The sequence below is a fragment of the Pseudomonas sp. ASL7 genome (genome assembly GCF_056680375.1).
Genome location: NZ_CM155279.1, coordinates 2,115,253 through 2,345,938 on the forward strand (window position 1 = coordinate 2,115,253; position 230,686 = coordinate 2,345,938).

A 230,686-nucleotide genomic window follows, 5' to 3' on the forward strand; every position below is an offset into this window, starting at 1 on the left:
ATTCTAAAAATGCAGGTTACCCCCCAGTTGATAAAATTCCCTGTAGGAGGGAGCTTGCTCGCGATAAATTTGCAGGCGACGCATTTTTTCCAGACAGCATGCGTCATCGTTTACGTCCATCGCGAGCGAGCTCGCTCCTACAGGGTTCTGTGGGGTTAGCTGGCGGCGGTGGAGGGTTCGAGTTGCCTTTGCGCCAACCAGATTTCCTCTTGCAACCACTGGCTGAACACCTGCAATTGCGGCATCAACGTCTGCTCCGGGCGGGTTACCAGCCAGTACGATTGATGCCCTTCCACGTGCACGTTGAGCACCTGGGTCAACTGCCCGCTGGCCAATTCCGGCGCCACCATGTGCCAGTCGGCAATGGTGATGCCCAAGCCGTCTGTCGCGGCGCGGATGGCCAGGTCCAGCAGATCGAATTCGTAACCACCCTGGGTGTCGACACCGCTGATTTTCGCCGCGTCCAGCCAGTGTTTCCAGGTCAGGTAGCGCTGGTCTTCCCGGGCCAGCACATGCAGCAATGTCAGGCGATTGAGGTCAATGCCGCCCTCGTTCCACTCCCGCGCATACAAGGACGGTGCGCACACTGCGATGTGCCGTTCCTGAATCAGCAGCGAACTGTCCAGCCCGTCCCATTCGCCGTCGCCGAAACGGATCGCGCAGTCCAGGGTGCTGGTTTCCGCCAGGCTGTCTTGCAGACGGGTGGTAATGCTCAGCTCCAGCTCCGGATGCTTTTCGCGCAGCCGTCCCAGGCGAGGCATCAGCCAGCGGCTGGTGAAGGTCGGCGGTGCGTTGATGTGCAAGCGGTTGGCATGGGATTTCTGCTGGATGCTACGCACCGTCAGCTCGATCTTGTCGAAGGATTGATGCAGCGCGCGCAGCAAAATCCGACCGGCGCTGGTCAGTTCGAGGTGGTGGTGACGCCGCTCCAACAGACTCTCGTCGAGCTGTTCCTCCAGCTGTCGCACTTGCCGGCTGACCGCACTCTGCGTCACATTCAACAACTCGGCAGCGCGGGTGAAGCTGCCCGTGCTGCCGGCCACTTCAAAGGCTTTAAGCGCGTTGAGGCCGGGCATTTTCCGTTTCATGGAAGGCTCTCGATTGGGGTTACGAGGCACAAAGCATCCCACGCCCGCCTTGCATAGTCCTACAGTATTTTCTCAGTAACATGCGTTTGACGAACGTTGTCTCGCATTTTTTATCATTTGTTCAACACATCGTTGATCGCAAGACTGGCCAGCATCTCTAATAAAAATGACCGAGAGCTGCCCCATGCCCCTCCCTGCTTCCCTGCGCCTTAGTCCGTCGTACCTCGCTCTGCTCTGCACTTTTGCCGCACCGGCCATGGCCGTGCAAGTAACCGACAACCTCGACCTGGGCGGCGCCATTCGCGCCCGTTGGGACTACGACCCGGATCGTGACATCCAGAACTTCGGCCTGGACACGGTGTTCCTCAGCGCCAAGTACAACTCCGACACCTGGATCGGTGAGGCCCAGTACCGTTTCTATGGCCGTTCCTATCCCTACAAGTACACCAAGAACTACGGCGATATCCAATTCGCCAAGTACGCATGGGCCGGCTACAAGTTCAACCCCGACCAGCAAGTGCAAGTGGGCCTGAACTCAGTGCCGTTCGGTTTGCAGCCATACTTCGGCAGCACTTTCTACGAAACCCTGGGCAACGTCATCGGCCTGGAAGATGTACAACAAATCGGCGCCAAGTACATCCAGCAATCGGGCGACTGGAACGTCCAGGCCGGTTACTACCTGCGTCCGGCGTGGCAAGGCAAAGGCACCAGCAACGGGGTCACCTACTCCACCGTGGTGTCCGAGGCCGACAGCTACGTCACCGATGGCAGCAATAACCAGGAACGCAACACCGTGGTGCTGCGGGTGGCCAAGGCCCTGGACCTGGGGCCATGGAAATCCGAGGTCGGCCTCTCCGGCCTGACCTCGTCGCTGGAGAACAAGGACACCAATGACGATGGCCGACGCAACGCCGTGGCCGTGCATTACCTGGGCAAGAACGGCCCGTGGGGGGTGCAGTTGCAAGCGGCGCGGCAGCAGATGTCGCCGCGTAACCCCGGCTCTGATGAGTTGGTGACCTTCGGCGGTTACGACGGCACCTTTAACGTCGCCAGTCGCGGCAATCTGTACGTGGCGGACGTGAGCTACGACGTCAGCGGCAAGTACCTGTTCGATCAGATCAGCGGTGTGAAGGTGTACGCCAACTACAGCGCCTTCGACAAATCCGCCGACGACTTCAAGACTTCGCAGCGGATGATTTTTGGCACCTCGTTCTCCGTCAGCAAACTGTGGGTCGCCACGGAGTGGTTGTATGGCAAGAATGATCCGTATATCGGTGGTAGCAGCTACACCCAGAGCTTGGGGGCCGGTGGTAGCAACCAGTGGGAAAACCAGTTGTACATGAACATCGGGTATTACTTCTGATCCGGATTTTTTTGCGTCCTTAAGGACGCCTTCGCGAGCAGGCTCGCTCCCACAGGGGAACACAGAATTGTGTTCCCCTGTGGGAGCGAGCCTGCTCGCGAAGGCGCCAGCCCAAACAACACTTGCATCAGCCCATGACTAATAGTCAGATAGGCCCCACAAAACATAGCCATCCAAAACAACACAATCAGCCTGCCCCACGCAACACCGCGGAGCCTTTCTTTCATGCGTCAACTGCCCTCGCTCAACATGCTGCGCGTCTTTGAAGAAGTGGCGCGGCATCGCAGTTTCAGCCAGGCGGCGCTGGGTCTGAACGTCACCCAAGGCGCGGTCAGCCGTCAGATCAAGCAGCTCGAAGACTATCTCGGTGTAGCCCTGTTTACCCGCACACCTCAGGGCCTGACGCTAACCGAAACCGGCCTCGCCCTCTCCCCGCAACTGAGCGATGCCTTCGACCACGTCGAACGCGCCCTGCAAGCGGTGCGCGTGCCTAACCTGCGCCAGCGCCTGCGCATCGCTGCACCGCCGACCTGGGCCACGCGCTGGTTGTCGGCGCACTTGCGCGCCTTCTGCCAACGCTTCCCGGACATCAGCCTCAGCGTCACAAACCAGAGCGGCCACGACAGCCTCGCGGAAATCGACTGCAATATCCGCTTCGGCCTCGAAGCGGCCAACCATTGCAGCAGTCAGTTGCTGGTGATGGAGCGGCACATGGCGGTGGCCAGTCCGGAGTTGTTTATCGATGGTCAGCCGCCAGACCTGCGACAGTTTCCATTGCTGCACATCCTGCACGATGGCAAACGCCTGAAGGTTTGGGAGAACTGGCTGGCGGCGATGGGCCGCGAAGATGTCGATGCCGGGCAAGGTCTGGAATTCAGCACCCTGGATCAGGTGATCCACACGGCGTTGGCTGGTGGCGGGTTGGCGGTGATCGACCGGCAGATGATCGATAAGGAACTGGCCAATGGCAGCCTGTTGCCGATCACCCCGGTGGAAGTGATCGGGCCGTATGGCTATTGGCTGGATGTGGCGAACGACAAGCAGGGCTTGTCGAAGGTCCGGTTGTTTACGGATTGGTTGGGGTTGGTCAGCAATCCCTAGAACACCGATGCCCCACTGTAGGAGCGAACTTGCTCGCGATGGTGTGTCAGCTACATTGATATCGACTGACACTCCATCGCGAGCAAGCTCGCTCCTACAGTTGATCTGTGTAGCTATTTAGATCGGGGCTGCGACTTTCGTTGCCACCGATGCACTCCCCTCCACCGGGCTCTGCGCCTTGCACGCCTGACTCAGCGTCAGGGACTTGGTTTCCGGCGCCCAGGCCCAGGAAATTATCGCCCCCAGCGCCAGAATCGCCGCCAGGATGCCCATGGTCGGGCTCAGGCCAATCCCCGCCACACTCACCGGCAACAGGAACGTACTCACCGCCGAGCCCAGGCGGCTCACCGCCGTGGCCAGGCCGATCCCGCTGGCCCGCACTTCAGTCGGAAAACTCTCCGCCGGAAACACGCCCACCAGGTTACTCACTGCCGACAGCACCAGGGTGAAAAGCCCGAACACCAGCACCATCAGGAACGCTGCGCTGCCCGGCAGCACCGCCAGCAAAAACAACGCCACCGCCAGAATGATGAACGAATTGATCAGGAAGCCCCGGCGCGAGAATTTCACCGTGCACCAAATCCCGATCAGCGCGCCCAGAATCAGCAGCAAGTTGAGCATCAACTCGGTGCCAAAGCCTTCGGCCAGCCCCATTTTCTGCAGGATCGACGGCAGGAAGGTGTAGATCGCGAAGTACGGCATGACGATGCAAACAAAGAACAGGCAGTTGAACGCCGTGCGCTTGCGGTATTCACGGCTGAACAGCACCGCGTAGCCGGAACGGGTTTCGCTGGATTGGGTTTCGTCGAGCTCGACGTTGTCGCCCAGGTGCTTCTTGACGATGGCGCGCGCCTCGGCGATTCGGCCCTGATTCACCAACCAGCGCGGCGACTCCGGCGTACCGATGCGGGCGATCAGAATCAACGCCGCAGGAATGGCCGACGACGCCAGCATCCAGCGCCAGGCATCGTCACCAAGGCTCAGCATGGCGGTACCGACAAAGGTCGCGGCGACATAGCCGAAGGTCCAGATCACGCTGAACGAACCGAGCAACACGCCCCGGTGTTTCTTCGGCGAGAACTCGGCGAGCATGGCGTGGCCGACGCTGAAATCACCGCCCAGGCCAATACCGATCAGCACCCGGCAGAGAAACAGGCCCATGGCTGTTTCGGCGTAGAACTGCATGACCGAAGCAATGGTGATCAGCACGAAGCTGACCAGGAAGATTTTCTGCCGGCCGACCTTGTCGGAAATCCAGCCGAAAAACAGGCTGCCAAGGAACAAACCGATCAGCGCCGATGCACCGATCAGGCCCTGCCAGAATGCATCGAGGTGCATTTGCGGGCTGAGCAATGTGAACGCGATACCGATCAGGCCCAGGATGTAGCCGTCAGTGAAGTGTGCGCCGAAGGTCAACCCGGCGATTTTCAGGTGAAAGCGCCCAATGGGCAGGTCGTCGATTTTTATCGGTTGAACGGACATGTAAATCTCCAATTTGTTGTTATTGACGGAGAAGTGAAACGTGTGACACCTGTAGGAGCGAGCTTGCTCGCGATAAACCTGAGAACGCATCGGGGTGTCAGGCATCCAGCGTTATCGTTGACGACCATCGCGAGCAAGCTCGCTCCTACAGACCGCCCATCAGCAGGTATTTGATTTCCAGGTAGTCCTCCAGACCGTACTTGGAACCCTCGCGGCCGAGGCCCGATTCCTTGATGCCGCCGAACGGCGCCACTTCCGTGGAAATGATCCCTTCGTTGATCCCGACCATGCCGGCTTCCAGGCCTTCGGCCATGCGCCATACACGGCCGATGTCGCGGCTATAGAAGTAGGCCGACAGGCCGTATGGCGTGTCGTTGGCCCGTTGCAACACTTCAGCTTCGTCCTTGAAGCGGAAGCACGCCGCCACTGGGCCGAAGGTTTCGTCCTGGGCAATCAGCATGTCGCTGTTGGCTTCGGCGAGGATGGTCGGTTCATAGAACGTGCCCCCCAGCGCATGGCGACGACCGCCGCACAACAGCTTGGCGCCCTTCTCCAGCGCATCACCGACATGCAGTTCGACCTTGGCCAGTGCGGCGGCGTTGATCAGCGGACCTTGCTCGGTTTCACCGTCCAGCGCACGGCCGACGCGCATTGCCGCCACCGCTTCGGCCAACTTGCCGGTGAAGGCCTCGTACACGCCGTCCTGAATGAAGAAGCGGTTCACACAGACGCAGGTTTGCCCGGTGTTGCGGAATTTCGACGCCATCGCCCCTTTGACGGCAGCGTCCAGATCGGCGTCATCAAAGACAATGAACGGCGCGTTGCCGCCCAGTTCCAGCGAGACCTTTTTCAAGGTGTCGGCGGCTTGGCGCATCAGCAATTTGCCGGTGCGGGTGGAACCGGTGAACGACAGTTTGCGCACGATGCCGGACGCTTGCAGCGCACCGCCGATGGCCACGGCGTCGCCGGAGACGATGTTGAACACACCAGCCGGAATGCCCGCCTGCTCTGCCAACACGGCCAGGGCGAACGCCGACAACGGCGTCTCTTCCGACGGCTTGAGAATCATCGTGCAACCGGCCGCCAGCGCCGGGCCGACCTTGCGCGTGACCATGGCCAGCGGGAAGTTCCACGGAGTAATCGCCGCGACTACGCCGATGGCTTCCTTGACCACGATGATCCGCGCATCGGCCTTATGGCTCGGGATCACATCGCCGTAAGCCCGTTTGGCTTCTTCGGCGAACCACTCCAGAAAGCTCGCCGCGTAGACCACTTCGCCCATGGCTTCGGCCAGTGGCTTGCCCTGCTCGCGACTGAGCAATATCGCCAGATCCTTCTGGTTGCTCAGCATCAGCTCGCTCCAGCGCTTGAGCTTCTGGCTGCGTTCTTTTGCGGTGAGCTTGCGCCAGGCGGGCAAAGCCCGATGGGCGGCGTCGATGGCGAGGTTGGTGGCTTCGGCGCCGGCCTTTTGCACCTCGATGATCAGTTCGCCATTGGCCGGGTTCAGCACCGGGTAAGTCGGACCACCGCTGGACCATTGGCCGTCGATGTAGTTGCCGTTACGGATCAGCGCGCTCATGCCACCGCCTCGGTCAGGTTGAAACGTTCCAGGCCCGGACGGGCCGAACGCAAGATACGCCGGCCTGCGGTGTAATCGTTGATCACGTCGCACGGGGTGTAGTTGCGCTCCAGCTCATGCAACTCCTCGGCATCCAGTTTGGTCTCCAGCGCGGCCAGCGCGCTGTCGAACTGCTCGGTGGTGTCGGCACCCACCAGCATGCAATCCACGCCCGGATGGTTGGCGACCCAGGCCTGGGCGATCTGTGCGTTCGACACGCCACGGGCACGGGCCACGCGTTGTACCGAATGGGCGATTTCAAACGAAGCCTGGTCGCTGTACATCTGCTGAGTGAAGAAGTCGGTCTGGTTGCGTGTCGACTGCACGTCGCCGGTCAGCAAACCACGGGCCAGTGGGCTGAACACCGAAACGCCGAGGCCTTGATCGCGGCAGAACGGAATCATCTCGCGCTCTTCTTCGCGGTAGGCGCAGTTCAGTTGCAGCTGCATGTTGATCGGCTTGACCCAACCATTGCGCTCGCAAGCCATGAGGATTTTTGCCAGTTGCCCGGTGAGCATGGTCGACACGCCGATATAACGGGCCTTGCCGGAGCGCACGATGTCGTTCATGGCGCTCATGGTTTCTTCAACCGGGGTGTTCACGTCGAAGTAATGCAGCATGAACACATCGACGTAATCCATGTTCAGGCGCTTCAGCGAAGCGTCGATGCTGTCCATGATGTGCTTGCGCGAATGGCCGCTGGCGTTGATCCCGGTACGGGTGCCATAGCCGACCTTGGTGGTGATCACCAGGTCTTCGCGACGGGCCAGGCGGTTGACGATGCGCCCCACCACTTCTTCGCCTGTACCTGCGGAATAGAAGTCCGCCAGGTCGATGAAGTTCACGCCGTTGTCCAGCGCATGCTTGATGATCGGCTCGCTTTTCTTCTCGTCGAAGATCCACGGCTTCCAATCCGGGGTGCCCATGTTCATGGTGCCCAGGCACAGGCGGGAGACTTCAAGGCCGGAGTTGCCCAAACGAATGTATTGCATGGCGCGGACCTCAGGCTTTTGGGGTGTAGAAAGGGTTGCTGATGTGATTGACCACATCCGCCAGTTGCGCGGTTTCCGGCTTGCCGGTCAGCGCGGCACGGATCGCCGTGCGGCAGGCGTTGTAGTTGTTCAGGTAGACCGCATCGAGGTCATCGCAGGCCGGGTTGACCCAGTTGGCCGTCACGATCGCCCATTCGTCTTCGGCTTCCGGCGGCAAGGTGCCGTCCAGCAACGCTTCGAGCACCGCCTTGGCGATACCGGCCTGGGACGCGCCCCAGGTGGCGTTACCGTGCAGGTCGCTGCCGATCGCGGCTTTGTTGACGTAAAGGGTCATCGGTTTGACCGGGATGTTCGGTTGCGCAATCACCATGAACGGGCAATGCCCCTGGCTCGGCGACGCCAGGCTGTTGGCAAACGCCTGCCCCGCTGGACCGTTGCGCGGACCGATCAGAATGTTGATGTGTGCGGCGTTCACGCCAGGGCCTTCGAAACCTTCACCGATGTACAGGTCGAGTTCTTTCATGGGGTATTTCTCTTCAGGGATTTGGGTTAATCGATGCGCAAGCAGACCGTGGAGGTCGCGTGACAACTGTCGGGGATTGAAGAGCGAAGGACGTGGCGCAGAGAATCAGGCATGGGTGCAAACGCTCTTTTTGTAGTTGATGAGCTGTGTTTGCGATTTTTTAACACTGGGGGTTTGCGGGGCTGTAACCATTAAAAGTCATGAGGGTATGACTTCAAGTCATACCCTTGAATGACGGTGTCCGGATCAGTAGGACGGCGTGGCTTTTTTCATGGCGTCCTGGTCCTTGGTCATCGCATCTTTCTTCATGGGGTCCTTGGACATGGTGTCTTTCTTCATCGTGTCCTTGCTCATGGCATCCTTGGACATGGTGTCCTTTTTCATGGTGTCTTTCTGCATGGCATCCTTGGACATCGAGTCGTTGCTCATACCGTTAGTCGTTGTTGCCTCGGCGGCGAACACGCTGGCGGCGCCCAGGGCGAGGCACATGGACAGAACGGCGGTGGTTAACTTTTTCATGATGAAAACTCCTTGAAGCACAGGTGGCGAGTGAGCGCAGCGAACGCTACGCGGTGAAGTGGGCAGGCGCCGTCAGCTGCCACCGAACCAGTTGTAGCCCTGGTCTTCCCAGTAGCCACCGCTGTAGGTGTTACTGACGAAAATCGCCTGAATGTGTTTGGGGTTTTTGTAGCCCAACTTGGTGGGCATGCGCAGCTTCATCGGGAAGCCGTATTGACGCGGCAGCACCGCGCCGTCATAGGTCAAAGTCAGCAAGGTCTGCGCGTGCAGCGCAGTGGCCATGTCGATGCTGGTGTAGTAGTCGTCGGCGCATTTGAAACCGACATATTTGGCCTCCGTGTCGGCACCGACCCGCTTCAGGAAATCGCTGAACCGCACGCCGCCCCAGCGCCCGATCGCGCTCCAGCCTTCGACGCAAATGTGCCGGGTGATCTGCTCGGTCTGCGCCATGGCCCGCAGTTCTTCGAGCCGCCAGCTGCGTTTGTCGGCGACCAGTCCGGTGACCTCCAGGCGATAGCTTTCTTCCTCGACCGTCGGAGCCTCATCGATGCCGTAAAAGGCATTGAAGGGAAACGGTCGGGTGATCATCGACTCGGAATAGGTCGGCGCCAGTGCATTGGGGTTGAATAACCAGCCCTGCACCCGGTCATTGAAGCGGGACATGGAAGAAAGCGCAGTCTCGACGCTTTCGTTGTCAGTCAGGTTGCACCCGGACAGCATGGCAACGCCGCCGAGGGTCAGGCCACGCATCAGAAACGAGCGGCGTGAGCGATCCTCGATCTGCGGGGCGATGATTTTCCGGGCGTCTGTCAGGATGGACGACTCGTCCAGCCCTGAACCGTCTATGCGCTTTTTCATACCGACTCCTTGCGACCGACAATCATGGCCAACAGCGTTTTGGGGACCACTGCCACCATCACCAGATGAACCGCGACGAAAGCCACCAACAGCGACATTGCGATGAAGTGCACATGCCGTGCGGTGTCATAGCCGCCCAACAATTCACGCAGCAGCGGGAACTGCACGGATTTCCACAACACCAGCCCGGAAACCACCAGCAGCGCTATGTCGACCATCACGAACAGGTAGGCCACCCGTTGCACCTGGTTGTAATGACTCAGGTCGGCATGCCCCAGCCGCCCTCGCAACGCTGCCCACAGGTCATGCACGACACCTTTGGGCGAGACCGGAAAAAAGCGCCGCGACAGACGGCCACTGGCGATGTTGATGATCAGGTAGATGAGGCCGTTGAACGCCAGGAACCACATCGCCGCGAAATGCCACTGCAGCGCGCCGCCAAGCCAGCCGCCCAGGGTGATCGACTTGGGAAAACTGAAATCGTATAGGGGTGAGGCGTTATAGATTCGCCAGCCGCTGGTGACCATCACCAGCACCGCCAGGGCGTTCAGCCAATGGGTCAGCCGCAGCCAGCGCGGATGAGTGTTGACCGTGGGTGGAGCAGGTAATGGCGACATGTCGGGCTCCCGGCGGTTGATCGATGGGGCCAAGTATGGGGGCCTGAAGATCGCCAAATCCTCACGTAAAGTTAAATTAAACGTGATAATTACCCCCTCAAAACCTGTGGGAGCGAGCCTGCTCGCGATGGCGGTAGATCAGTCAACATTGCTGTTGAATGTGATGCCGCCTTCGCGAGCAGGCTCGCTCCCACAGGTTTTGCGTAATTGTGGTTAAAATGCCGCCCCCTCAAATTGCCGACCCAGCCCGATGAACTCAGACGCCCTCTGCACCCTGCACGCCCATTTGCTGACCGCCCTGGCAACGCCCCCCGCAGAAACCCGCCGGCTGTTCCACGGCCGTGGTCGTTGCTGGCCGGGGCTGGAGCAACTGACGGTGGACTGGCTGCAAGGCGTTGTGCTGGTGTCGTTATTCAAGGAACCTGAAGCGGCGCAACTGGAGGCGTTGAAACAGCAGCTGCTGGCGCTCACGCAGGCGCCCGCCTGGGAACAATCGGGTGCGCGCACCTTGCTGTTGCAACACCGCTATTTGCTGCAAAGCACCACCGAGTGGTTAGTGGGCGATGAGATCGACGAGCTGACGATCACCGAGGGAGGCCTGCAGTATCGGGTGGACCTGGGCCGCAAACAGAACACCGGCTTGTTCCTCGACATGCGTTACGGTCGCGACTGGGTGCGGGCGAATGCCGTGGGCAAGCGGGTGTTGAACCTGTTTGCCTACACCTGCGGGTTCTCGGTGGCGGCCATCGAAGGCGGCGCGACCCAGGTGGTCAACCTGGACATGTCCAGCCCGGCCTTGAGCCGTGGCCGCGACAATCACCGGCTCAACGGGCATGACTTGAGCAAGGTAAGTTTTCTCGGCCATGACCTGTTCAAGTCATGGGGCAAGGTGATCGGCAAGGGCCCTTACGACCTGGTGATCATCGACCCGCCATCCTTTCAGAAAAGCAGCTTCCTGCTGACCAAGGACTACCAGCGCGTGCTGCGCCGCCTGCCGGAATTGCTTGGCCCGCAAGGCACTGTGCTGGCCTGCATGAACGACCCGGCCTTCGGTGCGGACTTCCTCATCGACGGCGTCACCCGTGAAGCACCGAGCCTGCGTTTTGTGCAACGGCTGGACAATCCGCCAGAGTTTCCTGACGCGGATGTCGAATGCGGGTTGAAGGCATTGGTGTTCACCCTCGGGGATTGAGTTCTGCGCTCCGGTTGTTCATGACGGTGAATGCCATCCGGAATGCGATCTGTAGCAGCTGGCGCAGCCTGCGTTCGGCGGCGAAGCCGTCGTGAAATCAGCCGACGCGGTGCATCAGAAATACCTCGTGCACAGGTTTCACGACGGCTGCGCCGCCGAACGCAGGCTGCGCCAGCTGCTACAGGAAGCGTGTTTATTTTGTCTGGGATTTGCGGTGATTGTGCCGGCCTCTTCGCGAGCAGGCTCGCTCCCACAGGGGGGGCCGGGGGATTCGACTAGTGGTACTTGAGTGTAAAACCGCAACTTTCTACGATGGATTTACGCAGCCACTTGTTGACTCAAGCCGTTGCGTAAGTGGTGAGTGATCTGAACCCCTATCAAGCTCATCACTTGTTTCACGCGCATCTTGAGCCTCAGGGCTCCACTTCCTCCCCATCAGAGAGCGTTGAGGCTCTTTTTTAATCACACGACGTCCAGACACCCAAAAGCCCGGCACTGGCCGGGCTCCTGTGGGAGCGAGCCTGCTCGCGAAGGCGGTGTGTCAGTCGAATCAATGTTGAATGCCAGGCCCCCTTCGCGAGCAGGCTCGCTCCCACCTTTTTAACCGAGTGCACCCAAGCGTTCGCGGACAAATTCATTGGCCTTGCGCGTCATCTGGTCCAGATGCCGGTCACGCTGTTTTTCCGCATCGAGCATCGCCCGCTTGCCGTGCTTTTGCAGCAGGTACGTATGAATCTGCCGCACCTCCAGCGAGCTGTAGATCGAGGCGACATCCAACAGCCCCATCAAGCCGTCGGAGCCATGATCGCGGGTATTCATCAACACCTGAGTCCCGCGCACGCCCACGACCTGAAACCCCATCGACTCAAACCAGGAGACCTTGGCAACCGCGCACGTCAGCTCGGCGTGCGGGTAGCGGCCAACCATTTCCCGTAGCAGGCGCCGCGCGATGCCCTGCCGCCGATGGCCGGCCTGCACCGCCATGTAGGCCACGCCACACGCCTCGGGATCGTCCTTGATGGGCAGGAACAGCAAAAAGCCGACGACCGTGTCCGGATCGTCGACGTCCGTCGCGACCAGCAATTCCACGGCAATCCCTTTTGCCCCGTTCAACGCCTCCAGATAGAGATGAACCTCATAGCCAATCGCGTACTGGTACACGTTGTACAACAGGTTGCTCGGCGGGATGGCGACCATACTGATGTCGGTCAGGTTGTCGACGACCATCTGCAGGATCTGGCTGTTGAGGTGTTCGGGGCACGGCGTTTTGAAATGGGTGATCTGGGGCATTGTGGCTCTGACGTTGAGTGCGGACGTGCCAATCATAACGTGCTGGCGCTTCCCGTGCGCGAAGGCGATTCATGAGCAGGACACATAACTCTATAGCCGAAAAACGCAAAAACCTTCAGCGCCCATAAGGGTCACTATTTCTGGTAACCAACGCCGGCTCCGCATAGGAATCGAACCAATGGACGACCGTGACCTGACATCGATATCCAGACGTAAATTCCTGATTGTCGGTGCCGTTACTGCGACGGCGCTGGCGCTTCCCCCGTTCATCTGCGCGCAAGCCTCTGCGGCCAATGCCGCGCGCCCCATCAAATCGAAGCTGTCGATCACTGTGAACGGCCAAGATCGCGCGCTGGAGGTCGACACCCGCACCACACTGCTCGATGCGCTACGCGAGAACCTGCAGCTCACCGGCAGCAAAAAAGGCTGTGACCACGGTCAGTGCGGCGCCTGCACGGTGATTGCCGATGGCCGGCGCATCAATGCCTGCCTGACGCTGGCGGTGATGCACGAAGGCTCGAAGGTCACCACCATTGAAGGGTTGGGAACGCCGGGAAAACTTCATCCGATGCAGGCTGCGTTCATCAAGCACGACAGCTATCAATGCGGGTATTGCACGCCGGGGCAGATCTGCTCTGCGGTCGCGGTGCTGGAGGAAATCCGCAACGGCATTCCAAGCCATGCCAGCCCCAGTCTTACCGAACAGCCCCAGCTGATCGCCAGCGAACTCCAGGAGCGCATGAGCGGCAATATCTGCCGCTGCGGTGCGTATTCCAACATCATCGAGGCGATCACCGAAGTCGCGGAGGCCAGCGCATGAGGCCCTTTACCTATTTACGCGCCCAATCCCCTGCCGAAGCCGCAACGCTGGCCGCACAGGACAACGGCTCACGGTTCATTGCGGGCGGCACCAATCTGCTGGACCTGATGAAGCTCGAGATCGAAACGCCGACCCAACTCATCGACGTCAACGGCCTCGCACTGGACCGGATCGAAGCCACGCCGGAAGGCGGCTTGAGAATCGGCGCATTGGTCAGAAACACCGACCTCGCGGCCGACGCACGCATCAGAAAGGATTACGGCTTGCTCTCCCGCGCCCTGCTCGCGGGCGCTTCCGGCCAGTTGCGCAACATGGCCACAACGGCAGGCAATCTGCTGCAACGCACCCGTTGCCCTTACTTCTATGACACAAATCAAGCGTGCAACAAACGCCAGCCTGGCAGCGGCTGTTCCGCCATCAATGGCTTCAGTCGGCCGCTGGGCATCATCGGTGTGAGCGATGCCTGCATCGCTACGCACCCCAGCGATATGGCGGTGGCGATGCGTGCCCTGGATGCGCAAATTGAAACGGTACGACCCGACGGCACCACACGCGTCATTCCGATGGCGGACTTGCATCGCCTGCCCGGCCATACGCCGAATATCGAAACCACCTTGGCCGCGCACGAGTTGATTACGGCTGTCACACTCCCGGCACCGCTCGGCGGCACGCACATTTACCAGAAGGTGCGTGACCGCGCGTCTTACGCGTTCGCCCTGATTGCCGTCGGCGCCGTGATTCAGCGGGACGGCTCAGGCCGTGTTGCGCTGGGCGGCGTCGCGCCCAAGCCCTGGCGTGTGGAGTCTGCCGAGTCGGCGATGGCGCAAGGCGCAAAGGCGGTCACGGAACAGTTGCTCGCCGGCGCCACCCCGACCCCTGAAAACGCATTTAAACTGACCCTGGTCGAGCGCACGCTCGCTTCGCTGATGACGCAAGCGAGGGCTCAGGCATGAAATTCGACACGCCCGCCACGGCCAATCCCATCGATCAGATGAAAGTAGTCGGTAAGCCCACGACCCGTATCGAAGGGCCGTTAAAGACCACCGGCACTGCGCCCTACGCGTATGAGCACCACGATGCCGTACCGAATCAGGCGTATGGCGTGGTGGTCGGCTCGGCCATCGCCAAAGGGAGCATCAGCTCCATGGCGCTGGACGCTGCCAAAGCCGCGCCGGGGGTGATCGCGATTGTCACGGCGGCAAATGCCGGCCCACTCGGCCAAGGCAAATACAACACCGCAAAACTGCTTGCAGGCCCCGACATTCAGCATTACCACCAGGCAGTTGCATTGGTGGTGGCCGAAACGTTCGAACAGGCTAGAGCCGCTGCTGAATTGGTCACCGTCAATTATGCTGCCGCAGAGGGCGCCTTCAATCTTGCCAGCACCCGCGAATCGGCGGCGCCAACCACCGAAATGCCAGACGTCACCCATGGCGATTTTGCCGGTGCGTTCGCGTCAGCACCCGTGCAACTGGACGAGACCTACACCACCCCCGATCAGGCCCACGCGATGATGGAACCCTTCGCCTCGATGGCCTCATGGGACGGCGACCAACTGACGGTGTGGACGTCCAACCAAATGATCGACTGGTCTGTCAGCGATCTGGCGACCACCCTCGGCATACCGAAGCAAAACGTGCGGTTGATTTCGCCCTACATTGGCGGTGGCTTTGGCGGCAAGCTGTTCATCCGGGCGGACGCCGTGCTCGCAGCCCTCGGCGCGCGCCTGGCCGGCAGGCCGGTGAAAGTCGCACTGGCGCGCCCAATGATGTTCAACAACAGCACCCACCGCCCGGCAACCATCCAACGCATCCGCATCGGTGCCACGCGCGACGGCAAGATGACCGCCATCGGCCACGAAAGCTGGTCCGGCGATTTGCCCGGAGGCAAAGTCGAGCGGGCCGCGCAACCGAGCAAACTGTTGTATGCCGCCGAAAATCGACGGGTGACGATGCGCCTGTCGACGCTTGATTTGCCTGAAGGCAATGCCATGCGCGCACCGGGTGAAGCCCCCGGCCTGATGGCGCTGGAAATCGCCATGGACGAGATGGCGGAAAAACTCAAACTCGACCCCATCGAGTTTCGGATTCTCAATGACACGCAGGTCGATCCGACCCACCCTGACCGGCCTTTTTCAACGCGGCAAATGGTCGGATGCCTGCGCAACGGGGCCAACCGCTTTGGTTGGGACAAGCGTCATGCGCAACCGGGCACGCAGCGCGAAGGCCGCTGGCTGATCGGCATGGGCGTCGGTGTCGCGTTTCGCAATAACCTCCAGGTGAAATCCGGGGCACGCGTTCGGCTGGATGATCAGGGAACCGTGACGGTGGAAACCGACATGACCGACATCGGCACCGGAAGTTACACGATCATCGGCCAGACGGCGGCGGAAATGATGGGCGTGCCACTCGAAAAAGTCGTCGTGCGCCTGGGTGATTCACACTTTCCTGTGTCGTCCGGATCCGGTGGGCAGTTCGGCGCCAACTGTTCGACGGCAGGCGTGTATGCAGCCTGCGTCAAGCTCCGCGAGGCGGTTGCGCAGCGCCTGGGCGTCAGTGCCGACGAAGCGGTGTTCATCGACGGTGAAGTGCGTGTCGGCGGGAAAATAGTGCCATTGGGCAGCGCCGCGCAAGGCGGGGAGATCGTCGCCGAAGACGCCATCGAGTTCGCTGAACTGAGCAATAAGTACCAGCAATCCACCTTCGGCGCGCACTTTGTCGAAGTCGCTGTTGACGTCGCGACGGGAGAAACCCGCGTGCGACGGATGCTGGCCGTGTGCGCGTCCGGGCGCATTCTCAACCCGATCTCGGCGCGCAGTCAGGTGATTGGTGCGATGACAATGGGGGTCGGTGCGGCATTGATGGAGGCGTTGGTGGTGGACCAGCGCCAGGGCTTCTTCGTCAATCACGATCTGGCGGGGTATGAAGTACCGGTGCACGCGGACATCCCGCATCAGGAAGTGATTTTCCTCGATGAAATCGACCCGATGTCATCACCAATGAAAGCCAAAGGTGTCGGGGAGTTGGGGCTTTGTGGTGTCAGCGCGGCCATTGCCAATGCGATCTATAACGCCACAGGTGCGCGCGTTCGCGACTACCCGATCACACTGGACAAGATCCTGGATAAATTACCGCCGATGATGTGAATGACTCGCGCCCGCAATCCGATTGGATTTCGGGCGCGTATCCGTTATTGGGCGATAGCGTATTCCTGATCGCCAACCTGCTCCAACCAGTCGACTACTTTGCCGTCCTGCACTTCGGCGATGGCGATGTGGGTCATGGCCGTCGTGGACGTGGCGCCGTGCCAATGTTTCACATGAGGTGGAATCCACACGGTGTCGCCCGGTTTAATCACTTGAGCGGGTTGACCAGACTGCTGTACCCAGCCGGTGCCTGCGGTGACGATCAACGTCTGCCCCAACGGATGCGTATGCCACGCGGTGCGGGCGCCGGGTTCGAAGGTGACCGTGGCGCCGCTGACCGCCGCCGGCTCCGAGCCTTTGAATGGCGCATCGACACGCACGGTGCCGGTGAAATAGTCGGCGGGGCCTTTCATCGAAGGTTGGGAACCGTTGGGGGTCACTGTCAGCATCGGGGTCTCCTGAGCCTGTGAATCGAAGGCCAGTAGCGAAAGCGAGAGCGCTATGGCTGTAAGGTTCTTCATGGCTGTTCTCGGTAAGTAAAGTGCAATCCCCTTCAATTTACCCGCTGCTCACTCCTCTGATTAGCCGCTAGAATCAGTTAATACCTATGAGGGAGGCTCATGAATGCTTCGGGAAAACGCCAATGATCTGCTCGCCTTCCTCGCGGTTGCGCGGGAGCGAAGTTTTACCAAGGCGGCCGGTAAGCTCGGTGTTTCCCAGTCGGCGCTGAGCCATACGATTCGCGGCCTGGAAGCGCGATTGGGACTGCGCCTGCTGACGCGCACGACACGCAGCGTGTCGCCCACCGAGGCCGGTCAGCGTCTGCTGGAAACGGTTGGCCCGCACTTCGAAGAAATCGAGATCGAACTGGCCGAGCTGAGTGTTCTGCGCGACAAACCGGCGGGTAAAATCCGCCTCAATGCAACGGACCATGCGCTGGAGTTCATCCTCTGGCCAGCGTTGAAACCCTTTCTGGCGCAGTACCCGGACATCTCGGTGGAGGTGTGTTGCGACTACAGCTTTGTCGACATCGCCGCCGAGGGGTTCGATGCCGGTGTGCGTTTGGGCGAGGACGTGGCGCAGGGCATGATCGCGACCCGTATCGGGCCGGACATGCGCATGCGGGTGGTGGGCTCCCCGGCGTACTTTGCCAACCGCTCGAAACCGCTGACGCCGCGCGACCTCACGGAGCACTCGTGCAATAACCTGCGGCTGCCCACCCACGGCGGCTTGTACACCTGGGAGTTTAAAAAGGCTCAGGAAAGCCTGAATGTCCGGGTGTCGGGACAGGTCACGTTTAACGGTGTGTACCAGCTCCTGCACGCAGCACTCGACGGTTTCGGCTTGAGCTACATCCCGGAAGATCTGGTCGCCGCGCACATTGCAACCGGTCGACTGGTGCCAGTGCTTGAGGACTGGTGTGCACCGTTTTCCGGGTTCCACCTGTATTACCCCAGCCGGCGCCAGGCCTCGCCCGCGTTTGCGCTGCTGCTGGATGCGCTGCGTTATCGCACCTGAAACCGCCCCGGCCTCTTCGCGAGCAGGCTCGCTCCCACAGGGGATTTGCGTCAATCACAAATCCAGTGTGGGAGTGAGCCTGCTCGCGAAGGCCCGCTCCGAGGCTGCGGGCTCTTGCTGTTCCTGACAAAAATTTCATTTTCCTCACGATGGATATTTTCCCTTTCGCGCGTTCAACTCTTCAGGAGCATTCACTTTCGGATGCAGGCTTGAGGAGTTGTCATGCAATTTGTGCGTTCCCTGATCAATGTGCGGCACATTCTGCTCGTCCCGTTGGCGCTTGCCGCTTTATCGAGCACGCCAGTCTTTGCTCAGACCGAAATCATCGTCCAGCAAGCGCCGCCCCCCATGCGGGCGGAGATGATGCCCCCGGGACGTCCCGGTTATGCCTGGGATCAAGGCCATTGGCGCTGGGACGGTCGCGGTTATGCCTGGGTGCCCGGTCACTGGCAGCCGGTGATGCACGGCGCGCGCTGGAAACCGGGGCATTGGCAAGCACACGGGCCGAACTGGCGCTGGGTCGAAGGGCATTGGGTGAGGTGAGTCGCGCCCCGGCCGATGTGGACTCGGGGCACTGGAGTCTTGAATAGCAGGGCACGCTAGCGTTGCGGCGCAACCATTCGAAACCGGATATTGATGTCGTCGGAAACAACGCTATCGGCCCATTCACCTTCGCCGACTTTGAAGTCGCTACGCTTGAGCGTTAGCTGGCCATCGAAGATACCAATGGCGTTCGCCGCCTTCAGGAGGACCGGAACGGCTACTTCACGGGTTACACCTCTGAGTGTGAGTTTGCCGGTGATCGTGTAATGGTTTTTGCCTTGGGCTTTTACACCGGTCGATTCAAACGTCGCCACCGGATACGTTGCCGTGTCGAACCACGCTGGCTTTTGCAGCTCTGTGTTGGCCTGTTCACTGCCGGCATTGATGCTGTCGAGCTCAATGCTGAGCGCGGCATGGGCCGCTTCGGGGTTCGCCGTGTCGAAATCAAGCGTGGCGTTGAACTTGCCGAACGTGCCATACACCCGTGAGCTGAACTGGTTATAGGTGAAGGAGATCGTGCTGGCAGTTTCATTCACCCGCGTGTATTCCACCGCGTGGGCACAGGGCAAGAAGCCGACAGTGAGCGCGGCGGCCAACACAGCGAGCCGAGGGAATCGAGGATTCATGGGATTGTCCGGTCGGGGCTACCGTCAAGAGCTGAGGCGCCCGCACACACGGGCCAGCGATAGATGGACTTAAGCAAAGAACGGCTCTTTATTCCACCCCCCCGCCGAGACTTCCTACCCTCTGTCGGCGCCGGCGATGGAGTGTCAGTCGACATCAATGCAGCTGACACACCATCGCGAGCGAGCTCGCTCCTACACGTCTCGGGTCCGATCCAGCAGCCTTATCCATCGGTTGTGCCGGTGTCCGACATCCAACACCTGCGCCTACACCAACCGCTCGATTTTCTGATGTTGCCAAACCCATTTGTAGTACAGCGTTTGCAATACCAGCATCCCCAGGTAAGCCACCGGAAACGCCATCCACACACCCTGCAACCCGAACTGCTGGTCCAGCACATACGCCACGGGCAATTGCACCAGTACCACACAAACAATCGAAACGGCCATCGGCACCATCACCGTGCCACTGGCGCGCATGATGCCGCCGATGATCGCCTGGAAGCCAAACACCAACATGCTCCAAAGCATGATGTGCAGCAGGTGCTCCGCCATCGCCCGGGTGGAATCCTCCGTGAGGAACAACCCCAGCAACCAGTGCGACAACCCATAACCCAACAGCACCAACCCGCCGGTCAGACACACATTGATCATCAGCCCCGTGCGCAGGATCAGCGCCAAGCGTTCAAGGCGCCCTGCCCCGATGGCCTGAGCACCGAGAATCGACGCCGTGATCGCAATCGACAACGCCGGAAACTGCACGTAATTGACGATCTGCGTCACCGCGCCATAGGCCGCCGTCGCCTGAGAGCCGTGCTGATTCACCAACGCCAGAATCACCAACTCCGACAATGACAACACCACCATCTGCAACCCGGTCGGCAAGCCGATGCGCAGCACTTTGCCGAGAATCAACCCATCCAGCCGCATCGCCGCCAACATCTCCCGATCCGGCGCCAAGGGATGGCCCTTGCGAATCAACCGCCAGGCCAGCCAGCCCATTGCCGACAAGTTGCCCGCCAACCCGGCATACGCCGCACTTTGAATCCCCATCATCGGCAGCCCGAACCAACCGCGAATCAACGCCGGCGTCAGCGCCAGCCCGATACACGTCGACACCACCAGCGCCACCAGCGGCGACACTGTATCGCTCACCCCGCGCAACAGCTGGGTAAACAGCACGTACACCAACAAAGACGGCATGATCCACATCATCACGTGGGCGTAGGACACAGCGTCGTCGAGTACGTCTGCCGGCGTTCCCAGGCCTTGCAAGGCGGCTCTTGCGAACACGCTACCCAATACCGCAGCCACCAGACCGATGATTGCCCCCAGCAGCAAGGTGGTTGCGGCGATGGCTTTCACCAAATGCGGTTCCCGCGCGCCCCAGGCTTGGCCGATGAGCACACCCGCACCCGAGCCGAGGCCGATGATCAGGGCGATGAAGAAAAATACGATGGGGAACATGCCCGATACGGCTGCCAGGGCTTGGGTGCCGAGCATTTGGCCGATATAGATGCTGTTGACGGTGCCCGTCATGGATTGGAGGAAATTGGAGAGGACCATGGGGGCGAGGAAAAGGAGGTAGGTTTTCCAGAGGGGGTGTTGGGTGGTCGGGGTTTGCATTGGGTGGACGTCCAGCTCGGCTGCGGGGATGGGATTCTAGAGGATAGCGTCAGCGACAATAAACAAGTGTAGGAGCGAGCTTGCTCGCGATGGACGTTAACGATACCGCGTGTTTTCTAAATAAACGCGCCGCTCTTGAGTCCATCGCGAGCAAGCTCGCTCCTACACGTTAGCCTTTTACAGGCTTTGACGACGAACCCCGTCCCTGCGCAGCGGTCAAAGCAGGTGATGGCACCGCCGATGATCAAAACTGCTAGTTGCTTCATTCAAGGGCGAAGCCAGTTGTTCACACACTTTAGGGTGCGCCGGATAATTTCCAGTAGGCTCTTCTGCCGGGGACAGACACTGACTGCTGCTCACATCCAATGCTCCCGAATTGGAGTACGAAAATGACTCAGTCAATGCGCTTTTTCCTATCGATCATCCTCGCGACGGCCTCACTGGCGTCGGCGAGTTTTCTCAACACTGCGGGAGCGGCAACCGCCGAGGATCTGAATAGCGAATCTCACCTGGCGTTGCAACGGCTCTACAAAGCCATACCCGCTGCCGAAGCCATGTCACACAAAGCCAAGGCGATACTTGTCTTCCCGAAAATCATCAAGGCGGGCCTCGTGTTTGGTGGTAGCTATGGCGAAGGCGAATTGTTGGAAGGCAAGACCGTAGACGGTTACTACAACTCCGTAACCGGGTCATGGGGGCTGCAGGCAGGCGCCCAGTCGTACGGCTACGCGGTATTCCTGATGACCGACAAAGCCCTGAAGTACATTCGCGAAACCAAGGGTTGGGAAATCGGCGTAGGCCCCACAGTTGTCGTGTTGGATGAAGGGGCCGCGAAGAACCTGTCCAGCTCCACGCTGAAGGACGAAGCCTACGCGTTCATTTTCGACCAGGAGGGGTTAATGGCTGGGGTCAGCATCGAAGGAACGAAGATTTCCCTGATCAAGCGCTAAGACCGGCCGTCTGGCGCACGGATGCGCCAGTCAACAACAGTGCCGGACAGTGCCGCCAAGGATAAAGGCGACAAATCCATTTGCGGATTGAACCGCCCCCTTTTTGCTGAAAAATCAGGAGGTGAACAATGAGCAAACAACCTCAACCCCGCAGCCGTTCCAACCCTCAGCCCAGATCGCGCCCGGTTGTGCCCGACCTGCCCGGCAAAACCGGCAACGAGTCCGGGAGCTTACGCGGTAACTATCCGCCGAAGAAATCGAAGTGAGTTCAGCGTACGGCAGGCTTTGCGGTTGAGACTGTTGTGCTTCCCTGTCAGCCGTTATAGAGGATCAGCGGGATTTCTAGATACCGATATGCCGGCTTTACTCAACCCTTTGGCGTTGTGATCCCCAGGCGTCGAGGTCGCGATTGCGCGGGCTTTGGTCAAGCCGTGAGTATCTTTGGAATGGGCGATGCCTGAAGTCGTCGAGCCATGACCGCGATCACTTTTGCGATCACCGCCGTAGTGATGTCCGCTTACACCATGGTCGCGAACAGCCTTGCCCACATGATCATGATCGCTGGCCAGTCCATTGCCGTGGCCATTACCGTCAGAGTCGCCGGCGTGACTTGAACCGCTGTGACCGGCGCCTATACCGCCGCCATGGCCACCGCCATTACCCCCTCCGTTGCCTCCCCCATTACCACCACCACCACCACCACCACCACCACCACCGTCCTTCGCAAAGGCGGAGTTCATGATGGACAGATCAGCAGGGAGTAACGGGGCGGCCGCAAGCATCAGGGCGCATGACATTACAGCAATGAGACTCTTATTCTTTAAAAGCATGATTGCTTCCGTAAGGTTGATATCGCGGACTTATGACGCTTTAAGCCCCGGACAGTTCAAGTCCTGCGACTAACGGAATGCAGTGCGCATTAACCCAATCAATACACCGCCAGAGGTGGCGAACCCTATCTTTCCCCTGCGTGCCCGTGAAGGCAGCGTGCTGAACGATGCCGGCACCATGGCCCGCCGCCCGGACCTGGAAAGGTTGAGCCGATGCCTTCGAGCGACCCGGCGGTCGCTCGAAGGTGCTCTTGTTACTTCAGGTTGCCGCTGAGGAACTGCTGCAGGCGCTCGCTCTTGGGATTGCCCAATACGTCCTCGGGTGCGCCCTGCTCTTCCACGCGCCCTTGGTGCAGGAACAGCACCTGGTTCGACACTTTGCGGGCGAAGCTCATTTCGTGGGTCACCATGATCATGGTGCGGCCTTCTTCGGCCAGCCCCTGAATCACCTTGAGCACCTCGCCCACCAGCTCCGGGTCCAGGGCCGAAGTTGGTTCGTCGAACAGCATGATCTCCGGCTCCATGCTCAGGGCCCGGGCAATGGCGACGCGTTGCTGCTGGCCACCCGAGAGAAACGCCGGGTATTGATCGGCGACTCGGGCCGGCAGACCGACCTTATCCAGATACCGACGAGCGCGCTCTTCGGCATCCTTTTTGCTGACCCCCAGCACCCGGCGCGGGGCCATGGTGATGTTTTCCAGCACGGTCATGTGGCTCCACAGGTTGAAATGCTGGAACACCATCGCCAGGCGCGTGCGCAGGCGTTGCAGTTCATCAGCGTCGGCCACGCGCATGCCGTGGCGGTCATGGACCATGCGAATCGGCTGGTTGTCCAGGCTCATGGCGCCGTCGTTGGGCGTTTCCAGGAAGTTGATGCAACGCAGGAAGGTGCTTTTGCCCGAACCACTGGCGCCGATCAGGCTGATCACATCGCCGGTTTTGGCGTTCAGCGAAACACCCTTGAGGACTTCGTGGTTGCCGTAGCTTTTATGCAGGTTTTCAACGGTCAGTTTGTACATGTGCAAGCTTCCTGAATTAATGAGCCGGGCCGAGGAAAGACAGCCAGCGGCGTTCGGCCAGGCGGAACAAACCGACCAGAGAGAAAGTGACGGCCAGGTAGATGATTGCGGCGATACCGAACGACTGGAAGGTCAGGAAGGTTGCCGAGTTGGCGTCCCGGGCGACCTTGAGGATGTCCGGCACGGTGGCGGTAAAAGCCACGGTGGTCGAGTGCAGCATCAGGATCACTTCGTTGCTGTAGTACGGCAACGAGCGGCGCAGGGCCGATGGCATGATGATGTAGGCATACAGTTTCCAGCCGCGCAGGCCATAGGCCTTGGCCGCCTCGACTTCGCCGTGGTTCATGCTGCGGATCGCCCCGGCAAAGATTTCCGTGGTGTAGGCGCAGGTGTTCAGGGCAAAAGCCAGAATGGTGCAGTTCAACGCATCGCGGAAAAACGCATCAAGTAACGGCTGGGCACGGACCGCAGCAAAGCTGTAGATGCCGGTGTAGCAAATCAGCAACTGGATATACAGCGGCGTACCGCGAAACAGGTAGGTGTAGAACTGCACCGGCCAGCGCACCCAGACATTGGACGCCACCCGGGCAATCGACAACGGAATCGACATCACAAAGCCGAAGAAGATCGAGGCGCTGAGCAACCAGAGGGTCATGGCCAGCCCGGTGATGTGACTGCCGTCCTGGTAAAGGAACGGGCGCCAGTATTCCTGCAGAAGTTCGATCATCGCACAGCCTCCCGGGTGCCTGCGGCGTACACGATTTCCAGTCGGCGCAAGACGTAATTCGAAGCGGTGGTAATCACCAGGTAAATGAAGGCGGCCAGCACCAGGAAGAAGAACAGCTGATAGGAGCTCTTGCCCGCATCCTGGGCCACCTTGACCAGATCGGCCAAGCCGATGATCGAGACCAAGGCAGTGGCCTTGAGGATCACCATCCAGTTATTGCCAATGCCCGGCAGGGCAAAGCGCATCATCTGTGGGAACACCACGAAGCGAAAGCGCTGGGCGCGGGTCAGTCCGTAGGCGGTAGCCGCTTCCATCTGGCCGCGCGGTACGGCGAGGATCGCGCCGCGAAAGGTCTCGGTGAAATACGCCCCGTAGATGAAGCCCAGGGTAATGACCCCGGCACCGAACGGGTTGATCTCGATATAGTCCCAGCCCAGGGCTTCGGTCAGGCTGGTCAGCCAGGTTTGCAGGCTGTAGAAAATCAGCAGCATCAACACCAGGTCCGGCACGCCACGGATCAGCGTGGTGTAGGCCTGTGCCGGGACGCGTAGCAAAGCTGACTTGGAAAGCTTGGCACTGGCGCCGATCAGGCCGAGGCCCACGCTGACCAGCAAGCACAGGAAAGATAATTTGACAGTCATCCAGGAGCCTTGCAGCAACAGCGGGCCAAAGCCCTTAAGGCTGAAGCCGGACAGTCCCAGAATCTGCAGTAGGTTTTCGAACATTGCGCAGCCCTTTGGCAATCAAGAAAGCGCCCATCCGGGGATGGGCGCAGGGGCATTACTTGCCGCTGTAAAGGTTCAGGTCACCGAAGTGCTTCTGCTGCACGGCCGCGTAGGTGCCGTTGTCATGCAGCGCCTTGATGCCCTTGTCCAGCAGAGCCTTGAGCTCGGTGTTGCCTTTGGTGATGCCCACTGCGGTTTTCGCTGGCAGCAACTCGCTGTCGACCGGCTTGCTGACTTCAAAGTCGGCACCTTGCGGCGACTTCAAAAAGCCCAGTTCGGCTTGCAGCATGTCCTGGATCGAGGCATCGAGGCGGCCGGAGATCAAGTCGGCGTAGACCTGGTCCTGGTTGGCGTAGGCCTGGGTCTCGACACCGGCCTTGTCCAGTACGGCCTTGGCGTAGGCTTCCTGGATGGTGCCTTGCTCGTAACCGACCTTCTTGCCCTTGAGCGAGGCCGGATCGATGCCGATGGCAGTGCCTTTCTTGTACACCAGCGCGGTCGGGCCGGAGAACAGCTCGCTGGAGAAGTCGATGGCCTTCTCACGGGCAGGCGTTGCGGTCATGGAAGAGATCACGCCGTCGAACTTGTTGGCCTTGAGGCCCGGAATCATGCCGTCGAAATCGCTTTCAACCCATTTGCACTTGACCTTCAGCTCAGCGCAGATCGCATTGCCCAGGTCGATGTCGAAGCCCACCAGGCTGCCATCGGCGGCCTTGGATTCGAAGGGCGCGTAGGATGGATCGACACCAAAACGCAGTTCCTTGTATTCCTTGGCCAGGGCAGAGCCGGCAGCCACACACAATGCCAATGCAGAAAGGGTCAGAAATGCTTTTTTCATTGTTTTTATTTCCAAGATCTATCGAAAGCGCTTGTGGCGCAATTGCAGGGGTACTGCGAAGTGAACGGTCTTATGCACACACGCTTACTTGTACAGACAAGCATATGCAATCGGCCGGCCAATTCGTTGCGTGGCCGCCCATGAAAGCGCACGAAGCCGCCTGGGATGGGGTTTGCACATAGTAAAGCGCAAGGATTGGAACAGCCGTGAGGTTGTTACCGCCGCTGGATTTTGTACGCGGTTGGGGTGTGCGGTAACAAAAAATGAGGAGACTCAGTCACCGACCTCAGGAAAATTCTGGCAGCTTCTTCGGTCGCCGATTCGGCGGCTCAGTATATGAAGAAGCGCAAACCAATGAGATTTCACCTCGCCGCTGATCAGGAACTGCCGAGGCCAGAGCAGAACAGTTTCCGTGAAGCGTTTGGGTTCTTCAAGCAGGTCCGCTCACACTGGATGCGGCGCACTACACTGGTAATGTGAATTTTTAAACCTTCAAAAGTTAAGTTAATTTTATCCACTTGTAACATTTTGATCCGTATAATTCCCCCCGCCCATAACCCCATTTCAACCCACCAAAGGAGCGTCCGCCATGGACCCTGCCCATTCTCGGTGGGTCATGCATACAGAAGCCAGGCGTAATAAAGCCGAGCGTAGCGTTTGACCCGGCAATTTCCCTTGCTGATTTAACGTGCCGTTTCTGCTTCTGCCTTCAGTGTTCGTTTGCGTGACCTCACTTCGTTGTTTTACCAACCCTGAGTGTGCTGTGCTTTGACTGCGTACTGAGCAGATTTAGACGCGTGCGCTCAAGAAAGTGTTGGTTTGTGGTCATGAACCTTACTCAGAACGCTGTTGGAATCACTGAATATGAACAAAATATTCCGTCATTACATCCCGGCCACGACCCAGCGATTACTGCCCAATCGCTGGGACCTGGTCGCCTTGCCGCTCGTCATCGGCTTCTTGCTGTTTTTCTCGATTGCCGCACGGGAAACCTGGGCGCCGATGTCCACCTTGCAGGGTGACGTCATCTCACTCGACCCGGCCAGCCTGCCCGAATATGCGATGCGCACCACCCTGCGCATGCTCGCAGCGATGGCCGCGTCCCTGGTCTTTACCTTGCTCTACGGCACCCTGGCAGCCAAGAGCCGCCGGGCCGAGAAACTGTTGGTGCCGGTGCTGGACATCCTGCAATCGGTGCCGGTGCTGGGCTACATCTCGTTCACCGTGACGTTTTTTCTGCTGTTGTTTCCAGGGCGGGTGCTCGGCGCTGAATTCGCCGCCATTTTTGCCATCTTCACCAGCCAGGCCTGGAACATGACATTCAGCTTCTACCAGTCACTGCGCATGTTGCCCCGTGACCTGGAAGAAGTGGCCAGCAACCTTCAGCTCTCCGGCTGGCAAAAATTCTGGAAGCTCGACGTGCCGTTCGCCATTCCGGGACTGGTCTGGAACATGATGATGAGCATGTCCGGTGGCTGGTTCTTCGTGGTGGCCTCTGAAGCCATCACTGTCGGTGACAAGTCCGTCATGCTGCCGGGCGTGGGTTCGTACCTGGCTGTCGCTATCCAGCAGCAAGACCTGCATGCCGTGGGTTACGTGATCCTGGCGATGATCGCGGTCATCCTGATTTACGATCAGTTCCTGTTCCGGCCACTGGTGGCGTGGGCCGACAAGTTCCGCATGGAAAACACCGCCTCCCAGGCCGGCGCGCCGGAGTCATGGGTGTTGAAATTGATCCAGCGCACCCGCATGGTCCAGCGCATCTTGCGCCCCATCACCCGCACCGTCAGCCGAATCGGCAATCGCCGCTTCAGCCTGCCGCGCTCACCCCGTAGCGCCGCGCCATCGAACCCGGCCACTTCACGGCTGATCGATTGGGTATGGGGCGCGCTGATTGCCCTATTGACCCTCTATACGCTGTACCACATCGCCCTCTACATGAGCAGCGAAGTGACACTCGGCGAGGTCGGTCACGTGCTCGGCATGGGGCTGATTACCCTGCTGCGTGTGGTGCTGTTGATTGCCGTGGCCTCGCTGATCTGGGTGCCGCTGGGCGTGATGATCGGTTTGCGTCCGCACCTGGCAGAAAAAATCCAACCATTGGCGCAGTTCCTCGCGGCCTTCCCCGCCAACCTGCTGTTCCCGGTGTTTGTCATCGTGATCCTGCGTTACCAGTTGAACCCGGACATCTGGCTGAGCCCGCTGATCGTGCTGGGGACGCAGTGGTACATTTTGTTCAACGTGATTGCGGGTGCCAGCGCGTTCCCGAACGACTTCCGCGAAGCGGCGGCCAACTTTCGCATTCGCGGCTGGCTGTGGTGGCGCAAAGTCATGCTGCCGGGCATCTTCCCGTATTACGTGACCGGCGCGATTACTGCCTCTGGCGGCGCGTGGAACGCCAGTATCGTTTCCGAATTCGTTTCATGGGGACAGGACAAGGTCGTGGCACACGGCCTGGGCGCTTACATCGCCCAGAACACGGCCGCCGGGGACTTCCCTAAAATCACCCTGGGTGTGGTGGTAATGTCGCTCTTTGTCGTGGCCTTCAATCGTGCGGTATGGCGGCCGATGTACGCCATTGCTGAAAACAAACTCCGTCTCAATTAACGGGATTCGATGTCATGAATACCTTTACAGAACACACACAGGCATCCCCCGAAATCTACGCGCTGAACAACGTGAGCCGGGCGTTTGGCAAGGGCAAGGACGAGTTGCAGGTGCTCAGCGATGTTGACCTGACCCTGCGCGAAGGCGAGATCGTGGGCATGCTGGGACGCTCCGGATCGGGCAAATCCACCTTGCTGCGAATTATTGCCGGCCTGATACCGCCAACGTCGGGTGAGGTCCGGTACAACGGTGCCCTGCTCACCGGGCCGGCCGAAGGTGTGGCGATGGTCTTTCAGACCTTTGCGCTGTTCCCTTGGCTGACCGTTCTCGAAAACGTAGAGGCAGGCCTTCAGGCACTACAGGTCGAACGCAAGGCCGCCCGCAAGCGTGCGCTGGCGGCGATCGACCTGATCGGCCTCGATGGTTTCGAAAACGCCTATCCGCGGGAATTGTCCGGCGGTATGCGGCAACGGGTCGGCTTTGCCCGCGCCCTGGTGGTGAACCCAACCCTGCTGTTGATGGATGAGCCGTTCTCCGCACTGGACGTGCTGACCGCTGAAACCCTGCGCACCGACCTGCTGGACTTGTGGAGCGGTGAACAACTGCCGATCAAATCCATCCTGATCGTGACTCACAACATCGAAGAAGCCGTTTTGATGTGCGACCGCATCCTGGTCCTGTCATCAAACCCCGGGCGGGTCGTCGCCGAAATCAAAGTGCCTTTCGAGCATCCACGTAACCGACTGGACCCCACCTTTCGGCAAATGGTCGACGACATCTATGCCTTGATGACAGACCGCCGCCGCGCCGACGCCAGCACCGGCAAAGCCGAACTGAAAATGGGCAGCCCGCTGCCGGAAGTCTCCACCAACCTCATCGCCGGCCTGATCGAAACCCTGGCAGCCGAACCCTATAACGGTGAGGCAGGCCTGCCCGACGTTGCAGAACGGCGCTTGCTGGAAGTGGACGACCTGTTCCCGGTCGCTGAAATGCTGGAGCACCTGGGTTTCGCCGAGCTCAAGGGCGCCGACATCACCCTCACCGAGGCCGGCAAGCTATTCGCTGACTATGGCACCCAAGAACGCAAAGCCCTCTTTGCCGAACACTTGGTCAAACACGTGCCACTGGCTGCCCGCATTCGACAGGTTTTGCAGGAACGAAACGGCCACCGCGCGCCGCGAGTGCGTTTCGAGCAGGAATTGGAAGACTCACTGACCGATGCGTTTGTGGAAAAAACATTGGAGAGCGTGATCACCTGGGGGCGATACGCTGAAATTTTCTCCTATGACGACCATACCGAGACCTTCAGCCTGGAAGATGTTGAAGGCAGCCTATAGCCCTTAACGCGCCATAGGGTGACCATCCAGACAGGGTACATCTGTGCCCTGTTTCGTTGGTCTCCTGATCGACTTCTAAATGTTCTCTGCAATTCCCGCGATCAAACCATCCTACCCGCCTGAGCTTGCGCCATTCGCGCCCCCACCTCGCCAGCATCGGTTCTGTCGTCCTGCCAGAGATCGCGGTGTGGCAGTTGCACCTGCCACGTAGAGCAGATTATCGAGGCAAAGGCAGTGCTGTGGTGTACTTGATCTGCTCCATGGCAAAGCTTGATGTGATGTTGGAAAGTCCGTCGACGCTCGTGATCAGCTTCTTGTAGAACGTGTCATAGGCAGCAATGTCGCTGACCACCACGTGCAACATGTAGTCCCAATCCCCCGACATCCGATAGAACGCCATGACTTCCTCGAACTGCGACACGGTCTTGGCGAAAGTATCCAGCCAGACCTTGTCATGACGCTGTGTCTTGACCTGCACCAGCACCGATAGCCCAAGGCCCAGCAGGACTGGGTCCAGCAGGGCCACTTTGGCCCGGATATAGCCCTCTTTCTCGAGCTTTTTTATCCGCTTCCAGCAGGGGGTCGTCGAAAGGTTGACGGCTTCGGCCAGATCTTTAATGGGCATGTCGGCATCGCGTTGCAGGAGCGAGAGGATATGGCGATCAAAACTATCCATTTTTTCTTCTTTTTTTATAGTACGTAGAAAATTTTTCTAAAAAATAGCTTAAGAGCTGAAGAAATGGAAATTTATTTTCGAGTGGGCGGCAGTAGGATTTACACCATAAAACACGGGCTCGGAGCCACTCAAATGAACAAGATCATCGCCCCTCTCGCCACGCCTCAGGCGATGGTCCTTATGCCGTTGACGCCTGCCGGGGCGAGGGAAACTCTGTGAACGAATGGATCCGTACAGCCATCAGCCGAATCTCCTGCGATCTGCTGCGCTCCGCCGACACCCACATCCACAAGCTGGAAGTTCCAGGGTTGAAGGGCATCGACATTTACCTCAAGGACGAGAGCACACATCCAACCGGCAGCCTCAAGCATCGACTGGCGCGCTCGCTCTTTCTGCATGCTATTTGCAGCGGCAAGATCCGTGAGGGTACTCATGTGGTCGAGGCTTCCTCGGGCAGCACCGCTGTGTCCGAAGCCTACTTCGCCAAACTGCTTGGCCTACGTTTCACCGCCGTCATGCCGCGCAACACCGCGAGCAAAAAAATAGAACAGGTCGAACTGCTCGGCGGGCACTGTTACTTCGTCGATCATTCGTCAGAGGTCTATGCCCAGGCGCAGCGCCTGGCGCGCGAAAGCGACGGGCACTATATGGACCAGTTCACCTACGCCGAGCGGGCAACAGACTGGCGCGGCAACAACAATATTGCCGACAGTATCTTCCAGCAAATGACCGGCGAGGCGCACCCCATTCCCCACGCGGTTGTCATGAGCGCAGGGACTGGCGGCACTACCGCCACCATCGGCCGCTACATCCGCTACAAGGGTCATGACACTCAACTGATCGTGGTGGACCCCGAGCACTCGGTTTTCTATGACAGCTATCGAACAGGCGACTCAAGTCTTACCGGCAGCAAAGGCAGTCGCATTGAAGGCATCGGTCGTCCCCAGGTCGAGCCGTCGTTCCTGCCAGACGTGATCGACGACATGCTCAAGATCCCCGACGCGGCCAGCATCGCCACCCTTTATTGGCTGGAGAAGGTACTCGGCAAGAAGGCCGGGGGTTCCACCGGTACCAACATGTGGGGTGTGCTGAAAGTCGCATCGCAGATGCAGGAGCAAGGCCTGCAGGGTTCTATCGTGACCCTGATGTGCGATAGCGGCGACCGCTATCTGGACACCTATTACGACCGCGACTGGGTCGCTCGCAACATCGGCGACATCACACCCTATGCGAAACAACTCGATCGCTACCTCTAATACACGCGAGTCATTGCTGACCATGAGCCAGAACAAAAGCAATTTTTCGACCCAAGTGATCCACGCCGGCGAACAGTCGACCTATGCCGACAATACAATTTTTCCGGCAATCGTCACGTCCAGTTCGTTCATCAAGCGCAGCCTCGATGACAACCCGGAATACGCCTACGGACGAGTGGGTAACCCAACCCGCCATGCCTATGAGAGCTGCGTTGCACAATTGGAAAACGGCTTCGGTGCCGTAGCCTGCGCCTCTGGCCTGGCTGCGACCGCCACCGTGCTTGAGCTACTGCCCAAGGATTCCCATGTGATCGTGATGGCGGGCGTCTACGGGGGCACTTTCCGCCTGATGGAAGACTACCGCAGCAAGACTTCCGGGCTCAGCACCACCTACGTCGATCTCAATGACCTTGAGGCACTGGCTGCCAGCCGTCGCGACAACACCCGGCTGATCTGGATCGAGACACCGACCAACCCTCTGTTGCAACTGGTGGACATCCCGTGTGTGACAGCGTTCGCCCGCGACCACGGCATCCTGACCTGCGTCGACAACACCTTCTGCTCACCCTGGAACCAGCGTCCTATCGAGTATGGCGTCGACCTGGTGATGCACTCGGCAAGTAAATACATCGGCGGGCACTCCGACCTGATCGGTGGTGTGGTAGTGGCCGCCGATGAGCCACTGTTCGCCCGCCTGCGCGGCATCAGCATGGCAATCGGAGCGGTCCAGGGCCCGTTCGACTGCTACCTCGCCCTGCGCGGGCTCAAGACCCTCGACGTACGCATGGAGCGCCAGTGCAGCAATGCGCTACAGATCGCCCGCTACCTCAGCGAGCACCCGCAGGTCGAGGCCGTGTACTACCCGGGGCTGGAAAGCCATCCGCAGCACGAACTGTGCAAACGCCAGATGCGTTCTGGCGGCGCGGTGGTTTCACTGATGCTCAAGGCCGACCGCAAGGCGATGGCACCCTTCATCGAGCAGCTGTCGATCTTTGTGCTGGCCGATTCCCTGGGCGGGGTGGAGAGCATGATCAACCACTCCTACAGCATGTCGCATAACTCGTTGAGCCATGAACAGAAAATCAGCCTGGGCATCGGCGAGAACCTGATCCGACTCTCCATCGGCCTGGAACATGTCGACGATCTGATCGCCGACTTGAATGCGGGCTTTGAGCGGCTACGCACGACCAACGTCGAATAACAAAAAAATCCCACTCCACCCACAAGAGGCTCACGAAGTCCACTGCACTGACGATTCAAAAAACTGGCGTTCCGTTTATCTAACAATAAGGTCTATAAAATGCAAACGAACCGCGTGCTCAAAAAACACTGGAAAACCGCAGTACTGGCACTGACGCTGGTCACCAGTTTCTCTGCTGCAGCTGATCAGCTAAGCGATATCAAGGCTAAGGGTGAGTTAGTCTGTGGTGTGCTCGGCACCGACGAGCCGTTCAGCTACATAAAGGACCCGGCGAGTCGCCAAATCGTCGGTTACGACGTCGACATGTGCAATGCCATTGCCGCGAACATCGGGGTGAAACCGGTGCTCAAGCAATTGACGGTTGCCGCACGCATTCCCGAATTGCAACAGGGCCGTGTCGACCTCCTGGCTGCCTCCTTGACCCATAACAAGGAGCGCGAGGCATTGATCAACTTCTCCCTTTCGACCTTCATTACCGGTCAGAAAGTCATGGTCAAGGCCGACAGCGGCATCAGCCAACTCGACCAATTGACTGGCAAGAAGATCTTGACGATCAAAGGCTCCACCATGGAGCAGAGCATCCGCTCGAAGATCGCTGACGCCCAGATCGTATCGTTCGACAGCAACCCTCAGGCCCTGCTCGCCCTGCAACAAGGCAAAGGCATGGGTTATGCCAACGATGAAACTTCATTGGCCGGCAACTTCGCCAAGCTGGGTGATGCGGCAAAAGATTTTCTGATTCTCCCGACGCCCCTGTCGAGCGAGCACATTGCGCTGGGCATGAGAAAAGGCGAACCCGCCTTCCAGGAGCAGGTGAACAAGACGCTGCGTGATCTGGAGACTTCCGGCAAGGCCGAGACGCTCTTCACCAAGTGGTTTGGCCCTGACAGCAACATGAAATTCGCCAGCCGCTCATTCAAGATCGAAACCGACAACATCAACTAACTTCATTGAGGGCCCGACCTTTGGTCGGGCCACGGGCCTATTTATGAATACGTTTGATTTGTCGGTCGTGCTCTCCGGGCAGTATCACGAGTGGCTCCTCAGTGGCTTCCTGCTGTCCATCCAACTCGCGTTGATCTCGCTGGCCATCGCCCTGCCGCTGGCAATCGTCATCGCTGTATTGCGCCTGGCCCCTTACGCGGCACTCCGGGGAATCGCGATCACCTATGTGGAAGCGATACGCAACGTCCCGCTGCTGGCACACATGCTGTTCTGGTATTTCGGCGCTCCGGAGCTGCTGCCAACCCCGATCAAGACATGGATCTACCAACACAATATCGAAGCGGTCAGTGCGGTTATCGCCCTGGTGCTGTACACCGCGGCTTATATGTCCGAAGACATCCGCAGCGGCTTGCGATCCATTCCCAAGGAACAAATGGAGGCTGGCCGGACCCTGGGCTTTGGCTTCATCAGCACCATGCGCCTGGTCATCCTCCCGCAGTCACTGCGGGTGACAGTGCCACCGTTGATTAGCCAGACACTTAACCTGTGGAAGAACACCAGCATCGCCATGGTGATCGGCGTCGCTGAAATGATGTATCAGGCCCAGCAGGTGGAAAGCTCTACATTCCGGGGTTTCGAATCGTACGCCGTTACCACGGCAGGTTATGTCGGCGTCTCGATCATCATCACGCTGCTGTCCAGCTGGTACCAGCAACGCTATCCCGTACGGAGTGCCTGACGATGCTAGATATCATCCAAAACTACGGGCTTTTCTACCTGATCGGCCAGTACCCGAACGGCCCCCTGGGTGGCTTGGCGATGACATTGATCCTGGCAGCGCTGGCTCTGGTAATGGCCTTCCCTGTCGGGGTATTGCTCGCGCTCTGCCGCATCAGCCCGTATGCACTGTTGCGCGTACCGGTCACAAGCGTGGTGTATGTGCTGCGTGGCACACCCTTGCTGATGGTGATCTTCTGGGCCTATTTCCTTCTGCCGACCCTGACCGGCCAACGCACCGAACAATTCGGCACCATGCTGGCGGCCCTGGTGATTTTTGATGGGGTCTACCTCGCAGAAATCATTCGCGCCGGGATTCTGGGGTTGCCTCGCGGGCAAATGGAAAGCTCTCGTTCACTCGGCTTTTCGTACCTTGCGACAATGCGGCTGGTCATCATGCCCCAGGCCTTTCGCAACATGCTGCCCTCACTGGTGAATCAGTTTGTCTCCACCATCAAGGAGACCTCGCTGGGCTACATCATCAGCCTCTCGGAAGTGTCGTTCGTCGCCTCCCAGATCAGCGCTCAGTTGCTCACCAAGCCGGTCCAGGTCTATGCCGTGCTCGGCCTCACTTACTTCGTCATGTGCTTCAGCTTGTCGCGCTTCGCCTTCTGGCTGGAAAGACGCCTCGCTGTCCGAACTGCAAAGGTTTAATCCCATGATCAAACTGAAAAACGTTAACAAGTGGTACGGCAACTACCATGCCCTGGCTGACATCAACGAAACCGTCGCCAAGGGTGAGGTGGTCGTGGTCTGCGGCCCGTCCGGCTCCGGAAAGTCGACGATGATTCGCACGCTCAATCGGCTGGAGGCTATCCAGAGCGGGAATATTTTCATCGATGGCGTGGATATCCATGATCGATCCGTCAGTGTGAACGCATTGCGCAGCGGTATTGGCTTCGTGTTCCAGCAGTTCAATCTGTTTCCGCACCTCACCGTTCTCGAGAACTGCACCCTGGCTCCGCGTCGCCTGCGCAAGCTGGGCGCCAAGGAAGCTGACGATCTGGCCATGAGCTTGCTGGAACGCGTAGGGCTGGCCCACAAGGCATGCGCCTACCCCTCCGAGTTATCGGGTGGCCAGCAGCAGCGCGTGGCCATCGCCAGGGCATTGGCAATGAACCCGCCGGTGATGCTGTTCGATGAACCCACTTCGGCGCTGGACCCAGAGATGGTCGGCGAAGTGCTTCAAGCAATGAAAAGCCTGGCCAAGGAAGGCATGACCATGGTGTGCGTCACCCACGAGATGGGTTTCGCGCGTGAAGTGGCTGATCGCGTGATTTTCATGGACCAAGGCAAGGTGCTCGAACGAGCGACGCCCGAGTCTTTCTTCCTGCGCCCCGAACACCCTCGCGCACAGCGATTCCTGTCCGATATCCGCTCGCCCTGGGCCGAGAGTGGTATGCCGCAAGCTTGTTGAATGGAGTACAGGGGGCAGGTTCGATAGCCGCCCCCTTGAGAATGGAGAGAATAACCATGCAATTTCATGTCGAGGCTTTCTTCGACGCCGACAGCTGTACTTACAGTTATCTGGTCAGCGACCCGATGACCCGGCACTGCGCGATCATCGATCCGGTCCTCGACTACGATGCCGCCGCCGCGCGTATCTCGTATTCGAGTGCCGAGCGCCTGATCGAACACGTGCGCGCTAACGCGCTGACACTGGAATGGATTCTGGAAACCCACGTGCATGCCGACCACCTCTCGGCTGCCCGCTACCTCAAGCGGCAACTGGGCGCAAAGATCGGCATTGGCGACTGCATTCCTCAGGTACAGAAGAGTTTTGCCACGCTGTTCGACGCCGACGATGATGTGTGCCCGGACGGCAGCCAGTTCGACCGTTTGTTCGCCGACAACGAAACCTTCCATATCGGCGCCCTGCCCGTCAGCGTGCTGCACACGCCTGGCCATACGCCGGCCTGTGTGACGTACCTGATCGAAGATGCCGCGTTCGTCGGCGACACGGTGTTCATGCCCGATTGCGGCACTGCCCGCTGCGATTTTCCTGGCGGTGACGCACACCAGCTGTACCGCTCGATTGGTCGGCTGTTCGAGCTGCCAGGCAGCACGCGCCTGTTCATGTGCCACGACTACAAAGCGCCCGGTCGCGATGCCTACTGTCACCAGACGACGGTGGACGAGGAGCGCGCGCACAACATCCATATCGGCAAAGGCAGCTCCGAGGCTGATTTCGTCGCGCTGCGTACGGCGCGCGACAAGACGCTGAACCAACCCCGGCTGCTGCTGCCGTCCGTGCAGATCAACATGCGGGCCGGTGAGACACCCGCGGCCAGGGCCAATGGCATCAGCTATCTGAAGATACCGCTCAATAGGTTCTGAATGAGTATCGGAACTCAGGCAGAACGACAGGAATATCCGATTTAAGCAATCGAATGGAATGCAGATGACTACGCTCAACCAAAACGCAACAGCCTCTGGGACCAAAGAGCCCCGTGAACGCCCCGATATCATTGCCGACGTTGTCGTCATTGGTGGAGGATCGGCAGGCATCGGGATTGTGGCAAGCCTGCTCAAGCGTACGCCCGACCTGCAGATCACGCTGATCGAACCCAACGACAAGCACTACTACCAGCCGGCCTGGACGCTGGTCGGTGGAGGGGCGTATGACGTGCGCAAGACTGTCAGGCCCATGTCGCAGGTCATCCCGCGCAGGGCAACCTGGATCAAGGCGGCTGTGGTCGAGGTGCTGCCTGATGGAAAACGTCTAGCGCTGAGCAACGGTAAAAGCGTCGCTTATCAAAACCTCATCGTCTGCCCGGGGCTCAGGCTGGCCTGGGAGAAAATCGAAGGGCTGGAGCAAACCCTGGGCAAGAATGGGGTGACGTCCAACTACCGCTATGACCTTTGCACCTACACCTGGCAACTGGTGCAGGGATTGCGCAAAGGCAAGGCCCTCTTCTGCCAACCCGGCATGCCGATCAAATGTGCCGGCGCCCCGCAAAAGGCCCTGTACCTTTCCTGCGATCATTGGCAAAAGTCAGGTGCCCTGCAGGACGTGAAGGTCGAGTTCAACCTTGCCGGCGCAACGCTGTTCGGCGTGGCGGCCTTCGTCCCTCCCCTGATGAAATACATCCAGAAGTATCAAGCGCAGCTGGTATTCGGTTCGAACCTGGTCAAGGTCGACGGGCCGGCCCGGACAGCCTGGTTTGAAAGCAAGGACGAACAGGGCGCTGTCATTCTCCAGGCCAAGACCTTCGACATGCTCCATGTCGTCCCTGCACAGGTCGCCCCCGACTTCATCCGCACCAGCCCTCTGGCGGACGCCGCCGGTTGGTGCGAGGTGGATCCGGGGACGCTGCAACACAGCCGCTATCCGGAGGTCTTTGCCCTGGGCGATGTGTGCTCTACCAGTAACGCCAAGACCGCTGCCGCTGCCCGCAAGCAAATCGTCGTCGTGGCCGAGAACCTCCTGGCAGTACGCCGCAACCAGCCCATGCCATTGCGCTACGACGGTTATGGGTCATGCCCGCTGACGGTTGAAAAAGGCAAAGTCGTGCTCGCAGAGTTCGGCTACGGCGGGAAACTGCTGCCCACATTTCCCCTGGACGCAACGGTCGCCCGCAAGAGCGCATGGTTCCTCAAAGCACGATTCCTGCCCTGGTTCTACTGGAACGGCATGCTCAAAGGCCGTGAGTGGTTGACCAGCCTTTCCAAGGCAGAGTGAGGAGCGAGCATGCTACTGAGTGGAGTGTTCGGGATCGCCATCGGCATCATTCTTGGCCTTACCGGTGCCGGCGGTGGAATTCTGGCCGTACCGGCGCTCGTGATCGGCCTGGGGTGGTCGATGACTGAATCGGCCCCCGTTGCGCTGTTTGCTGTCAGCGCAGCGGCCGCTGTAGGCGCCGTGGACGGTCTGAGGAAAGGCCTGGTACGTTATCGCGCAGCCCTGCTGATGGCGTTGTTGGGGGCCGTGTTCTCGCGCCTGGGCGTGCATTTTGCCCACCTGCTGCCCAACGCCGTACTGACGTCCCTGTTCAGCCTGGTCATGGTCATTGTGGCGATACGCATGATTCGACAGGCTCGCGGCAGCTCGGTTAACGCCGCCGACAATGAGCCGTGCTGGCAACAAAAGAACTGCATGCTCAACCCTCAGACAGGCCGATTGCGCTGGACGCCGAAATGCTCAGTGAGCCTTGCCGTAGTCGGCTCACTTTCAGGGCTACTCACCGGGATGCTGGGTGTGGGAGGCGGGTTCTTGATCGTGCCTGCGTTTCAACAGCTTTCAGACATCCGCATGCATGGCATCGTCGCGACCTCACTCATGACCATCGCCCTGATCTCGGCTATCGCGGTGACAGGCGCTATTCATGCAGGTGCCCATATAACGGTCACAGGTGGGGTTTTTATCGGTGCGAGTGTCAGCGGGATGCTGCTGGGAAGAGTCCTCTCACCCAGGATCCCCGCCAAATCGATACAACTGGGTTTTTCCGCTGTGTGCATGGTAGTCGCTGGCTACCTCATGCTCAGAACCTGGATGTAGAACACCTGCGGAGCCTAAAAACACCGACCTAACCGGCCCCCGCCATTCTCTTGTCCAGAGCACTGGCAAGGCTCAACGCCTCAACACTCAATGCCTTGCAAAAGGCGTCGACAAAAACCGAGGAGGGTCGAAAATCTGGCCTGATCAGCATGACTCGGTAGGGAATGGACACGTTGATTGGCCGAATGGCCAATCCTCTGCCCGACTCTTGCACCGCGGTCAGCGGGTTGATAATCGCCACGCCCAATTGTTGTCTGACCATGGCACAGACTGAAGCGGCATTGGTGGTTTCGATCACGGTGTGCCGATCGACTCCCGCATTACGAAAGTGCTCATCCAGCTTCTGACGATAAATATCCAGGCCCGAGAGGTTGATGAAATCGACACCGCGAAAGTCCTCCATTACCAGCAGCGGCTTGATTAACAACGGGTGCCCCTCTGGCAGAATGCAGACCATGTCGGCACAAAAGAGCAAATCCCCTCGGGTACCCCGCGGCACATGTTCACTTTCAGTCAGCCCGAGGTCGTGACGCTGGGCGCTGAGTGACTCCTCGAGCAGGGGCGACTCCTGCGCGCTGATACTCAAGCCTATGCCCGAGTGCTGCTGGTGAAACTGCTTGCAAACGTTGGGCAATAGCGTCTGGGAGAACAGCGGCAGGCACGCAATGCTGAGTTGCCCATGTTCGAAACGACGGATCGATTGCGCAACGCTATTGATTCGTTCCAGCCCGATATAGGAGCGCTCGACCTCTTCGAGCAGCATCATTGCCTGCGCCGTCGGTACCAACCTTCCGCCCTCCCGATCAAACAGACGCAAACCTGAAAGGCTTTCAAGCCGTGCCAGTTCCCGGCTGAGTGTCGGTTGGGAAGTCAGCAATAAGCGCGCCGCTCCCGTGACGCTGCCTGCTTGCATGATTGCCCGGAAAACTTCGATATGTCGCAACGAGACTTTCATACCCAACCTTCGTTGATCGATTGAAGCCCATATCAAAACTGAATCGACAAACAAAAAGAAGATATTTTATTGAATGCCCCGCAATCGGCATGATGGCCTCCACTCTCTAGATCAGATCGACTTTCTCTATGCCCAACCAGCTCCCATTCCAGCAACTGGCCGCTATCGCCACAGAACATGGCACCCCGTTCTGGTGTTATGACGCCCAGACCATCAAGGCGCGCATTGGCCAACTGGCGTGCTTCGAAACCGTTCGATTCGCACAAAAAGCCTGTTCCAACCTGCACATCCTGCGCTTGATACGCGAACAAGGCGTTCGGGTCGATGCCGTCTCGCTCGGTGAAATCGAGCGGGCGCTGCTGGCAGGTTTCAGCCCGGTCGGCACACCAGCAGGTATCGTCTTTACCTGTGATCTGTTCGACGAGCTGACATTGCGCCGCGTGGTCGAGCTGAACATCGAGGTCAATACCGGCTCGATCGACATGCTCCGTCAATTGGGCGAGCGCTCTGCGGGCCATCGCGTCTGGTTGCGGATCAACCCGGGGTTCGGCCACGGTCACAGCCGCAAGACCAATACCGGTGGTGAAAACAGCAAGCATGGCATCTGGCATGACCAGGTTCACGAAGCGCTCGACGTCATTCGGCAATTCGGGCTGAAGCTGGTGGGATTGCACATGCACATTGGTTCGGGCGTGGATTACCTGCATCTGGAGCAGGTGGGCAATGCAATGGTCTCGGCCGTGAAAATGCTCGACCACGATATCGAAGCGTTTTCCATCGGTGGAGGGCTTTCCACACCCTACCGCGAGGGCGATGAGCCGGTGGACATCCAGCGTTACGCCAACGCATGGCATCAGGCCCGGCAGGACATCGAGGCGTTTCTCGGTCATCCGGTGCGGATGGAAATCGAACCCGGCCGGTTTTTGGTTGCGGAGTCAGGTTGCCTGGTGACGGAAGTCCGCGCGGTCAAAAAAGTGGGTCGCCGCAACTTCATCCTGGTGAACGCCGGCTTCAATGACCTGATGCGCCCTGCTCTCTATGGCGCCTATCACCACATGACCTTGCTGGACGCCGAGGGTGCACCCGTCAATCGCATTGAACACGACTACGTGGTGGGCGGCCCGCTGTGTGAATCTGGCGATATCTTTACGCAGGATGAAGAAGGTGTGACGCCCCGTTTGCTGCCCGAGGCGCAGGTTGGCGATTTGCTGGTCATGCACGATACGGGCGCGTACGGCGCCTCTATGTCATCCAATTACAACAGCCGGTCCCTGTTGCCGGAAGTATTGATCGAGCAAGGGCAAGCCAGATTGATCAGACGCCCGCAGCCATTGTCGGACTTGCTGGCCTTGGAGTTGGGGCTTTAAAGGCCAAGCGGGCGGGCCTGATAGTTCCTGTAACGTGATAGGCCAGCGGGTGTTGAGGTGTCATGTGCCCCTCAACACCCACGCATTACAGGTACCAGCGATATTCCCGGGCACTGATCTCCTGCATGAACGCCAGATGATCCTGACGTTTATTCTCGCAATACACATCCACGAACTCCGCCCCCAAACCTTCACGCAGTTGCGGCTGGTGCTGCATCGCGCGAACGGCTTCAAGCATTTCCAGCGGGAAGTCGACTCCACTGTTACGGTCTTCGTTGAGCGGCAGGATCGGCTCTTTGCCGGCTTCCAGGCCATGTTCCAGCCCCACCAGAATCGCCGCCAGCACCAGATACGGGTTGGCATCGGCACCGGCCAGACGGTATTCGATGCGCAGGTTTTTCGAGTCCGATTCCGGAATGCGCAAGCACGCATCGCGATCCTCGAAACCCCAGCTCGCTTGTGTGGCCACGTTTACCGTACCGCCCAGGCGGCGCATGGCATTCTGGTTCGGCGCGAAGATCGGCATGCTGTGCGGCAGCAGCTCCAGGCACCCCGCCACGGCATGGCGCAGCGGTTGCTGTTGGTTCGCCGCCAACAGGTTTTTGCCGACACTGTCATACAGACTGACATGCACATGCATGCCGCTGCCAGGGTGCTGCAAGTAAGGCTTGGCCATGAAGCTGGCGCGGTAGCCGTGCTTGAGCGCGACGCCACGGCTGCTCCGACAAAACAGTGCGGCCCAGTCGGCAGCACGCAGACCATCATCAAGATGACCGAAGTTGATCTCGAACTGACCCGGCCCCAGTTCAGCCGTAATCACGGTGGCGTCAATGCCCTGAGCCCGCGTCGCCTCAACCATTTCATCCAGTACCGGGGCAAAGCGTGAGAGGCGCTCGATGTGCATGTTGGGTTGATCATCAGCATCGTCCGTCAACCCATCTCGTGGGAACTGAGGCAAGCCGTCACGCAGCTGTTTATCGAACAGGTAGAACTCCAGCTCAAAGGCCACCACCGGGTGAATGCCTTTGCGCGCCAGCCGATCCAGCACTTGCGCCAGCACTTCACGCGGTTCGAAAACAATCGGCTTTTCGGTGCCGTCCGAAGTGATCAGCATCTGTCCCAGCGGCTGCGCTTCCCAGGTCACCGGTTTGAGTGTGCCGGGAACCAGTCGACGCAGCGCGTCCGGGTCACCGTCGTTAAAGCAGTAGTCACCGATTTTGAACAACCCGCCCTGCACGCCCAGCAACACACAGTTCTGAGGCAGCTTGAGCGCGCTGCCGGCTGCGACTTTTTCCAGCATCTCGACGGGATAACGTTTGCCGTAGAAGTGCCCCGGAATGTCCAGGGAAATCAGGTCGACATAACGCACCTCGGGGTACCGTTGGCGAAAAGCACGCACTTCGGACAGCAAATCAGAGCAGGCAGCATCCATCATGATTGTTCCTTTGTTGTTATCAGGTGTAGACCCAGAGCACTCGCGTGAGATGCTCGGTAAGGTTGCCGTAACGGCAACGGGTGTGACTGTCGAACTGAAAACTGTCGCCGGTTCGGAACGTGACAGGGTCTTCGTCGTCACCCAGCCAGAGCGTCAACTCGCCCTCGAGCACGTAGCCGCCCTGCTCCGAGCTGTCGGTCAGGTGCCTGTCACCACTGCTGGCGCCAGCTTCCAGGTGACTTTCTAGCATCGAGAACGAAGCCCGCATCTTGGGCGAGACCAGTACATCGGTAATCCCGTTGGCGTAATACAACGTGCGACGTTCGTCAGGCCGGGTCACCCATGGCAGAACCTTGGGTTTTGGCAAGCTATAGAAATAGGTCGTCGGTACGCCCAGGGTTTCGCTGATCGCCGTCAGATCGGCCACCGTTGGCCGAGACAAGCCACGCTCGACTTGAGACAAAAAACCCACTGAACGACCGATCTGGTCCGCCAGGTCCTTCAAGGTGAATTTCTTGTGTTTGCGCAAATCGTGAATGAGGATGGCCAGTGCAGCGATTTCTTCTTGCTTGTTCATGGCTGGGATTCCGATAAATGACTCATCAAATGCTGTCGCGCAGTCGGTACCAGGCTTTGCCAATGGCTTCCAGCGGCGCGGCCAGGTACTTGCCGCCGGGAAAGCTGCCATTACTCAAGCCTTGATACAACGCCAATTCATCCCCCTGACCGAGAATCGCATCGGCCACCGCGCGGGCGGCCGCCAGTGTCGGGAGCACGCCATGCCCGGAGAACCCTTGTAGCCAGTAACGATCACCCTGGCGTCCGACGTCCGGTGTGCGGTTCAAGGTGAGGTCGATGTGTCCGCCCCAGGCAAACTCCAGATCGACCCCCTTGAGCTGCGGGAAGACACGCTCCAGAAACGGCCGTGTTGCCCCGGCAATGTCCTTGGGCATGCCGCCCAGGTAGGTGCAGCCACCGCCGAACAGCAAGCGGTGGTCCGGGGTGCGACGGAAGTAGTCGAGGACAAACTGGTTATCGGTCACGCACACATTGGTCGGCAGCAACGCCGTGGCCTGCTCACGCGTCAGGGGTGCGGTCGCGACCTGATACGTCCCGACCGGCAACACGCAACTGGCCAGTTTCGGATCGAGCCGGTCCAGGTAGGCATTGCAGGCCAGTACCAGCACGTCGGCCTTAATCGACCCATGCTCGGTATCCACCCGAAAACGACCGCCCTCTTCTCGATAACTCAACGCTTTGCTTTGTTCATGGATGTGGCCGCCTGCACGCTCGATAGCCGCTGCCAGGCCCAACGCCAGTTTCAGCGGATTAAGGTGAGCCCCTTCGGGATCGTAGAGGCCGGCCTGATAGCGGTAGCTGGCCACCCAATTGGGCAACTGCTCGCGTGGGATGAACTGCAAGCCATCATGCCCCCATTTATGGCCGGCCTCCTCTTGCCACTCGGTCAGCAGGCTGACCCGGCGCGGCATGACCGAAGTCCACAGATGCCCGGCACGATAATCACAGTCGAACCCATGACGCCCCGGTAATTCACGCAACTCCTTGGCGGCCCAGCGCATGCCGTCCCACAGTCGCCTGGCGCGTTCATAACCCAACGCGGCCTCCAGCGGTGGCATGTCACACGACCAGCCGAGAATAGCCTGCCCGCCATTGCGCCCCGAGGCGGCCCACGCCACGCGGCTGGCTTCCAGCAGCGTCACCCGTTTTCCAGCCAACGCCAGGCGCAATGCAGTGTGCAGGCCACTGAACCCCGCGCCGATGATCACGACTTCGGTGTCGTGTTCCCCCACGAGCGCGGGCCGAGCACTCAGGAGATTGGCGCAACTGTGGGCGTAATAGCTGGCGACATGTCGCTTGGATTGCTGAAACATTCGAGGCCTCGTGAAATTATGTTTTTATAATTTCATGAAAAAATACAGCGTAATTTTCACAAATGCAATGCGGGTTACATTGATAGTGTCAATGCCAGAAGCTAAGGAAGTGCGGGTATGTCGATCTCCACTGGTCGCGGCACACTTGCTCTATAGATGCTTTTTACCTACATTTGAGTCTACGGATTCACAGTGAGGTAGAGAACATGGCCGTTGCCCTCCAGGAACAAGCCTTTACCAAAAGCCAGTGTGTGACAGGCTTGCGCGCCGCTGTCGGCATTCTCGAAAAATGGGCGGCGTCCAGCGATCAGGCCTGCCGTATCCTGCGCATATCCCGCAGCACCTACACCCGCGCCCGGCAGCGCGATCCCGACTGGGCCGTGGCGCTGGATTCGGACCAGATGCAGCGCATCAGTTTTGTGCTCAACATCCACGCCGCTCTGCGCCTCGTTTTCGATAACCCGGAAAACGTCTACGGCTTCCCGTCGATGGCCAATGACAACGAGTTTTTCAATGGCCGCTCCCCGCTCGCGATCATGTCTCAGGGCGATATGATTTCTTTGTATGAAACCTTTAGGCGCATTGACGTACTGCGAGGCGCGCAATGGTGAGGCTGAGCGAACTGGCAGCGTTTGCCGGTGAGCCGTTACAGGCCTATCGACTGGTCAATTCAAAGTTTCCGCCTGTAGCGTTGTTTGATGACGTCGCGGACGCGGACGAGTTTGAGGTGCTGTATCAGATACAGGCGCTGACTAACCCCAGGCTGAACAATGAAGTGGGTCGCCTTGAGTTGATTCCACGGCGTGAGATCCCGTTCGGTATTCCTGGCTGCTCTTACGCAACCGCACCTTTTACCCACGTCAACCCGGCGGGCTCGCGGTTCAGCGATGGCAGCTTTGGGGTGCTGTATCTGGCGGACTCCATGGAAACGGCGCTGGCCGAGGTGCGGCATCACCAGAGTCTGTACTGGTCGAACGTACCGAGCCTCAACTATGAGCGGTTCGTTTTTCGGGGCTTGTCCTGTTCGTTTGTGGATGCAACGATGAAAGATGCTGGCGCCATTGTGGTGACTGATCCTGTTTACGCGCCTGACGATTACACGCATTCCCGCCTGTTGGGGAGGTCCGTCAAAGAGGCGGGATGTCCCGGCATTCGTTACCACTCGGTGCGTATGCGAGGCAGTTATTGCTGGGCGTTGATGACACCGAGACCGGTGTTGTCGGTTATTCAAGCCGCGCATTACGAGATGGTCTGGAATGGTCAGGTCACGAGTGTCAGCAAGATTAGTGAGGCCTGATTTTAAAAAGGGCCCGGCCCAATCAAGGGACGGGGTTATTTCAATACAAAAGCGCGGCTCAGAGAATGAGCCATGCATCTTTTTTAGTCCTTTAAATTAAACGCTAGCGGTACTCAGATAATCGAATCAATGTCGAACGGCTTGCCCACCAGCAAACGTTCGTTTTCCAGTGGCTGGGGAATCTTCGCGTACTGCACCATATGCTTATTTTTAGTGTGTTTTGCCCAACGCTCCACGCTACCGGTGAACTCCGGCGACTGCGCCGCGCTGCCGTAGACATCCGCCAGCGTTAGCCGGCGATAGCGCAAGGCTTCCAAGCGCTGGCGGGTTGTCGTCAGCCGATCCCGCTCTCTGAACAAAGCATTTCTAGCGGCACTTTCATCTGCCGTCGCGCCTCGCGGGCCCTCGTCATGACGCATCTGGCGGGCATACTCGTAAAGTTTGTCCTTGAGCACTGCCAGGGCATCGTCGATCACCAGGTACTCACGTCCTGTGACCACGGTTGCACCGGTTTCCTGGGTTTGCTGCCAGCGGCGCAAGGTCGCCCAGGCGAAAGGAATGTAACTGGCAACCATCATGTGGTCTTTGTAGTTGATCAGTTGGGCCAGCAGGCCGTCGCGCACCGGCATATCGCTACGCCGGGTCTTCTCCAGCATCGCGGTGCACGCGGAATTTTGGATGGACTCGCAGGTTGGGTCCCACAACACGGCCGACGGCTCCTTCGCATCGAAATGCACGGGCATGAAGTGCTGTTGTTGCCCATGATGGTGATAGGGATCACCGCCGACACGCACCAGACCCGCGCCGAACACCAACAAGCCGTACCCGCTGACGACCGTCATCGTCAGGCCCGGCACCCAGACTTTCCAGTTAGCATTCATCCAGGGGGCCGGTACACCGGGCACCGGGTCGTTGTTGTTGACCATGCGGTGATGAACGAGGTCGGCGGCGCCTTCAACGAAAGTCGAGTCGCCGGCGCGTGGGGCGCCGTAGGTGTAGAGGAGGATGTTGTAATCCTCATCTGGAAATCGGCGCAGTGCTTCGGCCAGCAACAAGGCAATGGCACCGCCGAGGCTGTGGCCGCAAATGATGATTTTTTGCCCAGTGTGGAATTTATCCAGATAACGCAGAACGAAGTTTTTCATCGCCTGAAACGCGGTGTAAAAACCCTTATGAACCTGCCCCACGCCCTCCTCGAACGGAACCTGCAGCGCGTGCACATCCCGAACCGCATCTTTCAGGCTCGCCGTGCCCCGCACTGAAATCAAAATAACTTCGTCGTGATGACAAATGAACGCCTGGGTATCGCCGCCATCCTCCTTGTCATCGAAAAAATGCTGGTTGGCCGGGTGCTCCTGGTCTTTACCTTTGTCCGGGTGGTTCTGCTCATACAGGGTCGGGTCGAACGGCAGGATCTCCAGGCGTTTTGAATACGGCACGTCTTCGTACAACGGGAAAAACCGAAGGGGCTGATTTTTATCGACTTGCCAGTTTTCCCGGTAACTGGCCAGCGCTTCGCCAAATAGATTGCCAATGCTCGGCTCTTCTGGAAAGCGCACTTTATCCAGCGGTTTTGTACGTGGATCCTGGGCGAAATCGGTGTAACTCAAGGTCGCCATCAACGCCAATTGATAGAGGTTCAGGGCACAGAACTGGTCATCGGTGGACAGCATAGGCCGCAAGGCGCGCATCGGCCGCACTTCCAGCACGTTGTGCTGGTTAGGGCTCAAGGCCACGCCGAACGGTACCTCGGGGCCGAACCCCAGTTCACTCATGGCGCGCACCAGTGACCGTTGCGGTTCATAAAAGCGTTGGGCCACCGGCGGCAGATGCGCGCCCTGGCGGACCAGGTCCCGCACCTCGACCTGGACGAAGATGTCGGCGTCTTTGATGACAGGGTTGTGTTCACGACGAAATCCGTCTTCGTGGAAGAAACGCGTTTGTTCGGCGCGGAACTGGAGTTCGGTGATCGGGAGGGGGTAGTGTTTCCTTTTCAATAAGGCGCCGTAAAAGTCATCGATACCTCGATAAGTGGTATTCAGCGTGAGTACAACGGGGCCGCGATAGTGATTCTCCAACTTGGCAAAACCCTCGCCGTTCAGTCTTCCGGTGTACTCCTGCCCGACACTGTCCACAACGGTGTAAGGCAAACCGCCATAGGGTTTTCCGTCACCGAACTCATCAACTAATCGAAAACTCGTCCAATGCCCCCGTAGTGGGCATACCAGCATTTTGCTGCTGAAACAGCTATCGTCTTGCTCCTTGACTGTCATGTTGTTGCTCCCTTATTCAGTGCAATTGGGGTAGACGGTGCACTCGCGACCATCGGGCATTTTGAAAGGTTTGAAATCTGTGGTGTTACCGCGGCAGAAGGCATACTGGTCTTCAAGACTCTTGCCCATGCAGCGTTTCCAGCCTTGCGGAAAGCGAATCCAGTTATCCCCCATGTAAGGCTCCTCTTCCTTTGCCATCCTGAACACCATCCTCACCGTCCTGCCCGGCAACTGATCTCGCTGCAACACCCCGCCCGCCATGCGTTTCACCATTTGTCCATCCGTGTCGACGGCCCGGCAGTGCAGGATTTTCCGGATATTGCGTTTGGGTCCCACTGTGCGAAACAACCACTGGCATTGCCCCTGAAACGTCTGAGCACCGGCGCCCGGAAAGGCTGGAAGATCTGTCCCAAGTACGTCGCGAAAGGAAAGGCTGGCAAAGTCGCCACCGATGTCAGACCAACGCGTGCCCCACTTCGCATCGAGATTCAGCTTCAAACTACTCAACACCAACAGACAGCCACCCGCACGCGTCGTCAGCGGGATCTGAAACTCGGCTGTGCGCGGGACGCTCTGGTATTCACTGGTGAAGAACTTGCGATTCGGTGCCACTTTTCCGCTTTCACGGGGCGGCGCCACACAGGTTTCGCCGGTGGCCGGCACATAAAAGGCATCAGCCTTGACCCTGAAATCGGCCGGCACTTCGGCCTGCAACGTAAAACGCTCCGCGGGCGCAAAAACACAACCGCCAGCAGCAAGCACCAAGATGCTGATTGCCAGTGCGCGAGCCAGTTGTCGGCGTATGAGACGCAACGACCGGCTGTTGTTGAGAACGGATGGTGTCCATCCATGGAGTGCCATCACCTGATGCTCCTGCCCATTAACTCTGTCGAGAAACGAAGTATTAACAGGGATAGGGTCGTCATCCAGCGCTATCTGAGGGGCCCGAAAACGTTTCGGATCGGACTTACAATCGCCATTGAAACGTCTGACAGCTCCAGCCTTGCACTCGCTGAAAAATGTGCAGAGTGTTCATGTCTGACCAAGACTGTCTCGAAGGGTGTAAGGCAAACCGCCGTAGGGTTTTCCATCCCCCCTGCTCGTCAACCAATCGAAAACTCGTCCAATGCCCCCGCAGTGGACAGACCAACATTTTTCCGCTGAAACAGCTATCGTCTTGCTCCTTGACTGTCATGTTGTTGCTCCCTTATTCAGTACAGTTGGGGTAAACGGTGCAAGTCCTGCCGTCGGGCATTTTGAAAGATTTGAAATCTGTGGTGTTACCGCGACAAAAGGCATACTGGTCTTCAAGACTCTTGCCCATGCAGCGTTTCCAGCCTTGCGGAAAGCGAATCCAGTTATCCCCCATGTAAGGCTCCTCTTCCGTTGCCATTCTGAACACCATCCTCACCGTCCTGCCCGGCAATTGATCGCGCTGCAACACCCCGCCCGCCATGCGTTTCACCATCTGTCCGTCCGCGTCGACGGCCCGGCAGTGCAGGATTTTCACGATGTAGCGATACGGACCCATGGTGCGAAACAACCACTGGCATCGCCCTTGAAACTCCTGAATGCCAGAGGCTGGAAAACCTGGACGGTCATCTGCAAGTTCGTCGTAAAAGGACAGGCTGGCAAAGTCGCCATCGGTATCAGAACGGTCTGGCCCCCATCTCGCTCGCAGATTCAATTTCAAACTACTCAACACCAACGGACAGCCCCCCGCACGCGTGGTCAGCGGCACCTGAAACTCGGCCGTGCGCGCAACGCCCTGGTATTCACTGGTGAAGAACTTGCGATTCGGTGCCACTTTTCCGCTTTCACGGGGCGGCGCCACACAGGTTTCGCCGGTGGCCGGCACATAAAAGGCATCAGCCTTGACCCTGAAATCGGCCGGCACCTCAGCCTGCAAGGTAAAGCTTTCGGTGGGCGCAAAAACACAACCGCCAGCGGCAAGCGCCAACGTGCTGATTGCCAGTGCGCGAGCCAGTTGTCGGCATATAAGACGCAACGACAGGCTGTTGTAGAGAACGGATGGTGTCCATCCATGGAGTGCCGTCACCTGATGCTCCTGCCCATTAACTCCGCCGAGAAACGAAGTATTAACAGGGATAGGAACGTCATCCAGCGCTATCTGAGGGCCCCGAAAACGTTTGGGACCGAGCCTACGCCAGTCTCTGAAACTTCTGACATTTCCCGCTAGCCATAGAAGCTCGCTGAGATTTCATCCTGTCGTCTATGCTGTGCCCCAACTCTACGCATGTCATGCCCCCACCGGAGATTTCTGTGCACCCCCTGACCGCCCGCGAGGTTTACCAGCAACTGCGAGACGCCGCCTTGGGCATTCGCTCGCTACAGCGTCTTGAGGAATACGCCGAACCCGGCCAGGTACAGGTCGATGTCGAGGGCTGGCGCCTGACCCTCGATTTTGATGGCAATCACCTGCGCCACTGTCAACAGTGTCAGAGCCCGGACGGCCGCGAAGGCGAGTGCGACAGCTGGCAACGTTTCGGCACCGATCCGGTCAGTTTGCTCAGCACCTGGGAACTGGCGCAGGTTGAGCGCCTACTGATCGGGGCAGGTGGGCGCAGGCTTGCGAACGCCCCTCTATAGCGAGTTGTATCGATGACGCGGTTCGACTTGAGTTGCCATCGCCGAGAACCTTCAGAAGAGAGTGTACAGATGCCCCGTTCCCCACGCTTCCCACTGCGGCTGACCTGCGCGTTGTTCGGTTTATTCGTTTGTGTTGCACAAGCCAGCACACCCTCCCCTGCGCCCGATAGTTTGCAGCCGCTGCTGGTGACGATGAATGAGCGCCTGATCATTGCTGACTTGGTGGCGCTGTCCAAGTGGGACAGTAGTAAACCCGTTCAAGACAGCGCTCGGGAAGCGCGAATCATCGCCCACGTCAGGGAGATGGCGATTGAGCGCAAACTGGACCCCGATGAGGTGGCCGAATTGACCGCCGCACAGATCGAAGCCAACAAATTGGTGCAGTACGGACTGATCGCTCAATGGCAAGCGGCTGACAAGGCGCCCAACACGCCACGGCCGGACCTTGCCAATGAAATCAGGCCACGGCTGGATGAACTGCAAAACCTTCTGTTGCAGCAATACGCCGCTTTCGCGCCCTATCGCAAGGACCCGGACTGCCCTAGCTGGCTGGGTACCGCGCGAGCGGGCCTGATCAAGGATCAATTGCACGGTCAGGCCCTGATTCGCGCCACCGGGGAACTGTGCGTCGTTGATCGATGACCGAATAAATTCCGTTTCATGCAGCCCTCACACCTCTCGACGTTTACAGAACAATAAAAATACTGGAGTTGAAATGTCTGAACTGAAACTGCACCCCAACGCCGCCGAATCCTTGAGCCAATGGCACACCATGATCCGCACGCGCGACTTGCGGGCCTTGTCCGATTTGTTGGACGCTAACGCCATATTCCGCTCCCCGATGGCTTACACGCCTTACCCGGGAGCGCCAGTGGTTTCGATGATCCTCAACACGGTATTCGAGGTGTTTGAAGGCTTTGTCTATCACCGCGAACTCGCGACGGCAGAAGGGCTGAACGTGGTCCTGGAGTTCAGCGCTACCGTCGACGGAAAAGAGTTAAAGGGTATCGACATGATCCGGTTCAATGAACAAGGAAAAATCATTGAGTTTGAGGTGATGGTCCGTCCCTTGAGTGGCTTGCACGCCTTGGGCGAGCAAATGGGACAACGCCTTGGCGCTTACCTGGCGGCCAGTAAGACCCGATGACGTAGCAACGACTTGTGTGCGGCGTCTTGATTACTGCGGCTGGAATGTCTGCAGGTAAGCCAGCAGGTTTTCGATCTTCTCCGGATCGCTGATCCCCCAAAATATCATCCGGGTGCCAGACACCACACTTTTAGGGTTTTCGATGTACGCGGCCAGTTTTTCACGGGTCCAGACGACGCCTGATGATTTCATCGCGTCGGAGTACTGATAGTCCGTCGTACTGCCGGCCAGGCGCCCGACAATGCCGTTGAGTTGCGGCCCAAAGCCTCCCCGCGCGGACTCCCCTACCTGATGGCAGCCGCCACAGGTTCGGCCGAATAGCTTCTGACCTGCTTCAGCATCACCGGCCGCGAATGCAGGTGGGCTGAGTAATCCTGCAATGAGCAAAGCGAGAGTAAGTACGGCGACATTCTTCACGTTCTGTTCCCAATCAGTGGCTGTTTACAGACTGACGCTTGTGCCGGTAAACCGCCGGCAGCAAACCCGCTCGCGGCCCGGAAGGAATCGAGGAGTGCTTTGTATCGGCCTGTATATTACCTGGCGATCCTACACAGCGTTACACAACCATTGGATCAGGACACAAACGCGGCGACTCCTGACAGTCGCCTGGCGACCCTGAACCCTTGACAGGCCGCTCAACCCTCCCTGTCCATCGCTAGAAAGGTACCGCGAAACAACGCTGCATTTTTGTGCCTCGCCATCTAGAAATTCCGTATGATCTGAATCAGGATTTTCGGGTCACTACGCTAACCTCGTATAGATCATGCGGAGTATACAAATAACATGCAGGACGCCCGCCCCAACCCGACACTTACGCTGGAATACTGTTCCGAACGTCCGATTTTCATGGATTTCCTGCAACAGGCGAAACACTCGCCTGATGCAGTGGCTGTCATCTCTGAAGACGCGACTTGCAGCTATCGTCAACTTGAAGAGATAAGCCAGAACATTGCTGGTTTCTTGATTAAAAATGGCGCGACCGAATCAGACCGGGTTGTTATCGTTTCAAGTCGCTGTGCGGGTTTGGTGTATGCAATGCTCGGTGCCTCGCGTGCCGGATTGACGTTCACTGTTGCCGACATGGCGTATCCTCCTGCACGCGTACGTCAAATCATTCAAGTGCTTCAGCCTTCCTTTATCCTGCTGTGCGGTGAGGCTACCGTCGACCTCAATCCCGAGCAGTTTGAGCCACAGCCAGGGAGTTCGTATCCGCAGGTCGTTAGAATTCCCGAAAGTCCCACCGCATCACTGCATGAGTTCGCCGCTGATCATCAGACGTTGCCAGAGATCAATCCTTGTAATCCGGCCTATGTAACATTTACATCCGGCAGCACCGGCGAACCGAAGGGGATTGTGACAAATCATGCGCCTTTGGTTCACTTTATTGAGTGGCACACCCAGCGCCATTCACTCTCCAAAGACGATTGTTTTTCCTTGCTGTCCGGGCTTGGTCACGACCCCGTGTACAGGGACGTATTTACCCCGCTCTCCATTGGCGCGAAAGTTATCGTTCCTGCGCAGTCGACCGTCATCGATCATTCGGCTTTGGCGGCGTGGATACATAAATACAAAATATCCATCATTCACCTTACCCCGCCCTTGGGAAAACTTATTGAAACCGGGGCGAAAATCAATCAATTAAAATTTATTGATTTGAGGTATCTGTTTTGGGGGGGAGACGCATTAAGCCCTACGCTATATGAACAAATACGCGTGATTGCACCCAATGCCGTCAGTGTGAACTTTTACGGTACGACGGAAACACCGCAGGCCATGGCGTATCATCAAATCGACCCTGAATCCGGCAATGCCAGAATTCCGCTTGGCAAAGGGATTGAAGGCGCCCAATTGCTGGTCGTCAATGATGCTAATCAGTTGGTCTGCGAAGAAGAGATCGGAGAAATCTTTATACGCAGCCCCTATTTATCCCAGGGTTACTGGGGTGATACCGCGCAAACCCGGGAAAAATTTGTGGTCAATCCGTTCACGAATATCGAGGACGACATTTGTTACAAGACCGGTGACCTTGGCACTTATCTTTCAGATGGCAGTGTCAGTTTTCTAGGGCGGGGTGATAGTCAGGTCAAGATTCGCGGTCATCGTATCGAACTCAGTGAAATAGAAAGTGCCCTGTCACGGCATGCCCGGATCAAGCAGTGCGTTGTTCTGGCGAACAATGACAGTTCAAGTGTAAGACTGGTGGCCTATTGCGTTTCAACAACGCCTGTTTCATCGACTGAATTGCGTGAGTATGTCACCCGGCAACTCCCGGACTATATGGTTCCAGCGCTGTTCGTTTTTCTGGATGCGATTCCACTGACCCCCAATGGAAAAATTGACAAGCGCGCCTTTCCTTCGATTACCGGCAACACAGAGGCCGCGTCCGTAAATTCGAACCAGGATCTATCGCCGCTCGCGCTGAAACTGGCAGGTGCCTGGTCTGAAATACTCGAAGTCACGCACGTCGATGCAAGTTTATCGTTCGTGGAGCTGGGTGGCGATTCACTCTCGTTTGTCCAGGCTTCAATGGTTCTTGAAGAGCTTATTGGCCATTTGCCTGATCGATGGGAAATGATCCCCATACGACAAATTGGTGAACTGACCAACAAAACCAAACCGTCAAAATTATCAATTCGGGCAATGGAAGTACCCGTTTTTTTACGCGCGATGTCTATACTTCTTATTGTCGCCGGGCATTTTCAGGTTTTTTCAAAATGGCCATTTTCAGGCGAGACGACAGCGTTGTTTTTAGTGTCCGGCATCAGCCTGGCAAGGTTTCAATTCAAAGCGATACATGAACGCGGCGATGCACGCATGCTCTTTAAATCCATTGCCATTATCGCGACACCCACAATACTGTACACCCTCTTGAATCAAATTATTTTCGATAAAGTTCATTGGCAAACACTGTTACTTATTTCCAATTGGTTCCCGATGGATGTCATAGGCGTCTTTGCTTATTGGTACATTGAAGTGCTCTTGCAAATGATAATAATCATTGGATTCGCCCTGTCATTCAAGCGCGTGAGAACCCTGATAATTTCAAACCCGTTTCGTAATCTTGTCGTGGCGTCATGTGCATTGGCGGCGGCAGACGTCATGATTAGCGTATTTCTGTTTGATGCGACACCCCTCTATAACAGAGTCCCCCAGCACTACCTTGCGATCATGGTACTCGGAATGGCCATTCACTATGCCAATTCAAGCGTCCAGAAATGGATCGCCAGTGCGATTGCTGTGATCTTGATAGTCGGGCAAGATATTTGGACAATCGTCGGGCAAGGATTACAGCTATCCGAAATCAATGAATATATTGATATCGCCCTGCCTGCCGTTCTTGCAGTGATTTGGCTCAAGTCTATTCCAGTACCCGGCATCATCGCACGGGGACTTGCATTAATAGCGTCGTCAACGCTGTTTATCTATTTAACGCATTTTCAGTTTCAGTCCCTGACCCGCCATATCTATGACCAGCCGGTGCTCGCGACAGCCATTGCCATAGTCGGCGGGATTGGGGTTGGTTATGTCTGGAATAAAGTAGTCCGATTTGTTGTCGTGCGCTGGAATGGAGGCGTAAAGAAGGGCAGTTCCGATACGATTGAACGAGTGGCGTAACAGGAGGGACAGGAACGAGTGGAATCACCTTGCTGGTGGGTCGCTGAGTGTTTCCAATCCCGCTCAGCGCTCTTCGTCCTGCTGCCCCGCCCTCTGCGCTGGATAAACCACAAGATAGTTGCCGACAGCATCATCTATGGTTGGAAAGAACGCCGTTACGCCAAGCCGCGCAAATAGCCCGAATCGCTTGAGCTTGTCCTTGACCGGGTCCTTCATTTCGGCCACGCACAACTTGATTCCCGCCGCGTGCAGGGTTTCGTCCAGCTCGGCCAACATGTCGGCGGAAGTCACGTCCACACTGGTGACGGGCTCCGCCGCAACGACCAGCCAGCGCACGGGCGTAGGCGATGCCGCCACGGCGTCCAGCACTCGTTCGTTGAACAGTTCGGCGTTGGCGAAAAACAACGGCGCATCCCAGCGAAAAAGGACCAGTCCGGGTATCAGGCTCGCGTCCGGATAACGCCGGATGTCGTGGTAGCCCTTGACACCCTCGGCTTGCCCCAGCACCGCAGAATACGGCCGCCAGCCATCCCACAGAAATTCGATGACGGCGATCACGATAGCCAGGCCGATACCCTCGATCGCACCCAACACGGCTACGCCAATGGTGCAGACAATCGACAACCAGAACTCCCAGCGCTGGATGCGATAAATCCGTCGCAGGTCGGCCACTTCAATCAAGCCGATGGCCGACGCAATCACGACCGCTGCCAGGGCACTGTTGGGCAAACTCTGCAACAGGTTTGGCGCCACCATTAGCAGTACAGCAACTGCCAACGCGCCGACAACGCCGGTCAACTGTGTTTTGGCGCCTGCGGTTTCGGCCACGGGGGTACGTGAAGAACTGCTACTGATTGCAAAGCCCTGGAAAAATCCAGCGGCCAGGTTGGCAAAACCAAGCCCCACCATCTCCTGATTCGGATCGACATAGGTACGGGTCCGCGCCGCATACACACGTGAGAGCACGCTGGTGTCGGCAAACGAAACAAGGGCGACGGCGCACCCGCCAATGACAACAGGGACAATATCGGCTTGGTCGATCCAGGGAATGGCGAACGCCGGCAAACCTTGCGGAAGCGCACCAAGGACCGACACACCCGCGCGCGCGGCAAGGTCCAATACACCCACGGCGACGGTCGCTCCTGCCACGGCGATCAGGATGCTTGGGATACGCTTATTGCCTTTGAGTAGAAGGATGACGACCAGGGTGGCTACGCCCACCATAAACGTGATCCAGTTGGTTTTTCCCTCCATCACCGCAGTGGCGATGGCCCAGAGGTTTCTCAGCGGGCCATGGGACTCGATCGAAAAACCGAAGATCTTGGGCAATTGACTGATCAATACCGTCACTGCAATCCCGTTCATGTACCCGTAGCGAATCGGTTTGGACAGAAGCTCCGTAATGAAGCCCAAGCGCGCGATGCCCGCCAGGATGCACACGGCTCCCGACACGATCGCCATCATGCTCGCAAGGGCGACGGCGCGATGGGGGTCGCCACCCGACAGTGGCAGGACGACGGCCAGGATAACGGCGGCCAGGGAGGAATCCGGCCCCAGCACCAGAATCCGGCTTGGTCCGAACACTGCATAAGCCAGTAGCGGAACGATGGTCGCGTAGAGGCCATAGATTCCGGGTACACCCGAGGCCACGGCATAGGCGATGCCGACGGGTACCAGCATCGTGGTTAGCACCAAACCGGCCATGATGTCGTGACGTAGCCAGGCCACTTGGTATTCGCGCAGCGTTCGAAGTCCAGGGAGCCAGCGGCTCCAGCCGGTCTTATCGCCGGCGCCCCGACGTTCGATCCGGCCCGACTCCGGGACGGGAGGCGAAGAATCCGAATGGCTCATTGGACTGTGGCCCTTTGGTGAAAAAGCACAGATTGGTTTAAACGCCCCCTCAGAATTTTTCGGGAACGCGCCGCAGCGGATGATCCAGTTCGCGATAGCCGCCTGGCTTCTGCCGCTTAGGCAAAACCACCTTCTCACGCGTTACGTCCTGATACGGGATGCGGCTGAGCAAATCGGAGAGGATGTTAAGGCGCGCTCGCCGCTTGTCGTTCGAATTGGCCACCAGCCATGGCGCATGGTCGGTATCGGTCGCCTTGAACATGTCGTCACGCGCCCGTGAATAGTCATACCAGCGGCTGTATGACTTGAGATCCATGGGGGTGAGTTTCCAGATTTTGCGTCCATCCTTGATGCGCGCCTCAAGCCGGCGGGTCTGCTCTTGCGGACTGACTTCCAGCCAATATTTGAGCAGGATAACGCCCGAGTCGACGATTGCACGCTCAACAGCGGGGACAGACTTGAGGAAACCGGCCACCTGCTCTTTAGTGCAAAACCCCATCACCCGCTCGACGCCCGCACGGTTGTACCAACTGCGATCGAAGATCACCACTTCGCCAGCCGCTGGCAGGTGCGGCAGGTAACGCTGGACATACATCTGGCTTTTCTCTCGATCGGTCGGCGCAGGTAGCGCCACCACCCGAAAGACTCGCGGGCTCACGCGTTCGGTAAGTGCTTTGATCGTCCCGCCCTTGCCCGCACCATCGCGCCCCTCGAAGACAACGCAGACCTTGATGCCCTTGGCTTTTACCCACTCCTGCAATTTGACCAGTTCAACGTGCAGGCGGCGCAGCTGTTCAAGGTAATCCTTGTTCTTCAGTTTCAGGCTTTCAGCAGGATTACGCTTAGCGGCTTTCTTGTTGTCCTTTGCCATGACCAAGACCTCACCAAGATGAATTGCCAATAGCTAAACAGCGTAGATGGCTGCCTGCTTATCCGCCGAGCGCGATGATCGCGGTGATTAAAACAGCACCGGTAACGGCCAACGCTGTGGCGCCTAACCAAGGCTTGCCGCCTGCATATTTCGCAAGCACCCAACCGGCGGAGAACAGCACCACCAGGCCGATCAGGTTAGAGAGGCGTACCGCCAGTGCCGTCTGATCAAGAAATAAAAACGGCACCACAAGCGGGAATGTCGATAACACCACTAACAGGAAAACGCCGATGGCACCCTTGAAATCATCCCAGCCGAGGCGCGGCGGCATCGGCGTCGATGCGTACTCGATCACGCGGCGGCGTAGCGATTCCAGCTCATCGGTGCCGACCACTGCCGCGAGACGCGGTGGTAACGCATCAGCAATAAGAGCCTGCCCGGTGGCGGCGTCGGTTGCGCCGCACAAGTTTGAGCGGAGCGTGCGGTTACGCGTGTGCTCGATCAGCGTACGCAGTAAATACATCACTGCATCGGCCAGTCCCCAGGCGAGGTTGCAGCCCAGCGCGGCGATCATCATCGTGCGCTCCGCCTCCTGGCCAGACGTCGCCACACTGATGGTTCCTGTGAAGGTCATTGCCATCAGCAGGCCAAAGATCACTTCCGTAACTCGCTCGACCGGATCAAGCACCCGCGCCCGCTTTGGTTCTCCTGTCTTTTGCATGCGGTCATCCTCGCCACGGCAGCGTTAGCGTGATGCCCTTTTCCGGCAGGTTCACTGACCGAAGCTCCGATCTTTTTTCATGGGACGGTTTAAACCCACTTGAGTGTAGTTTTAAAAGTCGTTTTCGCTCCTGATTCCGATTTGCCCCCTTCACAACGCGATGCATCGACAGCGGCTAAGCTTTTACGATTGAACCTCGCCGCCCAAGGAGATTTCTGTGAGCAGCGCTCCTCTGTCCGAGCTCGATGCCGCACTGCCCGGGCTGGCCCGCAAGATCCGCGTGCTGGATGCCTTGGCCTGGCCGGACGGGGTCGAGGAAGCCTTCCTGGCGAAGTGGCGCGCAGGGCATGCCGAACTGCCCAGCGTCGATCTACGCCCGCGTGAGCACAGCGCCGACATTGCTGCCCTGGAAGCCTTTATCACCCGCTGCGATGAGGGCCACCCGGCCGGGCACCACCTCGCCATGACAGCCCGCAGCTATGCCACGGCCGGGCGCATGCTCGGCGCCATGGGTACGCCCGCCTTTACCCAGTATTCGTCAGCGCTGTATCGGCGCCCGGACTTCTACTACTCGAACCAGAAACTGAGCATGCTCGACGCCGCCCAATTTTTCCTGAAGACCACCGACGCCCTTCTGGGTGGAGCCCGGATTCCACCGAGCCCGGCCGAGATTCCGGCCGAAGCCTTCGCCGCGTGGATGCAGCCGGAACTGGACCGCTTCTTCGGACCGGGCCGAATCACGGTAATGCTTGACCCGACCCTGGCCGCCAAGGCCATCGCCGGGGCGAGCCGCATACGCCTGCGGGCCAGCGCCCTGTTCTCGGAACTGGACAAAAACCAGCTGTTGCAACATGAGGCTTTCGTGCATGTCGCCACGGCACAAAACGGTGCGCTGCAACCCAACCTGAAAAGCCTGGGTCTGGGGGCACCACGCACGACCCAGACTCAGGAGGGCATCGCCACCCTGGCCGAGCTGTTCACCGGCAGCATGGACATCAACCGCCTGCGTCGCCTCGCGCTGCGCGTGCTCGCGGTCCAGCAGGCGCTGGATGGCGCCGATTTCATCCAGGTATTTGAAGGTTTTCTCGCAGCCGGTCAGACCCAAGAGGAATCCTTCCGCTCGACCCAACGGGTTTTCCGTGGCGCCGACCTGCGTGGCGGTTCGGCGTTCACCAAAGATGCCGCTTACCTGACCGGGTTGCTCGGCGTCCATACCTTGCTGCGCATTGCGATCCGCGACAACCGACCGGAACTGGTGGGCTACCTGTTCGCCGGGCGCCTCAGCCTGGGGGATACCGTACGCCTGGCGCCGCTCTTCGAGTCCGGCTGGCTCCAGGCACCGGTCCGTCTCCCGGCCTGGGCCTGCGACCTGCGTCTGCTCGCCGCCAACCTGGCCTTCTCTGCCTTTATCGCCCGGATCAAACTGGATGTGCTCGACCTGGAGGTGCTCATGGACTTCGCCGACGAGCATGAAGACGATGCCAGTGCCTAGCCTGAATCCGTCGGTCAACACCGACGCAAAAACTCCATCAAGTCAACGCTTCGCATAATGGGCCTGTCATGAAATGACAAACGTTTGTCGTCGGATGAATGGTCGACCACAACAAAGTACGCGTAAAACACGCCAGTAGCCGTATCGATGCCGAGATGATTGGGTGTGAGCCACGCCACTACCGGACATGTCGACAAGCTGTTCCAAAAGGACAAGGGAATGCTGTAGCAAAAGGGATTTTTCCGGTGCTGCCGTTCAGCCGCAGCTCTGATTTACATGTTCAAAATCATAATAATAATCCGAATAGAGATCGCATTACATGCGTGTGAATTTGCCCGTAACCGAACATGAAAGAGTATTTCCTGCCGAACAACGATTGATATCCACAACCGATCTTGATAGTCGAATCACTTACTGCAATGACGCGTTTATTGCCATCAGCGGTTTCACTTACGACGAATTGATCGGTCAGACTCATAACCTGGTCCGACACCCCGATATGCCACCTGGGGTATTCCTCCATATGTGGCACACCATCAAGCAAGGCAAACCCTGGATGGGTATTGTGAAAAATCGCTCGAAAAATGGTGATTTCTATTGGGTCAGTGCCTACGTCACGGCCATCTATGAAAACGGACGCATGAGTGGTTACGAGTCGGTTCGCTCGGTGCCCACCCGAGATCAGGTCCGTCGGGCAACAGCGCTCTATGCAAGGATGCGCGCCGGCAAGCCGAAAGTTGCGCTGAGCGCGCGGATTTTCCGGCCACTGCAACGCGGTTGGCCATTGCTGATAGCAGGCGGGATTTCACTACTGGGTGATCAGTGGCTGCCAAAAACTGCGGCCCAGGCGGTTCTGGCGGCAAGCCTTATCGTTGCCTGGTACCTGATCGAGTCTCGCCAGCGCAGAACCATTGAGCGCACCCTGGCCGAGCATCCGAAAGCATTTTCCGATCCGTTGGTAGCGCTCACCTATAGCGACAACTACGGTGCCCAGGGTCAACTGGATATGGCCATGCTCAGTGAGGAAGCTCGCTTGCAGACAGCCTTGAGCCGGCTTGTCGATGCCGGGATCAATGTGAAAGCCAAGGCGGCACAGTCATCCGAACTCTCCGGTTCGCAAGCACAGTCCCTTGATCGCCAGCGCAGTGAGACGGATCAGTCCGCCGCCGCCATCTCGCAGATGGCGGCAACGATTCAAGAAGTCACTCAGAATGTAATCAATACTGCGCACGCCGCGTCCGAAGCCGACCAGTTGACGAAAGAAGGCAGTGAGCTGGCCCAGCAAAGTCTGCGCGCCATGGAAGCCATGAATGAGGCCGTCAACGAAATCGGCCAGGCAGTCAACGCATTGGCGAGCGAGACGCAATCGATTGGCAGTGTTGTGGATGTCATCACTTCAATTGCCGAACAGACCAACCTGCTGGCGCTCAATGCGGCGATCGAGGCGGCCCGGGCGGGCGAGCAAGGCCGAGGTTTTGCCGTGGTGGCCGACGAGGTGCGCTCCCTGGCACAACGCACCCGCACCTCCACCGAGCAGATCCACGGCATCATAGCTTCACTGAATACAGGTGCCGATCGCGCAGTATCAACAGCCAGCAGGGGTGAGCAGATTTCCCACGAAAGCATGCAGCGTGTCGAGGCGGTGCAGACGGCCTTGGTCGGCATCAGTCAAGCGGTCAGCCGGATCACCGGTATGAGCCAGCAGATGGCGTCGGCATCAGAAGAGCAAAGTCACGTGACTGAAGATATCAATCAACAAATCACGCGCATTGCTCAGTTGTGTGATCACAGTGCCGGACAGGCTAAACAAGGCGCCGCGATCAGCCAGGATCTTGAAGTAATGGCCGAGTATTTGCACAGCCTGGCCGAGCGTTTTAGCCGATAGCCATGCGCCTGTTGACCACCTACAGGGATCTGGGTCAGCCCCCTTCGGGAACATTTGTTCGAGGTATTTACCGACTGCTGAGGGGGCAGCCATTTTTGACAGGCAATTAATGGCCATGGCCAATTTCTGCCGGTCATCACGGGCGGCGATGGGGCGAGACCTGCCCCGCCGCGACAGGCAGAAAACGGCCCAGAGTGTGTAAAAACGCTAGATCCCGTTTCGATCTTCAAGGCTGAGCGGCTGTCCGGCTTCATAGCCTGATCAAGGCACGATGTCCCTTCCTGATGAGCTAAACCGCCCCAGCAACGCGCCAGATCATCGGGACACGTAAAAACAGGCCGGTTTTTAGGCCGTTAGCGCCTTCATCAAGTGATGGGTACCAATGATTTTCATGACCCGTTTCAAGTTCTAGGCGAGCACATTCAAGCTCATCTCCGCGCTTACCCCGGCCAGCTTTCGCGTCAGGAAGTGCGTTGCACCCATCCATTGTTTGAGCGTCCCGAAGGGATGCTCAACAGTCCGTTTTCGGACTCGCATCATCTCTGGTGCTTTGCTCAGCCGAAGCTGCATCTCCTCCAATACGTCTTCATGCTCCCAGCGTCGAACTCGTCGTTCCGTGCTCGGTGTGCACTGCAATTTCAACGCGCAGCCCTGGCATTTCGAACTCCAGTAACGGTGCAACTTCAGGCCTTTTTCAACGTAGGAGTAGTGCCAGATCAGCGCCTCTCAAGCCGGGCAAATGTATTCGTTTTTTGCCGCGTCATAGACGAAGACATCGTTATTGAAGCGCCCGTCAGCCTTGGCTCCAGAGGTCATCGGTTTGGGCACATAGGCGGTGATGCCGGCATCGTGACAAGCCAGGATTTGTTCGCTTTTGAAATAACCTCTGTCCGCCACCACCGACAACGTTTCTGACGCTATCGCCTCGCGGGCCTGCTTGGCCATTGAACTGAGTTGATCGCGGTCGGAGCCGACGTTGGTCACCTCATGTGCAACGATCAAATGGTGAGTATCGACCGCTGTTTGCACGTTGTAGCCGACGATTCCTGTGCCGCGCGTCATCATGGAACGGGCGTCTTGATCGGTCAGTGAGACCTGTTTATCCGGCGATTCATTGAGCTGGATTTCGATCGCTTGAAGCTCCTTCATTTGAGTTTTGAGCTTGGCGATTTTCTCTTCCAGCCGCCCGGCACTGGGCTCGGAAGCTGTGGGTTCTTGCCGATCGGCAGCATCGAGTGCCGCCAGGTAACGGTTGATACTCGATTCAATTTCTTCCATGCGCCGCTTCAGTTTGGCGCTGGTGAAATTGCGGTCGCGGTTGTTGACTGCTTTGAATTTACTGCCATCAATGGCGACCAGATGTTCTCCGAACAGTCCCAATTGCTGACATAGCACAACGAACTGGCGACAGACGCCTCGGATGGCCTTGCTGTTGTCTTTTCGGAAGTTGGCGATGGTCTTGAAGTCCGGCATCAAACGCCCGGTCAACCACATCAGTTCGACGTTGCGCTGGGCTTCTCGCTCCAAACGTCGGCTCGACTGGATGCGGGTGAGATAGCCGTAGATGTAGACCTTCAGTAGGATCGCGGGGTGGTAAGCCGGCCGGCCAGTATCAGCTGGAATGGCACCTTCAAAACCCAGATTGACCAGGTCGAGTTCGTCGACGAAGACGTCGACTACCCGCACCGGATTGGTATCGCTGACGTAGTCGTCGAGGCTCGACGGAAGTAAGGTGCCTTGGCCTCGATGTTCACCTTGGATAAAGCGCTTCATGGGCGATCCCTGCGATGAAATCCTCAGAAATCATAGCAAGGGTTCGCGAAGGCGTTTTTACACACTCTGGGCCAATAGCTGCCTCTCATTCGGCAGCAATGGGTAGGTGAAGACTGCATCTTATGACTGAGCATTGGTGCAATTCAGAGGGGTCATTTCTTCATTGAGAGCCGTAGTCGCTGCCATTCATTCCAGCAGTCCTCGGCAACTAAGTCCCGGAAACCACGTTCGTTCTCCATATCCAGGGCGACGTCGAATGGAACTGCAACACACGTCGCTTGATCACGGATTTTGAGTGCCTCGGACTCTGTAAGTGGGGAGCGTTTGTTCGTTTCGGCGCTTTGCAAAGCCACCGAAAGCGCCGGAATGAATACAACGCAAAGCTGTTCCGTTATCTGTTGATTGCCTCAATTGTGCGAGAAGGCCGAAAGATTACGCTGGTTGCGTAATCACGGCTATTGGCCAAGAGCATCCATCGCCTGATGCCAGTATTGGGTCGATTGCGGCCTCAAGCGGCAGGAAGATAGAACGGCATTTACGTTAAATTGCCGACACAAAAAAAGCCCACTTTGCGGGCTTTTTTCGTACGCTGCGAAATTGCACTCCATTTGACCACCCGTTTGCATTCGACCTGACCAGTCATTTGCATTCGTGCTGACCACCGATTGCACCGGATTTGCCAGGCACACTTTGTGACCATGTCGGCAGAGAACGGCCAGAAGCAGTCATTTGGCGCTAATCCATTGTCGACCAAGAGCAATCATCAAACGCCGCTGACTGGAATGCGGCGAGGCGATTTAACACGTTGCCACCCCTCTGTTCTCAAGAACGATGAAAGGGCATAGTTGACTCAAATCGCCGCTTCTAGCTCGCCCGAGGCGCGGCCTTGATGACTGTGTACTCATTCTTGATCTGCTCAAAGCCATATTTGTCCTCAAGCCTTTTGACGATGAAGTGCCCTCGCGCCATGTCCTGATAGAAATTGGTAAACAGTACATTGATCGTCGCCCCAGTGAAGGCCCCTATTACGGGAACGGCCTGCGCCGCGAACTTGCTGGAAATTGTAAAGCCAAAACGTGTCGCGACCTTATCGATCAGTATCGCCAGCCATTTCCCGGCCTGCCCAGGGGAAAGGCTGCTGATGGCCTTGGAGCCCTGCTTGGCGGCTATCCCTGCCAGCTCTTTGGACAGCTGTTGCATAGCCTGAGTGGTGAAACTGCGGGTCATGTAGTAACCCGTCTCCGTCGCGTCGTCGGCCTGGCTGCTACCGCCGATGGCAAACACCTCGATACACGCCTGCTTGGTGGCAAAGTCACCCATGTCAAAACCTTCGCTGCGCGCCACGTCGGCGACCGAGCGCATCATGATGGTGGTGGAGATCGGCAGTTCTACAAACAGCGCGGCAATACCGAAGCCCCCGCCGATGGCACCCGAGGTCGCGGCATAGATCTTGTGCAGCCGGGTCGAGGCAGGCTTTTTCGGGCTGTTCTCCAGGCTCCACAGCGCCGCGTCAGCGGACGAATGCAGCGCCGCCGCCACTGCACCATTGATCCTCTTTGAAACCACACCCGGCAATGCCTTCACCGCGCTTTCGATGGGTGAGCCGATCATGCCGGACAGCCTCGCCGTCAGGGAGGGTGACTCCAGCAAACCAACGGCCCGTTTCAGATCCTGGTAGTCCTCGGGGTTACCTCTGATGCTCACAGGCGTCTCCATTAGATTTTTCCTGTTCTCTCATAAGCCAAAGACCCGCGAAGTGAGCCATAGTGCCGTCTTTTCGATAGGGCGAGTAATGAGCGAGGTGGAGATTCAGCGAATTCCATTCTTTGTCGATGGGACACGTGTTAAGTGAGTTGACCGCTTTGGGTCCAGGCTGTGTGAAAACGTTTTAGAGCAAGGTTGAACAGTCAGAATCGAAACGAAAGTCGCGTTCCTACGCAAATTTCAAGTCTGCTGACTAACCAAGCGCTGGCAGATTTTACGTAGCAACGCAGACTTCAAAACGGCGTCTGCGTTTTTACACAGCCTGGGCCATTAGCGGCCCTTCGCCTGAGACAGCAATCTGCCAGAAATGGGCATTGGCGACGTATCTCCGGGAGTTACATCCCGAGTAGATCACCCACAAGCATCACAAACGCCCAGGACTACCTGATTTTCCTCCCGTCGGCGTCAAACTGGCTGCAAGTACCTCTAACAAAGCACTGACCTTGGGAAGCGCCTGACGGCTTTTTAGCCAAACCAGATTGATCGCCATCCCATCGGTTGCCAAATGGGCAAGCACTTCAACCAATGTCCCTTCCTCAAGTTGCCGTTTGATCAACCACGAAGGTAACTGCGCAATACCGTACCCTGCCAATACCGCAACTACCAAGCCTTCGCCGTCTCCCACAACGAACTTTGCCGGTACCAGCTTTCTTATCGTTTCGCCCGGGAGGCTCCCTGCAAAATTCCAAGGGCTGACCTTTCCGTCCGCCCAGCCGTAAGCGATGCACTGGTGATGTTCCAGATCGCGATCAGTCAGGGGCATGCCATGCTTGGCCAAATACGCGGGCGATGCGCAGAAAACATGCCATTCACTGCCTAGGTAGCGATTCCCCAATGCGTCGGGCCAAACGTCCGAACCACCGATACGTACAACGATATCCACACCTTCCTGGATAGGGTCGATGAACCGGTCGGAAAAGGAAATGTGCGGTACCAGTAGAGGGTGATCCTGGACAAACCGCAAGATAACTGGAAGCGCTTGCGACCGACCGAAGGCACCTGGAAGGTCAATGCGAACCCTGCCACGTGGCTCGGCGTTTTCGGCATGTAGAGACAGTTCGGCCTCTTCGAGGTCCGCAAGCACGCCTGTGCACGTGCGATAGAACGCAATCCCCGCGTCCGTCAGCGATACGCGTCGAGTCGTACGCTGGAACAACCGAACCCCAAGCCTGCTCTCCAACCGAGCGACGCTTTTGCTGATTGCAGAGCCCGTCAGGCTCATCCGCTCCGCGGCGGCCTTGAAGCTGCCGGATTCCGCGACGCAGACAAACACATCGATACCTTTTAATCGTTCGGAGGAAAACATAGACGTCCCATATTCATGAATTCAGTTCCATCAACTTGATAAAAAACATCATAAATCAGAACAATATTCCCCAGTAAGCTTGATTCCAAGGCATCAATCAACGATGTACGACTAGCGAATTCCATAAAAATAACCAGCTCAACGATGAGGCAAGGATGCTGACCACTCTAAAAAACTATCCGACGACGGTAAACTTGTTGCTTTCGGCGTCCCTGATATTGACCCTGGCGCGAGCAATCACCCTGCCTTATCTGGTCATCTACCTATCCGGCAGTTTCAGCTTGAGCGTCGCTGATATCGGCGTGGTCATTGGCAGCACACTGATCATCGGATCGCTATTGAGTTTTTACGGTGGCTTTCTGGTCGACAAGATGTCCAGTTACCGGCTAATTCTGAGCTTCAGCGGTTTGTTCACGCTGGGGTTTCTCGGGACGTTTCTTGCTCGCGATCTTTGGCTGTTCTACATCTGCCTGGTGTTGATCAACCTGGCTTATGCGGTCATTGATATCGCGGTCAAGTCAGGATTTGGCCGCCTGCTTCCAGTCACTGATCGCAGCGAAGTGTTCTCGATCAAATACACGCTGACCAATATCGGGTATGCAATCGGCCCGTTTCTTGGGGCCGGGATGGCCAAGTTGGATATCAGCTTGCCATTCCTGTTGTCTGCCGGACTTGGCGCAGGGTTCTTTTTCATCTATTTCGTTTGGGGTGACAGAGACCTGACCTCCGTCGATGCGACTCAGAAGCCCGCACCGTTTCTGGCCGTGGGAAAACTTCTGATCCAGGATTATCGGCTAGTGTGTTTCACCCTTGGCGGGCTGCTCAGCGCCGTGGTCTTTGGCCAGTTTACGGCGTATCTCTCACAGTATCTGGTGGTCACGACAACGCCTGAATCCACCTACCAGATCATCAGTACCGCTGTGGCGACCAATGCTCTGATGGTGATCAGCTTGCAATACTCCATTGGCAGAAAGATTTCCCACCGACATCTGAATCTGTGGCTGGCGGCGGGACTGAGTATGTTCATGATGGGTTTGGTGGGTTTCGCCCTGTCGACCACTGTTGTGCTCTGGGTGATTTCCATGGCCATTTTCACTGTCGGTGAGATTATCGTATTCCCCGCTGAATACATGTTCATCGACAAAATCGCTCCGTACCACCTGCGAGGCATGTATTACGGAGCGCAAAACCTGTCCAACCTCGGTGCGGCACTGGGTCCGGTTCTTTGCGGAGTCGTATTGGCGACCCAGCCTCCTCACTACATCTTCTACATGCTCGCCCTCTTCATTGTTGCGGGTGGAGTGTTTTACTTCTTGGGCGCTTCCACTTTGGTCAATACGACGGCCCCGGCTAAGAAAGTTGATTGAAAGCAACGTCCGCCAATCCCCCCTTTCGAATAACGACTATGGGTCGCTTCCTGCTAATGCCTCATGGCTGCCTGGGGTGGGATGACGACCAACAGTCGGGCTTCAAATCAATGCCTTCCATATCAGTCCCGACGAGGAAGGTTTTTAACGGTGAACCCTGCGCACTGGTGGCCGGCAATCAAGATGAATACCACTGACAGCAGCGCACAGAGCGCACCAAGCATGATCGACGCCGCGTAACTCTGATAAAGGTCGAACAACAGCCCCGCGACGCTCCCGCCGATCAGGGCGGCCACCCCGACCGAAATGTACAGCGCGCCCAGGATTGCCCCCAGGTTCGCTGTGCCGAACCAACTGGCAGCCACCGACGGATAGAGGGATATACAGCCACCATTGGCCACGCCGAAACAAATGGCGAACAGCGCCAGCGTGATGAATGTATGGGCGCCCAGCCACAGGAGATTGAGCAGCACCAGCGCGAAGGTCAAAACGATCAGCAGGCGGCGAGCCCCCATCCGGTCACCGATACTTCCCAGGAACAACCGGCCGGCTACGTTGCCGACGCCGATAAGCCCGATCAACAAATTGGCCTGGGTGGCGGAAATGCCAAGCTGGCGAGCGTAGGGGTTGATGTGCACGAGCGCGAGAAACAGCCCGACCGAGCCCAAAAAAATTGCTCCGAAGTACCACCAGAATCGTCCCGTCCTCGCGGCTTCGGCTAAGCGCATGCCGCTGGGTTCCACATGACGCCTGGCGCTCGAAGAAGAGGGCACGAGGCCATCCGGCAAAAGGCCCAGCTCCTGCGGATTGCTCCTGACCAGCGACGCCACCAGCAGACCAACGACAAGAATGGCCACGGCGAAGATCTGCATTGTCGATTCCCAGGAAAAATGCTGCATCAGCAGCCCCGCAGCTGTCGGTCCGACAAAAGTCCCGACGCCGGTTCCTGCCAGCGCAATGCCCGAAGCCTTGCTGCGGTTCTTGACGAACCAGCGCTGGACCGCTGCCACCGTCGGCACATACACCAGTCCGACTCCCAACCCGACCAGGGAACAGAAGCACATCAGGAACAACTGCAACGAGCCAGAGGCAAGGCTACTGAGGAGAAATCCGAGTGCCAGCAAGATGATGCCAGCGCAGACCACAACCCGGGTCGAGATGCGATCCGCCAGAGATCCGGAGAAGACCCCGACCGCGTAGTAGATGAACGCCGTCAGAGAAAACACCGATGCTACAGAAAAACGCCCTACATCGAAGTTGGACTGGATCTGCGAAAAAAACGCCCCGAAGGAGTAGGCGCCGCCAAAGATAAGCGCCAGCAGCAGATGCGCCGCGAACACCACGTACCATCCTGGAAATACTTTGGTTTTCATAACAGTTTGCTCTCGGATCTTTATGGCGAGGAGGTGCCGGCATCATGAATGCCCTTCGACTTCATCAGGAGTTCCCCCCTTTCAGATCCGTCCATGGTGGACATACAGACTTGTACATACATGTATGCAATTTTACGACCAGTCGCCCTCCATCCGTCTTTGTCCTGCCTCAAGAACGCCGGGAAGCCGCACAACACACTGGTTAAAATATAAAAAAAGCGAAAGGAATAGGCCTCCGCCGATCCTTGGACCGGTGAGCCCTGAGGTGTTTATTCGCACCATGGCGAGATGTTAGGTAACACGTTGTCGGGAATGAGTGTGTGGTAGTGACAGCTGATGAGCTGTGCTGCAAGAGTCGCCTAAAACCAGTCATTCGTGACAGGCAGAAACCGGCCAAGAGCGGACGCTCCGAACGTTTGTGGCAATGAGTTGAGGTGAGTTGTTCCTGATCAGCTATGGTAATTCGGTAGGCAACGCTTTTGGGCAGATCATCCATGGACTCATACCTCGCTCTTTTCCTAAGCATGTTCACCACGCTGCTGGCAATCATCAATCCACTTGAGGCCATTCCGGTATTCTTGGGTCTGCTGCAAGACAAAGACGCCGCCGAACAGCGCCGGGTGGCACGCAAAGCCTGCCTATATGCACTGCTGTTGATGTTTTTCTTTCTGATCTTCGGCAACTTGCTGCTGCGCTTGTTCGGCGTTCCCCTGAGCATGATTCGGGTGGTCGGCGGAGTGATCCTGATGCGGATCGGCTTCGAGCTTTTTGCTCCCTCACCCAACAGCAGCCTGATTCCAAGCGGTGGCAAAGGCAACGAGGACGTATCCTTCATACCAATGGCCATGCCGATCATGTTCGGCCCCGGCGCCATTGCCACAGTGATTGGCCTGACCAGCACCATCAAGGACTCCGACCGCGCCATACTGTCCTTCGCCGTAGTGGCACTGGCGATCTGCGCCACCATGTTAATCACTTACCTCTCTCTGGCTTACGCCAATAACATTCTCAAAAAGATTGGCCCGCAAGGCATCGACGCCGCGACCCGTATCGTCGGCTTCTTCGTTTCGGCGATGGGCGTAGGTCTGATTTTTCACGGGACGGTGGAGTTTCTCCAGTCGTATGGGGTGCTACTCAACGCTGTTGCAAAGTAGGACTGCAAAGTTTTTTGATTTTACTGCCACTCAAAAGCATTGGCTCTCACTACTCCTGCCTAAATCAGTGCGGTTCAATTTGACTGATTAATACGAGAAATCGTACCGGCTTGCCTATATTCGTGGGCCTGAGGGCATCATCGTCGGGCTTGCCGAGCAACTCGGCTAAGGGCGGCTCGCGCGCGCACGACAATCACCGCGCAGGCAGCCGCCCATGCAGCCGCTGCATCTAGAAGCGTGTCTTGGCCTCAGTCTCGATGACTGCTTAACGCACAACATCCACTGCAGTGAACGTGTACATGCTATTCGCGTTTGCTGCCCGGCGCATACAGACACCACGGCAATGAAGTCCGTCCCTACACACGATCTGCTGCGTGACCATTGATGCGTCAAGTGGGGTACCGCGCGTGGCTCACGCCGGCGTTCTGAATTCGGCACACTCCCCCGTGCGCTGGCCCGAGCCGCGCTCAAGGCGTCATCGCAGACTATTCTTGATCTGGGTAACCGACCGGTCGCACCGAAGGAGGTCACTCGTTTATGCACTGTACCTTTTCGAAATCCGTCGCGGCTCGATCTGATGCATGAAGGCAAATCGATTCGCGCCGTCATTGAGTTCCGATGAAACACCGGTCTGGGGCACGGCCCCAGGCACTTCTGTCTGACACCCTGAAACGGAGACGCCAGCATGAGCACCTTGCAACTTCACCCTGCACTGGACAATGGTATCCAACCCGCCGCCGCGAATTTCGCAGGTGGCACCCTGCAATGCCTGTGTGCGACCGACAAGGTCGAGGTCAAGATCGACGCACAAACTCTGCATAACCACGCGTGCGGCTGCAGCAAATGCTGGAAACCACAAAACGCGACCTTTGCCGTCATCGCCGTGGTGCCTCGAGATAAGGTCAGCGTCATTGCCCACGGCGAAAAACTGGCGATTGTCGACGAAACCGCCACCATCCAACGCCACGCCTGCAAGCAGTGTCACGCCCATCTCTTTGGGCGCATCGAGAACAAGGACCATGCGTTTTATGGCCTGGACTTCGTCCACACCGAGCTTTCTCCACAGAGCGGATGGGCTGCGCCGGGATTCGCCGCGTTCGTGTCCTCCATCATCGAAACCGGCACACCGCCAGCGCAAATGAAGGCTATCCGCGCGCGCCTGCGCTCGATCGGCCTGGAACCCTATGATTGCCTGTCCCCGGACTTGATGGACGCACTGGCGACTCATGTCGCCAAACAGAAAGGTCTGCTCCCCGCCGCCTGATTGATCGGTCGCCGCGGTTTCTTTTCCGGACCGCGGCTGCGATGCACCTTTGATGTTGTGCGCCCCACATAAGGCCGCTCGGGTCAGTTGACGGTTTCAAACGGTGACGTCAGCGGTTACAGGCAGCATTGTGCGGCGCCGGCGCTCGAACCAGAGATAGACCACCGGCGTGGTGTAGAGCGTCAGAATCTGCGATACCGCCAGGCCTCCGACAATCGCGATGCCCAATGGCTGGCGCAGCTCGGAGCCGGCACCGTGCCCGAACGCCAGCGGCACGGCACCCAGCAAGGCAGCCAGTGAGGTCATCAGAATCGGTCGCAAGCGCAACAGGCAACCTTCGCGCACCGCTTCCCGGGGCGACAGGCCCCGCTGCTGAGCCTGCAACGTGAAGTCGACGATCATGATCGCGTTCTTCTTGACGATACCGATCAGCAAAATGATGCCGATCATCCCCAGCACCGACAGATCCTGACCACAGAGCATCAATGCCAGCAGTGCGCCGAAACCGGCTGAAGGCAAGGTCGAGATGATGGTCAGCGGGTGAATCGCATTCTCGTACAGCACACCCAGTACGATGTAGACCGTGAGGATCGCCGCCAGAATCAGCCAGGGTTGTGTCTTCAATGAGTCCTGGAAGGCCTGGGCGGTGCCCTGGAAACTCCCCAGCACGGTGTCGGGCAATGCCACGGCCAGGGACGCCTGATTGATCGCGGTGACCGCTTCACTCAGGGCATGGCCGGGCGCGAGGTCAAACGACAGGGTAATGGCCGGGAACACGCCCTGGTGGTTGATGATGATCGGCACTTGTTCGGTCTTGAGGCTGGCCAGCAGGCTCAGCGGCACCATGGCGCCAGAACTTGCGCGGACAAATAAATGCTCAAGGGTGGCGGTGGACGTTTGCCAGCTCGGGTCGAGTTCAAGAATCACGTGGTTCTGATCGAGCTGGGTGAACATCGTCGCAATCTGTCGCTGACCGAAGGCGTCGTACAGCACGTCGTCGATGGCCTGCACCGTTACGCCCAGCCGTGCAGCCGTGGGACGGTCGATCACCAGGGTCGATTGGGCGATGGCCTGTTGCTGGTCCGAAGTAACGTGCTGCAACTGCGGCAAACTTTCGAGCTTCTTCAGCAGCACACCGCTCCAATGATCCAGTTCGACACTGTCCGGGTCTTGCAGGGTGTACTGGTATTGGGTCTTGCTGGCCCGACCACCGATCTGGATGTCCTGGTTGGCCTGCATGAACACCTTGACCCCGGACAATGTGTCGAGCGCTGGTTGCAGGCGACGGATAACTTCGGCGGCACTGGCGGTGCGCTCGCTGAACGGCTTGAGGTTGATCATCACCTTGCCCTGGCTCACGGTCGGGTTCGGGCCGATCCAGAAATACACCCGGGCCACCGCCGGGTCCTGGCCGATGATGTCGGCAGCGCGGTTGACCTGTGCACGCATCGCGATGGGTGAAATATCAGCCGCCGCTTCGGCCACGCCCTGGATCAAGCCGTTGTCCTGTTGCGGGAAGAAGCCCTTGGGGATGCCAACATACAGCACCGCCGTCGCCACCACGGTTGCGATGGCCACCGCCATGGTGATGCGTTGATGGTCCAGCACCCAATCCAGGCTACGGCGATAACCATTGTGCAGGCCCACGAACACCCGCTCGCAGGCCTGGGCAAAGCGCCCCTCTTCACGATCGGCATGGGGTTTGAGCAGCCACGCGCAGAGCATCGGTGTGATGGTCAGGGAAACGATGCCGGACATGATGATCGCGACGCTGACGGTCACCGCAAATTCACGCATCAAGCGCCCGACAATGCCGGACATCAACAGGATCGGGAGGAACACCGCAATCAGCGACACCGTCATCGAGACAATGGTGAACGCCACCTCGCGCAAACCGTCGACCGCCGATTGCAGGCGCGACTTGCCCATCTCCAGGTGCCGGACGATGTTTTCCATGACCACGATGGCATCGTCCACCACGAACCCGACGGCAATCGCCAGGCCCATGATCGACAGGTTGTCGAGGCTGTAGCCCAACAGGTACATCACCCCGAACGTGGCCACCAGGGACAACGGGATGGTCAGGCTGGGAATCAGCGTTGCCGTGGCTTTGCGCAGGAACACAAAGATCACCACGACCACCAGCGCAATCGACAGCAGCAAGGTGAACTGCATGTCATTGACCGAGGCTTCGATGGTCTGGGTACGGTCACCCACCACCTGTACCTGTACGTCTCGCGGCAAAGAGGCGGTCAGCTCGGGCAGCTTGGCCTTGATCGTGGCGATGGTCGACAGCAGGTTGAAACCTGGCTGTTTGTGGATGTCGACGATAACCGTTGGCTCGGCACCCAATTGCGCAGCTTGTTGGGTGTCCTCGGCGCCGGCAATCACCCGGCCCAGGTCACCGAGCTTGATCGGCATGCCGTTTTTATAGGCGATGACCTGATCGCGATAGTGCTGTGGGTCGAGCAATTGATCGGTCGCACCGAGGGTGATCGAACGGCTTTGGCCATCGAGGGTGCCCTTGGGCTGATCCAGGGTGCTGACGCCGATCACACTGCGCACATCCTCCAGGGTCAGGCCGCGAGCGGCCAGCGCATCGGGATCGATCTGCACCCGCACCGCCGGTTTTTGTTCTCCGTGAAAATCCACCAGGCCGACGCCGGGCATCTGAGACAAGCGCTGGGCAATGTAGTTGTCGGCGTAGCGGTCCAGCTCCGGCAACGTGCGGACTGGGGAAGTCACCGCCAGCGACATCACTGTACCTTCGGCCGGATTGACCTTGTTGAAGGTCGGTGCGCTGGACATGGTCTTGGGAAGATTCGGTGTGGCGGTGTTGATCGCTGTTTGCACATCTTGCGCAGCACCGTCGATGTCTCGCGACAGATCGAACTGCAGCACCACCTGGGTTTTACCCGCCGCACTCGACGAGGTCATCGACGTCACTTGCGGCACGGCCGCAAAGGCGCGCTCCAAGGGCGTCGCCACCGAAGACGCCATGGTTTCGGCGCTGGCCCCGGAGAGTTTGGCGGTGACCTGGATGGTCGGGAAATCCACCGTCGGCAGCGGCGCCACAGGCAGATGAAAGTAAGCAAAGGCACCGAGCAACAGAACCCCGAGGGCCAACAGACTCAGCCCCACACGCCGTTGAATCAGTCCGGCCAGCGCATTCATCGGGCTGCCTCCGCCAAATCGGCAGTGGTGTCGGTCTTGACCGGCGTGACCTTCAGCCCCGGCGCGACGCGGGACTGGCCCTGCACCACCACGGTTTCACCGGCCGCCAGGCCCTGGCGAATCCACTGCTTGCCATCGACGACAGTGGCGGCATCGACCAGACGCGGTTGCACCCGTTGATCGGCATCCACCACATAGACGAAGTTACCCTGACGCCCCAATTGCACCGCGTCGGCCGGTACCACGGCCACGTCCTTATGCGTCTGCACGAGCAACCGCGCGCTCACCAACTCGCCCGGCCAGAGTTTCGCGGCGGTATTGTCGAACTGCGCCTTGAGCTGGATCTGACCACTGGCGGCGGTGACCTGACTGTCGATAAAACTCAACTGGCCGCGGGCGATTTCCTGTTGCCCATCGCGGGTCATCGCGACCACCTGCAATGCGCTTTTGGCGTTCTCTTCGAGAATGTTCGCCAGTTCGTCCTGGGACACGGCGAAGGCCACGGAAATCGGGTTCATCTGGGTGATCGTCACCAGTCCGGTGGCTTCGGCGCCGTGGGCAATCGCGCCGACGTCCAGCAGGCGCTGGACGGTACGACCGGTCAACGGTGCCTTGACCTGGGTGAACTCCAGTTGCAGGCGCGCCGCGTCCAGTCCCGCTTGATCGGCCTGCAAGGTGGCCTGCTGGGCGGCCAGTTGGGCGCGGTAGGTGTCGACGTCCTGGGTCGGCCCGGCCTTGGCGGCGGCCAGTTTGCTGGCCCGGTCAAGGTTGACCTTCAGGTTGGCCAGTTGCGCCTGATCCTTGGCCACCAAGGCCTGGGCCTGGGCCACCTGTGCCTGATATACCCGCGGGTCGATGACCGCCAGCAAGCTGCCGGCGGTGACGGTCTGCCCTTCGTTGAACAGGACTTTTTGCAGTTCACCGTCCACCCTCACCCGCACATTCACGCTGTTGAGCGCCTGCACATTGCCGATGGCGCTGATCCAGACGGGCAGGTCCTGGCGGCTGACTTGGGTCATCTGCACCGGCACGGTAGCGGTATCGGCCTTCACCGGCGCGGCATGGGCCTGCCTGGTCCATTGAAAACCGCCGATGGCAGCCAGCGAGAGCACCACCAGCCCCCCAAAAATAACGTGACGACGTGGGTTCAAGGCATTCATGGGTGAGCCACCTGAGCAGAAGAATTGGAAGCAATGGTGTCAGTCGAAAAGTCCCCGCCCAGTGCCCGGAACAGGCCGACGGCGGCCTGCAAATGCTGGAGGCGTACCTGCAACAGCGTGTCTTCGGCCTGGTATTGGGTGCGTTCGACGATCAGCAGCGTCTGGAAATCGGTCGAGCCGAGGCGGTAGCGAACCTGCGCCAGCCGCGCCGCTTCGCGGGCCGAGTCCACCGCTGATTGATTCAGCGCGTAGCTCTTGTCGAGTTCGCGGGCGGCACTGAGCTGGGTTTCGACGTCTTGCAGGGCTTCGATGATCGACTCTCGATAACTCGACGTCAGTTCCTGAACATGAGCCTGATCGAAATGCAGTTGGCCCGTGAGTTGGCCTCCGGCGAATACAGGCTGGCCGAGGGTGCCGATGGCGCTCCAGATCTGCCCGCCGGCCAGCGTATCGACGCCGCCCAGCAGGTCCAGCGACAGGTTCGGTAAAAACGCGGCGCGGGCCACGCCCACGTCGAAGTTGGCGGATTTCAGCCGCGCTTCGGCGGCCTGGATGTCCGGCCGCTGACGCAGTAAGCCAATTGGCAACCCTGTCGAAGGCTGCGGCACTTGCAGGGTTTTCAGTCCGTTACCTTGCAGATGAAAGCCCTCAGGCTGTGCACCCACCAAAATGGCCAATTGGTATAGCGCCAGATCCCGTTGTTGACGCAGTGGCGGCATCGCCGCTTCAAAGGTCTGCATGGCATTGCGCTGCTGGGCGACTTCCAGATTCGACACGGCGCCCTGGCTGGCCTGGACTTCCACCAGATCCAGCACTTGCCGGGCATCGTCGGCAATCGATTGGGCCAGACGCAGCCGATCTTCGAGGGACAACACCTCGAAGTAACGGTCGGCAATGCTCGCGCCCAGGCTCATGCGCAGGGTTTGGGCATCAAACACCGTCGAGTTGGCCAAGGCGTCGGCGGAGTCAGCCGCAGCACGTTGCTTGCCCCAGAAGTCGATCTCATAGGTGGCTTCGGCAAAAACGCTGCGTTTTTCTGTCGTGCCGTAGTTGTTCTGGCGTTGGAGTACCCCCCCCAGATTCAACGCCGGATATTGCGCCGCCCCCGCGACTTGCGCCGACGCGCGCGCTTCATCGATCCGGCTCACCGCCGCTTTGAGGGTGTAGTTGGACGCCAGGCCACGGGCGATCAGTTGATCCAGCTCGGTGCTGTGAAACTCGCGCCACCATTGCCCGCCCTGGGCCGACGGCGTGTCTGCAGCGCCACTCCACTGTTGGGCCAGGGGCAACTCGGGCTGCCGGTACTCCGGCACCATGGAGCAGCCGCCGAGCATCAGCACAGCGAGCAACGTCGACGAAATGGTTGAAAGACACGCGACGCGCCTGCTGAGCGCCGCCAAGGTTGAAACCGACATGGGCAAGCTATCCCCCGCTAAAGCCTCTGTGGAGCGATCCACGAATGCAGCGAAGATAGCGATGAGTGCCTGCCAGAGCGTTCGTCGGCAGATAAACTTTTATTTAGCCTTGATCCGGTGTCACCTGAAAGCTGTAGCCGGCGCCGGGCACCGTCCTGATCAACGAGTGGTCGAAACCCTCATCGAGTTTGCGCCGCAAGCGATGGATATGTTTATCAATGACATTGTCATTGGGGTCGAAGGCATAATCCCACGCGCTGTCCAGCAGCATGTCGCGGGTCACCACCTGACCACTGTGGCGCATGAGTTTTTCCAGCAACAGTGCTTCGCGATGCTGCAAGGCAATGACCCGGCCCTGACGCACGGCGGTGCGCGTGGCACAGTCGAGTTGCAACTCCCCAACTTCCAGTTGACGCGGCGGCCCCGTCGTCTGCTCGCGCCCGCGCAGCAAGGCATCAAGCCGCGCCAGCACTTCGGCGAACGCATAGGGTTTGGCCAGGTAATCATCGCAGCCCGCTTGCAGACCCTCGACCTTTTGCGCGGTAGAGGCCTGCGCGCTGAGCATCAGGATCGGTACCCGCAGCTTTCGCGCACGCAGGGCCTTGATCAAACCGATGCCGTCGAGGCCGGGTAAGCGGCGGTCAACGATCAAGGCGTCGTGAATTTCCTCAAGGGCCATGCCAAGTCCCGTGTTGCCATCGGTGGCGACATCGACCACGTGACCACTTTCGGTCAAACCGCGCAGCAGGTACGCGGCCGTCTGGGCGTCATCTTCAACCACAAGAATGCGCAAGGAACCGTCTCCAGAAATCAAACCTAAACTTTTATTTACCCGACGGCGACGTGGCACCACCGCAGGCTCTGCCACACTATGCCACCTCTGCCCGATTATGTGAGCGGTTCTACTGCCATGACCCATGTTCTGGTCGTCGAGGACGACTTGCCTACCTGCCGCGAAATCGAAGCGGCCCTGTGTGACCACGGCTTCACGGTGAACTGCGTCAACAATGGTCGCGAAGGCTTGCTCAAGGCCCTGAGTGAACCGTTCGACCTGATCGTTCTGGACCGCATGTTGCCCGGCGGCCTTGACGGGCTTGGCGTGCTGACCGCGTTGCGTGCGGCGAGCGTGAGCACCCCGGTGTTGATCCTCAGTGCCCTGAGCGCCCTCGATGAACGGGTTCGCGGCTTGCGTGCCGGCGGTGACGATTACCTGACCAAGCCATTCGAGTTCATCGAGCTGACCGCGCGCCTGGATGCGTTGAACCGTCGCCGCGCCGAGCCGGCCTCCGAGGCCCGGGAAACACGGTTGCGGGTCGCCAATCTGGAGGTCGACCTGTTGAGCCGATCAGTTCGACGTGGTGAACGGGTCATTGAACTGGTGCCCCGGGAATACGCGTTGCTTGAACACCTGATCCGCAACGCCGGGCAAGTGGTCACGCGCACCATGTTGTTCGAAGCGGTCTGGAATTACAGCTACGACGAGCGCACCAACGTGATTGAAGTACATATGGGCCGTTTGCGGCGCAAGGTCGACAGCGAAGGTGAGCCACCCATGATTCATACCATTCGTGGAGCCGGTTATGTCCTCCGTTCGCCTGAGTGAGATCCCGCGCACCATCAGTTTTCGCACCGGGCTGATGTTTCTCGGGTTGTTCGGCTGCTCGTTCCTGGCGCTGTTCGGCTACGTGTATTGGCAAACGGCGTTCTACCTGAAAACCGAGGCCGATACCGCGCTGTACCGCCAGGTGGAAAACCGCAGCGCGCAAGACCCCGAGTTGCAGCTCAAGGAGATCCGCAATCACGCCGTGCAGGACGTCGAAGCACGCCTGCCCCACAGCCTGTTCGACGCACAGGGCCAGTTTATTGCCGGGGCCATCCGGCAGTTGCCGCCCTTCTCCGCCTACGACAAACCCCAGGAATTCGACTGGCGCAAGGCTAATGGACGCCAGCGCCCTGTACGGTTCATCGTCCATCGCCTGGCCGACGGCAAGACCTTGTTGGTGGCCCAGGATATCCACGACATACGCGAGTTCGATGAACTGCTGATCAAAGCGCTGATTTCCGGCGGCGTGTTGTTGCTGGTAGTCGGCCTGTTTGGCGCGGTGGCATTGGGTTATTCGGCCCACCGGCGCCTGGACAAAGTCAGTCGCTCGATCAAGGGCATCATCGAAGGTGACCTGACCGGCAGGCTGCCGATTCAGGGCAACAACGACGACATCGACCGCCTGGCCTCGGTGGTCAACGGCATGCTCGATGAATTGGAACGTCTGATGAGCGAGGTCAAGGGCGTGTGCGACGACATCGCCCATGACCTGCGCACCCCACTGACCCGCCTGATCGCCGGCCTTGAGCGCACCCAACGGCGAGGCCTGGATGAAGCGCAATACGCCGCCAGTATCGATGCGGCGTTGAACGAGGCCAAGGCCCTGCTGTTGACCTTCAAGGCCTTGCTGCGCATTTCGGAAATTGAAAACAGCGCCCGGCGCAGTCACTTCGCGCCATTGGACCTGAATCTGATCAGCGCCGATGCCGCCGAACTGTATGAGCCACTGGCCGAGGAGCGCGGCATCAGCCTCACGCTCAACGCAAGCCAGGCACCTGCGATTATTGCCGGGGACGCACAGCTGTTGTTCGATGCGATCTGCAACTTGCTGGACAACGCCATCAAGTTTTCTCCCGACCATAGTCGCGTGAGTCTAACGGTGATTGCTGATCATGGCGCGGTCGGGGTTCGCGTCGCAGACAACGGCCCCGGTATCGCCCAGGCGGAACGCGAAGCGGTGTTGCGCCGGCTTTACCGGGCCGAATCGAGCCGCCATACGCCCGGCAATGGTCTGGGGCTGAGCATGGTATCGGCCGTGGCGCGCCTGCACGATCTGAAACTGACTGTCAGTGACGCGAAACCTGGCTGCCGGATCGATCTGCTTGGCAAGGCAGTGTTGGCGGGCTCACCTACGCCCCTTGGCCTCAACTGATTGAAGCTTTGGAAATAGTTGAATAATCAGAGGCTTACATAAAACCAGCGACGGTCCCTGTCAAACCGTCGCTATCCGGCCAGTTGCGGCTATCAATGCCACACTTCCCTGTCGCTAACCAACGCAATGCCGTAGTTTGCTGTTGTCGGCGATTGGCGAACCAAAGCCTATTGAACCTTGATTGTTTTAACCGATACAGCGGATGACGTTCTTAATGTTAACGGAGCGTGTGCACGATCAATTGGAACGGTCGACGTCGCCAGACGATGTTGCCTGATTGCTGGCAGTCGCCGTTACAGAACCTGACTGTTGGGACGTCGCCATAGCGGATGCTTTTGCAGCCTCCATCCTGGCCATTACGGTATCGCCACCGCCTTCGGCCATCGCGGCTACAGAGGCCCCCATCAACGTCACGATCAAAAAAACCTTTAAGCTGTTCATGAAATATCTCCAGTATTGAGTTCAGCCAACCCACTACTGGCTGGCTTGAACTCATCCTGAAGCTCTCGACCCTTCACTCTGTTCGCCACAAAATAAATTTTATGACAGGTTGGTAACGGAGTTGGTTTTCTTGCAATCCCAACAGCGATGGAAAGCTGGTGGTAGTTGTCATCCCGTCGCGGTGCGTTTGGCTGGAGCCCACTGAAATAACCTGTCTCAAGCGCCCGCTTTAGATCAATTACAGCGCCCATCGCGATAGACGGTAATCGGCCAGAAGCGGACCTCCGGCTATCGCCTGAAAACAAAAATGGGTTAGAGCGCCAAAACCGCGTCCTGACAGTCTGATCGGAAGAATTCGACCTGCCGCCCCCCTCGAATGCGGAAGGCTTCCGACTCAGCGGTTCTTCAGCATCCTGCTAGGGCAGAGTGTCGCGCTTGGCGAAGATGCTTGCCATTTCCGCCGCGTTCTCGGTTCCCCAGTTGCACAGCGGGACGATCGCGTCAGCCAGGCTGCGGCCGAGCAGGGTCAGCGTGTAGTCCACGCGCGGGGGCACTTCTTTGTAGTCGGTCCGCGCCAGCACGTGGTCGGCTTCCAGATCCTTCAATTGCTGGATCAGCACCTTGTCGCTGACGCCTTGGACCAAGCGCTTGAGTTCGCCGTAGCGCTTCGGGCCGTCGCGCAGGAAAAACAGGACCAGCGGTTTCCACTTGCCCGAGATGATGCGCAGCGTGGCGTTGAGCCCACAACCTGTACCGCAGATTTCAGAAGTCGTCGTCATTTTTTGATACTTACCAAAAGGTGCATACTTGTCCTTAGGTTATCAGAGCTGCATCCTCGTCCTCAAGCAAGCAATTTCCTGCTTGGGTACAACTCCAACGAAGGATGCACGACATGACCAGACTGAATGGAAAGACCGCCGTGATCACCGGCGGCGCTACCGGTATCGGCCGCGCAGCGGCAAAGCGCTTCATCGAGGAGGGCGCCTTCGTCTTCATCTTCGGTCGCCGACAGGAAGCGCTCGACGCCGCTGTGGCCGCCCTCGGGCCCAATGCCCGCGCGGTGAAGGGCTCGGTCTCCGATCTGGCCGACCTCGACCGACTCTACGCGGCGGTGAAGGCCGAGCGCGGAACCCTCGACATCGTCTTCGCCAATGCCGGGGCGGGAAGCCAGCTTGCACTCGGCAAAATCACCGCCGAGCACATTGACGAAATCTTCGACACCAACGTGAAGGGTTTGATCTTCACGGTCCAGAAGGCGCTGCCGCTGATGGGCCAGGGCGGTTCGATCATCCTGACCGGATCGAGCGCCGGCACCACGGGCGCCCCGGCATTCAGCGTCTACAGCGCAAGCAAGGCGGCAGTGCGCAACCTCGCGCGGACCTGGGCGGAGGACCTGAAGGGTACCGGCATCCGGGTAAACGTGCTGTCGCCCGGGCCGACAGCGACCGAACTTGCGAAGGAAGCGCTAGGCGAGGAAGGCATGAAGGTCTTCGCCTCGATGAATCCGCTCCAGCGCATGGCCGATCCGGCGGAGATCGGAGCGGCGGCCGCGTTTCTCGCATCGCAGGACAGCAGCTTCATGACCGCAAGTGAGGTCGCCGTCGACGGCGGCCTGGCGCAAATCTGACGCGCTACGCCCTACGGCGCTCCATTCGATCGTTAGGAGCGCCGTAGGGCTCGGTAAACCCAAGGAGAACTTATGAGCTACGCAATTATCGGCTTCGGCAATATCGGCCAGGCCCTGGCCAAGGCGTTTGCCCGCAATGGCATCGAAGTATCCGTTGCAACTACGCGCGACCCGCAAAGCTTTGCATCCGCCGCGGCCGCCATCGGACCCCAGATCATTCCCAAAAAACTGGCGGATGCGGTCAAGGCGGACATCGTCTTTCTGGCTGTCCGTTTCGAGTCACACCCGGATGTCGCGAAGGTGCTGCCGACCTGGAAGGGAAAGACCATCATCGATGTGACCAATGCCTACGGCGTGTCCCCTGAGGAACTGGGAGGAGAGCCTTCTTCCAGGGTCGTCGCGCAGGCCTTCACTGGTGGACGACTGGTCAAGGGCTTCAATCATTTGGGCGCTGCCGTCCTTGGCCAGGATCCGGCCGTGCAGGGTGGCAGGAGAGTCGTGTTTCTGGCGAGCGACGATGACAGCGCCGAAGCGGAGATTGGTGCGCTTGCGCAAAATCTCGGTTTCTCGCCGATCAAACTTGGCGGGCTTTCGGACGGTGGACTGCTTGTGCAGGCGCGCGGAAATATCTGGGGACAACTGATCTTCAAGGACTTGGTCAAGTTCGACCGATGAATCGCGATCGCAAATTTTGATGCGGTCCTGCCTCCTGGACAAAGGGTAGCCACAGTTTGATTGAAGCGAGGACGACGCCGGCAGCAAGGCGTTCAACACCCTCTTCGGCCACGTCCTTGCTAAGGGTGGACTCGAGAGTCTCGGCTGCGTCCGTTGGATGTCGACGGCCTGCACATGGCCCAGACGCTCGAGGCGGCCGGCCTGATGCTCATCGGCCTTGCCAAAAACGGCGCCGACACCTCGGACGTCGCCTTGAACGTCGGTATCGGCTGAACCATCGTCCTCGCCCGCAGGTCCACAACTTATACGATTGGATAAGTGCCCAATAATGAAGAAGAGGATCGATGATGCTTAATAATGAAAGAATAATCAGAGAACTCTGCGCCGCCGCGGAAGGCCAAGGAACGGATATCGAGAAGTTTGTCTCCATGTTCTCTGAGGAAGGATACATGTGGGATATGGCATCCGGCATGAAGTTTCGCGGGAAGGCCATTGGTGAGTCTATCGCGGGTATGGTCAGGGCGTTCCCCGATGTCCACCGTGAGATATTTAACATCCATGTCGCGGGAGACGTCGTCGTTGTCGAACTCGCGATTCGGGGAACGCACAAGGGTGATCTGCCTCTTGCTTCAGGGACGCTAGCTCCCACGGGCAAGACGATAGATGTCCCGTCATGCGATGTTTTCCACCTCGAAGGCGGGAAGGTCAAATCTTTCCATTGCTACAACGAGGCTTCCGCGATGCAGCAACAACTCGGCCTCGTCCCCGGCTGAATGACAGACACTACGCGATCCTCTGTAAGAGCAATGGAGAAGTCTTTATGAGCATTCAAGAGAATATCCAGATTGTGAAGGACTTTTTTGCAGCAATGGGCGGCGGCGATCGGCAAGGTCTGCTGGCGTTGTCTGCCGAAGATATCGAGTGGATCATTCCGGGAGAGGGTTGGCCGCTGGCCGGCACGCACCGCGGGCACGCGGGATTGGCAGACCTGCTTCAGAAGGCTTCCGCAGAGATGGAAACTTCCTCCCCAGAGCCCCCCGAGTTCGTAGCGCAGGGAGACCGGGTTCTGGTCGTCGGCTTCGCTACGGGGAAAGTCAAAGCCACGAACAGGACGTTTGAGGACTATTTTGTCTTCGCCATCACTGTTCGCAATGGCAAGCTGACGAACATTCGAGAATATGTCGACACGCAAGCACTGGCGCGGGCCTCAGAGATGGACGCAAGCCCCAGGCACTAAGCCATCGGGACCGATACCTCCCGACACGATCCGCAAAGGGTTGGTGTATTGATCACGAGCCTGGCGCCACTTGACGTTGCATTGGCTGCGTTGATGTAGAGGCTTATCCGGATCCGGGCGGTGCGCTCGACCAGCTTCATGCGCTGATGATCCGTGGTGCGATTCGCCATGCTCAGTCTGTCAGTGGCCGATTTCTGCCTGTCGCCACCGTCAGCTATATTGGGTCGGTTGCCGTCCTTCGCGACAGGCAAAAAACGGTCAGAAGCGGTCTGTCGTGACCGGCTTCAATCGCCAAAAGCGAAGATTGCTTTATAGAAAGCTGGCTACCGGATTCTGTAACTTTTGAACTTGGTACGCTCATCAAATAAGTGGCGGATGCTAATTGTCGCGTTTTTCCGACAGCAAGGCACTTTGACCACGACATTCATCTTAAATACAAGTATTTTAATGGATCCCCCTAAAATCCATCTGATACGTTTTTTTTTCGATCACCTGAGCCTTTTTCGTCAACCAACAGTCTATAAAGTGCAAGCCCGATGTTCTTTCAAACAACAAAAATCAGCCAACCAGTTTTGGCTCTTGGGCACACTGACGCGCTCAAGAATTTAGACCATCCCAGGATCAACAATAGAACCCCGTTTATCAGAAAGAAACGGGACAGATAACTATTCACTTGTTTTGGAGATGGCCGCTGTGCGAAAGCTTGGCTTGGGCTTCCTGGTAACTGGCGTTTTGGGGCAACTATCAGCACTACTATGGACCTACACGTCCACAGGCCCAAACTGTCAAAATAACGTCGACAATTCATACATCCAGCAAAAAGTGACAAAGTTCGAACAACTACTTGATGACACCGCTAATAAAGTTGCGACAGAGCTCAGTACAAAACATTCCGACAGGCTCGCGCACCTTGCGAGAAACGAATCCCGCATACTCGATTCAACGGAGGCCGACGCCGTACAGTTTTTGATCGCAAAGCCAGACGAAACACCAGTACTTATGCTGCCTTCATTGCCCACACAGGCACACAAATGGACAATTATTCTCAGCGGTCTGATGACTTTTACCGGCCTGCTCTTGGCACTCTTCGCCCGCAAAAAAACCATTGATCCGCAATGGCACGTCTTTCGCACCGTTCCAGGCTCTCTAATCACGCTGAAATGCCCGTGTTTGACGTGCGGCTGTTTCATTTTCCACGCTGAAAAATCCGCTTCAGCCACGCCTTCATCCGGACTGTGGGTGATCGAAATTGCGTTGAACACACCCAGCCGTCATCGCGCCAAAAAAGCCATTCAACAGCTGGAGTTGCCGGTAGCGCGTAAAGAAAACAACTTTGTCGTCATCGGCCCGTATAAACAAAAGCAGGACGCGGCACGAGTCGTGAAAGAGTTGAGTGAACGTCATGGTGTTAGAGGATGGCTGATGGCGGGAAATTGACACAATCCTATTTAGCGCTGCACTGACCTCGAACAAATGGCTACTTATTTTATGAAACAAGAGAGCATTCATGATCGCAAAGGAACTTAGAGCCGAACTCGCCCTGAAAAAATTCCTGGCCGCAAATTTATGGATCCAACTAGAACTCACCGAGCTGAACTACAGCCTCGCTGAAAATTGCGGATTGTCGCCGGAAGAATATCGCCTGAAATTTCTGCAAGAAGCATTTGAAGCAGAAGCAGACGCTCACGACTGCGATTGCTGGGACTTCATCCTGCAGTGGGTAGCCGAAACTAAGGAAGAGCTTGAGTTGATGCGCGAACAACGCATGAAAGAGATTTATGACTTTCTGGACGATTAGCAGACTCTACAACTTTCGTAGCCTGCACAAGCCGCCAGCTTTAAAGATGAAAGACTAACTTTATCAGCGGGAGGGTTGCCCAATACCCCCCCGCCCTCCCCTCGGTTCAAACCGTCGCATAACAATCCACTACACGCCGATACTGGCTGGGTGAAGCTCCGATGTGTTGACGGAAAAACCGTGTGAAATGACCTTGCTCGGAGAACCCGAGGTTCTCCGACAACAGGCCCAACGTTCCACTGCGCTCACGCTCAAGCCAGGCAAAAGCCCGGCGCATGCGCGCGTCGTTAAGCAGCAGGGTCGGCGTCATGCCGGTATCTTTCTTGAACAGCGCAAAGAAGTGCGCCCGAGACAGACCACAAGCCCGCGCGGCGTTGTCGATCGGGTTGGGATCATCGAGGTGCTCAAGCAACCAGGCGGTGCCACGGCGCACGCGCGCGTCACGGAACTCACCTGAGTTCGGCGCACCGAGTAGCGACAAATGCCGCCAACTGGAAAAGTCCTCGATCAGTTCGATCAGGAAGTCGAACAGTATGAACTCCATGCGCTCTTTCGGCACGATCCCGCAGCCATGCGCTTCGGCGACCAGGATGTCGGCCAACGTGCGATTACGACTCGACAGCTCGATGCATGACTGGGCAAAAAAGTCCGGCCGACCGCTGAGCGCCAGCGACTGCTGGGCAGTGGCTAGCCAGGCGGGCTCTATGTAGAGCGCCAGGATTAGGGTGGCACCGGCACCCGGCTGCGGATCGTAGAAATGCGGCTCCCAGGCGTTGACCAGCACCGCCGTGCGATCGCTGAGCGGAACTCGCCGACCGTTGACGTTGAAGTAAGTGTCTTCGCCAGACACTTTGACCAACACATGGCATTCGGAATGGGTGTGGGTGACCAGCGAACGATCCATATTCAGCAAGGCGACCCGGCCAAACCTGCCGTGGAAAACCCGTTGGGCAATCGACATCAGATTCCTCCGCTCGCTTGAAGCGATATTGTTATCGGCCACAATGCAGGATCATCGCGGCGTCTATCTGTTTCCGGACCCCGGCGATCACTCAATGGTTCAGCAGCACTTGGCTGGCCACTATCGCGTGCGAATGACCGAGCGTCTACCTCGACTTTCGCAGCCCCCACGCTGGTCGGAATAACCGGATTACAAAGCATGGCGTTCTTTCCCATGATAAACGCGCAGGATATCGGCCACCACCGCCAGAGCGATTTCCGCCGGGGCTTTGCTGCCCAGATCGAGGCCGATGGGCATGTGCAAACGGGCAATCTGTTCATCCTTCAGACCACCGATGCGTTTGAGCCGCTCGGCGCGCTTGGCCGAGGTTGCCTGAGACCCCATGGCGCCGATGTAAAACGCCGGGGTGTGAACCGCTTCCATCAGCGCCAAATCATCGATTCGCGGATCGTGAGTCAGCGCCACCACCGCGGTCGCCGCGTGACAACCTCCGGCGGCGATAAACATCGAGGGCAGCACACGTTGCATCTCCACGCCTTCGAGATGTACATACAGCATCTCTTCCCGGGGGTCGCAGGCGATGACTTCGCAGCCGATGGCGCGGGCGAAACTGGCGCAGACTTCCGCGACCGGCGAGAGCCCTGCCAGAATCAGACGTAACGCCGGGCCAACGCTGATGCGCACCCTCTCGTCGTCGACTTGCACCCGCTCGCTGCCGTGTCCAGTGTCTGGGTCCAGGCGCAAGGCACCGCTGCTCAGCTCGACATGACGCTGCAGACGTCGCTGGCCGAGTAACGCCGCTTGCAGACTCTCCAGGTGTACGATCCATTCGAGACTGGCAGCGCGGTGCTCGACCAGCACGATCAGCACGCCACCACAGGGCAATCGTAGACGGTGGCGTTGCTCGACGCTGTCGCCATAACTGACGATCTGCGCCGGTTCGCGTAGTTCACCGCGCGTCAGGCTTTCGAGAAACTCCTCTTCGACGCAGCCACCCGACAGCGAGCCGACGTGTTCGCCCGTGCCATTGGTCACCAGCATCGCACCCGGCGCACGCGGCGCCGAGCCATAGGTGGAGAGCACCGTGCACAGCCACTGGGCCTGCCCGGCGCGAGCCCATTGCAGTGCCTGGTCGATCACCTGAACATCGAGATGACGCATGTTTTCTATACCTCAAGCAAAGCGTGGTGCTGCATGCGGGGTTACGTTTACGGTAACCTGCGAGCAACCTTGTTCAATCGTTGATTCAACATGTCGCCACAACAATTTTTGCAACTTGGGCCGCTGCGCCTGGAATATCGCCAACTGCCTGCGGCTGACCCATCGCGACCGACACTTGTGCTGTTGCACGAAGGCCTCGGGAGCGCCGAACAATGGAAAGACTTCCCCCTGCGCCTGGCCCAGATGAGCGGTTACGGTGTGGTCACTTACAGCCGTCAGGGTTATGGGCAATCGAGCCCGGCAACCCTGCCGCGTCCACTGAACTACCTGAGCAGCGACGGCCCTCGTGAGCTGCGGCAATTGCTCGATGCTTTGCAACTGCCGCAGGTGGTCTTGCTCGGTCACAGTGACGGTGCGTCCATCGTCCTCGCCTATGCCGCCGCCAACGATCCACGCGTGTTGGGTAGCATTGCACTGGCGCCTCACGTGATTGTCGAGACAGAGAGCCTTGATGGCATTCGCCATACCACTGAGGTTTGGCATCAGGGCGAATTGCGCGAACGCCTGGCACGCCACCATGGGACAAATGTCGATGGCGCTTTTCACGGTTGGAGCGACAGTTGGTTGCACCCGGACTTTTCCCTGGATGATCTCGAAGCGCAGTTGGCTTTTATCGAAAAGCCGCTGCTGGTCATTCAGGGTCGCGAAGACCACTACGCCACGCCCGAGCAACTGGTGGTCATCCAGCGACAGGTGCCTGGACCGTGCCGCTGTGTGTTGCTGGATGACTGTCGGCACTTTCCCCAAACCGAAGCGACCGAGCGGACCTTGCAGCTGATCTGCGAATTCCTGGAGCGCCTCCCCACCTTTATTTGAAGTTGCCTTGGGTTTCCGGAATCACCACGCTGCCGATCAGGTAGATCACCGACAGACCGGCAGCGAATATCGCCAGCACCATGGGGATCTGCGCCGGGCTGCTGCTGACCAGGGACACAAAGGTCGGCATGGTTCCGCCGAGGGCGAAACCGATGTTCCAGGACAACCCGGTGCCGCTGGCTCGCAGTTCGGTGGCAAAGCGTTCATTGAGGAAGATCAGAATCGGCGCGATGATCGCCCCGCCCATGAAGCCGATGCCCACGCAATACAGCGCAGTGCGGGTCAGCGAACCCGGCTCGGCGACACCAAGAAACATCGTCGGCAGGCTCAGCAGGTTGATCACACCCAACAGCATGAAGGTCTTCTTGCGACCGATCAGGTCACTGAGGTAACCGAAGGCCAGCGCTCCGACAATTGTTGCCACCGACCCGTACATGAGCATCTGCGAAGTCTGCGTATGGGGCACTTTGGCGACCACGTTAAGCAATGTCGGCAGATAACCGCAGGCCAGGTAATACGTGGCACCGCCCCCGAACGTAATCAGCAGATTGACCATCATCACGCCGCGGTACTCGCGACCAAACAGACGCTTGAGTGGCGACACGACCACTATTGCCGGCCCCTTGGTTTTGCGGGCTTGTTGCAGTTGCTGCCAGACCGGGGTTTCTTCCAGGTAACGGAACATCACCAGACCGAAAAACGTGCTTAGCAGGCCGCAGAAGAACATGAAGCGCCAGCCCCAGAAGTCAAATTCCTCCCCGGGAAAGATTTCCGACAACACCAGATAAGTGACTGATGCCAACAGCGCACCCATGCCGGCGCCGGCGCCACCGATCAACCCGGACATCAAGCCGCGATAGCGCGGCGAGATGGATTCGGTGCCGATGGTGTGAGTGGAGGCGACGATGCCACCAACGAAAACGCCCTGAATCACCCGCAATACCAAAAACAGTATCGGGGCCAACACCCCGACCTGGTGAATGGTCGGCAACGCACCAAACAGTGCCGTGGAAATACCGACGCCGACCATCGATACCATCAATGCACGCTTGCGGCCGTGTTTATCGGCATACGCGCCGAAGATCGCCGAGCCCAGCGGACGCACCAGCAAGGCCACGGCGAACGAGGCATACACTGCGGCCAGCGACAGTGTCGGGGTGTCCGAGGGGAAGAACATGCGGCCGATGATCGGCGCCACATAGAGCAGAATGAACAGGTCAAACAAATCCAGCGCCCAGCCGAATGTCGAGGCAAATGCCGCAAGCAAGGCCTTGCCCGGTGGAATCTGCGGTGTATCGATAGCGGCGCTGGTTGGTGATGCAGTTATTGTTGTTGTCGTGGTCATGGTTGCCTCACACAAACGGTGAATCGAAACGTTCTGCATCCCGGTGCGCGGGTTGCGGGTAATCAGCAGGTCAGCGGTGATATCTTGATGTGCCCTTTCAGTTGCATTGAAGGGGCGGCAGGCCCTGCTCCGTAGGGGCGTACGCCGTTACCGACATACTCCCGGGCCTGCTCGCCGGTACGATTTACTCGCCGATAAACACGGCCGCACGCTTGCTGTGAAACGCTTCGACGCCTTCCTTGAAGTCCTTGGAGCTACGCAGACGGCTATAGCAGTGACCTTCCATTTCGATCGCGACGGTGAGCGGCGCATCCTCGTTGTCGTTGATCAGTTTTTTCGCCGTGCGCTGAGCCAGCGGCGAGAAGCGCCGCAGTTCATCGACCAACGCATCGACGGTGCTTTCCAGTTCGGTATCCGGCACGACCTCGGTTGCGATACCCCAGGCATAGGCCTGGTCGCCCGTGATGCGTTTGGCGCGCATCACCATGTGCTTAGTGCGGGTGATGCCGATAGTTTTCTGCAGGCGTGCGGAGCCACCCGAGCCCGGGATCTGACCCAGGTTCTGCTCAGGCAAGGCGTAGCGAGTGGTTTGCGAAGCAATGCGGAAATCGCAGGCCAGGGACAGTTCGAATCCGACGCCGAAGGTGTAACCACGGTTGGCAACGATCACCGGTTTTTCGCAACGTGCCGGTGCCGCGACATTCCAGGCCAGCTTCGAAACGTGCTCCGGCGACGCTTCGAGAAAGCCCTTGATGTCGCCGCCGCTGGAGAAGTGTTCACCTACCGAGCGCAGCACGATGACGCGAACGTCTTTGTGTGCGTCGAGGGCTTCGAAGACCAGGCGCAGTTGATCGCGCTGCCCCATGGAAATGACGTTCAACGGCGCCCGGTTGAGGATGATGTCAGCGCGCTCGCGGGACACATCGACTTCAACCTGGAAGCCATCGAACTGAGTGTCGAGAAATTGCTGGATCGCTTGTTGTTGCATGGGAGTGTCCTCTGGATGATTAGCTGATGGCCTTCAAGGCCTGTTCCTGAAATTGGGCCAGCAACACGCGCCGCAGCACCTTGCCAACTGGAGATTTGGGAATCTGATCGACGAACTGGTAACGCCGTGGCCGCTTGAATTTGGCCAGGCCCGAAGTGATGCAATGGGCATCGAGGTCGCATTCCGAGACCTCGGCGCGCACCTTGATAAACGCAGCAATGATCTTGCCCCACTGCTCGTCGGGCAGACCGACCACCACCACTTCTTCCACTGCCGGGTGCAGAGAGAGCATGTTTTCGATTTCTGCCGGACTGACGTTTTCGCCGCCGGTGATGATCAAGTCATCGACACGACCCGTGACGAACAGATCGCCCTCCAGATCGAAGTAGCCGATGTCACCGGTGAAATACCATCCGTCACGCAACGCCTTGGCGGTCGCTTCGGGGCGGTTCAGGTAGCCTTCGAACGCCTCGTCACTCGCCAGGTCCGCGATGATCTGACCCTCCTGCAATGGGTTGACTTGCACGTCCACCGTTTCAGCATCGATCGGCACCACGCGCACTCGCTGGTTCATTGCACTGCGCCCTGACGAACCGGGTTTGCGGTTGGCTTGCTGGTCGATGGTGAAGGTGTAAATCTCCGAGCTGCCGTAATGATTGACGAACAATTGCGGCTGGAATGCCTGCTCGACGCGATGCATCAAACCGTCGCTCATCGGCGCACCGGCAAAGCCGATTTTCTCGACACTGGCTACTCGCTCGCGGGCAAAGGCCGGGTGTTCGATAAGCATGTGGTAGAGCGTCGGCACCAGGTACAGGTTGCTGACCTTTTCCCGCTCGATGGCCTGCAGCGTGGCTTCCACGTCGAACTTGGGCACACAGACGAAATGTCCGTCGATCAACGCCATTGACAGCAACGAACGCACGCCCATGGTGTGGTAAAGCGGCATGACACCCAGCGTGCATTCACCCTGGCGGTAAAGGTTTTGCGCTACGTGAGCAACCGCCGCGGCGCGTTCGCAACGGTGCCGACGGGGCACGCCCTTGGGCTTGCTGGTGGTTCCGGAGGTGTACAGCAGCAGTGAAAAGTCTTCAGCGTCTGCCTGCAAAATGATGCCGGAGGGGGTCTGCGAACACAGTTCCTCGAAACTTAGGTCGGTGTTGGCAGCACGGATACCAGTGGCGATCCGTGGCAGCCTTGTGGCGGCGCTGCAACCGGCCACTGCGGTCACGGTAGCGTCGTCGTAAGCCAGTGCACGGATTTGCGCATCTTCGATGCAGTAGCCCAGTTCATCGGCAGTCGAACGCCAGTTCAACGGGGTCATGACGATGCCCGCAAACTGACAGGCCCAATGCAGGGTCGCCATCTGCCAGCGGTTTTGCATTGCTACAAGCAGTCGGTCACCACGTTGCAGCCCAAGGCATTGCAAGCCCCAAGCGGCGCTCTGGATATCGACGAACCAGTCTTCATAGGTTTTCTTCAACGCACCGTCACTGACCGCCACGGCGTGCGGTCGGCGTTCAACGGCAGCGAGGAAACTGCGTCCGAGATCGAACATTCTTGTTATACCCCTTTGTTCGTTTGGCGCTGGGCAGCGACTTCGAGCACGGCCTGGACGATGCCGGTGTAGCCCGTGCAGCGACATAGATGCCCCGAAAGCATGTCGCGTACCTGGGTCTCGTCCGGGTTGGGTACCCGTTCGAGGAAATCCACGCAGGACATGAGAATGCCCGCAGTGCAAAAGCCGCACTGCAAGGCGTGATGACGGCGAAAGGCTTGTTGCAGGTCGCTCAGTGTGTCGTCGGCGGCCAGGGACTCGACGGTCTCGATACGCCGCTCGTGCCCCTGTACCGCGAGCATCAGGCAGGAACGCATGGCGACTCCGTCCACCAGCACCGTGCAGGCACCGCAGACACCGTGTTCGCATCCGACATGGACACCGGTGGCACCGAGGTCGTGGCGCAGGAAGTCGCAGAGTTGGGTCCTCGGTTCGGCCAGCGCTTCGCGGGAGCGGCCATTGAGCTCCAGGCGAATCGGAAAGGTTTGGTCGGCAGTTACACGCATGTTCAGACTCCTTCGATCAGCTGATGACCCAGCTCGCGAATCAGTTGGCGGCGATAGGCAGCGCTGGCGTGCACGTCGTCTTGTGCATCGAGCGACCAGGCGGTTTGATTGAGCGCGTCCGGCAGCCCCGCACCACGAGGCAGACTGCGACGTTGCGGACGGTCGGCGACCCCGCCAATGCCGAGTTCGACCTGGTCCGTGCCGATGGCGGCGGCCAGGGAGACAATTGCAAAGTCGCCATGGCGCATCGCGATTTCGCGAAAACGATAGGTGATGCCTTCGCGCTTGAGTGGAAACCGCACCTCGACGACCAGTTCATCCGCACGCTTGTCGGTGGTGAGGATGCCCTGGAAGAAGTCGGCAGCCTTGACGATGCGCTTGCCTTTTTTCGACTCGAGAACGATCTCGCCGCCCAGCGTCACCAGGCACAGCGGCAACTCGGCGCTCGGGTCGGCATGAGCCACCGAGCCGCAGACTGTGCCGCGATTACGCGTCTGGAAGTGACCGATCCAGGGCATCGCCAGTGCCAATAAAGGCACCTCGTCCATCAGGGTCGAACGCGCCAGCAACTGCGCCTGTCGTACCCCGGCACCTACAGCCAGGCAATCCTTGCGCAGTTCGATATAGGCCAGCTCAGCCACATGATTGATATCGATCAGCAACTTGGGTTGAGCCAGGCGCATGTTCAGCACCGCCATCAGCGATTGACCACCGGCGATGATGCGAGCCTCTTGGCCGTACTCGGCGAGCAGCTCAAGCACCTGACGACGGGTGTCAGCCCGAACGTAATCGAAAGCCGCCGGTTTCATTGCGCACCTCCTTTGCCTAACAGCGCGCCAAGCGAGGCACGCAGGCGCGCCCACCAGCCGATGGCGATGGCTTGGCCACTGACCCGTTGCGACAGGCGAGTAAATATTTGTCCGATGATCACCTTCGAGGCCCCTTGCAACATTCGGCCGCCGACCGCGGCGACTTTGCCGCTGACCGCCACCTGGTATTGGTATTCCAGACGTGTGTGGCCATTTTCCAGTTCGACGAAACGCACCTTGGCGTGGCCCTGGGCCGAGCCCATCGAACTGCTGCCGGAACCGGACAGACGCAATGAATGAGGCGGGTCCAGATCACTCAGGGCAACCTTGGCCTCGAAGCGCGCACGGATCATGCCGACGCCGACGGTGACGTCTGCGCGGTAACGGTTCGCGCCTTCAAGCACGAGGTCGTGGCAACCCGGAATGATCGCCGCCAGCGTCTGCGGGTCGAGCAAGGTATCGAAGACCTGTTGCGGCGAAGCAGGAATCACCACCGAGTCGTTCGCCCGCAGTGCCGGTCCACCGGCAGGTGCTGCGTCCAGGTTTTCATCAGGCTCCATACCGGCGGGCCGTGGCGGCTCGTCGATCCCGATTAACGTGCGTACTTTCGATGGCGTCAGTGGCAGACGAATGTCCGAGCGACCGAGGGCGTCGGCCACCGCGTTGGCGATGCACACCGGTGTGCTCATATTGTTGCCCTCGCCCACACCCTTGGCGCCCAGTGGGGTGAATGGCGATGGCGTTTCCATGTGCAGGATTACCGGTTCGATCACTTCCGGTGCGGTAGGCACCAGATAATCGGCGAAAGTCCCGGAGAGGAAGCTGCCGTCCTCGCCATAGGCGAATTCTTCCATCAGCGCCGCGCCGAGGCCTTGAGTGAAGCCACCACGAATTTGGCCATCGACCAGCGCCGGGTTGAGCAGGCGGCCGGCGTCATGACAGGTGACGTAGCGATCGATGTGGATCTCGCCGGTCATGCGGTCGATTTCCAGACCACAGATGTCGAAGACAAAGCCGTAGCACAGCGAGCTATTGACCTGATCCTGGTCGTCTGGTGCCACCAATTGCGGCGGGCTCCAGAAGGCGGTTTCGCGCAGACCACCGCTTTCACCTTCCGGCAGCAGGCCCGGCGACCAGTGGGTCGCACCGGCAATCCGATGGAATGGCGCCACCGCCCCGCCATTGACGACAAAAATCTTGCCGCCCGCGAAACGAATATCTTCGGGACTGGCCTGCAATTGCTCGGCGGCAATCGCGGCGAGGCGATCGCGGATCTTCAGCGCTGCCTTGTAGACGGCACCGGCCACAGCACCGGCGAAGCGGCTGGAATAGTTGCCCGAGGCAATCGACCATGCGTCTTTCTGAGTGTCCAGTTCGACATTAACCACGATGGATTCCAGCGCGACCCCGAGCACTTCAGCCACGACCTGCGCCACGGTGGTTTGATGGCCCTGCCCTTGCGGTGCCGAGGACACGTGCACACTGACGTCACCCAGCGGGCCGACGTTGATGGTTGCGGTTGCGACAGCGCCGTTTTTCGGACCGGCCTTGCGCCGCTCTTCGGGCGTCATCGCGGTGGTGATGTAACCCATATTGGAAATCGATGGTTCGATGACTGCGGCATAACCGATGCCATAGATTCGGCCTTCGGCACGCGCCTGATCACGACGTTCGAGCAACTCGTCGAGACCACCATCAGCCGCCGCCAAGGCAATGCCGGCCTGGTAATTGCCGGAATCGAGCAACGCACCGGCGGCCGCGCGATAAGGGAAGGCATCGGCCGGCACCAGATTGCGGCGGATCACGTCCAACGGATCAAGCTTCAACTGCACGGCGATGTGTTGCAGCAGCCGCTCCAGGGCGAAATACACCTGCGGGCCGCCGAAACCACGGTTCAGGCCGGAAGGGGTTTTGTTGGTCAGCACCACCCGGTTACGCACTTGCAAATTGCGGATTGCGTAGGCACCCGTCAGGTTGCCGTGCATGCGGTAGAAAGTCGCCGGTTCGGGCGCTCTCAGATAGGCACCACAATCGTCGATCTGGTCATAACGCAAAGCGGTGATGCGGCCATCTGCTTCTACCGCCGCTTCAATTTCGGTCACCCGATTGGTCGCCGAAGAAGCCCCCTGAAGATGTTCCAGACGGTCCTCGACCCACTTCACCGGTGCGCCGACCTTGCGTGACGCCAGGCCCATCATCACCACGTAAGGGAAAACCCCTTGTTTGATGCCAAAACTGCCGCCGGAATCTTTCGGTGTGCGCAAACGCAAGCGGTTGCCGGGTACATTCAGTGCACGGGCCATGACCGTGTGTAACGCATAGGGGCCCTGGAAATTGGCCAGCACGTCATAAATGCCGGTGGCGCGCTCGTACTGAGCCAGCACCACATAGCATTCAATGGGTGTGCAGGAACTGCGCGGAAACTTCACTTTGAGCGAGACCTTGTGCGGCGCCTGCTCGAACGCCTGCTCCGGCTCGCCATAACGAAAGCGCCGTTCGTTGACCACGTTGCTGCCGACTGCTTCGTGCAGGATCGGCGCCTGTTCGGCGGTGGCCAGTTCGGGATCGATGATCGGGGGCAGCGGCTCGTATTCAACGCGCACACCTTCGATGGCGTCCTCGGCCAGATAGCGGCTCTCAGCGATCACCACCGCCACCGGTTCTCCAACGTAGCGCACCTTGTCGACGGCGACGCACCAGTGCTCCATCGGCTGACGTACACCCACGGGGAACGGCAGCGCCCAGCGTTTGACGTCTTCGCCTACCAGCACGCCGTGCACGCCTTTCATCAGCAGCGCTCTGGAAAAGTCCATCGAGGTGATCTGCGCATGAGCGTGGGGTGAACGGATGATCGCCGCATGTAGCGTACCCGGAGGGATCGCAGCGTCATCGGCATAGCAGCCGAGGCCGCGCAACAATGCGGCGTCCTCGACACGGGTCTGAGGGGCGCCGATGTGGCCGGTCTGGCTTTCGGTAGCAGGTTGGAAACTAGTCATTTTTTTCGCGGCTCTTGTTGTTATCCAGCGCGATAGCGTTAGAGCCGAGTGTGTGAGAAAGGCGCAGGGAGCGCCTTGCCTGGGGAGAGGGAGTTCTGCGCTGGGGTCTGAAAATTTGCCTTAGCGTCTGATTTTCAGGTCTGGGACCAGACAGAATTGCCGGTCAAGGATGGGACGCGGGATGGCTCAGGAAAGCTTCGATTTCTGCATAAGGCATCGGTTTGGCAAAGTAATACCCCTGAAAAATATCGCAGCGACTGCCCTTCAGGAAATCCACCTGATACGCAGTTTCCACGCCTTCGGCGACCACCGTCAGGCTGAGGTGATGGGCCATGGAAATAATGCCTTGGGTGATCGCTGCATCGTGATGATCGGTGGCGATTTCCTGGATGAACGAGCGGTCGATCTTGATCTTGTCTATCGGCAAACGCTTGAGGTAGCTGAGGCTGGAAAAACCAGTGCCGAAATCATCGAGAGCAATGCGCACCCCCAACGCCTTGAGCCGGTGCAACGTGTCGATCGCCTGTTCAGCGTTATGCAACAGAAGCGACTCAGTGATCTCCAGCTCCAGCTGCTCACCACAGAGACCATGTTTCTCCAGGGTGGCTTGGACACACTGGACGAAATGGCCACGCTGAAAATGCATCGGCGAAATATTCACGGCCACCGAGATGCCCGTGATGCCCTGCTCGCCTAGCTGGCGCAGCTGCGCGCAAGCCGTATCGAGTACCCAAAGGCTCAGCGGGATGATCTGGCCACTGTCCTCTGCCACCGGTACAAACACCGCTGGGGAGATAAATCCTTTTTCCGGATGCTCCCAGCGCAGCAACGCTTCGATCCCGACCACCCGACACGTGCGCGCATCAATCTGCGGTTGATAGTGCAGCTTTAACGACTGAGTTTCGATGGCCTTCTGCAAGTCATTGCGCAGGCTCGCCTGCTCGCAAACCCGCTGATTAAGATCGCTGGTGTACCACTGAAAATTGTTGCGCCCTTGCTGCTTGGCTTTGTACATGGCCATGTCAGCCTGCTGGATCAGTTGCATCGGCTGTTCGATGTGACCATCGCTCAAGGTGATGCCGATACTTGCGCTCACGTGCAGGTCAATGCCCTGAATGCAGTAGGGTCTGGCAATGCTGGCCATCAATCGCTCGGCCACCGGTACAACGTCCTCATCACGAAGCAGGTCCGGCAGCAGAACGATAAATTCGTCACCGCCCATGCGCACGACGGTGTCACCGGGACGAACCTGCTGGGTCATACGCTGCGCCACCTCAATCAGCACCTGATCGCCGAAGTAGTGCCCGATCGAATCGTTGATGGATTTGAATCCATCCAGATCAATACAAATCACTGCCAGACGACGCTTACGCCGCCGACTGATGTGACAATCTAGAATAAGCCGATCTTCAAGAGATACACGGTTAAGCAAACCGGTCAGACGATCATGGCAGGCGTTGAAGCTCAACTGGCGCTCGTAATGCTTTTGCTCACTGATGTCCCTGGCCACTCCAAAAACTCCCACGATCTCGCCATTGATCATGATCGGCAGGTTTGAAATGTCCATGGTCAACAGCTTGTCGCTCTCATCGCGAACCCGTGCCTCGAAGCGTTGAGGCTCTCCGGCGCGGGCTGCGGAAAAATGCTGACTGACCCGTTCCAGGTCCTCTTCGAGCACCAGATGGGAAAAGTGATGACCAATGAAATCGGTTGCAGTGTGCGGTTTTAGCTTCAGGCCTGCAGGATTCACACTCAGGATGTTGCCGGCCAGATCGAGGGCGAACACCGGGTTGGGGTTGTAGGTGAACAATGAACGAAATTGTTGTTCGCTTTTCTCCAGACGTTGGCCGTCACGCTCATGGCGGATCGCAATGACTGCCAGTTGGGCTGCGTAGGTCAGTCGTTGAATCTGCGCCTCGTCCGGCGCCTGGGCGCGGTTCTGGTACAGGGCAAATGTACCCAACACGCTTCCTTGATGGGAGAGCAAAGGTACCGACCAGCAGGAACGCAGGTTATGCCCCAGCGCCAGGCTGCGGAAACGCTCCCAGTTTGGGTCCCGGGCGATGTCTTCGGTGACCACCAGCTCGCGCCGGAACGCTGCGGTGCCGCAGGTTCCTTCCTGTGGACCAATGGCCATTCCATGAATCGCCTCGCTGTACTCGGCCGGCAGGCCGGGCGCCGCGCCGCTCAGCAAGTGTCTGCCCTCGGCATCAGTGAGCAGGATAGAGCAGACGGTTTCGGGGGCCTGTGCGTCGAGCATCTGGCAAATGGCGCAGAGTATGTCGCCGAGATGATGATCGGTCGCGATCATACCGAGAATGTCACGTTGCGACTCGGGGAGTGTCTTGCTGTGAAAGCTAGGACGAGTATTCATGGTGGTCCTGAAGACTCTCGAGGTCGTCCGGTCTTCAGAGAGCCTGAAATAGTAGGCGGCCGACCACTGTCCACTAGTGCATCGGTCGCGCACTTTACAAAGCACCAACCAGGCAAAAAAAGGCTCAGATCCAACATAAAAAACAGCATCAGATTGCCTCCGTTTGGCTGATTTCGCTTTCCTCGAGACGCGGCAAAATTTCTCGGCCAATTTCATCCTGCACCTGAGTGGCATAGCGTTCGCCGTACTGGAAATTCAAAGCCACATGGTTGACACCGGCCGCACGCAGGCTTTCGAGAAACTACAGGATCACATTGCGCCCGGCGCGCAAACTCAAGTGAATCGGGCACGGGTGAATGATCGGGGTGTTCGGCCGTTTCGATGTTCTGCTGGGCGATCGACTCAGTGACGTGCTGTCCTCGACCTACGAGCACCCTCCGGCCGAATCGATTATGTCTTTTCCAGCGTACGCCGCCACTGCCCCCCCCTTCACAGGTCAGATTCTTTAATACTGAATCACTTAAAGTTTTGTAGCGCTCGCGGAGCGCTTGTTTCGGGTCGACTCCGGCTCGGAGTGATCGGCAGTAATCGGCCAATCTCTGCCTTTCATGAAGGGCAGCAATGACTCGATTTCGGTCGGTCGTGACAGGCAGAAAACGGCCAAAAGCAGTCAGTCACGAATGACTCCTTTTCGTCTCGGACAGTGATCGAAAATGAAGCGCGGCCCTAGCTGTTTCGGTGCGTTTGGTTGCTGTAAACCGGCGCCTGACATTCCTTCCTGAGTCATCAATCTGGACTACTCTCTCAACTCTAATCAGTGAGCCCTACCGGTAAGCTGAGCCGCAGTCCAATTCCTGGCCGAGAAACGCATATGAAATCACGGACAAGCATGCTTTTCGCTGGCGCGTTGTACAGCGTCATTTCAGTGTTACTACTGGCCGGCTGTGCAGGAAAGGACGACCCCATCAACGCTGCCAGTCAAGCCGACAAAAAAGCGGGCGTAGCGGCCCCCAGCATCACCGAGACCAAAGCGATTGCTGAGGAGGCGTTCATCTACGGACTGCCTCTCGTGATGAACTATGCCGTGATGAACGAGTTCGTACTGAACAAGAATTCAGCGCAATACAAAGGCCCTTTCAACCAGCTTTTCAACGAAGCGCGTGTCTTTACTTATAAGGACACCGCCGTCGTCACGCCCAACAGCGATACGCCATATTCCATGCTCTGGCTGGATCTGCGTTCTGAGCCCATGGTTGTTTCCGTACCGGCAGTCGATAAAAAACGTTACTACTCGGTGCAGTTTATCGATGGCAACACTTATAACTACGGCTACATTGGCAGTCGCGCCACTGGAACGGAACCTGGCGACTATTTGGTCGTTGGCCCTGACTGGAAAGGTTCGACACCTGCCGGAGTCAAAAAAGTCTTTCACTCGACCACCCCCTTCGCGCTCACTGTTTTTCGGACTCAACTATTCAACGCAGCGGACATGCCGAACGTAGTGAAGGTTCAGGCAGGGTACAAAGCGCAGCCGCTCTCGGCATTCCTCAAACAACCGGCTCCAGCCGCCGCACCCAATACTGATTTCCTCCCGGCCACCTCCCAGGGAATCAAAGACAACTTCTACGAGTACCTGGATGCCGCGCTTCAATTCGTGCCAGAAACCCCACGGGATAAAAACCTGCGCGCCAGACTCGCCAGCATCGGAATCGGGCCCGGAAAGACCTTTGAGTTCAAAGATCTTTCCATGGAATACAAAGCCGCCGTTTTGCTCGGCATGAAGGACGGTGAAGAGAAAATCGAAAAGTTTCTCGCATCAGGGCTCAAGCACGTCAATGGATGGAAGGTCGGCTCTGTTTTTGGAGACGAAAACTTTTACAACGGCAATTGGCTGATGCGTGCCACCGCTGCGAAGGCTGGTATCTATGGCAATGATGCTGTCGAAGCCGTGTACCCCATTGCCAGCAACGACGCAAAAGGTGAACTGCTCGATGGCAGTAAACACAATTACACGCTGACCTTTCCAGCCGGGCAACTCCCGCCTGTAAACGCTTTCTGGTCAGTCACGATGTACGACGGCAAGAGTCAGCTGTTGATCCAGAACCCGATCAACCGCTACCTCATCAATTCGCCCATGTTGTCCAGCATGAAAAAGAATGCAGACGGGTCACTCACCCTCTATATCCAGAAGGACTCCCCAGGCAAGGCGAAAGAAGCAAACTGGTTGCCAGCCCCCAACGGCCCCATCTACCTCGTTATGCGCCTCTACTGGCCGAAGACGCAGGCGCCCTCCATTCTTCCAGCTGGTTCCGGCACATGGTCGCCACCAGGCATCGTGCAGGCAAAGTGAAAGCTTCACCACCGTAGTGACCTTGTGCACAGGTCACTACGAAAGTCCGCTTTGGGTCCAGGCTGTGTGAAAACGCACTGAATACGTCGAAAATTGAGGCCTACGGGCGTTGCCTGCGAAACCAGCAGACTGAAGCGCGAATTGCCCTCGTCAGCTACATAGGCGCCCGTAAATGCTGTTTGGGCCGCGTCAGAGGCCCAAACAGCCACTCACGGACGATCAAACGGCTGGATTCACGCCCTGATCGCTTCAAGCAGTCCTGCGATGCCGAAGATGCTCATCATTCGTTTGAGGTTGTAGGCGAGCACATGAAGGCTCATCTCGGTACTTACCCTCGGCAGAGTTTTAGTCAGGAAGTGGGTGGCTCCCATCCAATATTTGAGTGTTCCGAAAGGATGCTCAACTGTCTTTCGGCGAACCCTCATCATCGCTGGATCATGTGCTAGTCGAACCTGCATCGCGTCGATTACCGCCTCATGTTCCCAGCGCCTCACTCGGCGCTCCTTACCCGTCGTACATTGCTTTTGCATTGCGCAGGACTGGCAGCCCGAGAAGTAGTAACAGTGCAACAACATGCCGTCTTCCATCGACGAATGCCGCCGGGTCAGCAACTGTCCCGCAGGGCATCGATACGCGTCCGATGCAGCAACGTAGATGAAGTCCTGCTTACCAAATCGGCCTTCGGCTTTGCTGCCTGATGTCAGGGGTTTTGGTACAAAGGTGGTGATGCCCGCCTGCTCGCAGGCAAGGATTTCCAGACCTTTGTAGTAGCCTCGGTCGGCCACCACCGTTAGCGTTTCAGCCTCGATTTCTTCACGCGCCAGGTTCGCCATATTGCTCAGTTGCCCACGATCATTACCAACGTTGGTCACCTCATGGGCAATGATCAAATGGTGCTTGTCGTCGACAGCTGTTTGGACGTTATAGCCAACCGTTCCGGTGCCTCGTCCGCTCGTGGCCATTGAGCGTGCATCTGGGTCTGTGAGGGAGATTTGCTGGTCTGGACTGTCGTGGAGCTGCGCCTCGATATCCTTGAGTTTCTGCATCTGCTTTTTCAGCGTTTCGATTTTTTCTTTCAGCCGCTTGGCCTTGGCCTCGGCCACTTCGGGCGTTGCCCGATCCGCCGAATCCATCGCCGCCAGATAACGGTCAATGCTCTGTTCGATCTGCTGCATACGTGCCTTCACTTTGCCCTGGGTGAAGTTACGGTCACGATTGTTGACGGCTTTGAACTTGCTGCCATCGATGGCGATGATCGATGCAGAGAAAAGATTGAGGTTGCGACAAAGCACTACGAACTGACGGCAGACGCTGCGAATGGCTTTGCCGTTGTCTTTGCGAAAGTCGGCGATGGTTTTGAAGTCAGGAGCCAAGCGCCCCGTCAGCCACATCAACTCGACGTTGCGCTCGGCCTCACGTTCAAGCCTGCGACTGGACTGAATGCGATTGAGATAGCCGTAGATATAGATCTTCAGCAAGATCGCTGGATGGTAGGCCGGACGCCCCGTTGCAGCTGGATCAACACCTTCAAACCCAAGTGCACCCAGATCGAGTTCATCGACGAAAACGTCGACCACTCGGACCGGATTTTCTTCGGCTACATAATCGTCCAGGCACTCCGGCAGCAACGTCACTTGCGTCCGAGTCTCACCTTCGATGAATCGCTTCATGATCGCCCCCGATACGATCTAGACGATCAGAAGGTTAGACAATCACTCGCGTTTTCACACAGCCTGGACCGAACGCAGCCTCCCAGGCAGGATCGTCCCGCCAAAGTTGTGGTGAAATCAAGCTGGGCTCCAGCAAGCCTAATGATTGTCAATACGATTTTTTTGAGATGTCGCTTTTGGTCATTAGCTGTATGCCCGGACGCTTTTTACCTGAGCGGTGTGATTATCAGTCAATAAGCGGCGGCCGATAAGCGCGCAATTCCAAAATCGCGGGCGTATCAGAAGGAACAGTTAACTCGATGACATGATGTGTATTTGGAAGGCCGGTTGCCAGTACATGACGCTGCTGCACCGAGCCATTTGCCAGGGCAGTCCCCAGCTCGTCTCCGCAGACGAAGCGTCGCTCCCATTGAAAGCTTTGTTCCTCCGCGAGACCTTTACCGGATGTCGTCTTGGCATAGGAAAGGTTCCAGGCACCCGGCTGTATGGTCACGTTTCCCGAGAGCGACTTGAAAACGTCCTTACTCGAGCCGCTTCCCTCTTTTCCTGTACGAGCGCTCTCGACGTCAAAGTCGAAGTTTTCCTGCGAGATGTCGAGATTCCGTACCCGAAGCGTCCAAACATCCGCTTCTCGATAAGATAGGCGGACGCCGACTTTTGTCAGGGCCGGCCAATCCGGGACATTAGTCAAACGCGTCACGCGGCTGGTCTGCCAGCAGCCGTCGACCTCGCTAGGGTCCTTTCCGTCGATTTTGAGATTTACTTTTCCGTCCAAGGGCCCCGCGGCGATTAGTTCGGCGCGGTTTCCATCAAATTCATAGCGGGTCGTTTCGCCAGGGACCGGCGCAGTAAAACTCCGAACCTGGCCGGAAGCGTTCCACCCATTATTTTGATAATCATCCCCAAGCTCCTCGACCCAAGAGGTGAACAGGTTAGCCATGAGGGTCCACCCCTTGGCGTTGGGATGAGGCGAATCGGCGAGAAGATCAGCTATTTGAAGATTATGCTCCTGCAAATAGGTATTCCAGCGCTGACGGCGCGGTTCCAGCGCAAGGTCATATTTCGCCGCCAGGGCTGGCTCCCAGACGCGGGACATGAACTCCTCCCAGTTCCTTTGCTTGAACCAAAAATGGCCTACACAGCCCTCGGGCGGCGACCATTGAAGATGAAAGCCAGTGTCACAGACGGGTTCAAGCGGATTTACGACGTGGTCGGTTTGAATGATGATGTCGGCTGCCGTTTTTGAGCGAAGGGTCCGTATAATTCGTTCGTAGGCACGGTGATCGCCATAAGCGTGGAAAACGATCAGATCGGGATAGACTTCCTCCACGTCGCGGGCAACTGCCTGCTCCAAGAGAGCGGCGCCCCACCCTCCCAAGGCGAGGTTATGGTAATCGAAGGTCACGTTGGGATATTTGGCTCGCAAAGTCGCAATAGCCAGATCGGTCCATTTCGGCGTACTGATAGACTGTCCATAGAAAAGAATTTTCAGGACCTGCGGCGTCTCTGGAGTTGCTGAACGAATTATTGACAACGAACGGCCAATCGCCTGATCAGCCTCCGGAGGAACCGGCTCTGCGGATACCTGTAGAAAGCAGCCTGCAAGCATTAGGCTAAAAATGACGACACGATTAACTTTTCGCCCCATCAAAGCACCACATGTTAATAGTTAATCGGACGCACAACCTGAGTGCTGTAAAAAATTCTCTCACAGGAGTGTATCGGACATTACTGCTAACGCCATGAGGCGTTGGGATCAGAAAGGTGTGTTGGCCGGACGCTTACGAAGCTTCTCCCTCATAAACGAACTAAAGCGCCCACACTGAAGGCACTATCCCTTCTTGTGGTTGAATCTGAGCCTGATCAAGGTAGCCAACGATTGCCTAAATAAAGTTTCTTGAAAGACTGCTTTCGGCCAGAAGCAGACATCCGCCCAGCCGGTAATCATCGTGTCTACGCTCGCGGCACGCTTCGTCGGATCGCGATTATTCGAATTGCGCAAGCCAGCGGGATTTCCCTTGCGGACATCAAGACAGCCCTTGAACCCATCCCGCATGATCGCAAAGCGTCCGCCAAGGAATGGGAAACGGTGTCGAAAGCCTGGGCGTCCTCCCTGAAGCGACGCATCGAGCAATTAACGAAGCTGTCAACGAGCCTGGAGGCTGCATCGGTTGCGGCTGTTTAACCATGGGAGAGTGCCCATTGCTTAATCCACAAGACTCGTTGGGCGAAACCAACTCAGGGCCTGTAATTTTTGATCAAGCACTTAAGAAAAGACTCGAAACATAACCCCCCCTCTTGGCGCAGTTACAACTCACATACCTGTAGTTATTCCCTGGGCCTACGGTCAGTCGCTAGCATCGCCTCTGAATTGGCTTCGCGGCTGCTATACGCAGCAAATTGCTGACTTAACTGGCGCCCAAATCGGATACAGGGCTTTTCAATTACGTACCAAGAAATACTGGCCAACGCAAGAGATGCGGTGATCGTAACAGCCTGATTTGCATGAACGCCGAAACTCGGGAAAGCGGCGGCTATAACCTGTTGTATTGGCCATCCGAAGACATAAACACCATACGAAAAGTCGCCTGGAAGCCGCAATGCCTTGATTGGCTCGGTGGTCATCAGCCAAAGCGCAGTAATCAAAAATGCCGGATAAAACACAAACTGGAACGCCGACCCATGCCGGAAGATCCAAGCAAAGAGGATTAAGCCGGAAACGACACGGATATTGATACCTGCCCGGTCTTTGTAAAGCGCAAGAAGAGCCCCAAAAGCAAAAAAGGCCGGGAGGCGACCACCAATATCTACGTTCATCAGGCCAATCAGTTCAATTTTTTCCGGAAAAAACATTGAAATGACAAGTATTACGACGAGAACCACCGTCGCGAAGAGCCTATGACGGAATACCCCGCAGAGCCCTGCTGCCAGCAACATAGTGTACATAATAAGTTCATATCGGATCGTCCAAATAGATCCGTTGGTCAGCGGGTAGTTGCTATGTTCAAACACACCGGGCAACGAATATTCGACATAGGGGTGCCGAAATATTGCTGTAAGAACGGGGCTATCAGCAAAATAACTGTTCAGCGGTAGTGTGGTGAACATCGGTCCAAGCAGTAACACGCAAGCGGTCGCGCTAACGAGGATGGCTGGGAACACCCGAAAAAACCGTGCCAGTATAAAATTAAGTGGTGAACTATTGTTTATCCAGCTATTCGTTACAAGAATACCGCTTAAGAAAAAGAAGAATTCAACGGCCAGCGATCCCGAATAGTCAAATCCAAGCAACCGCCCGATAGGCTCTGTCGTCGAAGGCCCTGGAACAAGAGCGTAAGCATGCCCCCAGATGACTGCACATGCAGCGATGAGGCGTAGCAAATCCGCGTTGTTATTATCCCTGTGCAGAGCGTGATCCAGTTTCATTGAATGGCTCTCGGAATTGTGCGCAATGGCAGGACCCGATAACTATCACGGCCATTTGCCGGTCGCGGTAGGTATGTCTTATAGCGTCTGAGTGTAGACGGCGCATCAACGCGACTGCCCAACATGAAAAAAAAGACATGTTACATATTCGCGGTCTTGGTGTATGACCAGCCCCACGCCGTCATACACGCTTTGTCTCTATTCCTAACCCCCTGCACCTATCCCAAAACCAGGACAAAGGAATGCCAAGGATCAGGCTACAGCTAACGGTCAGCCCGACGGCGTTAACGGCCAAAACCAGGTGCTTTTGCGCAGCAATGGCGAGAACCTAAACTCACCACGCCCTCGAGACCATCGTGGATCAATATTTCGGAAATACCGAGCCTCGCCTTCTGTTCAGATATGGGTGCCAGCCAAACCCGGATCAGATCCTTTTAGCAGATCAAGGCCGGAAATGAGCCACCCTCCCGATTCTAAGATAGGTGGATGGCATTGCTGTCGATCAATGCGGTTCAGATGACTGCTTTGGGTCCAGGCTGTGTGAAAACGTTTTAGAGCGAGTTTGACCGTCAGAATCAGAACGAAAAACGCGTTCCTACGTAAATTATTGGTCTGTTGACTAACCAATCACCGACAGATTTTACGTAGCAACGCAGACTACAAAACAGTGCATGCGTTTTCACACAGCCTGGGTCGATAGCTGTCCTTCGCGACAGGCAAAAAACGGCCAATAGGAGTCACTCGCGAGCGTCATTTTTCGACCCTGAAGTGACATTGGCTGTCCCAATCTAGCCGCCTTGAAGCTGTTGGTCGGACGCCTCCATGGTCACTCGTAGTGACACCCCCGCAGTGGTGAGCAAACACCGGAGGGCATCTGCCGATGCTACTGGGCTGCCCCATGCAAGCAAGGTACTTGGCAATCTTTACTCATCAATATTTTGCTGCCAAACAGGTAACCGGCGCGAATGGCTAAATAGAGCACTGGCTTGTCGCGGCCTGAGCGACTAGCTTTAACTTGGTCCGGATCATCAGAGTACTGCCAGCGGTTCGCTGAGCAGAACACAGGCAGGACACTAAAGCCCTTCGCTGGTTAGGCAAAATCACATTTATGGAGCAGTCACTATGAATATCAAAAACAAAAGCCGTGCCCTCCTGGGTTTGGCACTGCTGGCTGCTGGTCTTGCCGGTTGCCAGTCTAATCAGCAATTTATTGCTGCCAATCAAGATGCCGCGATGAAGGTGGTTACCACTCGCGCAGCCTTCGAAATGAACTGCCAGGCTGTAACGCCGACTATATTGTCGAGCAAAGTAGTCCAACTGCAATATGGCTATGGCCGTACCGAATACACCGTGGGTGTTCGTGGTTGCGGCAAGCAAGCGGTGTACATGGCAGTGTGCCTGGACCCCAGTACCTGCAATGCCTACACCGATACCGCCCGCCTCGGCCAGTATTGATTGACCCGCCGCCGCAACCCTCTTGCGGCGGCTGTTCAGTAGCATCCCCGTCCTTATCCACAACCTCCTCGACTACTTGGAACAACCAGATCAACCCAACGCTTGGCGCTGGGCTGGCAGGCGGGTATGGCCGTCGTCACGCCCGCACACGAAGCGCCCTTGATGTAGATTCGCAATTTCTCTCCATGAGTTAAAACGGTGTTGGATTCTCCAAAGAAACTGCATCTAAGTAGCACAAACTTCATACGGAAAATGACTGCTTTGGGTCGATAGCTGTCCTTCGCGACAGGCAGCAATCGGCCATTTTGCGCTTGCTTTCAATGCCGGAGAAGATGTCCGGACTAGACTCGGTCATCTTGCAGCCCTGCCATACTGTTCAACATGACCAGTGCAACCTTCCGCTTCTACGAGGAGCTCAACGATTTCCTGCCGGCCGAACGGCGGCGGCAGTCATTCACCTGTGAGTGCGCACGCGGGGCGACGGTCAAGCACATGATCGAGGCGCTCGGGATACCGCACACGGAGGTCGAATTGGTGCTGCTCAACGGCGAGTCGGTGGGCTTCGAGCGGGTGATTCTCGACAGTGACCGGCTGGCGGTGTATCCCAAGTTCGAAGCGCTGGACATCAGCCCGCTGCTGAAGATTCGTGCGCAACCTTTACGGGTGCTGCGCTTCGTCGCTGACGCGCACCTGGGCGGGCTGGCCAGCCTGCTGCGCATGAGCGGCTTCGACACCCTTTACGACAATGGCTTCGAGGATGGCGAGATCGCCGAGATCGCTGCGCAGCAAGGACGCATCGTGCTAACCCGTGACCGCGACCTGCTCAAGCGACGGATCATCAGCCACGGCTGTTACGTGCATGCCCTGAAACCGTCGCTGCAGTTGCGCGAATTGTACGAGCGCCTCGACCTGGCGCGTAGCGCGCGACCATTCAGCCTGTGCCTTCATTGCAACCTGCCGCTGCGCGAAATCAGCCCGGAACTGGCCCGGCCACAGGTGCCGCCACGCGTTGGCGCCCTCTATTCGCACTTCCTGCACTGCGACGCCTGCCAACGGGTTTACTGGGAGGGTTCACACTGGCGCGGCATGTGTGCACTGCTGGCACCGCTGCTGGACCGATAGCCGGGCACATCAGGCCGGCTGCGTTGCCAGGGATAACTCGCTTGTGCATCAGGTAGATAACGGCCACAAAACGGTCGCCCGTGAGCGTCTGCCTTGAGGCATCAAAGAACGGGGGCATGGGCTGGAACCAGACCCGGCTCCAGGCGCGGTGGGGCTCCTGAGCTTGGGACGGCTCGTCGCCCCTCGTTTCGTATCCGGCGGCTTCGGAGTTGCGAGCTGCAAGGAGCTCACGCTATCGTGGCGCAGGTCGCGCCGGGCGCTGCTGAGAGACGCAGCCCCTGCAGAATCACGAAGAATTTGATGCGCCCCCGAGACGTCACGAAGCGCTCCTGTCTGCTCGCGGTAAGCTTGCCGGCATGCCAGACATCCCCCCTTGTCTTTGTCGTGCGCGGTAGCAGCCCCGTAAGGGCTGTACGAAAGCTCCATACTTCAAATTATGAACGAAGAGGCTAATACAGCATGAAGCCCCTGGATCTGACGCGTTTCGATCTCAACCTTCTGGTTGTACTTGAGGCGCTTTGGGCCGAAAAGCACGTCGGCCGCGCGGCCGAAAGACTGCATTTGTCCCAGTCCGCAACCAGCCACGCCTTATCGAGGCTGCGTACAGCTTTTGCTGATCAGCTTTTCATTCGTAACCCCCGCGGGATCGCGCCGACGCCGCTGGCCATAGAATTGATGCCGAGAGTGACGGCAGTGCTCGAGTCGGTCAGGCTCGTCGCCAGTCCACGTGGCCCGTTCGATCCAAGTCGTTTGCAAGCGACACTCTCCGTGGCGGCGACCGATCACGCCGTATTGACCGTCATCGCCCCTGTTCTGGCCAAGATCCAGGCCGCTGCGCCGGACGCCGTGCTGAGGCTCAGGCCGGCCGATGTCGAATCCGCTCTGCGCATGTTAGACGCCGCAGAGATCGACATCGTGCTAGGGTCGGGCTCTTTTGCCCAGATCCCGCAGCGCTTTGCTTGCCAGCTTGTCCATAAGGAGCGTTTCGTCGGCATCGCGCGCAAGGGCCACCCAGCCCTGGTCAAGCGAGGCAAGAAGCTGCACATGGAATTGGATGACTTCGCTCGCCTGCCCCACATTCTGGTCTCGCCGCGCGGCGATACGCGGGGCGCTGTCGACGATGCGCTGGAGAGCCTCGGTCGTACCCGCAAGGTGAACGTCACCTGCCCCAGCTTTCTGGCTGTTCCGTTCATGGTCGGTGCTTCGCAATCGATTGCCGTTATTGCCGAGCGGGTCGCATTGCAGATGCAGGAGACCGCGCAACTGAGCCTTTTTGAGCTGCCCTTGGCGCTACCCACCTGGGAGGTACTCGTTATTCGAGCACGAGGGCGCGCCAACGAGCCCGCCGTTGAGTGGATTACGAACATGATGATTGCCGGCTAAACATCGGCGGGGGCTTGCCGCGGCCGGAGCGACCCGGGGCCATGAATCTCGTGCATGGACAGGGTGTGTTAATGCCATTGGATCGAATGCCTCGGTCCTCCTAGAGTTCGGTTGTTGTTCAACCCGCTAGGAGTACCTCATGAAAACAGAGCCCACCTTGGTCATGATCCCTTGCTTCGCAGGGGCCCCATGGCAGCTTGACCAGTTGAACCACTTGCAGAGCCGCGCCATGCGTACCCTTCGTTTGCCGGACGACGTATGCGAGCTGGAAACGTTGGCCGACTTCATCGCTGACCAGGTGAAGGACCTCGATAGCTATGTGTTAGTTGGCGATTCTTACGGCGCGGTATCCTCGATCGCGGTGGCGACGCGGCAGCCGAAGGGCCTTAAGGGCCTGGTGCTCTCAGGGGGGTTTGCCAAGAGCCCGATCACCTCGCCCCTGCTCAAGACGCTGGCAGCGCTTGTACCGTTCTTCCCCGGGCCCTTTTACCGCCAGACGACCCTTCGGGTCCACGCAGCGCAGTTGGCTTCGTCGTTTGACAAGGAGGGGGAAATCCCCTGGTCAACCGAAAAGAGTCGCGCTTTCTTCGTCAAGGAGACGCCCCACAAAGCCTACGTCAACCGCATACGCTCGATCGAGAAGGTGGACTATACGGCCCTGCTGAAGAAGATTGACGTCCCCACGCTGATCCTGACTCCCGAGGAAGACAAGCTGATCGGCGAAGAAGCCGCGGGGATCCTTCTGAAGGGCATAAAGGGCTCGCAGGAAGTCATCATGCCGCGCACCGGCCACATGTTCAGGTTCTCGCATCCTGGCGCCTACTCTCTCGAGATCAGGAAGTTTCTGGAGCGGGCATCGCTCTAAGCGTATGCACACCGGTGTGAATAGTGTTTGCGCTGGAAGTAACCAGCGCCGCCAGGGTGTGCGCAGGCCGCTATTGACCAGGATTTACTTCGCTGATCCAGATTCAAACATCGGTAATTTCTGATGGTAGGTTTTTTTTGGCTGTTTCTATACTGGCCCCCCGATTCAGAGGTTTAAGCGACACAACTGGCTACACACGTAGCCATGCAGTTGAAGTGACTGCTGGCGGCTGAAAAAATCATTCTCGGCTGGAGGACTTGCCTGGAGGGCGATAAAAAAATAATAAAGCTGCAAGTCAACTCTGAATAAGCTACCGCTGTTTGGCTTGTTCGGGTTTTGAGTATCTGCATTTTGCTTAGTTGAATAATAAGAGCAGCGTTCAAGTCAGCTCAGACGGCTTGACGCTACAACATCTTCTATAGCTATTAATCAGAGCCTGAAAAATGAACTTCTATGACATCATCGGTTATGACCGTGACGGAACTGTTCGTGAACTTGATACGGCGCTAAACAAAGGTACGCTAACCACAAAGGATGTGACGTTTTCAGCGCTTGGTTTTAATGCACCCGGCTGGATTGCCGCCTCTTCGATGTCGATTCTTTACTCCATATCGGGCCACCACGCTCCGCTGGCCATTCTAATTGCGTACTTCTTTCCAATGTTGGTCATGGCTTTCTGCATGATCTCCCTCACTCGGCAAGCTCCGTCCGCTGGCGGAGTGTTTACATTCACCTCGCGATTTCTGCACACCAGCGTCGGGACCATTCTCGGCTGGGCGTACTCCGTTGCCTGCATGGCGGTGATGGCCATGTGCGCGATCATCGGAACCGAATACATCCAGGCGCTGATTCCGGCCATGGCGGGTCCGCTTAACGCCAAACTGATCGGGACGGGTATGGTTCTGATCTTTCTGGGCATTTCCTGCAAAGGCGTCAATGCCACCGCCAAAGTCGCCAGCGTCTTTCTGATTTTCGAGATCAGTGTCGTTACCGGCCTCGGGCTGATGGGCATCATCAACCCTCAGGTTCCAGATTTGTCGGTCATTTCCATGTACACGCTGCAAGGGTCGGATGGTTGGTCCGCGATCGGACCGGGGGTGCTGTTCGGCGTATGGATGCTCGCCAACTTCGATTCTGCGATCAACTACATCGAGGAGTCGCGTGTTCCGGTTCGTACCGTACAACGCTCCATGTTGCTCGTTCTGACTTCCGCATTTGTCATTTACACCCTCGCGGCTATCGGCTGGCAGTACGCAGTGCCGGTAGAGAAACTGGCGGCAATTATTGAGGACGGCAACGGTGGGCCCATCGCAGCTGTCGCGAATGTCTACTTGCCACCGGCCATGGCCTGGATTGCATTGTTCGTCGTGATTACTTCGGCATGCGCCGGCTTGCAAATCTCTTCGAGTGCGGCTGCGCGTACGCTCTATCGAATGAGCGAAGAAGGGCATCTGCCAGCAGCGCTTTGCGCCGTTAACAAAACGAAGTCGCCGTGGCTGGCCAGCGTTATTGTCTCGTCCGTCGCTATTGCACTGCTGTGGTGGAAACCCCTGGATAAGATTGTGTGGTACTACGATGTCGTGACCATCACGCTGGTGATGTCCTACATGGCCGCGATCGCCGCCTTTATTGTCATGACTTTCCGACGTCAGCGTTTCGGCATTGCATTGGCACTGTCGATCCCTGCTTCTCTTGCCATTCTCGTGCTGGGATACATCGGTTACACCGCCGGTGCGAATCCGGTTTCGCCGGAAGATCAATACACGGCCTGGTACCTCGGCGCGCTGACGATTCTGTCTGGCGCAATGATTCTGGTATGGCAGTCGCGAGTTTCCCGGCAACCCGCACTTTCCAAAGTGCAAGAGTCCTGATTTCCACGTTAACGCATGTGATCAATGTTGCAGCTTGCACTGGCCCGACATTGACGCCTGCGTGCGGCGTTCATTTAAAAAATCATGGGTGAACTTATGAAGCGTGTTGTCGTTATCACTGGAGCGGGAAAGGGCATTGGGCTGGCAATCGCCAAGCGTTTTGCTGCAAGTGGCGATCATTTGGTACTCAATTACTTCGACACCAAAGATCAACTGGACGCCGTCATACGGATTGCCGAAGACAACGGTGGTGACGGGATCACCCTTCAGGCGGATATCAGTAATCCCGAAGCCGCAGCCGGAATCATCCGGACGGCGGAGAGTCGCTACGGTCGGGTCGATATTCTGGTCAACAATGCAGGGAGGCTGGTTTCGGCGACAGTAGAGCAAACGACCTGGGCGCAGTGGGAGCAGATGATCAGTACCAATCTCGGTGGGACGTGGGCCTGCATGCAAGCCGTGTTGCCGGGCATGCTGGCACGTCGTCAGGGGCGGATTATCAATATCAGCTCCGAGCTGGGGCTGATTGGATTTGCGACCTACGCCGCGTACTGTGCCTCCAAGGGCGGGGTGATCGCGCTGACAAAAGCGGTTGCCAAGGAAGTTGCCCCACAAGGTGTATTGGTCAATTCGGTGGCGCCGGGGCCGATTGAAACAGACATGCTGATCAACGACACCATCGAATACAACGATGAGACCCGCGCGGCCCTTCCATTGAAGCGTTTCGGCAAGCCGGATGAAATTGCCGCCATGGTCGAGGCTCTGGCAGGGCCCGCAGGTGATTATATGGTTGGACAGATCATTAGCCCCAATGGTGGGGCGGCGATCTAGTTGGGTGTCTCGACCTTTAACTTCACTGAGTCATGAATGTACCCGTCAACGATGTGGCCCTTATTCTGCTAATAAAAAGAAGGATATAAAATGAGCGCTATAATGATTACCGGTGGTTTGGGCTATGTGGGCAGATACCTGACTAAAAAGCTCAGCGAACAAGGTGTTAAGGTGGTGAGTTACAACCGTGACTACTCCGAAGCCAAGTCTGAATTCATGACCCCTGTGCAAGGGGAGTTATTCGATATACCCAGGATTGTCAGAACTATCCAGGACTATGGAGTTGATCGTGTCATTCACACGGCGGCCATGTCACATCCTGACTTGTCCATAGACCTGCCAATTACGACGGTGACGGCGAATATCGATGGTACTGTCCATTTGCTTGAAGCAATGCGATTGGCGGGAATCAAAAAATTAGTCAATTTTTCTTCCGAAACGGTGTATGGGCATTTCGAGGGTGTGATTAATGAACAAACACCGACTTACCCAACCACACCCTATGGTGTCACCAAAATTGCCACCGAGCACTTTGGCCGAGTCTACAATGACCTTTATGGCATGGAGGTAATTTCACTGCGAATTGCGGAAGTGTATGGCCCGGAAAATAAAATGCCGCAAGTTCTCAGGGATATACTTAAAACCGTTCATCGTGGTGAAGCCTTTACCTTGCCTTCCGGCGGAGATCATCGGTTCCACTATATTCATGTTGAAGACGTTGTGCGTGCGGTACTGATGGCGGCTGAAACCAGAGATCTGAAAGGCGGTGTATTTAACATTGCCGGTGATCGCTCTTGGACGCTGCATCAAGCCGTTAAAGTAATCCGGAAAATTATTCCTGATGCCCGCATCGAAGTTGGCGACGGTTATTGGCATCTCGATCGCCATGGGGAATGGGATCTCAGTGCAGCCGAACGGGAGCTGGGCTATCGAGCACAATGGTCACTTGAAAAAGGACTCACAAATTATTCAAGCTGGTTGATTGATCACGAGTATTGATAGGGGGTCTTATTCGATAACGTTCAGTATCCACGGGTGATTAAGATGATTGAAAATCCTATTGTCTGGCCAAATGGTGCTCGCTGCGCCGTAGCCTTTACTTTTGATATGGATGCAGACAGCATTCTGCATGTGGCGCACCCCAACGATTCCGCGACCCGGGTTGCCAGTATTTCGATGCTGCACTATGGACCTAAAGTGGCGATTCCAAGGATTTTGGAAACGTATCGACGCTTCGAGATTAAACAGACGTTTTTCATACCGGCCTGGTGCATCGAACAATACCCGGAGGCCATTGAGGCGATCGTCGAAGGTGGACACGAAATCGCCCATCACGGCTATATACATGAGCATCCAAACGAGCTGACCCGGGAAGAAGAAGCTTATTGGCTCGATCGGGGTTGCGACACCATCAAGCGATTCACCGGCCAGGCACCGCGGGGTTGGCGGGCTCCCCTCTACAATATGTCAGAGCACTCGGCTGACTTGTTGATCGAGCGAGGCTTCAGTTATGACGCCTCTTTGATGGGGGATGATGTGCCTTATCTGTTGCGCACGGGTGCGGGAGAGTTGGTGGAGCTTCCATCCAGCTGGGCGCTGGATGACTGGCCTCAGTACATGCACAGCATCGACCTGGATTTTCAGATGCCGATTCAGTCGCCGCAACGCGCCGTCGAGGTGTTCAAGGCCGAGTTCGATGCTGCCTGGGAGTATGGCGCGCTCTTCATACCCGTCTGGCATCCTTTCCTTTCCGGTCGTTTGTCACGATGGCATGAGGTTTCGAAGTTGATCGAATACATGATGGCGAAAGGTGATGTCTGGTTTGCACGGATGGATGAGATCGCCGCGCATGTCCAGCGCAGTATATCCACGGGCGCCTATAAACCACGGATTGACAGGCTGCCTTATTATCAGGGACCGGTTAAAGCGCATAAGTAGCCATTCTGATGGTGAATATATCGTGCGTCTTGGGTTCTTGTTGTAATTGATGTTGGGGGGGCGCTCGACTCTAAGCGCCCCACTCAGACCAGCAAATCGACGGTCTGCAACATGCGCCGATAAGGCGAATGAGCTTGCCCCATCTCCAGGTGAATGGTTTCGATCAGACATTCCAGAAATCGCTCGGCCGCCGGCCGCAGGGGCTGCCCGCTTCGGCTGATGGCGCCCACCGAGGCACTGCCGACCGGCTCGCGCAGAGGCAAGGCGCACAAGCCTTCGCGCTGAGCGCATATCTCCACCAGCGGCCAGGGAAAGATGCTCAACATGTCGGTTTCACGCAGCAAGCTCAAGATGATCGAGAGCGAATGGGCGAAATGCACATGCCCCTGCGTCGAAATTGTTCCGTCTTGCTGCGAGGCCAGTATCCAGTCAGCCGACGCCAGATCCTCCATGGTCCTGCTGTTTGACAACGGGTGTTGCTGACGGGCCACCACCGCACAATCGGCCGTGAACAGTGGCAGACAGGTCAGGTCGGTGCTGGAAAACCGGGTATCAAGCCGTCCGATAAACAGATCGACGCTCGCATCCCGCAGCAGCGGACACGCGACCGATGAAAGCCCCTCATACAACTCAAGTTGCACCTTTGGAAACAGCTGGCGAAAGCGCACGACGGATTTTGGCATGAGCGTCATCGCCAACCAGGGTGTCACGGCGACCGACAAGCGCCCCTCCAGTTCCCCCTGGCAAGCCCCCAACACCTGACGCGCGCTGACCATCTGTGCCACCAGCAGACGTGCCTGAATCAACAGCTTCTTGCCGAGCTCGGTAAACACAATCCCTGAGGTATTACGGATCAGCAATTGTGTAGCGGTGTCTGCCTCCAGCTTCTGGATGGCCTTGGTGACCGCTGCCGGTGAAGTGTCGAGCCTTTTTGCAGCGCCGCGAATACTGCCCGCGTCGGCCACCGCCACCAGTGCATTGAGTTGATAGAACTTCATAGTGTCCGCCGGTGTTAACCCAGGGTTGCCTTGTTCACTTTCGATTGCCTGTCAGCTGTTGCCTTGGCCCTCTACTCTGGGACCAACACCACCTGGGCTTCGAATGTCACCAAAAGACCGTACCAGAAAAAGCCCGGGCATTTTGATGAAACGCATGATGCCGTAAGCCATCGTGGGATGTGGCCCTTGCGACAGATTGGTTTCTCCTCTTGGCCACCAAGGAAAAACGCTGCCAATGACACAGTCCATCACGCTGTTAAAAGAGATTGAGCAGGAAATGCGCGAACTGCGCCACCAGATCCATGCCAACCCTGAACTCGGTTATCAGGAGGTCGAGACTAGCGAGCTGGTAGCCGAACGATTGATCAAATGGGGTTATGACGTGACGCGCGGCTTCGCCGAAACCGGCGTCATCGCCACGCTGAAAAAAGGCACCAGTTCGCGGGTGATCGGCATACGGGCCGACATGGACGCACTGCCTATTCTGGAAAAAACCGGGCTCCCCTATGCAAGCCGGATTCCGGGCAAGATGCACGCGTGTGGCCATGACGGGCATACGGTCATGCTCCTCGCCGCCGCCTACGCCCTCGCCCATGGCCATCCGTTCGATGGCACCGTCCGCCTGATTTTCCAGCCGGCTGAAGAAGGTCTGGCCGGCGCCCGACGAATGATTCAGGAAGGTGTGCTGCAACAGTTCCCCTGCGATGCAGTGTTCGCGGCACACAACATGCCTGGCTACCCTGTCGGAAAGCTCGGGTTCCGAGCCGGGCCCTTCATGGCCTCCGCCGACCAGGTCAATGTCACGATTCACGGAAAAGGCGGTCACGGCGCGATGCCGCATCTGAGCGTCGACCCTGTGGTGGTCTGCGCAAGCATCATCATGGCCTTGCAGACAATCGTCTCGCGCAACATTTCACCTCAGGAAATGAGCGTTATCACCGTCGGGGCCATTAACGCAGGCAAGGCGTCCAACGTGATCCCGGACAGCGCACACATGCTGATTTCCGTCCGTGCACTGAACAACGCCGTCCGGGACCGCCTGGAGAGCCAGATAAAACACCTCATTCACGCCCAGGCGCAGGCATTCGGCGCGACCGCCGACATCGACTACAGTGCCGACTACCCCTTGCTGGTGAATGACGAAGCAATGACCCGGTTTGCCAGTCAGGTGGCCATCGACTGGCTGGGTGAGGACGAGGTGCTGAACGACATCGTGCCCTTCAATGGCAGCGAGGATTTCGCCTACTTCCTGCAGCAATGCCCTGGCAGCTACCTGATCATCGGCAATGGCGACGGTGAAAAGAGCTGCATGGCTCACGACCCTCGCTACGACTTCAATGACGACATCCTGATTCGGGGTGCTGGTTATTGGGTCAAATTGACTGAGGCCTTCTTGCCACTCAACGCTTGAGCAAAGACCTGCCAAACCGTGAAAACCAATAAAAAATGAGGTCATCATGCAAGTACGCAAATTTCAATCCATCACCCTGCTGTTCGGGCTGATCATCACCCCGCTATCGCAGGCGGAACCGGTGATCAAATTCGGCGTCGACCCTAGCTACCCACCGTTCGAGCAAAAGCAGCCAGATGGTTCATTGAGTGGTTTTGATATCGATCTGGGCAACGCCCTATGTGCCGAGTTGCGGGTCAAGTGTATCTGGGTCGAGCAGACCTTCGACAGCATGATCCCGGCGTTAAAGGCGAAGAAGTTCGACGCCATCCTGTCTGCATTCAGCGCCACCGAGGCACGTCGCCAGCAGGTCGATTTCAGCCACAAAATCTACACCGCACCCTCTTCTCTCGTTGCCAGAAAAGACTCTGGATTGCTGCCGACGGCAGCCTCATTGAAAGGCAAGTCGGTTGGGGTGGTTCAAGGCTCGCTACATGAAAGTTATGCCACGTCACAATGGGGCCGCCAAGGCGTCAATATCCTTTCATACCAAACCCAGGACCAGGTGTTTTCAGACCTCATCACCGGACGCCTGGATGCCTCGTTCCAGGCCTCGGTACAAGCCGACATCGGATTACTGCAAAAACCTCAAGGCCAGGGCTTTGCCTTCGCCGGTGAACCCATCACCGACAAAAGCATCATTGGCGATGGCGTCGCTATCGGTGTGCGAAAAAACGAGCCTGATCTCAGAGAGCAGCTAAACACCGCCATTGCCGGCATTCGCCAATCAGGCCAATACGACCAGATCGCGAAGCAGTACTTCAACTTCGATATTTACGGCGAATGAGGCAATCCCGATGAACGATATGACACAACGCGGTGCCATCCCCGTCAGTGACGAGACGGTGCGTGCCTTTCAAACTGATGGTGCAGTGTGCATCCGTAATGCGTTTACTGCGCAGCAAATCAGTGAACTGACGCTAGGCATCGAGCGCAATCTTGCCCATCCCAGCCCTCGCGCAAAAGTGGCGAGCAGCCCTACGGACCCGGGATGGTTCTTCGAGGACTTTTGTAACTGGCAAGAGAATGCACACTATCGCGACTTCATCTTCAACTCCGCCATCGCCCCCATCGCGGCCGCCCTGCTGAACAGCCAACAGGTGCGCCTGCACCATGATCACTTGCTGGTGAAAGAGCCCAATACGCGCCAACGCACACCTTGGCACCAGGACCAGCCTTACTACAACATCACGGGTTCGGACACCGTGAGTTTCTGGATTCCAGTTGACCCCGTGCCCAGGGAATCGACCCTCGAGTTCATCGCCGGCTCACACAAGGGCCCCTGGTTGATGCCTCGGTCCTTCATGGACAGCCAGGCCAAATGGTTTTCCGAGGGGACACTGGGCGAGCTACCGGATATTGAAAGCCATCGCGAGGACTTTCCCATTCTCGGATGGACGTTGTCGCCGGGGGACATGGTGTGTTTCAACATGTTGACCTTGCACGCCTCTGCTGGCGTGGGCGGGCATAACCGTCGCCGTGCGTATTCAGTGAGGGTCATAGGCGATGACGTGCGCCATGCGCCGAGACCTTGGGCCACCTCACCCGACTTTCCTGGGCTTAAAGATGCTCTGGCATCAGGCGTACCTATGGAACACGAGCTTTTTCCGACACTCTGGCATCGAGGAACCAGAATGTCCGAGCGATAAGTCGATGATGCAGGATGGCTGGGGGAAGCCTGAGGTGGTCACCCTGGAGAAAGGGTCAACACCTTTGCTCATGGGCTAGTAGTCCCCCACCCACCCTCAATCCCCAGCCTGCGACAAAGGCCTGGCCACCTGCTCCAACGCTCGACGCTCCGCAGCCACCCCCCAAACCGCTTGCACCACCGCCGCCACACACATCAGCGCGGCGCCTATCAGATAACCGATCAACAGACTGCTGCGCTGCTGGGTCTGGATGAGTTGGCCAAACAGCATCGGCCCGATAATGCCGCCCAGGCCAGTGCCAAACGCGTAAAACACGGCGATGGCCAAGGCGCGGATTTCCAGTGGGAAGGTTTCCGCCACGGTCAGGTAGGCCGAGCTGGCCGCCGCCGAAGCGAAAAAGAAGATCACCATCCACGCCGCAGCTTGCTGGGTGACATCCAACCAGCCCTGCTGGAAGGCATAGCCACTGAGCGCCAGCAATATCCCGGACGTCGCGTAAGTGAAGCTGATCATCACACGGCGGCCGATCACGTCAAACAGGCGCCCCAGCAGCAGCGGCCCGCAGAAATTGCCCAGTGCCAAGGGCAATACGTACCAACCGACCCGCTCGGCGGGCACCTGGTAAAAATCGGTGAGCACCAGCGCATAGGTGAAGAAGATCGCGTTGTAAAAGAAGGCCTGCGCGGTCAGCAGGGTCATCCCCACCAGCGCCCTGCGGGTGAATCGGATGAACAGGGTATGGAAGATCTCCGCCAGCGGCGTATGGTCCCGCGCGTGCAGGCGCAGTGGTTTTCCGGTCACGGCCGGCAGTTCATGGCCTTGTTCGCGCAGACGCGCTTCGATGCCTTCGACGATGTGTCGCGCCTCATCTAGCCGACCATGGATCAGCAGCCAGCGCGGGCTTTCCGGCAGCCACAGGCGCATCACCAGGATCAACAGGCCCAGCGCTGCACCGATGCCGAAGCACAGGCGCCAGCCCAGGTCACCGCCGACCACATGCGGGTCCAGCAGAAGGATGGCCCCGCTGGCGCCAAGCGCTGCGCCTAACCAGAATGTGCCATTGATGGTCAGGTCGACCCAGCCGCGATAGCGTACCGGGGTGAATTCCTGGATGGTCGAATTGATCGCCGTGTATTCGCCGCCGATGCCCATGCCCGTAAGGAAGCGGAACAGCAGGAAGCTTTCCAGGTTGAAGGAGAACGCCGTGGCCGCCGTGGCGCCTACATACAGCCATAAAGTAATGAAGAACAGCTTGCGCCGTCCCAGGCGATCGGTCAGCCAGCCGAACACCAAGGCACCGACCACTGCCCCGGCGATGTAGATGCCGCCGGCCAAGCCAATATCGAAGTTGCTCATGCGCAAATCGGGGCTGATTTTCAGCGCGCCGGACACCGACCCGGCCAGGGTCACTTCCAGGCCATCGAGTAACCAGGTGATTCCCAGCGCGAACACTAGCAGGGAGTGAAAGCGGCCCCACGGCAAGCGGTCCAGGCGTGCTGGAAGATTGGTTACGAATATCGCGCCGGGCTCGCGGCTATGCAGCTGTAGGTGGGTCATCGCCACATCATTGTCTTGTGCAGTGCCTTGTGAGTTAGGAGTTAGCGCCCGGATCGGGAGTTCAAAATTCCGCTGCCGGGTTGCACGCCCTCTAACCGAAACGAACCCCACGCCGTCTGATGCGCAGGCACCGCTCCGCCAGGAAAACCTGAAACGCCGCGGCGTTCTGCGTCAGTCGCCGATCGATCCCAGGAGCCACTGCCGAAAAATCTCGGCACATGCAGAACGCTTGCGATGCTTGACCGACACCAGGAACTCGCCATTGCCCGTCACGCATTCGAAAGGCGTAACCCGCTGCAATTCTCCCTTGGCCAGCGCCTCATCCGCCATGAATGTCCAGGCCAGGCCGATGCCCATGCCTTGTTGAACGGCCCGATACGCCAACGTCAGCTGGTTGAAGACCGGGGCCTTTTCCTGCGCTATGAAGTCGATGCCAAAGTGGCCGAACCATTGATGCCAGTCCAGGCACTGCCAGGCGCAGGTGTCGATCTGCACCAGGTTGGCTTGTGCCAATTGCTCCAGCGTCTCAACCCCCGAGACGTCCAGTGAAGGATGAGCCACGGCATAGACGATTTCCGGCAGCAGGAAATCGCTATCCAGCGAGGGCCATTGGCCAGAACCATAAAGAACGCCGACGTCGAAATCATTGAGGCTGGCCTCATCGAACTCGTTGATCGCATGAACGTGCACGGCGATATCGGGGTATGCCTTGTTGAATTCGATCAATTTCGGGAACAACCAGAACTGGGCCAGGGCGTGGGTCGCGAGCACCGAGACGGCGTTGGATTGATGGACGTTGCGAATTCGCGTGACGCTTTGGTACATCGTGGCGAGGAGCACGTTGACCGTCATCAGCAGCTCATCGCCTGCGCTGGTCAACTTGACACCCCGTGGTTTGCGCTCGAAGAGCGGGACGCCCATGCAGTCCTCGAGCTGGCGCATCTGTTTGCTCACCGCGCTCTGGGTAAGAAAAAGTTCGCCAGCGGCACCCGTGAAGCTGGCGTGTCGGCCCACGGCCTCGAACGTGATCAGGGTCTCCAAGGGGGGCAAGGTACGCAGGTAACGGTTGATGAGCGTTCTCCTGGGCGGGCGACTGCGCCAAGACATTCCGCGCTGGAATGGGTGGCCAACTTTATATCGCAGGTGGCGCTTTATATACCATGGCTAGAATGCCGCCAAATAGCCTGTCAGAGCCGAGATGATGAACAGTGGGGTTGTATTTGCAATATTGGCGGGGGCCATCTGGGGCGGAGTGATTATCGGCCCTTCGTTGCTGCCGGAGTTCAATGCCGTGCTGATCAGCAGTGTGCGGTTTGCCCTGTACGGGCTGTTCTCGCTCCTCTTCGCTTTGCCGATCGCGTCACGGCTGCTGTCACGATTGACGCGCGGCGATGCCTTGATGCTGCTGCGTCTGTCATTGACCGGAAATGTGCTGAACTATGCGCTGTTGGGCGCTTCCGTACAGCTGAGCGGGGTCACCGCGGCCGCCCTTATCAACGGCATGATGCCGGTTGCCATTACCTTTCTGGCGCGCAGCGATGCAGGATCGCTGCCCCTGACCAAACTCAAGCTGCCCCTGTTGCTGGTATTCCTGGGCATCGTATCGGTCAGTCTGGAACATTCAGGCGCGCGGGCAGCGAGTACCTCGCTGTCTTCCCAGTTGCTGGGCCTGGCCTGCGGATTCAGCGGTGTGGTCTGCTGGTCGTGGTACGCCACCCACAATGCCCGTTATCTCAAACAAAGCCATTTCAACAGCAGCGAATGGTCGACGCTATTGGGCATCGTGACGGGCATCGTAGCGATCGTGTTCGGCATCGCGGCCTTGGTACTGTTCCCCAACCTGGTGCCCGCTGAGGTTGAAAGCAGCCGCTGGATGGTTTTCCTGTGGGTCTGCCTGTTCCTGGCACTCTGTGGTTCATGGGTTGCCAATGGGCTTTGGAATGCCTGCTCGCGTCGAATGGCCACCTCATTAAGCGGCCAGATGATCGTGTTCGAAACGCTGTTTGCCTGTGTATACGGATTTCTGTTCAGCCAGCGAGTGCCTGGCTTGATGGAAGTGGTGTCGATCGTGTTGCTGGTGGGCGGGGTCGTCTGGGCGGCGAAGCGTCATCGGGTGGCGCCGGTGAAACATGCTGAACCCTAGGCGCTGTTGGCCGATTCTTACCGAGCTGACCGGCAGCAATGTGAATCGCTCTCGATTTTATAGACACAAATGATGGGCTGCTTCCCCCCTTCGAGACGGGCGGAAATCGGCAGACGCGGCCGGCGGTCGTTGCATTTCGCCTGTCGCCGGCGTTTGGCTAAGCTGAATATATCGGGACGAAATGAACCCTGAGTGATAGCGACCATCAGCGAATCTGGATTGGCCTCAAGAAGGTAGCTCCCAAAGGAGACGACTATGTATGCGGTTATAAGAACCTACTTGGGTGTTGGAGCAAAGCAGCTTTTCGAGCTTTTAGAGGAGCGCAAGGCCGACGTCGAAGCCACCCTGCGCACAGTGCCTGGCCTCGTAAGCTACACACTGCTGAATACAGGTGATGGCTGTACGGCAGTGACCGTTTGCACGGACAAGGCCAGCACCGATGCGAGCTTGAAAGTCGCGCGCGACTGGATTCAGAAAAATGCCTCGAATATCCACGCGAACCCACCGATCGTTACAGAAGGTCCGGTCATTGTGCAGATCAACTAGGGCGCCCTTCCGGTTGATCTCACGGTCACTATCACCGTCGCAAGTTTTGTATATTTGCTTCGCATAGATGTGATCGTCCGCTCTCACGACCGCCTCCTCCGAATCAGCAGAAAACCAGGCAGCGCCCCCAAGAGGCGTTCCCTTTCCCCGGGAGAGCCAACACTTTCGATAACGAGTCCAACACAAAAAAACGGCTATGGTTGTCAGTGACCGGTCTAATCTGGACCTGTAGCGTACTGATGGAGCTCTTATGAAAAGGACCATTCTTACTGCTGTTGTCACCCTCCTGCTCGCGGGAGCCGTACCCACAACTTCTAGCGCCGCACCTCCTACAGATCCGCTTTTTGCATTTGGCTTGCTGGGAAGCTACAGCGTTCTCGAATTCACAGGGCGCAAAAGCTCGAACACCGAGTACATGCCGGAAGGAGGATTATTTCTCAACTTCGGCAACAAAATGACGGCTCAGACTGGCTTTATTTATCAGGCAGAAATCAGTGGGCAGTATTCTGAAAAAAAGAATCAGAAAGTAAAGGATGGCCAAGCCGACTTGGATTTTGGCTGGAGGATGGCTTTTGATGCGCGCAATTTTATGGATGTTTTGCTGGGCGGCGGGTACAAATGGAATCGATTTCAACCGGACTCTGACAAGTACAACATTGATCTCACTAGCCGTACGCCGTTCGCTAAAATTGCTGCGGGCTACAATCATCAGTTCAACACTTCAGCTTTGCGTTTTGAAGCGGGAGTTCGAAAATCCATAAACGGTGATTCACAGCTAAAAATCCATGGAATCAGCAGCGAGAATCAGGGTTTAAAAGACAGCACCAATCCTTACATCGAGCTGAGCTACCTGTTTAATCAGCAGGGTTCGATTCCGGTGATAGCCTCCCTGTACTACAACCGCTTCAAATATGACCTGGATGGGCAATTTGCGGTGACCGATATCGAAAACCAAACCAGGGAAGAATATGGCGCAAAATTAGGCCTCGCCTTTTAACGCAATGATGGGTCTTCAACAACCTGAATGAATCGCCCCCGGTTCCGCAGGCACTTCTGACATGCCGCTATGGGGCGATTGCTGCCGCGCATACCCAAACGAAATCGACCAACAGCAGACCTTAAAATCAAGCGAGCCCGTACGCCGATCTGTAGTGAACTTAAACCGGGATCGAGGGGCGTTTGAGGCGGGATCGATGATATCCAGGTTGTTCGGAAGATCTCGACCAGTTAGCTGAACCACCAATGACTGCAGGATGTATCGGCTATGCAAAGTGCGCATAGCTACGCCTGAAGTTTGCATTGGTCCAAGGCATTTACGGTGCGGCATGATGCGGGCAAGAGTTGGCCAGCTCTCCTCTCAGCCTCCAAATCCAGGTTCCATTCATATGTCTATTAGCCCTGAAATCCAAGCCTTGGCCACCGATATGCGCGTCTGGCGCCAACAGATTCACAGCCAGCCGGAAATCGCCTTCAAGGAACACAGGACCGCTAACTTCGTCGCCACACATCTGCGCTCATGGGATATCGAAACCCATACCGGTATCGGCCAGACCGGCGTCGTTGGGGTGATCCACGGCAGCCTTGGCGCTGGGCCGAGTATCGCCTTTCGCGCCGACATGGATGCGTTGCCCATCGTCGAGGAAGGCCAGCCCTCCTACCGATCCCAGCATCAGGGGATATTCCATGGCTGCGGTCACGATGGTCATACCGCCATCCTGCTGGGCACGGCCCGTCTCCTGGCCCAGAAGCGGAATTTTCACGGCAAGGTGGTGCTGATTTTCCAACCCGCCGAGGAGATTATCCAAGGCAGCCTGGCCATGCTTGAAGATGGTTTGCTGCAACGCTTTCCCTTCGATGAAGTCTATTCCCTGCACAACCACCCTGCTCTGGCTGCGGGCACCATCGGCGTGCGCACCGGAGGCCTGATGGCCTCGGTGGATTTTTTTTCGATCCGCGTCACTGGCGTGGGCAGCCACGGCGGTATGCCGCACCTGAGCATCGACCCGATCGTCATCGGCTCGAGCCTGGTCGGTGCCCTGCAAAGCATCGTCAGTCGTAACGTCGATCCGGTTGAAAGCTCAGTCATCAGTGTCTGCCGCTTCCAGGCGGGCGAGACCAATAACGTCATCCCGGAGTTCGCCCAGCTCGATGGTACCGTGCGCACCCTGTCGACCCGCGTTCGTCAGCAGGTCATTGAGCGCATGCGCGAGGTCTGCCAGGGACTGGCACTGAGTTACAAGTGCAACATTGATATGAGTCTGTCCAACAACACGCCGCCAGTGGTCAACAGTGCAGATCATACCCAGTACGTGATTAGCGCCGCGCACAGTGTGGTCGGGACCCAAAACCTGATCGACAACGTTGCGCCGATCATGGCGGGCGATGATGTCGCGGTGTTTCTCCAGGAACGTCCCGGTTGTCATTTCCTGCTAGGGCAGGACGGGCATATGTGTCACCACCCACACTATGACTTCAATGATGAGGTGGCGAGCATCGGCGTCGCCATGTTCGAGCAATTGGTGTGCTTGCGACTCGGCGCCTGACGCAACAACAACAACAACAACAACAACAACAACAACAACAACAACAACAACACACTAGCCTGGAGCCCGGCATGACACCCAGAACCTTGCCTGCTTGTCTTTCACTACTGCTCTTGCTGCTTTCGAACCCCGCCAGTGCGGCTACTGGCAGTAGTTACACTGCCAACTGGCATACGCTGGTGCCCTTTTTCCTGTTGATTACACTGACCCTCGGCATCACCCGCTGGGCCAGCCGTCGTAATGGCAGCGCCGCTGACTACTACAACGCTGGCGGCGGCATCACCCCCTTGCAAAACGGCTTCGCCTTGGCTGGCGACTATATGTCGGCCTCGACCTTTCTCGGCGCTGTGGCCATGCAGGCCCTGTACGGCTATGACAGCCTGATTTATGGGGTCGGCACCCTGGTCGGCTGGCCAATCCTGCTGTTCCTGGTGGCCGAACCCCTGCGCAATCTTGGCCATTACACCCTGTCGGACGTGGTCTCGTTCCGCCTGAAAAAGCGCCCGGTGCACCTGCTGACCGCCGCCAACTCCCTGGTCATCGTGCTGTTCTACCTGGTGGTGCAGATGGTCGGTGCCGGCAAACTGATCCAACTGCTGTTCGGCACGCCCTACCTGTTCTCGGTGGGCATGGTCGGCCTTCTGGTGCTGTTTTATGTGCTTGTCGGAGGCATGCTGGCCACCACCTGGGTGCAAATCATCAAAGCCCTGTTGATTCTGGCGATCGGCAGTTTCCTGTGTTTCATGGTGCTGAAAAGTGTGGGTTTCAGTGGCAACCAGTTACTCGACAGAGTGGTCCATGCCTATCCCCAGGGCTTGGCCGTGCTGGCCCCTAGCAAGCTGATCGCCGACCCGGTAGATGCCATTTCCCTGGGGGTCTCGCTGATCTTCGGCATGGTCGGCCTGCCCCACATCCTGATCCGCTTCTTCACCGTCAAAAATGGCGCCGCCGCCCGCCAGTCGGCCTTCTACGCCACCTGCATCATTGCCTACTTCTACACCTTGCTGGTGGTGATCGGCGCGGGGGCGGCGATCTTCGTCATAGGTAACCCGGCATTTCTCGACGCCGGCAGCCAGGTCCTTATCGGCGGTAACAATATGGCGGCCATGCACCTGGGCACGTTCTTTGGCGGCGAACTGTTCCTTGGGGTGATGTCCGCCGTGGCCTTCGCCACCATCCTCGCGGTAGTCGCCGGCCTGACCATCTCCGGTGCTTCGGCAGTCAGCCATGATATCTACACTCACCTGTTCAACCGGCAAACAAACGATCCCCAACGGGAGCTGAAAATTTTCCGGAGTGCCAGCATCATCCTGATCGTCGTCGCCCTGTTGCTCTCGCAATTGGTGCAGAACCTGAACATCAGCTTCCTCGCCGGCCTGGTGTTCGCGATTGCCGCAAGTACCAATTTCCCGATGCTGATCCTGTCGATCTTCTGGCGTGGTCTGACCACCCGCGGAGTGGTCGCCGCCTGCCTGTGCGGGCTCGTCACCTCAGTGGGCCTGTTGATACTGGGGCCGACGATCTGGGTCGGTGTGCTGGGGCACGATACGGCGATCTTCCCCTATTCCAATCCGGCGCTGTTCTCCATGAGCGTGGCCTTTTTCGCAGCCTGGGTCGCCTCGGTCACCGACCGCAGCCCATCGGCCCAAGCCGAACGCGCCAGGTTTGATGCCCAGCACTACCGCTCGCTAACCGGTATCAACGCCAGCAACGCCGTGGCTCATTAACCTCCCACTGCAAACGAGGTATCTACCATGCCAACCCTGCCCAATGCCCCAGACAGCGACACGCCTCTGGCCAACCTGAAAAAGGTCCGCCTCAGGTTGAGCCTGGGACTGACCTTGTTGACCCTGAGCGCCTACTTCGGCTTTATCCTGTTGGTGGCATTTGATCCCCACTGGCTGACCCTACCGCTGTCGACAGAGTCACGGCTGACCACCGGCATCGTGATGGGGATTGGCCTGTACTGGTTCTGTGTTGCCGTCACCGGTTTCTACACCTGGTACGCCAACCACCGCATTGATCCGCTGTTGCGTGAGATGCAGCGGGCGACCGACGCTGAAGGCACGCGGGCCAAGGTTGTTCAACCGTCAACTGCGGGCTCCACGGCCAGCAGTTCGGCGTAACGTGCGAATATCTGATGTGCCAACGTCTTGGCCCCCTTCACCGAGGGGGCCAAAGTGCGTCCCGCAAGACTGACCGAACCGAAACGCGCACTTCGTTGCAACGGCGGACTCAAGGCGACTTCCTGCAACCGACCACAGTCCAACGCCTGCCAAAAAGCCGGACGACTGCCAAAGATCACTGCGTTCCCGGCCAGCGCCAACGCCTCCAGATCCGCCAGCACATCAGTCTGAAAGTGAATGGCGGCCTCGATAGAGCCCTCGAAATACATATCCAGGTCAGCCATGGCCCAGGCTGACAAATTGATGCAGCCCACGGGGTAATTCAACAACTCGGCCGGGGAGACCTGGCTTCTTTGCGCCAGAGGATGACTGGTGGCACAAAAGAAACCGCTGCGCCAACAGGGCAGCGTATCGACCTGCAAATCCTGACGATAGGACAGCAGCGCCACATCGCCGAAAAAAATGTCAATCTTCTCCTCCAGCAGCAACCTCAACAATTCTTCATAGGTACCGCCCTTAACAGTCAGCCGTACCTGCGGTGCATTCACGGCAAAATGCTCCAGCAGCGGCGCCTTGAGCAAGGCGGCCGCCGTCGGGCCGAAACCCAGGGCAATCTCGCCATACTCGCCTCGCCGCACCAACTCGATGTCCCGGCGCAATTCATTGAGTTCGGCCAGCACCTTGCGCGCCCGCTCAGTGAACACCTCGCCGTAGGGTGTCAGCTCAACGCCTGTTGGCCCACGATCGAACAAGCGAACCCCAAGTTCGGCTTCAATCGACTGAATGCTCCGAGACAGGGCCGGCTGACTCAGGTTGACCTCGATACTGGCCCGGGTGAATGTCAGGTGCTCTACCAACCCTAGAACGTGACGTAGTTTCCTGGTATCCATTTTTCTCTTTCTTGGCAGTTGGATCTATCAGACATAGCACAGGACAATCCTACAAAAGCCCACCCGCGTCCATATCGATATGAGCAAAGCGAAACGCCCTTTGGTATTGAGGTTGATGATGCGTGGCCGCTATAAGTGCCGAACGAATGCAGATGCGCTACAACAATACATAGAACTCCGGGGGGCCTCACAGGAAGCGAGTGAATGTGGATGAAACACAAACTATGCGTCCTCAGGTTGGTTGGGTTCGCATCCGCTTCGTTCATCATCGTCGCCCCTGGTGCAGTCGCAGAGGATCTCGAACCCAGGTCCTACGCCAATACGCCGGTCGGTATCAATTTCCTGCTCATGGGCTACAACGATATCCATGGCAACGTGACGGCCAACCCCTCAGTCCCGCTCCAGGATGCCAAGCTCAACATCAAGACCGTCGTGTTTGGCTTTGCCAGATCCCTGGACGTCTGGGGCCGCTCCGGGAAGTTCGATATCGTCGTGCCTGAGGCAAAATTGACGGGTTCTGCTCTGTTCGCCGGTGAACCCAAGGAACGTAATGTTACGGGGTTGATCGATCCAAGATTCCGGTTCTCGATCAACTTATATGGCGCCCCGGCGATGTCCCTGGCTGACTTCCCCAGCTATCAACAGGATCTGATTATCGGCACCAGCCTGGCGATCACCGCACCACTCGGCCAATACGACGCGAGCAAGCTGGTAAATCTCGGCAACAACCGCTGGTCATTCAAGCCCGAACTCGGGATTTCCAAGCGCCTGGGGCCAGTGACCCTGGAGCTATCTGGCGCGGGAACCTTTTACACCGACAACAATGAGTACCTCGGCGACCACACACTGTCCCAGAACCCGATTTACCAGGTACAGGGGCATCTTATCTATGCCTTTAGCAACGGTATTTGGGCTTCGCTGGATACGACCTACTTCACTGGCGGGAGTACCTCGATCGATGGCGTCGGCAACCACGATCTTCAGGAAAACACGCGCTACGGATGCACCCTCACACTGCCGTTGAACAGGAACAATTCGGTAAAGCTGAATGCGAGCAATGGCGGGCATACCCGCACGGGCAGCGAATACGATGCGATTGGCATAGTTTGGCAGTATCGCTTCGGCGGAGGGCTTTGAAACGTAGGACTTGCGCTGGCGTGCGAGGGAAAATCCAGAGGTACCTGGGCGGCGAGCATCCGTTAGCGGGAGCCGCCGCTACCCAAAAACCGGCTATACACACGACCCACAAAAATGCCCGGCATAACCCGGGCATTCCAGACAAACACCCATCAAAAACTAATCAGCAAAACCAAGGCGAGAAGCCCGGGCTTCCTGAGCCTGCCCGCGCGTCGCCAGGCAGTAATACAACGGACACGTCACCACCAACCCCACCAGCCACGACAAATCAGCGCCTTCCACCCAATTGGCATACGGCCCCACATACAACGACGTATTGGCAAACGGCAACTGCACGATAATCCCGATGAAATACGCAACGATCGCATGCAGGTTGAAACGCCCATAAATCCCGCCATCGGCACTAAAGATCGAAGCAATGTCATAGCTGCCGCGCTTGATCAAATAGAAGTCGATCAGGTTAATCGAAGCCCACGGCACCAACACCAGCAACAGCGCCAGAATCAGCCCAATGAACTGCGAAATGAAATCCGCCGAAGCACTCAGCGCGACCAGGCAGCAGCCCGCCAAAACAAGACCCGACAACACCACACGCAGCTTGATGCTGGGCGTCCATTGACTGGCAAACGTCTGGATCGAGGTGATGATCGACAGCACCGCGCCATACAGATTCAAGGCGTTGTGACTGATGATATTGAGCAAAAACAGCACCATCAGAATCGGCCCCAGCCAACCGGTGGACTGCTTCACCGCCACCATTGCCTCAGTGCCTTGCGGGGTCGCCAATACGGCCACCGCGCCGAAGGAGAACGACAGAATGGTGCCAAGCGTTGCGCCCAGGTAAGTGGCGAAGAACGGACGTGCAATCCCGATATCCGCCGGCAGGTAACGCGAATAGTCCGACACATACGGCGAGAAGCTGATCTGCCAGATAATCCCCAGCGACACGGTGGCCAACCAGCCGGACAGGTTAAAACCACCGCGCGTGAAGAAGTCCGCCGGCAGATCATGTGCAAAGATAAACAGGAACCCGGCGAGCAAGGCACTGCCCATGACCCAGGTGCCAATGCGGTTGAGGGTATGAATAAAGCGGTAACCAATGACCCCGATGGCAGTGGCGCTGAGGGCACCGATCAGGATGCTGGCCGGCACGGGAACCGAAGGCGCGATGCCGACGATGGATTTGCCGGCCAACACGATATTGGAAATGAAAAAGCCGATGTAGATCAGTGCCGCAAAGAACACGATCAACAGCGCGCCATAACGACCGAACTGACCACGACTCTGCACCATTTGCGGAATGCCCATCCGCGGCCCCTGAGCCGACGCAAGGGCAATCACCAAGCCGCCGACCATGTGCCCAAGCGCGATCGCCAGCAACCCCCAGAACAGATTGAGGTGGAACACTTGGACCACCATGGCACCGGTGACGATAGGCAGTGGTGCAATGTTGGTACTGAACCATAAGGTGAATAGATCGCGGGCCTTCCCGTGGCGCTCTGCGAGTGGGACGTAGTCGACCGTGTGATTCTCGATCAGGGGGTCTTGCCGGGACATCTGGGACATGTGCATGAACTCGAGTTTGTCTGATCTTATATTTGTATGAAGCCAAACCGGGGGGGCTCTTTGGCCTCCCCTCAGGTGCCGATCATATTATGGTATTCCAAACTTTTAACAAGACTGATCCGGTCCTTGTACGTCCATCTGATCCGCCATTTTGACGTACATGCACCTGTGCAGGCTAGCTGAAAGCCCCGTAATCATTGAGTTTAAGACCCAAATCGTGCGTTTATCGGGTGACTGAAAAAGCCCTTGCAAACACGGTATTACGGTATACCATCATACCTACAAATTCATAAAAACCTGTTTCACCGCCAGAGGACCGTCCCATGATCGATGCCGCCATCTACAAACAAGTGATGGGTTCGTTTCCGTCCGGGGTCACCGTGATCACCACGCTCGATGACGACGGACAAATCGTCGGCCTGACCGCCAGCGCGTTCAGTTCGCTGTCCATGGACCCGGCTCTGGTGCTGTTCTGCCCCAATTACAGCTCCGACTCCTATCCGGTACTGATCAAGAACAAACGCTTTGCCATTCACGTGCTGTCCGGCGGCCAGCAAAGCGAAGCCTACGCCTTCGCGCGCAAAGGCAAGGACAAGGCGCAAGGCATCGAATGGACATTGAGTGAACTGGGCAATCCGATTCTGGCCAATGCCACGGCGGTGATCGAATGCGAGCTGTGGCGTGAATATGAAGGTGGCGACCACGCAATCATGGTCGGTGCGGTGAAGAACCTGATCGTGCCCCAGCAGAACGCCGGGCCACTGGTGTACTGCCACGGCAAGATGGGCGCCCTGCCCGTCTTCGCCTGATTCGATCAAACAGCAGCGGCGTGTAACACCGCCGCTGCCGTGCTTGCCTTACGTTCAGAACGACGTTCTTACCCATCGGAACTTGAGCCGCATCGCTTGCCAAATAGCGTTTCAGGCTGGCATCAATGTTCTGCGGCTGCGGGGGCTCGGCCAGATAAGCGACCGTCGGAGAGAAATATTTTGCGGCTATTACGTATTATGGTATACCAATAACCCATCAACAGACCCGTCGCACTCAGCAACGCGTCACGGCGAGAACACCCGGGAGCGCTCAACGCTCATTCCAGGCAACAGGCCCGCAGTCGACAGGCCGACAACAAAAGATTCGAGGTAGCGTCATGAAATTTTCCCTGTTCGTGCACATGGAGCGCTGGGACGAAAGCGTCAGCCACCGTCAGTTGTTTGAAGACCTGACCGAACTGACCCTGATAGCCGAAGCCGGTGGTTTCAGCACCGTCTGGATCGGCGAACACCACGCCATGGAATACACCATCTCGCCAAGCCCGATGCCGCTGTTGGCCTACCTGGCAGCCAAGACCACCACCATTCATCTGGGCGCCGGCACCATCATCGCGCCGTTCTGGCACCCGTTGCGGGTGGCCGGTGAATGCGCGCTGCTGGACGTGATCAGCAATGGCCGCATGGAAGTCGGCCTGGCACGTGGCGCCTATCAGGTGGAGTTCGATCGGATGGCCGGCGGCATGCCTGCTTCTTCCGGCGGCCAGGCACTGCGGGAAATGGTTCCGGTCGTTCGCGCCCTGTGGCAAGGCGATTACGCCCACGATGGCGATATCTGGAAATTCCCGACGTCCACCAGCGTACCGAAGCCGATCCAGAAGCCGAACCCGCCGATGTGGATCGCCGCCCGCGACCCGGATTCCCACAACTTTGCGGTGGCCAACGGCTGCAACGTCATGGTCACGCCGCTGATGAAGGGCGATGAAGAAGTTCTGGACCTGAAGAACAAGTTCCAGGCTGCGCTGGATAACAACCCGGACGTGCCGCGCCCACAGTTGATGGTGCTGCGTCACACCCACATCCATGCGGTCGATGACCCCGAGGGCTGGAAAGTCGGGGCCAAGGCGATCTCGCGTTTCTACCGCACCTTCGACGCCTGGTTTGGCAACAAGGAAGTACCGGTCAACGGTTTCCTGGCACCGAGCCCGGAAGAAAAATTCGCCGGTCGCCCGGAGTTCGAACTGGAGAGTCTGCACAAGACCGCCATGATCGGCACCGCGGAAGAAATCATCCCGCGCATCAAGTATTACCAGGAACTGGGCGTCGACGAGTTCAGCTTTTGGTGCGATAACAGCCTGCCCCATGCGGAAAAGAAAAAATCCCTGGAGCTGTTTATCAAACACGTGGTCCCGGCGTTTCGCTGAGTCCGCAGCCCTGTCCCCCGGACGCGAAGCCGGGGGGCTGATTGACGTGTAGGGTCGATTCCAATGCAGAACGGTCGTCTCCCATCACTCGCCCCTCCGTCCGGCGCCGAGCAGGCTTACCTGCGCGGCGAATGGACCGCTTCGCATATCCACTTCAAGCGTCTGCGCGCCAGCGTTTCAGCCAAGCAGAACGGTTTCTGGCAAATAGTTCACTGAGCCCACCCGAACAGACATTCACGCACCACACGTCTCGCCATCGCGGCGACGTGCACGGTGCATTGCGCTTCGGCTCATGATCAGGTTTGCTCAATGAACAATAACAACGCGCTGTTGATCATCGACATGCAGCAGGAGGACGGTTTCGTCCTGGAAAACTTCGACACGGTGGTGGCTAACACGACCGCCTTGCTCGATTCCGCCCGCCGTCAGCGGATACCTGTCATCTATACCCGTCACATCAATCAGGCCGACAGCAGTGACATGCCGCGCGGCGAACCACTGGCAGCCGACGGCGGTCCGAGCAGTTACCGCGCCGGCACCCGGCAAGTGGAAATACTCGAGCAACTGGCACCGCTGCCTGGCGAGCAGGTGCTGGACAAGGGCCGCTACAGCGCCTACCACCGCACAGATCTGGATGCCCGGCTCAAGGCGCAAGGCGTCGATACGCTGATCGTCTGTGGCGTATTGACCGATGTCTGCGTCCTCAGCAGCGTGTTCGACGCGTTCGCCTTGGGCTATCACGTTCGGCTGGTCAGCGATGCCTGCACCACGACCACCCTGTCAGGGCATTACTCGGCACTGTTGATCATGGCCAACTGGGTTTACTCACTGGAGATCCTGACCAGCGCTCAATGTGCGCACGCCCTTGAATCTCGCGACTACCTGAGCTTGATCCCCGAGAGCCCGGACCTGTTCGCTCATCAACCGCATGAGTTCGAAAGCACCATCGCCCGTCTGCAAACCCACCTCGCCCGGACTCAGGAGTAATCGCCATGCAAGTCGAAAAAAGAAGCATCGATTTCATCCCTGAATCCGAACGCCATGGCCACCCCGGTTCACTGTTTTTCATCTGGTTCGGCGCCAACATGAACATCACGACCATCGCTTCCGGCGTGTTGCCGGTAGTGATGGGGCTCAATCTGTTCTGGAGTGCGCTGGCGATCATTATCGGCTCACTGTTGGGGGCGATTTTCATGGCTTCCCACTCCGCCCAAGGACCAAAACTGGGCATCCCGCAAATGATCCAGAGCCGCGCACAATTCGGCGTGTTGGGCGCGGTGTTGCCGCTGCTGTTTGTGATGCTGATCTACCTGGGGTTCTTCGTCATAGAGTCGGTCAGCCCACTGTCGGCAACGGCTAATGTCTACCTGATCGGGGCCTTGTGCTTCGTCGTTGCGCTGTATGGTTATCGCCTGATCCACCGTTTGCAGAAGTGGCTGTCGCTGCTGTCGTTGGTGGTGTTCTTTGCCGCCACACTGCTGGCGCTGCAGCTGCCGATACCTGCTGAACAATGGCTGCCAACCGGTTTCTCACTGTCGAAGTTCCTGGTAGCGGTGAGCATCGCGGTCACCTGGCAGCTGTCGTACGCACCTTATGTCGCCGATTACTCACGCTACCTGCCGAGCACAACACCCACCGCCAAAGTGTTTTGGTACAGCTACGCCGGCACGGTCAGTGGCGGCGCATGGATGATGATTCTCGGTGCGATCCTCAGCGTAGGTATCACTGACTTTTCCGGCAACGTCGGAGGTCATGTCGCCGGGCTGTTCGGCGGTGGCGCCGTGTTGTTGTTCGTGTTCATCCTGTATGGCCAGGTGTCGATCAACGTCTTCAACCTGTACGGCGCGTTCATGTCGACCATCACCGTGATCGAACCCTTTGCCCGACTCAAGGTAACGCCTCGGGTACGCGGACTGTTCATGTTGCTGATCAGCCTGTTGGCCACGGCGTTGTGCACCATCAGTCAGGACAACTTCATTAACTTCTTCCTCAACTTTATCTTCTTCATGAGCTACTTCCTGATCCCCTGGACGGCGATCAACCTGGTGGACTACTACTGCTTGCGCAAAGGCCGGTACCAGATCGATGACATCTTCAACCTGAACGGGATCTACGGGCGTATCAACTGGATCGCCTGTGGCAGCTTCCTGCTGGCAATCGCTCTGGAAATTCCGTTCATGAACACCACGTTGTATGTGGGACCGGTGGCGAGCGCGCTGGACGGTGTGGACCTGGCCTGGATCGTCGGGCTCCTGGTACCCGCGATGAGCTATTACTGGCTGATGAAGCTGGGTAAGCACACGCCAGAGATCAGCGTGGCGTTACGCTAAAAACTGAAAAGCACAACGCCGGCCCAGGGTCGGCGTTGTGCTGTCAGTGGCCCTATTCATGCAAGCGCGTTCCGGTCTGACAGTCGTCGAAAAAACCCTAAGTCCCGCCGCCCACGCCTGCCACTGCCCGCGCATAACGCTTGGTCGCCTCGGTCACGAGTTGCTTACGCTCGTCACGATCGATGAAACCTTGTTTCAGGAACTTCTCTGCAAGTCGGAGCAGTTCCTCGTATTGCTCTTGCGCAGTCATTCGAACGTCAGCCCGTTCCAGCAATTGTTGCCAGGTCGTAAGCGCTTGCGATTTCGGATCTTCGTACATGGCGACAACTCCAAAAGACCGTTTTGCGGTAGAGCGCTTCGCAAATCGGGACGTTCACCGGCGACGACGTACGGCAAGCGACGACAGGCAGCAGTTTTTCAGTATCGCCCGACCCTGCTACGCTGCGTTGAATGAAGTCGGACGATAATCACGAACTAGTGTTCCCATTGACCGCTGAGGCTGCTGAGTGTGAGAGGCCTGTCGATTGGTTTGATTGGTACCGCCATCACCCTGGCCGTGGTGGGTGTTACTGCGCATGTGTTTATGGATTGGAGAGCTGGCGAGAGCGAACGGCAGGATGCGCTGTGCCAGGCAGCACAGGAACATATCAAAACCCTTGACGTTCGAGCGCGAGCAATGGCTGCCGGACTGTCTGTCGAGGCTTATGCCGAGGCCGAGAACACGCAAGTGCACAAATTGGTCAGCGCCCTGGACACCGCCACCAATGATGCCGAGGTTGAGGCCGTCATAGACGCACACGCTGCCGAGCTGAAAGCGCAGGACGCCGCAACCGACGCAGAACTGAAAAACCAGGGAAGCCAACAGTTTCTCGAACAGAAACTCATAAAACAGCGCATAACCACTGACATCAAGCAGGAAATGGAACGCGCCGCGAAGGCCGTAGCAGATGCCTGTGATTAGTGGAGGCCTGCCACTAGCCCTTTCAGCGGGCTTGATCCCCTCATCAGAAAAGGCCCCGACTGAACGCAATGGACCACGACTAATGCGCCGTCTTTCAGGGACGCCAGAGGAAAACGGTCTAATCCGTCAGGGGGGCTGGGGGTTACACTCAACGCAGGGCTCTTGGCCAAACGTGATTAAGGAGCCTGCCAAGCATCCATTTCAGGAACTTCCTCACTCACGTCTGACAAAAGTCATTTGGCTGACTCCCGTCGAGGTATGTCGCCATGTTGTCGACTCTGGAACTGCGTCACCTCGTTGAGCAAAGCTTTCTCCCGACCCGCTGCGAATGTACTGTCGATCCACCCGCAGCGCTGACCGTTCGTTTTTATAAAAGCCCTTCGAATCAAGAAGTTCTCGTTGTTACCGGGATCTCCATTGCCCAGCTCAACACCGGTTATGCAATCGCCACCCTCATCGAGGATCTGCGAAACGACCTCGAGCGTGCCAGTTCTGCGCCTCATTACTCGATAAATCACTCTGCTAGTAGGTAGCCCAGCCATTTCCAAACCTCCTCCGGCTCCGGGCTACCAATATTGTCCTTATAAGCATCTTGCAACGTGACTTGGTTACAGAGCTGCATAGCTGGATTAAATATGCAGCCGACTGAAGCACGTCCAGTTGAGCCGTGTGTCAGGCCCGCCCCTGTCAGGTGTCGGGCCTGAGCTTACGCTTGCCTGACAATATCGACCGAGATCTCCACCGCCGCCATCGTTCCCCTGTTCTCAAGCCAATGCGTGGTGTTCCTGTCCTCGGGCCAGCCCACTCCCGGTCCATAGTCCGTGGCGACTCCATTACGATGGTCAGTGATCACTCCTTGCAGTATGTAGACAGTGCCTGGCCTGTCTTTATGGTTGTGAATCGGCCCGAAGACGCCCCCTGGTTCGATGGTCACCAAACGCATTCTAAGTTGGCGCCCTGCCATGCCCTCGATCTCAGGGCCCAGGTCAACCGTTGCAAGTAACTTCACTGCAACACCTTTAGTCTCAGGTGCCACCTGTTCGTTGCTCATTGTGCGTTCCTCCGAGTGGGAGTGAGTTCGACGCTGTCGCGATACTCCGGCACCGACACCGACCAACCCGGCTCCTGATGCGCCGGCGCAATACGTCCGAGGCATTGGGGGCCGTGGCCTTCTCAGTTGAACCTGGACAATGGCTTGACGATCGTCAAGCTGCACGGTGCTCGGTTCAACACGCTCTCGGCGGTACTGCCGATGAAACGGTCGATCCCATGATGATAGCTCGTGCCCAGCACCACCATGTCGAAGGCATTCTGTCGGGCGAAAAGTCCGATCATCTGGTGGGGGATCCCGGTCAGTAAATGTCGACGTTTTTTCTCAATGCCATAGCGTTCGGCAAGCCCCTCAAAAGCCTCTTCCTGAGCATCGTTGACCGCTTCTCTCAGACTGACGTCCAGGCTCAGCGTCGGCACACTGACGTCACTGTCCCCCAGGACTGACCAACTGCTGACGTTGAGTACATGCAAAGCGGAACCACAAGCGGCCGCCAACGTTGAGGCCAGGTCGAGAATCCGCTCATTCAGCCCATGACTGAGCTGCTCCAGATGAGACAAATCGATGGCCGCGAGAATTTTCAACGGCTTTGGCTGTCTGGCGTCGGTTACCAGATGCAACGGGGCCGGACAGTCACGCAACAACAGCCAGTCAATCGGACGGTGAAAGGCGCGGTCGAGTGCCGGCACATGATGGGTGTCCTTGATCACCAGGTCGGCATGGAAATCATTGACGTATTCGAGCACGTGCGCCGGGGTCGACTTGGCCCAGACCACTTCAGTGCTCACCTGCAAACCGATGCACCGTTGAAACCGCGCTTGCTGCTCCAGCCAGTGTCGATGCACCTGCAAATAGCCTTCCCGCGCCTGGGCCATCGCATCGTGGTTAAACAGGCCGGCGACCGCCAGTGCCTGCACATAATCGAACGAGACAATGTGCAGCACCGCACCGGTTGCACAAGCCAACGCCTGCGCTCGGTCAAACGCCGGGGTGCGGATCATTTCGGTAGACGCAATCAATAGAATTCGTTTGAGCTTCACCATCTCATACCTCGTCCTGGGAACGCTTTACCTGCCTGACTACAACCCCGACTTCCTGTCCAGGCCTCATGCAATTACTCCCTACTTGTCGAGTGAGGGCTCTGATTTTTGTCAACTAATGGGGCTTTCGCTCAGCACGCCAAATGACGGCAGGTTTACAGAGGCATTGTTGATATAGCTCAATGATTTTTCGGCGATCAGGCGTAGAAAACACGGACGGGCACTCACGGTCCGTCGCAAAGCCGAATCAGTCAGAGGACAGCGTCATGAGCGATTTGAGTCTGCGTAAAACCATTTTGGAAGAACTTGAATTCCAGCCTGAAATCGACGCCGCCAACATCGGTGTGACCGTGGACAACGGCGTCGTCACCCTCTGCGGCCACGTCAGCAGCTATGCTCAGAAAATCAGCGCAGAACGCGCGGTAAAAGGCATCAAAGGCGTACGTGCGCTTGGCGAAGAAATTGAGGTCAACGGGCAGCGTGGTCGGTGCCACGCGTGAGTAAAGTGGAAGACCATTTGCTGCTTGCTTGAGCCAAAAACCTTGGGGAACCGGCGGTTTCCCAGGGGATCAACAGGCTGCCTGCCCGGCCCGTGTCCCTTGTCGAGCCACGAACATGAAAAAGAATCACCAATGGAATCTATCGTACTTCGCGATCGCGTTTGTCGTGTTCACCCTCGCTCAATTTTTGTTTGTCGAACGTGGTGCGGTGCAGAGCATTCCATACAGTCAGTTCCTACAACTGCTGAAGGAGCAAAAGGTCAGCGATTTGCGGGTCGAGAAGGATCAGATCAGCGGCAAATTACAAGAGCCTATCGAGGGGCACACCCAGTTCTCGACAGTGCGGGTCGATCCGGCGCTGGCGACGGATCTGGTTCAATCCGGTGTCGGCTTTACCGGGGTCACCGAAAACACTTTTCTGAGTGGACTGTTGGGCTTGCTGCTGCCCTTTATGCTGATCATGGTGATCTGGCATTACCTGTTTCGTGGGCTGGCGGAAAAACAAGGGATGGGTGGGTTGATGAGCATCGGCAAGTCCCGGGCCAAAGTGTTCGTCGAGCGCGATACCGGGGTGACGTTCGCCGATGTCGCCGGAATTGATGAAGCCAAGGCCGAGCTGGTGGAAATCGTCTCCTTCCTCAAGGACAGGGCTAAATATGCTCGCTTGGGCGCGCACATTCCCAAGGGGACGTTGCTGGTCGGTCCGCCTGGCACCGGCAAGACGCTGGTGGCTAAAGCCATCGCCGGTGAAGCCGGTGTGCCTTTTTTCTCGATCTCGGGTTCCGAGTTTGTCGAAATGTTCGTCGGCGTCGGCGCCGCCCGCGTGCACGACCTGTTCGAACAGGCACGGCAGGCAGCGCCCTGCATCATCTTCATCGATGAACTGGATGCCCTGGGCAAAATGCGTGGGGTCGGCGCGTTTGGTGGTAACGACGAAAAAGAGCAGACCCTCAATCAGCTGCTGGCAGAGCTGGACGGATTTGATCCCCGTGAAGGTGTTGTCTTGCTGGCCGCGACCAATCGGCCCGAGATTCTCGACCCGGCGCTGCTACGCGCCGGACGGATTGACCGGCAAGTGCTGATCGATCGTCCTGATCGCAAAGGTCGAGCGGCGATCATTAAGGTTCATCTTCAAAAAATCACCGTGGAACCTGGCCTCGACGGCGAGCGTATTGCCGAGATCACCACCGGTTTCACGGGCGCTGACCTGGCCAACCTGGTCAACGAAGCCGCCATTGTCGCCACCCGGCGCAGTGCCGCAGCGGTCAACCTCGACGATTTCACGGCGGCGGTGGAGCGACTCGTCGCGGGGGTTGAACGCAAGAGCAGCCTGCTGCGTCCTGACGAGCGTCAGGTAGTGGCCTATCACGAGATGGGACATGCCTTGGCCGCAAGCCATCTGCCGGGCATGGACCCCGTGCACAAAGTCTCGATCGTCCCTCGCGCCATCGGCTCGTTGGGGTATACGTTGCAGCGGCCGACCGAGGATCACTTCCTCATCAGCTGCCAAATGCTCAAGGACCGGATAGTCGTCCTGATGGCCGGACGCGCCGCCGAATACCTTGCTTATGGCCAGATTTCTACCGGGGCTGCCGATGACCTGGCCCGTGCCACTGATATCGCCCGTCAATTGATCACCCGGTTCGGCATGAGTGCCGAGCTTGGCCAGTCGGTGCTGGAGCGGCAAACCGCGACTTACCTGGGCGAGCGACTGTCGGGGGGCGGTGATAAAGATTATTCGGAACAAACGGCCAGGGAAGTCGACCTGGGTATTCGTGCTCTGCTCGATGAAGCCTACGAACGAGCCAAGACCTTGCTCGAGGGTCTGCGGGCCGATCTGGATGCGGGGGCCCGTCTTTTGCTCGAAAAAGAAAACCTGACACCCGAGGAGTTTGCGCCGCTCAAGCCGATGCAAAGTGCCCCGATAGCCCTCATTTCACCGTGACGCCACCCATTATCGCTGGAGGTTCGCCATGCTGGCCGTCACGCTGATCAACACCCTGGTAGTGATCGTCGTCGTGGTGATCCACTATGAATGCCTGTCACGCCTGAACGACTGGCTACCGATGCTCAAAATCTGGAGCCGGTTCAGGATCGTTGTCGGGGTGTTCGGCGCACTGCTGGCCCACGCCATGGAAGTCTGGTGCTTCGCGCTGGTCTACTACCTGATGTCACGCTCCGGCGAATGGGGCCGCCTGACAGGCACCTTCGATGGCACATTCATGGACTGCGTGTACTTTTCCTTCACCACGTACACGACCATCGGCTTTGGCGATATTTCCCCCGTGGGCAACCTGAAGTACCTGACCGGGCTCCAGGCGCTGACCGGCCTGGTGCTCATTTCCTGGACCGCCTCGTTTCTGTTTCTCGAAATGCAACGATACTGGAAGAGCAAATAGTGACATCACTTTTTCGCCATAGCCATACAGGAGGGCCGACAGCTCGTCCTCACTGATTCTGCCCGAGGCGGGCTTGCGCCGTTCGTCCATAACTCCGGCAAATCCCCTAATGAGATGCGTGTCCGAAGACCCACCACCTATGCTTATTGCATCCCCAGATGGTGTCATATTCCATGCCTGAAACTCGTCCCTTTCAAGTTCATTACCTCAAGGCTGCATGCTCCAACTGCAGTGTATTGGAGTTGTGTCTGCCGATTGGTCTGACCGGGAAGGAGGTAGAACGCCTGGACACGCTGATCGTGCAACGCTTCAAGGTTAAAAAAGGTGCAGCGCTGTACCGCACTGGCGATCCGTTGCGCTCGCTTTACGCGGTCCGTATCGGCTCATTCAAGACCAGCATGATGTCAGTCGATGGGCGTGAACAGGTCACCGGCTTTCACATACCCGGCGAGATGCTCGGTCTGGACGCCATCAGTGCCGAAGAACACGCCTGCAATGCGATTGCCCTTGAGGACAGCGAAGTCTGCCCCATCCACTTTGCGCAACTGGAGAAACTCGCCCAGAGCCTGCCGTCACTGCAGCACAACCTTAACAAGCTCCTGAGTCGTGAAATCGTGCGTGATCACAACATGTTGATGTTGATGGGCAACATGAACTCGGACGAGCGGCTGGCGGCTTTTTTGCTGAACCTGTCGCAGCGTTTCAGTATCCGAGGCTATTCATCCAGGGACTTCGTGCTGAAAATGCGTCGCGAAGAAATTGGCTCCTACCTGGGGCTGCGTCTGGAAACCATCTGCCGGGGCATTGCGCACCTGCGGGATCAAGGACTGGTGGAAATAGCCGGTCGCGACGTCAAAATCCAGAACATGGAAGGGCTCAAGCAACTGGTCGCGGGCTGTCATCGATCCCTCAGCTAACACTTGCACGTCTGGAGCATCGTCATGCGTGCCATGGTCCTACGCATTCCCGGCCAACCGCTGCAATGGGAAGAACGCCCTATCCCGACACCCGGCGCACACCACCTGTTAATCAAAGTCCTGGCCTGCGGCGTGTGTCGCACCGACCTGCACCTGGTGGACGGCGAGTTGCCACAAGCGGTATTGCCACGTGTGCCGGGCCATGAAATCGTCGGTGAAGTGACGGCGGTGGGTGCCGACGTCGCACGCGACTGGATCGGTCAACGGGTGGGCGTGCCCTGGCTTGGCTGGACGTGCGGTCAGTGTGCGTTTTGTGAGTCTGGCCGCGAGAACCTTTGTGATCAGGCGCAGTTCACCGGTTGTCATCTGGACGGCGGTTACGCCGAGTACACCGTGGCCGACGAACGCTTCTGCTTCCCTATTCCTGAAGCACTCTCCAACACCGAAGCCGCACCGCTGTTGTGCGCCGGGCTGATCGGCTTTCGGGCCTTGCAAATGGCCAAAGGTGCACGCCACCTGGGCCTCTATGGCTTTGGGGCGGCGGCACATTTGGCCATCCAGGTCGCGCGCGGGCGCGGGCAGCAGGTGTATGCCTTCACTCGGCCGGATGACAGTGAAGGCCAGGCCTATGCCCGATCACTCGGGGCCGAATGGGCCGGCCCTTCGGATCAGCCGCCGCCGCACCTGCTCGATGCCAGCCTGATTTTCGCCCCTGTCGGTGCGCTGGTGCCGCAGGCGCTGGCGGTTACCGTCAAGGGAGGCTGCGTGATTTGCGCCGGTATTCACATGAGCGACATACCGGCCTTCCCTTATCGGCTCTTGTGGGGCGAGCGCAGCGTGCGCTCCGTAGCGAACCTGACCCGCGCAGACGGCACGGCTTTTTTTGAAGAACTGCGTCATACGCCCGTGCACAGCCATGTCACCGTGTTCGCACTGGAAGATGCCAACCAGGCGTTGGCAAGCCTCAGGGCCGGCCAGATCAAAGGGGCGATCGTGCTCACCCCTTGACACTGGGACCTGACTGTTTGACCGCCAGAATACTTCCCGGCACCGAATACAGTGCGCGTTCGGTGTTGCTGCCGATCAAGCGGTCGATCCCCACCCGATGCACGGTCCCCATCACCACCACATCCGCCAGGTATTGCTCGACAAATTCACTGATCACCGGCACCGGCAAGCCCATGACGAAATGCCGTCGCTCCGGCGGCACACCGTAGCGGTCTGCCAGGGTGACAAAAGCCAGGTGCAGGGATTCGCGCAGTTCCTCGATGAAATCCACTCCCCAGCCACCGCTGACCAGCGGCGCATCACCATTGAAAGCCGGCGACAAGTCATAGGCGTACAGCAGGTGCAACGGCGCATCGCATTGCAGGGCCAATGCGTTGGCAGTCTGGATGATGGTGTCGTTCAGCCCGCTGATTTGCGTGGAGGGGTCAAACGGGTCCACCGCCGCCACGACCCGATGCGGCAACCCGTAACGGGCCTGGTTGACCAAGTGCACGGGGATTGGGCATTCGCGAAGCAAGTGACAATCGAGCGGTGTGATGAACACCCGCTTGAGCACGGGCTCCAGGGTGACATCCTTGATCAGCAGGTCGGGTTTGAGGTCTTCGACCGCCTTTAAAATATCCAGCAGTGGATGAGTCGTGAACACGGCTTCGACCGTCACCTCCAGCCCCAGGCTGCTGAGCCGCTCGAGCTCTTCGGCCACCCAGCGACGATGGCGGCGCAGGTAGCGCTGATACCCGGCCTCGTCGATTTTTTCCTCCCATACATGCACCACCGGCGCCGGCTCGACAAAAGCCCGTACATCCAGCGCGGCCCCGCTGGCCTTGGCCAGCGCGACGGCACGCAGCATGGCGGGGGACTGATGCAGGGTTTGGTCGGCGATCAGTAACAGACGTTGATATTGACCCATCACACACCTCGGTTCGACACCAGTTCTCAAGCGCCGGTAGATTCAAGACTGCGCTCCTCGCCCCCTCCCACGGGTTGATTTACATCAAGCACACGCAAATCTACGCCTCACATCAAGGTCTCTGATCCAGATCAAATTCAAGGACCGTCAGCGGCGTAGAAAGGAATGATCCGTGTGGTTCGTCGCCGCGCGCCAACCTTTCAAACCGGATGGAGGATCACCCCATGCTCACAGTCAAAGACCACAATGATCGGGCCGCCGCAGCCTATGCCTCGGTCACCGGAAAATACTGGATCGAAGCGCTCAAGGATGGCCGCCATATATTGATCCGGCCACTGTCTGAAAAAGACCGCGAGCGTGAATACGCCTTCATCAAGCGGCTGTCCCCCGAATCCCGGCACATGCGCTTTCTGGCGCAGATCAATGAACCCGGTGCCGCCATGCTCGACCAATTGATGGACACCGATAACAAACAGCGCATGGCCTACATCGCGCTGGTCCACGACAACGGCCAACTGATCGAGATCGGTGTCAGCCGCTACGCCGCCACTGGCGAGCATGAATGTGAATGCGCCGTGACGGTTGCCGATGAATGGACGCACCTGGGCCTGGGTACGCTACTGATGGATCATTTGATCAAAGCGGCTCGCAGGAACGGTTTTCGCCAGATGTATTCGGTGGATGCCTCCAGTAATGCGCCGATGCGCGACTTGGCCAAATTCCTGGGCTTTGAGACACACAATGATCCCGATGACACCCGTCAGGTCATTCACCGCCTCTACTTGTAAAAAATCGCCCTGCGATGCACCGGCCAACGGTTCATCGCGGGGCCTTTCGATACTCAGGATTGCAACGCCCTGCCCGGTTTGATCGCCAGCACGCTGCAAGGCGCCCGGTGCAACAGTTGTTCGGCGGTGGTCCCCAACAGCTTGTTCAAACCATTGTGCTGCACCGTCCCCATGACAATGACGTCGGTGTGATGCTCAGCGGCAAAATCACAAATACACATCAGCGGTGAGCCCTCGATGAAGTGCCGGGATTGCACAGGTACGCCATGCCGTTCGGCCAAGGCCGCAAACGCCTCTCGCTGCGCCGTTCCCAAGGCTTCATAAATCCCGGTGGCCATTGGTAGTGCGCCAAAGCCGATATCCTGGGCATACACCGCCGCCCAGTCATACACATGCACCAGTTCAAGCGTGGCAACGCATTGCTCGGCCAGCTTCACCGCAGCGTCGACAATCTGATCGTTAAACACCAAGTCCTGCTCTTCGCTGCGCAGCACATCGACAATCGCCAACACATTGCGCGGCCTTGGGTGGGGTGTATTCGCCACAAGATGCACCGGCACTGGACAATCGCGCAGCAACTGCCAGTCCAGCGGTGTGAAAAACACCCGTTTCAACGCGGATTCTTCCTGGGCATCCTTTATGATCAACGCCAACGACATTTCGTTGACGAAATGCAGGACTTCCTCGTAAGGATGCTGCACCCACACCACTTCGCTGGTGACCCCGACACCGTGCTTGCTCATCAAAGCAGCTTGCTCCGCGAGCCATTGCCGATGGGTTTGCAAATACCCTTCACGGGCCAGATTGATTTGTTCAGGGGCGAACAGGCCAGCCACCGCCAGGGCCTGCAAGTAATCGAAGGCCACGATGTGCAACGGCAGTTGCATCGCGAGCGCCAACGCCGCGGCACGGTCGAACGCCGGTGTGCGGGTCATGGCGGGCGGGGCAATTAACAGTAAACGCTGAGTCTGCGACATGGGGCACCTCGGCACGCGGCCATCTGGATGGTGTGAACAGACATCCAGAATGAGCGATCCTGCTGGAGGCGACTTGATCTTTATCAGCAACAACGTCGGTCAACAATCCGTGGGTGGGCGCGCGCGACTCACCGCACGTCAGGCGGTGTTTCCTGTCAGCCGCCTGTTTGACAAAAATCAAGCCGCCTCCCTCGACCAGCAGCACAATAAGCACAAGATTCCACTGCCCACATGCAGCGTTGTCTGTGAGCACAAGCGGTTCTGCAATGATCGACGGGAGAGTTGTCATGTCTGAGCAATCACGTTTCATGCTGGTCGTCTCGCCCCTGATGGAAAACAGCCCTGCGTTCGACCGGGCCGCCGCACTGGCCAAGGCTTCAGGCGCGGCACTGCACATCGTGGCGTTCGATTACCTGGAGGGGCTGGCGACCGCCGGCATGGTCAACGAACAAGCGCGGGAGCAGATGCAACTCGGGTATGTCGAGCGCCATCGCCAATGGCTCGACGACCAGGCCCGTCCCTTGCGCAAAATCGGGGTGCACGTCACCACTGAAGTGGTCTGGGTGGAAAGACCCTTGCAGGAAATCCTCATTCACCTCAAAGAACAGCCGATGACGGCCCTGATCAAGGCACTGGAGCACGAATCGCTGCTGTCACGCCTGATGTTCACACCCCTCGATATCCATCTGCTGCGCGAATGCCCGGTGCCGTTGCATTTTGTCAGCCATGTGCGGCATGCCTTGCCGCGCAGAGTCGTCGCTGCCGTCGACCCTTTCCACCGGGATGGCCAATACGAAGGTTTCAACGACAGGATTCTGCGCGAGGCCGCAAAACTGGCGAGCACCTGTAGCGCCGAACTCGATGTGATCTATGCCCATGACCTTTCATCCATCAGCGCAGACGAATTCGGTTTCGATAATGCTTCGGCGTTTTTCTCTTCAGGCAACGCCAAGACCTTGTTCGATGCCCAGGGTGAGGCCTTCCGCGAACTGGCCGAGCGCAACGGTATCTCGCCGGAGCGCCAGCACATGATCATGGGCAACCCGGAAAAGGTACTGTCCAGTTACGCCGATGCCTATGACATTGACGTCATAGTCATGGGCCGGGTCAGCCATCGTGGCATGGGCCGATTGGTCGGCAGTACGGTGGAACACCTGCTATACAAAATGCCGTGCAGCGTGTGGGTGGTCTCACCCGAAGCACTGGAGGACTGACAGAGATATCTGCCCCGCGAATTGTCGCCAACGGAGAATGGGGTGAACGCGGACGCTGGCATCGTCCTGCCCCACCAAACAGGGCGATGGCATCCACATCTTGAACCCCATCAAGCAGATCGCATTTTGAAGGCTTCGCGTCACATACCTGAGGCAGGAGCCATCTGCGGTAGTTTCGTATGAACCTGTATCAAGGCAGCTGCCTTTCCACCGTGACCAGAGTCGGGCCGCCGGTCAAATTTCTGGGGCGCTAGGAGGCAAGTGGTTAAGATCACGACTAATTTTAGAGTGGCTATAAGAGGGTGTACCCGTCTGCCGCGAAGGTCCTATGGGATGTTTTGCTCGCGCCCAGTGCCGGCACATGGCAATAGCCATTGCGTCCCCGAGGTCCCTGCACATCCATTGAATGTCTCTCAATCGAGGAAGCAATCATGGCAAAAGTACTGGTTCTCTATTACTCAATGTACGGCCACATCGAAACCATGGCCAACGCTGTAGCCGAGGGTGCACGCGCCGTGCCTGGCGCCCAGGTGACGCTCAAGCGTGTCGCCGAGACCATTGCGGCTGCGCAGGCCGCCACCATTGGCGTCAAGCTCGACCAGCAGGCACCGGTGGCGACACCTGCCGAGCTGGCCGATTACGACGCGATTATCTTTGGCACGCCGACCCGCTTTCGCAACATGGCCGGCCAGATGCGCACCTTTCTCGATCAGACCGGAGGCCTATGGGCCAGCGGCGCGCTGGTCGGCAAGATCGGCAGTGTCTTCGCCTCGACAGGCACCCAGCACGGTGGTCAGGAAACCACCATTACCTCGTTCCACAGCACACTGTTGCATCAGGGCATGATCATCGTGGGTGTGCCTTACACCTGCGCAGGGCTGACCAACATGAGTGAAATAACGGGCGGCACGCCCTATGGTGCGACCACCCTGGCCGGGGCCGACGGGAAACGCCAACCGTCGCAGAATGAACTGGACATAGCGCGCTTCCAGGGCAAGCACGTAGCGGAACTTGCAAACAAACTCGCCGGTTGACGCAATCACGTAGTTCGCGCTGTTAACGTTTTCTGAATTCGCAGTTTTCATTGCGTCGCGACGTGAAATCGTGCGGCATTGAAACGCGTCGCCCCCCGAGTTAATGCTGTTCAGTTAAGGATTTTGTAGGAGCGAGCGTGCTCGCGATGGACGTCAGGGCGCCGTGTTCATCCAGGCAGCCGCGCGTAATCGTTAACGTCCATCGCGAGCAAGCTCGCTCCTACAGCAGATCACATCGCTTAAATGAACAGCATTACCCGCCCCGAGCCGACTTTTTCACTGATTCACCCTTCTCCTCATGTCAGGTTCTGCACCTAATCTGATATGAGGATTTTTCCATGGGCCGTTTTTCACGAATCCGGGGCGATTCACCTGGCACGTGCAAACTAGTCAGAACCGCCGAGTTCAGGCTTACTGGCAGTACTCGGGTTTCGACTCTTACTAGGCCTCTGAATGGATCGCTACGCCCCACGCCCCTGGCTACCCCATGAAAGACCTAGCCTGCCCGGCTCGCCTTCGACGCCTGAACACCCCCTCCCAAAACGCTTGGCCTTTGCGCTGGTCAGCTTGCTAGTGGCATTGACCGGTGGCCTGGGAAACTCGCTGGTGATTGCCAATTTGCCTTACCTGCAGGGCGTCCTCGGCGCGACAACTGCCGAAATGGCCTGGCTGCCGGCCGCTTACGTCATGACCAACGTGTCGATGAACCTGCTGCTGGTGAAATTTCGTCAGCAGTTCGGCCTGCGCGCGTTCACCGAGGTGTTTTTGGTGCTCTATGCCCTGGTGACCTTCGGCCACTTGTTCGTCAACGACTTGAACTCGGCAATCGCCGTCCGGGCCGCCCACGGCATGGTCGGCGCGGCGCTGAGTTCGTTGGGCTTGTATTACATGATTCAGGCGTTTCCGGCGAAATGGCGGATGAAGGCCTTGGTGCTGGGGCTGGGCATTTCGCAGCTGGCCTTGCCGCTGGCCCGGCTATTCTCCGAAGACCTGCTGCAAATTGCCGAATGGCGCGGGCTCTATCTGTTCGAACTGGGCATGGCACTGCTGTCGCTGGGCTGCGTATTCTTGCTCAAGTTGCCGCCGGGCGACCGCTTCAAAACCTTTGAAAAGCTCGACTTCCTGACCTTTGTCATTCTCGCCAGCGGTGCGGCGTTGCTCTGTGCCGTGCTGTCGCTCGGCAGGATCGACTGGTGGCTGGAAGCGCCGTGGATCGGTGTCGCATCGGCGGCGTCCATTGCGCTGATCCTCACCGGGCTGGCCATCGAGCACAACCGCAGCAACCCGATGTTGATGACTCGTTGGCTCGGCAGCGGTGCGATGATTCGCCTGGCCCTGGCGGTTATTTTGATTCGCATGGTGACCTCGGAACAATCCACAGGGGCCGTGGGTTTCATGCAAACGCTGAACATGAGCTATCAGCAGTTGCACAGCCTGTACGTAGTGATGTTCGTTGGCAGCATCGCCGGCCTTGTCACCAGCGCCCTGACTATCGACCCCAAGCACCTGCTCATGCCGCTGATCATCTCCCTGGCGCTGATGGCCGTCGGCTCAGTGATGGACAGCCATTCGAACAACCTGACCCGGCCGGAAAATCTGTACTTCAGTCAGTTTTTGCTGGCCTTCGGCGGAACATTTTTCCTCGGCCCGACCATGGTCCTGGGCACGCGAAACGTGCTGACCAACCCACGCAATCTGGTGAGCTTCTCGGTACTGTTCGGGATCTGTCAGAACCTCGGCGGCTTGATCGGTGCGGCGCTACTGGGGACGTTCCAGATCGTGCGCGAGAAGTTTCACTCCAACAACATCGTCGAGCATCTGACCTTGCTCGATCCCCGCGTCGAAGCAAGAGTGCAGAGCGGCGGTTCAGCGGTCGGCTCACTGATCGCCGACCCCAGCTTGCGTAATCTTCAGGGTATTCGCAGCCTGGCCACGGCCGCTACCCGTGAGGCCAATGTGCTGGCCTATAACGATGTGTTTATGCTGATCGCGGTGATTGCCGTGCTGACGATGATCTGGATCTCGATTCGCGCCCTGTGGCTGATGAGCACCACAACAGCCGTCGCCCCGGCGCCTGCCACTCCTTCCGTACAACCCAGCGGTGCCTCTTCTTCATGACCGAACCGACCATCACCACAACCAATGCCATCGCTGCCACCCCTGAAGGCGTGGGGCCACCGTCCACGCCCGCCACCGAGCCTCGTTCGTTGCCCGTGCGGATCATTTCCTCCATGGGTTTCGCGGCAATTGCACTGGTTGGCGTACTGATCGTGTTGTACGCCTGGCAACTGCCGCCGTTTGGCAGCGCGGTCGAGACCACGGAAAACGCCTTGGTGCGCGGCCAGGTGACGATCATCGGCCCGCAGCTCAGCGGTTACGTCTACGAAGTGCCGGTTCAGGACTTTCAGTTTGTGAAGGCCGGCGACCTGCTGGTGCGCCTTGATGACCGGATCTACAAGCAGCGCCTCGATCAATCCCTGGCGCAACTGGCGGTGCAGAAAGCAGCACTGGCCAACGTGGTGCAGCAACGCAACAGCGCTGAGGCGACCATCAAATTGCGCCAGGCCGCCATTGCTGACAGTCAGGCCCAGGCGCGTAAAAGCGAGGCTGATTTACGACGCAACGAAGCGCTGGTCAATGACGGCTCGGTGTCCAGACGCGAGCTGGACGTCACCCTGGCGGCAAACGCTCAGGCCGTTGCGGCGGTAGCCCAGGCCCAGGCCAGCCTGGAAATCGCTCGACAGGACCTGCAGACGGTGATCGTCAATCGAGGCTCCCTGGAAGCCGCGGTGGCCAGCGCAGAAGCGGCGGTGCAGTTGGCGCGGATCGACTTGTCCAACACCCGCGTCATTGCACCGCGCGACGGCCAGCTTGGGCAAATCGGCGTGCGTCTTGGCGCCTATGTCAACTCGGGTGCGCAGTTGATGGCGTTGGTGCCGAACCAGTTGTGGGTGATCGCCAACATGAAGGAAACGCAGATGGACAACGTAATGGTCGACCAACCGGCGAGCTTCACTGTGGATGCACTGAACCACCGTAAATTTCATGGTCGGGTGCAACGGATTTCCCCGGCAACCGGGTCGGAATTCAGTCTGTTGCAAGCGGACAATGCCACCGGCAACTTCGTCAAGATTGCCCAGCGGGTGCCGGTGCGGATCGCGGTTGATCCGGGTCAGGAGCAAATGGATCGGCTGCGACCGGGAATGTCGGTAGTGGTGAGCATTGATACTGCTGCGCAAACGGTCGCCGCCGAAAATCCGTAGGTATTGATCGGCGTGATTTGGCTGGTACGGCGTAAACGTCAGCCATAGCATTGGGTGAGTTCGTTGCCTCTCCGGCAGGGAAGGCAACAATAGACGCTAATACTCAACGCCCGGAAAGCCGCCCCCTGACTAACGCTGCCATTCGAAAGGACGATCAGAACAACAAGGTCCGCTGCACCCACACGTGTTCTATCCTTGCATCCATCTACCGCCCCGGAGATCTAAATGCCTAACCCTGAAACCACCCTTCTCCAAAGCTGGCACCACAACGCCCAATCCTGGATCGAGGCCATTCGCACCGGCGCCATTGAAAGCCGTCTCAACGTCACCGACCAGGCAATCCTGCTGGCGGTGCTGGGCCGCCAACCCGAACGCGTGCTTGACCTGGGTTGCGGCGAGGGCTGGCTGTTGCGCGCGCTGGCGAAACGGGGCATCGAGGCGGTCGGTGTGGATGGCGATGCGACGCTGGTCGAGGCCGCGCGGGCGGCGGGCTCTTCGCAGGTGCATTTGGCGAGCTATGAAGCGTTGGTGGAGGCGAAGGTGGACATCGGCTGCGGCTACGATCTGATCTGCGCCAACTTCGCTCTGCTGCAGCAGGACATCATCCCGCTGCTGGCCGCCATGAACGCCCTGCTCGCCCCTGGCGGCGCGCTGGTGATCCAGACGCTGCATCCGTGGACCGTCGCGGCGGGCAATTATCAGGATGGCTGGCGGGAAGAGACCTTCACTGGCTTCAAGGGGCAGTGGCAGCCCATGCCGTGGTACTTGCGCACCTTGTCCAGTTGGCTCAATGCCCTGGACATGGCCGGTTTTAGGCTGGTCGGCCTGCAGGAGCCGCAGCACCCGCAAAGTCCTGAGCCGCAATCGTTGCTGTTGGTGGCCGAGCAGCGGAGTTGAGTTTCAGTCAATGAGCTCGGACAAGGCGAACCGCCTGGCCGGATTCGGCCTGTCTGAGGAAAAAAGACCGTCCCTCAGGCTCAGCTAAGTTTCGTTACGTACCTTCTCCTACGCGCACATTTGGCGCTGCTCAGGAGAGGCTATCCGCCTATGAAACCCGCAATAGCCGGCTGGCTAAATAAAGTACCTGAAGTGACGTTGTCATTCTGGGTGATCAAGATTTTGTCCACGACCGTGGGTGAAACCGGCGCTGACTTTCTGGCCGTCGATGTCGGCTTCGGTGCTGGCTGGACCAGTATCGGCATGGCAGCGTTGCTGGCCATCGCACTGTTCTGCCAACTGCGCACTAAAGCCTACACGCCCTGGATCTACTGGCTGACCGTCGTACTGGTGAGCATTGTCGGGACACAAATTACCGACATTCTCACAGACATGCTGAACGTCAGCCTGTACACCAGCACAGCCGTTTTTTCCGCCCTGCTCGCCCTCAACTTTCTGGTCTGGTACCGGGTGGAACACAACGTGTCGATCCGTGAAATCATCACGCCGCGGCGGGAGATGTTCTATTGGGCTACCGTGCTTTGCACCTTTGCCCTTGGCACCGCCGCCGGTGACCTGGCGACCGAAGCTCTGGGCCTTGGTTTCACCCTCGGCGCGGTGATTTTCGGTGCGTTGATCGCTGCCACACTGGTGGCCTGGCGCATGGGCTGCAATATGGTGTTGACGTTCTGGATCGCCTACATCCTGACGCGTCCATTCGGCGCCTCCCTCGGCGACTTGCTGACCCAGGCCAAAACCTACGGTGGCCTTGGAATGGGCGCCGCCTGGACCAGTGCCATCTTCCTGTGCGTCATTGTCCTGCTGGTTGCGGTCGCGCAAATCAGCACCGGCAATCGCAAAGCAATCACTCAGTAAACGCTCAAGAGCCCATCAAGGAATCGTTATGCGCCAGATTCAAAACATCATTCGCCACGTCGCCATCGTTTCGTCGATTTTTTTGCTCAGCATCGCCGCCGGCTGTTCGAAACCTGCCGACAAGCCCAATGCAGGTGCCAGCTCCGGTTCGGTGAGCACGCAAACCCAATCGGGCTCAAAACTGGGAGACCTGTCCGAGTTCCGCAACATTGCCGCCGACGTTGCCGTGCTTGTCGACAAAAATGATCTGCCGGGCGCGAAAACCCGCATCAAGGATCTGGAGACCGCCTGGGACTCCGCCGAAGCCGGTATCAAACCTCGCGCTGCCAGCGACTGGCATGTGGTAGACAAGGCAATTGACCACGCACTCGATGCCCTGCGCGCCAGTAACCCGCAACAGAACGACTGCAAGGCCATGATGAGTGAATTGTTGAAGGCCTTCGATTCACTGAAGGGCACCGCATGATCCCCAGGCAGCGCTGATCCACAGCGGACAAACGCTTGCACAGGTGTTTCAATACAGGCGCGACGGTCATGACGGTCGCGCCTTTTTTCTGGAGCGGGAAATGCGGATATTGTTGGTCGAAGACGACTCGATGATTGGCGATGCCATCCAGGGCGCCCTGAACGATGCGAGCTACGCCACTGACTGGGTAAAAAACGGTCTCACCGCGCTGGCGACGCTGGAAACCCAGCACTACGATCTGGTGCTGCTGGATCTGGGTTTGCCCGGGAAAGACGGGCTGGATGTACTCGACAGTATTCGCGGCCGAGACAACCCGGTGCCATTACTGATCATCACCGCACGAGACAGCCTCGATGACCGCCTGCGCGGCCTCGACGGCGGCGCCGACGACTACATGCTCAAACCCTTCAACATGGCGGAGCTGCTGGCCCGTATGCGCGCCGTGCTTCGCCGCAAAGGTGGCAGCGCCCTGTCGGTGCTGGACAACGGCGTGGTTTCGCTGGACCTGATCTACAAACAAGCCACCACCGCAGAAAATCGCGACGTCCAATTGTCCAGTCGCGAGTTCGCCCTGTTGCAGGCACTGTTGATGCGGCCGGGCGCAATCCTCTCGCGCACTGACCTTGAAGACCGCATCTACGGTTGGGGCAATGAAGTGGAAAGCAACGCGGTGGAGTTTCTGATTCACGCGCTACGGCGCAAGTTAGGCAACCATGTCATCAAGAACGTCAGGGGGATGGGATGGATGGTTTCAAAAAGCGCTTGAGGGACTCGGTTCAATTACGGCTGTCCGTCACGCTGTCGCTGGCCATCCTGATCGTAGCGGTGGTGGCCGGGATTTTTGCTTTCGCCTCGGCATTCGATGAAGCCCACGAAATGCAGGACGCTACGTTGCATCAGGTGGCCGTCCTGTTTGATCGGCAGCAGATGCCCCTGCACTATCCCACCAGTAACGAGGTCGATGGCGACAACGAAGAATCCAGGGTCATCGTGCAATACCTGGCCGACGGCAGCAAAGCGATCGGCAACGATGACGCCCTGATACCACTGCCCTTCCCCACAACGCTGGCCGACGGCTTATCGACCCTGACTGTCGCTGGCGAAGACTTTCGTGTGCTGGTCAGAACCACAGCCCGCGGCGAACGCATCGTCGTCGCCCAGGAAACCGGCGCACGCGACAAGGAGGCCCGCGAAAGCGCCTGGCATAGTCTGCTGCCATTTTTCATTCTGTTTCCTGTGCTGCTGCTCGTGGTGGGCGATCTGGTACGCAAACTGTTCCGCCCCATTGCGACCCTCTCGGCTGAAATCGATGGACGCGATGAACAGGCCTTGCACCCGATCGACGAACGCCACCTGCCAACCGAGATCCGGCCTTTCGTCGTGGCCATCAATCGCTTGCTGGCACGCGTCGCGCAGTCCATGGAAAACCAGCGTCGCTTCGTCGCCGACGCCGCCCACGAACTGCGTTCGCCCATGACAGCCCTGTCCCTGCAAGCCGAGCGGCTGGCAGCCACAGCGATGCCGGCGCCAGCGCGTGAGCGCCTGTTGCCGTTGACCCAGGGAATAGAGCGCGGCAGAAAACTGATCGATCAACTGTTAAGCCTGGCGACGGCACAATCAACCTCGAACCGGCCACAGGCAACGGTTTCAATCCATGAAGTCTATCGACGCGTACTGGAGGATTTATTACCGCTGGCAGATCGTAAGGGCATCGATATTGGTGTTGAAAGTCTTGAGGACGCGCAGGTCATCATCAACGAAACCGACCTGCTAATACTGGTCAGGAATCTGGTGGATAACGCGATCCGTTATACCCCCGCAGGTGGACGAATCGACCTATCGGTAGAGCGGGTACAGGAGACGATCCTCCTGCAGGTCAAGGACTCGGGACCCGGTGTCACCGAAGACGAACAAACGCGGGTGTTCGATCCGTTTTACCGTAGCGTGGGAACCGATGAAGCAGGGTCCGGGTTGGGGCTATCCATCGTCAAGGCGATAGCAGATCGCACCGGGGCTCAGGTTCGATTGGGCTTCGCGGACGAGATAAACAAAAGCGGACTCTGTGTCTCGGTCTGGTTGAAAGCAGGCCAGCGTTGAAGCGGCCGGCGCTGCGAAGTGCGGCGCTGGGGTGATCATGGGACTCTGCTCGAGCACCTGGTTCGAGACAGATTCTGGAAATTTAGAGCGGGTGGCCAAGAATGCGCAGGGACTGTCCCTAAATCATCACATCCATCGCTTCAGTGAAACCCCATAACTCATAAAATTTACTCATCGGTAACGAGAAAATTACTGATCCTGCCGGGTACCGGTGCCGCGATCGGCCCTGAACCCGAATAGCTGATTTTTCGGAGTAAAGCATGAGTGCATCACAAAAGGTTGTCGTCGTCACCGGCGCATCGCAAGGCATAGGCGCTGAAGTCGTGAAGGCGTTTCGAAAGCTCGATTACCGCGTTGTCGCGACCTCTCGTACGATCAAGCCCTCGGACGACCCGAACATCCTGGCCGTAGCGGGTGATATCGGTGATCCGTCGACCGCCCAGCGTGTCATTTCGCAAGGTGTCGCGCGATTTGGCCGGATCGACACGCTGGTGAACAACGCCGGCATCTACATCGGCAAGCCGTTCACCGAATACACCACCGACGACTACAACGCCGTCATGAACGTGAATATGGCTGGCTTCTATCACATCACCAAACTGGCCATCGCCGAAATGGAAAATCATGCGAGCGGCCACGTGGTGACTGTCACTGCCAGCATCGACAACGGCATCAGTGGCGCACATATGGCACTGGCGGCGATGACCAAGGGTGGCTTGAACGCCGTCACCAGGGCGCTGGCTATTGAATATGCCAAGCAAGGCATCCGAGTGAACGCCGTCGCGCCGGGCGTCACCAAGACACCTATGCATCCTGTGGAATACCACGACATGCTGGGCGGCTTCCATCCGCTGGGTCGCATGGGCGAAGCGAGCGAAGTCGCCAGCGCCGTCGTGTTCCTGGATTCGGCAGAGTTCATCACGGGAGAAATCCTGCACGTCGACGGCGGCCAGAGCGCCGGTCGGTAAGGGACACCAACGCAGCCCTTTGCCGCGATCGCGAAGGGCTCTACATGACACTTCCAAAGTGACGGCGGCACTGGTATCTCGCTGACTTTTCTGTCTGCCGGACGGATTGCATTCGACGTCAAATCGTCGCCGCCGGCCCCCTCCCTGAAACGCCGAAAAATGCATCGCCACCGACGCTGCTGGAATTCAGGCCGGCATTTTTCAGTGTATCTACAGGAAACAATATGCATACAACATCAACTCCGGCGGCGCAGCAGCCGTCACTGGCGGTGCTGCTAGCCAGCAGCTTCGCCTTCATCATCGTCCAGCTGGACGTCACCATCGTCAACGTGGCGCTGCCCAAGATGGGTGCGGATCTGGGCGCCGGGGTCAGCGCCCTGCAGTGGGTGATCGATGCCTACACGTTGGGCTTCGCCACCTTCCTGCTGTCGGCCGGCGTGATGGGCGATAAATTCGGCTCCAAGCGGGTGTTCCTGAGCGGCTTCTCCCTGTTTACCCTGGCCTCCATTGCCTGCGCGCTGGCACCGTCGGCGATAGCGCTGAACGTGGCGCGGGCCGTGCAAGGGGTGGGCGCGGCGCTGCTCGTGCCCAGTTCGCTGGCCATCCTCAATTCCACTTATGCCCACGATAAAAACATGCTGGCCAAGGCAATCGGCTGGTGGACGGCAGCCGGCGGCGTGTCGATCGCGGCCGGCCCCGTGATCGGTGGCCTGCTGCTGTCGACGGCGGGCTGGCGCAGCATTTTCTGGGTCAATGTGCCGATCTGCGTGATCGGTTTCGCCTTGACGTATTACGTCGTGCCGCGCATGAGGAGCAAGGGACCGTCGCGCCATTTCGACCTGTCGGGCCAGCTGCTGTCGGTGCTCGCGCTAATCGGCTTTGTTGGCGCAGTGATCGAGGTGCACGCACTGGGCTTTTCCAGCCCGGTGGTGCAAGGCGGCTTTGTTCTGGCCCTCGTCGCTGGCGTCGCCTTCCTGATGGTCGAGCGCCGCGTGCGGGCGCCGATGTTGCCGCTGACACTGTTCCGCAGCACGCGTTTTTCGGGCGCCGTGCTGTTTGGCGTGCTCGCTAATTTCACTTATTACGGCGTGATTTTCGTGCTCAGTTTCTACCTGCAAAAAGTGCGCGGATATACGGTGATGGAGACCGGCCTGACCTTTCTGCCACTGACCGGGACGGCCTTCTTTTCTAACATTGCCGTTGGCCGGCTATCGGCGCGCCTCGGACTGCGCGCGCTCATGGTGGGGGGCGGCCTGATCGGTTGCTCCGGCTACGCACTGCTCGGCATCTTCGGCATCTCGGACCATGCGACCTTCCTCGACATGCTGCCGGGCCTGGCGCTGGTCCCGATCGGCATGGGCTTCGCGGTGCCGGCCATGACCACGTCGATCTTGTCCAGCGTCGAACGGCACCAGGCGGGGACGGCGTCGGCCGTGTTGAACACGGCGCGCCAGGTGGGCGGCGCGACCGGGGTTGCCATCTTCGGCGCCATCGTGGCGAGCGGCACCGGCGCAGCCGTCATGGGCGGCGTGCGGAGCGCATTGCTGATCTCGGCCGCGCTGTTGCTGGTGGCGGTTGCCATTGCGTTCTGGAGCCGCGCCGGCACGACGGCACCGGTGTTAGTGCCGCGCCAGACTTGTCCCTGACGATGACCTGCCGGGCGCCTTACTCGCCCGGTAAGGCCAGTGACTCCCGCCACGCGCCCTGCCACTCGCGTAAAAAAGGCTGCGTGGCGAACGCGGGCAGACAACGTTTTCAATTGCAGACGCCTCCCGCTTTGGGCTGCTATTTGCCTTTCTCGAGAGGCAGTAATCGGCCAGAAGCAGCCGGTCGCAACTTGCAGAATTGCGGGGGCGAAGGCTTGGCATTGGGCTGTAGCGAGAGGTGGCCGGTAAGACCGGAGAAGCTTCGCGAAAGAGATGTGAGGGCAGTAATATCGAGGGATAGACTACGATTAAACCGTAACAGCCTAAACCGTGGTCTGCCTCTGGTTGTCATTAGAAGTGTTAATCATAGATCAGCGGTCTTCACCAACGAACCAGAGACTTTCACATGATAGCGATGAATCGAATACTTCACCCCGCCACAGCCCTAGCGCTCGTGACGATCTTCAGCTTCCTGAGCGGACCGGCGCAAGCCGGCTTAGAGGAAGGCGTTACGGCCTATCAAGCCGGTGACTTGCCGCTGGCATTTAAGGAATTTAGCACCGTTGCGGACACAGGCAACGCCGATGGCCAGTTCAATGTGGCTCTAATGTACGAGCAGGGCATCGGGGTTGCCAAGGACGAAACACAAGCAATTAGTTGGTATGAAAAATCTGCGCAGCAAGGCAACTCCAACGCGCAATACAATCTCGGTGTGCTGTATGAAAACGGTCGCGGCACTGCCGTGGACTTTGCGCAGGCCAATCAGTGGTATCGCAAGGCAGCAGCGCAAGGCGATGCGCTCGCCGTCGGTAATCTGGGCATGCTCTATATGCGCGGCGATGGCGTGAAGGTGGACAAAAATCTCGGCCTAGCTCTGCTTATACAGTCGGCAACCATGGACAACTCGCCCACAAACAAAGCCAAAAGTAACATTGCAGCGACCAGGGGTTTAACCACCAACATGATCACAACAGCCCAGACACTTTCGGATGAGCTAGGCCAAGCCAAGAATCTGCTGATACCGCTGGATCAATACTTGAAAACCACGACGACTACCGCTGGCGGCGAATCGCAATAGGCTGAAACGCGTCCTCCGGAATACAGGGGGCGCAGGTAGCAAATTACCGCCCGCCAATAAGGGGCAGACCACGGTTTTGCGAAATGTCGATTTAAACGTGAATCGCCCCTAGTTTTGTAATCACTACCTAATCTCATTACGGCCGTACCACCGGCCGCTTTTGGCCGATTTCTGCTTGTCACGACCGGCAGGAAACGGCCAGAAGCGGACATCCCCGCTGACGACGAATCTCGCTTAGCTCTTCTCAATGCCAAATCAAACACCTAAACGCAGCAAGTCCAGCAAAATCCTGAACGCAGGCTTTGGCTGCCTGCGGCTTGGATAGTAGAGGTGATAGCCGGTCACCGTAGGACACCAATCGTCTAATACACGTACCAGACGGCCCTCCAAGATGTGCCGTTCAACGATGTCTTCGGGGAGATGAGCAAGTCCGACGCCGGCAAGCGCAAAGTCCAGCATTAGAGGGATCGTATTGCAAACCATGTGACCCTCCGCTCGAACCCTGACCTCCCGCCCCTTCTTTGCAAACGGCCAGGACCAGATCCCTCCGGATGTAGGCAGACGCAAGTTAATTCCGATATGGGCTGTCAGATCATGAGGCGTTACGGGTTTGGTCCTCCGCTCGAAGTATGAGGGCGATCCGACCACGGCCTGCCGAAAGTCAGGACCTATCCGAACCCCGATCATGTCCTTGGCCACCTGCTCGCCTAAACGAATCCCGGCGTCGTACCGTTGCTCGACGAAATGGACGCTAGCACCAGGTTCGATCCAAAGACTGATTTCCGAGGAACATTCCCACGCATGTTCCCTGAAAACATGACAGCGAACATGCCGGTCGTGGATATCCTGAGAAATGTGGCCACAGCAAAAGGCGGGACGCCTGCACAAGTCGCGATTGCCTGGTTACTCGCTCAGAAGTCCTGGATCGTGCCAATCCCCGGCACACGCAGAGTCGATCACCTTACGGAAAACCTTGGCGCACTGAATATTCAGCTGAAAAGCGACGACCTGTTGGCCATGGAGCAGCAGTTCTCCAAATTGACGGTGCATGGCGAGCGCATGTCTGAGATGCACATGCACCAGATCGACCGCAACTGACCGACGGACACTAGTCTCGAAGGTCCGGTTGCTAGACGCTTGGGAAATAAGGCAATCAACTGTCGGCTATGGGTCGGCTGCAGCACTTGCCAAGTGGCAATGGCCGTGCCCCTCTTCTCTCGCCCCCTGCCGCGCCCCCTTCACGCTCACACCTGATCCATAGCCTCGACCACTCCCATATCCTCACCCAAAAACCCGCCACTTTGATGCTGCCACAGCCGCGCATAGACGCCGTTCTTCCCAAGCAATTCGGTGTGAGTCCCCTGTTCGATGATGCGTCCGTCATCCATGACGATGAGCCGGTCCATGGCCGCAATCGTGGACAGCCGATGGGCGATGGCGATCACGGTCTTGCCCTGCATCATTTCATCAAGGCTTTCCTGAATGGCCACTTCGACTTCCGAGTCCAGCGCGCTGGTGGCCTCGTCAAGCAGCAGGATCGGGGCGTTCTTGAGCATCACCCGGGCAATCGCGACGCGTTGGCGCTGGCCGCCCGACAGCTTGATGCCGCGCTCACCCACAAGGGTGTCGTAGCCAGTGTGGCCTTGCCAGTCGCTCAATTGGCTGATGAACTCATCGGCCTGGGCATTGGCCGCGGCGTTGCGGATTTGCGCGTCGGTCGCATCGGGACGGCCGTAGGCGATGTTGTCGCGAATGGAACGGTGCAACAGGGAGGTGTCCTGCGTGACCATGCCGATGGAGCTGCGCAGGCTGTCTTGTGTCACGTGTGCGATGTTTTGGCCATCGATGCGAATCTCCCCGCTGTCGACGTCATAGAAGCGCAGCAGCAAGTTGATAAGCGTGGATTTGCCGGCGCCAGAGCGGCCAACCAGGCCGATTTTTTCGCCCGGGCGGATGCTCAGGCTCAGGCCATCGAGCACCTGACGTTCGCCGTTGTAGTTGAAGCTCACCTTATCGAAGGTTACCGCGCCACCGGAGGTCACCAGCACGCCGGCGTCCGGCGTATCCTTCACCTTTGGGCCACGGGTAAAGGTTGCCATGCCATCCTGCACGGTGCCGATGCTCTCGAACAGCGAGGTCATTTGCCACATGATCCAGTGCGACATGCCATTGATACGCAGCGCCATGGCGGTGATTGCCGCCACGGCACCTGCGCCGACCTCACCCTGGTGCCATAGCCACAGCGCATAGCCACCGGCGGCCATGATCAACGCCACCACCAACGCCTGGTTGACGATCTCGAACTGGCTGACCAGGCGCATCTGGCGAAAGCCGGTTTGCTTGAAATCCTCCATCGCGGCACGCGCGAAATGCGCTTCACGATTGGAGTGGGAGAACAGCTTCACCGTCGTGATGTTGGTGTAAGCGTCCGAGATACGCCCAGTCATCATCGACCGCGCATTGGCCTGCTCCTGCCCGACTTTCCCCAGGCGGGGCACGAAGTACAGCATGGCCAGCCCGAACAACGCGACCCAGGCAACGAAAGGCAGCATCAGTTTCAGAGCGAAGCCACCGGCCAGTGCAATGATTGCTATGAAATACACCCCGATCCCGGGTGCGATCTCGATCAGGGTGAACAGCACGTCGCGCACGGCTAGCGCCGTCTGCATCACCTTGGTAGTGACCCGGCCGGAAAACTCATCGGAAAAAAACGAAAGACTTTGCCGCAGCATCAGTCGATGGAAGTCCCAGCGCAGCCGCAACGGCAAGTTAATTGCCAATATCTGGTGTTGCACCATGGTGCGCAACGCCACCAGCCCGACACTGCCCACCATGACGATGCCCATGCCCCATAACACGCGACTTTCCTGCGCCGCCGCTTCACCGCCTGCCTGCCAGGTCGAGAGCAGGTCCACGACCTGCCCGAGGAAGGAAAACAGCCAGGCTTCGTAAATCGACACAGCGGCACTGAGCAGCGCAAGCGCAAGGATGTAACCGCGGGCGCCCCGTGTGCAGGCCCACAGGAAGCGAGTCAGGCCGTTGGGTGGCGGAGGTACCTCGTCAGGAGGAAAAGGGTCGAGCCTTCGTTCAAAAGCACGAAGCATGGTGTTCTCCAAAACGGTCAAGTTGAGGGGATTCTGCCATTGAACGCTAGCGTTGAGGGTTTTGCGATTGCCCGCTTGACTGAGCGAGCGCGCTGGCAGCCTCATTCGGTTTGGTGAAACCCTGCACTGTTCAGTAATCCGCCGATTAGTCGATAATCAAAATACCCCTTAGCTATCGGCATGCCCAAATGGATCAGGTTCTTTCTCTTCTCTCCGATACCATTCCTAAAGCCAAAACCCTGGAGCAGCTAACGCGTCCCTTGCTGACCCTGCTCAGCCGGATAACCGGTATGGAGTCGACCTACCTGACGACCATCAATACCGACGAGGGTGTCCAGCGTGTCGAGTTCGCACGCAACGTCGGTGACATGGTGATTCCTGAAGGGCTGGTCGTGCCTTGGACAGATACGCTGTGCAAGCGGGCGCTGGACGAGAATCGCATGTACTCGGATAACGTTGCCGAAGTTTGGGGGGACTCGGAGGCCGCCGCGGCCTTGGGCATCAGAACCTACGTGAGCGCGCCCATCAGATCCCAGGATGGTCAACTGCTGGGGACGGTCTGTGCCGCCAGCTCGGATCAGGTGACCCGCTCTCCTGAAGTGGAACCCTTGCTGATGCTGCTGTCAGGGTTGCTGGGATATTCCCTTGAACGTGGGCTGCTTGTTGAGCAACTCCAGACTGCCAACGCCGAGTTGACCAAGCTGGCCCTGACAGACCCACTCACCGGCCTGTCCAACCGGCGTGCCATTCTTAACGATGCCGCGCACCTGTTCGCCCTGGCCCAGCGGGAGAACAAGTACATACTCATGGGTGTCATCGATCTGGATGGGTTCAAGCTCATCAACGATACCCGCGGTCACCTGGTAGGAGACCAATTGCTGCGCAGTGTGGCCGCCCAATTGCAGCATGGCCTTAGAACCAGCGACATCATCGGGCGTACTGGCGGTGATGAGTTCATCGTGATCGCCTTGGGCACACCTTCCGAACACTCGGACCTGGCGCAGGACATGCGACATGCAGCCGAACTGCTTCAGGATCGTCTGTCCAAAGCGACGATTGGACGATATGAGCTGGGCCACGGTCTTGGTGATATACATTATACCGGCGCGAGTGTCGGGGTAGTGGCAGTGATACCGGGCAGCATGACTGTGGACGAGGCCACAAAGCTGGCAGACCGCGAGATGTATAAGGTGAAACAGCAGCGGAACCGTCAACGGTTGTAGGAAAGTCGACGGTCTACAATGGGTCGTTTTCTGCCCCTCATGACAGGCAAGAATCGGCCAAAAGCAGTCAATCAACGTCTACGAATTTAGGGTCAATTCAAATCAATCCCGAAGCTGGAACACGAGGGAGGGAGCCCTGCGTCCGTCATAGCCAAAGAGCTCATGACATGGAGCGCGATAGCCCCAATTGCCCAGCTAAACCGCAGCGCCTGGCTCAGGGGCAAAGATGCCGCTCATGTTCGGGGTCGTTGCATACACCTGTCTCGTCAGCCAGTCACTGAAGGCCTTCACCACCGGGCGCTCGGCCTTGAGCGGATCGGCCACGAGGTAGTAACCGCGATTGGAGTGGATGGACAGTTCAAAAGGCCGCACCAGTAACCCTCGCGTCAGCGCATCACCGGCAAGCAGATTGTCGCCGATCGACACGCCTTGAGCGGCAATGCACGCGGAAATCGCACAGTGGGCATCGGCGAACAATACGCCGGTGGTGACGTCGATGTCTGTGGCACCGACCGCACCCAGCCAGGTCCGCCAGTCCGAATAATCATTCATGTGCAGTAGCGGGTAGGCCTCTAGGTCTTGCGGAGTTTTCAGGCCAGGGCTGGAGTTGACAAGGCGCGGGCTGCACACCGGAAAGTAGTGCAGACCGACCACCTGGCGCGTCACTTGATTGGGCCACTCACCAACGCCATAGGCGATGAACACATCGGCGCTGGTGTCACTGGTGTCCTCGGTGGTCCGAGGCGAAATGATCTTCAGGCGCACCTTGGGGAACTGCTTGAGGAAAGAGCCGATGTGCAGGCACAGCCAATAGGTGGAGAACCCCGGGTTGCAGCTGACACAAAGGCGCCCGGTGAACTGGTCGTCATCAGAGCGACGTCCGGCCTCTTGCATGCTGGCGAGGATCTTGTGCACTTCCCGGGCGTAGCGCTCGCCTTCGTAGGTCAGCTTGACACCACGCCCGGTGCGCTCGGTAAGCAGATAACCAAGGCCTTCCTCCAGGGTGTTGATCCGGTGGCTGATAGCGCTGCGGGTCAGGTTCAACTCCACGGCCGCTGCGGTAACGCTACCCAGACGCGACAAGGCATCGAAGGCTCGTAACGCAGTCATTGAGGGAAATCGCATGGTACAGCTCCTGTTCTTCTCTGGCGTCTACAAGCACCTGGATGCCGGGCAATAGGTAAAACTATTTACTCAATAACCGCCAGTTTTTTTCGATTGTTGTTTGTTTCTCTTCACCAATAATAAGGCGAAACGGGACGTCAACTTGATCGTCCCGAACCCTAAAAACAAAAAAGCCGAGGAGGCCGCAATGTTGCAGCACAAGCAATTTGTCCTGGACTGGATCGACAGTAACCGTCAGAAATTATCCGATTGGCACCAGAAAATCTGGCACTTCGCCGAGCCGGCTTTTCGCGAGTACAAATCCTGCGCCTGGTACGTCGAGTTGCTGCGCAATGAAGGCTTCACCGTGGAAGAAGGGAGCGGCGGTATGCCCACCGCGTTCTGCGCCACCTTCACCCGGGGCGAAGGACCGATCCTCGCCACCTACGCCGAATACGACGCAGTCCCTGGCAACTGCCAGGCCGCCGCCACGAAAAAGATGCCCCGCGATGGCCTTTCAAAGTTCGCCCCGGGTCACACCGACCCCCACTCGGCACTGGGCATCAGCGCTCTGGGCGGCGCCCTGGCAGCCAAGGCAGCGATGCTCGAATTCGGCATCCAGGGCACTATCAAGTTCTTCGGCGAACCGGCGGAAAAACTCCGTGCGTCGAAACCGGTGCACGCCGCCAAGGGTTACTACGATGACATAGACGCCGCCATCAGTTTCCACCCCACCTACATGCTGCCGCTGAACAACACCACGACCTGGGATACCCACTGCGGTATCGCCTACGCCTACATCTACACCTTCACCTGCGAAGAGCCGCAGAACTGGATCGCCGCCGACAAGTACAGCCCGATTCCGCAGAATCATCTCGCCGCTCGGGCTCCGGGAGCCAACGACGCACTGGTGCATTTCTACAACCTGAACGAGAGCCTGCGCCGTTCAACGCTGCCGTTCACCGGGCTCTGGAGTTTCAACGAGGCCATTCTCACTGCCGGCCAGGCCACCGCTGACAACCTGCCACCACATGTTGCACAGATCCAGTACCTGCTGCGTTGCGATTCCATCGAACAAGCCGAAACCATTTCCCAGGTCATGGACAACAACGCCACCGCCGTGGCCATGGCCACCGGCTGCCAGTGGAAGAAAACCTGGGTCTGCAAATCCCGCGGCGGTCTCCCTAACCACATCATGGCCCAGGCCACCTACGACAACCTCGCCGCTATCGGTGCACCAAGCTGGGACGACGAAGCCATCGCCATCGCCCAGGAAATCCAGACCAATCTCAACCTGCAACCCATGACCAAACCCTTTCTGCCGGCGACAGAGGCACTGATGGAGCCCCGCGAGTGCGAGCGGCAGATGCGCCTGCAGATGCCCGCGTGGCAGAAGTACCTGACCTCCGATGACTACCCCGAATACACCTGGCACTGCCCAACTGCACGCTTGTATGTGGCGCGTCCGATGCTCAGCGCACCGGCCGGCTTTACCTACCCGGACTGGGTCTCCAACGCCCTAGGCGGCATCCGCCAGACCATCGACCCGATGATCAACGTGGCTGCGAAAACCATCGGCGCGACCTTGGTGGACCTGTTTACCCAACCTGACCTGCTGCATGCCGCCCGGCGCGAATTCAACGAACGTACCGGCGGCGGGATCGGTGGCACGCAGTGGCAGGCGCCGCTGTTGCCCGAAGACTTCCAGGTCCCGCACCGCTTCCGCTGGCCGGAATACATCAGCACCGTGCGCGGTGAGGAATGGTGGATTCCGGCCCGCGACGACGAGTAATCACCAGCGGTACTGAGCGCTTCATCCCACAATAATAAACCCTGAGCGGCGCCTGCGGGCGCTGCCGACACTGGAGCTCTTCCTCATGTTTGCCAAATCTTCCGGTATCACCCGCGTGGCCCTGTTCACCGTGTCATTGTTGTGCATCGGTCAGAGCCAGGCGGACGTCATCGCCACTCCTGGCGTGCTGAAAATCGGCATGGAAATTACATATCCGCCGTTCGAGTCGTACGACGCCAATAAAAACGTGGTGGGCTCCGACCCTGAGCTCGCCACAGCCCTGGCCAAGCACATGAATGCCAAAGTGGAATTCGTCGACACCAAATTCCCAAGCCTGATCCTCGGCCTCAACTCCGGGAAGTACGACGCGATCATTTCCGGCATGTACATCACCCCTGAGCGCCAGACCCAGGCCCAGACCATCGCCTACGCCAACACGGGCGCTGCGGTCATGGTGCCCGCGGGGAGCAAAATCAACGCAAAGAAGCCTGAAGACCTTTGTGGCCTGAAACTTGGCCTGGAACAAGGCACCACCTGGGTTGCCGACTTCAAGAAACTCTCCGATTCCTACTGTGTGCCTAACGGCAAAGGTGCTATCTCCGTCAGCGAATTCCCATCAGCCCCAGAGGTGACCCAGGCGCTCCTGTCTAAGAACGTCGACGCCCAGGTTGAAATTGCCGGTGCCGCAAAAATGATCGCTGAAAAGACCAATGGTCGCGTTGTGGTCACTACTGATACGCCGATCTATCAGCAGACCCTCGGTATCTTCGTCAAAAAAGGCAGCGATGAGACCTTCACCGCTGTGCAGAACGCCTTCGAGGAATCCAAGAAGAGTGGTGAATACGCAGCTATTTTGAAAAAATACGACCTGGTAGAACCCACCGCCAAATAAGAATCTGTCCCTATAGATTGGTTGTCTGCCCTCCTCGCCCGGGGGCGGCAGAGTGAGGTGCCTAAATGCAATTCGAATGGTCGTACTTTTTCTCCCTGTTCTCCCTGCCGGACTTCTGGAAAGCCTGCATAACGGTGATCGAGCTCAGCGCCCTGGCGTGGTTCATCGGCATGCTGCTGGGCTTTCTGCTGGCCTCGGCCAAGTTGTCCCAGTCGCCCTTGCTGCGCATTCCTGCGGCAGTGTACATCTGGTTCTTTCGCAGCATCCCGTTACTGGTGCTGGTGGTGTTCGTCTACAACCTGCCGCAAATGTTTCCGGGAGGCGGCCCGATTCTTTCCAACCCCTTTTACTCCGGCTTACTGGCCCTGGTAGCCACCGAGGCGGCGTACATGGCGGAGATCCATCGCGGCGGCTTGATTTCGGTTGCCAAGGGTCAGCGCGAAGCCGGCCGCGCCCTGGGTATCGGCCTGTTCGGTTTACAGCGATTGATCGTGATCCCTCAGGCCTTCCGAATCTCGCTACCCACACTAATCAATGAATACATCACCGTGGTCAAGCTCACCTCGCTGGTGTCGGTGATCTCCCTGACCGAAATCCTCACTGTCGGTCAACGCCTCTACGCGACCAACTTCCTGGTCATGGAAACCCTCGCAGCCGTGGCGGTTTACTACGTGTTGATCGTCACCGTGTTCGGCTGGTTCCTGCAGCGCCTGGAGCGTCACCTGGACTTGAACTTCCGCAAGCCGCAAACCCTTGGCGATGCTGCTGTGGCCAAGCTCAAGGCTAGCGCCGAAGCCTTGCCCGACAGCGCCCGCAAGCCGGCCAACGCCGGCACGGTGTCGATCCTGCAGCTCAAGAACATCCAGAAAAGCTACGGCACGCACAAGGTGCTGCAGGGTATCGACCTGAATGTCGAGTATGGCCAGGTGGTCTCGATTATTGGACCGTCAGGTTCGGGCAAGACGTCATTGATCCGTACCGTCAATGGCCTGGAAAGCATCGACAATGGCGAGATCCTGCTGTTCGGCGAGAAGTTCATCAGCCCCACGGACAAACCCAACAGCGTACTGCTGCGTCGGGGCGTCCGCCAAATCGGCATGGTGTTCCAAAACTTCAACCTGTTCCCTCATCGCACCATTCTCGACAACGTCACTCTCGCGCCGCGCTACCACGGCATTGCCACAGAGTTGAGCGAACACCGCGCCTATGCGCTACTGGACAAGGTCGGCCTGCTGGCCCATGCCCACAAGTATCCGCACCAGCTTTCCGGCGGTCAGCAGCAGCGCGTGGCCATCGCCCGGGCCTTGGCAATGGAACCGCAGATCATGTTGTTCGACGAGCCGACCTCGGCACTGGACCCGGAACTGGTCAACGACGTGTTGAACGTGATCCGCGACCTGGCCAAGGAAGGTATGACCATGCTGATCGTGACCCATGAAATGGACTTTGCCATGGGCATCTCCGACCGGGTGATTTTCATGGAGAATGGCAATGTCCAACTGGATGCGACTCCCGAAGCCATACGGCGAGAGGTTACTGGGGAGCGAGTGCGCAGGTTTATGGGGATCACCCCCGAACTGCACCGTGAACACGCGACGGTGAACGGCTGATCTGACTCGATTTCGGTCGGTCGTGACAGGCAGAAAACGGCTGTAGATTCAACCGGTCGATGCAACAGCGCCTCGATCTTACGCGTCGACCACAGAATTGAATCGCCCCGGTGTCAGGATAGTTATCGTGCCTGCACCTTTTGCGTAATAGCGTAAATCCCCAATGAGGCTATAACTTTGTGGTTTGCAGTTCTTTTCCGTCGACCTGCCTCAAGGATAATTCTTTGCACTTGCTCAAATACGCTTTCCGGGGATTGTCGTTCACGACGGTTCTGCTATTTGCCCAGAGTGCTTGCGCGCAGCCCCCCGGCCTTGCCACTGATGCCAAGGGTTATGCGTCCGCCGAAAGCTGCATCGGCTGCCATGCCGAGCAGGCCGCCGCCTGGAAAAACTCTGACCACGATTGGGCCATGCGTTCAGCAACCAAGACCAGTGTGCTGGGTGATTTCAAGGATGCGCACTTCAAGGATGGTAAGGTCGAAGCCAGGTTCTTTCGTAAGGGTAAGAAATTTTTCGTCAACACCGAAGGCTCTGACGGTAAACCTGCTGATTTCGAAATCCTCTACACTTTCGGCTACAAACCCTTGCAGCAGTACTTGGTGGCATTCCCCGGTGGTCGCCTGCAAAGCCTGACCATCGCCTGGGACACGCGAACCAAGGACGAGGGCGGACAACGCTGGTTTTCCCTTTACCCAGGGCAGCATTTCGCACCCACCGATCCCTTGCACTGGACCGGCCGCTACCAGAACTGGAACGCCATGTGCGCCGATTGCCATTCGAGCAATCTACTCAAGGGCTACGACGACAAAACCGATACTTTTGCCACCACTTGGCATGAGCAGAATGTCGGCTGCCAGGCCTGTCATGGCCCCGGTCAGGCTCATGTTGACTGGGCTGCCAAGGAGAAGCCTGCGCAGGTCAGTTACAATTCGCCCGCCGAAATCGGCCTGATCGTCGATTACAAGGCCTTGGGTAGCAAGGGACTGGGGGATCAGTGCGCTTACTGCCACAGTCGTCGACAGAGCTTGAATGTGGGGCAGCAACCGGGCAAGCCATTACTCGACAGCGTATTGCCAGCGACCCTGGCCCCTGGCATGTACCATGCCGACGGGCAAATGCAGGGTGAGGTCTATGTCTATGGTTCTTTCACCCAAAGCAAGATGTTTGCTGCAGGCGTGACCTGTACCGACTGCCATGATCCGCATACCACCAAAGTCAAAATCCAGGGCAATGGCCTTTGCCAGCAATGCCACAACCCCCATCCACCCACCCGCTTTCCCAGCCTGCAGGCGAAGAACTACGACAGCCCCGAGCACCATCACCATGCGGCTGGCTCTCAGGGGGCACAGTGCGTCAATTGCCATATGCCGGCCCAGACTTATATGGTGATCGACCCGCGACACGATCACAGTTTCCGTCTGCCGCGTCCGGACCTGGATGCACAGACCGGGAGCCCCGATGCCTGCACCGCCTGCCATAAGGACAAGGAGCCAGCATGGGCGGCGAAAGTCATCGAGGGCTGGTTCGGGACTCCGCAACGGCCACAGCACTATGGCCAGGCCCTACATGCCGCTCGCACTGACCAGGTCGACTCGCTGCAACAATTAACGGCGCTGATCGGCGACCTGGGTAAGCCCGCCATCGTTCGCGCCACTGCCGCCGAGCAACTGGCGTCGATGGGTGACCCGGCGTTGCCAAGCCTGGCTCAGGCACTCAAAGACGATAGCTCTCTGGTACGGGCCTACGCGGCATCCGGTTTCAGTGGGCAAACACCCGTACAGCGGGTCAAGTATCTGTTGCCATTGCTGCACGACGAAAATCGCGCCGTCCGTGATCAGGCCTTGAATGCGCTGGTCGGGATCTCGGTGATTGCCTTGCCTGAAGTTGAGCGCGAACCCTTCAAAGCGGCGCAGGCGGACTATGAACAGCGCCTGCGCGGTAATGCCGACCTTCCGGGCAATCGCCTGAACCTGGCAGTATTGCTCGAGCGCGATGGGCGCCAGCAGGAAGCCTTGGAGCAGTATCACCAGGCCTTGAAGCTCGACCCGTACTTCGCCCCTGCGCGGGTGAACCTGGCGACGCTGGCAAGCTCGATGTTGCGCCAGGACGAGGCCGAGCAGGTTCTGCGCGACGGTGTCGCCTTGAAGGAGATGCCCGTGACCGATCACGGCAATATCGCCTACATGCTGGCGTTGCTGCTGGTTGAACGGAACAACGCCGACGAGGCGTTGCCGCTGTTTGAGACAGCGGCAACCGAGCTGCCGAAGAACCCGCGCATTCGCTACAACCAAAGTCTATTGCTACTGCAAATGCAACGCCGTGCAGAGGCACAGGCGGCACTGGAAGCGGGCTTGGCCCAGGCACCGGATGATGCAGACTTGCTCTATGCGATGGTGTACCTGCTTGGATCGGGCAATAAGCTACAAGAGGCATTCGAATACGTCCGTCGCCTGGAAGCAGTTGCACCACAGGATCAGCGCCTGCTCAATTTAAAGCGTCAACTTGGTATGCACTAGCGTGCTCAGCACCGTCAGGCAGCAGCCTCTACAGGGGACGGCCTGACGGTCGACATAGCCGTACTTTTCGTTCCTGGAATGCTGGTCAGGTCAGACGCATAACTGGGAGTCGATAGGACTGCTGAACCCAGATCGGGAGCAGCAGATCGAAAAAACAGCACCGTTTGATGACGCGACGACTACCTTGAATGTAGCCGTCTGTCGGTCATAGGCTCATTTGGGACGTGGTTTTATTGACATCAGACTACGCTGCACACGGGGGAACTTCGGCATATTCGGGAGAGTTCCAATGAAGAGGTCAACAGCGCTTGCGGTGAGCTCCGCATCAGGGGCATCGAAATCAGGATCCCTGGTACTGGGGATATTGGCATGTATGTTGTCAGCCATAATGGTGGCGCCGGCCATGGCCGAGCAAACCACCGGTGCGCCGGGTTCGCCCGAAGCGACCACCACGATTGATGGCAAGTACCTGCCGCCACCACCTCCACCGTTCCAAGGCCAGATAAACCTGAATGCCATGCAGTCGAAGCCGGCGTGGCCAGCGCGCGTGGTGCCACCGAAGGGTGCACCGAATATCCTGGTCATCATGACCGATGATGTCGGCTTCGGCGCGCCATCGACCTTCGGAGGCCTCATCCCGACGCCGACTATGGACCGCATTGCCCAAAACGGCCTTCGCTACACGAACTTCCATACGACTTCGCTGTGCTCCCCGACGCGAGCAGCGTTGCTCACCGGGCGCAACCACCACTCTGTTGGCTTCGGTGTAATCTCCGAAGTTGCAACCGGCTTTCCAGGCTACGACAGCATCATGGGGCCTGAAAGCGCAACCATAGGCAAAGTCCTCCAAGAGAACGGCTACCGCACCTCGTGGTACGGCAAGAACCACAATACTCCCGCTTTCGAGACCAGCCAGGCCGGGCCGTTCAACCAATGGCCGACCGGCATGGGTTTCGATTACTTTTACGGATTCAACGCCGGTGACAGCTCTCAGTGGGAGCCGATGCTCACCCGTAACACCACGCCGATCACGCCCTTCGACGGGCATCCGGGATGGAATCTCATTACGGCCATGGCCGACGAAGCCATCAACTGGATGAGTCAGATCAACGACGTCGACCCGTCGATCCCATTCATGATCTATTACGCGCCGGGGGGCACGCACTCGCCGCACCATCCGACGCCGGAGTGGATTGAAAAAATCAGCGCCTTGCACCTCTTTGACAAAGGCTACCAGTCCGTGCGGGAGCAGATATTTGCCAATCAGAAAAAGCTTGGGGTTATCCCGGCGGATGCCCAGCTGACACCTTGGCCAAAGGACTTGCTCAAGGAGTGGGACCAATACACTCCCGAAGAAAAGAAATTGCTGATTAAAGAGGCAGATGTCTACGGCGCCTACCTCGCCTACACCGACCATGAGATCGGTCGCGTGGTCCAGGCCGTGGAAGACATGGGCAAGCTTGACAACACGATCATCGTTTACATCAGCGGCGACAATGGTGCTTCGGCTGAAGGCTCGCCAATGGGTACCTGGAACGAGCTTCTTCCATTCAACGGTGTCAATCCGACCGCGGCCGAGCAGATGCCCATGTACGACGCCTGGGGCAGCAAACTGACTTATCCGCACTACTCCATTGGTTGGGCCTGGACTTTCGACACGCCGTACAAGTGGACCAAGCAGATCGCATCCTACTTCGGCGGCACCAAGAACGGCATGGCGATTTCGTGGCCCGGTCATATCAAGGACGTTGGCGGTATCCGCTGGCAGTTCCACCACGTCATCGACATTATGCCAACACTATTGGAAGCCGCCGGCATTACCGCACCCGTCCAGGTTGACGGTATCGCACAGAAGCCGCTTGAGGGTGTGAGCATGGCCTACACGTTCGACGCCAACGCCGGCGGGCGCGATGCCAAGTCGCATCACACCATCCAGTATTTCGAGATGCTGGGTACTCAGGGTCTGTACAACGATGGCTGGATGCTGAGCGCGGTGCCACTTCGCGCACCGTGGGACCTTACCGGGGCAGCGATCACCGATCCCGCGACAGCGTTCAAATTCGAGCTCTACGACCTCAGTAAAGACTGGACACAATACACAGATGTCTCCGCACAGAATCAAGTGAAGGTTCAGGAAATGAAGGATCTGATGTTTGGTGAGTTTGCCAAATATCAAGTACTGCCACTCGATGCCTCGGCGGCAACGCGGTTCGTATCGCCCCGCCCCAGCCTTGCGGCGGGCAGAACGGTCTTCAACTATTCGGGCGCTACTGTCACCAATATCCCGGCAGGGAACATGCCAAGCCTGCTCAACAGCTCCTACACCATCACAGCAGAGGTTGATATACCCAAGGCAGGTACCGACGGCATGATCGTGAACGAAGGCGGGCGGTTTTGGGGCTATGCGCTCTATCTGGTGAAAGGAGCTCCAACGTTCACCTATAACCTCCTCGGTCTCAAACGAACCAAATGGCAGGGGCCTGAACTTACACCGGGCAAACACACGGTCGTGTTCGACTTCAAGTATGACGGACTCGGCGCCGACACCTTGGCATACAACAACTTGAGCGGTATCGGTGGTGGCGGGACCGGGACGTTGAAGGTGGATGGCAAACCTGTATCAACCGAAAGGATCGAGCACACCCTTCCTCTCACCAAGCCTCTGGACACTGTATTCAACATCGGCGCGGCCTCCGGTACCCCCGTGAATGACCAGGACTACCAGATCCCGTTTACGTTCACCGGCACGATCAATAAGCTAACTATCGCGCTCGACCGGCCGAAGCTGTCGCCCGAGGACGTGAAGAAGCTGCAGGAATCTGAAGCGAGGGTGGAAGCCGACAAATAGCCTCGGGCGAGGGGCTGGATCGTTGCGAGATCCAACCTCTAATTTTACTGGCCTGCGCGGTAAGCCGCACAGGCCAGTGAATTCAAACATTGAAGGTCTGCACACAACATATTGTGTTGAAAAAGTCGACCCGGGTTGGTGCACCCTACTTTGAACGGTGAAACGCCATTTTTTGCACACTGCTACGTCAAATCTGAACCCTCTGCGTAAACACGGATTTCAATCTCAGACGCGCACTTTTCTGCCGTGGAAACCGAAGCCGACTTTTCCAACAGAATCGGCCAATGTCGGTCAGTCGTGACAGTCAGAAATCGGCCAGAAGCGGTCATCGAACGAGGCGTCGAAATGCTTGCGCTGCATCGAACACTCCAGTTCGCTGAATAACAACCAGCGCCAATCCTTGAAGCAGTGCGTGCATTGGCGCGTCCGCCACGTCCTTAATTGGTCGCCGCAGAATCGGCAATGTGCGACTTTTTGCGCGCAGTTCAGCTTCATCCTATGGCTGAAGTATTCTCCGACGATGCCAGGATCGACATCTTCCCGTCGAACCAATTCATCTACTACTGCCTGATTTCCTTTCCCACGAACGACTCCCATGGTGGCTAGCGTTTTAACGGACGGACAATAGTCGTCGCATCGATCACAACCGAGATAGCCATAGTCGAGGTCATGGAAATCATTGCCATTGGCAAAGTGGGTATCGTACCTTTTCGCTGCCGCGAGGGCCGGAAAGCCCCTCTGGATTGTTCGACCGATGGCGACTGGCCAGTCGTTTGGCACGGTTGACGCGGGCAAAAAAAATTTATGAAAATTCTACCCGCCAACCGGCGCCGAGCACGGATTGAATTGCTCCATGTACCTGAACTCGGTGATGTAGGGGATTTTTGTCCCTGGTACAGTCCCCGTCACGATCTTGTCCTTGTCACTCGTCCGCGCCGACTTGCCAGCCGCGCCGACCAACAGCGGCTGACCGTTTGCCAACAGGTAATCGATCATTTGAGCATGCATGCTGCCGTTCCATTTTCCTTGTGCATTGAGTGGGAGAAGCACCACGGCATATTCCTGCGTGAACATATTGACCGGCTCTGGCGTTCCACGAGAAGTCGCAGTTTGACCGCACTGGACATCCCTGGTCCTCACGATCAGGTCGGTGCGGTAATGACCAAAATCATAGAGGGCAAGAACGAGCCCTTTTCGGGTCAGCACCCCGAGTCCGATTTTTGCGTGGCACAACGCCTCATCACCGTACCTCAGCGCACAAAAGTTGGTCTCGGAAATATTGATGATGTCATTGGCATTGACGTCAAGCTCCCGCTCTATCTGAGCCCTGGCTTCGGGAGTTTGGTACGGGATGGCGCAGGCGGCCAAAGTGCAGCTGGAGAGTAGGCAGAGCAAAGGCAAGGCACGCATGATAACTCCCGACAGTTTAGGACGGGAATGTTAACAAAGTGATGGCATAAAGCCACTCACTGAGGTCCGGCTGTGCTGTCGTATCTGCCGCCGCACCTCGCTAACTCACACAGGCTATTTACCGCGTTGTCGAAAAGTGGCAAATCCACTGGTTCGTAGTGCAGCAGTCAACCAGCGCACTATCTGCCCAAGCTCTTCGATGGCCATACGCATTGCTGAGCACTGGATCAGTTCTTTGGTCAAGGCGCCCGGCGCCCCGGGCGCCATCAGTTGCTCGAGGCTCTGCAAGTCCGTTCCAGGGTGTCCGGGTGTGCTGCCACGCGCGAGGGAGTCAGTGGGGGTGGCATCGCATCAAGGTCAGCGCAGCCTTTGGTAGCGGCTACAGCGCCACCACGCAATTACCTCTGGTCGACGCCAACTGTTTTAAAACGCACCGGCTCATCTGATATTTTCTTCAGGCAGCAATCGGCCGAGGCTGTGTAAAAACGTTTTAGAGCAGGATTTACGGTCAGAACCAGAACAAAAATCGCGTTCCTACGCAAACTTCAGGTCAGCTGAATAACCAAGCACTGGCAGATTTTACGTAGCAACGCAGACTTCAAAACGGCGCCCGCGTTTTTACATACTCTGGGCCAAGAGCAGACTGTGGACAGGTAACCACCGCTGCATCGCAGTCGACCTACTGGATTCTTGAGGAACGCTCATAATTGCAAGCGAAACGCCTTGGTTGATAGTCCTGTCCAGCGCTTGAAAGCCCGTGTGAAGTTGCTGGTATCGCTAAACCCAAGCAGAAAGGCAATTTCTGTCACCGACCGTGAAGGCCGGCGAAGATAATTGCAGGCTAGCTCTTTACGGGTGTCATCCAGTAACTGCTGAAAGTGTATGCCCCGCTTCGACAGCTTGAGCTGCAGATTGGTCGAACTCATGCATAGCGCACTCGCCACCTTATCTCGGGAACAATCACCTTCGGCCAGCAGTTCGATGATCTTCTGTATCACCCCCGTGATCACATCGCTTTTGTCCAGGCGCGCCAGATAACTAATGACAATATCGTCATGAACCTGCGCCAGCTCTGGATTAGATCCGTCCAGACGTTGCAACAGACTAGCCTTGTCGAGAACCAGCAGACTCGTCGTATTTGAGAAACTCACGGGAGCGCGAAACACTGCCTCATAGGGTGCGGCGCCCTCAAGTGGCATTGGTCGACAAAGCTCGAGTCGGATCGGATTGAACTCAGGCTTGTAAAGCATGCGCATGATCCTTATCAGAAAAGCGAAAAAGGCGTCTTCGGTTTCACCACCGACCTCATACGGATACTCCAGGCGCATCAAGACCTCGTCATCGGCCAAGGTCACGCTGATCCTGGCCACATGGGAGACCAGTCGAAAATAGCGCTCCAAACGCCGGCAGAAATCCATCAACGTACTGCTGGCTCCCAGTGCATAACCCAGTGCATGGAAATGGTTGAGCAAAATGAATCTGGCGACCGTCAAACCGAAATACGGATTGTTGGTGGCGTTTACGCAAGCCCGGAATAGCCGCGCCAACGTGGTCGTCGGTAGACGATTCAGAGGGGCGATGGCCAAATCCGAAGGAATTCCAATGGACTGAAAAAACCGCGCACTGTCGATCCCACTGGCTTCTAATGCCTGGGCGATCGGCAGCGCGTAGCTAGCAATGGTGGTGGGTTGGTGCGCGCTTTCAAGCAAAGACGTTTGCGCGCCGACCGCCTGCATTGTGGTTTTCATTCTGCCCCCCTCCCTGTGTGCACGATAAACGCGTCTGCATACCCACCCGTAAGATCAAGCCTTCTGCTTGAACGCAGGCCCCTCATCGAAGTTCGATCTGGAGCCTGCTTTCCTATCGGCGATAGCACTATCTGCCAACACTTTACATCCAGCGACGTGCCTGCGCCTTCAGGGAATCAGCGGCAAAAGCGACGATTCCGGGATAGACGACAAATATCGGCTACACAGCGCCACGTGAACCCTTGTAGCAATCACCAAGGTGTCCCGCGCAGACCATCAATTGCGCTGTAATGACCGGTTTTTTGCGAGGAAACGTTAAACACTGACTCCCAGCCAATGAAGATCGGCGACATCACGGATGAACCGGTTCTAGCGCGATCGGTGGCCCGCCGGCTCACAACAACAATGAATTTTATTGAGCAAATACAGTGAACACCCCCATTTTGATCGAACAGGCGGATCGCATACTGACTATCCGTTTCAATCGCCCTGAAAAGAAGAACGCGCTGACCACGTCTATGTACGCGACGTTGGCCGACGCCATCCTGCAGGGGCAGGAAGACGATGAAGTGCGGGTGATCCTGTTGGCCGGTCAGACCGACTGCTTTACCAGCGGCAACGACTTGTCCGATGCTCCCGATGGCTTGGATGGTGCACTTGGACGTTTCATCGACGCGATCATGCACTGCACCAAACCTGTGATTGCGGCGCCATGTGGCATGGCTGTCGGCATCGGTTTGACCCTGCTGATGTATTGCGATCTGGTCTACTGCGGCGAACAGACGATGCTGCGCACGCCCTTCGTCAGTCTCGGCGTTTGCCCGGAGCTGGGTTCTTCTTATGTCTTGCCACAGATGATGGGACACCAGCGTGCTTGTGCCCTGCTGCTGACAGGTGACGCAATCAATGCCGCACAGGCGCGTGAATACGGGCTGGTCAATGAAGTATTGCCAAATGCCCAAGTCGAAGAATTTGCGCGAAGCAAAGCCAGGGCTATTGCAGCACAAGCACCTCATGCCGTGCGGACGACAAAAATGTTGATGCGCCGATGGAACCTCGAGTTGGCCAATCAAGCGAACAAGCTGGAAATGGACCATCTGATGTCAATGGTTGATGGCGCGGAAGTCAAAGAAGCGATCACGGCTTTCATTCAGAAACGCCAGCCGGACTTCTCTCACTTTAATTGACCGAATCGTGACGCTAAGGCGTGGCATCAATCATTTCCCGGCATAAACCTTAGAAATTCCGATGCACACAAATGCGGTGCACAGCCGAGTTATTGCCCGAGAATTTTTAGAGCGACTCAGGAGCCAGAACAATAATGAAAATGAATTTTTGTCGTGTAATGCACTTGTTGGCACTACGTTTTCGCAATCAGGAGGCTATCGTCAACGTCGAACGCAATCGACGCTACACGTATGAAGAATATCACCTGCTGACCAACCGCATTGCCGACGTCTTGCGCACCGCGCTGGAGGTTGGCTATGGCGATAAATTCATGCTGATTCTGGAAAACGACAATCTCAGCCTGATGCTGCTTCCCACCGTCTTCAAGCAGGAAGGGACGGTGGTCATGTCCAATCTGCGTGATTCAATGGAGGAACACTCGCGCCAGGTGGAAATGGTAAAGCCGAAGGTTGTGTTCATCGAAACGCGCCTGCTCGACAGTTATTACGACATGTTGCGCAGTCATCAATGCGAGATCGTGTTGATGGATGCGCCAGCCGAGACTCAAACGCCGCGCCTTGGCGTGCACTGTTTCTGGGACATGATCGAAGCGGCCTCCGATCGCGATAACGACGTCGAGTTAGATACCAACACGCATATCTTCATGCTCCGCTTCACGGGCGGTACTACCGGCAAGAGCAAGTGCGCCATGTATTCGATCGAGAACCTGATGGCCTGCCGCGACGGTGGTTTCATCAATACCGATCTGGACTTCAGCAGTGCGACGCGTCTATTACATGTGTCACCTATTTCTCATGGCACCATGATGTCTCTGGTTCCCACCTTCTATGCGGGTGGAACCAACATCACGATGAACCAGCTGGATCTGGAGTATTGGCGGCAAGTGGTCGAAACCGAGCGAGTCACCCATTCGTTCCTGGTGCCAACCGTGCTGTATCGTCTGCTCGAACTGCAGCGTACCAACCCGCGCGACTTCTCGTCGTTGACCACACTGGTCTATGGCGCCGCCGCAATGAGTCCGGCCAAGCTCAGTGAGTTGGTTGATTGCTTTGGGCAGATTTTTGTCCAGGTATATGCCGCAACCGAAGCAGCAATGTTCATCTCGGTCCTGGACAAGGCAGATCACCATCCAGGCAATGAAGCGGCCATCAAACACTTGTCATCGGCTGGCCGCACCACGCCTGGGGTCGAAATTTTTGTCGCCGACGAAAATGGCAAACCATTGCCATTTGGTGAGACTGGCGAAATACGCATACGGTGTCGGGCCATTATCAAAGGCTATTACGACAATCCGGAAGCTACCGCAGCAGAGTTCGAAGATGGCGCGTGGAAGTCCGGTGACCTGGGGTATATCGATAAAGACGGCTATCTCTACATCGTCGACCGGATGAAAGACATGATCATCAGCGGTGGCTTCAATGTCTACGCGGTCGAAGTCGAAGCGGCGCTGGCGTCTCACCCTGCCGTGATGATGGCCGCCGTGGTCGGCATTCCACACTCTGAATGGGGTGAGGCCGTACATGCCGAAGTCATCCTGCGCACCGGCCAGACGGTCACGGCGGAAGAACTCATCGCGCATACCAAAGCCAGACTCGGCAGTTACAAGGCGCCAAAATCGTTGATATTTGTCGACGAATTGCCGACATCGGTCGTCGGGAAGGTGGTACGGCGCAACGTAAAGGACAAGTACTGGAAAGGCATGTGCAGGCAGATCAATTGATCTCGACCACACAAGTGCAAAGAGAACGCACTTATGTGCTTTCTCATAAATAGAGTTCCTTATGCCTGCGACAGTATTGCCACGCTGTCTCTTGTTCATTCTATTTTCTCCTTCAGCCATTGATCGCGGCCCTTAAAGCGTTAACGCCAAAGAGCGACCGAACACACAGAAAGTCCAACCAAATGGCTGGCTATACCCCGCGAACAACCTTGGACAGCGTCTTGGTTCAGCGCTGTTCTTCGAGCCTCAAAACAGTAACGTTGGTCGCATTAAAGGCGACTCCAGTCAGTAAAAGGAGCAAGTCAGATGACTCGCATACGCAAATGGTTACCGAGACTCGCCCTGGTGGCGACGTCGGTCATGGCGCTTTCGGCAACTGCCGGGGCCGCTGAAAAACCCAACATTCTGGTGATCTTCGGCGACGATATCGGTCAGACCAACATCAGTGCCTATTCGATGGGCGTGGTCGGCTATAAGACGCCCAACATCGACCGGATTGCCAAGGAAGGCATGCTGTTCACCGACTACTACGCGGAGAACAGTTGCACGGCAGGACGCTCATCCTTCATCACCGGCCAGTCACCGTTGCGTACCGGCTTGACAAAAGTGGGGTTGCCGGGCGTGCCGATAGGCCTGCAAAAGCGTGACATTACCATTGCCCAGGCGCTCAAGTCCCAGGGTTATGCGACCGGCCAGTTCGGCAAGAACCACTTGGGCGACAAGGATGAATACCTGCCGACCAACCACGGTTTCGATGAATTTTTCGGCAACTTGTACCACCTCAACGCAGAAGAAGAACCCGAGCGTCCATATTGGCCCAAGAATGATCCGGACTTCGTCAAGGCATTTTCCCCGCGCGGGGTGATTCATAGCTACGCCGACGGTAAGATCGAAGACACCGGCGCCCTCACCGCCAAGCGCATGGAAACCATCGACGACGAAACCACCGCCGCCGCGCAGGCGTTCATGGAGAAACAGGCCAAGGCCGACAAACCGTTTTTCGTCTGGATGAACACCACCCGAATGCACGCATTCACCCATGTGCGCGATTCGATGAAGGGCCAGAGCGGCATGCCCGGTAATGAGTATGCTGATGGCATGCTCGAACATGACAGCGATGTCGGCAAACTGCTTAAAACCCTCGACGACCTGAAAATCGCCGACAACACCATCGTCGTCTACACCACCGATAACGGCCCGAACCAGTTCACCTGGCCGGACGCGGCAACGACACCGTTCCGTAACGAAAAGAACTCCAACTGGGAAGGCGCTTACCGCGTACCCGCCTTGGTCCGCTGGCCGGGCAAGATCAAACCGGGTGAAGTGTCCAACGAAATGTTCTCCGGCCTGGACTGGTTCCCCACCTTGTTGGCCGCTGCCGGCGATACCGGTGTAAAGGACAAACTGCTCAAAGGCTGGGCGCCGGTTGCCGGTAATACCAGCTTCAAGGTGCACCTGGATGGCTACAATCAGTTGCCTTATCTGACGGGTCAGCAGCCAAAAGGCGAGCGTCACGAGTTTTTCTACTTCAACGACGATGGCATGCTGGTTGCCATGCGCTTCGGGGACTGGAAAGCGGTGTTCGCCGAACAGCGTGCCCCTGGTGGCTTTGAAGTCTGGAGCAACCCGTTCGTCCAACTGCGCGTACCGAAAATCTTCAACCTGCGCATGGACCCTTATGAACGTGCGGACGTAGTCTCCGATCAGTACTACGATTGGACGGCCAAGAACGTCTATCTCATCGGGATAGCGACCATGAAGGCTGCGAGGTTCCTCCAGACCTTCATTGAGTACCCGCCTAGCCAGAAACCGGCCAGTTTCAGCATTGATCAGATCCGTGCTGCGGTAGATGAAAAAATCGCTGAAAAAATGAAAGAGCAATCGAAGCAATAATGTCAGTCCGCCGCCCATTAAATAATGGGCGGCTCCCCCGTCTACGTCCTGTTGCGTTGACTGACCGAGCGCAATGGAAGCCGACACTCAGCGTGCCCTCCAAGCATTCAATATCACTACGACAAGTCAATTTCTGGCCTGACAGAACTCACCGGGCTTGGGTATTCACAGGGGGGATTTTCTCTATTCAACAATATCTGTATATTCGGATTATCGAATATACGAGCAGTGCCATGAGCCTCCTACCTTTCACTGTCTTCAAATGCCTGGGTGATGAAACCCGCGCCAGGATCATGCTGATGCTCTGTGCTCAAGGCGAGCTCTGCGTGTGTGAGCTGATCTGGTCGCTAGATGACAGTCAATCCAAGATTTCACGCCACCTGGCTCAGTTGCGCGCCTGCGGCCTGCTCGAAAATCGCCGTCAAAATCAATGGATTTACTACCGGCTGCACCCTGAACTTCCACAGTGGGTCTTCGACGTGCTCCAGGTGACACTCGACGCCAACCGTCACTGGTTGAGCCAGGATGAAAAGCGTCTTGATCAAATGGGTGACCGCCCTGAACGCGGGGCAGCCTGCTGCTAACGTAACAGCCAGTTCGATCAGGCCAGTCCTGCCCCTCCGAAGACAGCATACGAAAGAGAACAACGCCATGAGCATCAAAGTAGGTATTAACGGTTTCGGTCGTATTGGTCGTCTTGCCTTGCGCGCGGCCTGGCACTGGCCCGAGTTTGAGTTCGTGCAAATCAATGACCCTTCTGGCGACGCTATCACCCATGCGCACCTGGTCAATTTCGACTCGGTGCACGGCCGTTGGCACAACGAAGCCAGCGCCGATGGTGATGGCGTGGTCATTGACGGCCGACGCATTCGGGTGACGGCCAACAAATCCATTGCCGACACTGACTGGTCCGGCTGCGATCTGGTCATCGAAGCCAGTGGAAAAATGAAGACCGTTGGCGTGCTTCAGGCGTATCTGGAACAAGGTGTAAAGCGCGTGGTGGTCTGTGCACCGGTGAAGGAACAGGGTGCGCTGAACATCGTCATGGGCGTCAATCAGCACCTGTTCGATCCAGCTCGGCACCGAATTGTTACCGCCGCATCCTGCACCACCAATTGCCTGGCTCCCGTGGTCAAAGTAATCCACGAAAACCTGGGTATCCGCCATGGTTCGATCACCACGATCCACGACCTGACCAATACGCAAAGCATTCTCGATCAGCCGCACAAGGACCTGCGTCGTGCCCGTGCTTCGGGCATGAGCCTGATCCCGACCAGTACGGGGTCGGCGACAGCGATTGCTGAAATTTTCCCGGAGTTGCGTGGCCGCCTGAACGGCCATGCCGTGCGTGTACCGCTGGCCAATGCCTCGCTTACTGACTGCGTGTTCGAGGTAGAGCGTGAGACGTCGGTGGACGAGGTCAATGCCCTGCTCAAAGCTGCGGCCGCGGGCTCGTTGAAAAACATCCTCGGCTACGAGGAGCGTCCGTTGGTGTCGATCGACTACCGCACCGATCCGCGCTCCTCGATCATCGATGCGCTCTCGACCATGGTGGTGAACGGCACCCAAGTGAAGATCTACGCCTGGTACGACAATGAGTGGGGTTACGCCAACCGCGTTGTCGAACTGGCCAAGCTGGTTGGTTCGGCCGGTTAACAGGAGCGATCATGAAGGCGTTGTCAGCCCTTTCCCCGGAAATCCGGCAGTACCTGCTGGTCACCGGCAACTACTGGGCCTTCACCCTCACCGATGGCGCGCTGCGTATGTTGGTGGTGCTGCATTTCCACACATTGGGCTACTCGCCGCTGCAAATTGCCGCGCTGTTCCTGTTCTACGAGTTCTTCGGCGTCATCACAAACCTGGTGGGCGGCTACCTGGGAGCTCGCCTTGGCTTGAATCGCACGATGAACATCGGTCTCGGCCTCCAAGTGGCTGCCCTACTAATGCTCACCGTGCCTGCCACCTGGCTGACCATCCCTTGGGTGATGGGTGCTCAAGCGTTGTCTGGTATCGCCAAAGACCTCAACAAGATGAGCGCCAAGAGTTCGATCAAACTCCTGGTGCCCGACCAGCAGCAAGGCACGCTTTATCAGTGGATAGCCATCCTCACCGGCTCAAAAAACGCTCTCAAGGGTGTGGGTTTCTTCCTGGGCGGCGCCTTGCTGGCATGGCTGACGTTCAGAGGGGCCGTGCTCCTGATGGCAACGGTATTGGCGCTGATCTGGATGGCGAGCCTGTTTTTGCTGAAAAAGGATCTGGGCAAAGCCAAAGCCAAGCCGAAGTTTCGCGAGATGCTTTCCAAGAGCCGGGCAATCAACATCCTCTCGGCGGCGCGGCTATTTCTCTTTGGTGCTCGCGATGTGTGGTTTGTCGTTGCCTTGCCGGTGTACCTGAGTGAAGTATTGGGCTGGGATTTTTGGTGGGTGGGTGGGTTTCTGGCGGCCTGGGTTATTGGCTACGGCATCGTCCAGTCTCTCGCCCCGAACATCACCGGGAAGACGCGTAGCCACGTCCCGGATGGGCGAGCGGCCTTCGTTTGGGCGGCGTTGCTGGCCGGCCTGCCGGCCGCTATCGCCCTCGGTCTGTCGGCGGGCTGGCCTCCTCAGGCTGTACTCGTGACCGGGTTGACGGTGTTTGGTGCGCTGTTCGCGGTCAACTCATCCTTGCACAGCTACCTGATCGTCTCCTATGCCAAAGAGGACGGAGTATCGCTGGATGTTGGTTTCTACTATATGTCCAATGCACTCGGGCGGCTGCTTGGCACGGTGCTGTCCGGCTGGATTTACCAATCCTGGGGACTGGAGGCTTGCCTGTGGGTTTCTACGGCCTTTGTCATGCTGGCCGCGCTAATTTCTATCGCCTTGCCCAGGCACGCCGAAGCGATACCGTCGACATGAATCCCGGGGGGGCTATCGATATCGATCCATGCCGCTGGAGGCCGGCGGGTTTCCCGTTCGTCTATTCTACCGGCGAACCCCCGAATGAGATGCGCATCCGTAGGGCCACCACCTATGCTAAGCACACCCCCATGAGGCGTCATCTCTCATGCCTGAATCCCGTCCCCTTCAAATTCAGTACCACCAGGCTGCATGCTCCAACTGCAGCGTGTTGGAACTGTGCCTGCCGATCGGCTTGAGCATCCCGGAACAGGCAGGTCATTGATGTATCAGAACATAGCGCTGCTTGCCGCCTTCCTCCTTGCCTACAGCATATTTGCGGGGCGTTTTGAGTCACGCCTGCTCAATGGCCCGCTTATGTTCATGCTTGTCGGTCTGATTCTCGGCCCGGCATTTCTGGGCATTCTGCAACCCCGGATTGACAAGGATGGCCTCAAGCTCCTGGCTGAACTGACATTGGCAATTGTTCTGTTCAGCGATGCGGCGAACGCCGACCTCAAGGTCCTGCGGGCCAATGAAGGACTGCCGCTACGCTTGCTGATGATCGGGCTACCACTGACCATAGTGGGTGGGTGGCTAGTCGGCGTCTGGCTGTTCCCACAGGTTCCGCCGTTGGAATTGGCCATACTGGCAACCCTTCTGGCGCCCACCGATGCTGCGCTCGGTAAAGCTGTTGTCAGCAATAGCAAGGTTCCCGCACCCGTGCGTGAAGGGTTAAACGTTGAGAGCGGGTTGAATGACGGGATCTGCGTTCCAGTGTTGCTGATGTTTTTGGCATTGCTGGTCGAAGAGCAAACGCAGTCCCCTCTCTCACTGGCATCGGAGTTGGTTATCGAGGAACTGGGCATCGGTGCATGCATCGGTATCGCCCTTACGCTCATCGCCTGGCTGTTGCAGCGCTACTCCGGAAAACACCGTTGGCAAACGCCCATGTGGTCACAATTGACCCTGCCCGGGCTCGCCATTCTGTGCTTTGCCACCGCGCAAACACTAGGCGGTAGCGGGTTTATCGCCGCGTTCGTTGGTGGGTTGTTCGCAAGTTTTCTGTTTACCGAGCAAAAGCACCAGATGCTCAAGGCCAGCGATGAGTTCGCCAGCCTGTTATCAGTCATTACCTGGGTCATATTTGGCGCACTGGTGATCCCTTGGGCCTGGAGCAGTCTCACACTGAACATCTGGCTTTACTCGGTGCTCAGCCTGACCGTGATTCGCATACTGCCCGTGCTGATCAGTCTGGTGGGAACCCGCTTCGATTTCGAAACCCGCCTCTTCATCGGTTGGTTCGGCCCGCGAGGCCTGGCCAGCATTGTCTTCGCCGTCATGATACTGGCCTACCCTCTTCAAGCCAGTCGTACCTTGGTGGCCGCTGCTGTCTGTACCGTTTTACTCAGCGTGATATTGCATGGTCTGAGTGCCAATCCATGGGTTGCACGGCTGGCCAGTCGTGATCACTGATATTGGTCAGAAACACTACCGTTTGCGGGACCGACCAGATCAAGCCAATTCGGCCAGGTTCGCCAGGATTCGGTCAAAGTCTTCATGGCTGAACGCGGGAAGCACCAGAGGCTCTACATAGCCATCGCGGCGTGCGGTGAGCACATACTGCATCATTGCCTGATTGCTGGGCATCTCGAATACCTGGACAAAGTCGTACTCCCCAAGGGTTGCGTAAAACGCCAGAGAGCGCCCTCCTTGGCGGGCTACACGACTTTCACTCATTGCCCGCCGCGATGGGCTGTCATGGAGTTCGGCCAAGCCTTTGGGCGTGAGCTTCATCAGCGATATATAGCACTGCGAAACACCCTCAACGGTGAGCGGGTCCGAGCACTTCATAGCGTCTGACCATCGAGTCGAGCCAGTCCTTCCAGCACGGCGGCAGCATCAGTGAGTGCGCCGAAAATTCCGTTCTCCACGGTCACCATGTACAACGCGGCATCGTGGGCGTACTGGTCACCGCTGGCACACGCGTCAGCGATAGTCAGGCATTGGAAGTTGCGATCACACGCTTCTCGCAAGGTCGTATGCACACAGACGTCGGTTGTGCAGCCACTGAATAGCAAATGGGTAATGCCACGCGCACGCAGAATGTGCTCAAGCTCGGTGTAGGTGAAGGCACTGTTGCAGGTTTTGTCGACGATGATGTCATCGCCCCCCACATCCAGTTCGGCCACCAATTGAAAGCCCGGACTGGAGCGTAGTAACACGTCAGTACCTTCAAGCCCGGCCTGTCGCCGACGCCATCTTTCGTAGGGCGTCATGTCAGCCAGGTCGCCCCGGTAACCCTGCCGGGTGTGAATGACCTGTATTCCCACTGATCGGGCCTTTTGGATCAATTGGTTTACCGTGGGGAGAATTGCCCTTAAAGGCGTTGGATCGTATCCGCTTCGAGCGAAGTAGCCCGTGTTGGACAGAAAGTCCTCCTGAAGATCAATCACCAGCAATGCCGTTGCCGCAGGCACCAATTTGCCGTCGTAGGGATAATTGAAAGGCTGAGCAGTAATCATGGTTTCCTCCTGGGTTTCAAGTCAGCCTAGCAATCGGGTATCGTGAGTTAAAGCGATTAATCCAGCACATTATTGTTTTAATCAGCTAATCAATTGCTACCTGCGCAGAGCCTTTCAGTGACCAACAAACTGGCGTTTCTTCCTTACCTGCGAGCCTTCGAAGCGGTATCCAGGCTCGGCACGCTGCGCGGTGCCGCAGACGAACTCCATCTCAGCCCAAGCGCGATTTCATTGCAGCTAAAGAAACTGAGCAACATCACCGGCGTTCAGCTATTCGCGCGCACTGGCAGGAATGTGACACTGACTGAAACCGGGCATGAGTTTTATCAATCCGTGTCTGATGCATTAGGAACTTTGTCGGACCTGGTACGACTTGCGGTTGAGCGCGAAGGCGAGCCAAAGGAACGCTCACTGTCGGTATCACTTCCCCCCTCTATCGGCATCGCTTGGCTGACGGCCGCGATTGTCGAATTTGCGATCAGCCGCAATATGACCAACCTGTCGATTAATCAGGCGGTTACGTGTGCAGAAGTAGATTGGCATGCCAATGATATTGCAGTCGTCTACGACCAGCCGCCGTTCCCCGGCAGGCGCTGGGAGCGACTCAGTGAAGTCCGGCTCTGCGCGGTGTGCGCTCCCACCCTGCTCGGTCGAATGGATCTGTCCAGCCGAGATCGCAAGCTCCATGGCTTCGCGCTTTTGCACGAAGATGGCGGCGAGCAGTGGAGCCGATGGTCACTGGCTGCACGGGTAAAACTCGCCGACAACATCCGGGTAAAAGTACCCTCCGCTGCCCATGCGATAGCGGCAGCTGTCCAGGGAAAGGGAATTGCCTTGCTCTCCGATGTGGTCACGCAAGCTCACTTGGCCGAAGGCAGTCTGGTTCGGCCATTCGCAACGACGTTAGAGGCAACCAACGCTTACTTTCTCGTGTGGAAGGTAGAAAGCAGTGCCGCCGAACTTACGACAGCACTCGCCGACTATCTGCGGGGATACCTGAAAAGAAGCTAGAACAAGCGCTGGCATGGTTTCGCTCCCGCAGGTCCTCAGCCCTCAACCCATCAAGTGCGCCCTACAGAACCTGTGACCGGTAGATTCCCCAACAACTTGAGCCCTGTACTTTTCACGAAAGCGTCATAGTCCATCGGTTTCTCGATACGGGTTTCTGCGTTGGGCAATACATAAGCCCAGGCCCGCTTGGACGATGCGTCGTAAACCAACTTGAACAGGCGCGTCGGCACCCAGACCTTGTTGTCGCCAACGGTAGTGTGGCCTGGGTCAAAGAGCGGGCCGGTAAAGACAAAAACATTACCATCGGCTCGCTTGGCAAACTTCCGGACATCCGACTCGACCTTGCTCCAGATCTTCCGGTTGTTGGTTGGGTCTTGCGGCACCATGTTCGACAGCGCAAAGGATTGGGCCATTGCATTGGGGCTCGGTGCATCGGCTGCCGGGGATTGGTGACCACGGTCCACCGCCGGGTGTTGGCTACGGTAGTCGCTCAACTCTGCCCGCCCGCTCTTGGGGATGCGTGGGTCCGGATAGAACTGGTTGGTGCGCTCCTCGCCTTTTGCGTCCTGAAGCTGGGCTGCATTAAGACGCTCTACCACCACCAGCGGCGTCTTGCTGGTTTGCGAGTACAGCACCGCAAAGTTGTCGGAACACAGGGCCAAGGGTTTCATTGTTGCAGGCACTGTGGCCATGTTGATTGGATTGGCAGCCGGAAACAGATCAGCACAGCCGTCGAACGATGCCTGTTTCTGTTTGTTTGAATAGAGGTCCAGCGCCGCGTTCTGGCTGATCGAGCCCGAGCGTGATACTTGTTCCTGATGCTGGGTGGGTGGCTTTATAAGATCCAGCAGACTGCGGGCTTCTGCCCCGGTCGAGAGCAAAACAAGGGCCGACAGCCCAACTGCAATTTTGCGTAGGTACATGCTTTAAAATCTTCGAATTGGATTGAAGGGCAAACGTATAGCGAGTCCCGATTCACGGAACCAGGTGGAGGCAGTGGCTGGTTATAGTGCAGCGAGCATGTTTTCAATGTCCTTGTTCAAAATACCGATGCTGATCCGGTCGGCTCCGAGCAGCACGACCGCTGACGGTCGTGCGGGACTTATTGACCATTACAACTCAGATTAGTGCTGAGCAGCGTTTACATTCTGCGTAATGACAAGTGCCGCGTAAACGATGTGCACCCAACTTGCTCGCCCGAGAAACGATGTTATCGCTGCCAAAGGGCTAATGCCGATCAGTTAAGCAAATCAGCAGCAACACATACCCCGTAGCAGCTGGCGAAGCCTGCGTCCGGCTGCGCAGCAGTCGTAAAGCCAGACAATGCGGTGCGTCAGACTCACCGCGCCCTCAGGATTTACGACTGCTGCGCAGCCGGACGCAGGCTTCGCCAGCTGCTACGGATCGAGTTATGGCTTAACTGATCGGCATTACCCAAAGGGCTGTCTTTTTAATGGCTGTCAATGTGCGGGTAAAGGGGTGAAATGCACCAAACCGGCAGAGGTTCGCCGGTTTGGTGAAACGCCAGGCTTTTAGCCGATGAGCGTTGCGCCTGTCGTCAGGACAATTTTTCCAAAGTGCGTGCCGGAATCGATCAGCTCGTGCGCGCCACGAGCGTCGGTGAGCGCAAAGGTCCTGTAGATAACCGGCTTGATCTTGCCGCTCTCGATGTGCGGCCAAACCTGCTGCTCGAGTTCATTCATGATGGTCGCCTTTTCCGCGGATGTGCGCGATCGCAAGGTTGAGCCCATATGCGTCAGACGTTTCATCATCATCGGTACGACGTTGAGGTCCTTCGCCGGGCCCTTGATCACACCGACCTGAAGAATCCGACCGTCCATGGCAGCGACGTCATAGTTTTTCTGCACGTAGTCGCCGGCAATGATGTCGAGGATCACATCGACGCCTTTTCCATCGGTGGACTGCTTCGTTTCGGTGACGAAGTCGGCCTCGAGGTAATTAACCGCGATGTCCGCACCGAGCGCCAGGCTGGCCTCCTGATGCGCCTGCGAGCCGACTGTCGTGATGATTTTCGACGCGCCAAATGCCTTCGCCAGCATGATCGCCGTGGTACCGATACCCGACGCGCCGCCATGGACCAACACCGAATCACCAGCAACCAGCTTGCCGCGCTGGAAAACGTTCAGCCATACCGTCATAAACGTTTCGGGCATAGCCCCCGCTTCCAAGAGCGACAGGCCTTTAGGGATATGCATCGTGTTGCAGGCATCCGCGACTGCAAATTCTGCGTAACCACCGCCAGGAATCAACGCACACACCAGCTCACCGATCTGGAAGTTGGACACGTTGGAGCCAACGGCGACGACCTGACCTGAAACCTCCAGCCCTGGAATGTCCGTAACGCCAGCGGGTGGATCGTACAACCCTTTGCGCTGGAACACGTCCGGTCCGTTGACGGCCGCCGCGTGGATGCGGATCAACACCTGATCGGCGGTTGGCGTCGGCACCGAGCGCGTAGTCGGTACCAGGACTTCAGGGCCGCCGGGCTGTTGAATTTCAATGGCCGTCATGTGGGACGGTACGCGATAAGTTGGAACAGACATGGCTGTCACTCCTTTAAAAAATGATGCTCGATTGATCCGTGCGGATCAGTGAGCGAGGCCCCCAAGTCAGCGCAGTATAGGTATCGACACTGATGCTGGCGTGCAGCATTATCCCTGTCGTGAGATGCAAATATGCTTCAGCAGGAGGGCACGATGAATTGGGATGATGCGAGAGTGTTTCTAGCGGTGGAGCGTGAAAAAACGCTCCGTGGAGCGGGCCGAGCGCTCAATCTCGATCAGGCAACGGTCGGCAGGCGGATTGCGGCACTGGAGCATGCTCTACGTGCAACGCTCTTTCTGCGCACGTCTGAGGGTTACGCGTTGACCACCGCTGGTGAGGTCGCGCTGAGATCAGCGGAAAAAATGGAGCACTTCGCACACGAGCTCGTCAGGCAAACTCAAGGTACGGATACACGGCTTGCGGGGGACGTGCGCGTCACCAGTACCGACTTGATCGCGTTGGAGTTCCTGCTGCCCGCCATCGAACGACTGCATGCCTTGCATCCCGAAGTGCGCGTCCTGCTGGACACTTCGACACGCATGCTAAACCTGGCAAAGCGTGAAGCGGATATCGCGGTCCGGTCAGTCCGGCCGGACAACCCCGATCTTGTCGCGCGCCGCATTGCCCGGTGGCCCATGGCGCTTTTTGCATCGAGCGCTTATGTAGAGCGACACGGCAAGCCCGTCGTTGGCAGCGCATTCGCGGGCCACGATCTTGTCCTCTGGGCCGGTAATCGATCACCGACGCTTGCTGGCGAACCGATACACGCGGGGCGCGTCGTATCGACCTTCAATTCCAGCCTCATGCTACGTACTGCGGTGAAGGCCGGCATCGGCATCGGCGAGCTTCCAATACATCTGGCTGAACACGATGGCCTCGTGCAGATATGGCCGGAACCCGCACGAGGGACGGTCTATGAAGTCTGGCTCGTCACGCATCAAGACCTTCGGCACACCGCGCGCATCGCAGCCATGATTGATGGCATCGTCTGCGCGTTCGAAGATCACGCAACTCACACAAAATAGTCAGGCTCCAATCCGCAATGGAGCGATGAGTACAGTGGGGAAAGTTTCGACATAAAGTCCATCTCCAGCGCAGCCACCCAACGGGCTGACACTGTTACCTATGATCTAATCGAGTAACGTGGCTTAAATAGTTCGCCGATCTGCCTTAGTCAAAGACCGCTCCTCGTGCTGCGGACAGCGGATGTTATGGTATTCGGGCGTGTATCACGCACGGAGATGCCGCGGCGATCCTCTTCCGAAGGCTCATCACTTTTTCAATAAACGGAGTCACCTACATGGAAGTCATCAATCAGTTGCAACCCGCAGAGTGTGCGGGCATGGAGGACATCCGACGCGAAATCGATGCCCTCGAAAAACACTGAACTACGAAACGCCCGCTGAACGATTTAGCCAATCTGTTGCGTCGACCGGTTGAATCCACAGCCAATAGCAGACACTCGCGTAGTTCTAACTTATACCCCAAAGATGTGGCCGCAGAGACCGCAAAAAAAGGTTGAAGTGGCGCGGTATGGAGTGAGGTTCCCACGCTGCTAATCCACAACGAACAACTTCGCGCCGGTGGTGGTGAACGACCGGTGCCCTTCAGCATTATTGCCCACCTGATAGCTCATCCCGGCAGTGAGCGTGAATTGACGACCATCCTCCAGTTCAGTGTGCAACTGACCTTCCAGGCACAGCAGGATATGACCTCTCCAGCACCAATGATCGGCCAGATATCCGGGACTGTATTCAACCATCCGCACACGCGTCGAACCAAACTGGCAGGTTCGCCAATAGGCTGTGCCTGTTTGTCCGGGATGCTTTACAGGTTCGATAGTCGACCAGTCGGTAGTACCAAATGGGATAGCAGTGAGATCCATTGTTGCCTCATCGAAATACAGTGAATGCGGACCGTATCAACCTGGCCATGCTGCCGATAGACACAGATGGTCCGCATTTACGGAATACAGGGTTAAGTGTAAAACCCGAAGGCTAGTTGCCCCGCCCACCACCAAACGACCACTCCTCTGCCGCGGTGGTGGTAATCACCACCATGACATCCTCAGCGTCGATTCCTGGCGCCCGGCCCAGTCTGTCGACCCCAAACGTCAACATCGAGCATCTCGGCTCTCCAGAAAATAGAGTTTATTGGGCGATGCCCATGATCCGGTTACCCATCCGCACGCCCCACTCGCCCATGCGCCGGCCTTCGTCGAGCTGTTGGTGCTGCCAGGCGTGCAGCGCGGTGTCCAAGTCGGTTTTTTTGTCGAGGGCCTGGGCCAGCGCCAGGGCATTGGCCGCTGCCTTGGCCGTGCTGCCGGCGGTGTGCGGGCGCGGTACGAAAGCGGCGTCGCCGGTCAGCAGCACGCGGCCGAACACCATGCGCGGCACGCTGAAATCGAGGATCGCCTGGACGAAAATATCGTCGGTCTGACGAATCAGCTCGCGAAAGGCCGGATTGGCCAAGGCTTCACCCTTGGCGCGAATCCACGCCTCTTGCTCTGCCGCCAGGGCACCCGGTGGAATGGAGTGACTGCGCCGATGACCGTCGCGGTCGGTCAGCACCTTGTCCAGCGGCAGGCCACGCTCCGCTTTCAGGTACCAGAGCCAGTTGAAGCGACGTTCACCGGGGGTTACCGACCCGTCGATTCCCGGCACCATGTATTCCAGCATCATCGACTCGGGATCCTGCTGGAACACAAAATCCTCGTAGATCTGCGCCTTGGCGAACTCGGGCAGTCGCAGTTCATCGACCAGACCGCGCCAGACCACATAGCCCGAATACGACGGCTCCATTCCCGGCAGCAGCAAGCTGCGGACGGTCGAACCGGCGCCGTCAGCACCGATCAACAAGTCGCCCTCGGCGCTGCTGCCATCTTCGAACCGAGCAGTTACCCGGCCATTGTGCTGGGTGAAACTGACCAGCTTCATGCCTCGGTGGTAGTGCTCGGCCGGAAACTCGGCAAGCAGCGTATTGTAGAGGGTGTTCCAGGAGGTCTGGGTCTGCGGCATCTGTTGTTGACTGACCACCGCGCCCAAGCGATCGAGGTAGAGTCGGTCATGGGAGCGCACGCCCAATGCCTTGGCCGGTTTGATCCCGGTAAAGCGCAAGTGCTGGAGAACGTCCGGTTGCAGCACGATGCCACCGCCGCGGCTGTCCATCGCCGCGGGGGAGCGCTCGTACACCTCGACCTGCCAACCGATGGCCCGCAACGCCGTGGCTGCGAACAAACCGCCGAGGGAGCCGCCGATCACCAGGGCCTTGGGTGCGTTTGCAAGGCTCATGAACGCTCTCCCGCGAGCAGGCTGTGGCTAATCACGTCCACCGGTTGGGCGCCACTGATGGCGTCTGTACCAATCCGCAAGTCGGGTACCGAACGCACACCATTGGCTTTGGCCGCTGCTTCCAAAGCCAGGACCTCGGCGAGGCCTTCACTGGACTTCAGAAAGCTGAGAGTCAGGGCTCGGTCGAGGTCGTTTTCGCCCGCGATGTCGGCCAACACTTCAACGTCTCCGATGTCACGCCCTTCGGCGAAATAGGCCCTGAAAATCGCCTTCACCAGTCCGGACGCATCTGTGTCGGACTGCTGTTGACGCCAGATCAACCGGTGCGCAGCGAGTGTGTTTGGGGTTCTCTCAGTGCGCTCGTAGTCAAAGACGAGGCCCACCGCGCGGCCAGCCTGGGTGACCTGTGCATCCAGGGCCTGACTACGCGCCCAGTTACCGAACTTTTCCGAGCGATAGGCCTTGCGGTCCATCCCTTGCACCGGCATGTTCGGGTTCAGCTGATAAGGAACATAGGTGATGCGACGAGTGCCTGACAGGCCAGTAGCTGCCATGGCGCGAACCAGGTTTTCACCGCCGATCCAGCACCAGGGGCAGATAAAATCATAGGTCACTTGAATGTCAGCAAGGGATGATTGGCGTTTCATGGTGGTCTCCGTTGAAGGTGTTCAGGCCTTCACGTTAGGCCTGCACGCTTGTTCAGAGAATCCACCGGCGGCGCAACGTTGCATTGCGTTGCGGGCAACGATCAGCGACTCGGTGCGAGTATCTCATCCAGAAAATCGATAAAGGCATTGACCCGTTTCGAGCCGCGATGATTGGGCAGGTACAACGCGGAAATCGCCGAGCTGGCGTTATTTGGATTGACGACCCAGTGTTCGAATAACGCGGTCAACCGGCCACTGCTTACGTCCTCATGGACCAGCCAGTCGGGCAACAGCGCCACCCCGCCTGCCTCCAGCGCCACTTCCCGCAATACCTCGGCATTGTTGCTCTTGAAACGTCCATCGACCGGCACCCGGCGTTCCTCTTTTCCCTTGAGAAACGTCCAGAGCTGTTGCTTCGGGCCATAACTAAAGCGCAGGCACTCATGCTGCAATAGGTCTATCGGCTGCTCGGGAAATCCACGTTCATGCAGGTAAGACGGGCTGGCGACCACACGCCGGCGAAATTCGCCGACCGGCCGGCTAACGACGCCATCCATGGCCGCCGCCGAGCCCAGGCGAATCGACAAGTCGATGCGCTCGCCCAGCAGATCGACAATGTCGTCGGTCAGGGTCATGTCGAGCCCCAGCTTCGGGTAGCGCTTGAGCAACACGCCAATATGCGGCGCAATCAGCCGACGGCCGAACGCCACTGGCACGGAGATGCGCAATTGCCCGGCAGGCGCCTCGCCACGGTCGGTGACTGACGCATCGGCATCGGCCATAGCCTCGAGAATTTCCCGGGCTTTCAGGTAATATGCCGCGCCGGCATCGGTCACCGTGACCTGTCGGGTGGAGCGATTGAGCAGCACCGCACCCAGCTCGGTCTCCAGTCCATCGAGCATTCTTGTCACGGTGGACGTCGCTAACCCAAGCTGTCGCGCGGCCGCGGAAAAGCCTTTGGCGTCCACGGTCTGGACGAACATGTGCAGGGCGAGCAACTTGTCCAATTGAGCCTCCTTGAAAATTGACGGGCTAAAAAACTCGTCGCCCAGCGTAACGCTCTCTGTCTGGCAAACCAAAGGTTCAGTGGTTCGAGTAGCGTGAGCAGATTGAACACCGGCTAAAGGCGCTGATGGGCGAGCGGATCACTCGCAAGCCACGCTCAATGAAGTGGCAAGGCAGCTAAATAGCCGCCCTCGGAAAACACTAAACTACGAAACGCCCACTGAACGATTTAGCCAATCTGTTGCATCGACCGGTTGAATCCACAGCCAAAAGCAGTCATTCCCGTGTTGAAACTCCATTGCTACTGGCGCGCCCTCCCCCCTGGCTGCATGAGCTTTCATTCATCAGGCTTCGCAAAAGTCTCTTGCAACGAAGGACGGCTTTCCATACGCCAAAAAAGAAAGTAATGTGAATATATCTACACAATAAATAGCTAACTCTACATGAAAAATTGGCTAACGCTTATTCTTGGCTTACCCACTGCCAATGCCACCGAGCGCATGCGAGCCTGGCGTGCCTTGAAAGCTTGCGGCGCGGCAGTCTTGCGCGACGGTGCCTACCTGTTGCCTGATACCCCCGTCTGCCGTGAAGCACTGGCGTCTGTTGAGCGCGACATCTTGGCCATCAATGGCACTGCTTATATCCTGCCCGTCGTCGATCCTGACGGTGAGCGCTTTGTCGAGTTGTTTGACCGTAGCGATGACTACAGCAAACTACGCGCAGAGATCGAAGAATGCCGTGGGCAGCTCAATCCAGAAAACGCATTGGCCACCACCAGACAAGTTCGCAAGCTACGCAAAACCTACGAACAACTCACCCACATCGATTATTTCCCGGGTCAGCCGAAGCAGCAGGTTGACGCAGTCTTGCAGGAGCTTGAGACGGCTATCAGCAGGGCGTTGTCAGCTGATGAACCCCGTAGCCGCGACCTGCCTATAACGGCACTCGACCGTGGCGACTATCAAGGCCGTACCTGGGCAACCCGCAAACGTCCCTGGGTCGACCGACTGGCGTGTGCTTGGCTGATTCGGCGCTTCATTGATCCACAGGCTCGGATCATCTGGCTCGATAGCCCACAGGACTGTCCCGCCGATGCACTGGGTTTCGACTTCGATGACGCGACGTTCAGTCATGTCGGCAATCGCGTGACCTTCGAAACCCTGCAAGCCAGCTTTGAACTTCAAGCGCCAGGCCTGAACCGCATCGCGGCCTTGGTGCACTACCTCGATATCGGAGGCATTCAGCCCGTGGAGGCTGCCGGTATCGAGCGCGTGCTGGCAGGGCTGCGCGAAACCATTACCCACGACGACCAATTGCTGGCGGCTGCGAGCGCCATTTTCAACGGCCTGCTCGCCGGGTTTGTGAAAGAGGAACAACCCCATGAGTAAGGTTTCGGCCTCAAAGGTTGAGGAGGATCTATCGATGCCGGTGGCGATCAGCTTGCGTGAAGCGTTCTGGTTCTGGCTGAAGCTCGGCTTTATCAGTTTCGGCGGGCCAGCGGGACAGATTTCGATCATGCACCAGGAGTTGGTAGAACGGCGACGCTGGATATCCGAGCGCAGATTCCTGCATGCCTTCAACTACTGCATGCTGCTTCCAGGGCCGGAGGCTCAGCAGCTGGCGACCTACATCGGCTGGCTGATGCACCGAACCCGGGGCGGCGTGATCGCGGGCGTGTTGTTTGTGCTGCCGTCGCTGTTCATCCTGATCGCGCTGTCCTGGATGTACATCGCCTTCGGCGAAGTACCGGCAGTGGCCGGGCTTTTCTATGGTATCAAGCCCGCCGTGACGGCCATCGTCGTGCAAGCGGCCCATCGAATCGGCTCGCGCGCGCTGAAGAACAACTGGTTGTGGGCGATGGCGGCGGCGTCGTTCACCGCGATCTTCGTGTTCAATGTGCCGTTCCCGCTGATCGTGCTGGGCGCCGCGTTAATCGGTTATGCAGGAGGCCGCCTGGCTCCCGAGAAATTCAGGACCGGAGGTCACAGCGCTACCAAAAAATCCTATGGCCCAGCCTTGATCGATGACGACACCCCGTCCCCTGACCATGCCCGATTCAGCTGGGCAAAACTGGCGCTGCTGGTACTCGTCGGCTTGGCGCTGTGGGTTTTGCCAATGGGGATCTTGACCACGCTCTTTGGCTGGGAGGGCACCTTGACCCAAATGGGCTGGTTCTTTACCAAGGCGGCGCTGCTGACGTTTGGCGGCGCCTATGCCGTGCTTCCCTACGTCTACCAAGGCGCAGTAGGTCACTATGGCTGGCTCACACCGACACAAATGATCGATGGCTTGGCACTGGGGGAAACCACGCCAGGGCCGCTGATCATGGTCGTGGCCTTTGTTGGTTTCATCGGTGCCTATGTGTTGCAAGTGTTCGGCGCCGATCATGTATTTCTCGCCGGAGCCGTCGCGGCCACTCTGGTGACCTGGTTCACCTTCCTGCCCTCGTTCCTGTTCATCCTCGTCGGCGGTCCGCTGGTGGAGGCGACTCACAACGAACTCAAGTTCACCGCACCGCTTACCGGGATTACTGCGGCGGTCGTTGGGGTCATTCTCAATCTGGCGGTGTTCTTCGGCTATCACGTGCTGTGGCCCAAAGGGTTCAGCGGCACCCTCGACTGGCCCTCTGCACTGATCGCCATTGCCGCCGCGATTGCCTTGTTTCGCTTCAAGCGTGGCGTCATTCAAGTACTGATGGCCTGCGCGCTCACTGGTTTGGCAGTGCATCTGCTGCGCTAGAACGCGTGAGTGGGTAAACCGTTCTCTGGCAGGCATCGGGCCTGCCGGATGACCCAGCGCACCGGCATGATCCCCCCTGCATCTCTTCAGACCCGGCACCCACACGGCACTCTGCGGCGCCAGCCGTACTTGAGCAGGGCCTTTACAAGATCTTTATGCGCTTGCCCCCCATCCTGTTAACAACTTACCAAACATCCAACTAGGCTCCCCTCATCACCGGAGGAAATGCCATGGACTTCATCTATTTGGTACTTGGTGCTCTGTTTTTCATCATCCTGGTTGGCCTGGCGCGCGGCTGTGCGGCGCTCGACAGGAGACGGTCATGACAGGCTTTTATCTGTTCGGCGGCATCATTGCTGTCGGGTTGCTGGTTTACCTGATCGCCGCGCTGCTGTTTCCGGAGGACTTCCTATGACGACTCAAGCCTGGATCCTCCTTGGGATCTTTCTGCTGGCGCTGGGTCTGTTGGCCTGGCCGCTTGGGCGTTGGCTGACCATCGTGATGGAGGGCCGGTTTGCCTTCGGCTCGCGCATCGAGTCGCCGCTGTATCGCCTGGCCGGCGTCAAACCTGAAACGCAAATGGGTTGGCTTCAGTACGCCTTGGCCCTGATCCTGTTCAACGCACTAGGGTTACTGGCCGTCTACGCATTACAACGGCTGCAAGGTGTCCTGCCCTTCAACCCTCAGGGATTTCCCGCCGTTACGCCGGACTCTTCGTTCAATACCGCCGCCAGTTTCGTCACCAATACTGACTGGCAAGCTTATAGCGGCGAATCGACGATGAGTTACCTGACCCAGATGCTCGCGCTGACGGTGCAGAACTTCTTCTCGGCCGCGACCGGGATTGTGGTGGCCGTCGCCCTGATTCGTGGGTTCGCGCGCCACAGTGCAACCAGTATTGGCAATGCCTGGACGGACCTCACCCGCATCACACTGTGGGTGTTGCTGCCGCTGTCGCTGATCTTCGCGCTGTTTTTTGTCAGCCAAGGGGCGATCCAGAATCTTGACCCTTACAAGGACGTCACGACGATGGAGGTCATGCAGTATCAGGCCCCGGTGCTCAATGATGCCGGTCAGCCCAAGCTCGATGCCCAGGGCAGTCCGGTCACCGTGGCCGCCAGCACCGACAAGCAAACCATCGCCATGGGCCCCGTTGCCTCACAAGAGGCGATCAAGATGCTCGGCACCAATGGCGGCGGCTTCTTCAATGCCAACTCGGCACACCCTTATGAAAACCCGACCGCACTGACGAACTTCTTCCAACTGATCGCGATCTTCCTGATCCCGACCGCGCTCTGTTTCGTCTTTGGCCACATCGTGGGTGACATCCGCCAAGGCTGGGCGCTGTTGGCGGCGATGACGATCATCTTTGTGATCGCGGTGGTGACCGTCACCCATTACGAACAACTGGGTAACCCGCAGTTTTCCGCGATGGGGATAGATACGGCGGCGGGCAACATGGAGGGCAAGGAACTGCGCTTCGGCATCAGCGCTTCCAGCCTGTTCGCCGCGGTGACCACCGCCGCTTCCTGCGGTGCGGTCAACGCCATGCACGACTCGTTCACTCCATTGGGCGGCGCAGTGCCGCTGGTGCTGATGCAGCTGGGTGAAGTGGTGTTCGGCGGCACCGGCTCGGGTCTGTACGGCATGCTGATATTCGCGATCCTCGCGGTGTTTATCGCCGGTTTGATGATCGGCCGGACTCCTGAATACCTGGGCAAAAAAATCGAAGCCTACGAGATGAAGATGGTCGCCATCGCGATTCTGGCCACGCCGTTGCTGGTGCTGTTCGGCACCGCCATCGCGGTCATGGCCGACGCCGGCAGGCTGGGCATCGCCAACCCCGGCGCCCATGGCTTCTCGGAAATCCTCTACGCCTTCACCTCGGTAGCCAACAACAATGGCAGCGCCTTCGCCGGGCTGTCCGCCAACACCCCGTTCTACAACATCATGCTGGCTATCGGCTGCTGGTTCGGTCGCTTCGGCGTGATCGTCCCCGTGCTTGCCGTCGCCGGCAGCCTGGCCGGGAAAAAACGCCTGGCGGTCACCGGCGGCACGATGCCCACCCACGGGATGCTGTTCGTGGTGCTGCTGATCGGGACGGTGTTGCTGGTCGGGTTGCTTAACTACGTGCCGGCGCTCGCGCTGGGCCCCGTCGTCGAACACCTCATATTGATCAAGTGAGACCACGAACATGACACGCAAAGCGTTCACCTTGTTCGACCCGAAACTGATTGGCCCGGCCATGGTCCAGTCCGTGCACAAACTCGATCCCAGGATCCAGTGGCGCAACCCGGTGATGTTTGTCGTCTACATCGGCGCGATCATCACCAGCGCCCTGTGGGTCCAGGCCCTGCGTGGCCAGGGTGAGGCCAGCACCGGGTTCATCCTCGCGATTACCTTGTGGCTGTGGTTCACCGTGCTGTTCGCCAACTTTGCCGAAGCCCTGGCCGAGGGCCGAAGCAAGGCTCAGGCGGCTTCGCTGCGGAACCTGAAAAAGGAAACCTGGGCCAAGAAATTGCACGAACCGCACTACGGCGCCGAGTGGCAATTGGCGCAATCGAGCGGTCTGTGCAAAGGCGATGTGGTGCTGGTCGAGTCCGGCGACCTCGGGGACTCGATCATCCCCGCCGACGGCGAAGTGATCGAAGGCGCGGCCTCGGTGGATGAGTCCGCTATTACCGGCGAATCGGCTCCGGTAATCCGCGAGTCCGGCGGCGATTTCTCTGCCGTGACCGGCGGTACGCGGGTACTGTCGGACTGGATCGTTGTCCGCGTGACCACCAACCCGGGCGAAACCTTCGTCGACCGTATGATCGCCATGGTCGAAAACGCCAAACGGCAAAAAACCCCGAATGAAATCGCCCTGTCGATCCTGTTGGTGGCGCTGACGATCGTGTTTCTCGGGGTGACAGTGACGCTGCTGCCCTTCTCGCTGTTCGGGGTTGCAGTGGCTCAGTCCGGGACGCCCGTCTCGATCACCGTCCTCATCTCGTTGCTGGTGTGCCTGATTCCCACCACCATTGCCGGTTTGCTCTCAGCAGTCGGTGTGGCGGGCATGAGCCGCATGATGGAAGCCAACGTGATCGCGACATCCGGCCGCGCGGTGGAGGCTGCCGGTGACGTGGACGTTTTGCTGCTCGACAAAACCGGCACCATCACCTTGGGCAACCGTCACGCCTCGGCATTCTTGCCGGCGCCGGGGGTCAAGGAAGCAGACCTGGTAGACGTGGCGCAGCTCGCCTCCCTGGCCGACGAAACCCCCGAAGGCCGCAGCATCGTGGTGCTGGCCAAACAACGCTTCAACCTGCGTGAACGCGACATTGCCGCGCTCGACGCCCACTTCGTGCACTTTTCCGCGCTGACCCGCATGAGCGGCGTCGACATGGGTAGCCGCCAAGTGCGCAAGGGCGCCGGCGAAGCGATCCTGCGGCATGTCCAAAGCCTGGGCGGCCACTTCCCGGCAGAAGTGCAAACCATCGTTGAAGAGGTGTCTCAGCGGGGTAGTACGCCGCTGGTGGTCGCCGATGGGGCCAAGGTGCTGGGTGTCATCGAACTGAAGGACATCGTCAAGGGCGGCATCAAGGAGCGCTTTGCTGAGTTGCGGCGCATGGGGATCAAGACGGTCATGGTGACGGGGGACAACCGGATCACCGCCGCCGCCATCGCCGCTGAAGCGGGTGTCGATGACTTTCTGGCCGAGGCGACCCCCGAACAAAAACTGGAACTGATCCGTAGCTATCAGGCCGAAGGCCGGCTGGTGGCCATGACCGGCGACGGCACCAACGACGCCCCGGCGCTGGCGCAGGCCGATGTCGCGGTAGCGATGAACTCGGGGACCCAAGCGGCCAAGGAAGCCGGCAACATGGTCGACCTGGACAGCAACCCGACGAAGCTGATTGAGGTGGTGGAAACCGGTAAACAAATGCTGATGACCCGTGGCTCGCTGACCACCTTCTCGATCGCCAACGACATCGCCAAGTATTTCGCTATCGTGCCGGCAGCTTTTGTCACCACGTACCCGCAGCTCGCGGCACTCAACATCATGGGCCTGACGAGCCCGAACTCCGCCGTGCTGTCGGCGGTGATTTTCAACGCGCTGATTATCATTTTCCTGATTCCCCTGGCGCTCAGAGGCGTGAAGTACCGCCCGGTCGGTGCGGCCCTGCTGTTGCGGCGCAATCTGTTGATCTACGGACTGGGTGGGGTGATCGTTCCATTCATTGGCATCAAAGTGATCGACATGGCGTTGTTCGCTGTCGGTCTGACTTGAGGGAGTACGGCTATGTTATCTCTGCTCCGTCCCGCGATGACTCTGTTCGTTGCTCTGTCACTGATCACCGGACTGGCCTATCCACTGGTCACCACCGGAATCGCCAGGCTGGTCTTTCCCCATCAGGCCGCCGGCAGCCTGATTGAACGAGACGGCAAAGCTGTGGGCTCCCTGCTGATCGGCCAGGGTTTCAGCGATCCGAAGTACTTCTGGAGTCGCCCTTCCGCCACCAGCCCAATGCCCTACAACCCGCTGGCCTCGGGCGGCTCGAACCTGGGCCCGTTGAACCCGGCACTGGCGGACGCGATCAAGGGCCGGATCGCCGCCCTGCACGCAGCTGATCCAGGCAATACCGCCACCGTGCCCGCCGACCTGGTCTACAGTTCCGCCAGTGGTCTTGATCCGCATATCAGTATCGCGGCAGCACAGTACCAGGCGGGCCGGATTGCACGGGTGCGCAACCTGCCCATCGAGCGGGTTCATCAACTGATCAGCGAGCATTCTGAAAACACACTGCTTGGGTTTCTTGGCGAGCCCCGGGTCAACGTCCTGGCACTGAACCTGGCACTCGACGCCGCACATTGAGTACACACGGTGAGCTTGATGGCCGAACAACGTCCCGACCCGGACCAGCTACTGGCCCGGATTCGCGAAGAGGAAGCGCAAGCCAAACGCGGTCGGCTGAAGATTTTTTTCGGCGCCAGTGCCGGTGTCGGCAAGACCTACGCGATGCTGGCGGCCGCCCAAACGGCGAAACAACAGCACATCAATGTACTGATCGGCGTAATCGAAACCCATGGCCGCGCCGAGACCCTGGCCCTGACAGAAGGCCTCGAACAGCTGCCCCTCAAGCAAGTCGTCGACAAGAACCGTACCGTGACCGAGTTCGATCTGGACGCCGCGCTTGTGCGCAATCCCGACTTGATTCTGATCGACGAACTGGCTCACTCCAATGTCATCGGCTCCCGGCATCCAAAGCGCTGGCAGGATGTGGAGGAACTGCTTAGCGCCGGTATCGACGTCTGGTCGACCATGAATGTCCAGCACCTGGAAAGCCTGAACGACATTGTCGGCGGCATCACCGGTATTCGGGTCTGGGAGACGGTGCCTGACCATGTTTTCGACACGGCCGATGAGGTGGTCATCGTCGACTTGCCACCCGACGACCTGTTGCAGCGCTTGAAGGAAGGCAAGGTCTACATGGCACAACAGGCCGAGCGCGCGGTGCAGAACTTCTTCCGCAAAGGCAACCTGATTGCCCTGCGCGAATTGGCGTTGCGCCGAACGGCCGACCGCGTCGACAGCGACATGTTGCAGTACCGTAAAAGCAGTGCGGTCAAACCGGTCTGGGGTACCCGCGACTCTCTGCTCGCCTGCGTCGGCCCCCATGAGCAGGCAGAAAAGACAGTACGTTCAACGGCTCGTCTGGCCGCTCAGCTCAATGTGCCCTGGCATGCCGTGTATGTCGAAACCCCAGCCTTGCAGCGCCTGCCTGAAGCCGAGCGACGTCGCATTTTGGCGACGCTGAAACTGGCGCAGGACATGGGCGCGCAGATTTCGACCCTGGCCGGTCAGGACATCGCCGAAGTTCTGGTCAAATACGCTCGGCAGCACAACCTTTCAAAAGTCGTGCTGGGCCGGGACGAACGCCCAAGGCATCGACTATGGCGACGTGAGCTTGCCGAGCGGATTGGTGCGCTGGGCGCCGATCTTGACGTGATTCAAGTCTCGCTGCCGGCCAACCGCCGCCCGCAAGCCGAGAGCACGGCCACCTCCGGTGAAAGCCAGATCGTGTGGCGGCCCTATATCTGGAGCGCGGTACTCTGCGCGGTGACGACCCTGCTGGCCTTGCCTCTGGCCGGGCTCCTGGAACTGGCCAACATCGTCATGCTCTTCCTGCTGGCCGTTGTCGCCGTCGCGGTACGCTTTGGTCGTGGTCCGGCCGTCATGGCGGCCTTCGTGTCAGTGGCGGCCTTCGACTTTTTCTTTGTCTCGCCGCGCTTTTCGTTCGCCATTTCCGATGTCCAGTACCTGGTGACCTTCAGCGTCATGCTCGTGGTCGCCCTGGTCATCGGCCAAATGACGGCCGGCCTGACTTACCAGGCGCGGGTGGCGCAACGGCGCGAAGACCGTATGCGGGCGCTGTACGAGATGTCTCGCCTGCTCTCCGCAGCGCTGATGACCGAACAGGTCGCTGAAATCGGTGCACGGTTTCTGTCCGCCGAGTTTGGTGCACGATCGGCTTTGCTGGTGGCCGATGACAATAACAAACTGCTGCCACCCATGGTCACCGGCGATGCCCCTCAAGTCGACATGGCCATTGCCCAGTGGTCATTCGATAAAACCGAACCGGCCGGTTATGGCACCGACACCCTGCCCTCCAGTTCGACGCTCTACCTGCCCTTGTCGGCGCCCATGCGGGTACGCGGGGTTTTAGCGGTGCAACCGCGGAACACCACTCGCTTGGCGGTACCGGAACAGCGACGCCTGCTCGACACCTGTGCGTCATTGCTGGCCATCTCGCTCGAACGGATTCACTACATCAACGTGGCGCAGGACACCACGGTTCAAATGGAGTCCGAGCGGTTGCGCAATTCGCTACTGTCAGCCATCTCCCATGACTTGCGCACGCCGCTGTCAGTGATGGTCGGGCTCGCCGAAGCACTCAAACTGACGAAGCCACCGCTCACCGGCGAAGCCGCCGAGATCGCCGTCGCGGTCGGTGAATCCGCGCTGCGCATGAACACACTGGTCAACAACTTGCTGGACATGGCGCGTCTTGAGTCTGGCAAGGTGGTGTTGAATCGTCAGTGGCAACCCATCGAAGACGTGGTGGGCAGCGCCCTGCGAGCAATGCAGCCGATACTGGGCAAGCGCTCGGTGCAAGTCGTTATGGACGATGACTTGCCACTGGTTCAAATCGACGCCGTGCTGATCGAACGCGTCCTCATCAACCTGATCGAAAACGCCGTGAAGTACACGCCGCCAGGCACCACCATCAGCCTCGGCGCGAGGGCCACGCCTGATAACATCGAGTTGTGGGTCGCCGACGAAGGCCCAGGATTGCCGCAGGGTCACGAAGAGGCAATCTTCAGCAAGTTTATGCGTGGCAAGAAGGAAAGCTCGATTCCTGGTGTCGGGCTGGGCCTGGCCATCTGCCGGGCCATTGCCCAGGCGCATGGCGGGACCATTGTCGGTGCCACACGGGCAGTGGGTGGGGCTTGCTTCACGTTACGTCTGCCCCGTGAAGCCCCTCCGATCATCGACCCTTTTGCGCAGCAGGCTGGCGAGGAGCAATCATGACCGAATCAGTGCCGCACGTTCTGATCATTGAAGACGAGAAGGAAATACGCCGCTTCGTGCGAATGGCCCTGCAAGCCGAAGGCCTGGAAGTTCATGAAGCCGATACCTTTCACCGGGGCCTCATCGACGCAGGAACGCGCCGACCCGACCTGATCGTGCTCGATCTGGGACTGCCTGACGGCGACGGCATTGATCTGATCCGGGACGTACGGAGCTGGTCACCGGTGCCCATTATTGTGTTGTCTGCCCGGGGTGCAGAGTCCGACAAAATCCTCGCACTGGACACCGGCGCTGACGACTATCTGGTGAAACCTTTCGGCACCGGGGAACTGCTCGCCCGTGTGCGCGCACTGCTACGCAGGCAGGCGAAAGAGGCCGAGAACACCTCCGTCCTGACCTTCGGCGACGTCCGCATCGACATAGAACGGCGCGTCGTGGAACGTTCCGGTACGCCTTTGCATTTGACGCCACTGGAATACCGCTTGCTGGTTCACCTTTGCTCGCACCCCAATCGGGTCCTGACGCATCTGCAGCTACTCAAGGCGGTATGGGGGCCCTCGCACACCACCGATACCCCTTACCTTCGTGTCTTCATGGGGGGGTTGCGCAAAAAAGTCGAAGTTGACCCGTCCCAGCCGCGTCATCTGGTGACCGAAACGGGTGTGGGTTACCGTTTTATTCCCTGAACGGTCGTTTATTGAACACCCCGCGATCCATGTAGCAGCTGGCGAAGCCAGCTGCTACAACGTATGCGTTGCTGCCTGAAGTTGCTCCATCGCCTCTGCTTTCTTGCCCAAGACGTGATGAGTGCGCAAAAGAAAATGCGACAACGCCGGGATCAGGATCAAGGCACCCAACATGTTCCACAAAAACATGAAGGTCAGCAGCAGGCCCATGTCGGCCTGGAACTTGATCGGTGACCAGACCCAGCACACCACGCCGGCCGCCAGGGTAATGCCCACCAATCCCACGACGCGGCCGGTGAACGACACGGCCTTGCGGTAGGCCTGCGACAACGACAAACCCTGACGCTGGTATTGCAATTGAACGCTGAGCAAATACAGCGCGTAGTCCACACCGATACCGACGCCCAGAGCGATCACAGGCAGGGTCGCCACCTTCACGCCAATGCCCATGGCCACCATCAACGCCTCGCAGAGAATCGAGGTCAGCACCAGCGGCAGCAACGCTACCAGTGTCGCGCGCCAGCTGCGGAAGGTGATCAGGCAAAACAACGTCACCGCCGCATACACGTAGAGCAACATGGTGTGATTGGCCTCGCGCACCACAATGTTGGTCGCCGCTTCGATACCGGCACTGCCGGCGGCCAGCAGAAACTGGCGATCCTCGGTGCTGTTGTCCTTGGCAAATCTGTCGGCGATGGCCACCACCGCATCCAGGGTCTCGGCCTTGTGGTCTTTGAGGAAGGCGATCACGGGCATCAGCGAGCAATCGGTGTTGAACAACTCAGGGGAGTTGACCGAGGCTTGCTGTGCGGCATAGTTCAGCACGTTCTGATTGCGCTGGATGCTGTTGAGCTTGGGATTACCCTCATAGGTGCCGGCCGTGATCTGGCGCACAGCATTGACCAGCGATGCCGTGGCTTGAACGCCTGGATATTGCTGAAGCTCCCAGGCCAGGCGATCGGCAAGGATCAACGTCTGGTAATTCAGGCAACCTTCCGCCGGGGTCTTGATCATCACGGCGAACAGGTCGCTGGACAGCGCGTAGTGGCTGGTGATGTAGGCGTTGTCACGGTTGTAGCGCGAGTCAGCGCGCAACTCCGGGGCGCCGCTGTCGAGGTCGCCGATTTTCAGGTGCAGGCTGACCGCAAAGCCACCGATCCCCAGTAACGCTGCCACCAGCACGGCACCGGTGGCCCATCTCGGTGTCGTGAAGCGATCAAGCTTGTCCCACAGTTTGCCGAAGCCGCTATGCGCCGCTGCCCGCGTGTCTATTTTCAATGCGCGCTCGGCGGCCTTGCGCCCGACGCCGATGTAGGACAGCGCCACCGGCATCAGCAGCAAGGAGGTAAAGATCAACACGGCGACACCAATACTGGCGGTGATCGCCAGGTCCTGAATCACCGGGATATCAATCAACATCAGGACGGCAAAGCCCACCGCATCGGCAAGCAATGCGGTGACCCCGGCGATGAACAGACGGCGGAAGGTATACCGAGCGGCAATCAGCCTGTGGGTGCCACGGGCGATGTCCTGCATGATGCCATTCATCTTCTGCGCCGCGTGGGACACGCCGATGGCGAAGATCAGGAACGGCACCAGAACCGAATACGGATCGATGGCATAACCCAGCCAGGCGACGATGCCCAACTGCCAGACCACCGCGATCAACGAACAACCGACCACCAGCAACGTGCTGCGCACACAACGGGTGTAGAGGTAGATGATGACCAGCGAGGTGACCACGGCCAGGCCGAAGAACATCATCACCTGGATCAGACCGTCGATCAGGTCACCCATCAGCTTGGCGAAGCCGATCACCCGGACTTTGTAGTGGCCCGTGCCCTCCACCCCGGCCTTGTGTGGGGTGCCGCTGGCGAACTCGATCTTGTCGCGCAGCTTTTCTTCGAGCATCCGCGAAAACTGGTGGTAGTTGAGGCTCTGGCCGGTGGCCGATGTTTTGTCCAGCAGCGGCACGACCAACATGCTTGACTTGAAATCGCTGGCCACCAGGCTGCCTACGATGCCGGCGCGGGTAATGTTCTGCCGCAGCTGTTCGATGTCCGACGGCGACCCCTGATAACTGTCGGGCATCACCGGGCCGCCCTGGAAACCTTCTTCAGTGACTTCGGTCCAGCGTACGGCCGGTGTCCACAGCGACTTCATCCAGGCGCGATCAACACCTTCGGTGAGGAACAGTTCGTCATTGATCTGCTTGAGCACATTCAGGTAGTCGGGGTCGAAGATGTCGCCCTGGGTGTTTTCCACCACCACCCGTACCGAGTTGCCCAGACCGCGTAGCGACTGGCGGTTCTCCAGGAAATTCTGAATATACGGCTGACTCTGCGGGATCATTTTTTCGAAGCTGGGGCGCAACTCCAGACGGGTCGCCGCCATAAAACCCAACACCAGGGTGGCCAGCGTCATGAGCACGATGAACAGCGGACGGTAGTTGAACACCAGCCGTTCCAGCAGGTTGCCGGAGCGCCGATCAAAGTCATGCAGATCGCGGATCACCGGCATGTTGTCTTGCTTGGTAATGGCCATGTCTGAGTACTCGCTTTTATTGTTCTGGCGCTTATTCTTTGAGAAGCACACGTGCACCGCGACTGCCCACCACGATCAGCGAACCATCGCTGGCCAGGGCGGCACCGGCCACCGGTGACGGGTTCTGTTGTGGCATCAATTGCAATCGGGCGTTGTTGGCCTGATCGACCAGCATGTGCCCCGCCTGGGTGAACAGCCGATAGTGACCCTGGGCATCAATCGCGGCGGCGGTGACACTGACTTGCAGGCCGGTATCGAAGGGTTTCCAGCTCGACCCGCCATCAGTGCTACGCAATACATTGCCGCGCAGGCCATAAACCACGACTTCGCCAGGCTTGCCGACGACACCGAAAAAACTGCCCTGATACGGGGTGTTCAGGGCGGCGAATCGCTGCTGCGCGTCGTCCCATTTCAGCACCAGACCTTGTTCACCTACGATGTACAGCGCATCGCCGGTCGACGTGATGGCGTTCAAGTGAAAGTTCTGCGGGTTGTCTGTGCGGTCCTGGAAAGGTGTCCAGGTCTGGCCACCGTCCTCGGTGCGCAGGATCAGGTTGAACACACCGACCACATAACCGTGCTTGTCGTCGGCAAACCAGACGTCGAGCAAGGGCTTGTCGGCGCCCTCCTCGACCAGCCGCTGGCCTTCCCCAACCCGCAACGGCCATTGTTCGTTGGCGGGCTCGGCAGTTGCCAGCGCCGCGTAATGTTTGACTAGCAACGCACCGATTTCTCGGCCGTCCAACTGCTTTTTCCAAGTCACGCCAGCGTCGCTGCTGTGCAAAATCACACCGTCGTTGCCGACCGCCCAGCCTTGTTCTGGGGAAGAAAAGTACACAGCATTCAGGTCGCTGCTGACCGGCACATTGGCCTGCTGCCATTGCTGGCCGGCATCATCGGAATAAAGAATGTGGCCGCGCTGCCCGACCGCGACCAGACGTTGCCCGGCATTCGCGACGTCAAGCAAAGGACTGCGCACGGCCAATGCACTCGGCTTTGCGGGCAGGTCCAGCACATCAACGTACCCGGAGGCTTGGGCAAGGCTCTGCCACAACGCCAACAGCATCACCCACATCAGCGGCGCGCGCGTTTTGAATGAACACATAGTGCGTCCTCTTGCCAAAGCTGGGGCCGGCGCTTTACAGCAACCGGCCCAGACTCTTGTTGTGCGGTACTTAGCGAACGCCATTACCGGCCAGCGCATCCGGTGACCACTGCGACTTAGCGAGCGGCGCGATGTATTTGATGCCGCCGTAGGCGCCCGACAAACCATTGATGTTGTAAGTCCCGCCCACCAGGTCATAGATCACGTGCGGCGTGGTGTTGGGGGTCGTCACATCGTAGCTTTGCGAAAGGAAGCTGAAAGAACCACGGTATAGCTGACCACGGGCATCGTACTGGTCGGATGCCAGAGCAACCCAGCTGTCCTCATCCAGATAGAAGCGGCGCTTGGCGTAGATGTGACGGGCACCGGCCTTGAGCGTGCCTTCCACCACCCACACCCGATGCTTCTCCCAGCGCACGTATTGCGGCGCCAAGTGATTCGGGGTAGTCAGGGCTTTCGGATCCTTGATGTAGCTCAGTGCGTAGGTGTTGTACGGCACGATCATTTCCTGCTTGCCGACCAGCTTCCAGTCATAACGGTCCAGCGCACCGTTGAAGACATACACGTCGTCATAGGTGCCGGAACCGGCGGTGCCCGGGTTTGGCGTGTCGTAGGCCAAGGTCGGCGCCAGCTTCACGCGACGTTGACCCGGCAAGTACTGCCAGGCACGGCGCTCCTGCACCAGCGGGTTGGCCGCATCCTTGAGCATGATCGCTTCACCCGCACGGCGCGCGGGGCCGGTGTAGAACAAGCGGGTCTGGAAGTAAGTGTCCTTGCCATCGATGACCTTGCTCGGGTCTTCGAAGATCGGGAACGAGTTGACGATCTCGCCGCTGGTGGCCAGGATCTGCGCGCCCGAGGAATCGACGTTCCAGGAATCATATTTGGTGGAATAAGCGACACCCTGATAGCGCAGCAGGTGATTCCACATGGCCTCGGCGCCTGACTGTGGAATCGGGAACGGCACACCAGGCAATACATTCTCGATGGCGTTGCCACCTTCCAGCGACTTGGCGCCAGTCGCGTTTTTCAAGGTGTTATCCAGCACACTTTGAGGCAACGCCACGCTACGGTGGGTCGGGTAGACATCAACGTGAAAGCTCGGAAAACGCTTGGCCAATTCGACGGTGACGGCGGTCAGCTTATCCTTGTACTGAGCGATATTCTTGCCATCGATTACCAGCAGCGGCTTCTCGTTGGCGTAGGGGTCGGGACGCATGGTGTCCCCTGATTTAAAACCCGCCGGCGCGGTGGTCAGTCCGCCGGCGTAGGCCGGAATGGAGCCGTCGGAATTGCCTGCTTTTTCGGCGCCGACCGCGGTCAGGCTGCTCCCCAGTTTAGCGGCGTCCGCGGCGGGTACCGCGGCCTGGACGAGGCCGGCGAAGGCCAGCGCAACGGAAGCAGTCAACAGATTGTGCAAGTAGTTCATTTTGTCGTTCTCCTGATTGTTTTTAAGCAATCGCGAATCAGAAAGTTGTCTTGAAGGTGGCAGTGACCATGCCGCGATCCTTGAGTTGGGCCGGGGTCCCGCCGAATGCGGTGGTTTGACCGGGTACGCAGTTGTACTGACCGTTAGCACCCGGTGCGGCGCCGTCTCCTTGACTGCCAGCGCTGCCTGGCGAACTGCAGGTGTCGAATGGACCGAAGTTGTCCACGTATTTCAGGTCGAAGCGGTACTGGTTGTGCACGTCCATGCCAACACCGACCGAATAGCTGCCGGCGTTCTCGTTACCGCCCAACTGCACGGCGGAGTTGCCTTTAAGGCCGACGTTGTAGGTCATCGGCAGGTACATATCGATGCCTGGGAAGACCTGGAACCAGGTCGGGGTGAAGTTGACGCCAATGAGGTAGTTGTCTTTGGTGACCTTGTCGGTGCCGTGGTACCAGTCCTCACCCTTGAACAGTTGCTCGTTGTCGGTCACCTTCAGCCAGCGGCTGTAAGCGAGTTCAACCAGCAAGGTCGAGCTGTCCCACACCGGCGCTTCGCCAAAGGTGGTCAGGCCGTTGAGCACCGCGTGCACGGTATTACCGCGAGCCACACCGTTTTCGCCGTTGAAGCTGCCGATGAAACCCGGCAAACCGGCGGCGGCCGCCGCCGGGCTGACAGTGCCCGCCACGCTGGCGAGGGGCATGTTTTCGCGGTAGTTCAGGTCGAATCCGACGCTGACGTCGCCGACGTTTTTCGACAGGCTGATGCCGTAGATATCGATGTCATCGACGTAGAACTGGTTGTAGCTGCCGATGTTGCCCGAGATCAGTTGAGCAGGACCGACGGCGGTCGGTTGCAGCACCAGGTTCGGCAGGATGTCGGAGGTTTTGCGGTAGTAGAAACCGAGCGTGCCGTCCAGCCATTCCGGGCTCCATTTGGCCATCAAACCGAAGTCACCGTGCTTGTCCGGGGTGAACGTATGACCATTGCTCAGGCGCAGAAACTGGTTGGCACCGATTGCGCCCGGAGCACCAAAAAACGGATTCTGTCCGCCAATCAGCGATAGGTTGTGCCCGCCGTTCTCGATGCCGTCGTTGAAGCCCAGATAGGTACCGGACTCCGGCAGGCGCGAAGCGTCCCAGTCGAGGAAATATTGCGCACCGAGGGTCAGCTCCGGGTTCAACGTGAAGTTGACGGACAGTTGATTACGCGGGATGAACAACTCCTTGGCTTCGGTGCCTGGTACCGCCAATGCCTTGGAAATATCAAGGGCAGACTGGCCGTAACTGTTGCCGTGGGCAAAGGCCAGGACGCTTTCGCCCCAGTACTGCGTGTGCTTGCCGAGCTTGGCGCTGAGGATCGAATCCTCGCCGACTTCGGTGCTGCCAAAAACGAAGGCATCGAGTATCTCGGACGACGGCCCGTTGTAGTAACGATCGGCGTAACCGCTGATATGGTGTGAGTCCGGGTGACCATTGTTGATCTGGTTGGTCGCCGCGTTGTCGCTGCCGACATCGTCGTAGGCATGGTCGTACCAACTGTTGGCGCTAACGCGAAAACCTGCCTGCTTTTTGTAGGTCACGTCCAGTTCGGAAAGCACATCGAGACGCTGGGCCACCGCACTGCCGGAGGAGAAGTTGCGATCACCGTCGTTGTTGTTCCACGAGTTGGCCAACTTGCTGTTGGGGCTTTCGACCCGCTGGGCATAGTTGAACTTGAACGTGTTGTCAAAACGCACAGCCCAGTCTTCACTTCCGGTGTCCAGTTCGAAGGCGTGAGCCGCCGGCCACGCCGCGACCAACAGCGCCGAGGCCAGCAGCGTTGGTTCCCAGACACTCACACCCGATTTTTTGTGTATACGCATACCTTGGCTCCGATTTTTTTTGTTGTTGTTTTTGTGTTTATGAAAAAACATCTGGCCACCCAATCCGGGCGCAACAGTGCTCACCACTCTTATCCCCATCAGGGGAGTGTTCGATTCATTTAAAGTGACCCAATCAATACCGCAGGAGTCAGCACACCCCACGGTATTGAACGACCAGACTCAACTTGCGAGTCGTATCAACAGCAACACCAGTCCCAGCAAGAACACGGTTTCACCGACCATCAACAGAATGGGTTTGAGCCCCACCGTGGCCAGCTCCTTCAACTGGATTTTCATCCCCAGCGCACTGATGGCGACGACCAGGCACCAGCTCGACATTTGGTTACCCAGACTCTGCACCGCTGAAGGCAGCCAACCAAAACTGGTCACCGCCGCCAAGGCAATAAAGGCCACAGCAAACCAGGGCAACAACGGTGGCCGCTCACCTGTCCCTTGCCCACCCTGAGAACGGGTGATCAAAACAGCACTGACGATGACCGGCAGCAGCATGGCGATGCGCATCAGTTTCACCACCGTGGCCGTATCGCCGATGTCATGCGACATGCTGTAGCCGGCACCCACCACCTGAGCAACGTCATGGATGGTGGCGCCGAGAAACACCCCGGCTTGCAGCGGGTCCAGGCCGAGCGCCCGGGCAATCACCGGATACAGAATCATCGCCAGGGTCGACAGCGCGGATACGCCAATGACCGTGAACAGCGTCGCGCGCTCCTTGGCATGATGGGCGGGCAGCGCCGCCGCCAATGCCAGCGCCGCGGATGCCCCGCAGATCGCGGTGGCGCCACCGGACAACAGACCGAACAGCGCATTGAAGCCCATCGCGCGCGCCGCCAGCATGGACACCAAAATGGTGACCACCACCGACACGACCACGATCAGCACCGGATGCCAACCAAGCGCCACGATCTGCTCCAGGGAGATGCGCAGGCCTAGCAAGGCAACCCCGACGCGCAGGACTTCACGAGCGCTGAAATCGATACCCGGCTTGCTCGGCCCCGCCGCCAGAAAATTCATGGCCATGCCGAGCAAGAGTGCCAACAGCATCACCGGCGCCTGGTATTGATCGGCCAGAAAACGCGCCGCGATGGCGACCACAATGCTGGCCAGAACACCCGGCAGGTAGTGGCTGACAACCGACTGAAATTGAATGACGGCGGACCTGGTCATAATTAAACCTTCATACCCATCGCCGGCAGTGAACACGCGCTCTCACGCTTGACACGAGCCGCCACCAGAAAGAAGAACCCACCCAGTACCAAGGCGAGAATGTCGCTGACCAGTAACACATGGGTCAGCGGCGAGGCGACCCCGGCAGCCGTCAGCGCATCGCTGATCCAGCCCACGACAAACGAGCCAAGGGCCACCGAAAACAGGTTCAACAGCAGCATCGAGCAGCCCATCACCGTTGAGCGCATGCGCACGGGAACGGCGCCCTGAATCGCAGTGGTCGCGGAACCATACAGCGACATCAACATGAAGATGCCGACTGCCATCCCCACGTAGAACAGCGGTGAATCGGTGGGTACCAAGCGATACGCGATCATGAACGGTGCACACACCAACATGAGCAGTACCAGCACACTGGCGTGGCCGCCCTTGAAACGAGGGGCCAGGCGATCGCTCAACACGCCACCGGCCAACGCGCCCAACGAACCGAAAACAATCTGCATGACGCCCATGGTCATGGCGATCGTGGCCGGGTCCATGCCCCGTTCGCGGGCAATCCAGAGTTGCGCGAACGAAATGCCCGGATAGACCAGATGCGCCAGCACAAAACCGATCACGGTGTAGCGCACGACCCGGTTGCTGTGCAGCTCACCGAACACCGCGGCCATTTGCGTCTTGAGCGGGGCTCCGCGCTCTTGCACCGTAGCGTTGCTGCGCTTGTCGCTCATCAACATCAAAGGCAAGCCGATGACCACCCCGCAAACACCCAGGACATAAAACGTCGTGCGCCAGCCATGCGCGGCACCGAGCGTGCCCGCCAACAAAAAGCTGCAGCCAATGCCCAATGGAATACCGAGGTAGAACAACCCCACCGCCGTGCCCCGACGCTTCTCGGAGAACAGCTCCATCAACAACGCCGTGGCAGCGGGAACTAACGCCGCTTCACCGGTGGCCACCAGAAAACGCGCCGCCACCATTTGCTCGAAGTTCTGGACCAAACCGGAGGCCACCGTACAGACGCTCCAGACAAGCATGCCTGCACCGATCACCCGTGGCCGACTATGACGATCGGCCAGGGCGCCGAGAAACACCGCCATCACGCCATAACTCAGGACCCAGACCGCACCGACCAGAAAGCCGTACTGCGCGTTATTGATCGCCAGCTCGCCGGTGATTTGCGGCGCGAAACCCAGCAGAATATTTCGGTCCACCTGGGCCAGCAGGTGAATCACCATCAGCGTTGCCAAAACGGCGCAGGGACTCTTTTTCCAGAACATCGTCTGTACCTTTGAGTTGTTGTTATGAAGGTAAGGCCGGATGCCGCTCGTCCTGCCCGGACTAGCGCATGGTCCGCCGCTTCGGCCCAAGGGAAAGTGCAGTGATGCGATACGCGTCACCCACCCAGTTGCACAGCAGCGGGCGCGTACTGTCCGGCTCGATGACGTCGATGACGCCAAAGCGTTCGGCCGTACGCAGCGGTGAAGCCAGGGCCTGGTAATGGGCCTCCAGTTCTTTACGCCGCGCCAGCGGATCCTCCGCGGCAGCAATTTCCTGCTTGTAGGCTGCGGCGACTCCACCCTCGATAGGGATCGAACCCCACTGCGCCGAAGGCCAGGCAAAACGGTGTGGCAGTGCCGTGCCCGTCGGGCCATGCCAGGGACTGACCATCGCACCGGCCAGCCCGACACAGCGGCGCAGCACGATGGTGATGACGGGCACACTGGCCTGCTCGATTGCATGCACGGCCTGCATCGCCGCACTCATGGTGCCCTGCATTTCTGCTTCTTGCCCGGTCATGACACCCGGCTGGTCCACGAGGAAGATGATCGGCAAATGAAAGGTGTCGCACAGGTCGATGAAGCGGGTTTGCTTGAGCGCCGCCGCGCGGGTCAGTGCACCGCCGCCGACGCGCGGGTTGTTGCAGATGATCCCGACCGAGTAGCCATTCATGCGGGCAAACGCGGTGATGGTCGACGCACCGAAATCCGGAGACATCTCGAACAGACTGTCTTTGTCGACCAGCGACTTGAGGATCTTGTGCGGATTGAAAATCTTGCGCCGGTCATGGGGAATCGCATCGTTGAGCCAAGCGTCACGGCGACCGGGAGCGTCCGTCGATGCCACCCGCGGCGGCTGTTCCCAGACATTGCCCGGCAGATAAGACAAGAAACGCTTGGCCAGATCCAACGCCTCGGCATCGCTGTTGGCGGCCAGATTGATCATGCCGCTGTGACGATGCACCTGGTCGTAACCGCCGAGGTCATTCTTGTCGATATCGATACCGAACGCCTGCTTCACCACGGGCGGGCCGGCTGCGAATACCTGGCTCTGGCCACGCACCATGATCGCCAGGTGCGAGGCGGCAACCCGCAACGCGCCCAGTCCTGCGCAGGCACCGTGGGCAATGCCGACAACCGGCACGGCACCCAACAGGCTGGTGATCGGCAACAGGGCGTAACCCGGAATCTTGGTATGGCCGAGCTTGTCGAGCAGCTTCACACTGCCGCCAGCGCTGTCGATCATGCGAATGATCGGCAGCTTGTATTCCCAGGCATAACGATCGGCGTAGATCCACTTTTCCGCGACCGCCGCTTCCGACGAACCACCTCGAATGGTGAAATCATCCGCCGCCACCACGGTACGCCGCTGTTCGATCGTGCCCACGCCCACGACTGCCGTGCTCGGTGTGGCCGAGGAAATTTTGCCTTCCGCTGTGTATTTCACGGCCCCGGCCAGGATGCCAAACTCTTCAAAGCTTTCGCTTTCCAGCAAATGGCCAATTCGCTCACGCGCCGTGAGTTTGCCTTGGGCATGATGCTTTTCCACCGCTTCGGGGCCACCCAATGCATAGGCAACTTCGCGACGCGCACGGATGTCGGCGAGCTCCAACGACCATTCAGGGGCAACAGGCGTGCTCATGATTAATTCCTCTCAAGGCGCGCGAGATAGCCATCGCGCAGAATGTTTTTTACGACCTTGCCAGCGTTGTTGCGCGGCAGCGCGTCGACGAATTCAATGAGTCGCGGCTTCTTGTAGCCTGCGATCAATGCAACGCAATGATTGCCGAGCGCTTCGGTGTCGACCGTGGCGCCTTCGCGTCTGACGACGAACGCCGCGATACGCTCGCCCCACTCCGGGTCGGGTAAACCAAGAACAGCAACTTCGACGACTTGCGGATGGCTTTCCAGCGCATCCTCGACTTCCCGCGCGTAGACGTTGAAGCCACCGGAAATGATCATGTCCTTGTTGCGCCCGACGATATAAAGGAAACCCTGCGCATCGAGGTAACCGAGATCGCCCGAGTAGTACCAACCATCGCGGATGGCCTCGGCTTCCAGATCGGGACGGCGCCAGAAAGCCACTTCACCGATTCCGTCGGTGGCGATGGCGATCTCGCCAATTTCACCCATCGCCAACTCTTGACCATGGACATCGCGCACGGTGATTTGCACATTGGCGGTCGGCTTGCCGCAGGAGCGCAGCACATCGTCTTCAGCGTGTTCGTGCGGATACAACACCGCCAGCGGCTGTACCGCCTCGGTCATTCCATACTGCTGGCGCATCACTGGACCGAACCGCGCAATGGCTCTGCGGATCAGGTCAACGGAGGTCGGAGCGGTCCCGTAATGAATGCACTTGAGCGACGAGAGATCGGCCTCGACACCGCTGTCGAGTGTGTCAAGCAAGCGCGTGAGCATAGTGGGCACGCACATCATTTGGCTGATCCGGTGACGCTCGATTTGTTGCAGCGTCTCCAGTGGCTCGAATTTCTCAAGAATCACATTGCGCGCCCCACGCAAGTAGCAGGGCAGCAAATGGACGCCAGCGGCATGGGTCAAGGGTCCGACGTGCAACATGGCATCCTCTATGCCAAGGCTGTATTCCATGGCGTAGAAGTGGTTGCTCAAGCGTTCGTACCAGCGCTTGACCGTGTAGGTAACGCCCTTGGGCTTGCCGGTCGTGCCCGAGGTATAGGCGATACGCAGCAGCGCATCCGCGCAGACCTGCACATTCGGCGCATGTGCCGGCATTGAAGCGAGCACTTCGCGGTAATCCACTACCTGCGGAGCCTGCCAATCAAGCCCAATGACATGGCGCAAACTGGCGACGCCATCGCGAACGCCCTCGCCAATCTCACGAAACTCTGGCCCCACCACCAGCAGGCTTGCACCCGCGTCGTCGAGGATCGCGATTTGCTCGGCCAATGTGTGCCGCGCGTTAAGCGCTACGTAGACCAAACCTGCTTTCTCGACCGCGAAAACGCTCTCGATTGCCTCGGGCGAGTTGTTGAGTAACACAGCGACGCGCTCCCCCACCTGCAACCCAAGGGAAATCAGGGCATGGGCCAGACGGTTACTGCCCGCCTCGACTTCGTCGTAAGTCAGGCCTTTTTCGCCGAAGATCAGGGCGGTGCGGCCACGGTGCTGTCGGGCAGCCCAACTCAGCATGAATCCTGCGGTACGTTTTTTTGTCATGATCTTTTTTGTCTTATTGTCGACAATTTGACACAGCACTTGGGAGTGTTGTGCCCCCGTGTGAGTTATTCCAAATGATTCAATGCGGCTTGATGGGAAGCGTTGATGAGTTCAACCATCATTTCCCCAGCGACCGTATTACTGTTTTGTCTGAGTGCTTCGACCAGGTTTCGCCAATAGTTGACGGACGCCTGCCGGCGCTCTGGAGAACGCAATCCCAGGCGTGTGTAGCGTGCAGTCTGAATCGCCAGCGCACCCATCAGCTCAGCCAACTGTTTGTTATCGCAAGCCTGGAACAACAGCGTGCTCAGGCGATAACTGCCCTGTGCATACTCATCCAGCGCATCCGATTGCGCAGCGATCAGCTCAAGCCGGGTGACGATGGCATCCATTTGATTGACCACTGACGCATCAGGATCAACCAGGTACTTGGCCACCAACCCGGCCAATACGGCGCGGATCTCGAACAGGTTATCGATTTCCTGTCGGCTCAATGAAGTCACATGCGCGCCACGCTGCGGCACGATGGTCACGACGCCGACTTTCTCGAGAATGCGCAGGGCCTCGCGAATCGGACCACGACTGACCTGAAAGTGGTCGGCCAGTTCCTGCTCACGCACGGAGTCACCCGGCCCGTATTCACCCCGCAGAATCGCAAGCGTAATGCTCTCGGCAATCTGCTCCGGCATCGTCAACACGCGCTGGCGACCAGCCCGCATGATACCTATTGCACTACCGCCCTTGGCGGTCGATGCCGAACCTGCATTCATTGACATAGACTTCAATCGCACTCCATTAGCAAAACATCCTGGCCGTCTTTCACGACGTCACCCTCGGCAACGAGAACGCTCAGCACACGACCCGATTCTGCGGCCATCAAGGGGATTTCCATTTTCATGGACTCCATGATGATCAGCGTCTGATCTTCTTCAACGATATCGCCTTCACGCACATGGATCTGCCACACCGTTCCAGCGACATCCGATTTAACCGCGATTGTACTCATTCTCGCCCCCTCCAAAACACAACTGTTTTCTGAAATCGCCGGGCCCTTGGCTGCTGCGCGCTACGCTTTTTCTATCAAGTGCCACACAAACGTCCCAGGTGATGATCAGCAAACTACATGATTGTCTGATTGTTGACAATCCTACGTATCAATGTTTTTATCGGTCAAGGCAATTCGAACAACAAGAGGCCCTGAGGCATGTCGCTCACACATAAAGAAGCACGAAGAATCCTTGAAATACTGGATCACACGACGCATCTGGACTTCCTTGAAGTCCGCGTCGGTGACACCACGCTGACGGCCAGTAAATCGGGCACGATTCAGCGCTCGCTTGAGCCTGCACACAGCAGCGCTACGCCCGCGAAACCCGCACCGGCAGCGCCCTCCGTGCTGGTCACCAGCGAACCGGAAGTCGCCGAAGGCCTGGTGGCCGTGCGAGCGACCATGATGGGCACCTTCTATCGCAAGCCCAGCCCCGACCAACCCTCTTTCGTTGAAGAGAACGCCAGCGTGGAGGCCGGGGCGCCCCTGTGCCTGGTCGAGGCCATGAAACTCTTCAACACCCTCGCTTCTCCGGTGAACGGCCGCGTCGTGCGCATCGTCGCCCAAGACCTGCAGATGGTGCAGCGGGACCAGCTATTGATGATTATTGAACCGGAGGCACGCTGATGAGCAGCATTCCCGTGGCAACCCGTGACATTCGTCGGGTATTGATCGCCAATCGTGGCGAAATCGCCGTACGTATCGTGCGTGCCTGCAAAACATTGGGTATCGAATCGGTCGCGGCCGTCTCCGAAGCGGATCAGGACAGCCTGGCCGCCCGTCTGGCTGACCAATACGTCGTCATTGGCCCGGCGCCGGCAGCGCAAAGCTATTTGTGCGCCGATCTGCTGGTGCGCACCGCGCTGGAACACCGCTGCGACGCCATCCACCCGGGCTATGGCTTCCTTTCCGAACGCTCGCATTTCGCTCAAGCCTGCGAAGACGCCGGTATTGTCTTCATCGGGCCATCGGCCGAAATCATTGATTCGATGGGCGACAAAATCACCGCCGTCGGTCTGGCGGAAAAGGCCGAAGTCCCCCGAGTACCGGGCTCGGATGCCGTGGCCGATGCAGAGACCGCTCGCACCATCGCCAGCGAGATCGGCTATCCCGTGCTTTTCAAGGCAACAGCCGGGGGCGGCGGGCGTGGCATGCGCATCGTGCGCAGCGATGAAGAAGCCGAGGCGGCATTCCGCTCGGCCTCCTCGGAAGCACAAGCAGCCTTTGGCGATCCGACGCTGTATGTCGAAAAGTTCATCGAACTGGCGCGCCATATCGAAATCCAGATCATGGGCGATCGCCATGGCAACGTGGTGCATTTGGGCGAGCGGGAGTGCTCGACCCAACGCCGTCACCAGAAACTGATCGAGGAAGCCCCCTCCCCCAGCCTCGCGCCACAAACCCGGGAGCAAATGGGCGAGTGCGCCGTGCGTCTGGCGAAGAATGTCGGCTACTTCGGCGCAGGTACGATCGAATTCGTGGTCGATGACCGTGATGGCAAATTCTATTTTCTGGAAATGAATACCCGCATCCAGGTCGAACACCCGGTGACGGAAATGATCACTGGCTTCGACCTGGTCGCCGAGCAAATTCGCATCGCTGCCGGTCTGCCGCTGTCGTTCAGTCAGGCCGACGTCAAACTGGTCGGTCATGCCATCGAATGCCGGATCAATGCCGAAGACCCGGATCGCAACTTCCTGCCGAGCCCAGGTCAGGTGAGCGAGTGGCAGCCACCCGAAGGTAAAGGCGTGCGGGTCGATACCCACTGCTACAGCGGCGCCACCGTTCCGCCGTTTTATGACTCCCTGCTCGCGAAGCTGATCGTGCACGCGCCGACCCGTAGCGAAGCCATCGCGCTCATGCGCAAGGCACTGGAGGAGATGAAAGTCGTGGGGCTGTCGACCACTGCCAGCTTCCACCACGCCGTGCTCGACCACCCGGATTTCGTTGCGGGTCTCGTTACCACCCGCTGGGTTGAAGACGTCTTCGTTCCAGCCCGCAAACAGGCCTTGAAACAAGCCAAGGAGCGCGCATGAGCATGACAACGTTGGTCGATGTCAGCCTGAGCGACGGCCAGACGGCAGTCTGGGACGGGGCCGCCAGCACCGCGATGCTACTGGGGACGATGAGCTCACTTGGGCACGCGCGACTGGCCGCCATCGAGGTGTTGAGCCCGGCCGTGATCGCACAATGCATAAGCCGTGATGAAAACCCGCTGCAACGCATCGCCGCGTTGCGCGAACGCGCCAATGGCACGCCCCTGCGCGCAACCGTGAACCTGCTGCCCGCCCATGGCCACATCGATGTACTCGCCGGCGAAGCGCTGGACACCTGGCTGCGCCTGCTCGTCAGCCATGGCATCAGCGAAGTGGTATTGATCGATCCTCAGCTGGATTTCCAGCGTCTGGGTAACGCCGTGCAAATGGCATTGGCGAACGGCCTGACGGCAATCGCCGCCCTGCCCTACGCCGATGATCACGAGCATAGCGACGCCTTCTATTCGGTCTGTGCTGCACGGCTGGCCCAGACCGGTGCACAGCGCATCATGCTGCGCGACGAAGCCGGCCTGCTGCATGTGGATCGCCTGCCCGGCTTGCTCTCGGCCCTGCGCAGCGGCGTGGAGGGTAAACCTCTGGACCTGCACACACGCTGCCATACCGGCCTCGGCCCGCAGGTGGCGCTGGAAGCGATTCGACTCGGCATCGACCGCCTCGATGCTGCGCTGCCCGGCGTCGCCAACGGTGCATCGGTGCCTTCGTTGCCGTTGCTGATCCGCTCTGCGGCGTTGCTCGAACTGCCGCTGCAGTCACCGGATCAGGATCGTCTCAAACAAGCCCAGGCTCAGCTCGCTGCCGTGGCGGATCAGGAAGGATTTGCCGAAAGCCTGCCCTGGGCTTTCGACCTGGCCCCTTACGAACACCAATTGCCGGGCGAAATTGCTGACCAAGCCATGCAAGCATTGCGCAAGCGCGGGCGCCTGGCTGATGTGTTTGAATTTTCCCGCGAGTGCACGCGCATTCGCCAGGAGCTGGGCCATCCGCCGATGCTGCAACCTTTCGCACAAGCGATCGCTCGACAGGCACTTGAACACCTCGATGCCCGCCCACGCTTCGCGACGTTGCAACCCGCGCTACGCCGCTGGCTACAAGGCTGTTACGGCCCGGTCAACACTTCGCTGATCGGCCTGCAACAGCGCATCGGCGCAGTCGCGAACCCTTGCCGTCCGGTCAAGGTGCCCGCCACTGAAGAAGCGCTGGCGGCGCTGATCTGCGGCTGCCCTGCGCTGCCGCCGCAGCAGAAGCTTCACTATGAAGTGCGCTCGCCTGAGCAAGCCCTGACGCACGGGCTGCTGCAACGCTGGCCCGCCTACACCGTATTGAGTGTCACAGGTCCCGGCCTGTCCATCCATCTCGAACACAGCAAGGGGTGACATGTGCTGAATCAACTACGCGAAAAAGTGAACGCGGAATTTGCCCGCACCGGCAAACGTCGGCGTATCCAGCTGGTCGATGCCACCCTGCGCGACGCGCACCAGTGCCTGTGGGCCACCCGTATGCGCACCGAGCACATGCTGCCAATGGCCGAGCGCCTGGATGCACTGGGATTTGATGCGATGGAAGGCGTTGCGTTGGTGCAGTTCGACGCCAGCGTGCTGTTCCTCAACCAGAGTCCGTTGGAACGGCTACGTCTGTTGTCCGAGCGTATTCGCCGCACGCCGCTGCGTGGTGTCGTGCGCAGCAACATGCTGCGCAGTTTCTATCCCGAGCCGGACGATCTGAGCGAGCTGTATGTCGAACGTCTGGTCGCCAACGGTGCCCGCGACATCGGCTTTCTCGACTCACTGCACTGCTGGGACAACCTGGTGACTCCAATGGCCACGGCCAAACGCCTGGGCGCCACCACGACCCTCGCCATGATTTACAACCTGGCCCCCGGTTACGACGCGCCGTTCTATGCAGCCAAGGCACGGGAGGCCATTCAGCGCTTCGATATCGACGCCTTTACCTTCGGCGACGCCGGCGGCAGCATGACGGTGGAGCAGGTGCGCAGCATTGTGCCGGCGATCAAGGCCGTAATCGGTGATCGACCGCTGGAAATAATCACCCATTGTCTGAACGCGACCGGTTCGCTGGTGGCGCTGGAAGCAGCCGTGCACGGTGCCGATCGCCTTTTGTGCTCGATCGATCCGCTGGCCAACGGCAATGCCGGACCATCGGCACAGATGCTGGCTCGCAACCTGCGTGAGATCGGCTTCGAGGTGAGTTTCGATGACCGCGCGGCTGACGAAATCGGTGACTACCTTGCCGGGATTGCCGAAGAGAACGGCTTCCCCGTGGGAGTCCCGGCGGAATACGACCCGGCTCACTTCGTCACCCAGTACGCTGGCGGCGCCATGTCCAATCTGCAATCGCAGCTTCAGCTCGCGGGAATTGCCGACAAGCTGCCGGTCGTGCTCGAGGAGATCGGCCGCATCCGCGTGGAACTGGGTTCGCCCGTGATGGCGACGCCCTTCCCCGCCATGATCGCCGCACAGGCGGTGATGAACGTACTGAGCGGCGAGCGTTACAAGGTGGTGCCGGATGAGGTGAAAAAATACGTATGCGGTTATTTCGGCGCCCTGCCCCTGCCGGTCGATCCCGACGTCAAAGACCGCGTGCTCGCCAACGGCTCTCGTGAGATCGCCATAGAACCGCCGGTGCTGGCCCCAAAGGTTCCCGAGCTGCGTCGCCGCTACCCCGGCCTGTCGGATGACGAACTGCTGCTGCGCGCCATGTACGGCGACGAAAAAATCACCGCGCTGGTACCGACCGTGGTCGACGACACCTTCAGTGTGCGTCGTCCGCTGCACGAGCTGATCGCCGGCCTGGCCAAGCTCCCGGAGCAACGCCATGTGCATATCGCCATGGCCGGTTTCGAATTGCGTACTCGCTGAGGCTGCCATGTCGACTCCTCCTTCTGCACGGCCACTGCCGCAACCCACCACCGAAACGGCCGCCTATTGGGCGGCCGCGCAGGAGCTTCGACTGGTCATCCAGCGTTGCGGCAGCTGCGGCCACTGCCAGTTTTACCCACGGGCGTTCTGCATCAGCTGCCTGTCTGACAGCATCGAATGGATCAATGCCAGCGGTCATGGGCGCATCTACACCTACACGGTCTGTCGGATAGCGCCCTCGCCGGCCTTCGAGTCTCGGCTGCCCTATGTCGTTGCGTTGATCGACCTCGATGAAGGCGTGCGCATGCTGACCAACATCCTGGACGCCGACCTCGAACGCATCGCCATCGGCGCCCGCGTCAGCGTCTGTTTCGAGTCCGTCAGCGAATCCTGCACGCTGCCCCAGTTCACTCTTTTGGATTAGCCGTCACCATGGAAATGATTACCGACCACTTCGATGCCGGCGCCAATCGCCACCCGGATAATGTCTGCTTGCAAGGCACAGGCTTCAGCCTCACTTACGCTGAGGTTCAAGCCGACTCCCATGCCATCGGCCATGCCCTGACGCTGCTGAAACTCCGTTCCCCGCATGTCGGCGTACTGGCGCCCAATCATCCATTAAGCTTCGTCGCCATGCTAGGCGCATTGCGCGCGGGAGCGGCCTTCATTCCCCTGAATGCCCGTGACTCGATCGAAAGCCTGATCTGGTTCATGAGTTTCACCCAGCTGTCCGTGCTAGTGCTGCATTCCCAGTATGCCGAACACGCCGAACGCATTCGCGCTGGCGTGCCGACACTGAAAACCGTGATCGGTCTGGACGAACCCATCGACGGCGTGAGCATCGCCGATTGGTGCCGCGAACACGCAGGCCAGCGCTGCACCGTGCGCCAATCCCTCGACGACACGGCCCTGATCAAATCCTCCGGCGGCACGACAGGACGGCCGAAGGCGATCATGCAGAGCCATCGTGCCCTGCTGGCCTGCTACCGAATCAGCAACCAGTTCATGCCACCGGCGAAGAGTCCCGCGCATCTGGTCGTGGCACCGCTGACCCATGCTGCGGGTGCGACCGCCATGGCGCTGTCGAGTTTCGGCACGCGTAACGTGATCGCCCCCTCAGCCGATCCGGGCGCTGTCCTTGAAACCATCGAACGGGAACGCATCACCCACCTGT

At 58.2% G+C, this 230,686-nt stretch carries 201 protein-coding genes and 7 pseudogenes (1 of these 208 cut by a window edge); 121 read left to right on the forward strand and 87 right to left on the reverse strand.

The window, feature by feature from the left end; genetic code table 11:
* Positions 1–155: 155 nt before the first annotated feature.
* Positions 156–1,088, reverse strand: a complete 933-nt coding sequence (locus AC1MDT_RS09625; protein WP_480421791.1) for a LysR substrate-binding domain-containing protein — start codon at positions 1,086–1,088, stop codon at positions 156–158.
* A 184-nt stretch (positions 1,089–1,272) separates the two neighbouring features.
* On the opposite strand from AC1MDT_RS09625, the gene AC1MDT_RS09630 reads away from it, so the two are divergent.
* Positions 1,273–2,451 (forward strand): hypothetical protein, encoded by a 1,179-nt coding sequence (locus AC1MDT_RS09630; protein ID WP_480421792.1) that lies wholly within the window; start codon positions 1,273–1,275, stop codon positions 2,449–2,451.
* Positions 2,452–2,676: 225 nt separating this feature from the next.
* Positions 2,677–3,552 (forward strand): LysR substrate-binding domain-containing protein, encoded by an 876-nt coding sequence (locus tag AC1MDT_RS09635; protein WP_480421793.1) that lies wholly within the window; start codon positions 2,677–2,679, stop codon positions 3,550–3,552.
* A gap of 117 nt (positions 3,553–3,669) precedes the next feature.
* Here AC1MDT_RS09635 and AC1MDT_RS09640 read toward each other — a convergent pair whose 3' ends face one another.
* The 7 genes from AC1MDT_RS09640 to AC1MDT_RS09670 all read right to left on the reverse strand — a co-directional run bounded on the left by AC1MDT_RS09640 (position 3,670) and on the right by AC1MDT_RS09670 (position 10,161).
* Positions 3,670–5,034, reverse strand: coding sequence for an MFS transporter (locus tag AC1MDT_RS09640; RefSeq protein WP_480421794.1), 1,365 nt, complete (start codon positions 5,032–5,034; stop codon positions 3,670–3,672).
* Between the two features lie 145 nt (positions 5,035–5,179).
* Positions 5,180–6,613: an NAD-dependent succinate-semialdehyde dehydrogenase gene (locus AC1MDT_RS09645; protein WP_480421795.1), complete on the reverse strand. Its 1,434-nt coding sequence runs from the start codon at positions 6,611–6,613 to the stop codon at positions 5,180–5,182.
* Positions 6,610–7,644 carry an aldo/keto reductase gene (locus tag AC1MDT_RS09650; protein WP_480421796.1) on the reverse strand — a complete coding sequence of 345 codons (1,035 nt, stop codon included), beginning with the start codon at positions 7,642–7,644 and terminating at the stop codon, positions 6,610–6,612. Before AC1MDT_RS09650 ends, AC1MDT_RS09645 begins: the two co-directional genes overlap by 4 nt.
* A gap of 10 nt (positions 7,645–7,654) precedes the next feature.
* Positions 7,655–8,167 (reverse strand): formaldehyde-activating enzyme, encoded by a 513-nt coding sequence (fae, locus tag AC1MDT_RS09655; protein WP_160107486.1) that lies wholly within the window; start codon positions 8,165–8,167, stop codon positions 7,655–7,657.
* A gap of 246 nt (positions 8,168–8,413) precedes the next feature.
* On the reverse strand, positions 8,414–8,686 hold the full coding sequence (locus AC1MDT_RS09660) for a pentapeptide MXKDX repeat protein (protein ID WP_480421797.1): 273 nt from the start codon (positions 8,684–8,686) through the stop codon (positions 8,414–8,416).
* Positions 8,687–8,758: 72 nt separating this feature from the next.
* Entirely contained in the window at positions 8,759–9,544 is a 786-nt protein-coding gene (locus AC1MDT_RS09665) for a molybdopterin-dependent oxidoreductase (RefSeq protein ID WP_480421798.1), read from the reverse strand.
* A complete protein-coding gene (locus tag AC1MDT_RS09670) occupies positions 9,541–10,161 on the reverse strand; it encodes a cytochrome b/b6 domain-containing protein (protein ID WP_480421799.1) in 621 nt (206 codons plus the stop codon). Before AC1MDT_RS09670 ends, AC1MDT_RS09665 begins: the two co-directional genes overlap by 4 nt.
* A gap of 250 nt (positions 10,162–10,411) precedes the next feature.
* Here AC1MDT_RS09670 and AC1MDT_RS09675 point away from each other — a divergent pair, with 250 nt between their 5' ends.
* On the forward strand, positions 10,412–11,353 hold the full coding sequence (locus AC1MDT_RS09675; RefSeq protein WP_480421800.1) for a class I SAM-dependent methyltransferase: 942 nt from the start codon (positions 10,412–10,414) through the stop codon (positions 11,351–11,353).
* 600 nt (positions 11,354–11,953) lie between these two features.
* Here the strand turns inward: AC1MDT_RS09675 and AC1MDT_RS09680 are convergent.
* Positions 11,954–12,643 (reverse strand): GNAT family N-acetyltransferase, encoded by a 690-nt coding sequence (locus AC1MDT_RS09680; protein ID WP_480421801.1) that lies wholly within the window; start codon positions 12,641–12,643, stop codon positions 11,954–11,956.
* A gap of 178 nt (positions 12,644–12,821) precedes the next feature.
* Between AC1MDT_RS09680 and paoA the strand changes: the two genes are divergently transcribed.
* From paoA to paoC, 3 genes are read left to right on the forward strand one after another with little or no spacing between them, the layout of a single operon-like run.
* Positions 12,822–13,463, forward strand: coding sequence for an aldehyde dehydrogenase iron-sulfur subunit PaoA (gene paoA / locus AC1MDT_RS09685; protein WP_480421802.1), 642 nt, complete (start codon positions 12,822–12,824; stop codon positions 13,461–13,463).
* The gene (locus tag AC1MDT_RS09690) at positions 13,460–14,416 is read left to right on the forward strand and encodes an FAD binding domain-containing protein (protein ID WP_480421803.1); all 957 of its coding nucleotides are present in this window, start codon (positions 13,460–13,462) and stop codon (positions 14,414–14,416) included. Before paoA ends, AC1MDT_RS09690 begins: the two co-directional genes overlap by 4 nt.
* On the forward strand, positions 14,413–16,608 hold the full coding sequence (paoC, locus tag AC1MDT_RS09695; protein WP_480421804.1) for an aldehyde oxidoreductase molybdenum-binding subunit PaoC: 2,196 nt from the start codon (positions 14,413–14,415) through the stop codon (positions 16,606–16,608). Before AC1MDT_RS09690 ends, paoC begins: the two co-directional genes overlap by 4 nt.
* A gap of 44 nt (positions 16,609–16,652) precedes the next feature.
* On the opposite strand, the gene AC1MDT_RS09700 is transcribed toward paoC, so the two are convergent.
* A complete protein-coding gene (locus AC1MDT_RS09700; protein ID WP_480421805.1) occupies positions 16,653–17,129 on the reverse strand; it encodes a (R)-mandelonitrile lyase in 477 nt (158 codons plus the stop codon).
* A gap of 103 nt (positions 17,130–17,232) precedes the next feature.
* Between AC1MDT_RS09700 and AC1MDT_RS09705 the strand changes: the two genes are divergently transcribed.
* Positions 17,233–18,126, forward strand: a complete 894-nt coding sequence (locus AC1MDT_RS09705) for a LysR family transcriptional regulator (RefSeq protein WP_480421806.1) — start codon at positions 17,233–17,235, stop codon at positions 18,124–18,126.
* A 222-nt stretch (positions 18,127–18,348) separates the two neighbouring features.
* Positions 18,349–18,669, forward strand: coding sequence for a YXWGXW repeat-containing protein (locus AC1MDT_RS09710; protein WP_480421807.1), 321 nt, complete (start codon positions 18,349–18,351; stop codon positions 18,667–18,669).
* A 56-nt stretch (positions 18,670–18,725) separates the two neighbouring features.
* Here the strand turns inward: AC1MDT_RS09710 and AC1MDT_RS09715 are convergent, their stop codons facing one another.
* Positions 18,726–19,295, reverse strand: coding sequence for a YceI family protein (locus AC1MDT_RS09715; RefSeq protein ID WP_480421808.1), 570 nt, complete (start codon positions 19,293–19,295; stop codon positions 18,726–18,728).
* Positions 19,296–19,559: 264 nt separating this feature from the next.
* The gene (locus AC1MDT_RS09720) at positions 19,560–20,918 is read right to left on the reverse strand and encodes an MATE family efflux transporter (RefSeq protein ID WP_480421809.1); all 1,359 of its coding nucleotides are present in this window, start codon (positions 20,916–20,918) and stop codon (positions 19,560–19,562) included.
* A gap of 389 nt (positions 20,919–21,307) precedes the next feature.
* Here AC1MDT_RS09720 and AC1MDT_RS09725 point away from each other — a divergent pair, with 389 nt between their 5' ends.
* Both AC1MDT_RS09725 and AC1MDT_RS09730 read left to right on the forward strand, forming a co-directional pair.
* On the forward strand, positions 21,308–21,868 hold the full coding sequence (locus AC1MDT_RS09725; protein WP_480421810.1) for a lipid-binding SYLF domain-containing protein: 561 nt from the start codon (positions 21,308–21,310) through the stop codon (positions 21,866–21,868).
* A gap of 128 nt (positions 21,869–21,996) precedes the next feature.
* Entirely contained in the window at positions 21,997–22,134 is a 138-nt protein-coding gene (locus AC1MDT_RS09730) for a hypothetical protein (protein WP_480421811.1), read from the forward strand.
* 54 nt (positions 22,135–22,188) lie between these two features.
* Here AC1MDT_RS09730 and AC1MDT_RS09735 read toward each other — a convergent pair whose 3' ends face one another.
* The 5 genes from AC1MDT_RS09735 to AC1MDT_RS09755 form a co-directional block, all read right to left on the reverse strand.
* Entirely contained in the window at positions 22,189–22,698 is a 510-nt protein-coding gene (locus tag AC1MDT_RS09735; RefSeq protein WP_480421812.1) for a hypothetical protein, read from the reverse strand.
* 254 nt (positions 22,699–22,952) lie between these two features.
* The gene (locus AC1MDT_RS09740) at positions 22,953–23,717 is read right to left on the reverse strand and encodes an ABC transporter ATP-binding protein (protein ID WP_480421813.1); all 765 of its coding nucleotides are present in this window, start codon (positions 23,715–23,717) and stop codon (positions 22,953–22,955) included.
* 16 nt (positions 23,718–23,733) lie between these two features.
* Positions 23,734–24,444 (reverse strand): ABC transporter permease, encoded by a 711-nt coding sequence (locus AC1MDT_RS09745; RefSeq protein WP_480421814.1) that lies wholly within the window; start codon positions 24,442–24,444, stop codon positions 23,734–23,736.
* Positions 24,441–25,169 (reverse strand): ABC transporter permease, encoded by a 729-nt coding sequence (locus AC1MDT_RS09750; protein ID WP_480421815.1) that lies wholly within the window; start codon positions 25,167–25,169, stop codon positions 24,441–24,443. Before AC1MDT_RS09750 ends, AC1MDT_RS09745 begins: the two co-directional genes overlap by 4 nt.
* 55 nt (positions 25,170–25,224) lie before the next feature.
* Positions 25,225–26,007 carry a transporter substrate-binding domain-containing protein gene (locus tag AC1MDT_RS09755; RefSeq protein WP_480421816.1) on the reverse strand — a complete coding sequence of 261 codons (783 nt, stop codon included), beginning with the start codon at positions 26,005–26,007 and terminating at the stop codon, positions 25,225–25,227.
* Positions 26,008–26,871: 864 nt separating this feature from the next.
* On the opposite strand from AC1MDT_RS09755, the gene AC1MDT_RS09760 reads away from it, so the two are divergent.
* Both AC1MDT_RS09760 and AC1MDT_RS09765 read left to right on the forward strand, forming a co-directional pair.
* On the forward strand, positions 26,872–28,614 hold the full coding sequence (locus AC1MDT_RS09760; RefSeq protein WP_480421817.1) for an ABC transporter permease: 1,743 nt from the start codon (positions 26,872–26,874) through the stop codon (positions 28,612–28,614).
* Between the two features lie 14 nt (positions 28,615–28,628).
* Positions 28,629–29,951 (forward strand): ABC transporter ATP-binding protein, encoded by a 1,323-nt coding sequence (locus AC1MDT_RS09765; protein ID WP_480421818.1) that lies wholly within the window; start codon positions 28,629–28,631, stop codon positions 29,949–29,951.
* A gap of 217 nt (positions 29,952–30,168) precedes the next feature.
* Here AC1MDT_RS09765 and AC1MDT_RS09770 read toward each other — a convergent pair whose 3' ends face one another.
* On the reverse strand, positions 30,169–30,627 hold the full coding sequence (locus AC1MDT_RS09770; protein WP_480421820.1) for an Lrp/AsnC family transcriptional regulator: 459 nt from the start codon (positions 30,625–30,627) through the stop codon (positions 30,169–30,171).
* A 215-nt stretch (positions 30,628–30,842) separates the two neighbouring features.
* On the opposite strand from AC1MDT_RS09770, the gene AC1MDT_RS09775 reads away from it, so the two are divergent.
* From AC1MDT_RS09775 to AC1MDT_RS09815, 9 genes are all read left to right on the forward strand, one after another.
* Positions 30,843–31,883 (forward strand): PLP-dependent cysteine synthase family protein, encoded by a 1,041-nt coding sequence (locus tag AC1MDT_RS09775; protein WP_480421821.1) that lies wholly within the window; start codon positions 30,843–30,845, stop codon positions 31,881–31,883.
* Positions 31,884–31,905: 22 nt separating this feature from the next.
* Positions 31,906–33,084, forward strand: a complete 1,179-nt coding sequence (locus AC1MDT_RS09780) for a trans-sulfuration enzyme family protein (RefSeq protein WP_480421822.1) — start codon at positions 31,906–31,908, stop codon at positions 33,082–33,084.
* A gap of 99 nt (positions 33,085–33,183) precedes the next feature.
* Positions 33,184–34,029 (forward strand): ABC transporter substrate-binding protein, encoded by an 846-nt coding sequence (locus AC1MDT_RS09785; RefSeq protein WP_480421823.1) that lies wholly within the window; start codon positions 33,184–33,186, stop codon positions 34,027–34,029.
* Between the two features lie 43 nt (positions 34,030–34,072).
* Positions 34,073–34,768, forward strand: coding sequence for an amino acid ABC transporter permease (locus AC1MDT_RS09790; protein ID WP_480421824.1), 696 nt, complete (start codon positions 34,073–34,075; stop codon positions 34,766–34,768).
* Between the two features lie 2 nt (positions 34,769–34,770).
* Positions 34,771–35,460: an amino acid ABC transporter permease gene (locus AC1MDT_RS09795; protein WP_480421825.1), complete on the forward strand. Its 690-nt coding sequence runs from the start codon at positions 34,771–34,773 to the stop codon at positions 35,458–35,460.
* Between the two features lie 4 nt (positions 35,461–35,464).
* On the forward strand, positions 35,465–36,223 hold the full coding sequence (locus AC1MDT_RS09800; RefSeq protein WP_414907463.1) for an amino acid ABC transporter ATP-binding protein: 759 nt from the start codon (positions 35,465–35,467) through the stop codon (positions 36,221–36,223).
* 56 nt (positions 36,224–36,279) lie between these two features.
* Positions 36,280–37,143, forward strand: coding sequence for an MBL fold metallo-hydrolase (locus tag AC1MDT_RS09805; RefSeq protein WP_480421826.1), 864 nt, complete (start codon positions 36,280–36,282; stop codon positions 37,141–37,143).
* A 64-nt stretch (positions 37,144–37,207) separates the two neighbouring features.
* Positions 37,208–38,488: an NAD(P)/FAD-dependent oxidoreductase gene (locus AC1MDT_RS09810; RefSeq protein WP_480421827.1), complete on the forward strand. Its 1,281-nt coding sequence runs from the start codon at positions 37,208–37,210 to the stop codon at positions 38,486–38,488.
* Between the two features lie 9 nt (positions 38,489–38,497).
* Entirely contained in the window at positions 38,498–39,304 is an 807-nt protein-coding gene (locus AC1MDT_RS09815; RefSeq protein WP_480421828.1) for a sulfite exporter TauE/SafE family protein, read from the forward strand.
* Between the two features lie 28 nt (positions 39,305–39,332).
* On the opposite strand, the gene AC1MDT_RS09820 is transcribed toward AC1MDT_RS09815, so the two are convergent.
* Positions 39,333–40,259, reverse strand: coding sequence for a LysR family transcriptional regulator (locus tag AC1MDT_RS09820; protein ID WP_480421829.1), 927 nt, complete (start codon positions 40,257–40,259; stop codon positions 39,333–39,335).
* A gap of 128 nt (positions 40,260–40,387) precedes the next feature.
* Between AC1MDT_RS09820 and lysA the strand changes: the two genes are divergently transcribed.
* Positions 40,388–41,626 carry a diaminopimelate decarboxylase gene (lysA, locus tag AC1MDT_RS09825; RefSeq protein ID WP_480421830.1) on the forward strand — a complete coding sequence of 413 codons (1,239 nt, stop codon included), beginning with the start codon at positions 40,388–40,390 and terminating at the stop codon, positions 41,624–41,626.
* 85 nt (positions 41,627–41,711) lie between these two features.
* Here the strand turns inward: lysA and AC1MDT_RS09830 are convergent, their stop codons facing one another.
* The 3 genes from AC1MDT_RS09830 to AC1MDT_RS09840 are packed head-to-tail and all read right to left on the reverse strand — an operon-like array spanning position 41,712 to position 44,953.
* On the reverse strand, positions 41,712–43,058 hold the full coding sequence (locus AC1MDT_RS09830) for a glutamine synthetase family protein (RefSeq protein ID WP_480422744.1): 1,347 nt from the start codon (positions 43,056–43,058) through the stop codon (positions 41,712–41,714).
* 22 nt (positions 43,059–43,080) lie between these two features.
* Positions 43,081–43,638, reverse strand: a complete 558-nt coding sequence (locus AC1MDT_RS09835; RefSeq protein WP_480421831.1) for a helix-turn-helix domain-containing protein — start codon at positions 43,636–43,638, stop codon at positions 43,081–43,083.
* 25 nt (positions 43,639–43,663) lie between these two features.
* Complete coding sequence (locus AC1MDT_RS09840; protein ID WP_480421832.1) at positions 43,664–44,953, reverse strand: NAD(P)/FAD-dependent oxidoreductase; 1,290 nt, start codon at positions 44,951–44,953, stop codon at positions 43,664–43,666.
* A 206-nt stretch (positions 44,954–45,159) separates the two neighbouring features.
* Between AC1MDT_RS09840 and AC1MDT_RS09845 the strand changes: the two genes are divergently transcribed.
* On the forward strand, positions 45,160–45,564 hold the full coding sequence (locus tag AC1MDT_RS09845) for a hypothetical protein (RefSeq protein WP_480421833.1): 405 nt from the start codon (positions 45,160–45,162) through the stop codon (positions 45,562–45,564).
* Positions 45,558–46,250: an RES family NAD+ phosphorylase gene (locus tag AC1MDT_RS09850; RefSeq protein ID WP_480421834.1), complete on the forward strand. Its 693-nt coding sequence runs from the start codon at positions 45,558–45,560 to the stop codon at positions 46,248–46,250. Before AC1MDT_RS09845 ends, AC1MDT_RS09850 begins: the two co-directional genes overlap by 7 nt.
* Positions 46,251–46,363: 113 nt before the next feature.
* Here the strand turns inward: AC1MDT_RS09850 and AC1MDT_RS09855 are convergent, their stop codons facing one another.
* The 3 genes from AC1MDT_RS09855 to AC1MDT_RS09865 form a co-directional block, all read right to left on the reverse strand.
* Positions 46,364–48,523 carry a lipase family protein gene (locus AC1MDT_RS09855; protein WP_480421835.1) on the reverse strand — a complete coding sequence of 720 codons (2,160 nt, stop codon included), beginning with the start codon at positions 48,521–48,523 and terminating at the stop codon, positions 46,364–46,366.
* Between the two features lie 12 nt (positions 48,524–48,535).
* Positions 48,536–49,384: a hypothetical protein gene (locus AC1MDT_RS09860; protein WP_480421836.1), complete on the reverse strand. Its 849-nt coding sequence runs from the start codon at positions 49,382–49,384 to the stop codon at positions 48,536–48,538.
* 346 nt (positions 49,385–49,730) lie between these two features.
* Positions 49,731–50,582, reverse strand: coding sequence for a hypothetical protein (locus AC1MDT_RS09865; RefSeq protein ID WP_480421837.1), 852 nt, complete (start codon positions 50,580–50,582; stop codon positions 49,731–49,733).
* A 224-nt stretch (positions 50,583–50,806) separates the two neighbouring features.
* Here AC1MDT_RS09865 and AC1MDT_RS09870 point away from each other — a divergent pair, with 224 nt between their 5' ends.
* The 3 genes from AC1MDT_RS09870 (at position 50,807) to AC1MDT_RS09880 (ending at position 52,280) form a co-directional block, all read left to right on the forward strand.
* Positions 50,807–51,133 (forward strand): DUF7693 family protein, encoded by a 327-nt coding sequence (locus tag AC1MDT_RS09870; protein ID WP_480421838.1) that lies wholly within the window; start codon positions 50,807–50,809, stop codon positions 51,131–51,133.
* 69 nt (positions 51,134–51,202) lie between these two features.
* Positions 51,203–51,775 (forward strand): chorismate mutase, encoded by a 573-nt coding sequence (locus AC1MDT_RS09875; RefSeq protein ID WP_480421839.1) that lies wholly within the window; start codon positions 51,203–51,205, stop codon positions 51,773–51,775.
* Positions 51,776–51,848: 73 nt separating this feature from the next.
* A complete protein-coding gene (locus tag AC1MDT_RS09880) occupies positions 51,849–52,280 on the forward strand; it encodes a nuclear transport factor 2 family protein (RefSeq protein WP_480421840.1) in 432 nt (143 codons plus the stop codon).
* Between the two features lie 30 nt (positions 52,281–52,310).
* Here AC1MDT_RS09880 and AC1MDT_RS09885 read toward each other — a convergent pair whose 3' ends face one another.
* Complete coding sequence (locus AC1MDT_RS09885; protein WP_480421841.1) at positions 52,311–52,697, reverse strand: c-type cytochrome; 387 nt, start codon at positions 52,695–52,697, stop codon at positions 52,311–52,313.
* Between the two features lie 366 nt (positions 52,698–53,063).
* Between AC1MDT_RS09885 and AC1MDT_RS09890 the strand changes: the two genes are divergently transcribed.
* Entirely contained in the window at positions 53,064–55,895 is a 2,832-nt protein-coding gene (locus AC1MDT_RS09890; RefSeq protein ID WP_480421842.1) for an amino acid adenylation domain-containing protein, read from the forward strand.
* 63 nt (positions 55,896–55,958) lie between these two features.
* Here AC1MDT_RS09890 and AC1MDT_RS09895 read toward each other — a convergent pair whose 3' ends face one another.
* From AC1MDT_RS09895 to AC1MDT_RS09905, 3 genes are read right to left on the reverse strand one after another with little or no spacing between them, the layout of a single operon-like run.
* Positions 55,959–57,746, reverse strand: a complete 1,788-nt coding sequence (locus tag AC1MDT_RS09895) for a SulP family inorganic anion transporter (protein ID WP_480421843.1) — start codon at positions 57,744–57,746, stop codon at positions 55,959–55,961.
* Between the two features lie 49 nt (positions 57,747–57,795).
* Complete coding sequence (gene ppk2 / locus AC1MDT_RS09900) at positions 57,796–58,617, reverse strand: polyphosphate kinase 2 (protein WP_480421844.1); 822 nt, start codon at positions 58,615–58,617, stop codon at positions 57,796–57,798.
* Between the two features lie 58 nt (positions 58,618–58,675).
* Positions 58,676–59,338, reverse strand: coding sequence for a hypothetical protein (locus tag AC1MDT_RS09905; RefSeq protein WP_480421845.1), 663 nt, complete (start codon positions 59,336–59,338; stop codon positions 58,676–58,678).
* 217 nt (positions 59,339–59,555) lie between these two features.
* Between AC1MDT_RS09905 and AC1MDT_RS09910 the strand changes: the two genes are divergently transcribed.
* The 3 genes and pseudogenes from AC1MDT_RS09910 to AC1MDT_RS09920 form a co-directional block, all read left to right on the forward strand.
* Positions 59,556–60,830: a peptidase MATCAP family protein gene (locus tag AC1MDT_RS09910; protein ID WP_480421846.1), complete on the forward strand. Its 1,275-nt coding sequence runs from the start codon at positions 59,556–59,558 to the stop codon at positions 60,828–60,830.
* A gap of 319 nt (positions 60,831–61,149) precedes the next feature.
* A pseudogene (locus AC1MDT_RS09915) lies at positions 61,150–61,455 on the forward strand (PAS domain-containing protein); the annotation flags it as partial.
* Positions 61,456–61,731: 276 nt separating this feature from the next.
* A pseudogene (locus tag AC1MDT_RS09920) lies at positions 61,732–62,715 on the forward strand (methyl-accepting chemotaxis protein); the annotation flags it as partial.
* A 345-nt stretch (positions 62,716–63,060) separates the two neighbouring features.
* Here AC1MDT_RS09920 and AC1MDT_RS09925 read toward each other — a convergent pair.
* The 4 genes and pseudogenes from AC1MDT_RS09925 to AC1MDT_RS09940 all read right to left on the reverse strand — a co-directional run bounded on the left by AC1MDT_RS09925 (position 63,061) and on the right by AC1MDT_RS09940 (position 67,558).
* A pseudogene (locus AC1MDT_RS09925) lies at positions 63,061–64,488 on the reverse strand (IS1182 family transposase).
* A 152-nt stretch (positions 64,489–64,640) separates the two neighbouring features.
* Entirely contained in the window at positions 64,641–64,883 is a 243-nt protein-coding gene (locus AC1MDT_RS09930; RefSeq protein WP_480422746.1) for a hypothetical protein, read from the reverse strand.
* Positions 64,884–65,352: 469 nt separating this feature from the next.
* The gene (locus AC1MDT_RS09935; RefSeq protein ID WP_480421847.1) at positions 65,353–66,204 is read right to left on the reverse strand and encodes an EcsC family protein; all 852 of its coding nucleotides are present in this window, start codon (positions 66,202–66,204) and stop codon (positions 65,353–65,355) included.
* 412 nt (positions 66,205–66,616) lie between these two features.
* Entirely contained in the window at positions 66,617–67,558 is a 942-nt protein-coding gene (locus tag AC1MDT_RS09940) for a LysR family transcriptional regulator (protein ID WP_480421848.1), read from the reverse strand.
* A 155-nt stretch (positions 67,559–67,713) separates the two neighbouring features.
* Between AC1MDT_RS09940 and AC1MDT_RS09945 the strand changes: the two genes are divergently transcribed.
* On the forward strand, positions 67,714–68,925 hold the full coding sequence (locus AC1MDT_RS09945; RefSeq protein ID WP_480421849.1) for an MFS transporter: 1,212 nt from the start codon (positions 67,714–67,716) through the stop codon (positions 68,923–68,925).
* A 122-nt stretch (positions 68,926–69,047) separates the two neighbouring features.
* Here the strand turns inward: AC1MDT_RS09945 and AC1MDT_RS09950 are convergent, their stop codons facing one another.
* Positions 69,048–70,298 (reverse strand): MFS transporter, encoded by a 1,251-nt coding sequence (locus AC1MDT_RS09950; RefSeq protein WP_480421850.1) that lies wholly within the window; start codon positions 70,296–70,298, stop codon positions 69,048–69,050.
* Between the two features lie 494 nt (positions 70,299–70,792).
* On the opposite strand from AC1MDT_RS09950, the gene AC1MDT_RS09955 reads away from it, so the two are divergent.
* Both AC1MDT_RS09955 and gfa read left to right on the forward strand, forming a co-directional pair.
* Entirely contained in the window at positions 70,793–71,452 is a 660-nt protein-coding gene (locus AC1MDT_RS09955; RefSeq protein WP_480421851.1) for a MarC family protein, read from the forward strand.
* A gap of 685 nt (positions 71,453–72,137) precedes the next feature.
* Positions 72,138–72,716, forward strand: coding sequence for an S-(hydroxymethyl)glutathione synthase (gene gfa, locus AC1MDT_RS09960; RefSeq protein ID WP_480421852.1), 579 nt, complete (start codon positions 72,138–72,140; stop codon positions 72,714–72,716).
* A 96-nt stretch (positions 72,717–72,812) separates the two neighbouring features.
* On the opposite strand, the gene AC1MDT_RS09965 is transcribed toward gfa, so the two are convergent.
* The 4 genes from AC1MDT_RS09965 to AC1MDT_RS09980 all read right to left on the reverse strand — a co-directional run bounded on the left by AC1MDT_RS09965 (position 72,813) and on the right by AC1MDT_RS09980 (position 79,258).
* On the reverse strand, positions 72,813–75,890 hold the full coding sequence (locus tag AC1MDT_RS09965; RefSeq protein ID WP_480421853.1) for an efflux RND transporter permease subunit: 3,078 nt from the start codon (positions 75,888–75,890) through the stop codon (positions 72,813–72,815).
* Positions 75,887–77,050, reverse strand: a complete 1,164-nt coding sequence (locus AC1MDT_RS09970; protein ID WP_480421854.1) for an efflux RND transporter periplasmic adaptor subunit — start codon at positions 77,048–77,050, stop codon at positions 75,887–75,889. The genes AC1MDT_RS09965 and AC1MDT_RS09970 overlap by 4 nt, the downstream gene beginning before the upstream one ends.
* Positions 77,047–78,465: an efflux transporter outer membrane subunit gene (locus AC1MDT_RS09975; RefSeq protein ID WP_480421855.1), complete on the reverse strand. Its 1,419-nt coding sequence runs from the start codon at positions 78,463–78,465 to the stop codon at positions 77,047–77,049. The genes AC1MDT_RS09970 and AC1MDT_RS09975 overlap by 4 nt, the downstream gene beginning before the upstream one ends.
* A gap of 103 nt (positions 78,466–78,568) precedes the next feature.
* Positions 78,569–79,258, reverse strand: coding sequence for a response regulator transcription factor (locus tag AC1MDT_RS09980; RefSeq protein WP_480421856.1), 690 nt, complete (start codon positions 79,256–79,258; stop codon positions 78,569–78,571).
* A gap of 117 nt (positions 79,259–79,375) precedes the next feature.
* Between AC1MDT_RS09980 and AC1MDT_RS09985 the strand changes: the two genes are divergently transcribed.
* Both AC1MDT_RS09985 and AC1MDT_RS09990 read left to right on the forward strand, forming a co-directional pair.
* Entirely contained in the window at positions 79,376–80,068 is a 693-nt protein-coding gene (locus AC1MDT_RS09985) for a response regulator transcription factor (RefSeq protein ID WP_480421857.1), read from the forward strand.
* Positions 80,046–81,440 (forward strand): sensor histidine kinase, encoded by a 1,395-nt coding sequence (locus tag AC1MDT_RS09990; protein WP_480421858.1) that lies wholly within the window; start codon positions 80,046–80,048, stop codon positions 81,438–81,440. Before AC1MDT_RS09985 ends, AC1MDT_RS09990 begins: the two co-directional genes overlap by 23 nt.
* 237 nt (positions 81,441–81,677) lie before the next feature.
* Here the strand turns inward: AC1MDT_RS09990 and AC1MDT_RS09995 are convergent, their stop codons facing one another.
* Together AC1MDT_RS09995 and AC1MDT_RS10000 are read right to left on the reverse strand one after the other, a co-directional pair.
* The gene (locus tag AC1MDT_RS09995; RefSeq protein ID WP_480421859.1) at positions 81,678–81,881 is read right to left on the reverse strand and encodes a co-regulatory protein PtrA N-terminal domain-containing protein; all 204 of its coding nucleotides are present in this window, start codon (positions 81,879–81,881) and stop codon (positions 81,678–81,680) included.
* 416 nt (positions 81,882–82,297) lie between these two features.
* Positions 82,298–82,660, reverse strand: coding sequence for a winged helix-turn-helix transcriptional regulator (locus tag AC1MDT_RS10000; protein ID WP_480421860.1), 363 nt, complete (start codon positions 82,658–82,660; stop codon positions 82,298–82,300).
* A gap of 113 nt (positions 82,661–82,773) precedes the next feature.
* Here AC1MDT_RS10000 and AC1MDT_RS10005 point away from each other — a divergent pair, with 113 nt between their 5' ends.
* The 6 genes from AC1MDT_RS10005 (at position 82,774) to AC1MDT_RS10030 (ending at position 87,218) form a co-directional block, all read left to right on the forward strand.
* A complete protein-coding gene (locus AC1MDT_RS10005) occupies positions 82,774–83,508 on the forward strand; it encodes an SDR family NAD(P)-dependent oxidoreductase (RefSeq protein WP_480421861.1) in 735 nt (244 codons plus the stop codon).
* A gap of 72 nt (positions 83,509–83,580) precedes the next feature.
* Positions 83,581–84,183 (forward strand): NADPH-dependent F420 reductase, encoded by a 603-nt coding sequence (locus tag AC1MDT_RS10010; RefSeq protein WP_480421862.1) that lies wholly within the window; start codon positions 83,581–83,583, stop codon positions 84,181–84,183.
* Positions 84,184–84,527: 344 nt separating this feature from the next.
* The gene (locus tag AC1MDT_RS10015; protein WP_480421863.1) at positions 84,528–84,956 is read left to right on the forward strand and encodes a nuclear transport factor 2 family protein; all 429 of its coding nucleotides are present in this window, start codon (positions 84,528–84,530) and stop codon (positions 84,954–84,956) included.
* 47 nt (positions 84,957–85,003) lie between these two features.
* Positions 85,004–85,420, forward strand: coding sequence for a nuclear transport factor 2 family protein (locus AC1MDT_RS10020; protein WP_480421864.1), 417 nt, complete (start codon positions 85,004–85,006; stop codon positions 85,418–85,420).
* A 684-nt stretch (positions 85,421–86,104) separates the two neighbouring features.
* A complete protein-coding gene (locus AC1MDT_RS10025) occupies positions 86,105–86,857 on the forward strand; it encodes an SPOR domain-containing protein (RefSeq protein WP_480421865.1) in 753 nt (250 codons plus the stop codon).
* Positions 86,858–86,927: 70 nt separating this feature from the next.
* A complete protein-coding gene (locus tag AC1MDT_RS10030; RefSeq protein ID WP_480421866.1) occupies positions 86,928–87,218 on the forward strand; it encodes a DUF6388 family protein in 291 nt (96 codons plus the stop codon).
* A 106-nt stretch (positions 87,219–87,324) separates the two neighbouring features.
* Here AC1MDT_RS10030 and AC1MDT_RS10035 read toward each other — a convergent pair whose 3' ends face one another.
* Entirely contained in the window at positions 87,325–88,179 is an 855-nt protein-coding gene (locus AC1MDT_RS10035) for a helix-turn-helix transcriptional regulator (RefSeq protein WP_480421867.1), read from the reverse strand.
* 189 nt (positions 88,180–88,368) lie between these two features.
* Positions 88,369–89,340: an XdhC family protein gene (locus AC1MDT_RS10040; RefSeq protein WP_480421868.1), complete on the reverse strand. Its 972-nt coding sequence runs from the start codon at positions 89,338–89,340 to the stop codon at positions 88,369–88,371.
* A 90-nt stretch (positions 89,341–89,430) separates the two neighbouring features.
* Between AC1MDT_RS10040 and AC1MDT_RS10045 the strand changes: the two genes are divergently transcribed.
* A complete protein-coding gene (locus tag AC1MDT_RS10045; RefSeq protein ID WP_480421869.1) occupies positions 89,431–90,216 on the forward strand; it encodes an alpha/beta fold hydrolase in 786 nt (261 codons plus the stop codon).
* On the opposite strand, the gene AC1MDT_RS10050 is transcribed toward AC1MDT_RS10045, so the two are convergent.
* The 7 genes from AC1MDT_RS10050 to AC1MDT_RS10080 form a co-directional block, all read right to left on the reverse strand.
* On the reverse strand, positions 90,209–91,561 hold the full coding sequence (locus AC1MDT_RS10050; protein WP_480421870.1) for an MFS transporter: 1,353 nt from the start codon (positions 91,559–91,561) through the stop codon (positions 90,209–90,211). The genes AC1MDT_RS10045 and AC1MDT_RS10050 overlap by 8 nt on opposite strands.
* 184 nt (positions 91,562–91,745) lie before the next feature.
* On the reverse strand, positions 91,746–92,549 hold the full coding sequence (locus AC1MDT_RS10055) for an enoyl-CoA hydratase/isomerase family protein (protein WP_480421871.1): 804 nt from the start codon (positions 92,547–92,549) through the stop codon (positions 91,746–91,748).
* 19 nt (positions 92,550–92,568) lie between these two features.
* The gene (locus AC1MDT_RS10060; protein ID WP_480421872.1) at positions 92,569–94,107 is read right to left on the reverse strand and encodes an AMP-binding protein; all 1,539 of its coding nucleotides are present in this window, start codon (positions 94,105–94,107) and stop codon (positions 92,569–92,571) included.
* A gap of 5 nt (positions 94,108–94,112) precedes the next feature.
* Complete coding sequence (locus AC1MDT_RS10065; RefSeq protein ID WP_480421873.1) at positions 94,113–94,613, reverse strand: (2Fe-2S)-binding protein; 501 nt, start codon at positions 94,611–94,613, stop codon at positions 94,113–94,115.
* A gap of 2 nt (positions 94,614–94,615) precedes the next feature.
* The gene (locus AC1MDT_RS10070) at positions 94,616–95,422 is read right to left on the reverse strand and encodes an FAD binding domain-containing protein (RefSeq protein ID WP_480421874.1); all 807 of its coding nucleotides are present in this window, start codon (positions 95,420–95,422) and stop codon (positions 94,616–94,618) included.
* Complete coding sequence (locus tag AC1MDT_RS10075; RefSeq protein WP_480421875.1) at positions 95,419–98,418, reverse strand: xanthine dehydrogenase family protein molybdopterin-binding subunit; 3,000 nt, start codon at positions 98,416–98,418, stop codon at positions 95,419–95,421. Before AC1MDT_RS10075 ends, AC1MDT_RS10070 begins: the two co-directional genes overlap by 4 nt.
* A 163-nt stretch (positions 98,419–98,581) precedes the next feature.
* Positions 98,582–100,792, reverse strand: a complete 2,211-nt coding sequence (locus AC1MDT_RS10080) for a putative bifunctional diguanylate cyclase/phosphodiesterase (RefSeq protein WP_480421876.1) — start codon at positions 100,790–100,792, stop codon at positions 98,582–98,584.
* 889 nt (positions 100,793–101,681) lie between these two features.
* Here AC1MDT_RS10080 and AC1MDT_RS10085 point away from each other — a divergent pair.
* Entirely contained in the window at positions 101,682–103,142 is a 1,461-nt protein-coding gene (locus AC1MDT_RS10085; protein ID WP_480421877.1) for a DUF1254 domain-containing protein, read from the forward strand.
* A gap of 233 nt (positions 103,143–103,375) precedes the next feature.
* On the opposite strand, the gene AC1MDT_RS10090 is transcribed toward AC1MDT_RS10085, so the two are convergent.
* Together AC1MDT_RS10090 and AC1MDT_RS10095 are read right to left on the reverse strand one after the other, a co-directional pair.
* Entirely contained in the window at positions 103,376–104,812 is a 1,437-nt protein-coding gene (locus tag AC1MDT_RS10090) for an IS1182 family transposase (RefSeq protein ID WP_480421070.1), read from the reverse strand.
* Between the two features lie 226 nt (positions 104,813–105,038).
* Positions 105,039–106,460, reverse strand: coding sequence for an SGNH/GDSL hydrolase family protein (locus tag AC1MDT_RS10095; RefSeq protein ID WP_480421878.1), 1,422 nt, complete (start codon positions 106,458–106,460; stop codon positions 105,039–105,041).
* Between the two features lie 249 nt (positions 106,461–106,709).
* On the opposite strand from AC1MDT_RS10095, the gene AC1MDT_RS10100 reads away from it, so the two are divergent.
* Positions 106,710–106,997, forward strand: coding sequence for a MerR family DNA-binding protein (locus tag AC1MDT_RS10100; protein ID WP_480421879.1), 288 nt, complete (start codon positions 106,710–106,712; stop codon positions 106,995–106,997).
* 143 nt (positions 106,998–107,140) lie between these two features.
* On the opposite strand, the gene AC1MDT_RS10105 is transcribed toward AC1MDT_RS10100, so the two are convergent.
* Positions 107,141–108,238, reverse strand: a complete 1,098-nt coding sequence (locus AC1MDT_RS10105) for an acyltransferase family protein (protein WP_480421880.1) — start codon at positions 108,236–108,238, stop codon at positions 107,141–107,143.
* Positions 108,239–109,360: 1,122 nt separating this feature from the next.
* On the opposite strand from AC1MDT_RS10105, the gene AC1MDT_RS10110 reads away from it, so the two are divergent.
* The 8 genes from AC1MDT_RS10110 (at position 109,361) to AC1MDT_RS10145 (ending at position 117,703) form a co-directional block, all read left to right on the forward strand.
* Complete coding sequence (locus tag AC1MDT_RS10110; protein WP_480421881.1) at positions 109,361–109,693, forward strand: hypothetical protein; 333 nt, start codon at positions 109,361–109,363, stop codon at positions 109,691–109,693.
* Positions 109,694–110,074: 381 nt separating this feature from the next.
* On the forward strand, positions 110,075–110,815 hold the full coding sequence (locus AC1MDT_RS10115; protein WP_480421882.1) for a Mut7-C RNAse domain-containing protein: 741 nt from the start codon (positions 110,075–110,077) through the stop codon (positions 110,813–110,815).
* Positions 110,816–111,274: 459 nt separating this feature from the next.
* Complete coding sequence (locus tag AC1MDT_RS10120; RefSeq protein WP_480421883.1) at positions 111,275–112,198, forward strand: LysR family transcriptional regulator; 924 nt, start codon at positions 111,275–111,277, stop codon at positions 112,196–112,198.
* Positions 112,199–112,337: 139 nt separating this feature from the next.
* A complete protein-coding gene (locus AC1MDT_RS10125; RefSeq protein ID WP_480421884.1) occupies positions 112,338–113,063 on the forward strand; it encodes an alpha/beta fold hydrolase in 726 nt (241 codons plus the stop codon).
* A gap of 443 nt (positions 113,064–113,506) precedes the next feature.
* A complete protein-coding gene (locus AC1MDT_RS10130; protein ID WP_480421885.1) occupies positions 113,507–114,934 on the forward strand; it encodes an APC family permease in 1,428 nt (475 codons plus the stop codon).
* A 96-nt stretch (positions 114,935–115,030) separates the two neighbouring features.
* Positions 115,031–115,765, forward strand: a complete 735-nt coding sequence (locus tag AC1MDT_RS10135; protein WP_480421886.1) for an SDR family NAD(P)-dependent oxidoreductase — start codon at positions 115,031–115,033, stop codon at positions 115,763–115,765.
* Between the two features lie 102 nt (positions 115,766–115,867).
* Positions 115,868–116,764 (forward strand): NAD-dependent epimerase/dehydratase family protein, encoded by an 897-nt coding sequence (locus AC1MDT_RS10140; RefSeq protein ID WP_480421887.1) that lies wholly within the window; start codon positions 115,868–115,870, stop codon positions 116,762–116,764.
* A 45-nt stretch (positions 116,765–116,809) separates the two neighbouring features.
* Entirely contained in the window at positions 116,810–117,703 is an 894-nt protein-coding gene (locus tag AC1MDT_RS10145; protein WP_480421888.1) for a polysaccharide deacetylase family protein, read from the forward strand.
* 83 nt (positions 117,704–117,786) lie between these two features.
* On the opposite strand, the gene AC1MDT_RS10150 is transcribed toward AC1MDT_RS10145, so the two are convergent.
* Complete coding sequence (locus tag AC1MDT_RS10150) at positions 117,787–118,701, reverse strand: LysR family transcriptional regulator (RefSeq protein ID WP_480421889.1); 915 nt, start codon at positions 118,699–118,701, stop codon at positions 117,787–117,789.
* 235 nt (positions 118,702–118,936) lie between these two features.
* Between AC1MDT_RS10150 and AC1MDT_RS10155 the strand changes: the two genes are divergently transcribed.
* The 3 genes from AC1MDT_RS10155 to AC1MDT_RS10165 all read left to right on the forward strand — a co-directional run bounded on the left by AC1MDT_RS10155 (position 118,937) and on the right by AC1MDT_RS10165 (position 121,800).
* Positions 118,937–120,112, forward strand: a complete 1,176-nt coding sequence (locus AC1MDT_RS10155) for a M20 aminoacylase family protein (protein ID WP_480421890.1) — start codon at positions 118,937–118,939, stop codon at positions 120,110–120,112.
* A 121-nt stretch (positions 120,113–120,233) separates the two neighbouring features.
* A complete protein-coding gene (locus AC1MDT_RS10160; protein WP_480421891.1) occupies positions 120,234–120,938 on the forward strand; it encodes an ABC transporter substrate-binding protein in 705 nt (234 codons plus the stop codon).
* Positions 120,939–120,948: 10 nt separating this feature from the next.
* Entirely contained in the window at positions 120,949–121,800 is an 852-nt protein-coding gene (locus tag AC1MDT_RS10165) for a phytanoyl-CoA dioxygenase family protein (protein ID WP_480421892.1), read from the forward strand.
* A gap of 96 nt (positions 121,801–121,896) precedes the next feature.
* Here the strand turns inward: AC1MDT_RS10165 and AC1MDT_RS10170 are convergent, their stop codons facing one another.
* Positions 121,897–123,357 (reverse strand): MFS transporter, encoded by a 1,461-nt coding sequence (locus tag AC1MDT_RS10170; RefSeq protein ID WP_480421893.1) that lies wholly within the window; start codon positions 123,355–123,357, stop codon positions 121,897–121,899.
* A gap of 171 nt (positions 123,358–123,528) precedes the next feature.
* The gene (locus tag AC1MDT_RS10175) at positions 123,529–124,464 is read right to left on the reverse strand and encodes a LysR substrate-binding domain-containing protein (RefSeq protein ID WP_480421894.1); all 936 of its coding nucleotides are present in this window, start codon (positions 124,462–124,464) and stop codon (positions 123,529–123,531) included.
* Positions 124,465–124,555: 91 nt separating this feature from the next.
* Here AC1MDT_RS10175 and AC1MDT_RS10180 point away from each other — a divergent pair, with 91 nt between their 5' ends.
* The 6 genes from AC1MDT_RS10180 (at position 124,556) to AC1MDT_RS10205 (ending at position 130,715) form a co-directional block, all read left to right on the forward strand.
* Complete coding sequence (locus AC1MDT_RS10180; protein WP_480421895.1) at positions 124,556–125,500, forward strand: DMT family transporter; 945 nt, start codon at positions 124,556–124,558, stop codon at positions 125,498–125,500.
* Between the two features lie 255 nt (positions 125,501–125,755).
* The gene (locus AC1MDT_RS10185; protein ID WP_480421896.1) at positions 125,756–126,046 is read left to right on the forward strand and encodes a hypothetical protein; all 291 of its coding nucleotides are present in this window, start codon (positions 125,756–125,758) and stop codon (positions 126,044–126,046) included.
* A 250-nt stretch (positions 126,047–126,296) separates the two neighbouring features.
* A complete protein-coding gene (locus AC1MDT_RS10190) occupies positions 126,297–127,043 on the forward strand; it encodes a hypothetical protein (RefSeq protein ID WP_480421897.1) in 747 nt (248 codons plus the stop codon).
* Between the two features lie 388 nt (positions 127,044–127,431).
* A complete protein-coding gene (locus AC1MDT_RS10195) occupies positions 127,432–128,589 on the forward strand; it encodes a M20 aminoacylase family protein (protein WP_480421898.1) in 1,158 nt (385 codons plus the stop codon).
* 71 nt (positions 128,590–128,660) lie between these two features.
* Complete coding sequence (locus AC1MDT_RS10200) at positions 128,661–130,316, forward strand: sodium:solute symporter family transporter (protein WP_480421899.1); 1,656 nt, start codon at positions 128,661–128,663, stop codon at positions 130,314–130,316.
* Between the two features lie 27 nt (positions 130,317–130,343).
* Positions 130,344–130,715: a DUF485 domain-containing protein gene (locus tag AC1MDT_RS10205; protein WP_480421900.1), complete on the forward strand. Its 372-nt coding sequence runs from the start codon at positions 130,344–130,346 to the stop codon at positions 130,713–130,715.
* Here the strand turns inward: AC1MDT_RS10205 and AC1MDT_RS10210 are convergent.
* Positions 130,673–131,605 carry a LysR family transcriptional regulator gene (locus AC1MDT_RS10210; RefSeq protein ID WP_480421901.1) on the reverse strand — a complete coding sequence of 311 codons (933 nt, stop codon included), beginning with the start codon at positions 131,603–131,605 and terminating at the stop codon, positions 130,673–130,675. The two genes, AC1MDT_RS10205 and AC1MDT_RS10210, sit on opposite strands and share 43 nt — an antisense overlap.
* Positions 131,606–131,809: 204 nt before the next feature.
* On the opposite strand from AC1MDT_RS10210, the gene AC1MDT_RS10215 reads away from it, so the two are divergent.
* Positions 131,810–132,742, forward strand: a complete 933-nt coding sequence (locus AC1MDT_RS10215; RefSeq protein ID WP_480421902.1) for a transporter — start codon at positions 131,810–131,812, stop codon at positions 132,740–132,742.
* 159 nt (positions 132,743–132,901) lie between these two features.
* On the opposite strand, the gene AC1MDT_RS10220 is transcribed toward AC1MDT_RS10215, so the two are convergent.
* A complete protein-coding gene (locus AC1MDT_RS10220) occupies positions 132,902–134,308 on the reverse strand; it encodes a purine-cytosine permease family protein (protein WP_480421903.1) in 1,407 nt (468 codons plus the stop codon).
* 323 nt (positions 134,309–134,631) lie between these two features.
* Between AC1MDT_RS10220 and AC1MDT_RS10225 the strand changes: the two genes are divergently transcribed.
* From AC1MDT_RS10225 to AC1MDT_RS10245, 5 genes are all read left to right on the forward strand, one after another.
* A complete protein-coding gene (locus tag AC1MDT_RS10225) occupies positions 134,632–135,117 on the forward strand; it encodes a flavin reductase family protein (protein ID WP_208667910.1) in 486 nt (161 codons plus the stop codon).
* 338 nt (positions 135,118–135,455) lie between these two features.
* Positions 135,456–136,499 carry an LLM class flavin-dependent oxidoreductase gene (locus AC1MDT_RS10230; protein WP_480421904.1) on the forward strand — a complete coding sequence of 348 codons (1,044 nt, stop codon included), beginning with the start codon at positions 135,456–135,458 and terminating at the stop codon, positions 136,497–136,499.
* Positions 136,500–136,562: 63 nt separating this feature from the next.
* Positions 136,563–136,715: a hypothetical protein gene (locus AC1MDT_RS10235; protein ID WP_414908008.1), complete on the forward strand. Its 153-nt coding sequence runs from the start codon at positions 136,563–136,565 to the stop codon at positions 136,713–136,715.
* A 93-nt stretch (positions 136,716–136,808) separates the two neighbouring features.
* Positions 136,809–137,486: a cysteine hydrolase family protein gene (locus AC1MDT_RS10240; RefSeq protein WP_480421905.1), complete on the forward strand. Its 678-nt coding sequence runs from the start codon at positions 136,809–136,811 to the stop codon at positions 137,484–137,486.
* Between the two features lie 5 nt (positions 137,487–137,491).
* The gene (locus tag AC1MDT_RS10245; protein ID WP_480421906.1) at positions 137,492–138,829 is read left to right on the forward strand and encodes a purine-cytosine permease family protein; all 1,338 of its coding nucleotides are present in this window, start codon (positions 137,492–137,494) and stop codon (positions 138,827–138,829) included.
* 97 nt (positions 138,830–138,926) lie between these two features.
* Here the strand turns inward: AC1MDT_RS10245 and AC1MDT_RS10250 are convergent, their stop codons facing one another.
* Positions 138,927–139,148, reverse strand: a complete 222-nt coding sequence (locus tag AC1MDT_RS10250) for a hypothetical protein (protein WP_480421907.1) — start codon at positions 139,146–139,148, stop codon at positions 138,927–138,929.
* Between the two features lie 210 nt (positions 139,149–139,358).
* Between AC1MDT_RS10250 and AC1MDT_RS10255 the strand changes: the two genes are divergently transcribed.
* The gene (locus tag AC1MDT_RS10255; protein ID WP_480421908.1) at positions 139,359–139,790 is read left to right on the forward strand and encodes a hypothetical protein; all 432 of its coding nucleotides are present in this window, start codon (positions 139,359–139,361) and stop codon (positions 139,788–139,790) included.
* 266 nt (positions 139,791–140,056) lie between these two features.
* On the forward strand, positions 140,057–140,323 hold the full coding sequence (locus AC1MDT_RS10260; RefSeq protein WP_480421909.1) for a DUF1652 domain-containing protein: 267 nt from the start codon (positions 140,057–140,059) through the stop codon (positions 140,321–140,323).
* 173 nt (positions 140,324–140,496) lie between these two features.
* Here AC1MDT_RS10260 and AC1MDT_RS10265 read toward each other — a convergent pair whose 3' ends face one another.
* Both AC1MDT_RS10265 and AC1MDT_RS10270 read right to left on the reverse strand, forming a co-directional pair.
* On the reverse strand, positions 140,497–140,841 hold the full coding sequence (locus AC1MDT_RS10265; protein ID WP_480421910.1) for a cupin domain-containing protein: 345 nt from the start codon (positions 140,839–140,841) through the stop codon (positions 140,497–140,499).
* 122 nt (positions 140,842–140,963) lie between these two features.
* A complete protein-coding gene (locus tag AC1MDT_RS10270; RefSeq protein WP_480421911.1) occupies positions 140,964–141,884 on the reverse strand; it encodes a universal stress protein in 921 nt (306 codons plus the stop codon).
* A gap of 263 nt (positions 141,885–142,147) precedes the next feature.
* On the opposite strand from AC1MDT_RS10270, the pseudogene AC1MDT_RS10275 reads away from it, so the two are divergent.
* The 5 genes and pseudogenes from AC1MDT_RS10275 to AC1MDT_RS10295 form a co-directional block, all read left to right on the forward strand.
* A pseudogene (locus tag AC1MDT_RS10275) lies at positions 142,148–142,351 on the forward strand (BON domain-containing protein); the annotation flags it as partial.
* Positions 142,352–142,496: 145 nt separating this feature from the next.
* Positions 142,497–144,326 carry an ATP-dependent zinc metalloprotease FtsH gene (ftsH, locus tag AC1MDT_RS10280; protein WP_480421912.1) on the forward strand — a complete coding sequence of 610 codons (1,830 nt, stop codon included), beginning with the start codon at positions 142,497–142,499 and terminating at the stop codon, positions 144,324–144,326.
* Positions 144,327–144,354: 28 nt separating this feature from the next.
* A complete protein-coding gene (locus tag AC1MDT_RS10285; protein ID WP_480421913.1) occupies positions 144,355–144,780 on the forward strand; it encodes a potassium channel family protein in 426 nt (141 codons plus the stop codon).
* A gap of 173 nt (positions 144,781–144,953) precedes the next feature.
* Positions 144,954–145,697 (forward strand): fumarate/nitrate reduction transcriptional regulator Fnr, encoded by a 744-nt coding sequence (gene fnr, locus AC1MDT_RS10290; protein WP_480421914.1) that lies wholly within the window; start codon positions 144,954–144,956, stop codon positions 145,695–145,697.
* Between the two features lie 24 nt (positions 145,698–145,721).
* Entirely contained in the window at positions 145,722–146,705 is a 984-nt protein-coding gene (locus AC1MDT_RS10295; RefSeq protein ID WP_480421915.1) for a zinc-dependent alcohol dehydrogenase family protein, read from the forward strand.
* Here AC1MDT_RS10295 and AC1MDT_RS10300 read toward each other — a convergent pair.
* The gene (locus AC1MDT_RS10300; protein ID WP_480421916.1) at positions 146,695–147,615 is read right to left on the reverse strand and encodes a universal stress protein; all 921 of its coding nucleotides are present in this window, start codon (positions 147,613–147,615) and stop codon (positions 146,695–146,697) included. The two genes, AC1MDT_RS10295 and AC1MDT_RS10300, sit on opposite strands and share 11 nt — an antisense overlap.
* 224 nt (positions 147,616–147,839) lie before the next feature.
* Between AC1MDT_RS10300 and AC1MDT_RS10305 the strand changes: the two genes are divergently transcribed.
* Positions 147,840–148,403 (forward strand): N-acetyltransferase family protein, encoded by a 564-nt coding sequence (locus AC1MDT_RS10305; protein ID WP_480421917.1) that lies wholly within the window; start codon positions 147,840–147,842, stop codon positions 148,401–148,403.
* A 53-nt stretch (positions 148,404–148,456) separates the two neighbouring features.
* On the opposite strand, the gene AC1MDT_RS10310 is transcribed toward AC1MDT_RS10305, so the two are convergent.
* Positions 148,457–149,380 (reverse strand): universal stress protein, encoded by a 924-nt coding sequence (locus tag AC1MDT_RS10310; RefSeq protein WP_480421918.1) that lies wholly within the window; start codon positions 149,378–149,380, stop codon positions 148,457–148,459.
* Between the two features lie 49 nt (positions 149,381–149,429).
* On the opposite strand from AC1MDT_RS10310, the gene AC1MDT_RS10315 reads away from it, so the two are divergent.
* The 13 genes from AC1MDT_RS10315 to AC1MDT_RS10375 all read left to right on the forward strand — a co-directional run bounded on the left by AC1MDT_RS10315 (position 149,430) and on the right by AC1MDT_RS10375 (position 162,958).
* Positions 149,430–149,675 (forward strand): hypothetical protein, encoded by a 246-nt coding sequence (locus AC1MDT_RS10315; RefSeq protein ID WP_480421919.1) that lies wholly within the window; start codon positions 149,430–149,432, stop codon positions 149,673–149,675.
* On the forward strand, positions 149,668–150,594 hold the full coding sequence (locus tag AC1MDT_RS10320) for a universal stress protein (RefSeq protein ID WP_480421920.1): 927 nt from the start codon (positions 149,668–149,670) through the stop codon (positions 150,592–150,594). The genes AC1MDT_RS10315 and AC1MDT_RS10320 overlap by 8 nt, the downstream gene beginning before the upstream one ends.
* Before the next feature lie 431 nt (positions 150,595–151,025).
* On the forward strand, positions 151,026–151,628 hold the full coding sequence (wrbA, locus tag AC1MDT_RS10325) for an NAD(P)H:quinone oxidoreductase (RefSeq protein WP_480421921.1): 603 nt from the start codon (positions 151,026–151,028) through the stop codon (positions 151,626–151,628).
* 453 nt (positions 151,629–152,081) lie between these two features.
* Positions 152,082–153,746, forward strand: coding sequence for an MFS transporter (locus AC1MDT_RS10330; protein ID WP_480421922.1), 1,665 nt, complete (start codon positions 152,082–152,084; stop codon positions 153,744–153,746).
* Positions 153,743–154,891 (forward strand): HlyD family secretion protein, encoded by a 1,149-nt coding sequence (locus AC1MDT_RS10335; RefSeq protein WP_480421923.1) that lies wholly within the window; start codon positions 153,743–153,745, stop codon positions 154,889–154,891. Before AC1MDT_RS10330 ends, AC1MDT_RS10335 begins: the two co-directional genes overlap by 4 nt.
* Positions 154,892–155,116: 225 nt before the next feature.
* On the forward strand, positions 155,117–155,788 hold the full coding sequence (locus AC1MDT_RS10340; RefSeq protein WP_480421924.1) for a class I SAM-dependent methyltransferase: 672 nt from the start codon (positions 155,117–155,119) through the stop codon (positions 155,786–155,788).
* Positions 155,789–155,938: 150 nt separating this feature from the next.
* The gene (locus AC1MDT_RS10345) at positions 155,939–156,703 is read left to right on the forward strand and encodes a COG4705 family protein (protein WP_480421925.1); all 765 of its coding nucleotides are present in this window, start codon (positions 155,939–155,941) and stop codon (positions 156,701–156,703) included.
* A gap of 28 nt (positions 156,704–156,731) precedes the next feature.
* Positions 156,732–157,169 carry a hypothetical protein gene (locus AC1MDT_RS10350; protein WP_480421926.1) on the forward strand — a complete coding sequence of 146 codons (438 nt, stop codon included), beginning with the start codon at positions 156,732–156,734 and terminating at the stop codon, positions 157,167–157,169.
* A gap of 100 nt (positions 157,170–157,269) precedes the next feature.
* Complete coding sequence (locus AC1MDT_RS10355) at positions 157,270–157,935, forward strand: response regulator (protein WP_480421927.1); 666 nt, start codon at positions 157,270–157,272, stop codon at positions 157,933–157,935.
* The gene (locus tag AC1MDT_RS10360) at positions 157,911–159,266 is read left to right on the forward strand and encodes an ATP-binding protein (protein ID WP_480421928.1); all 1,356 of its coding nucleotides are present in this window, start codon (positions 157,911–157,913) and stop codon (positions 159,264–159,266) included. The genes AC1MDT_RS10355 and AC1MDT_RS10360 overlap by 25 nt, the downstream gene beginning before the upstream one ends.
* Positions 159,267–159,526: 260 nt before the next feature.
* Positions 159,527–160,234: an SDR family NAD(P)-dependent oxidoreductase gene (locus AC1MDT_RS10365; protein ID WP_480421929.1), complete on the forward strand. Its 708-nt coding sequence runs from the start codon at positions 159,527–159,529 to the stop codon at positions 160,232–160,234.
* A 224-nt stretch (positions 160,235–160,458) separates the two neighbouring features.
* Positions 160,459–161,880: an MFS transporter gene (locus AC1MDT_RS10370; protein WP_480421930.1), complete on the forward strand. Its 1,422-nt coding sequence runs from the start codon at positions 160,459–160,461 to the stop codon at positions 161,878–161,880.
* A 406-nt stretch (positions 161,881–162,286) separates the two neighbouring features.
* Complete coding sequence (locus AC1MDT_RS10375; protein WP_480421931.1) at positions 162,287–162,958, forward strand: tetratricopeptide repeat protein; 672 nt, start codon at positions 162,287–162,289, stop codon at positions 162,956–162,958.
* A 255-nt stretch (positions 162,959–163,213) separates the two neighbouring features.
* On the opposite strand, the gene AC1MDT_RS10380 is transcribed toward AC1MDT_RS10375, so the two are convergent.
* Positions 163,214–163,813: a LysR substrate-binding domain-containing protein gene (locus AC1MDT_RS10380; RefSeq protein WP_480422748.1), complete on the reverse strand. Its 600-nt coding sequence runs from the start codon at positions 163,811–163,813 to the stop codon at positions 163,214–163,216.
* Between AC1MDT_RS10380 and AC1MDT_RS10385 the strand changes: the two genes are divergently transcribed.
* Positions 163,703–164,056 (forward strand): aldo/keto reductase, encoded by a 354-nt coding sequence (locus AC1MDT_RS10385; protein ID WP_480421932.1) that lies wholly within the window; start codon positions 163,703–163,705, stop codon positions 164,054–164,056. The genes AC1MDT_RS10380 and AC1MDT_RS10385 overlap by 111 nt on opposite strands.
* Positions 164,057–164,202: 146 nt before the next feature.
* Here the strand turns inward: AC1MDT_RS10385 and AC1MDT_RS10390 are convergent, their stop codons facing one another.
* Entirely contained in the window at positions 164,203–166,062 is a 1,860-nt protein-coding gene (locus AC1MDT_RS10390) for an ABC transporter ATP-binding protein (protein WP_480421933.1), read from the reverse strand.
* A 188-nt stretch (positions 166,063–166,250) separates the two neighbouring features.
* Between AC1MDT_RS10390 and AC1MDT_RS10395 the strand changes: the two genes are divergently transcribed.
* Complete coding sequence (locus tag AC1MDT_RS10395; RefSeq protein ID WP_480421934.1) at positions 166,251–167,285, forward strand: sensor domain-containing diguanylate cyclase; 1,035 nt, start codon at positions 166,251–166,253, stop codon at positions 167,283–167,285.
* A 195-nt stretch (positions 167,286–167,480) separates the two neighbouring features.
* Here the strand turns inward: AC1MDT_RS10395 and AC1MDT_RS10400 are convergent, their stop codons facing one another.
* Complete coding sequence (locus AC1MDT_RS10400; RefSeq protein WP_480421935.1) at positions 167,481–168,410, reverse strand: LysR substrate-binding domain-containing protein; 930 nt, start codon at positions 168,408–168,410, stop codon at positions 167,481–167,483.
* A gap of 187 nt (positions 168,411–168,597) precedes the next feature.
* On the opposite strand from AC1MDT_RS10400, the gene AC1MDT_RS10405 reads away from it, so the two are divergent.
* From AC1MDT_RS10405 to AC1MDT_RS10425, 5 genes are all read left to right on the forward strand, one after another.
* A complete protein-coding gene (locus tag AC1MDT_RS10405) occupies positions 168,598–170,181 on the forward strand; it encodes a zinc-binding metallopeptidase family protein (RefSeq protein ID WP_480421936.1) in 1,584 nt (527 codons plus the stop codon).
* 85 nt (positions 170,182–170,266) lie between these two features.
* Positions 170,267–171,073: an ABC transporter substrate-binding protein gene (locus AC1MDT_RS10410; protein WP_480421937.1), complete on the forward strand. Its 807-nt coding sequence runs from the start codon at positions 170,267–170,269 to the stop codon at positions 171,071–171,073.
* A 65-nt stretch (positions 171,074–171,138) separates the two neighbouring features.
* Positions 171,139–172,683: an amino acid ABC transporter permease/ATP-binding protein gene (locus tag AC1MDT_RS10415; protein WP_480421939.1), complete on the forward strand. Its 1,545-nt coding sequence runs from the start codon at positions 171,139–171,141 to the stop codon at positions 172,681–172,683.
* A 224-nt stretch (positions 172,684–172,907) separates the two neighbouring features.
* Positions 172,908–175,199, forward strand: coding sequence for a tetratricopeptide repeat protein (locus tag AC1MDT_RS10420; protein WP_480421940.1), 2,292 nt, complete (start codon positions 172,908–172,910; stop codon positions 175,197–175,199).
* Positions 175,200–175,602: 403 nt separating this feature from the next.
* A complete protein-coding gene (locus tag AC1MDT_RS10425; RefSeq protein WP_480421941.1) occupies positions 175,603–178,047 on the forward strand; it encodes an arylsulfatase in 2,445 nt (814 codons plus the stop codon).
* A gap of 291 nt (positions 178,048–178,338) precedes the next feature.
* Here AC1MDT_RS10425 and AC1MDT_RS10430 read toward each other — a convergent pair whose 3' ends face one another.
* The 3 genes from AC1MDT_RS10430 to AC1MDT_RS10440 all read right to left on the reverse strand — a co-directional run bounded on the left by AC1MDT_RS10430 (position 178,339) and on the right by AC1MDT_RS10440 (position 181,205).
* Positions 178,339–178,827: a hypothetical protein gene (locus AC1MDT_RS10430; RefSeq protein ID WP_480421942.1), complete on the reverse strand. Its 489-nt coding sequence runs from the start codon at positions 178,825–178,827 to the stop codon at positions 178,339–178,341.
* Between the two features lie 33 nt (positions 178,828–178,860).
* Positions 178,861–179,457, reverse strand: coding sequence for a hypothetical protein (locus AC1MDT_RS10435; RefSeq protein ID WP_480421943.1), 597 nt, complete (start codon positions 179,455–179,457; stop codon positions 178,861–178,863).
* Positions 179,458–180,158: 701 nt separating this feature from the next.
* Entirely contained in the window at positions 180,159–181,205 is a 1,047-nt protein-coding gene (locus AC1MDT_RS10440) for an AraC family transcriptional regulator (RefSeq protein ID WP_480421944.1), read from the reverse strand.
* Between the two features lie 428 nt (positions 181,206–181,633).
* Between AC1MDT_RS10440 and AC1MDT_RS10445 the strand changes: the two genes are divergently transcribed.
* From AC1MDT_RS10445 to AC1MDT_RS10480, 8 genes and pseudogenes are all read left to right on the forward strand, one after another.
* Entirely contained in the window at positions 181,634–182,392 is a 759-nt protein-coding gene (locus AC1MDT_RS10445; protein WP_480421945.1) for an enoyl-CoA hydratase, read from the forward strand.
* A gap of 134 nt (positions 182,393–182,526) precedes the next feature.
* On the forward strand, positions 182,527–184,113 hold the full coding sequence (locus tag AC1MDT_RS10450) for a class I adenylate-forming enzyme family protein (protein ID WP_480421946.1): 1,587 nt from the start codon (positions 182,527–182,529) through the stop codon (positions 184,111–184,113).
* Positions 184,114–184,419: 306 nt separating this feature from the next.
* Positions 184,420–186,006 carry an arylsulfatase gene (locus tag AC1MDT_RS10455; RefSeq protein WP_480421947.1) on the forward strand — a complete coding sequence of 529 codons (1,587 nt, stop codon included), beginning with the start codon at positions 184,420–184,422 and terminating at the stop codon, positions 186,004–186,006.
* Positions 186,007–186,239: 233 nt separating this feature from the next.
* Entirely contained in the window at positions 186,240–186,590 is a 351-nt protein-coding gene (locus tag AC1MDT_RS10460; protein WP_480421948.1) for a metalloregulator ArsR/SmtB family transcription factor, read from the forward strand.
* A gap of 67 nt (positions 186,591–186,657) precedes the next feature.
* Positions 186,658–187,662 (forward strand): ArsJ-associated glyceraldehyde-3-phosphate dehydrogenase, encoded by a 1,005-nt coding sequence (locus tag AC1MDT_RS10465; protein ID WP_480421949.1) that lies wholly within the window; start codon positions 186,658–186,660, stop codon positions 187,660–187,662.
* Positions 187,663–187,673: 11 nt separating this feature from the next.
* Positions 187,674–188,903, forward strand: coding sequence for an organoarsenical effux MFS transporter ArsJ (arsJ, locus tag AC1MDT_RS10470; protein ID WP_480421950.1), 1,230 nt, complete (start codon positions 187,674–187,676; stop codon positions 188,901–188,903).
* A gap of 148 nt (positions 188,904–189,051) precedes the next feature.
* Positions 189,052–189,153 (forward strand): annotated as a pseudogene (locus AC1MDT_RS10475) (Crp/Fnr family transcriptional regulator); the annotation flags it as partial.
* A gap of 14 nt (positions 189,154–189,167) precedes the next feature.
* Entirely contained in the window at positions 189,168–190,358 is a 1,191-nt protein-coding gene (locus AC1MDT_RS10480) for a cation:proton antiporter (protein ID WP_480421951.1), read from the forward strand.
* 39 nt (positions 190,359–190,397) lie between these two features.
* On the opposite strand, the gene AC1MDT_RS10485 is transcribed toward AC1MDT_RS10480, so the two are convergent.
* Positions 190,398–190,736 (reverse strand): GYD domain-containing protein, encoded by a 339-nt coding sequence (locus AC1MDT_RS10485; protein ID WP_480421952.1) that lies wholly within the window; start codon positions 190,734–190,736, stop codon positions 190,398–190,400.
* Complete coding sequence (locus tag AC1MDT_RS10490; protein WP_480421953.1) at positions 190,733–191,407, reverse strand: cysteine hydrolase family protein; 675 nt, start codon at positions 191,405–191,407, stop codon at positions 190,733–190,735. The genes AC1MDT_RS10485 and AC1MDT_RS10490 overlap by 4 nt, the downstream gene beginning before the upstream one ends.
* A 117-nt stretch (positions 191,408–191,524) precedes the next feature.
* On the opposite strand from AC1MDT_RS10490, the gene AC1MDT_RS10495 reads away from it, so the two are divergent.
* Positions 191,525–192,418, forward strand: coding sequence for a LysR substrate-binding domain-containing protein (locus AC1MDT_RS10495; protein ID WP_480421954.1), 894 nt, complete (start codon positions 191,525–191,527; stop codon positions 192,416–192,418).
* 50 nt (positions 192,419–192,468) lie between these two features.
* Here the strand turns inward: AC1MDT_RS10495 and AC1MDT_RS10500 are convergent, their stop codons facing one another.
* Positions 192,469–193,341, reverse strand: a complete 873-nt coding sequence (locus AC1MDT_RS10500) for a DNA/RNA non-specific endonuclease (protein WP_480421955.1) — start codon at positions 193,339–193,341, stop codon at positions 192,469–192,471.
* Positions 193,342–193,950: 609 nt separating this feature from the next.
* Positions 193,951–194,949 carry an NAD(P)H-quinone oxidoreductase gene (locus tag AC1MDT_RS10505; RefSeq protein ID WP_480421956.1) on the reverse strand — a complete coding sequence of 333 codons (999 nt, stop codon included), beginning with the start codon at positions 194,947–194,949 and terminating at the stop codon, positions 193,951–193,953.
* A 186-nt stretch (positions 194,950–195,135) separates the two neighbouring features.
* Here AC1MDT_RS10505 and AC1MDT_RS10510 point away from each other — a divergent pair, with 186 nt between their 5' ends.
* Positions 195,136–196,008 (forward strand): LysR family transcriptional regulator, encoded by an 873-nt coding sequence (locus AC1MDT_RS10510; protein ID WP_480421957.1) that lies wholly within the window; start codon positions 195,136–195,138, stop codon positions 196,006–196,008.
* Positions 196,009–196,283: 275 nt separating this feature from the next.
* A pseudogene (locus AC1MDT_RS10515) lies at positions 196,284–196,364 on the forward strand (isochorismate-pyruvate lyase); the annotation flags it as partial.
* A 174-nt stretch (positions 196,365–196,538) separates the two neighbouring features.
* On the opposite strand, the gene AC1MDT_RS10520 reads toward AC1MDT_RS10515, so the two are convergent.
* The 5 genes and pseudogenes from AC1MDT_RS10520 to AC1MDT_RS10540 form a co-directional block, all read right to left on the reverse strand.
* Positions 196,539–196,868 carry a DHCW motif cupin fold protein gene (locus AC1MDT_RS10520; RefSeq protein ID WP_480421958.1) on the reverse strand — a complete coding sequence of 110 codons (330 nt, stop codon included), beginning with the start codon at positions 196,866–196,868 and terminating at the stop codon, positions 196,539–196,541.
* 112 nt (positions 196,869–196,980) lie between these two features.
* Positions 196,981–197,088 (reverse strand): annotated as a pseudogene (locus AC1MDT_RS10525) (tautomerase family protein); the annotation flags it as partial.
* 45 nt (positions 197,089–197,133) lie between these two features.
* Positions 197,134–198,273, reverse strand: coding sequence for an FAD binding domain-containing protein (locus tag AC1MDT_RS10530; protein WP_480421959.1), 1,140 nt, complete (start codon positions 198,271–198,273; stop codon positions 197,134–197,136).
* Complete coding sequence (locus tag AC1MDT_RS10535; RefSeq protein WP_480421960.1) at positions 198,270–198,920, reverse strand: DsbA family oxidoreductase; 651 nt, start codon at positions 198,918–198,920, stop codon at positions 198,270–198,272. Before AC1MDT_RS10535 ends, AC1MDT_RS10530 begins: the two co-directional genes overlap by 4 nt.
* A 101-nt stretch (positions 198,921–199,021) precedes the next feature.
* Positions 199,022–199,927 carry a LysR family transcriptional regulator gene (locus tag AC1MDT_RS10540; RefSeq protein WP_480421961.1) on the reverse strand — a complete coding sequence of 302 codons (906 nt, stop codon included), beginning with the start codon at positions 199,925–199,927 and terminating at the stop codon, positions 199,022–199,024.
* A 441-nt stretch (positions 199,928–200,368) separates the two neighbouring features.
* Between AC1MDT_RS10540 and AC1MDT_RS10545 the strand changes: the two genes are divergently transcribed.
* The 8 genes from AC1MDT_RS10545 to AC1MDT_RS10580 all read left to right on the forward strand — a co-directional run bounded on the left by AC1MDT_RS10545 (position 200,369) and on the right by AC1MDT_RS10580 (position 210,926).
* The gene (locus tag AC1MDT_RS10545; RefSeq protein ID WP_480421962.1) at positions 200,369–201,313 is read left to right on the forward strand and encodes a chromate resistance protein ChrB domain-containing protein; all 945 of its coding nucleotides are present in this window, start codon (positions 200,369–200,371) and stop codon (positions 201,311–201,313) included.
* Positions 201,306–202,664, forward strand: coding sequence for a chromate efflux transporter (chrA, locus tag AC1MDT_RS10550; RefSeq protein WP_480421963.1), 1,359 nt, complete (start codon positions 201,306–201,308; stop codon positions 202,662–202,664). Before AC1MDT_RS10545 ends, chrA begins: the two co-directional genes overlap by 8 nt.
* A 322-nt stretch (positions 202,665–202,986) precedes the next feature.
* Entirely contained in the window at positions 202,987–203,079 is a 93-nt protein-coding gene (gene kdpF, locus AC1MDT_RS10555; RefSeq protein WP_480421964.1) for a K(+)-transporting ATPase subunit F, read from the forward strand.
* Entirely contained in the window at positions 203,076–204,848 is a 1,773-nt protein-coding gene (gene kdpA, locus AC1MDT_RS10560) for a potassium-transporting ATPase subunit KdpA (RefSeq protein WP_480421965.1), read from the forward strand. Before kdpF ends, kdpA begins: the two co-directional genes overlap by 4 nt.
* 10 nt (positions 204,849–204,858) lie before the next feature.
* Positions 204,859–206,937, forward strand: coding sequence for a potassium-transporting ATPase subunit KdpB (gene kdpB / locus AC1MDT_RS10565; protein WP_480421966.1), 2,079 nt, complete (start codon positions 204,859–204,861; stop codon positions 206,935–206,937).
* Positions 206,938–206,949: 12 nt separating this feature from the next.
* Complete coding sequence (gene kdpC, locus AC1MDT_RS10570; RefSeq protein ID WP_480421967.1) at positions 206,950–207,522, forward strand: potassium-transporting ATPase subunit KdpC; 573 nt, start codon at positions 206,950–206,952, stop codon at positions 207,520–207,522.
* An 18-nt stretch (positions 207,523–207,540) separates the two neighbouring features.
* The gene (kdpD, locus tag AC1MDT_RS10575; protein ID WP_480421968.1) at positions 207,541–210,240 is read left to right on the forward strand and encodes a two-component system sensor histidine kinase KdpD; all 2,700 of its coding nucleotides are present in this window, start codon (positions 207,541–207,543) and stop codon (positions 210,238–210,240) included.
* On the forward strand, positions 210,237–210,926 hold the full coding sequence (locus tag AC1MDT_RS10580; RefSeq protein WP_480421969.1) for a response regulator: 690 nt from the start codon (positions 210,237–210,239) through the stop codon (positions 210,924–210,926). Before kdpD ends, AC1MDT_RS10580 begins: the two co-directional genes overlap by 4 nt.
* 54 nt (positions 210,927–210,980) lie before the next feature.
* Here AC1MDT_RS10580 and AC1MDT_RS10585 read toward each other — a convergent pair whose 3' ends face one another.
* From AC1MDT_RS10585 to AC1MDT_RS10630, 10 genes are all read right to left on the reverse strand, one after another.
* Entirely contained in the window at positions 210,981–213,470 is a 2,490-nt protein-coding gene (locus AC1MDT_RS10585) for an efflux RND transporter permease subunit (RefSeq protein ID WP_480421970.1), read from the reverse strand.
* A gap of 31 nt (positions 213,471–213,501) precedes the next feature.
* Positions 213,502–214,575: a WD40/YVTN/BNR-like repeat-containing protein gene (locus AC1MDT_RS10590; protein WP_480421971.1), complete on the reverse strand. Its 1,074-nt coding sequence runs from the start codon at positions 214,573–214,575 to the stop codon at positions 213,502–213,504.
* A 70-nt stretch (positions 214,576–214,645) separates the two neighbouring features.
* Positions 214,646–216,004 carry a DUF1329 domain-containing protein gene (locus AC1MDT_RS10595; protein WP_480421972.1) on the reverse strand — a complete coding sequence of 453 codons (1,359 nt, stop codon included), beginning with the start codon at positions 216,002–216,004 and terminating at the stop codon, positions 214,646–214,648.
* A gap of 37 nt (positions 216,005–216,041) precedes the next feature.
* Positions 216,042–217,868, reverse strand: a complete 1,827-nt coding sequence (locus tag AC1MDT_RS10600) for a DUF1302 domain-containing protein (protein WP_480421973.1) — start codon at positions 217,866–217,868, stop codon at positions 216,042–216,044.
* Between the two features lie 180 nt (positions 217,869–218,048).
* Positions 218,049–219,056, reverse strand: coding sequence for a YeiH family protein (locus AC1MDT_RS10605; RefSeq protein ID WP_480421974.1), 1,008 nt, complete (start codon positions 219,054–219,056; stop codon positions 218,049–218,051).
* Positions 219,057–219,058: 2 nt separating this feature from the next.
* Positions 219,059–220,333, reverse strand: coding sequence for a spinster family MFS transporter (locus AC1MDT_RS10610; protein WP_480421975.1), 1,275 nt, complete (start codon positions 220,331–220,333; stop codon positions 219,059–219,061).
* Between the two features lie 61 nt (positions 220,334–220,394).
* Complete coding sequence (locus AC1MDT_RS10615; RefSeq protein WP_480421976.1) at positions 220,395–221,975, reverse strand: acyl-CoA carboxylase subunit beta; 1,581 nt, start codon at positions 221,973–221,975, stop codon at positions 220,395–220,397.
* Positions 221,976–221,977: 2 nt separating this feature from the next.
* Positions 221,978–223,531, reverse strand: a complete 1,554-nt coding sequence (locus tag AC1MDT_RS10620; RefSeq protein ID WP_480421977.1) for a class I adenylate-forming enzyme family protein — start codon at positions 223,529–223,531, stop codon at positions 221,978–221,980.
* Positions 223,532–223,596: 65 nt separating this feature from the next.
* Positions 223,597–224,307, reverse strand: a complete 711-nt coding sequence (locus AC1MDT_RS10625) for a GntR family transcriptional regulator (protein ID WP_480422750.1) — start codon at positions 224,305–224,307, stop codon at positions 223,597–223,599.
* A gap of 5 nt (positions 224,308–224,312) precedes the next feature.
* Positions 224,313–224,537, reverse strand: coding sequence for an acyl-CoA carboxylase biotin carboxyl carrier protein subunit (locus AC1MDT_RS10630; protein ID WP_480421978.1), 225 nt, complete (start codon positions 224,535–224,537; stop codon positions 224,313–224,315).
* A 198-nt stretch (positions 224,538–224,735) separates the two neighbouring features.
* Here AC1MDT_RS10630 and AC1MDT_RS10635 point away from each other — a divergent pair, with 198 nt between their 5' ends.
* The 6 genes in view from AC1MDT_RS10635 to AC1MDT_RS10660 are tightly spaced (at most 8 nt apart) and all read left to right on the forward strand, a layout consistent with a single transcriptional unit that may run on beyond the window.
* Complete coding sequence (locus tag AC1MDT_RS10635) at positions 224,736–225,206, forward strand: acetyl-CoA carboxylase biotin carboxyl carrier protein (protein WP_480421979.1); 471 nt, start codon at positions 224,736–224,738, stop codon at positions 225,204–225,206.
* Positions 225,206–226,615 (forward strand): acetyl-CoA carboxylase biotin carboxylase subunit, encoded by a 1,410-nt coding sequence (accC, locus tag AC1MDT_RS10640; protein WP_480421980.1) that lies wholly within the window; start codon positions 225,206–225,208, stop codon positions 226,613–226,615. The genes AC1MDT_RS10635 and accC overlap by 1 nt, the downstream gene beginning before the upstream one ends.
* Positions 226,612–228,009 carry an acetyl-CoA carboxylase biotin carboxylase subunit family protein gene (locus tag AC1MDT_RS10645; protein WP_480421981.1) on the forward strand — a complete coding sequence of 466 codons (1,398 nt, stop codon included), beginning with the start codon at positions 226,612–226,614 and terminating at the stop codon, positions 228,007–228,009. The genes accC and AC1MDT_RS10645 overlap by 4 nt, the downstream gene beginning before the upstream one ends.
* Positions 228,010–228,012: 3 nt before the next feature.
* Positions 228,013–229,512 carry a hypothetical protein gene (locus tag AC1MDT_RS10650; RefSeq protein WP_480421982.1) on the forward strand — a complete coding sequence of 500 codons (1,500 nt, stop codon included), beginning with the start codon at positions 228,013–228,015 and terminating at the stop codon, positions 229,510–229,512.
* Between the two features lie 7 nt (positions 229,513–229,519).
* Positions 229,520–229,936 carry a Zn-ribbon domain-containing OB-fold protein gene (locus AC1MDT_RS10655; RefSeq protein ID WP_480421983.1) on the forward strand — a complete coding sequence of 139 codons (417 nt, stop codon included), beginning with the start codon at positions 229,520–229,522 and terminating at the stop codon, positions 229,934–229,936.
* An 8-nt stretch (positions 229,937–229,944) separates the two neighbouring features.
* Positions 229,945–230,686: the 5' portion of an AMP-binding protein gene (locus AC1MDT_RS10660; RefSeq protein ID WP_480421984.1), read on the forward strand. 788 nt of this gene lie beyond the right edge of the window; 742 of the gene's 1,530 nt are visible here — the first part of the coding sequence; it begins with the start codon at positions 229,945–229,947; its stop codon lies off the right edge, out of view.

Excerpts from the sequence above, each read along its gene's own strand:
- AC1MDT_RS10370 (WP_480421930.1), top strand. The coding sequence starts at position 160,459 with ATGCATACAACATCAACTCCGGCGGCGCAGCAGCCGTCACTGGCGGTG.
- AC1MDT_RS09875 (WP_480421839.1), top strand. The coding sequence starts at position 51,203 with ATGCCCCGTTCCCCACGCTTCCCACTGCGGCTGACCTGCGCGTTGTTC.
- AC1MDT_RS10450 (WP_480421946.1), top strand. The coding sequence starts at position 182,527 with ATGAAAATGAATTTTTGTCGTGTAATGCACTTGTTGGCACTACGTTTT.
- AC1MDT_RS10020 (WP_480421864.1), top strand. The coding sequence starts at position 85,004 with ATGAGCATTCAAGAGAATATCCAGATTGTGAAGGACTTTTTTGCAGCA.
- AC1MDT_RS10095 (WP_480421878.1), bottom strand. The coding sequence starts at position 106,460 with ATGGGGCGAAAAGTTAATCGTGTCGTCATTTTTAGCCTAATGCTTGCA.
- AC1MDT_RS10330 (WP_480421922.1), top strand. The coding sequence starts at position 152,082 with ATGGATCGCTACGCCCCACGCCCCTGGCTACCCCATGAAAGACCTAGC.
- AC1MDT_RS10355 (WP_480421927.1), top strand. The coding sequence starts at position 157,270 with ATGCGGATATTGTTGGTCGAAGACGACTCGATGATTGGCGATGCCATC.
- AC1MDT_RS09860 (WP_480421836.1), bottom strand. The coding sequence starts at position 49,384 with ATGGCACTCCATGGATGGACACCATCCGTTCTCAACAACAGCCGGTCG.
- AC1MDT_RS09760 (WP_480421817.1), top strand. The coding sequence starts at position 26,872 with ATGAACAAAATATTCCGTCATTACATCCCGGCCACGACCCAGCGATTA.
- AC1MDT_RS10390 (WP_480421933.1), bottom strand. The coding sequence starts at position 166,062 with ATGCTTCGTGCTTTTGAACGAAGGCTCGACCCTTTTCCTCCTGACGAG.
- AC1MDT_RS09840 (WP_480421832.1), bottom strand. The coding sequence starts at position 44,953 with ATGTTTCAGCAATCCAAGCGACATGTCGCCAGCTATTACGCCCACAGT.
- AC1MDT_RS10635 (WP_480421979.1), top strand. The coding sequence starts at position 224,736 with ATGTCGCTCACACATAAAGAAGCACGAAGAATCCTTGAAATACTGGAT.
- AC1MDT_RS10080 (WP_480421876.1), bottom strand. The coding sequence starts at position 100,792 with ATGAATACTCGTCCTAGCTTTCACAGCAAGACACTCCCCGAGTCGCAA.
- AC1MDT_RS10215 (WP_480421902.1), top strand. The coding sequence starts at position 131,810 with ATGTGGATGAAACACAAACTATGCGTCCTCAGGTTGGTTGGGTTCGCA.
- AC1MDT_RS10315 (WP_480421919.1), top strand. The coding sequence starts at position 149,430 with ATGAGCGATCCTGCTGGAGGCGACTTGATCTTTATCAGCAACAACGTC.
- AC1MDT_RS10645 (WP_480421981.1), top strand. The coding sequence starts at position 226,612 with ATGAGCATGACAACGTTGGTCGATGTCAGCCTGAGCGACGGCCAGACG.
- AC1MDT_RS10320 (WP_480421920.1), top strand. The coding sequence starts at position 149,668 with ATGTCTGAGCAATCACGTTTCATGCTGGTCGTCTCGCCCCTGATGGAA.
- AC1MDT_RS10285 (WP_480421913.1), top strand. The coding sequence starts at position 144,355 with ATGCTGGCCGTCACGCTGATCAACACCCTGGTAGTGATCGTCGTCGTG.
- fnr (WP_480421914.1), top strand. The coding sequence starts at position 144,954 with ATGCCTGAAACTCGTCCCTTTCAAGTTCATTACCTCAAGGCTGCATGC.
- AC1MDT_RS10035 (WP_480421867.1), bottom strand. The coding sequence starts at position 88,179 with ATGTCGATTGCCCAACGGGTTTTCCACGGCAGGTTTGGCCGGGTCGCC.
- AC1MDT_RS10595 (WP_480421972.1), bottom strand. The coding sequence starts at position 216,004 with ATGAACTACTTGCACAATCTGTTGACTGCTTCCGTTGCGCTGGCCTTC.
- AC1MDT_RS09815 (WP_480421828.1), top strand. The coding sequence starts at position 38,498 with ATGCTACTGAGTGGAGTGTTCGGGATCGCCATCGGCATCATTCTTGGC.
- AC1MDT_RS10335 (WP_480421923.1), top strand. The coding sequence starts at position 153,743 with ATGACCGAACCGACCATCACCACAACCAATGCCATCGCTGCCACCCCT.
- AC1MDT_RS09850 (WP_480421834.1), top strand. The coding sequence starts at position 45,558 with ATGGTGAGGCTGAGCGAACTGGCAGCGTTTGCCGGTGAGCCGTTACAG.
- chrA (WP_480421963.1), top strand. The coding sequence starts at position 201,306 with ATGAGTAAGGTTTCGGCCTCAAAGGTTGAGGAGGATCTATCGATGCCG.
- AC1MDT_RS10070 (WP_480421874.1), bottom strand. The coding sequence starts at position 95,422 with ATGAAACCGGCGGCTTTCGATTACGTTCGGGCTGACACCCGTCGTCAG.
- AC1MDT_RS10110 (WP_480421881.1), top strand. The coding sequence starts at position 109,361 with ATGAATATCAAAAACAAAAGCCGTGCCCTCCTGGGTTTGGCACTGCTG.
- AC1MDT_RS10220 (WP_480421903.1), bottom strand. The coding sequence starts at position 134,308 with ATGTCCCAGATGTCCCGGCAAGACCCCCTGATCGAGAATCACACGGTC.
- AC1MDT_RS10005 (WP_480421861.1), top strand. The coding sequence starts at position 82,774 with ATGACCAGACTGAATGGAAAGACCGCCGTGATCACCGGCGGCGCTACC.
- paoC (WP_480421804.1), top strand. The coding sequence starts at position 14,413 with ATGAAATTCGACACGCCCGCCACGGCCAATCCCATCGATCAGATGAAA.
- AC1MDT_RS10300 (WP_480421916.1), bottom strand. The coding sequence starts at position 147,615 with ATGGGTCAATATCAACGTCTGTTACTGATCGCCGACCAAACCCTGCAT.
- AC1MDT_RS10030 (WP_480421866.1), top strand. The coding sequence starts at position 86,928 with ATGATCGCAAAGGAACTTAGAGCCGAACTCGCCCTGAAAAAATTCCTG.
- arsJ (WP_480421950.1), top strand. The coding sequence starts at position 187,674 with ATGAAGGCGTTGTCAGCCCTTTCCCCGGAAATCCGGCAGTACCTGCTG.
- AC1MDT_RS10050 (WP_480421870.1), bottom strand. The coding sequence starts at position 91,561 with ATGACCACGACAACAACAATAACTGCATCACCAACCAGCGCCGCTATC.
- AC1MDT_RS10250 (WP_480421907.1), bottom strand. The coding sequence starts at position 139,148 with ATGTACGAAGATCCGAAATCGCAAGCGCTTACGACCTGGCAACAATTG.
- AC1MDT_RS10530 (WP_480421959.1), bottom strand. The coding sequence starts at position 198,273 with ATGAGCCTTGCAAACGCACCCAAGGCCCTGGTGATCGGCGGCTCCCTC.
- AC1MDT_RS10265 (WP_480421910.1), bottom strand. The coding sequence starts at position 140,841 with ATGAGCAACGAACAGGTGGCACCTGAGACTAAAGGTGTTGCAGTGAAG.
- AC1MDT_RS09890 (WP_480421842.1), top strand. The coding sequence starts at position 53,064 with ATGCAGGACGCCCGCCCCAACCCGACACTTACGCTGGAATACTGTTCC.
- AC1MDT_RS09830 (WP_480422744.1), bottom strand. The coding sequence starts at position 43,058 with ATGGATGCTGCCTGCTCTGATTTGCTGTCCGAAGTGCGTGCTTTTCGC.
- AC1MDT_RS10455 (WP_480421947.1), top strand. The coding sequence starts at position 184,420 with ATGACTCGCATACGCAAATGGTTACCGAGACTCGCCCTGGTGGCGACG.
- AC1MDT_RS10210 (WP_480421901.1), bottom strand. The coding sequence starts at position 131,605 with ATGGATACCAGGAAACTACGTCACGTTCTAGGGTTGGTAGAGCACCTG.
- AC1MDT_RS09690 (WP_480421803.1), top strand. The coding sequence starts at position 13,460 with ATGAGGCCCTTTACCTATTTACGCGCCCAATCCCCTGCCGAAGCCGCA.
- AC1MDT_RS10435 (WP_480421943.1), bottom strand. The coding sequence starts at position 179,457 with ATGCGTGCCTTGCCTTTGCTCTGCCTACTCTCCAGCTGCACTTTGGCC.
- paoA (WP_480421802.1), top strand. The coding sequence starts at position 12,822 with ATGGACGACCGTGACCTGACATCGATATCCAGACGTAAATTCCTGATT.
- fae (WP_160107486.1), bottom strand. The coding sequence starts at position 8,167 with ATGAAAGAACTCGACCTGTACATCGGTGAAGGTTTCGAAGGCCCTGGC.
- AC1MDT_RS10075 (WP_480421875.1), bottom strand. The coding sequence starts at position 98,418 with ATGACTAGTTTCCAACCTGCTACCGAAAGCCAGACCGGCCACATCGGC.
- AC1MDT_RS09715 (WP_480421808.1), bottom strand. The coding sequence starts at position 19,295 with ATGAATCCTCGATTCCCTCGGCTCGCTGTGTTGGCCGCCGCGCTCACT.
- ppk2 (WP_480421844.1), bottom strand. The coding sequence starts at position 58,617 with ATGGCAAAGGACAACAAGAAAGCCGCTAAGCGTAATCCTGCTGAAAGC.
- AC1MDT_RS10545 (WP_480421962.1), top strand. The coding sequence starts at position 200,369 with ATGAAAAATTGGCTAACGCTTATTCTTGGCTTACCCACTGCCAATGCC.
- AC1MDT_RS10410 (WP_480421937.1), top strand. The coding sequence starts at position 170,267 with ATGTTTGCCAAATCTTCCGGTATCACCCGCGTGGCCCTGTTCACCGTG.
- AC1MDT_RS10130 (WP_480421885.1), top strand. The coding sequence starts at position 113,507 with ATGAACTTCTATGACATCATCGGTTATGACCGTGACGGAACTGTTCGT.
- AC1MDT_RS09935 (WP_480421847.1), bottom strand. The coding sequence starts at position 66,204 with ATGGAGACGCCTGTGAGCATCAGAGGTAACCCCGAGGACTACCAGGAT.
- AC1MDT_RS10360 (WP_480421928.1), top strand. The coding sequence starts at position 157,911 with ATGGATGGTTTCAAAAAGCGCTTGAGGGACTCGGTTCAATTACGGCTG.
- AC1MDT_RS09955 (WP_480421851.1), top strand. The coding sequence starts at position 70,793 with ATGGACTCATACCTCGCTCTTTTCCTAAGCATGTTCACCACGCTGCTG.
- ftsH (WP_480421912.1), top strand. The coding sequence starts at position 142,497 with ATGAAAAAGAATCACCAATGGAATCTATCGTACTTCGCGATCGCGTTT.
- AC1MDT_RS09640 (WP_480421794.1), bottom strand. The coding sequence starts at position 5,034 with ATGTCCGTTCAACCGATAAAAATCGACGACCTGCCCATTGGGCGCTTT.
- AC1MDT_RS10350 (WP_480421926.1), top strand. The coding sequence starts at position 156,732 with ATGCGCCAGATTCAAAACATCATTCGCCACGTCGCCATCGTTTCGTCG.
- AC1MDT_RS09905 (WP_480421845.1), bottom strand. The coding sequence starts at position 59,338 with ATGCAAAAGACAGGAGAACCAAAGCGGGCGCGGGTGCTTGATCCGGTC.
- AC1MDT_RS10170 (WP_480421893.1), bottom strand. The coding sequence starts at position 123,357 with ATGACCCACCTACAGCTGCATAGCCGCGAGCCCGGCGCGATATTCGTA.
- AC1MDT_RS10125 (WP_480421884.1), top strand. The coding sequence starts at position 112,338 with ATGAAAACAGAGCCCACCTTGGTCATGATCCCTTGCTTCGCAGGGGCC.
- AC1MDT_RS10590 (WP_480421971.1), bottom strand. The coding sequence starts at position 214,575 with ATGTGTTCATTCAAAACGCGCGCGCCGCTGATGTGGGTGATGCTGTTG.
- AC1MDT_RS10585 (WP_480421970.1), bottom strand. The coding sequence starts at position 213,470 with ATGGCCATTACCAAGCAAGACAACATGCCGGTGATCCGCGATCTGCAT.
- AC1MDT_RS10610 (WP_480421975.1), bottom strand. The coding sequence starts at position 220,333 with ATGTTCTGGAAAAAGAGTCCCTGCGCCGTTTTGGCAACGCTGATGGTG.
- AC1MDT_RS09740 (WP_480421813.1), bottom strand. The coding sequence starts at position 23,717 with ATGTACAAACTGACCGTTGAAAACCTGCATAAAAGCTACGGCAACCAC.
- AC1MDT_RS09965 (WP_480421853.1), bottom strand. The coding sequence starts at position 75,890 with ATGAATGCGCTGGCCGGACTGATTCAACGGCGTGTGGGGCTGAGTCTG.
- AC1MDT_RS10230 (WP_480421904.1), top strand. The coding sequence starts at position 135,456 with ATGAAATTTTCCCTGTTCGTGCACATGGAGCGCTGGGACGAAAGCGTC.
- AC1MDT_RS10425 (WP_480421941.1), top strand. The coding sequence starts at position 175,603 with ATGGCCGAGCAAACCACCGGTGCGCCGGGTTCGCCCGAAGCGACCACC.
- AC1MDT_RS10400 (WP_480421935.1), bottom strand. The coding sequence starts at position 168,410 with ATGCGATTTCCCTCAATGACTGCGTTACGAGCCTTCGATGCCTTGTCG.
- AC1MDT_RS10510 (WP_480421957.1), top strand. The coding sequence starts at position 195,136 with ATGAATTGGGATGATGCGAGAGTGTTTCTAGCGGTGGAGCGTGAAAAA.
- AC1MDT_RS09970 (WP_480421854.1), bottom strand. The coding sequence starts at position 77,050 with ATGAATGCCTTGAACCCACGTCGTCACGTTATTTTTGGGGGGCTGGTG.
- AC1MDT_RS09720 (WP_480421809.1), bottom strand. The coding sequence starts at position 20,918 with ATGCAAACCCCGACCACCCAACACCCCCTCTGGAAAACCTACCTCCTT.
- AC1MDT_RS10295 (WP_480421915.1), top strand. The coding sequence starts at position 145,722 with ATGCGTGCCATGGTCCTACGCATTCCCGGCCAACCGCTGCAATGGGAA.
- wrbA (WP_480421921.1), top strand. The coding sequence starts at position 151,026 with ATGGCAAAAGTACTGGTTCTCTATTACTCAATGTACGGCCACATCGAA.
- AC1MDT_RS09725 (WP_480421810.1), top strand. The coding sequence starts at position 21,308 with ATGACTCAGTCAATGCGCTTTTTCCTATCGATCATCCTCGCGACGGCC.
- AC1MDT_RS10240 (WP_480421905.1), top strand. The coding sequence starts at position 136,809 with ATGAACAATAACAACGCGCTGTTGATCATCGACATGCAGCAGGAGGAC.
- AC1MDT_RS09805 (WP_480421826.1), top strand. The coding sequence starts at position 36,280 with ATGCAATTTCATGTCGAGGCTTTCTTCGACGCCGACAGCTGTACTTAC.
- AC1MDT_RS09945 (WP_480421849.1), top strand. The coding sequence starts at position 67,714 with ATGCTGACCACTCTAAAAAACTATCCGACGACGGTAAACTTGTTGCTT.
- AC1MDT_RS09710 (WP_480421807.1), top strand. The coding sequence starts at position 18,349 with ATGCAATTTGTGCGTTCCCTGATCAATGTGCGGCACATTCTGCTCGTC.
- AC1MDT_RS09660 (WP_480421797.1), bottom strand. The coding sequence starts at position 8,686 with ATGAAAAAGTTAACCACCGCCGTTCTGTCCATGTGCCTCGCCCTGGGC.
- AC1MDT_RS09895 (WP_480421843.1), bottom strand. The coding sequence starts at position 57,746 with ATGAGCCATTCGGATTCTTCGCCTCCCGTCCCGGAGTCGGGCCGGATC.
- AC1MDT_RS10340 (WP_480421924.1), top strand. The coding sequence starts at position 155,117 with ATGCCTAACCCTGAAACCACCCTTCTCCAAAGCTGGCACCACAACGCC.
- AC1MDT_RS09950 (WP_480421850.1), bottom strand. The coding sequence starts at position 70,298 with ATGAAAACCAAAGTATTTCCAGGATGGTACGTGGTGTTCGCGGCGCAT.
- AC1MDT_RS09650 (WP_480421796.1), bottom strand. The coding sequence starts at position 7,644 with ATGCAATACATTCGTTTGGGCAACTCCGGCCTTGAAGTCTCCCGCCTG.
- AC1MDT_RS10630 (WP_480421978.1), bottom strand. The coding sequence starts at position 224,537 with ATGAGTACAATCGCGGTTAAATCGGATGTCGCTGGAACGGTGTGGCAG.
- AC1MDT_RS09835 (WP_480421831.1), bottom strand. The coding sequence starts at position 43,638 with ATGAACAAGCAAGAAGAAATCGCTGCACTGGCCATCCTCATTCACGAT.
- AC1MDT_RS10140 (WP_480421887.1), top strand. The coding sequence starts at position 115,868 with ATGATTACCGGTGGTTTGGGCTATGTGGGCAGATACCTGACTAAAAAG.
- AC1MDT_RS09770 (WP_480421820.1), bottom strand. The coding sequence starts at position 30,627 with ATGGATAGTTTTGATCGCCATATCCTCTCGCTCCTGCAACGCGATGCC.
- AC1MDT_RS10060 (WP_480421872.1), bottom strand. The coding sequence starts at position 94,107 with ATGTTCGATCTCGGACGCAGTTTCCTCGCTGCCGTTGAACGCCGACCG.
- AC1MDT_RS09990 (WP_480421858.1), top strand. The coding sequence starts at position 80,046 with ATGTCCTCCGTTCGCCTGAGTGAGATCCCGCGCACCATCAGTTTTCGC.
- AC1MDT_RS09790 (WP_480421824.1), top strand. The coding sequence starts at position 34,073 with ATGAATACGTTTGATTTGTCGGTCGTGCTCTCCGGGCAGTATCACGAG.
- AC1MDT_RS09730 (WP_480421811.1), top strand. The coding sequence starts at position 21,997 with ATGAGCAAACAACCTCAACCCCGCAGCCGTTCCAACCCTCAGCCCAGA.
- AC1MDT_RS10155 (WP_480421890.1), top strand. The coding sequence starts at position 118,937 with ATGACACAGTCCATCACGCTGTTAAAAGAGATTGAGCAGGAAATGCGC.
- AC1MDT_RS09735 (WP_480421812.1), bottom strand. The coding sequence starts at position 22,698 with ATGCTTTTAAAGAATAAGAGTCTCATTGCTGTAATGTCATGCGCCCTG.
- AC1MDT_RS10605 (WP_480421974.1), bottom strand. The coding sequence starts at position 219,056 with ATGACCAGGTCCGCCGTCATTCAATTTCAGTCGGTTGTCAGCCACTAC.
- AC1MDT_RS10305 (WP_480421917.1), top strand. The coding sequence starts at position 147,840 with ATGCTCACAGTCAAAGACCACAATGATCGGGCCGCCGCAGCCTATGCC.
- kdpA (WP_480421965.1), top strand. The coding sequence starts at position 203,076 with ATGACGACTCAAGCCTGGATCCTCCTTGGGATCTTTCTGCTGGCGCTG.
- accC (WP_480421980.1), top strand. The coding sequence starts at position 225,206 with ATGAGCAGCATTCCCGTGGCAACCCGTGACATTCGTCGGGTATTGATC.
- AC1MDT_RS10385 (WP_480421932.1), top strand. The coding sequence starts at position 163,703 with ATGGACGCTAGCACCAGGTTCGATCCAAAGACTGATTTCCGAGGAACA.
- AC1MDT_RS09750 (WP_480421815.1), bottom strand. The coding sequence starts at position 25,169 with ATGTTCGAAAACCTACTGCAGATTCTGGGACTGTCCGGCTTCAGCCTT.
- AC1MDT_RS09820 (WP_480421829.1), bottom strand. The coding sequence starts at position 40,259 with ATGAAAGTCTCGTTGCGACATATCGAAGTTTTCCGGGCAATCATGCAA.
- AC1MDT_RS10225 (WP_208667910.1), top strand. The coding sequence starts at position 134,632 with ATGATCGATGCCGCCATCTACAAACAAGTGATGGGTTCGTTTCCGTCC.
- AC1MDT_RS10520 (WP_480421958.1), bottom strand. The coding sequence starts at position 196,868 with ATGGATCTCACTGCTATCCCATTTGGTACTACCGACTGGTCGACTATC.
- AC1MDT_RS10405 (WP_480421936.1), top strand. The coding sequence starts at position 168,598 with ATGTTGCAGCACAAGCAATTTGTCCTGGACTGGATCGACAGTAACCGT.
- AC1MDT_RS10245 (WP_480421906.1), top strand. The coding sequence starts at position 137,492 with ATGCAAGTCGAAAAAAGAAGCATCGATTTCATCCCTGAATCCGAACGC.
- AC1MDT_RS10150 (WP_480421889.1), bottom strand. The coding sequence starts at position 118,701 with ATGAAGTTCTATCAACTCAATGCACTGGTGGCGGTGGCCGACGCGGGC.
- AC1MDT_RS10655 (WP_480421983.1), top strand. The coding sequence starts at position 229,520 with ATGTCGACTCCTCCTTCTGCACGGCCACTGCCGCAACCCACCACCGAA.
- AC1MDT_RS09785 (WP_480421823.1), top strand. The coding sequence starts at position 33,184 with ATGCAAACGAACCGCGTGCTCAAAAAACACTGGAAAACCGCAGTACTG.
- AC1MDT_RS09780 (WP_480421822.1), top strand. The coding sequence starts at position 31,906 with ATGAGCCAGAACAAAAGCAATTTTTCGACCCAAGTGATCCACGCCGGC.
- AC1MDT_RS10055 (WP_480421871.1), bottom strand. The coding sequence starts at position 92,549 with ATGCAACAACAAGCGATCCAGCAATTTCTCGACACTCAGTTCGATGGC.
- AC1MDT_RS09675 (WP_480421800.1), top strand. The coding sequence starts at position 10,412 with ATGAACTCAGACGCCCTCTGCACCCTGCACGCCCATTTGCTGACCGCC.
- AC1MDT_RS10205 (WP_480421900.1), top strand. The coding sequence starts at position 130,344 with ATGCCAACCCTGCCCAATGCCCCAGACAGCGACACGCCTCTGGCCAAC.
- AC1MDT_RS10145 (WP_480421888.1), top strand. The coding sequence starts at position 116,810 with ATGATTGAAAATCCTATTGTCTGGCCAAATGGTGCTCGCTGCGCCGTA.
- AC1MDT_RS10345 (WP_480421925.1), top strand. The coding sequence starts at position 155,939 with ATGAAACCCGCAATAGCCGGCTGGCTAAATAAAGTACCTGAAGTGACG.
- AC1MDT_RS09975 (WP_480421855.1), bottom strand. The coding sequence starts at position 78,465 with ATGTCGGTTTCAACCTTGGCGGCGCTCAGCAGGCGCGTCGCGTGTCTT.
- AC1MDT_RS09995 (WP_480421859.1), bottom strand. The coding sequence starts at position 81,881 with ATGAACAGCTTAAAGGTTTTTTTGATCGTGACGTTGATGGGGGCCTCT.
- gfa (WP_480421852.1), top strand. The coding sequence starts at position 72,138 with ATGAGCACCTTGCAACTTCACCCTGCACTGGACAATGGTATCCAACCC.
- AC1MDT_RS10090 (WP_480421070.1), bottom strand. The coding sequence starts at position 104,812 with ATGAAGCGATTCATCGAAGGTGAGACTCGGACGCAAGTGACGTTGCTG.
- AC1MDT_RS09670 (WP_480421799.1), bottom strand. The coding sequence starts at position 10,161 with ATGTCGCCATTACCTGCTCCACCCACGGTCAACACTCATCCGCGCTGG.
- AC1MDT_RS09745 (WP_480421814.1), bottom strand. The coding sequence starts at position 24,444 with ATGATCGAACTTCTGCAGGAATACTGGCGCCCGTTCCTTTACCAGGAC.
- AC1MDT_RS09765 (WP_480421818.1), top strand. The coding sequence starts at position 28,629 with ATGAATACCTTTACAGAACACACACAGGCATCCCCCGAAATCTACGCG.
- AC1MDT_RS10460 (WP_480421948.1), top strand. The coding sequence starts at position 186,240 with ATGAGCCTCCTACCTTTCACTGTCTTCAAATGCCTGGGTGATGAAACC.
- AC1MDT_RS09795 (WP_480421825.1), top strand. The coding sequence starts at position 34,771 with ATGCTAGATATCATCCAAAACTACGGGCTTTTCTACCTGATCGGCCAG.
- AC1MDT_RS10025 (WP_480421865.1), top strand. The coding sequence starts at position 86,105 with ATGGCCGCTGTGCGAAAGCTTGGCTTGGGCTTCCTGGTAACTGGCGTT.
- AC1MDT_RS10115 (WP_480421882.1), top strand. The coding sequence starts at position 110,075 with ATGACCAGTGCAACCTTCCGCTTCTACGAGGAGCTCAACGATTTCCTG.
- AC1MDT_RS10310 (WP_480421918.1), bottom strand. The coding sequence starts at position 149,380 with ATGTCGCAGACTCAGCGTTTACTGTTAATTGCCCCGCCCGCCATGACC.
- AC1MDT_RS10615 (WP_480421976.1), bottom strand. The coding sequence starts at position 221,975 with ATGAGCACGCCTGTTGCCCCTGAATGGTCGTTGGAGCTCGCCGACATC.
- AC1MDT_RS10190 (WP_480421897.1), top strand. The coding sequence starts at position 126,297 with ATGAAAAGGACCATTCTTACTGCTGTTGTCACCCTCCTGCTCGCGGGA.
- AC1MDT_RS10440 (WP_480421944.1), bottom strand. The coding sequence starts at position 181,205 with ATGAAAACCACAATGCAGGCGGTCGGCGCGCAAACGTCTTTGCTTGAA.
- AC1MDT_RS10490 (WP_480421953.1), bottom strand. The coding sequence starts at position 191,407 with ATGATTACTGCTCAGCCTTTCAATTATCCCTACGACGGCAAATTGGTG.
- AC1MDT_RS10485 (WP_480421952.1), bottom strand. The coding sequence starts at position 190,736 with ATGAAGTGCTCGGACCCGCTCACCGTTGAGGGTGTTTCGCAGTGCTAT.
- AC1MDT_RS10500 (WP_480421955.1), bottom strand. The coding sequence starts at position 193,341 with ATGTACCTACGCAAAATTGCAGTTGGGCTGTCGGCCCTTGTTTTGCTC.
- lysA (WP_480421830.1), top strand. The coding sequence starts at position 40,388 with ATGCCCAACCAGCTCCCATTCCAGCAACTGGCCGCTATCGCCACAGAA.
- kdpB (WP_480421966.1), top strand. The coding sequence starts at position 204,859 with ATGACACGCAAAGCGTTCACCTTGTTCGACCCGAAACTGATTGGCCCG.
- AC1MDT_RS10135 (WP_480421886.1), top strand. The coding sequence starts at position 115,031 with ATGAAGCGTGTTGTCGTTATCACTGGAGCGGGAAAGGGCATTGGGCTG.
- AC1MDT_RS10015 (WP_480421863.1), top strand. The coding sequence starts at position 84,528 with ATGATGCTTAATAATGAAAGAATAATCAGAGAACTCTGCGCCGCCGCG.
- AC1MDT_RS10465 (WP_480421949.1), top strand. The coding sequence starts at position 186,658 with ATGAGCATCAAAGTAGGTATTAACGGTTTCGGTCGTATTGGTCGTCTT.
- AC1MDT_RS09625 (WP_480421791.1), bottom strand. The coding sequence starts at position 1,088 with ATGAAACGGAAAATGCCCGGCCTCAACGCGCTTAAAGCCTTTGAAGTG.
- AC1MDT_RS10600 (WP_480421973.1), bottom strand. The coding sequence starts at position 217,868 with ATGCGTATACACAAAAAATCGGGTGTGAGTGTCTGGGAACCAACGCTG.
- AC1MDT_RS10620 (WP_480421977.1), bottom strand. The coding sequence starts at position 223,531 with ATGACAAAAAAACGTACCGCAGGATTCATGCTGAGTTGGGCTGCCCGA.
- AC1MDT_RS10120 (WP_480421883.1), top strand. The coding sequence starts at position 111,275 with ATGAAGCCCCTGGATCTGACGCGTTTCGATCTCAACCTTCTGGTTGTA.
- AC1MDT_RS10580 (WP_480421969.1), top strand. The coding sequence starts at position 210,237 with ATGACCGAATCAGTGCCGCACGTTCTGATCATTGAAGACGAGAAGGAA.
- AC1MDT_RS10180 (WP_480421895.1), top strand. The coding sequence starts at position 124,556 with ATGATGAACAGTGGGGTTGTATTTGCAATATTGGCGGGGGCCATCTGG.
- AC1MDT_RS09645 (WP_480421795.1), bottom strand. The coding sequence starts at position 6,613 with ATGAGCGCGCTGATCCGTAACGGCAACTACATCGACGGCCAATGGTCC.
- AC1MDT_RS10200 (WP_480421899.1), top strand. The coding sequence starts at position 128,661 with ATGACACCCAGAACCTTGCCTGCTTGTCTTTCACTACTGCTCTTGCTG.
- AC1MDT_RS09700 (WP_480421805.1), bottom strand. The coding sequence starts at position 17,129 with ATGAAGAACCTTACAGCCATAGCGCTCTCGCTTTCGCTACTGGCCTTC.
- AC1MDT_RS10065 (WP_480421873.1), bottom strand. The coding sequence starts at position 94,613 with ATGCGTGTAACTGCCGACCAAACCTTTCCGATTCGCCTGGAGCTCAAT.
- AC1MDT_RS09810 (WP_480421827.1), top strand. The coding sequence starts at position 37,208 with ATGACTACGCTCAACCAAAACGCAACAGCCTCTGGGACCAAAGAGCCC.
- AC1MDT_RS10260 (WP_480421909.1), top strand. The coding sequence starts at position 140,057 with ATGTTGTCGACTCTGGAACTGCGTCACCTCGTTGAGCAAAGCTTTCTC.
- AC1MDT_RS09705 (WP_480421806.1), top strand. The coding sequence starts at position 17,233 with ATGCTTCGGGAAAACGCCAATGATCTGCTCGCCTTCCTCGCGGTTGCG.
- AC1MDT_RS10085 (WP_480421877.1), top strand. The coding sequence starts at position 101,682 with ATGCTTTTCGCTGGCGCGTTGTACAGCGTCATTTCAGTGTTACTACTG.
- kdpF (WP_480421964.1), top strand. The coding sequence starts at position 202,987 with ATGACAGGCTTTTATCTGTTCGGCGGCATCATTGCTGTCGGGTTGCTG.
- AC1MDT_RS10365 (WP_480421929.1), top strand. The coding sequence starts at position 159,527 with ATGAGTGCATCACAAAAGGTTGTCGTCGTCACCGGCGCATCGCAAGGC.
- AC1MDT_RS09630 (WP_480421792.1), top strand. The coding sequence starts at position 1,273 with ATGCCCCTCCCTGCTTCCCTGCGCCTTAGTCCGTCGTACCTCGCTCTG.
- AC1MDT_RS10185 (WP_480421896.1), top strand. The coding sequence starts at position 125,756 with ATGTATGCGGTTATAAGAACCTACTTGGGTGTTGGAGCAAAGCAGCTT.
- AC1MDT_RS10625 (WP_480422750.1), bottom strand. The coding sequence starts at position 224,307 with ATGTCAATGAATGCAGGTTCGGCATCGACCGCCAAGGGCGGTAGTGCA.
- AC1MDT_RS10045 (WP_480421869.1), top strand. The coding sequence starts at position 89,431 with ATGTCGCCACAACAATTTTTGCAACTTGGGCCGCTGCGCCTGGAATAT.
- AC1MDT_RS09855 (WP_480421835.1), bottom strand. The coding sequence starts at position 48,523 with ATGACAGTCAAGGAGCAAGACGATAGCTGTTTCAGCAGCAAAATGCTG.
- AC1MDT_RS10235 (WP_414908008.1), top strand. The coding sequence starts at position 136,563 with ATGCAGAACGGTCGTCTCCCATCACTCGCCCCTCCGTCCGGCGCCGAG.
- AC1MDT_RS09845 (WP_480421833.1), top strand. The coding sequence starts at position 45,160 with ATGGCCGTTGCCCTCCAGGAACAAGCCTTTACCAAAAGCCAGTGTGTG.
- AC1MDT_RS10175 (WP_480421894.1), bottom strand. The coding sequence starts at position 124,464 with ATGTCTTGGCGCAGTCGCCCGCCCAGGAGAACGCTCATCAACCGTTAC.
- AC1MDT_RS09800 (WP_414907463.1), top strand. The coding sequence starts at position 35,465 with ATGATCAAACTGAAAAACGTTAACAAGTGGTACGGCAACTACCATGCC.
- AC1MDT_RS10505 (WP_480421956.1), bottom strand. The coding sequence starts at position 194,949 with ATGACGGCCATTGAAATTCAACAGCCCGGCGGCCCTGAAGTCCTGGTA.
- AC1MDT_RS10040 (WP_480421868.1), bottom strand. The coding sequence starts at position 89,340 with ATGCGTCATCTCGATGTTCAGGTGATCGACCAGGCACTGCAATGGGCT.
- AC1MDT_RS10535 (WP_480421960.1), bottom strand. The coding sequence starts at position 198,920 with ATGAAACGCCAATCATCCCTTGCTGACATTCAAGTGACCTATGATTTT.
- AC1MDT_RS10415 (WP_480421939.1), top strand. The coding sequence starts at position 171,139 with ATGCAATTCGAATGGTCGTACTTTTTCTCCCTGTTCTCCCTGCCGGAC.
- AC1MDT_RS10165 (WP_480421892.1), top strand. The coding sequence starts at position 120,949 with ATGAACGATATGACACAACGCGGTGCCATCCCCGTCAGTGACGAGACG.
- AC1MDT_RS10375 (WP_480421931.1), top strand. The coding sequence starts at position 162,287 with ATGATAGCGATGAATCGAATACTTCACCCCGCCACAGCCCTAGCGCTC.
- AC1MDT_RS09985 (WP_480421857.1), top strand. The coding sequence starts at position 79,376 with ATGACCCATGTTCTGGTCGTCGAGGACGACTTGCCTACCTGCCGCGAA.
- kdpD (WP_480421968.1), top strand. The coding sequence starts at position 207,541 with ATGGCCGAACAACGTCCCGACCCGGACCAGCTACTGGCCCGGATTCGC.
- AC1MDT_RS10195 (WP_480421898.1), top strand. The coding sequence starts at position 127,432 with ATGTCTATTAGCCCTGAAATCCAAGCCTTGGCCACCGATATGCGCGTC.
- AC1MDT_RS10395 (WP_480421934.1), top strand. The coding sequence starts at position 166,251 with ATGGATCAGGTTCTTTCTCTTCTCTCCGATACCATTCCTAAAGCCAAA.
- AC1MDT_RS09680 (WP_480421801.1), bottom strand. The coding sequence starts at position 12,643 with ATGCCCCAGATCACCCATTTCAAAACGCCGTGCCCCGAACACCTCAAC.
- AC1MDT_RS10480 (WP_480421951.1), top strand. The coding sequence starts at position 189,168 with ATGTATCAGAACATAGCGCTGCTTGCCGCCTTCCTCCTTGCCTACAGC.
- AC1MDT_RS09880 (WP_480421840.1), top strand. The coding sequence starts at position 51,849 with ATGTCTGAACTGAAACTGCACCCCAACGCCGCCGAATCCTTGAGCCAA.
- AC1MDT_RS10105 (WP_480421880.1), bottom strand. The coding sequence starts at position 108,238 with ATGAAACTGGATCACGCTCTGCACAGGGATAATAACAACGCGGATTTG.
- AC1MDT_RS09635 (WP_480421793.1), top strand. The coding sequence starts at position 2,677 with ATGCGTCAACTGCCCTCGCTCAACATGCTGCGCGTCTTTGAAGAAGTG.
- AC1MDT_RS09755 (WP_480421816.1), bottom strand. The coding sequence starts at position 26,007 with ATGAAAAAAGCATTTCTGACCCTTTCTGCATTGGCATTGTGTGTGGCT.
- kdpC (WP_480421967.1), top strand. The coding sequence starts at position 206,950 with ATGTTATCTCTGCTCCGTCCCGCGATGACTCTGTTCGTTGCTCTGTCA.
- AC1MDT_RS10270 (WP_480421911.1), bottom strand. The coding sequence starts at position 141,884 with ATGGTGAAGCTCAAACGAATTCTATTGATTGCGTCTACCGAAATGATC.
- AC1MDT_RS09940 (WP_480421848.1), bottom strand. The coding sequence starts at position 67,558 with ATGTTTTCCTCCGAACGATTAAAAGGTATCGATGTGTTTGTCTGCGTC.
- AC1MDT_RS09665 (WP_480421798.1), bottom strand. The coding sequence starts at position 9,544 with ATGAAAAAGCGCATAGACGGTTCAGGGCTGGACGAGTCGTCCATCCTG.
- AC1MDT_RS10010 (WP_480421862.1), top strand. The coding sequence starts at position 83,581 with ATGAGCTACGCAATTATCGGCTTCGGCAATATCGGCCAGGCCCTGGCC.
- AC1MDT_RS10000 (WP_480421860.1), bottom strand. The coding sequence starts at position 82,660 with ATGACGACGACTTCTGAAATCTGCGGTACAGGTTGTGGGCTCAACGCC.